General features: G+C 71.0%; 233 protein-coding genes, 2 tRNA genes and 3 pseudogenes (2 of these 238 cut by a window edge). 129 read left to right on the forward strand and 109 right to left on the reverse strand.

All coding sequences use genetic code 11. The features are described from left to right. The 3 genes in view from AB0N03_RS00530 to AB0N03_RS00540 are tightly spaced (at most 60 nt apart) and all read left to right on the forward strand, a layout consistent with a single transcriptional unit that may run on beyond the window. Positions 1-1,311 carry the 3' portion of an NAD-dependent succinate-semialdehyde dehydrogenase gene (locus tag AB0N03_RS00530; RefSeq protein ID WP_364363089.1) on the forward strand. The gene continues 153 nt to the left of window position 1, outside the view, so 1,311 of the gene's 1,464 nt are visible here — the last part of the coding sequence; its start codon lies off the left edge, out of view; its stop codon occupies positions 1,309-1,311. Beyond that, positions 1,308-2,366: a tartrate dehydrogenase gene (locus AB0N03_RS00535; RefSeq protein ID WP_364363091.1), complete on the forward strand. Its 1,059-nt coding sequence runs from the start codon at positions 1,308-1,310 to the stop codon at positions 2,364-2,366. Before AB0N03_RS00530 ends, AB0N03_RS00535 begins: the two co-directional genes overlap by 4 nt. Before the next feature lie 60 nt (positions 2,367-2,426). Beyond that, entirely contained in the window at positions 2,427-2,888 is a 462-nt protein-coding gene (locus AB0N03_RS00540; protein WP_364363094.1) for a DUF4262 domain-containing protein, read from the forward strand. Between the two features lie 181 nt (positions 2,889-3,069). Here AB0N03_RS00540 and AB0N03_RS00545 read toward each other — a convergent pair whose 3' ends face one another. The 3 genes from AB0N03_RS00545 to AB0N03_RS00555 are packed head-to-tail and all read right to left on the reverse strand — an operon-like array spanning position 3,070 to position 5,336. Continuing rightward, entirely contained in the window at positions 3,070-3,789 is a 720-nt protein-coding gene (locus AB0N03_RS00545; RefSeq protein WP_364363096.1) for a GntR family transcriptional regulator, read from the reverse strand. A gap of 1 nt (position 3,790) precedes the next feature. Continuing rightward, positions 3,791-4,537, reverse strand: coding sequence for a maleate cis-trans isomerase (locus tag AB0N03_RS00550; RefSeq protein WP_364363099.1), 747 nt, complete (start codon positions 4,535-4,537; stop codon positions 3,791-3,793). A 58-nt stretch (positions 4,538-4,595) separates the two neighbouring features. Next, positions 4,596-5,336 carry an Asp/Glu/hydantoin racemase gene (locus tag AB0N03_RS00555; protein WP_364363102.1) on the reverse strand — a complete coding sequence of 247 codons (741 nt, stop codon included), beginning with the start codon at positions 5,334-5,336 and terminating at the stop codon, positions 4,596-4,598. Positions 5,337-5,440: 104 nt separating this feature from the next. Between AB0N03_RS00555 and AB0N03_RS00560 the strand changes: the two genes are divergently transcribed. From AB0N03_RS00560 to AB0N03_RS00570, 3 genes are read left to right on the forward strand one after another with little or no spacing between them, the layout of a single operon-like run. Continuing rightward, positions 5,441-6,439 (forward strand): D-2-hydroxyacid dehydrogenase, encoded by a 999-nt coding sequence (locus AB0N03_RS00560; RefSeq protein ID WP_364363105.1) that lies wholly within the window; start codon positions 5,441-5,443, stop codon positions 6,437-6,439. Then, complete coding sequence (locus tag AB0N03_RS00565) at positions 6,436-7,818, forward strand: amidase (RefSeq protein ID WP_364363108.1); 1,383 nt, start codon at positions 6,436-6,438, stop codon at positions 7,816-7,818. Before AB0N03_RS00560 ends, AB0N03_RS00565 begins: the two co-directional genes overlap by 4 nt. Positions 7,819-7,875: 57 nt before the next feature. After that, positions 7,876-8,133, forward strand: a complete 258-nt coding sequence (locus tag AB0N03_RS00570) for a hypothetical protein (RefSeq protein ID WP_364363110.1) — start codon at positions 7,876-7,878, stop codon at positions 8,131-8,133. Positions 8,134-8,412: 279 nt separating this feature from the next. Here AB0N03_RS00570 and AB0N03_RS00575 read toward each other — a convergent pair whose 3' ends face one another. Then, on the reverse strand, positions 8,413-9,090 hold the full coding sequence (locus tag AB0N03_RS00575) for a helix-turn-helix transcriptional regulator (protein WP_364363113.1): 678 nt from the start codon (positions 9,088-9,090) through the stop codon (positions 8,413-8,415). A 56-nt stretch (positions 9,091-9,146) separates the two neighbouring features. Between AB0N03_RS00575 and AB0N03_RS00580 the strand changes: the two genes are divergently transcribed. Further along, on the forward strand, positions 9,147-9,599 hold the full coding sequence (locus AB0N03_RS00580) for a MaoC family dehydratase (protein ID WP_364363115.1): 453 nt from the start codon (positions 9,147-9,149) through the stop codon (positions 9,597-9,599). Here AB0N03_RS00580 and AB0N03_RS00585 read toward each other — a convergent pair. The 8 genes and pseudogenes from AB0N03_RS00585 to AB0N03_RS00620 all read right to left on the reverse strand — a co-directional run bounded on the left by AB0N03_RS00585 (position 9,577) and on the right by AB0N03_RS00620 (position 15,445). Next, positions 9,577-10,809, reverse strand: coding sequence for an MFS transporter (locus AB0N03_RS00585; protein WP_364363118.1), 1,233 nt, complete (start codon positions 10,807-10,809; stop codon positions 9,577-9,579). The two genes, AB0N03_RS00580 and AB0N03_RS00585, sit on opposite strands and share 23 nt — an antisense overlap. 211 nt (positions 10,810-11,020) lie before the next feature. Next, positions 11,021-11,545: a helix-turn-helix domain-containing protein gene (locus AB0N03_RS00590; RefSeq protein WP_364363121.1), complete on the reverse strand. Its 525-nt coding sequence runs from the start codon at positions 11,543-11,545 to the stop codon at positions 11,021-11,023. Positions 11,546-11,734: 189 nt separating this feature from the next. Further along, positions 11,735-11,860: pseudogene (locus AB0N03_RS00595) on the reverse strand (pyrroloquinoline quinone biosynthesis protein PqqB); the annotation flags it as partial. Further along, positions 11,857-12,921 (reverse strand): pyrroloquinoline quinone biosynthesis protein PqqE, encoded by a 1,065-nt coding sequence (gene pqqE, locus AB0N03_RS00600; protein ID WP_364363124.1) that lies wholly within the window; start codon positions 12,919-12,921, stop codon positions 11,857-11,859. The gene pqqE and the pseudogene AB0N03_RS00595, both read right to left, overlap by 4 nt. Continuing rightward, positions 12,912-13,178: a pyrroloquinoline quinone biosynthesis peptide chaperone PqqD gene (gene pqqD / locus AB0N03_RS00605; protein ID WP_364363127.1), complete on the reverse strand. Its 267-nt coding sequence runs from the start codon at positions 13,176-13,178 to the stop codon at positions 12,912-12,914. The genes pqqE and pqqD overlap by 10 nt, the downstream gene beginning before the upstream one ends. Beyond that, a complete protein-coding gene (gene pqqC / locus AB0N03_RS00610; protein WP_364363130.1) occupies positions 13,175-13,864 on the reverse strand; it encodes a pyrroloquinoline-quinone synthase PqqC in 690 nt (229 codons plus the stop codon). Before pqqC ends, pqqD begins: the two co-directional genes overlap by 4 nt. Before the next feature lie 2 nt (positions 13,865-13,866). After that, positions 13,867-13,953 carry a pyrroloquinoline quinone precursor peptide PqqA gene (gene pqqA, locus AB0N03_RS00615; protein ID WP_086864059.1) on the reverse strand — a complete coding sequence of 29 codons (87 nt, stop codon included), beginning with the start codon at positions 13,951-13,953 and terminating at the stop codon, positions 13,867-13,869. A 127-nt stretch (positions 13,954-14,080) separates the two neighbouring features. Continuing rightward, on the reverse strand, positions 14,081-15,445 hold the full coding sequence (locus AB0N03_RS00620; RefSeq protein ID WP_364363133.1) for a wax ester/triacylglycerol synthase family O-acyltransferase: 1,365 nt from the start codon (positions 15,443-15,445) through the stop codon (positions 14,081-14,083). Positions 15,446-15,525: 80 nt separating this feature from the next. Between AB0N03_RS00620 and AB0N03_RS00625 the strand changes: the two genes are divergently transcribed. The 7 genes from AB0N03_RS00625 to AB0N03_RS00655 all read left to right on the forward strand — a co-directional run bounded on the left by AB0N03_RS00625 (position 15,526) and on the right by AB0N03_RS00655 (position 24,844). Further along, complete coding sequence (locus tag AB0N03_RS00625) at positions 15,526-16,704, forward strand: FAD-binding oxidoreductase (RefSeq protein WP_364363135.1); 1,179 nt, start codon at positions 15,526-15,528, stop codon at positions 16,702-16,704. A 44-nt stretch (positions 16,705-16,748) separates the two neighbouring features. Then, positions 16,749-18,371, forward strand: a complete 1,623-nt coding sequence (locus tag AB0N03_RS00630; RefSeq protein ID WP_364363138.1) for a thiamine pyrophosphate-binding protein — start codon at positions 16,749-16,751, stop codon at positions 18,369-18,371. Next, positions 18,368-20,401: a hydantoinase/oxoprolinase family protein gene (locus tag AB0N03_RS00635; protein WP_364363141.1), complete on the forward strand. Its 2,034-nt coding sequence runs from the start codon at positions 18,368-18,370 to the stop codon at positions 20,399-20,401. Before AB0N03_RS00630 ends, AB0N03_RS00635 begins: the two co-directional genes overlap by 4 nt. Continuing rightward, positions 20,398-22,098, forward strand: coding sequence for a hydantoinase B/oxoprolinase family protein (locus AB0N03_RS00640; RefSeq protein ID WP_364363144.1), 1,701 nt, complete (start codon positions 20,398-20,400; stop codon positions 22,096-22,098). The genes AB0N03_RS00635 and AB0N03_RS00640 overlap by 4 nt, the downstream gene beginning before the upstream one ends. 2 nt (positions 22,099-22,100) lie before the next feature. After that, positions 22,101-22,886, forward strand: coding sequence for an SDR family oxidoreductase (locus tag AB0N03_RS00645; RefSeq protein WP_364363146.1), 786 nt, complete (start codon positions 22,101-22,103; stop codon positions 22,884-22,886). Between the two features lie 4 nt (positions 22,887-22,890). Beyond that, positions 22,891-23,577, forward strand: a complete 687-nt coding sequence (locus AB0N03_RS00650) for a GntR family transcriptional regulator (protein WP_364363149.1) — start codon at positions 22,891-22,893, stop codon at positions 23,575-23,577. 289 nt (positions 23,578-23,866) lie between these two features. Next, positions 23,867-24,844: a helix-turn-helix domain-containing protein gene (locus AB0N03_RS00655; protein WP_364363152.1), complete on the forward strand. Its 978-nt coding sequence runs from the start codon at positions 23,867-23,869 to the stop codon at positions 24,842-24,844. A gap of 25 nt (positions 24,845-24,869) precedes the next feature. Here the strand turns inward: AB0N03_RS00655 and AB0N03_RS00660 are convergent, their stop codons facing one another. Both AB0N03_RS00660 and AB0N03_RS00665 read right to left on the reverse strand, forming a co-directional pair. Then, positions 24,870-25,145 carry a hypothetical protein gene (locus AB0N03_RS00660; protein WP_364363155.1) on the reverse strand — a complete coding sequence of 92 codons (276 nt, stop codon included), beginning with the start codon at positions 25,143-25,145 and terminating at the stop codon, positions 24,870-24,872. 66 nt (positions 25,146-25,211) lie between these two features. Beyond that, entirely contained in the window at positions 25,212-27,164 is a 1,953-nt protein-coding gene (locus AB0N03_RS00665; protein WP_364363158.1) for an NPCBM/NEW2 domain-containing protein, read from the reverse strand. Positions 27,165-27,299: 135 nt separating this feature from the next. Between AB0N03_RS00665 and AB0N03_RS00670 the strand changes: the two genes are divergently transcribed. Together AB0N03_RS00670 and AB0N03_RS00675 are read left to right on the forward strand one after the other, a co-directional pair. Beyond that, complete coding sequence (locus AB0N03_RS00670) at positions 27,300-28,496, forward strand: CoA transferase (protein WP_364363161.1); 1,197 nt, start codon at positions 27,300-27,302, stop codon at positions 28,494-28,496. Positions 28,497-28,588: 92 nt separating this feature from the next. Then, a complete protein-coding gene (locus AB0N03_RS00675) occupies positions 28,589-29,857 on the forward strand; it encodes an aspartate aminotransferase family protein (RefSeq protein ID WP_364363164.1) in 1,269 nt (422 codons plus the stop codon). Positions 29,858-30,145: 288 nt separating this feature from the next. Here the strand turns inward: AB0N03_RS00675 and AB0N03_RS00680 are convergent, their stop codons facing one another. The 7 genes from AB0N03_RS00680 to AB0N03_RS00710 all read right to left on the reverse strand — a co-directional run bounded on the left by AB0N03_RS00680 (position 30,146) and on the right by AB0N03_RS00710 (position 35,164). Next, positions 30,146-30,562: a VOC family protein gene (locus AB0N03_RS00680; protein WP_364364224.1), complete on the reverse strand. Its 417-nt coding sequence runs from the start codon at positions 30,560-30,562 to the stop codon at positions 30,146-30,148. Beyond that, positions 30,562-30,759: a hypothetical protein gene (locus tag AB0N03_RS00685; protein WP_364363167.1), complete on the reverse strand. Its 198-nt coding sequence runs from the start codon at positions 30,757-30,759 to the stop codon at positions 30,562-30,564. The genes AB0N03_RS00680 and AB0N03_RS00685 overlap by 1 nt, the downstream gene beginning before the upstream one ends. A gap of 121 nt (positions 30,760-30,880) precedes the next feature. Beyond that, a complete protein-coding gene (locus AB0N03_RS00690) occupies positions 30,881-31,384 on the reverse strand; it encodes a GNAT family N-acetyltransferase (protein WP_364363170.1) in 504 nt (167 codons plus the stop codon). A 31-nt stretch (positions 31,385-31,415) separates the two neighbouring features. After that, the gene (locus AB0N03_RS00695) at positions 31,416-32,210 is read right to left on the reverse strand and encodes a helix-turn-helix domain-containing protein (protein ID WP_364364226.1); all 795 of its coding nucleotides are present in this window, start codon (positions 32,208-32,210) and stop codon (positions 31,416-31,418) included. Positions 32,211-32,320: 110 nt separating this feature from the next. Beyond that, entirely contained in the window at positions 32,321-33,016 is a 696-nt protein-coding gene (locus AB0N03_RS00700; RefSeq protein ID WP_364363173.1) for a family 16 glycoside hydrolase, read from the reverse strand. A gap of 79 nt (positions 33,017-33,095) precedes the next feature. Beyond that, entirely contained in the window at positions 33,096-34,655 is a 1,560-nt protein-coding gene (locus AB0N03_RS00705; protein WP_364363176.1) for a PH domain-containing protein, read from the reverse strand. After that, a complete protein-coding gene (locus AB0N03_RS00710) occupies positions 34,652-35,164 on the reverse strand; it encodes a PH domain-containing protein (protein ID WP_364363179.1) in 513 nt (170 codons plus the stop codon). The genes AB0N03_RS00705 and AB0N03_RS00710 overlap by 4 nt, the downstream gene beginning before the upstream one ends. Positions 35,165-35,396: 232 nt before the next feature. On the opposite strand from AB0N03_RS00710, the gene AB0N03_RS00715 reads away from it, so the two are divergent. The 4 genes from AB0N03_RS00715 (at position 35,397) to AB0N03_RS00730 (ending at position 38,867) form a co-directional block, all read left to right on the forward strand. Next, positions 35,397-36,314, forward strand: a complete 918-nt coding sequence (locus AB0N03_RS00715) for a PAC2 family protein (RefSeq protein WP_364363182.1) — start codon at positions 35,397-35,399, stop codon at positions 36,312-36,314. Next, complete coding sequence (locus AB0N03_RS00720; RefSeq protein WP_364363185.1) at positions 36,314-37,078, forward strand: class I SAM-dependent methyltransferase; 765 nt, start codon at positions 36,314-36,316, stop codon at positions 37,076-37,078. The genes AB0N03_RS00715 and AB0N03_RS00720 overlap by 1 nt, the downstream gene beginning before the upstream one ends. Before the next feature lie 370 nt (positions 37,079-37,448). Then, positions 37,449-37,964 (forward strand): hypothetical protein, encoded by a 516-nt coding sequence (locus tag AB0N03_RS00725; protein ID WP_364363188.1) that lies wholly within the window; start codon positions 37,449-37,451, stop codon positions 37,962-37,964. An 81-nt stretch (positions 37,965-38,045) separates the two neighbouring features. Then, positions 38,046-38,867, forward strand: a complete 822-nt coding sequence (locus AB0N03_RS00730) for a class I SAM-dependent methyltransferase (protein WP_364363191.1) — start codon at positions 38,046-38,048, stop codon at positions 38,865-38,867. Here the strand turns inward: AB0N03_RS00730 and AB0N03_RS00735 are convergent. The 3 genes from AB0N03_RS00735 to AB0N03_RS00745 form a co-directional block, all read right to left on the reverse strand. After that, positions 38,854-39,204 (reverse strand): YciI family protein, encoded by a 351-nt coding sequence (locus tag AB0N03_RS00735; RefSeq protein ID WP_364363194.1) that lies wholly within the window; start codon positions 39,202-39,204, stop codon positions 38,854-38,856. The genes AB0N03_RS00730 and AB0N03_RS00735 overlap by 14 nt on opposite strands. A gap of 22 nt (positions 39,205-39,226) precedes the next feature. Then, complete coding sequence (locus tag AB0N03_RS00740) at positions 39,227-40,213, reverse strand: MCE family protein (RefSeq protein WP_364363197.1); 987 nt, start codon at positions 40,211-40,213, stop codon at positions 39,227-39,229. 69 nt (positions 40,214-40,282) lie between these two features. Next, positions 40,283-41,473, reverse strand: coding sequence for an FAD-dependent monooxygenase (locus AB0N03_RS00745; RefSeq protein ID WP_364363200.1), 1,191 nt, complete (start codon positions 41,471-41,473; stop codon positions 40,283-40,285). Positions 41,474-41,584: 111 nt separating this feature from the next. On the opposite strand from AB0N03_RS00745, the gene AB0N03_RS00750 reads away from it, so the two are divergent. Beyond that, positions 41,585-42,247 carry a TetR/AcrR family transcriptional regulator gene (locus AB0N03_RS00750; protein ID WP_364363203.1) on the forward strand — a complete coding sequence of 221 codons (663 nt, stop codon included), beginning with the start codon at positions 41,585-41,587 and terminating at the stop codon, positions 42,245-42,247. On the opposite strand, the gene AB0N03_RS00755 is transcribed toward AB0N03_RS00750, so the two are convergent. Beyond that, a complete protein-coding gene (locus AB0N03_RS00755) occupies positions 42,244-42,519 on the reverse strand; it encodes a YggT family protein (protein WP_155541239.1) in 276 nt (91 codons plus the stop codon). The genes AB0N03_RS00750 and AB0N03_RS00755 overlap by 4 nt on opposite strands. Before the next feature lie 65 nt (positions 42,520-42,584). Next, positions 42,585-43,499 (reverse strand): MBL fold metallo-hydrolase, encoded by a 915-nt coding sequence (locus AB0N03_RS00760; protein WP_364363206.1) that lies wholly within the window; start codon positions 43,497-43,499, stop codon positions 42,585-42,587. A gap of 118 nt (positions 43,500-43,617) precedes the next feature. Here AB0N03_RS00760 and AB0N03_RS00765 point away from each other — a divergent pair. The 3 genes and pseudogenes from AB0N03_RS00765 to AB0N03_RS00775 form a co-directional block, all read left to right on the forward strand. Further along, positions 43,618-44,045, forward strand: a pseudogene (locus tag AB0N03_RS00765) (cupin domain-containing protein); the annotation flags it as partial. 180 nt (positions 44,046-44,225) lie between these two features. Further along, positions 44,226-44,465 carry a helix-turn-helix transcriptional regulator gene (locus tag AB0N03_RS00770; protein ID WP_364364229.1) on the forward strand — a complete coding sequence of 80 codons (240 nt, stop codon included), beginning with the start codon at positions 44,226-44,228 and terminating at the stop codon, positions 44,463-44,465. Further along, positions 44,462-45,055 carry a hypothetical protein gene (locus AB0N03_RS00775; RefSeq protein ID WP_364363208.1) on the forward strand — a complete coding sequence of 198 codons (594 nt, stop codon included), beginning with the start codon at positions 44,462-44,464 and terminating at the stop codon, positions 45,053-45,055. The genes AB0N03_RS00770 and AB0N03_RS00775 overlap by 4 nt, the downstream gene beginning before the upstream one ends. A 9-nt stretch (positions 45,056-45,064) precedes the next feature. On the opposite strand, the gene AB0N03_RS00780 is transcribed toward AB0N03_RS00775, so the two are convergent. Together AB0N03_RS00780 and AB0N03_RS00785 are read right to left on the reverse strand one after the other, a co-directional pair. Further along, positions 45,065-46,501 (reverse strand): TIR domain-containing protein, encoded by a 1,437-nt coding sequence (locus tag AB0N03_RS00780; RefSeq protein ID WP_364363211.1) that lies wholly within the window; start codon positions 46,499-46,501, stop codon positions 45,065-45,067. Continuing rightward, positions 46,498-47,871 carry a hypothetical protein gene (locus tag AB0N03_RS00785; RefSeq protein ID WP_364363214.1) on the reverse strand — a complete coding sequence of 458 codons (1,374 nt, stop codon included), beginning with the start codon at positions 47,869-47,871 and terminating at the stop codon, positions 46,498-46,500. Before AB0N03_RS00785 ends, AB0N03_RS00780 begins: the two co-directional genes overlap by 4 nt. 62 nt (positions 47,872-47,933) lie before the next feature. Here AB0N03_RS00785 and grpE point away from each other — a divergent pair, with 62 nt between their 5' ends. After that, on the forward strand, positions 47,934-48,428 hold the full coding sequence (gene grpE, locus AB0N03_RS00790) for a nucleotide exchange factor GrpE (RefSeq protein WP_364363217.1): 495 nt from the start codon (positions 47,934-47,936) through the stop codon (positions 48,426-48,428). Here the strand turns inward: grpE and AB0N03_RS00795 are convergent. The 8 genes from AB0N03_RS00795 to AB0N03_RS00830 all read right to left on the reverse strand — a co-directional run bounded on the left by AB0N03_RS00795 (position 48,425) and on the right by AB0N03_RS00830 (position 59,257). Then, positions 48,425-48,559 carry a hypothetical protein gene (locus AB0N03_RS00795; RefSeq protein ID WP_364363220.1) on the reverse strand — a complete coding sequence of 45 codons (135 nt, stop codon included), beginning with the start codon at positions 48,557-48,559 and terminating at the stop codon, positions 48,425-48,427. The two genes, grpE and AB0N03_RS00795, sit on opposite strands and share 4 nt — an antisense overlap. Continuing rightward, the gene (locus AB0N03_RS00800; RefSeq protein WP_364363223.1) at positions 48,556-50,202 is read right to left on the reverse strand and encodes a hypothetical protein; all 1,647 of its coding nucleotides are present in this window, start codon (positions 50,200-50,202) and stop codon (positions 48,556-48,558) included. The genes AB0N03_RS00795 and AB0N03_RS00800 overlap by 4 nt, the downstream gene beginning before the upstream one ends. Further along, entirely contained in the window at positions 50,202-52,469 is a 2,268-nt protein-coding gene (locus AB0N03_RS00805; RefSeq protein ID WP_364363226.1) for a GTPase-associated protein 1-related protein, read from the reverse strand. The genes AB0N03_RS00800 and AB0N03_RS00805 overlap by 1 nt, the downstream gene beginning before the upstream one ends. Continuing rightward, complete coding sequence (locus AB0N03_RS00810; RefSeq protein ID WP_364363229.1) at positions 52,466-53,575, reverse strand: hypothetical protein; 1,110 nt, start codon at positions 53,573-53,575, stop codon at positions 52,466-52,468. The genes AB0N03_RS00805 and AB0N03_RS00810 overlap by 4 nt, the downstream gene beginning before the upstream one ends. A 27-nt stretch (positions 53,576-53,602) precedes the next feature. Then, complete coding sequence (locus AB0N03_RS00815; RefSeq protein WP_364363232.1) at positions 53,603-56,161, reverse strand: hypothetical protein; 2,559 nt, start codon at positions 56,159-56,161, stop codon at positions 53,603-53,605. Next, positions 56,158-57,732 carry an Hsp70 family protein gene (locus AB0N03_RS00820; protein WP_364363235.1) on the reverse strand — a complete coding sequence of 525 codons (1,575 nt, stop codon included), beginning with the start codon at positions 57,730-57,732 and terminating at the stop codon, positions 56,158-56,160. The genes AB0N03_RS00815 and AB0N03_RS00820 overlap by 4 nt, the downstream gene beginning before the upstream one ends. After that, the gene (locus AB0N03_RS00825; RefSeq protein WP_364363236.1) at positions 57,729-58,604 is read right to left on the reverse strand and encodes a vWA domain-containing protein; all 876 of its coding nucleotides are present in this window, start codon (positions 58,602-58,604) and stop codon (positions 57,729-57,731) included. Before AB0N03_RS00825 ends, AB0N03_RS00820 begins: the two co-directional genes overlap by 4 nt. Before the next feature lie 580 nt (positions 58,605-59,184). Next, positions 59,185-59,257 (reverse strand) — tRNA-Arg (locus AB0N03_RS00830). Between the two features lie 150 nt (positions 59,258-59,407). Here AB0N03_RS00830 and AB0N03_RS00835 point away from each other — a divergent pair. Both AB0N03_RS00835 and AB0N03_RS00840 read left to right on the forward strand, forming a co-directional pair. Continuing rightward, on the forward strand, positions 59,408-60,508 hold the full coding sequence (locus tag AB0N03_RS00835) for an epoxide hydrolase family protein (RefSeq protein ID WP_364363239.1): 1,101 nt from the start codon (positions 59,408-59,410) through the stop codon (positions 60,506-60,508). A gap of 292 nt (positions 60,509-60,800) precedes the next feature. Next, entirely contained in the window at positions 60,801-61,721 is a 921-nt protein-coding gene (locus tag AB0N03_RS00840) for a cation diffusion facilitator family transporter (protein WP_364363242.1), read from the forward strand. Positions 61,722-61,743: 22 nt separating this feature from the next. Here AB0N03_RS00840 and AB0N03_RS00845 read toward each other — a convergent pair whose 3' ends face one another. Then, on the reverse strand, positions 61,744-62,457 hold the full coding sequence (locus tag AB0N03_RS00845) for a DUF305 domain-containing protein (protein WP_364363245.1): 714 nt from the start codon (positions 62,455-62,457) through the stop codon (positions 61,744-61,746). Beyond that, positions 62,454-63,266, reverse strand: a complete 813-nt coding sequence (locus AB0N03_RS00850; RefSeq protein WP_364363248.1) for a DUF3105 domain-containing protein — start codon at positions 63,264-63,266, stop codon at positions 62,454-62,456. The genes AB0N03_RS00845 and AB0N03_RS00850 overlap by 4 nt, the downstream gene beginning before the upstream one ends. A 241-nt stretch (positions 63,267-63,507) precedes the next feature. On the opposite strand from AB0N03_RS00850, the gene argS reads away from it, so the two are divergent. The 6 genes from argS to rho all read left to right on the forward strand — a co-directional run bounded on the left by argS (position 63,508) and on the right by rho (position 72,338). Beyond that, positions 63,508-65,169, forward strand: a complete 1,662-nt coding sequence (argS, locus tag AB0N03_RS00855; protein ID WP_364363251.1) for an arginine--tRNA ligase — start codon at positions 63,508-63,510, stop codon at positions 65,167-65,169. Between the two features lie 3 nt (positions 65,170-65,172). Next, positions 65,173-66,603 (forward strand): diaminopimelate decarboxylase, encoded by a 1,431-nt coding sequence (lysA, locus tag AB0N03_RS00860; RefSeq protein WP_364363254.1) that lies wholly within the window; start codon positions 65,173-65,175, stop codon positions 66,601-66,603. After that, on the forward strand, positions 66,600-67,922 hold the full coding sequence (locus AB0N03_RS00865) for a homoserine dehydrogenase (protein ID WP_364364232.1): 1,323 nt from the start codon (positions 66,600-66,602) through the stop codon (positions 67,920-67,922). The genes lysA and AB0N03_RS00865 overlap by 4 nt, the downstream gene beginning before the upstream one ends. Positions 67,923-67,998: 76 nt before the next feature. After that, positions 67,999-69,060 (forward strand): threonine synthase, encoded by a 1,062-nt coding sequence (gene thrC, locus AB0N03_RS00870; RefSeq protein WP_364363257.1) that lies wholly within the window; start codon positions 67,999-68,001, stop codon positions 69,058-69,060. Then, positions 69,057-69,944 carry a homoserine kinase gene (gene thrB, locus AB0N03_RS00875; RefSeq protein WP_364363260.1) on the forward strand — a complete coding sequence of 296 codons (888 nt, stop codon included), beginning with the start codon at positions 69,057-69,059 and terminating at the stop codon, positions 69,942-69,944. The genes thrC and thrB overlap by 4 nt, the downstream gene beginning before the upstream one ends. A gap of 399 nt (positions 69,945-70,343) precedes the next feature. Beyond that, positions 70,344-72,338 (forward strand): transcription termination factor Rho, encoded by a 1,995-nt coding sequence (rho, locus tag AB0N03_RS00880; protein WP_364363263.1) that lies wholly within the window; start codon positions 70,344-70,346, stop codon positions 72,336-72,338. 68 nt (positions 72,339-72,406) lie between these two features. On the opposite strand, the gene AB0N03_RS00885 is transcribed toward rho, so the two are convergent. Together AB0N03_RS00885 and AB0N03_RS00890 are read right to left on the reverse strand one after the other, a co-directional pair. Then, the gene (locus tag AB0N03_RS00885; protein ID WP_364363266.1) at positions 72,407-73,972 is read right to left on the reverse strand and encodes a toll/interleukin-1 receptor domain-containing protein; all 1,566 of its coding nucleotides are present in this window, start codon (positions 73,970-73,972) and stop codon (positions 72,407-72,409) included. Then, positions 73,969-74,829: a hypothetical protein gene (locus AB0N03_RS00890; RefSeq protein ID WP_364363269.1), complete on the reverse strand. Its 861-nt coding sequence runs from the start codon at positions 74,827-74,829 to the stop codon at positions 73,969-73,971. Before AB0N03_RS00890 ends, AB0N03_RS00885 begins: the two co-directional genes overlap by 4 nt. Before the next feature lie 297 nt (positions 74,830-75,126). Between AB0N03_RS00890 and rpmE the strand changes: the two genes are divergently transcribed. Both rpmE and prfA read left to right on the forward strand, forming a co-directional pair. Then, a complete protein-coding gene (gene rpmE / locus AB0N03_RS00895; protein ID WP_284744227.1) occupies positions 75,127-75,357 on the forward strand; it encodes a 50S ribosomal protein L31 in 231 nt (76 codons plus the stop codon). 90 nt (positions 75,358-75,447) lie between these two features. Further along, positions 75,448-76,518 carry a peptide chain release factor 1 gene (prfA, locus tag AB0N03_RS00900; protein ID WP_364363273.1) on the forward strand — a complete coding sequence of 357 codons (1,071 nt, stop codon included), beginning with the start codon at positions 75,448-75,450 and terminating at the stop codon, positions 76,516-76,518. 9 nt (positions 76,519-76,527) lie between these two features. On the opposite strand, the gene AB0N03_RS00905 is transcribed toward prfA, so the two are convergent. After that, a complete protein-coding gene (locus AB0N03_RS00905; RefSeq protein ID WP_364363276.1) occupies positions 76,528-77,181 on the reverse strand; it encodes a TetR/AcrR family transcriptional regulator in 654 nt (217 codons plus the stop codon). 107 nt (positions 77,182-77,288) lie between these two features. Between AB0N03_RS00905 and AB0N03_RS00910 the strand changes: the two genes are divergently transcribed. Then, entirely contained in the window at positions 77,289-78,407 is a 1,119-nt protein-coding gene (locus AB0N03_RS00910) for a serine hydrolase domain-containing protein (protein ID WP_364363279.1), read from the forward strand. Between the two features lie 146 nt (positions 78,408-78,553). Here the strand turns inward: AB0N03_RS00910 and AB0N03_RS00915 are convergent, their stop codons facing one another. Genes AB0N03_RS00915 through AB0N03_RS00925 form a run of 3 tightly spaced genes read right to left on the reverse strand, consistent with a single transcriptional unit; the run spans position 78,554 to position 81,453 of the window. Beyond that, entirely contained in the window at positions 78,554-80,005 is a 1,452-nt protein-coding gene (locus AB0N03_RS00915) for a hypothetical protein (RefSeq protein ID WP_364363282.1), read from the reverse strand. 18 nt (positions 80,006-80,023) lie between these two features. Then, positions 80,024-80,455 carry a GtrA family protein gene (locus tag AB0N03_RS00920; protein ID WP_364363285.1) on the reverse strand — a complete coding sequence of 144 codons (432 nt, stop codon included), beginning with the start codon at positions 80,453-80,455 and terminating at the stop codon, positions 80,024-80,026. Then, the gene (locus AB0N03_RS00925; protein ID WP_364363288.1) at positions 80,452-81,453 is read right to left on the reverse strand and encodes a glycosyltransferase; all 1,002 of its coding nucleotides are present in this window, start codon (positions 81,451-81,453) and stop codon (positions 80,452-80,454) included. The genes AB0N03_RS00920 and AB0N03_RS00925 overlap by 4 nt, the downstream gene beginning before the upstream one ends. Before the next feature lie 236 nt (positions 81,454-81,689). Between AB0N03_RS00925 and prmC the strand changes: the two genes are divergently transcribed. Together prmC and AB0N03_RS00935 are read left to right on the forward strand one after the other, a co-directional pair. Then, positions 81,690-82,556, forward strand: coding sequence for a peptide chain release factor N(5)-glutamine methyltransferase (gene prmC, locus AB0N03_RS00930; protein WP_364363290.1), 867 nt, complete (start codon positions 81,690-81,692; stop codon positions 82,554-82,556). Positions 82,557-82,749: 193 nt separating this feature from the next. Continuing rightward, entirely contained in the window at positions 82,750-82,878 is a 129-nt protein-coding gene (locus AB0N03_RS00935) for a hypothetical protein (RefSeq protein WP_364363293.1), read from the forward strand. A gap of 38 nt (positions 82,879-82,916) precedes the next feature. Here the strand turns inward: AB0N03_RS00935 and AB0N03_RS00940 are convergent, their stop codons facing one another. Further along, a complete protein-coding gene (locus AB0N03_RS00940; RefSeq protein WP_364363296.1) occupies positions 82,917-84,890 on the reverse strand; it encodes a M6 family metalloprotease domain-containing protein in 1,974 nt (657 codons plus the stop codon). A gap of 273 nt (positions 84,891-85,163) precedes the next feature. Between AB0N03_RS00940 and AB0N03_RS00945 the strand changes: the two genes are divergently transcribed. The 14 genes from AB0N03_RS00945 to aroA all read left to right on the forward strand — a co-directional run bounded on the left by AB0N03_RS00945 (position 85,164) and on the right by aroA (position 97,240). Continuing rightward, positions 85,164-85,814 carry an L-threonylcarbamoyladenylate synthase gene (locus tag AB0N03_RS00945; protein WP_364363298.1) on the forward strand — a complete coding sequence of 217 codons (651 nt, stop codon included), beginning with the start codon at positions 85,164-85,166 and terminating at the stop codon, positions 85,812-85,814. A gap of 74 nt (positions 85,815-85,888) precedes the next feature. Then, positions 85,889-87,046 (forward strand): MraY family glycosyltransferase, encoded by a 1,158-nt coding sequence (locus AB0N03_RS00950; protein ID WP_364363301.1) that lies wholly within the window; start codon positions 85,889-85,891, stop codon positions 87,044-87,046. 49 nt (positions 87,047-87,095) lie between these two features. Then, positions 87,096-87,539: a hypothetical protein gene (locus AB0N03_RS00955; protein ID WP_364363304.1), complete on the forward strand. Its 444-nt coding sequence runs from the start codon at positions 87,096-87,098 to the stop codon at positions 87,537-87,539. 520 nt (positions 87,540-88,059) lie between these two features. Beyond that, a complete protein-coding gene (gene atpB, locus AB0N03_RS00960; protein WP_364363307.1) occupies positions 88,060-88,860 on the forward strand; it encodes a F0F1 ATP synthase subunit A in 801 nt (266 codons plus the stop codon). Positions 88,861-88,915: 55 nt separating this feature from the next. Next, positions 88,916-89,173 (forward strand): ATP F0F1 synthase subunit C, encoded by a 258-nt coding sequence (locus tag AB0N03_RS00965; RefSeq protein WP_026468506.1) that lies wholly within the window; start codon positions 88,916-88,918, stop codon positions 89,171-89,173. A 30-nt stretch (positions 89,174-89,203) separates the two neighbouring features. Further along, on the forward strand, positions 89,204-89,761 hold the full coding sequence (locus AB0N03_RS00970; protein ID WP_364363309.1) for a F0F1 ATP synthase subunit B: 558 nt from the start codon (positions 89,204-89,206) through the stop codon (positions 89,759-89,761). Positions 89,762-89,767: 6 nt separating this feature from the next. Continuing rightward, positions 89,768-90,592, forward strand: coding sequence for a F0F1 ATP synthase subunit delta (locus AB0N03_RS00975; RefSeq protein ID WP_364363312.1), 825 nt, complete (start codon positions 89,768-89,770; stop codon positions 90,590-90,592). Positions 90,593-90,649: 57 nt separating this feature from the next. Beyond that, complete coding sequence (gene atpA, locus AB0N03_RS00980; RefSeq protein ID WP_364363315.1) at positions 90,650-92,290, forward strand: F0F1 ATP synthase subunit alpha; 1,641 nt, start codon at positions 90,650-90,652, stop codon at positions 92,288-92,290. 11 nt (positions 92,291-92,301) lie between these two features. Continuing rightward, the gene (locus AB0N03_RS00985; RefSeq protein ID WP_364363318.1) at positions 92,302-93,246 is read left to right on the forward strand and encodes a F0F1 ATP synthase subunit gamma; all 945 of its coding nucleotides are present in this window, start codon (positions 92,302-92,304) and stop codon (positions 93,244-93,246) included. Further along, positions 93,246-94,673 carry a F0F1 ATP synthase subunit beta gene (gene atpD, locus AB0N03_RS00990; RefSeq protein WP_364363321.1) on the forward strand — a complete coding sequence of 476 codons (1,428 nt, stop codon included), beginning with the start codon at positions 93,246-93,248 and terminating at the stop codon, positions 94,671-94,673. The genes AB0N03_RS00985 and atpD overlap by 1 nt, the downstream gene beginning before the upstream one ends. 114 nt (positions 94,674-94,787) lie before the next feature. Further along, complete coding sequence (locus AB0N03_RS00995) at positions 94,788-95,153, forward strand: F0F1 ATP synthase subunit epsilon (RefSeq protein ID WP_364363324.1); 366 nt, start codon at positions 94,788-94,790, stop codon at positions 95,151-95,153. 25 nt (positions 95,154-95,178) lie between these two features. Next, positions 95,179-95,613 carry a DUF2550 domain-containing protein gene (locus AB0N03_RS01000; RefSeq protein ID WP_364363326.1) on the forward strand — a complete coding sequence of 145 codons (435 nt, stop codon included), beginning with the start codon at positions 95,179-95,181 and terminating at the stop codon, positions 95,611-95,613. 57 nt (positions 95,614-95,670) lie between these two features. Further along, positions 95,671-95,991, forward strand: a complete 321-nt coding sequence (locus tag AB0N03_RS01005; protein ID WP_364363328.1) for a putative quinol monooxygenase — start codon at positions 95,671-95,673, stop codon at positions 95,989-95,991. A gap of 10 nt (positions 95,992-96,001) precedes the next feature. Further along, positions 96,002-97,240, forward strand: coding sequence for a 3-phosphoshikimate 1-carboxyvinyltransferase (gene aroA, locus AB0N03_RS01010; RefSeq protein WP_364363331.1), 1,239 nt, complete (start codon positions 96,002-96,004; stop codon positions 97,238-97,240). Here the strand turns inward: aroA and AB0N03_RS01015 are convergent. Beyond that, complete coding sequence (locus AB0N03_RS01015) at positions 97,237-97,809, reverse strand: cob(I)yrinic acid a,c-diamide adenosyltransferase (protein WP_364363334.1); 573 nt, start codon at positions 97,807-97,809, stop codon at positions 97,237-97,239. The genes aroA and AB0N03_RS01015 overlap by 4 nt on opposite strands. Positions 97,810-97,870: 61 nt before the next feature. On the opposite strand from AB0N03_RS01015, the gene murA reads away from it, so the two are divergent. Then, positions 97,871-99,145 (forward strand): UDP-N-acetylglucosamine 1-carboxyvinyltransferase, encoded by a 1,275-nt coding sequence (gene murA, locus AB0N03_RS01020; RefSeq protein ID WP_364363337.1) that lies wholly within the window; start codon positions 97,871-97,873, stop codon positions 99,143-99,145. Between the two features lie 62 nt (positions 99,146-99,207). On the opposite strand, the gene AB0N03_RS01025 is transcribed toward murA, so the two are convergent. Beyond that, positions 99,208-99,801: a TetR/AcrR family transcriptional regulator gene (locus tag AB0N03_RS01025; protein WP_364363340.1), complete on the reverse strand. Its 594-nt coding sequence runs from the start codon at positions 99,799-99,801 to the stop codon at positions 99,208-99,210. A gap of 93 nt (positions 99,802-99,894) precedes the next feature. On the opposite strand from AB0N03_RS01025, the gene AB0N03_RS01030 reads away from it, so the two are divergent. Genes AB0N03_RS01030 through AB0N03_RS01040 form a run of 3 tightly spaced genes read left to right on the forward strand, consistent with a single transcriptional unit; the run spans position 99,895 to position 102,312 of the window. Continuing rightward, positions 99,895-100,314: a nuclear transport factor 2 family protein gene (locus AB0N03_RS01030; protein WP_364363343.1), complete on the forward strand. Its 420-nt coding sequence runs from the start codon at positions 99,895-99,897 to the stop codon at positions 100,312-100,314. Next, entirely contained in the window at positions 100,307-101,125 is an 819-nt protein-coding gene (locus AB0N03_RS01035; RefSeq protein ID WP_364363349.1) for an ergot alkaloid biosynthesis protein, read from the forward strand. Before AB0N03_RS01030 ends, AB0N03_RS01035 begins: the two co-directional genes overlap by 8 nt. Next, positions 101,122-102,312 carry an alpha/beta fold hydrolase gene (locus tag AB0N03_RS01040; RefSeq protein ID WP_364363351.1) on the forward strand — a complete coding sequence of 397 codons (1,191 nt, stop codon included), beginning with the start codon at positions 101,122-101,124 and terminating at the stop codon, positions 102,310-102,312. Before AB0N03_RS01035 ends, AB0N03_RS01040 begins: the two co-directional genes overlap by 4 nt. Here the strand turns inward: AB0N03_RS01040 and AB0N03_RS01045 are convergent. Together AB0N03_RS01045 and AB0N03_RS01050 are read right to left on the reverse strand one after the other, a co-directional pair. After that, positions 102,309-102,932, reverse strand: a complete 624-nt coding sequence (locus AB0N03_RS01045) for a LysE family translocator (RefSeq protein WP_364363354.1) — start codon at positions 102,930-102,932, stop codon at positions 102,309-102,311. The genes AB0N03_RS01040 and AB0N03_RS01045 overlap by 4 nt on opposite strands. Next, positions 102,932-103,555: a LysE family translocator gene (locus tag AB0N03_RS01050; protein ID WP_364363357.1), complete on the reverse strand. Its 624-nt coding sequence runs from the start codon at positions 103,553-103,555 to the stop codon at positions 102,932-102,934. The genes AB0N03_RS01045 and AB0N03_RS01050 overlap by 1 nt, the downstream gene beginning before the upstream one ends. 166 nt (positions 103,556-103,721) lie before the next feature. Here AB0N03_RS01050 and AB0N03_RS01055 point away from each other — a divergent pair, with 166 nt between their 5' ends. The 3 genes from AB0N03_RS01055 (at position 103,722) to AB0N03_RS01065 (ending at position 106,924) form a co-directional block, all read left to right on the forward strand. After that, a complete protein-coding gene (locus AB0N03_RS01055) occupies positions 103,722-104,228 on the forward strand; it encodes a PH domain-containing protein (protein ID WP_364363360.1) in 507 nt (168 codons plus the stop codon). Positions 104,229-104,293: 65 nt separating this feature from the next. After that, positions 104,294-104,821 carry a hypothetical protein gene (locus tag AB0N03_RS01060; protein WP_364363363.1) on the forward strand — a complete coding sequence of 176 codons (528 nt, stop codon included), beginning with the start codon at positions 104,294-104,296 and terminating at the stop codon, positions 104,819-104,821. Positions 104,822-104,905: 84 nt separating this feature from the next. Beyond that, complete coding sequence (locus AB0N03_RS01065) at positions 104,906-106,924, forward strand: protein meaA (RefSeq protein ID WP_364363366.1); 2,019 nt, start codon at positions 104,906-104,908, stop codon at positions 106,922-106,924. Here AB0N03_RS01065 and AB0N03_RS01070 read toward each other — a convergent pair. Next, on the reverse strand, positions 106,917-107,471 hold the full coding sequence (locus tag AB0N03_RS01070; protein ID WP_364363368.1) for a cysteine hydrolase family protein: 555 nt from the start codon (positions 107,469-107,471) through the stop codon (positions 106,917-106,919). The two genes, AB0N03_RS01065 and AB0N03_RS01070, sit on opposite strands and share 8 nt — an antisense overlap. 71 nt (positions 107,472-107,542) lie before the next feature. Here AB0N03_RS01070 and AB0N03_RS01075 point away from each other — a divergent pair, with 71 nt between their 5' ends. The 4 genes from AB0N03_RS01075 to AB0N03_RS01090 all read left to right on the forward strand — a co-directional run bounded on the left by AB0N03_RS01075 (position 107,543) and on the right by AB0N03_RS01090 (position 110,306). Further along, the gene (locus AB0N03_RS01075; protein ID WP_364364235.1) at positions 107,543-108,505 is read left to right on the forward strand and encodes a helix-turn-helix domain-containing protein; all 963 of its coding nucleotides are present in this window, start codon (positions 107,543-107,545) and stop codon (positions 108,503-108,505) included. Next, on the forward strand, positions 108,502-109,275 hold the full coding sequence (locus tag AB0N03_RS01080; RefSeq protein ID WP_364363371.1) for an enoyl-CoA hydratase-related protein: 774 nt from the start codon (positions 108,502-108,504) through the stop codon (positions 109,273-109,275). The genes AB0N03_RS01075 and AB0N03_RS01080 overlap by 4 nt, the downstream gene beginning before the upstream one ends. A 69-nt stretch (positions 109,276-109,344) precedes the next feature. Next, positions 109,345-109,845 carry a TetR/AcrR family transcriptional regulator gene (locus AB0N03_RS01085; RefSeq protein WP_364363374.1) on the forward strand — a complete coding sequence of 167 codons (501 nt, stop codon included), beginning with the start codon at positions 109,345-109,347 and terminating at the stop codon, positions 109,843-109,845. Next, a complete protein-coding gene (locus AB0N03_RS01090; protein WP_364363377.1) occupies positions 109,842-110,306 on the forward strand; it encodes a DUF2867 domain-containing protein in 465 nt (154 codons plus the stop codon). Before AB0N03_RS01085 ends, AB0N03_RS01090 begins: the two co-directional genes overlap by 4 nt. On the opposite strand, the gene AB0N03_RS01095 is transcribed toward AB0N03_RS01090, so the two are convergent. Further along, positions 110,278-110,823, reverse strand: coding sequence for an NUDIX hydrolase (locus tag AB0N03_RS01095; RefSeq protein ID WP_364363380.1), 546 nt, complete (start codon positions 110,821-110,823; stop codon positions 110,278-110,280). The genes AB0N03_RS01090 and AB0N03_RS01095 overlap by 29 nt on opposite strands. A gap of 37 nt (positions 110,824-110,860) precedes the next feature. Between AB0N03_RS01095 and nucS the strand changes: the two genes are divergently transcribed. The 10 genes from nucS to AB0N03_RS01145 all read left to right on the forward strand — a co-directional run bounded on the left by nucS (position 110,861) and on the right by AB0N03_RS01145 (position 120,328). Next, positions 110,861-111,520 carry an endonuclease NucS gene (nucS, locus tag AB0N03_RS01100; RefSeq protein ID WP_364363383.1) on the forward strand — a complete coding sequence of 220 codons (660 nt, stop codon included), beginning with the start codon at positions 110,861-110,863 and terminating at the stop codon, positions 111,518-111,520. A 1-nt stretch (position 111,521) separates the two neighbouring features. Further along, positions 111,522-111,728, forward strand: coding sequence for a DUF1653 domain-containing protein (locus tag AB0N03_RS01105; RefSeq protein ID WP_364363386.1), 207 nt, complete (start codon positions 111,522-111,524; stop codon positions 111,726-111,728). A 333-nt stretch (positions 111,729-112,061) separates the two neighbouring features. Next, a complete protein-coding gene (locus AB0N03_RS01110) occupies positions 112,062-112,838 on the forward strand; it encodes a hypothetical protein (protein ID WP_364363389.1) in 777 nt (258 codons plus the stop codon). A gap of 187 nt (positions 112,839-113,025) precedes the next feature. Then, positions 113,026-114,723: a sodium:solute symporter family protein gene (locus AB0N03_RS01115; protein WP_364363391.1), complete on the forward strand. Its 1,698-nt coding sequence runs from the start codon at positions 113,026-113,028 to the stop codon at positions 114,721-114,723. A gap of 10 nt (positions 114,724-114,733) precedes the next feature. Continuing rightward, complete coding sequence (locus AB0N03_RS01120) at positions 114,734-115,021, forward strand: hypothetical protein (protein ID WP_364363394.1); 288 nt, start codon at positions 114,734-114,736, stop codon at positions 115,019-115,021. Positions 115,022-115,068: 47 nt separating this feature from the next. After that, positions 115,069-116,073, forward strand: a complete 1,005-nt coding sequence (locus AB0N03_RS01125; protein WP_364363397.1) for a DUF3558 domain-containing protein — start codon at positions 115,069-115,071, stop codon at positions 116,071-116,073. 67 nt (positions 116,074-116,140) lie between these two features. Continuing rightward, on the forward strand, positions 116,141-117,142 hold the full coding sequence (dhaK, locus tag AB0N03_RS01130; protein ID WP_364363400.1) for a dihydroxyacetone kinase subunit DhaK: 1,002 nt from the start codon (positions 116,141-116,143) through the stop codon (positions 117,140-117,142). Further along, on the forward strand, positions 117,142-117,771 hold the full coding sequence (gene dhaL / locus AB0N03_RS01135; RefSeq protein ID WP_364363403.1) for a dihydroxyacetone kinase subunit DhaL: 630 nt from the start codon (positions 117,142-117,144) through the stop codon (positions 117,769-117,771). The genes dhaK and dhaL overlap by 1 nt, the downstream gene beginning before the upstream one ends. Next, positions 117,768-118,442, forward strand: a complete 675-nt coding sequence (dhaM, locus tag AB0N03_RS01140) for a dihydroxyacetone kinase phosphoryl donor subunit DhaM (RefSeq protein ID WP_364363406.1) — start codon at positions 117,768-117,770, stop codon at positions 118,440-118,442. Before dhaL ends, dhaM begins: the two co-directional genes overlap by 4 nt. 119 nt (positions 118,443-118,561) lie before the next feature. Beyond that, complete coding sequence (locus tag AB0N03_RS01145) at positions 118,562-120,328, forward strand: 3-hydroxybutyryl-CoA dehydrogenase (RefSeq protein WP_364363409.1); 1,767 nt, start codon at positions 118,562-118,564, stop codon at positions 120,326-120,328. Positions 120,329-120,455: 127 nt separating this feature from the next. On the opposite strand, the gene AB0N03_RS01150 is transcribed toward AB0N03_RS01145, so the two are convergent. Continuing rightward, the gene (locus AB0N03_RS01150; protein ID WP_364363412.1) at positions 120,456-120,884 is read right to left on the reverse strand and encodes a nucleoside deaminase; all 429 of its coding nucleotides are present in this window, start codon (positions 120,882-120,884) and stop codon (positions 120,456-120,458) included. Next, positions 120,881-121,720, reverse strand: a complete 840-nt coding sequence (locus tag AB0N03_RS01155) for an LLM class flavin-dependent oxidoreductase (protein ID WP_364363414.1) — start codon at positions 121,718-121,720, stop codon at positions 120,881-120,883. Before AB0N03_RS01155 ends, AB0N03_RS01150 begins: the two co-directional genes overlap by 4 nt. 93 nt (positions 121,721-121,813) lie before the next feature. On the opposite strand from AB0N03_RS01155, the gene AB0N03_RS01160 reads away from it, so the two are divergent. Next, positions 121,814-122,278: an Lrp/AsnC family transcriptional regulator gene (locus AB0N03_RS01160; protein WP_364363417.1), complete on the forward strand. Its 465-nt coding sequence runs from the start codon at positions 121,814-121,816 to the stop codon at positions 122,276-122,278. Next, the gene (locus tag AB0N03_RS01165) at positions 122,262-122,786 is read left to right on the forward strand and encodes an adenylate kinase (protein WP_364363420.1); all 525 of its coding nucleotides are present in this window, start codon (positions 122,262-122,264) and stop codon (positions 122,784-122,786) included. Before AB0N03_RS01160 ends, AB0N03_RS01165 begins: the two co-directional genes overlap by 17 nt. A 2-nt stretch (positions 122,787-122,788) precedes the next feature. On the opposite strand, the gene AB0N03_RS01170 is transcribed toward AB0N03_RS01165, so the two are convergent. Continuing rightward, entirely contained in the window at positions 122,789-123,265 is a 477-nt protein-coding gene (locus tag AB0N03_RS01170; RefSeq protein WP_364363423.1) for an Lrp/AsnC family transcriptional regulator, read from the reverse strand. 58 nt (positions 123,266-123,323) lie between these two features. Between AB0N03_RS01170 and AB0N03_RS01175 the strand changes: the two genes are divergently transcribed. Beyond that, entirely contained in the window at positions 123,324-124,442 is a 1,119-nt protein-coding gene (locus AB0N03_RS01175) for a PLP-dependent transferase (RefSeq protein WP_364363426.1), read from the forward strand. Here the strand turns inward: AB0N03_RS01175 and AB0N03_RS01180 are convergent. Beyond that, positions 124,439-124,651 (reverse strand): zinc ribbon domain-containing protein, encoded by a 213-nt coding sequence (locus AB0N03_RS01180; RefSeq protein WP_364363429.1) that lies wholly within the window; start codon positions 124,649-124,651, stop codon positions 124,439-124,441. The two genes, AB0N03_RS01175 and AB0N03_RS01180, sit on opposite strands and share 4 nt — an antisense overlap. Positions 124,652-124,696: 45 nt before the next feature. Here AB0N03_RS01180 and AB0N03_RS01185 point away from each other — a divergent pair, with 45 nt between their 5' ends. The 3 genes from AB0N03_RS01185 to AB0N03_RS01195 all read left to right on the forward strand — a co-directional run bounded on the left by AB0N03_RS01185 (position 124,697) and on the right by AB0N03_RS01195 (position 127,565). Beyond that, positions 124,697-125,821: a nucleotide pyrophosphatase/phosphodiesterase family protein gene (locus AB0N03_RS01185; protein WP_364363432.1), complete on the forward strand. Its 1,125-nt coding sequence runs from the start codon at positions 124,697-124,699 to the stop codon at positions 125,819-125,821. 106 nt (positions 125,822-125,927) lie between these two features. Beyond that, positions 125,928-127,028, forward strand: a complete 1,101-nt coding sequence (locus AB0N03_RS01190) for an NAD/NADP octopine/nopaline dehydrogenase family protein (protein ID WP_364363435.1) — start codon at positions 125,928-125,930, stop codon at positions 127,026-127,028. Positions 127,029-127,259: 231 nt separating this feature from the next. Continuing rightward, complete coding sequence (locus tag AB0N03_RS01195) at positions 127,260-127,565, forward strand: hypothetical protein (protein WP_364363438.1); 306 nt, start codon at positions 127,260-127,262, stop codon at positions 127,563-127,565. A gap of 36 nt (positions 127,566-127,601) precedes the next feature. Here AB0N03_RS01195 and AB0N03_RS01200 read toward each other — a convergent pair whose 3' ends face one another. Beyond that, a complete protein-coding gene (locus AB0N03_RS01200; RefSeq protein WP_364363441.1) occupies positions 127,602-128,141 on the reverse strand; it encodes a GNAT family N-acetyltransferase in 540 nt (179 codons plus the stop codon). On the opposite strand from AB0N03_RS01200, the gene AB0N03_RS01205 reads away from it, so the two are divergent. After that, positions 128,140-128,901, forward strand: coding sequence for an alpha/beta hydrolase (locus tag AB0N03_RS01205; protein WP_364363444.1), 762 nt, complete (start codon positions 128,140-128,142; stop codon positions 128,899-128,901). The two genes, AB0N03_RS01200 and AB0N03_RS01205, sit on opposite strands and share 2 nt — an antisense overlap. Here AB0N03_RS01205 and AB0N03_RS01210 read toward each other — a convergent pair. Then, entirely contained in the window at positions 128,889-129,701 is an 813-nt protein-coding gene (locus tag AB0N03_RS01210; RefSeq protein ID WP_364363447.1) for a phosphotransferase, read from the reverse strand. The two genes, AB0N03_RS01205 and AB0N03_RS01210, sit on opposite strands and share 13 nt — an antisense overlap. 134 nt (positions 129,702-129,835) lie before the next feature. On the opposite strand from AB0N03_RS01210, the gene ctaD reads away from it, so the two are divergent. The 4 genes from ctaD (at position 129,836) to AB0N03_RS01230 (ending at position 134,166) form a co-directional block, all read left to right on the forward strand. Beyond that, the gene (gene ctaD / locus AB0N03_RS01215) at positions 129,836-131,623 is read left to right on the forward strand and encodes a cytochrome c oxidase subunit I (protein ID WP_364363450.1); all 1,788 of its coding nucleotides are present in this window, start codon (positions 129,836-129,838) and stop codon (positions 131,621-131,623) included. Between the two features lie 116 nt (positions 131,624-131,739). After that, entirely contained in the window at positions 131,740-132,969 is a 1,230-nt protein-coding gene (serB, locus tag AB0N03_RS01220; RefSeq protein WP_364363452.1) for a phosphoserine phosphatase SerB, read from the forward strand. Continuing rightward, positions 132,966-133,745, forward strand: a complete 780-nt coding sequence (locus AB0N03_RS01225) for a peptidyl-tRNA hydrolase (RefSeq protein WP_364363455.1) — start codon at positions 132,966-132,968, stop codon at positions 133,743-133,745. Before serB ends, AB0N03_RS01225 begins: the two co-directional genes overlap by 4 nt. A gap of 16 nt (positions 133,746-133,761) precedes the next feature. After that, on the forward strand, positions 133,762-134,166 hold the full coding sequence (locus AB0N03_RS01230; RefSeq protein ID WP_364363458.1) for an OsmC family protein: 405 nt from the start codon (positions 133,762-133,764) through the stop codon (positions 134,164-134,166). Here AB0N03_RS01230 and AB0N03_RS01235 read toward each other — a convergent pair. The 3 genes from AB0N03_RS01235 to AB0N03_RS01245 form a co-directional block, all read right to left on the reverse strand. Beyond that, entirely contained in the window at positions 134,163-134,504 is a 342-nt protein-coding gene (locus tag AB0N03_RS01235) for a hypothetical protein (protein WP_155541322.1), read from the reverse strand. The genes AB0N03_RS01230 and AB0N03_RS01235 overlap by 4 nt on opposite strands. A 58-nt stretch (positions 134,505-134,562) precedes the next feature. Next, on the reverse strand, positions 134,563-136,614 hold the full coding sequence (locus AB0N03_RS01240; RefSeq protein WP_364363461.1) for an ATP-dependent DNA helicase: 2,052 nt from the start codon (positions 136,612-136,614) through the stop codon (positions 134,563-134,565). 102 nt (positions 136,615-136,716) lie between these two features. Then, positions 136,717-137,304: a biotin transporter BioY gene (locus AB0N03_RS01245; protein WP_364363464.1), complete on the reverse strand. Its 588-nt coding sequence runs from the start codon at positions 137,302-137,304 to the stop codon at positions 136,717-136,719. 208 nt (positions 137,305-137,512) lie between these two features. Between AB0N03_RS01245 and AB0N03_RS01250 the strand changes: the two genes are divergently transcribed. Continuing rightward, positions 137,513-138,130: a hypothetical protein gene (locus tag AB0N03_RS01250; RefSeq protein WP_364364238.1), complete on the forward strand. Its 618-nt coding sequence runs from the start codon at positions 137,513-137,515 to the stop codon at positions 138,128-138,130. Between the two features lie 85 nt (positions 138,131-138,215). On the opposite strand, the gene AB0N03_RS01255 is transcribed toward AB0N03_RS01250, so the two are convergent. The 3 genes from AB0N03_RS01255 to AB0N03_RS01265 are packed head-to-tail and all read right to left on the reverse strand — an operon-like array spanning position 138,216 to position 140,747. Continuing rightward, positions 138,216-138,860 (reverse strand): bifunctional 4-hydroxy-2-oxoglutarate aldolase/2-dehydro-3-deoxy-phosphogluconate aldolase, encoded by a 645-nt coding sequence (locus AB0N03_RS01255; protein ID WP_364363467.1) that lies wholly within the window; start codon positions 138,858-138,860, stop codon positions 138,216-138,218. Continuing rightward, the gene (locus AB0N03_RS01260; protein ID WP_364363470.1) at positions 138,857-139,426 is read right to left on the reverse strand and encodes an isochorismatase family protein; all 570 of its coding nucleotides are present in this window, start codon (positions 139,424-139,426) and stop codon (positions 138,857-138,859) included. The genes AB0N03_RS01255 and AB0N03_RS01260 overlap by 4 nt, the downstream gene beginning before the upstream one ends. A gap of 19 nt (positions 139,427-139,445) precedes the next feature. After that, positions 139,446-140,747, reverse strand: a complete 1,302-nt coding sequence (locus AB0N03_RS01265; RefSeq protein ID WP_364363473.1) for a nicotinate phosphoribosyltransferase — start codon at positions 140,745-140,747, stop codon at positions 139,446-139,448. A 74-nt stretch (positions 140,748-140,821) separates the two neighbouring features. Here AB0N03_RS01265 and clpS point away from each other — a divergent pair, with 74 nt between their 5' ends. Genes clpS through AB0N03_RS01280 form a run of 3 tightly spaced genes read left to right on the forward strand, consistent with a single transcriptional unit; the run spans position 140,822 to position 142,664 of the window. Further along, entirely contained in the window at positions 140,822-141,121 is a 300-nt protein-coding gene (clpS, locus tag AB0N03_RS01270) for an ATP-dependent Clp protease adapter ClpS (protein ID WP_285476174.1), read from the forward strand. Next, positions 141,118-141,675 (forward strand): DUF2017 domain-containing protein, encoded by a 558-nt coding sequence (locus AB0N03_RS01275; RefSeq protein WP_155541329.1) that lies wholly within the window; start codon positions 141,118-141,120, stop codon positions 141,673-141,675. The genes clpS and AB0N03_RS01275 overlap by 4 nt, the downstream gene beginning before the upstream one ends. After that, on the forward strand, positions 141,672-142,664 hold the full coding sequence (locus tag AB0N03_RS01280; RefSeq protein WP_364363477.1) for a P1 family peptidase: 993 nt from the start codon (positions 141,672-141,674) through the stop codon (positions 142,662-142,664). The genes AB0N03_RS01275 and AB0N03_RS01280 overlap by 4 nt, the downstream gene beginning before the upstream one ends. On the opposite strand, the gene AB0N03_RS01285 is transcribed toward AB0N03_RS01280, so the two are convergent. After that, the gene (locus AB0N03_RS01285) at positions 142,649-142,894 is read right to left on the reverse strand and encodes a hypothetical protein (RefSeq protein ID WP_364363480.1); all 246 of its coding nucleotides are present in this window, start codon (positions 142,892-142,894) and stop codon (positions 142,649-142,651) included. The genes AB0N03_RS01280 and AB0N03_RS01285 overlap by 16 nt on opposite strands. An 81-nt stretch (positions 142,895-142,975) precedes the next feature. Between AB0N03_RS01285 and AB0N03_RS01290 the strand changes: the two genes are divergently transcribed. From AB0N03_RS01290 to AB0N03_RS01300, 3 genes are all read left to right on the forward strand, one after another. Next, on the forward strand, positions 142,976-143,383 hold the full coding sequence (locus tag AB0N03_RS01290) for a M67 family metallopeptidase (protein WP_364363483.1): 408 nt from the start codon (positions 142,976-142,978) through the stop codon (positions 143,381-143,383). Positions 143,384-143,450: 67 nt separating this feature from the next. After that, the gene (locus tag AB0N03_RS01295) at positions 143,451-143,723 is read left to right on the forward strand and encodes a MoaD/ThiS family protein (protein ID WP_364363485.1); all 273 of its coding nucleotides are present in this window, start codon (positions 143,451-143,453) and stop codon (positions 143,721-143,723) included. 3 nt (positions 143,724-143,726) lie between these two features. After that, positions 143,727-144,677 carry a cysteine synthase gene (locus tag AB0N03_RS01300; protein ID WP_364363487.1) on the forward strand — a complete coding sequence of 317 codons (951 nt, stop codon included), beginning with the start codon at positions 143,727-143,729 and terminating at the stop codon, positions 144,675-144,677. A gap of 1 nt (position 144,678) precedes the next feature. Here the strand turns inward: AB0N03_RS01300 and AB0N03_RS01305 are convergent, their stop codons facing one another. After that, positions 144,679-145,506, reverse strand: coding sequence for an MBL fold metallo-hydrolase (locus AB0N03_RS01305; protein ID WP_364363490.1), 828 nt, complete (start codon positions 145,504-145,506; stop codon positions 144,679-144,681). A 9-nt stretch (positions 145,507-145,515) separates the two neighbouring features. On the opposite strand from AB0N03_RS01305, the gene AB0N03_RS01310 reads away from it, so the two are divergent. Beyond that, positions 145,516-146,241 carry an aspartate/glutamate racemase family protein gene (locus AB0N03_RS01310; RefSeq protein WP_364363493.1) on the forward strand — a complete coding sequence of 242 codons (726 nt, stop codon included), beginning with the start codon at positions 145,516-145,518 and terminating at the stop codon, positions 146,239-146,241. On the opposite strand, the gene AB0N03_RS01315 is transcribed toward AB0N03_RS01310, so the two are convergent. After that, on the reverse strand, positions 146,231-146,806 hold the full coding sequence (locus AB0N03_RS01315) for an arylamine N-acetyltransferase (protein WP_364363496.1): 576 nt from the start codon (positions 146,804-146,806) through the stop codon (positions 146,231-146,233). The genes AB0N03_RS01310 and AB0N03_RS01315 overlap by 11 nt on opposite strands. Before the next feature lie 64 nt (positions 146,807-146,870). Here AB0N03_RS01315 and AB0N03_RS01320 point away from each other — a divergent pair, with 64 nt between their 5' ends. Genes AB0N03_RS01320 through rdgB form a run of 5 tightly spaced genes read left to right on the forward strand, consistent with a single transcriptional unit; the run spans position 146,871 to position 150,525 of the window. Next, a complete protein-coding gene (locus tag AB0N03_RS01320; RefSeq protein WP_364363499.1) occupies positions 146,871-147,521 on the forward strand; it encodes a rhomboid family intramembrane serine protease in 651 nt (216 codons plus the stop codon). Further along, positions 147,518-148,324, forward strand: coding sequence for a glutamate racemase (gene murI / locus AB0N03_RS01325; protein WP_364363501.1), 807 nt, complete (start codon positions 147,518-147,520; stop codon positions 148,322-148,324). The genes AB0N03_RS01320 and murI overlap by 4 nt, the downstream gene beginning before the upstream one ends. 29 nt (positions 148,325-148,353) lie before the next feature. Beyond that, on the forward strand, positions 148,354-149,121 hold the full coding sequence (locus AB0N03_RS01330) for an MBL fold metallo-hydrolase (RefSeq protein ID WP_364363504.1): 768 nt from the start codon (positions 148,354-148,356) through the stop codon (positions 149,119-149,121). Between the two features lie 22 nt (positions 149,122-149,143). Continuing rightward, positions 149,144-149,920 (forward strand): ribonuclease PH, encoded by a 777-nt coding sequence (rph, locus tag AB0N03_RS01335; RefSeq protein ID WP_364363507.1) that lies wholly within the window; start codon positions 149,144-149,146, stop codon positions 149,918-149,920. Beyond that, complete coding sequence (gene rdgB / locus AB0N03_RS01340; protein ID WP_364363510.1) at positions 149,917-150,525, forward strand: RdgB/HAM1 family non-canonical purine NTP pyrophosphatase; 609 nt, start codon at positions 149,917-149,919, stop codon at positions 150,523-150,525. Before rph ends, rdgB begins: the two co-directional genes overlap by 4 nt. Here the strand turns inward: rdgB and AB0N03_RS01345 are convergent. From AB0N03_RS01345 to AB0N03_RS01370, 6 genes are all read right to left on the reverse strand, one after another. Further along, positions 150,522-150,671 carry a hypothetical protein gene (locus tag AB0N03_RS01345; protein WP_364363513.1) on the reverse strand — a complete coding sequence of 50 codons (150 nt, stop codon included), beginning with the start codon at positions 150,669-150,671 and terminating at the stop codon, positions 150,522-150,524. The two genes, rdgB and AB0N03_RS01345, sit on opposite strands and share 4 nt — an antisense overlap. A 68-nt stretch (positions 150,672-150,739) precedes the next feature. After that, a complete protein-coding gene (gene bcp / locus AB0N03_RS01350) occupies positions 150,740-151,213 on the reverse strand; it encodes a thioredoxin-dependent thiol peroxidase (protein WP_364363516.1) in 474 nt (157 codons plus the stop codon). A 16-nt stretch (positions 151,214-151,229) separates the two neighbouring features. After that, complete coding sequence (locus tag AB0N03_RS01355) at positions 151,230-151,769, reverse strand: hypothetical protein (RefSeq protein WP_364363519.1); 540 nt, start codon at positions 151,767-151,769, stop codon at positions 151,230-151,232. 190 nt (positions 151,770-151,959) lie between these two features. Beyond that, positions 151,960-152,142, reverse strand: a complete 183-nt coding sequence (locus AB0N03_RS01360; RefSeq protein ID WP_364363522.1) for a hypothetical protein — start codon at positions 152,140-152,142, stop codon at positions 151,960-151,962. A gap of 134 nt (positions 152,143-152,276) precedes the next feature. Continuing rightward, positions 152,277-153,164, reverse strand: a complete 888-nt coding sequence (locus AB0N03_RS01365) for a hypothetical protein (RefSeq protein ID WP_364363525.1) — start codon at positions 153,162-153,164, stop codon at positions 152,277-152,279. Positions 153,165-153,213: 49 nt separating this feature from the next. Next, complete coding sequence (locus AB0N03_RS01370; protein WP_364363528.1) at positions 153,214-154,107, reverse strand: AraC family transcriptional regulator; 894 nt, start codon at positions 154,105-154,107, stop codon at positions 153,214-153,216. Positions 154,108-154,247: 140 nt separating this feature from the next. Here AB0N03_RS01370 and AB0N03_RS01375 point away from each other — a divergent pair, with 140 nt between their 5' ends. Continuing rightward, entirely contained in the window at positions 154,248-155,333 is a 1,086-nt protein-coding gene (locus AB0N03_RS01375) for an aldo/keto reductase (RefSeq protein ID WP_364363531.1), read from the forward strand. Here AB0N03_RS01375 and AB0N03_RS01380 read toward each other — a convergent pair. Continuing rightward, positions 155,327-156,247, reverse strand: a complete 921-nt coding sequence (locus AB0N03_RS01380) for a helix-turn-helix domain-containing protein (protein WP_364363534.1) — start codon at positions 156,245-156,247, stop codon at positions 155,327-155,329. The genes AB0N03_RS01375 and AB0N03_RS01380 overlap by 7 nt on opposite strands. Positions 156,248-156,317: 70 nt before the next feature. On the opposite strand from AB0N03_RS01380, the gene AB0N03_RS01385 reads away from it, so the two are divergent. Next, a complete protein-coding gene (locus AB0N03_RS01385; protein ID WP_364363537.1) occupies positions 156,318-157,265 on the forward strand; it encodes a saccharopine dehydrogenase NADP-binding domain-containing protein in 948 nt (315 codons plus the stop codon). Here the strand turns inward: AB0N03_RS01385 and AB0N03_RS01390 are convergent. After that, positions 157,258-158,184: an AraC family transcriptional regulator gene (locus tag AB0N03_RS01390; RefSeq protein WP_364363540.1), complete on the reverse strand. Its 927-nt coding sequence runs from the start codon at positions 158,182-158,184 to the stop codon at positions 157,258-157,260. The two genes, AB0N03_RS01385 and AB0N03_RS01390, sit on opposite strands and share 8 nt — an antisense overlap. 84 nt (positions 158,185-158,268) lie before the next feature. Here AB0N03_RS01390 and AB0N03_RS01395 point away from each other — a divergent pair, with 84 nt between their 5' ends. Then, positions 158,269-159,120: an NAD(P)H-binding protein gene (locus AB0N03_RS01395; RefSeq protein WP_364363543.1), complete on the forward strand. Its 852-nt coding sequence runs from the start codon at positions 158,269-158,271 to the stop codon at positions 159,118-159,120. A gap of 132 nt (positions 159,121-159,252) precedes the next feature. Here the strand turns inward: AB0N03_RS01395 and AB0N03_RS01400 are convergent. Beyond that, positions 159,253-159,326 (reverse strand) — tRNA-Leu (locus tag AB0N03_RS01400). Positions 159,327-159,424: 98 nt separating this feature from the next. On the opposite strand from AB0N03_RS01400, the gene AB0N03_RS01405 reads away from it, so the two are divergent. Continuing rightward, positions 159,425-159,646 (forward strand): DUF3618 domain-containing protein, encoded by a 222-nt coding sequence (locus AB0N03_RS01405; RefSeq protein ID WP_364363546.1) that lies wholly within the window; start codon positions 159,425-159,427, stop codon positions 159,644-159,646. Positions 159,647-159,649: 3 nt separating this feature from the next. Here the strand turns inward: AB0N03_RS01405 and AB0N03_RS01410 are convergent, their stop codons facing one another. Together AB0N03_RS01410 and AB0N03_RS01415 are read right to left on the reverse strand one after the other, a co-directional pair. Beyond that, on the reverse strand, positions 159,650-160,090 hold the full coding sequence (locus tag AB0N03_RS01410; RefSeq protein ID WP_364364241.1) for a hypothetical protein: 441 nt from the start codon (positions 160,088-160,090) through the stop codon (positions 159,650-159,652). Positions 160,091-160,313: 223 nt separating this feature from the next. After that, on the reverse strand, positions 160,314-160,913 hold the full coding sequence (locus AB0N03_RS01415) for a TetR/AcrR family transcriptional regulator (protein ID WP_364363549.1): 600 nt from the start codon (positions 160,911-160,913) through the stop codon (positions 160,314-160,316). Positions 160,914-160,985: 72 nt separating this feature from the next. On the opposite strand from AB0N03_RS01415, the gene AB0N03_RS01420 reads away from it, so the two are divergent. Then, entirely contained in the window at positions 160,986-162,443 is a 1,458-nt protein-coding gene (locus AB0N03_RS01420) for an NAD(P)/FAD-dependent oxidoreductase (protein WP_364363552.1), read from the forward strand. 78 nt (positions 162,444-162,521) lie between these two features. Here the strand turns inward: AB0N03_RS01420 and AB0N03_RS01425 are convergent, their stop codons facing one another. From AB0N03_RS01425 to AB0N03_RS01435, 3 genes are all read right to left on the reverse strand, one after another. Further along, entirely contained in the window at positions 162,522-162,992 is a 471-nt protein-coding gene (locus AB0N03_RS01425; RefSeq protein WP_364363555.1) for a helix-turn-helix domain-containing protein, read from the reverse strand. 251 nt (positions 162,993-163,243) lie between these two features. Further along, positions 163,244-164,662, reverse strand: a complete 1,419-nt coding sequence (locus AB0N03_RS01430; RefSeq protein ID WP_364364244.1) for an LCP family protein — start codon at positions 164,660-164,662, stop codon at positions 163,244-163,246. 375 nt (positions 164,663-165,037) lie between these two features. Then, complete coding sequence (locus AB0N03_RS01435; protein WP_364363558.1) at positions 165,038-167,191, reverse strand: phospholipase; 2,154 nt, start codon at positions 167,189-167,191, stop codon at positions 165,038-165,040. A 164-nt stretch (positions 167,192-167,355) separates the two neighbouring features. Between AB0N03_RS01435 and AB0N03_RS01440 the strand changes: the two genes are divergently transcribed. Next, positions 167,356-168,246 carry a hypothetical protein gene (locus tag AB0N03_RS01440; protein WP_364363561.1) on the forward strand — a complete coding sequence of 297 codons (891 nt, stop codon included), beginning with the start codon at positions 167,356-167,358 and terminating at the stop codon, positions 168,244-168,246. On the opposite strand, the gene AB0N03_RS01445 is transcribed toward AB0N03_RS01440, so the two are convergent. Beyond that, positions 168,224-169,657: a GGDEF domain-containing protein gene (locus AB0N03_RS01445; RefSeq protein WP_364363564.1), complete on the reverse strand. Its 1,434-nt coding sequence runs from the start codon at positions 169,655-169,657 to the stop codon at positions 168,224-168,226. The two genes, AB0N03_RS01440 and AB0N03_RS01445, sit on opposite strands and share 23 nt — an antisense overlap. Before the next feature lie 316 nt (positions 169,658-169,973). Beyond that, a complete protein-coding gene (locus tag AB0N03_RS01450) occupies positions 169,974-171,188 on the reverse strand; it encodes an MFS transporter (RefSeq protein WP_364363567.1) in 1,215 nt (404 codons plus the stop codon). A gap of 385 nt (positions 171,189-171,573) precedes the next feature. Here AB0N03_RS01450 and AB0N03_RS01455 point away from each other — a divergent pair, with 385 nt between their 5' ends. Next, the gene (locus AB0N03_RS01455) at positions 171,574-172,473 is read left to right on the forward strand and encodes an SDR family oxidoreductase (RefSeq protein ID WP_364363570.1); all 900 of its coding nucleotides are present in this window, start codon (positions 171,574-171,576) and stop codon (positions 172,471-172,473) included. Between the two features lie 14 nt (positions 172,474-172,487). On the opposite strand, the gene AB0N03_RS01460 is transcribed toward AB0N03_RS01455, so the two are convergent. Further along, positions 172,488-174,344 carry an AMP-dependent synthetase/ligase gene (locus AB0N03_RS01460; protein WP_364363573.1) on the reverse strand — a complete coding sequence of 619 codons (1,857 nt, stop codon included), beginning with the start codon at positions 174,342-174,344 and terminating at the stop codon, positions 172,488-172,490. 195 nt (positions 174,345-174,539) lie between these two features. Here AB0N03_RS01460 and AB0N03_RS01465 point away from each other — a divergent pair, with 195 nt between their 5' ends. The 5 genes from AB0N03_RS01465 to AB0N03_RS01485 all read left to right on the forward strand — a co-directional run bounded on the left by AB0N03_RS01465 (position 174,540) and on the right by AB0N03_RS01485 (position 179,660). Continuing rightward, a complete protein-coding gene (locus AB0N03_RS01465; RefSeq protein ID WP_364363576.1) occupies positions 174,540-175,196 on the forward strand; it encodes a transcriptional regulator in 657 nt (218 codons plus the stop codon). A 595-nt stretch (positions 175,197-175,791) separates the two neighbouring features. Next, on the forward strand, positions 175,792-178,290 hold the full coding sequence (locus AB0N03_RS01470; RefSeq protein WP_364363578.1) for a nitrate- and nitrite sensing domain-containing protein: 2,499 nt from the start codon (positions 175,792-175,794) through the stop codon (positions 178,288-178,290). Continuing rightward, the gene (locus AB0N03_RS01475) at positions 178,290-178,709 is read left to right on the forward strand and encodes a roadblock/LC7 domain-containing protein (protein WP_284745731.1); all 420 of its coding nucleotides are present in this window, start codon (positions 178,290-178,292) and stop codon (positions 178,707-178,709) included. Before AB0N03_RS01470 ends, AB0N03_RS01475 begins: the two co-directional genes overlap by 1 nt. Beyond that, positions 178,706-179,077 (forward strand): DUF742 domain-containing protein, encoded by a 372-nt coding sequence (locus AB0N03_RS01480; RefSeq protein ID WP_155541361.1) that lies wholly within the window; start codon positions 178,706-178,708, stop codon positions 179,075-179,077. Before AB0N03_RS01475 ends, AB0N03_RS01480 begins: the two co-directional genes overlap by 4 nt. Further along, positions 179,058-179,660: an ATP/GTP-binding protein gene (locus AB0N03_RS01485; RefSeq protein ID WP_364363582.1), complete on the forward strand. Its 603-nt coding sequence runs from the start codon at positions 179,058-179,060 to the stop codon at positions 179,658-179,660. The genes AB0N03_RS01480 and AB0N03_RS01485 overlap by 20 nt, the downstream gene beginning before the upstream one ends. Positions 179,661-179,732: 72 nt before the next feature. Here the strand turns inward: AB0N03_RS01485 and AB0N03_RS01490 are convergent, their stop codons facing one another. After that, positions 179,733-180,179 (reverse strand): DoxX family protein, encoded by a 447-nt coding sequence (locus AB0N03_RS01490; RefSeq protein ID WP_364363585.1) that lies wholly within the window; start codon positions 180,177-180,179, stop codon positions 179,733-179,735. A gap of 117 nt (positions 180,180-180,296) precedes the next feature. On the opposite strand from AB0N03_RS01490, the gene AB0N03_RS01495 reads away from it, so the two are divergent. Then, positions 180,297-180,764, forward strand: coding sequence for an NUDIX domain-containing protein (locus AB0N03_RS01495; RefSeq protein ID WP_364363588.1), 468 nt, complete (start codon positions 180,297-180,299; stop codon positions 180,762-180,764). Here the strand turns inward: AB0N03_RS01495 and AB0N03_RS01500 are convergent. The 4 genes from AB0N03_RS01500 to AB0N03_RS01515 form a co-directional block, all read right to left on the reverse strand. Beyond that, a complete protein-coding gene (locus AB0N03_RS01500; protein WP_364363591.1) occupies positions 180,754-181,401 on the reverse strand; it encodes an HAD family hydrolase in 648 nt (215 codons plus the stop codon). The two genes, AB0N03_RS01495 and AB0N03_RS01500, sit on opposite strands and share 11 nt — an antisense overlap. Positions 181,402-181,456: 55 nt before the next feature. Beyond that, on the reverse strand, positions 181,457-182,248 hold the full coding sequence (locus tag AB0N03_RS01505) for an alpha/beta hydrolase (protein WP_364363594.1): 792 nt from the start codon (positions 182,246-182,248) through the stop codon (positions 181,457-181,459). Further along, positions 182,245-182,904: a DUF998 domain-containing protein gene (locus AB0N03_RS01510; protein WP_364363597.1), complete on the reverse strand. Its 660-nt coding sequence runs from the start codon at positions 182,902-182,904 to the stop codon at positions 182,245-182,247. Before AB0N03_RS01510 ends, AB0N03_RS01505 begins: the two co-directional genes overlap by 4 nt. A 156-nt stretch (positions 182,905-183,060) precedes the next feature. Beyond that, positions 183,061-184,182 (reverse strand): metallophosphoesterase, encoded by a 1,122-nt coding sequence (locus tag AB0N03_RS01515; RefSeq protein ID WP_364363600.1) that lies wholly within the window; start codon positions 184,180-184,182, stop codon positions 183,061-183,063. 73 nt (positions 184,183-184,255) lie between these two features. Between AB0N03_RS01515 and AB0N03_RS01520 the strand changes: the two genes are divergently transcribed. Next, the gene (locus AB0N03_RS01520; RefSeq protein WP_364363603.1) at positions 184,256-184,528 is read left to right on the forward strand and encodes a DUF6412 domain-containing protein; all 273 of its coding nucleotides are present in this window, start codon (positions 184,256-184,258) and stop codon (positions 184,526-184,528) included. Between the two features lie 63 nt (positions 184,529-184,591). Next, the gene (gene yidC, locus AB0N03_RS01525; protein ID WP_364363606.1) at positions 184,592-185,248 is read left to right on the forward strand and encodes a membrane protein insertase YidC; all 657 of its coding nucleotides are present in this window, start codon (positions 184,592-184,594) and stop codon (positions 185,246-185,248) included. On the opposite strand, the gene AB0N03_RS01530 is transcribed toward yidC, so the two are convergent. Continuing rightward, the gene (locus AB0N03_RS01530) at positions 185,231-185,644 is read right to left on the reverse strand and encodes a DUF1992 domain-containing protein (RefSeq protein WP_364363609.1); all 414 of its coding nucleotides are present in this window, start codon (positions 185,642-185,644) and stop codon (positions 185,231-185,233) included. The two genes, yidC and AB0N03_RS01530, sit on opposite strands and share 18 nt — an antisense overlap. A gap of 67 nt (positions 185,645-185,711) precedes the next feature. On the opposite strand from AB0N03_RS01530, the gene AB0N03_RS01535 reads away from it, so the two are divergent. Further along, positions 185,712-186,482, forward strand: a complete 771-nt coding sequence (locus tag AB0N03_RS01535; protein WP_364363612.1) for a TetR/AcrR family transcriptional regulator — start codon at positions 185,712-185,714, stop codon at positions 186,480-186,482. Here the strand turns inward: AB0N03_RS01535 and AB0N03_RS01540 are convergent. Next, entirely contained in the window at positions 186,479-186,745 is a 267-nt protein-coding gene (locus tag AB0N03_RS01540; protein WP_364363615.1) for a hypothetical protein, read from the reverse strand. The genes AB0N03_RS01535 and AB0N03_RS01540 overlap by 4 nt on opposite strands. Beyond that, on the reverse strand, positions 186,742-187,896 hold the full coding sequence (locus AB0N03_RS01545) for a lytic murein transglycosylase (RefSeq protein WP_364363618.1): 1,155 nt from the start codon (positions 187,894-187,896) through the stop codon (positions 186,742-186,744). Before AB0N03_RS01545 ends, AB0N03_RS01540 begins: the two co-directional genes overlap by 4 nt. 481 nt (positions 187,897-188,377) lie before the next feature. On the opposite strand from AB0N03_RS01545, the gene AB0N03_RS01550 reads away from it, so the two are divergent. Next, complete coding sequence (locus AB0N03_RS01550) at positions 188,378-189,016, forward strand: hypothetical protein (protein ID WP_364363621.1); 639 nt, start codon at positions 188,378-188,380, stop codon at positions 189,014-189,016. A 2-nt stretch (positions 189,017-189,018) separates the two neighbouring features. Here the strand turns inward: AB0N03_RS01550 and AB0N03_RS01555 are convergent, their stop codons facing one another. Further along, positions 189,019-189,459: a GNAT family N-acetyltransferase gene (locus AB0N03_RS01555; RefSeq protein ID WP_364363624.1), complete on the reverse strand. Its 441-nt coding sequence runs from the start codon at positions 189,457-189,459 to the stop codon at positions 189,019-189,021. A 132-nt stretch (positions 189,460-189,591) separates the two neighbouring features. Here AB0N03_RS01555 and AB0N03_RS01560 point away from each other — a divergent pair, with 132 nt between their 5' ends. Continuing rightward, entirely contained in the window at positions 189,592-189,813 is a 222-nt protein-coding gene (locus AB0N03_RS01560; RefSeq protein ID WP_364363627.1) for a hypothetical protein, read from the forward strand. Positions 189,814-190,142: 329 nt separating this feature from the next. After that, a pseudogene (locus AB0N03_RS01565) lies at positions 190,143-190,352 on the forward strand (sugar isomerase); the annotation flags it as partial. A gap of 409 nt (positions 190,353-190,761) precedes the next feature. On the opposite strand, the gene AB0N03_RS01570 reads toward AB0N03_RS01565, so the two are convergent. Next, the gene (locus AB0N03_RS01570; RefSeq protein WP_364363630.1) at positions 190,762-191,991 is read right to left on the reverse strand and encodes a DUF222 domain-containing protein; all 1,230 of its coding nucleotides are present in this window, start codon (positions 191,989-191,991) and stop codon (positions 190,762-190,764) included. A 316-nt stretch (positions 191,992-192,307) separates the two neighbouring features. Here AB0N03_RS01570 and AB0N03_RS01575 point away from each other — a divergent pair, with 316 nt between their 5' ends. Continuing rightward, the gene (locus tag AB0N03_RS01575; protein WP_364363633.1) at positions 192,308-193,093 is read left to right on the forward strand and encodes a DeoR/GlpR family DNA-binding transcription regulator; all 786 of its coding nucleotides are present in this window, start codon (positions 192,308-192,310) and stop codon (positions 193,091-193,093) included. Between the two features lies 1 nt (position 193,094). On the opposite strand, the gene AB0N03_RS01580 is transcribed toward AB0N03_RS01575, so the two are convergent. From AB0N03_RS01580 to AB0N03_RS01620, 9 genes are all read right to left on the reverse strand, one after another. Further along, on the reverse strand, positions 193,095-193,907 hold the full coding sequence (locus tag AB0N03_RS01580) for an SGNH/GDSL hydrolase family protein (RefSeq protein ID WP_364363636.1): 813 nt from the start codon (positions 193,905-193,907) through the stop codon (positions 193,095-193,097). A 73-nt stretch (positions 193,908-193,980) separates the two neighbouring features. Next, the gene (locus tag AB0N03_RS01585) at positions 193,981-195,477 is read right to left on the reverse strand and encodes an alpha/beta hydrolase (RefSeq protein WP_364363639.1); all 1,497 of its coding nucleotides are present in this window, start codon (positions 195,475-195,477) and stop codon (positions 193,981-193,983) included. 83 nt (positions 195,478-195,560) lie between these two features. Continuing rightward, entirely contained in the window at positions 195,561-196,769 is a 1,209-nt protein-coding gene (locus AB0N03_RS01590; protein ID WP_364363642.1) for an MFS transporter, read from the reverse strand. 3 nt (positions 196,770-196,772) lie between these two features. Next, positions 196,773-196,922, reverse strand: coding sequence for a hypothetical protein (locus AB0N03_RS01595; RefSeq protein WP_364363644.1), 150 nt, complete (start codon positions 196,920-196,922; stop codon positions 196,773-196,775). A 114-nt stretch (positions 196,923-197,036) separates the two neighbouring features. Beyond that, positions 197,037-197,708, reverse strand: coding sequence for a hypothetical protein (locus tag AB0N03_RS01600; RefSeq protein WP_364363646.1), 672 nt, complete (start codon positions 197,706-197,708; stop codon positions 197,037-197,039). Next, a complete protein-coding gene (locus tag AB0N03_RS01605; protein WP_364363649.1) occupies positions 197,708-198,694 on the reverse strand; it encodes a substrate-binding domain-containing protein in 987 nt (328 codons plus the stop codon). Before AB0N03_RS01605 ends, AB0N03_RS01600 begins: the two co-directional genes overlap by 1 nt. 13 nt (positions 198,695-198,707) lie before the next feature. Then, on the reverse strand, positions 198,708-199,718 hold the full coding sequence (locus tag AB0N03_RS01610; RefSeq protein WP_364363652.1) for an ABC transporter permease: 1,011 nt from the start codon (positions 199,716-199,718) through the stop codon (positions 198,708-198,710). Beyond that, positions 199,715-201,262 (reverse strand): sugar ABC transporter ATP-binding protein, encoded by a 1,548-nt coding sequence (locus tag AB0N03_RS01615; RefSeq protein ID WP_364363655.1) that lies wholly within the window; start codon positions 201,260-201,262, stop codon positions 199,715-199,717. The genes AB0N03_RS01610 and AB0N03_RS01615 overlap by 4 nt, the downstream gene beginning before the upstream one ends. A 105-nt stretch (positions 201,263-201,367) precedes the next feature. Further along, positions 201,368-202,363, reverse strand: a complete 996-nt coding sequence (locus AB0N03_RS01620) for a LacI family DNA-binding transcriptional regulator (RefSeq protein ID WP_364363658.1) — start codon at positions 202,361-202,363, stop codon at positions 201,368-201,370. Between the two features lie 93 nt (positions 202,364-202,456). On the opposite strand from AB0N03_RS01620, the gene AB0N03_RS01625 reads away from it, so the two are divergent. The 3 genes from AB0N03_RS01625 to AB0N03_RS01635 all read left to right on the forward strand — a co-directional run bounded on the left by AB0N03_RS01625 (position 202,457) and on the right by AB0N03_RS01635 (position 205,390). Then, positions 202,457-203,941 carry an FGGY-family carbohydrate kinase gene (locus AB0N03_RS01625; RefSeq protein WP_364363661.1) on the forward strand — a complete coding sequence of 495 codons (1,485 nt, stop codon included), beginning with the start codon at positions 202,457-202,459 and terminating at the stop codon, positions 203,939-203,941. A gap of 106 nt (positions 203,942-204,047) precedes the next feature. Beyond that, complete coding sequence (locus AB0N03_RS01630) at positions 204,048-204,566, forward strand: MarR family transcriptional regulator (RefSeq protein ID WP_364363664.1); 519 nt, start codon at positions 204,048-204,050, stop codon at positions 204,564-204,566. Next, positions 204,566-205,390, forward strand: coding sequence for a DMT family transporter (locus tag AB0N03_RS01635; RefSeq protein ID WP_364363667.1), 825 nt, complete (start codon positions 204,566-204,568; stop codon positions 205,388-205,390). The genes AB0N03_RS01630 and AB0N03_RS01635 overlap by 1 nt, the downstream gene beginning before the upstream one ends. On the opposite strand, the gene AB0N03_RS01640 is transcribed toward AB0N03_RS01635, so the two are convergent. The 3 genes from AB0N03_RS01640 to AB0N03_RS01650 form a co-directional block, all read right to left on the reverse strand. Continuing rightward, positions 205,379-205,705: a hypothetical protein gene (locus tag AB0N03_RS01640; RefSeq protein ID WP_364363669.1), complete on the reverse strand. Its 327-nt coding sequence runs from the start codon at positions 205,703-205,705 to the stop codon at positions 205,379-205,381. The two genes, AB0N03_RS01635 and AB0N03_RS01640, sit on opposite strands and share 12 nt — an antisense overlap. Positions 205,706-206,155: 450 nt before the next feature. Then, positions 206,156-207,151 (reverse strand): hypothetical protein, encoded by a 996-nt coding sequence (locus AB0N03_RS01645; protein WP_364363672.1) that lies wholly within the window; start codon positions 207,149-207,151, stop codon positions 206,156-206,158. Positions 207,152-207,272: 121 nt separating this feature from the next. Further along, positions 207,273-207,734: a GNAT family N-acetyltransferase gene (locus AB0N03_RS01650; protein ID WP_364363675.1), complete on the reverse strand. Its 462-nt coding sequence runs from the start codon at positions 207,732-207,734 to the stop codon at positions 207,273-207,275. A 68-nt stretch (positions 207,735-207,802) separates the two neighbouring features. On the opposite strand from AB0N03_RS01650, the gene AB0N03_RS01655 reads away from it, so the two are divergent. Then, positions 207,803-208,396, forward strand: coding sequence for a TetR/AcrR family transcriptional regulator (locus AB0N03_RS01655; RefSeq protein WP_364363678.1), 594 nt, complete (start codon positions 207,803-207,805; stop codon positions 208,394-208,396). Here AB0N03_RS01655 and AB0N03_RS01660 read toward each other — a convergent pair. Then, positions 208,368-209,468 carry a helix-turn-helix domain-containing protein gene (locus tag AB0N03_RS01660; protein ID WP_364363681.1) on the reverse strand — a complete coding sequence of 367 codons (1,101 nt, stop codon included), beginning with the start codon at positions 209,466-209,468 and terminating at the stop codon, positions 208,368-208,370. The genes AB0N03_RS01655 and AB0N03_RS01660 overlap by 29 nt on opposite strands. Before the next feature lie 126 nt (positions 209,469-209,594). Here AB0N03_RS01660 and AB0N03_RS01665 point away from each other — a divergent pair, with 126 nt between their 5' ends. The 6 genes from AB0N03_RS01665 to AB0N03_RS01690 all read left to right on the forward strand — a co-directional run bounded on the left by AB0N03_RS01665 (position 209,595) and on the right by AB0N03_RS01690 (position 215,698). Continuing rightward, the gene (locus AB0N03_RS01665) at positions 209,595-210,098 is read left to right on the forward strand and encodes a helix-turn-helix domain-containing protein (RefSeq protein ID WP_364363684.1); all 504 of its coding nucleotides are present in this window, start codon (positions 209,595-209,597) and stop codon (positions 210,096-210,098) included. Between the two features lie 69 nt (positions 210,099-210,167). Then, positions 210,168-210,659: an SRPBCC family protein gene (locus AB0N03_RS01670; protein WP_364363687.1), complete on the forward strand. Its 492-nt coding sequence runs from the start codon at positions 210,168-210,170 to the stop codon at positions 210,657-210,659. Beyond that, on the forward strand, positions 210,656-211,681 hold the full coding sequence (locus AB0N03_RS01675) for an LLM class flavin-dependent oxidoreductase (protein WP_364363690.1): 1,026 nt from the start codon (positions 210,656-210,658) through the stop codon (positions 211,679-211,681). Before AB0N03_RS01670 ends, AB0N03_RS01675 begins: the two co-directional genes overlap by 4 nt. An 11-nt stretch (positions 211,682-211,692) precedes the next feature. Then, a complete protein-coding gene (locus AB0N03_RS01680; protein WP_364363692.1) occupies positions 211,693-214,005 on the forward strand; it encodes a molybdopterin-dependent oxidoreductase in 2,313 nt (770 codons plus the stop codon). A gap of 44 nt (positions 214,006-214,049) precedes the next feature. Next, positions 214,050-214,595, forward strand: a complete 546-nt coding sequence (locus AB0N03_RS01685; protein ID WP_364363695.1) for a dihydrofolate reductase family protein — start codon at positions 214,050-214,052, stop codon at positions 214,593-214,595. Then, entirely contained in the window at positions 214,592-215,698 is a 1,107-nt protein-coding gene (locus AB0N03_RS01690) for an epoxide hydrolase family protein (RefSeq protein WP_364363698.1), read from the forward strand. Before AB0N03_RS01685 ends, AB0N03_RS01690 begins: the two co-directional genes overlap by 4 nt. Before the next feature lie 49 nt (positions 215,699-215,747). Here the strand turns inward: AB0N03_RS01690 and AB0N03_RS01695 are convergent, their stop codons facing one another. Then, complete coding sequence (locus tag AB0N03_RS01695; protein WP_364363701.1) at positions 215,748-217,274, reverse strand: AMP-binding protein; 1,527 nt, start codon at positions 217,272-217,274, stop codon at positions 215,748-215,750. A gap of 61 nt (positions 217,275-217,335) precedes the next feature. Here AB0N03_RS01695 and AB0N03_RS01700 point away from each other — a divergent pair, with 61 nt between their 5' ends. Next, the gene (locus tag AB0N03_RS01700) at positions 217,336-218,172 is read left to right on the forward strand and encodes a hypothetical protein (RefSeq protein WP_364363704.1); all 837 of its coding nucleotides are present in this window, start codon (positions 217,336-217,338) and stop codon (positions 218,170-218,172) included. Positions 218,173-218,316: 144 nt separating this feature from the next. Beyond that, complete coding sequence (locus tag AB0N03_RS01705) at positions 218,317-219,060, forward strand: nitroreductase/quinone reductase family protein (RefSeq protein ID WP_364363707.1); 744 nt, start codon at positions 218,317-218,319, stop codon at positions 219,058-219,060. Positions 219,061-219,070: 10 nt separating this feature from the next. On the opposite strand, the gene AB0N03_RS01710 is transcribed toward AB0N03_RS01705, so the two are convergent. Together AB0N03_RS01710 and AB0N03_RS01715 are read right to left on the reverse strand one after the other, a co-directional pair. Next, entirely contained in the window at positions 219,071-219,919 is an 849-nt protein-coding gene (locus AB0N03_RS01710) for a TIGR03620 family F420-dependent LLM class oxidoreductase (protein WP_364363709.1), read from the reverse strand. Positions 219,920-219,944: 25 nt separating this feature from the next. Then, positions 219,945-220,591, reverse strand: the 3' portion of a protein-coding gene (locus tag AB0N03_RS01715; protein ID WP_364363712.1) for a TetR/AcrR family transcriptional regulator. 43 nt of this gene lie beyond the right edge of the window; only the last 647 of its 690 coding nucleotides appear in the window; its start codon lies beyond the right edge, outside the window; its stop codon occupies positions 219,945-219,947.

Genomic DNA, 220,591 nt, shown 5'->3' on the forward strand with positions numbered 1-220,591 from the left:
GCGGACGGCGTCACGGCGCTGGACGCCGCGGTCGCCGCGCAGGCGGACTTCGCGAAGGTGGCGCCCCGCGAACGCGGCGAGATCCTGCGCCGCGCGTACGAGCTGCTGATGAAGCGCCAGGACGAACTCGCCCTGCTCATGACCCTGGAGATGGGCAAGCCGCTGGCCGAGTCGAAGGGCGAGATCGCCTACGCGGCCGAGTTCTTCCGCTGGTTCGCCGAGGAGGCCGTCCGGATCGACGGTGGCTTCGCGACCGCCCCGAACGGCGTGGGCCGGTTCCTCATCACGAAGCAGCCGGTCGGGCCGACGATCCTGATCACGCCGTGGAACTTCCCGATGGCGATGGGCACCCGCAAGATCGGCCCGGCGGTCGCCGCCGGCTGCACGATGGTGATCAAGCCCGCCGCCCAGACGCCGCTGTCGATGCTGGCGCTGGCCGGCATCCTCGCCGAGGCGGGATTGCCCGAGGGTGTGCTGAACGTCCTCACGACCACCGACTCCGGCGGCGTGATGGAGCCGCTGATCCGCGACGGCCGCGCCCGCAAGCTCTCCTTCACCGGCTCCACCGGCGTCGGCCGCAAGCTCCTGGAGCAGTGCGCCGACAAGGTGCTGCGGACATCGATGGAGCTGGGCGGCAACGCGCCGTTCCTGGTCTTCGACGACGCCGACATGGACGCGGCGATCGACGGCGCGATGCAGGCGAAGATGCGCAACATCGGCGAGGCGTGCACCGCGGCGAACCGGTTCTACGTGCAGCGCGGCGTCGTCGAGGAGTTCTCGCGGCGGCTGACCGAGCGGATGCAGGCGCTGCCGATGGGCCGCGGCACCGAGAAGGACGTCGTGGTCGGCCCGCTGATCGACGACAAGGCCGTCGAGAAGGTGACGGAGCTGGTCAAGGACGCCACCGACCGTGGCGCGAAGGTGCTCACCGGCGGCTCCGGAGTCGACGGGCCGGGCCACTTCTACCAGGCCACCGTGCTCACCGACGTCCCGCAGGAAGCGCGGCTGACGCACGAGGAGATCTTCGGGCCGGTCGCCCCGATCACGCCGTTCGACACCGAGGAAGAGGCGGTGGTGAAGGCCAACGACACCGAGTTCGGCCTGGTCTCCTACGTCTTCACCAGCGACCTCAAGCGCGCGCTGAGGGTCTCCGAGGCGCTCGAAGCCGGCATGATCGGCCTCAACCAGGGCATCGTCTCGAACCCGGCGGCGCCGTTCGGCGGGATCAAGCAGTCCGGGCTCGGCCGCGAGGGCGGCTCGGCCGGCATCGACGAGTTCCTCGAGACCAAGTACATCGCGGTGGCCCTGTGAGCTCCTACCGCATCGCGAGCATCCCCGGCGACGGGATCGGCGTGGACGTCACGGTCGAGGCCCGCAAGGTCCTCGACCGGGCTTCCGCGCTCTTCGATTTCTCGCTGGAGTGGACGGAGTTCGACTGGAGCTGCGAGCGGTACGCGCGGGCCGGGTCGATGATGCCGGACGACGGCGTCGAGCAGCTGTCCGCGTTCGACGGCATCCTGCTCGGCGCGGTCGGCTTCCCCGGCGTCCCGGACCACGTTTCGCTGTGGGGCTTGCTGATCCCGCTGCGGCGCGCGTTCCAGCAGTACGTCAACCTGCGCCCGGTCCGGTTGCTGCCGGGCACGACGTCCGTGCTGGCCGGGCGGAAGGCCGAGGAGCTGGAGCTGGTCATCGTCCGGGAGAACTCCGAGGGCGAGTACTCGGCGATCGGCGGCCGGCACAACGCCGGGCGGCCGGACGAGTTCGTGCTGCAGGAGTCGGTCTTCACGCGCGTCGGCGTCGAACGGATCATCCGGTACGCCTTCGAACTGGCGCGGACGCGGTCTTCGCGCGTGTGCTCGGCGACGAAGTCCAACGGGCTCATCCACTCGATGCCCTTCTGGGACGAGATCTTCGCCGAGGTCGCCGCCGAGTATCCGGACGTCCACAGTGAACAGATGCACGTGGATGCGTTGGCGGCACGGATGGTCCAGGCGCCGGACCGGCTCGACGTCATCGTGGGGTCGAACCTCTTCGGCGACATCCTGAGCGACCTCGCGGCCGCGATCACCGGCGGGCTCGGCATGGCACCGTCCGGCAACATCAACCCATCGGATGAACATCCGTCGATGTTCGAGGCGGTCCACGGGAGCGCTCCGGACATCGCCGGGCAGGGGATCGCGAATCCCGTGGCGCAGATCCTGGCGGCCGCGATGCTGGTCGAACACCTGGGTGAAACCGTTGCCGCGCAAGCGATCCGCGCCGCGGTCGACCGGGTGCTCGACGAGGGCCGGGTGCGCACCCCGGACCTCGGCGGCACAGATACCACAGAACGGCTCGGCACGGCAGTGGCCGAAGCGCTGGGCTGAGTTTTTGTCGGTGCCCTCCGGCACGGTGGTCGCAAACCCACCGAGGGGGAGGAGCGACCGATGTGCTTTCTGTGTGACGGAGACGGATCCGGTTACCTGGCAAGGCTTCGCGATGGCGTGGCCGACCGGGGCTGGCTCGTGCAAGGAGTCGAGGGCAGCGGGGCGTACCCGCCATGGGCCTACACGATCGGCCTGAGCGGGTACGACCTGCCCGAGCTGGTCGTGACAGGCCTGCCGGTCCTGGAGGCCGCCGAGCTGCTGAACGACCTGGCCGCGCACTCGATGCACGAGTCGCCGCCCCCGCCGGGCGAGCGCGTCCCGTTGCGGGGCGGCCTGGTGATCGAGGGGGTCCCGCTGGCGGAGCCGTCGGTGCACCTGATCTTCGCGGCGGCGTTGTACGGCCCGGAAATCCGCGCGCTCCAACTGGTCCACGCGGACTCCCGAGGCCGCTTCCCGTGGTCCCCGGACTACCGCGACGGCCGTGGCGGCCAGCCGGTCCTGGGGGTGCGCGATGGCGCTTAGCTGCGGGTGTTCTCCGCCGGCCAACTGCTTCCCGGTACCCGTGCGGGCCGTCCACGTACGCCTGCCGGCTTCCCCGGCGCCTGAGCCGGTCGTCCGGGTGCGCGTGCCGATCCGGAAGTTGCACGCGCCGGTTTACCGATCACGCTTGTCGGGCTTCAAGTCCCGGCTGCCGGAGCTTCGCTCACGCGTTTCCCGGCACCGGCGGGGCGTGTCCCTCGATGAGGCTCGTCCCCGGCGCGAGCCGCTGCACCGCGTCCTCCATGTGCGAGTCGAGCAGCGCCAGCGCCGTCTCCTCGTCGCCGTCGCGAAGGGCCTGGATGAGTTTCGTGTGCTCCTCGACGCGTTCCTCGACCCGCTGATAGGTGCTCTGCAGCGCGGTCAGGCACATCCTCGTCTCGATGAGGAGGGTCCGGGCCATCCGGACGAGCCGTTTGCTGCCGGAGGCGTTGATGAGGGCCTCGTGGAACCTGAGGTCCGCGGTGGAGAGCGCGCTGGGGTCGTCTTCGCTCGCGGCCGTCGCCATCTCGGCGACGGTCTGTTCGAGCACATCGGCGATCCGGTCGCGTTCCCCGCCGCGCACCGCGCGGATCATCGCGGCGCGCTCGATGGCAGATCGAGCTGCATAGATGTCGTAGACGTCGCCGGGCTCGAGGTCGATCACGAACAGCCCGCGGTGCCGTTCGCTGCGGAGGAGCCCTTCGGACACGAGATGCTGCATGGCCTCCCGGAGTGGCCCCCGTGACACCTGGAACCGGGAGGCCAGCTCGGTCTCGCCGAGCTGGGTCCCGGGCGGGAGGGCGCCGGTCATGATCGCGTCGCGCAGCTGACGCGCGATCACCGCGGCGGTCGACTCGCGGCTGACCGGTTCGATCTCGGGCAGCATGCCCGGTGGCAGGGCCATGTCAGGCGCTCCCGTCCGGGAGGTGCCGGAACAACGCGCCGAGCGAGCGGACGAGCCGGTGCCCCCCGGTCAGGCGCAGGCCCTCCCAGACGGTCACCTGGTTGGCGGTCAGCACGGGCTTCTTCAGCGCGGCTTCGACGATGTTGATCTCCTGGAGCGTCCGCATCGCGGTGTCCGGCACGAGCACCGCGTCGGCGTCCGGGTGGTCGTTACGCACGGCGAGTTCGACGACGGCTTCCGACGTCATGGCGCCGACTTCGGCGGCCGTGACGATGTCGGCGCTGGCCATCGCGACGACCTCGACGCCGCCGGCCTTGAGGAAGTCCACGAACAGCCGGGCGATGTCGTCCGGGTAGCTGGCGGCGACGGCGACCCGCTTGACGCCGAGGGCGCGCGCGGCGTGCACGAACGCGAAGGAGGTACTGGAGGCCGGGACCCCGGCGACGGCGGCGAGGCGGTCGGCCTGGTCGCGGGCGCCGTCCCAGCCGTAGACGAAGCTGCCGCTGGTGCAGGCCCAGATGACCGCTTCCGGCTCGTGCTTCTTGAGCAGGGCGGCACCGTCGGCGAGGCGGCTCTCGCTGCCGAGGTCCAGCAGCTCGGCGACCGCGTGCTTGTCGGTGCCGTAGATGTGCTCGACGGCGAGGCGGATGCCGCCCTCGTCGGCGGCCGCGCCGCCGAGCAGCTGCTCGGCCAGCGGGTAATCGTCTTCGGCCGCGTGGTCGGGGTAGATGAAGCCGATGGTGGTCACGAAACCTCCGGGGGACGCAAATTGTCGACAATCCTAGAGGGATGGTCAAGGAAAACCTTCACGACACGTCACGAAGCCACTGCCCGGGTCCGACGATCGGCAGGTTCATCCGGCGCAGGCACGCCCACATGGTCAGTTGGTTGGCGGTGAGCACCGGCTTGCCGAGCGCGGCTTCCAGGGGCTCGATCAGGTCGTAGGTCGGGAGGTTGGTGCAGCTGACGAAGATCGCTTCGGCTTCGCCGTGGTCGGCGGCGAGGATGCGTTCGGCGATGGTGCGGTAGCTGACCTTCCAGATGCCACCGCCCAGCCCGAGGTGGTCGCTGGCGACGGTCTCGACGTTCAGCTCGCCGAGGAAGTCGTGCAGCGCGCGGGTGAGGTCGGCGTCGTACGGCGTCAGCACCGAGACGCGGTGCAGGTCGAGCTGGTGCAGCACCTCGGCCAGCGCACCCGAGGTGGTGACGGCGTCCGGTGCGCCGGCGTCGCAGATCGCCTTGGTCAGCGAGCGCTCGTAGTCGACTCCGTTGACGAAGCTGCCCGACGTGCAGAGGTAGGCGACGACCTCGGGCTCGACGTGCAGCACGTCGCGGGTCGCGCTGGCCAGGTGGTGGCTGTCGCTGACGAGGCGGGCCATCTCCATGCTGACCGGCACCGGCTCGTACGGCGTCCGCGCGAGGTGGAGGGACACCTCCATCGGCACCCAGCGCCAGAGCTCGCGCTCCAGCGCGAGGTCGAACGGGGCGATCACCCCGATGCCGCGTTGCGCCAGCGGGCCGTCGAACGCCAGGAAGTCGAAATCCAAGGCTCAGCCTCCGGAATACGTCTGAACTTGATGACACGTCCGGTGCTCCGGGGGTCGTTCCTCGGATTGTTGACAATCATACGAGCCGCTTTTACCGTGTCAACGTGATCGCCTCGGAAAACCGGGAAACTCCCGTCCTGGCCGTGCTCTGCGGCGAGCACCGTCCACCGGACATGCGTGCTGTCGAATCCGGGGCGGTCGTGCGTTACACGGACGCGGCGGGCCTGCCCGAAGCCCTGTCCGGAGCCGACGCTCTCTTCGTCTACGACTTCCTCTCCGCGGCCGTGCCGGGTGCCTGGCACGCGGCCGATCGCCTGCGCTGGCTGCACATCGCGAGCGCGGGCGTCGACCCGGTGCTGTTCCCCGGGCTGGTGGAGAGCGACGTCGTCCTGACCAACTCGCGCGGTGTCTTCGACGACGCCATCGCGGAGTACGTACTGGGCGTCGTCCTCGCCTTCGCGAAGGACTTCGCGCGCTCGCGCGACCTGCAGCGCGAGGGCCGCTGGCTGCACCGCGAGAGCGAGCGGATCGCCGGGCGCGAGGTGGTGGTCGTCGGCACCGGGCCGATCGGCCGGGCCATCGCGCGGCTGCTGCGCGCGGCCGGGATGCGGGTGAGCGCCGCCGGCCGCCGGGAGCGCACGGGCGACCCCGACTTCGGCCTCGTGCACGAGTCTTCGCAGCTCGAGGCGTTCTTGCCGCACGCCGACTACGTCGTCGCCGTCGCACCGCTGACCGAGCACACCAAGGGCATGTTCGACGCGCGCGCGTTCGCCGCGATGAAGCCGACGGCGCGGTTCGTCAACGTGGGCCGGGGCGAGCTGGTGGTCACTTCCGACCTGGTCGACGCGCTCGAGAACCGGGCCATCGCCGGCGCCGCGCTCGACGTGTTCGACACCGAGCCGCTGCCGCCGGACAGCCCGCTGTGGACCATGCCGGACGTGCTGGTCTCGCCGCACATGTCCGGGGACTTCATCGGCTGGCGGAACACGCTCGTCGAGGTGTTCACCGAGAACTTCCGCCGCTGGCAGGCTGGGGAGCCGCTGCGCAATGTCGTCGACAAGTCGCTCGGCTACGTGCCGTCGGGGAACCAGGGAGCCGGATGAACGACAGGATGCTGACCGCCAGCGAACTCGTCGCCGCCTACGCGACCGGTGAGCTCTCACCGGTCGAGGCGACGCAGAACGCGCTGCAGGCCATCGAAGACCGCGACGGCGAGTGCAACGCGTACTGCCTCGTCGACGCCGAAGGGGCGCTGGAGCAGGCCAAGGCGTCGGAGGTCCGCTGGCGCGACGGCAACCCGATCGGGTGGCTCGACGGCGTACCGTCCTCGATCAAGGACATGTTCCTCACCCAGGGCTGGCCGACCGTCCGAGGCTCGAAGAGTATCGACCCGGACCAGCCGTGGGACGTCGACAGCCCGGTCGCCGCGCGGATGCGCGAGGCCGGCCTGGTGGTGCTGGGCAAGACGACCACGCCCGAAATCGCGTGGAAGGGCGTCACCGACAGCCCGCTGCAGGGCATCACGCGCAACCCGGCCGACCCGTCGAAGACGGCGGGCGGGTCGAGTGGCGGCAGCGCCGCGGCCGTCGCGGCGGGGATGGGCGAGCTGTCCGTCGGCACCGACGGCGGCGGCTCGGTGCGGATCCCGGCGTCGTTCTGCGGGATCGTCGGGCTCAAGCCGACCCACGGCCGGATCCCGCTGTTCCCGGCGAGCCCGTTCGGCCCGCTCTCGCACGCCGGCCCGCTGGCGCGGTCGGTGGACGACACCGCGCTGCTGCTGGACGTCCTGTCGACGCCCGACCACCGCGACCCGGCCGCCCTCGCGCCGCCGGTGGGGTCGTTCCGCGAGGCCGTCCGCCGGGACGTGCGCGGCCTGATCGCGGCGTTCTCGCCGACGCTCGGCTACGTCGACGTCGACCCGGAGATCGCGGCGGTCGTCGCGGCGGCGGTGCGCGCGCTCGGTGACGCGGGGCTGCAGATCGAGGAGACGGACCCGGGGTTCGCCGATCCGAAACCGGCGTTCGACATCCTGTGGTCGTCGGGGGCGGCGAAGCTGCTCGACACGTTCCCGCCCGGATCCGAGGAGCGGACGGACCCGGGCCTGCGCAAGGTCTGGGAGCTCGGCAAGACGTGGTCGGCGAGCGACTACCTCGACGCGTCCGCCGAGCGGGCCGCGCTGGGCATCCTCATGGGCGAGTTCCACACGCGCTACGACGTGCTGATCACCCCGACCGTCCCGATCGCCGCGTTCGAGGCCGGGCACGACGTGCCGCCGGGCAGCGGGCTGAGCGAATGGCCGGAGTGGACGCCGTTCACGTACCCGTTCAACATGACCCAGCAGCCGGCGATCAGCGTGCCGGCCGGCCACACGTCGGCGGGGTTGCCGGTGGGCCTGCAGATCATCGGGCCGCGTCACTCGGACGACCTCGTGCTGGCGGTGGCGAAGCTTCTGGAGGAAGTGCGGCCCTGGGCGCCGGCCTGACCACACGTGAGGGTGAACCCCGGGTCCGGGCGGGAAAAGCTGTGCCACTGTCTGCCGGTGAACGCTGAAGGCTGGCGGTACGAGCGCGCCATTCCGACCTTGGACGTCGCGGGAGAGCCGACCCAGGTGGTGGTGGGCCTGGTCGAGCAGGGCGACCGCCTGACGGCGGCGCTCCGGGTGGGCGACGGCAAGGCCGCCCTGGTCCCCCTGGAAACGGGCGGCGAGTTGTTGAAGGCGCTGCGGGAGACGCTGGAGAGCTGGTGGCGCCTCGACGGCCACCGCGACCGAACACCGGAACCCCGCCCGAGCCGCTGAAAACCAGACCCGGAACGCCGGGCAAGCAGCTGAAACCGGTGGCCCTGAGCGGGTCGGTTATGCCAATGGCTCGAGCCGGTGGCTGACCGCCGCAGGTGCACCCGCCGCGCCGGATCGAGCAAGGTCAGACCGCCGGATCGACCGCCGCGCAGGGCCCGCCCCATCCCGGGGGTTGCCCCCTGGCCAGTCTATCGGCCGGTGCGGACAGTTCCGGTTTTCCGGAGGTTCGGCGCCGGAGTTGTCCACAACCGGCCGGGGGTGTGGACAACCCACCCGCGGTCAGCCGATGCCGTACTCGGCGAGGCTTCGGCGTCCCGCTTCCGTCACCCGGAGCGCGCGTCCGCCCGGGCGGCGGCGTACCCACCCTTCGTCGAGCAACGCCGTCAGCAACGCGGCCCCCAGGACTCCCGCGAGGTGCGTCGTCCCGTGCGACCAGTCGAGGCACGCGCGCACCGGCGGTCCGGCCGTGCGCAGCCCGGTGATCCCGAGCGCCGCCAGCAGCGGATGGTCGAAGGTGCGCACCACGCCGGTCTCGCCGGGGGCCAGCTCGTCGACCACCCCGTCCTTGCGCAGCAGCACCGCCAGGTCGATCCCCAGCTGCCCGGCCACGTGCCCGTAACACGCCCGGGCTCGCAGCAGCGGCCCCGACGGCGGATCGGGTTGGAGCCGGGCCGGCAGCCGGGGCGGGGCGAGCGCCGCCAGTGCTTCCACGAGCTGGGCCACCTGCGGGCCGGCGAGGCGATGCAACCGTTGGCGGCCCGCGTCGGTCGCGACCACCAGGCCCGCGTCGCACAGGCGGCGCAAGTGGGTGCTCGCCGTGGAGGGCGCCACCCCGGCGACGGTGGCCAGTGCCCGGGCGGAATGCGCGTCGCCGTCCATCAGCTGCAGGAGCATCGCCGCCCGGGCCGGTTCGCCGATCGCCTGGGCGACCGCGGCGATGTCGGGCTCGGCGGCCATGTCGTCAGCCTAACCATTCGCTCCGGATCGAAGCGTTTTTGTGGCACCCTGCGCCCATGACCAGCGATCGCTACTTCGAGGACTACGTCCCCGGCGCCACCCACGACTGCGGCAGCGTCGAGGTGACCGAGGCCGACATCCTCGACTTCGCCCGCCGCTACGACCCGCAGAGCTTTCACGTCGACGCCGCCGTCGCGGCGGACGGGCCCTTCGGCGGGCTGATCGCCAGCGGCTGGCACACCGCGAGCCTGATGATGCGGCTCTACGCCGATCACTACCTGTCCACTGTGTCCAGTTTGGGCAGCCCGGGCGTCGACGAGCTGCGCTGGCCGCGGCCGGTGCGGCCGGGCTCGGTGCTGCGGCTGCGCGCCACCGTCACCGAGGCCCGGCTCTCGCGCTCGAAGCCGGACCGGGGGCTGGTGCGCACGCGCGTCGAGCTCGTCGACGCCGGGGACGACGTCGTCTTCAGCGCGAGCCTGCTGAACCTCATCCTGGTGCGCCCGGGCTGACCGGCGCGTGCCGGACCAGCCCGCGCACCTGCGGGTTGAGCAGCACGATCGCCGTCGCGCCGACGACCAGGGCCGCGCCGCCGACGAGCGTCGCCGAACGACCGACGTGCTCGGCCAGCGGACCGGCGGCGATCTGGCCGAGCGGCATCGCGACGAACGAGCCGAGCATGTCGTAGGAGTAGACGCGGGCGAGCTTCTCGGGCGGCACGTTCTCCTGCAGCGAGACGTCCCACGCGACTCCGAACTGCTCGATCGCGAAGCCCGAAAGGACCATCGCGAACAGCAGCGGCAGCAGGTACGGCGTCTCGCCGAGGGCGAGCATCGGCAGGGCGTCGACCATGACCAGCGCGACGCCGAACAGCAGCATCCGCCGGGGTTGCCACCGTGCGGCGACGACGCCGCCGAGCAGCGCCCCGGCCGTCTGCACCGCCAGCGCGAGGCCCCAGCCGGTGCGGCCGAAGGTGTCGTCGGCGACCAGCGGGCCGATCACCAGCAGCGCGCCCGCGTTCACCGCGTTGACGATCATGAACTGCAGCACCACCAGCCACACCCACGACCGGGCGCGGAACTCGCGCCAGCCTTCGGCGAGCTCGCCGAGGGGCCGGCTGCCCGGGATGCGCTCGCCGTGCGGCAGGCGGATCCGACGGTAGGAAAAGGCGGCGGCGAGGAACAGGACGGCGTTCCCGGCGAGCGCCCACCCGGAGCCGGCGAACGCGACGAGGATCCCGGCGAGCCCGGCGCCGGCGATGCGGCCGACGTTGGACAGCAGCCGGACCAGCGCGTTCGCCTTGGCGAGCAGCGGCCCGGGCACGGTCAACGGCGTGAGCGACGCGGCCGCGGGCAGCGAGATGGCCGAGACGGCGCCGTTGACGAGGCTGAGCCCGACCAGCAGCGGGACGGACGCGAATCCACACAGGACACTTGCGGCGATGGCGGCCTGGGTGAGCGCGGCGGCGGTTTCGGTGCCCTGCAGGATCACCGATCGCGGCAGCCGGTCCGCGAGCATCCCGCCGAAGAGCACGAGGAGCACGTTGGCGATCGACCGCGCCCCGACGACGATCCCGAGGTCCACCGCCGACCCGGTCAGATCGACGACGGCGAAAGCCAGCGCGAAGGGAGCGACGGCGTTGGCGAAGTCGGCGAAGGTCCGCCCGGTCACGAGGGCGCGGAAGCGAGGTTCGCGAAGCGGGGCGAGCAGCGGGGTGGTCATGGGAGCGGCTCCGGCGGGTTGGTGCGATGGGGACGCGGGTTCGGGGGGCAGTGATCGAGGACGGGCCGCTGTGAGCGGCTCCGGCTGGACGGGTGCGGCCATGGCCACGACGCTCCGGCCCGATCGGTGCGACCAGAACGCCCCTGCACCGGCTGAACCGGGGTGACCGGGACGCCCACGCTCCAGCCGGCCGCGACCAGAACACCCGCGCTCATGGGGACTCGGCCGGCGCGGACTCGGTCAGTTCGAACAGCGCCACACTCGCGCTGACCCGCACCGTCCCCGGGGTCCTCGGCGGCTGGGCCGCCGCGTGCAGTTCCTGGCTCAGCTCCGAAGCCTGCTCCAGCACGCGCGCCCAGAGCGACGGGTCCACCCACAGCTCCGCGTCCGTCAACGACGCTCGCCGGCCCGGTGCCCGTGAACCTGCCCGCCGCAGCAGCTCTCCCGCGATCGCCTTGGTCAGCAACTGCTGCTCCGCCGGGTTGCGGGTGGTCAGGCGGCGCCCCGAGTCCGGGTCGTGGCGGTAGCGCTTTGCCCGGCCGCCGCGGATCGTCACTTCCTCCGCGACGTCCAGCAGGCCCGCGTCGTGCAGACGGCGCAGGTGGTAGCTGATGTTCGCCTGTGTCTCGCCCAGTTCGCGCGCCACCTCGGCCGCGCTCATCGCCGTTCCCGTCAGGAGCGACAGGATCCGCATGCGGAGCGGGTGCGCCAGTACGCGCAGGTTGTCGTGGGGCATGGTGCCCAGTCTGCCACAACCGTCAAAGAGTTATTTGGGGGTCTCGTTCGAAGTCGGCCAGCTCGCCATCGTCGGCGCGCTGGAGCCCCAGCACATCGAGGGAGTATCGCCACTATCGAGATCGAGCTGACGTCGGATGACTTGGCCGAAATCGACCGCATCACCGCCGACGCCGTGCAGGTCGCCGGCGCCGTCCGCGCTGATCGCGACGCAGTCCTGGGTGCGTGGTGGCAGCCCGGCGGTGCACAGACGGCACGCGCAATTCCACTGTGGACAGCCGCCGCCCGCCGCGGTGCCGAGCAGGATCACCTTCACCGGCGCATGACCAGGTCGGAAACCGGAGGCCGGGCGAGAATCAGATCGACGACCTCCCGTTGCGGAGACCGCGAACACACCGGGTCCGTCGCCGCGGCGTCGCCGGTGAGCAGGAACGCCTGGCAGCGGCAGCCGCCGAAGTCGAGCCCGCGACGGTCGCACGTCCGGCACGGCTCGCTCATCCAGTCTTCGCCGCGGTAGGCGTTGAACGACGACGAGCGGTACCAGATGTCGGCCAACGGCGTCTCCCGCACATTGTCCAGAGTGAGCGTCGAAATCGCCGACGCCGCCGGGCACGGCAGCACGGTCCCGTCCGGCGCCACGGTCAGCTGCCGCGCGCCCCAGCCGTACATGCACGGCTTCGGATACGGCTCGTAGTAGTCGGCGACGACGTAGACGATCTCCATCGTGCCGCGCAGCCGCCGGATCGCCGCACGCGCCAACGGTTCCGCGGCGGCGAGCTGCGACGGCGTCGGCATCAGCGCCTCGCGGTTGCGCAGCGCCCAGCCGTAGTACTGGGTGTTCGCCAGCTCGAGCCGGTCCGCGCCCATCCGCTCGGCCAGCTCGATGATCCCGGCCAGCTGATCGTGGTTGCGCCGGTGCAGCACCACGTTCAAGGACAACGGTAACCCGGACGACTTCACCAGGGCGGCCGCGGCGAGCTTGTGGTCGAACGCCCGCGCGCCGGCCAGCTGATCGGAACGCTCTCGCGTCGCGCCCTGCGCCGACAGCTGGACGTGCGCCAGCCCACGCGAGACCAGGTCGTCGAGCCGCGCGGAAGTCAGGCCGAGGCCGGAGGTGACGAGGTTGACGTAGCAGCCGAGCGAACTCGCGTGCGCCACCAGCGAAGGCAGGTCCGGCCGGGCCAGCGGCTCGCCGCCGGACAGGTGCACCTGCAGCACGCCCAGCTCGCGGGCTTGCGAGAGCACCGAAATCCAGTCCGCAGTGGACAGCTCGGCGGAGCGTGACACGAGCTCCAGCGGGTTCGAGCAATAAGGACAGTGCAGCGGGCAGCGGTGGGTCAGCTCGGCCAGCAGCCCGAGCGGCGGGGTCACGTCCACGCGACGACCCGCCGTTCGCCCAGCCGCGCCAGCACGTCGAGGACGTCCTGCTCCCGGACGCCGGTGAAGCGCTTTCCCAGCACCGCGGTGATGTCGGTGACGGTCCGGGCGCCGTCGCAGAGTCCGAGCACGGCGGCGGCGGTGGTGTTCGGGACGAGCACGCCTTCGGGGAACAGCAGGACGTGTGTCTCCCGGACGTGGTCGAAGGACAGCCGCACGCCGCGGCGCAGCTGGGGAACCGACCCCACGGTGATCACCTCGCGGCTCGTTCGATCGCGTCGAGCATCGACCACAGGACGTCGCACTTGAACGACAGCGCGGCGATCGCCCGGTCCTGCTGCTCGCGGGTGACGCAGTGGCGGACGACGATGTCGAGCGTGTCCTTGCCCTCGCCGGCGACCTTGTCGATGCGGTCGGTGAAGTAGGCGAGGTCTTCGCGGGCGATCCACGAGTAGTGGGCGAGCATGTCCGCGACGCGCCGCTGCATCAGGTGCCCGGCGAACATCTCGGTGAGTCCCGAAGCGACGGCCTCCCACCACGGCTTCGTCCGCGCGAAGGTCACGTAGGCGTCGACGGCGAACCGGACGCCGGGAGCGACGTGCCGCTCGTCGAGCACCTCGTCCCGGTGCAGGCCGACGGCCGTGCAGAGCCGCAGCCAGCGTTCGATCCCGCCGTCGCCGGCGGTGGTGCCGTCGTGGTAGACGATCCGGTCGAGCCACTGGCGGCGGATCTCCGGCAGCGGGCAGTTGCCGATGATCGCTGCGTCCTTCCGCGGCAGCGTGCTCTGGTAGTACCAGCGGTTCGCCGCCCAGATCCGCAAACCGCGTTCGTCGAGTTCGCCGGCGTGCAGCCGGTGGTGGAAGGGGTGCGTGCCCCAGTACCGGCCGGAAAGCGCGCGCAGCTCGGCGATGAATGCGCTTTCCGGAAGTGGCTCGACCGGCATCTTCAGTCCGCCATGCGGGCCGCGTAAGCGGTGACCTCCATGGGAGTTTCGTACTCGACGAAGTCGGGGGTCGTCCACACCTCGGTCATTTCCTGCTCCTCTCTCCGGGGCTGATCGTCGCCACCCTAGGAGCGGGAAGAGCCGGCTGACCAGAGTTTCACCCGTGAGTTCGGAAAGTTTCCTTCCGATGGGGGAGCGGGGTTGTCGGTGAGCGGGCTACCTTACCGCAGCTTCGAGTTCCACCAAGGCCGTGTCGAGGTGTGTCAGGATCCGCTGCAGGTGCGGCACGCTGCGGCGGCAGCCGGTGACGCCGAAGTCGAGGTTGTCGCCGTTGCTGGTCAGCGTGATGTTCACGGCCTGGCCGTCGAGCAGCACCGACGCGGGGTAGATGCCGTCGAGCTGCGCGCCGTTCCAGTACATCTGCCGGCGCGGCCCCGGCACGTTCGAGATCACCAGGTTGAACGGCGGCCGCGTGTTGTTGACGATGCCCGGGATCGGCGAGACACCGAGCTGCGCGACGTTGACCGCGGACAACAACAGCGTCTGCAACGGCGTCAGCTCCGAGAACAGCCGCTTGCCGTTGCGCATCGACTGGTGGATCGTGACGAGCCGCTTGCCCGCGTCCGGCAGGTCGGTGGCGAGGTTGCACAGCAGGGCGCCGATGTTGTTGCCCGCTGCCTCACCCGGGTCGTTCTGGCGGCGCAGCGACACCGGCACCATCGCGACCAGCGGCGCGTCCGGCAGCGCGCGCTGCTCGATGAGGTAGTCCCGCAGCGCGCCCGAGCACATCGCGAGCACGACGTCGTTGCGCGACACCCCACCCGCGGTGGCGACCTTCCGCACGCGGTCGAGCGACCACGACTGCGCCGCGAATCGCCGCGCGCCGCCGATCGGCACGTTGAACATCGTCCGCGGCGCCTGTCCCGGCAGGGTCACCGTGTGCTCGCTGAACGCCTCGCGCGCCACCTTGATCGCGGCCGGCGCCAGCCCCGCGAGCTGGTTGGCGGTCTTGCCCGCGGCCTGCAGGAACGACCGTGGGCTCTTGACACGGCTTTCGCCTGGTTTGCGCCGGGAACCCCACCACGGCGGGCAGTCCATGTCCGCCGGGTCGTCCGACAGCGTGCCCTGCAGCTGGCGCAGCGCCGAGACGCCGTCCATCAACGCGTGGTGGACCTTGGTGTAGACGGCGAACCGGCCGTCGGCCAGCCCCTCGATGAGGTGCGTCTCCCACAGCGGCCGGTGCCGGTCGAGCAGGGTGCTGTGCCAGCGGGACGTCAGCTCCAGCAACTCGCGGATGCGGCCCGGCTGCGGCAGCGCCGAATGCCGGAAGTGGTAGTCGAGCTCGAGATCCGTCTCGGCCTTCCAGACCACGTGTCCCATCGTGTTGACGGGCCGCGCCGGGCGGCGCTGGAACACCGACCGCATGTTGTCCGATTCGAGCAGCGAACGGCGGATGTCGCGCAGGTACTCCGGCCCGGCTCCGTCGGGTTTCTTGAACAGCTGCAGACCGCCCACGTGCATCGGATGCTCGCGCGTTTCGACCAGGAGGAACATCGAGTCGGTCACGGGCATCATCGCCATGGGACATCACCTTCCGCACTCGGCACGCCGACTCTACGCGCTCGGCGACCGCGGGTGGATCACGTTCTACTCTGGCGAGTATGACCGTCCGCGGCGCACGGGAAACGTCGGTGCCACAGATGGCCGAATGCGTCGTGATCGGCGGCGGTGTGATCGGTGTGAGCTGCGCGTTCCGCTTGGCGGAAGCCGGCGTCGACGTCCTGCTGCTGGAGCGCGGCGGGCTCGGCGAGGGCTCGACGGCGAAGGCCGCGGGCGGCATCCGGTCGTCGTTCACCAGCCGCGTGAACGTCGAGCTGGGACTGCGCGGGCTCGCCGCGTACAGCGCTTTCCCGGAGCAGTTCGGGATCGAGATCGACTTCCGCCGCGACGGCTACCTGTACCTGCTCACCGATCCCGCGGAGGTGACTGCAATCGGACAGTGCGCGGAGCTGCAGCGGGCTTACGGCGTAAGGAGTCACCTACTGGATCCCGCAGAAGCGAAGGAAGTCCTGCCGCTGCTCGAGACGGACGGGATCATCGCCGCGCTGTGGTCGCCGGACGACGCGAAGGCGACGCCGGACGCGGTCGTCCGGGGTTACGCGAAGGCAGCCCGCGCGTGCGGCGCGAAGGTGCGTACCGGTGTCGAGGTCCTCGGCATCGAGCGCGACGGGGACGCGTTAACCGGCGTTAACACGACCGCGGGGTTCGTGCGGACCGGCGCGGTCGTGTGCGCGGCGGGCGCGTGGTCCGGCCGGATCGGCGAGCTGGCCGGCCTCGATCTCCCGGTGCGCCCGTTCCGGCGTCAGGTCGTGTTCACCGGCCCGGTGCCCGGGCTCCCGGCCGCGGTGCCGCTGACCATCGAGCTGCCGTCGGCGTTCTACTTCCACCGCGAGGGTCCTGGGCTCGCCATGTCGTTCTCCGAGGACGACGGCTTTCCGGGCTTCGGCACGCACTACGAAGCGGGCGAGTGGCTCCCGCGGCTGGCCGAGCTGGCCGGCCGCCGGATCCCCGCCGTGCTCGACGCCGGGATCCGCGCGGCCTGGGCCGGGTTGTACGAAGTGACGCCCGACCGCAACCAGATCGTGGGGGAAAGCGTCCTGCTGTCGCGGTTCTTCTACGCGACCGGCTTCTCCGGGCACGGGTTCCAGATGGCCCCGGCGACCGGCGAGCTGGTCCGGGACCTCTACCTCGCACAAGAGCCGGCCGTGGACATCGCGGAGCTCGACGTCCGGCGCTTCGCGAGCGCCGGTACCGCACCGGCGGAGCACAACATCGTCTAGGGGTTGATTGCCAGATCGTTCAACGATCTGGCAGTATCCGCGTCGTGGCTGTGAGTGGTGCTCGGGAGTTGGTGGACGCGCTCGAAGGGCTGGGGACGGAGATCGTTTTCGGCCTCCCGGGGGTGCACAACCTGCCGTTGTGGGAGGCGCTCGCCGAGACCCGCATCAAGCTCGTCGGGGTCCGCCACGAACAGACCGCGGGGTACGCGGCCGACGGGTACGCGCGCGCGACCGGCAAGCTCGGCGTCGCCCTCGTCACCACCGGGCCGGGTGCGGCGAACACCCTCGGCGCGGTCGGCGAAGCCATGGCGTCCGCGGCTCCGGTGCTGGTCATCGCCACCGACATCCCCTCGACGCTGCGGCGCCCGGGCGTCGTCCGCGGGGTGCTGCACGAGACGTCCGACCAGCAGGCGATGTTCGCGCCGGTGACCAAGGGCGGCTTCACCGTGCGGGCCGCGGACCAGATCGGCACCACCGTGCACCGCGCGTCCCGGCTCGCGCTGCAGCCGCAGAGCGGCCCGGTCTACCTCGGCGTCCCGACCGACTACCTGCGCGAGACCGTGCCGCACCGGCGCCCGCCCGCGCCGCACCGCAAGCCCGACGGCGACGTGCCCGACCTCGCGCGGGCCGAAGCGATGCTGTCCGACGCGGAGCACCCCCTGATCTGGGCCGGCGGCGGCGCGCTGCGGTCCGGGGCGGGGGACGCGATCGGCGCGCTCGCCGAGAAGATCGCCGCGCCGGTCATCACCACGTTCGGCGCCCGCGGCCTGCTCCCGCTCGACCACCCGTGCCTCGCGCCGAACCCGGTGCACACGCCGGAGGTCGGCGAGCTGTGGGACGAGGCCGACGTCGTGCTCGCCATCGGCACCGACTTCGACGGGTTGATGACGCAGAACTGGCGGATGCCGAAGCCGCGAAAGCTGGTCGCGATCAACGTCGACGCCGACGACGCCGCCAAGAACTACGAGCCCGACCTGACGCTGGTCGGCGACGCGCGCGCGATCGTCGAGCGGCTGCTGCCGAAGGAGCGGCCGGGGCTGAACGACATCACGCTGCGGCTGGCCGGCATCGGCCGCCGGGTGCGTCAGCGGATCCGCGACGAAGAGCCGCAGGCCTACGACTTCCTGTCCACTTTGGACGAGGTGCTGCCGTCGGACGCGGTGCTGGTGTCCGACATGTGCGTCGCCGGTTACTGGGTCGGCGGCTTCCACCGGGTGCGGGCGCCGCGCAAGCTCGCCTACCCGATGGGCTGGGGCACCCTCGGCTACGGCTTCCCGGCGTCGCTCGGCGCCGCCGCGGCGGGGGTCGGGCGCGCCATCTGCATCACCGGCGACGGCGGGTTCCTCTACGCCTGCGGCGATCTCGCGACGCTGGCGCAGGAGCAGCTGCCGGTCACGGTGGTCCTGGTCGACGACGGCGGTTACGGCATGCTGCGCTACGACCAAGAGCGCGAAGGCCTCCCGCGCCGCGGAGTCGACTGGGACAGCCCGGACTTCGTCGGCCTCGCCCGGTCCTTCGGCGTGCACGCGGACCGCGTCTCCGGGTTCGGGCGGGCGTTCCGGCGGCTGCTCGGCGAGTTCGTCGAGTCGGACGAGCCGAACGTCCTGGTCGTGAAGGCCAAGCTGAAGCCGCCGCTGAACACTTCGCCGCGGTGGTACCGCACATGAGGATCGGCGTCGACATCGGGGGCACGTTCACCGACCTCTGCGCGGTGGACGGCACCGGGATCGCGGCCGTCGGCAAGGTGCTGACCACCCACGACGAGCCGGCGCGCGCGGTCGAAGAAGGCTTGGCCGCGCTGCTCGCGGACGCCGGTATCGACGCGGAGGACGTCGAGCAGGTCGTGCACGGGACGACGTTGGTGACGAACGCGCTCATCGAACGCAAGGGATCGCGCACGGCGTTGCTCGCGACCACCGGCTTCCGCGACGTCCTGGAGATGCGCCGCGAGCACCGGTACGAGCTGTACGACCTGCACATCGAGCTGCCCGCGCCGCTGGTGCCGCGGCACCTGCGCTTCGACGTCCCGGAGCGGATCCTCGCCGACGGATCCGTCCTTGCGCCACTCGACGAGACTTACGTTGTAAGGCTCGGGCGGGAGCTGGTGGACCGCGGTGTCGAAGCGGTCGCCGTCTGCTTCCTCCACGCCTTCACGAACCCGGCGCACGAACGGCGCGCGGCCGAGCTCCTGGCCGAGGTGGCGCCCGGGCTGCGGGTCGCGCTGTCCTCGGACGTCGTCCCCGAGATCCGCGAGTTCGAGCGGACGTCGACCACGGTCGCGAACGTCTACGTCCAGGACCTGACCGAGCGCTACCTGCGCGACCTCGAACGCCGGCTCCGGCGGCTCGGGATCGCCGGGACGCCGCACATCATGCTGTCCAACGGCGGACTGGCCACTGTGGACACCGCGGCCCGGCACCCGATCCGGATCCTCGAGTCCGGCCCGGCCGGCGGCGCGCTGGCGGCGGCGACACTGGGCCCGGACGACCTGCTGGCCTTCGACATGGGCGGCACGACGGCGAAGCTGTGCCTGATCGCCGGCGGCGCGCCGCTCGTCACGCACCAGTTCGAAGTCGACCGCAAGTACCGGCTGCTGCCCGGCTCTGGGCTGCCGGTGCAGGTGCCGGTCACCGACCTGATCGAGATCGGCGTCGGCGGTGGCTCGATCGCCCGGATCGACGCGCTCGGGCTGCTCACCGTCGGGCCCGATTCGGCCGGGTCCGAGCCCGGCCCGGTCTGCTACGGCCGCGGCGGCACCGAGCCCACGGTGACCGACGCCGACCTCGTGCTCGGCTACCTCGACCCGGACTACTTCCTCGGCGGCGGCATGAAACTCGACGCGGCGGCCGCGCGCGCGGTGATCGAGACCGGGATCGCCGGGCCGCTCGGCGTGAGCGTCGAAGAGGCCGCGTGGGGCATCCACACGAGCGTCAACGAGGACATGGCGAACGCCGCCCGCGTGCACGCCGTCGAGCGTGGCCAGGATCCGGCGAAGCTGCCGATGTACACGTTCGGCGGGGCGGGCCCGGTGCACGGCGTCGGTGTCGCCCGCGCGCTCGGGGCGCCGTCGGTCGTCGCGCCGCCCGCCGCCGGTGTGCTCAGCGCCGCCGGGTTCCTCACCGCGCCGTTGGCGTTCGACTTCGTCCGGTCGGCCCGCGCGGCCGTGCACGAGCTGGCGTGGGAGCAGGTCGACGCGCTGTTCGCCGAGATGGAAGCCCAGGGCGCGGCGCTGCTCGCGAAGTCCGGAGTGGACGAAGTGACGCACCGGCGGATCGCCGAGATGCGCTACGCCGGGCAGGGCTACGAGATTCGCGTCCCGGTCCGCGGCGGCCGCTGGCCGGAAACCCTGATCGACGAGTTCACCGCCACCTATCGCGCGTTGTACCGGCGCACCGGGCCCGAGGTCGGCGTCGAGGTCCTGAACTGGCGGGTGGTGTCGAGCGGACCCAAGCCGGACGTGACACTCCGCCTGGCTGCCACTGCGACGACCGGTGACGCGCACAAGGGGACTCGCAAGGCGTACTTCCCGTCGGTGGGGGGATTTGTCGACACGGCGGTGTTCGACCGGTACCTCCTGACGCCGGGTGAGCGCGTCGACGGACCGGCCATCGTGGAGGAACGCGAGTCCACTGTGGTCGTCCCGCCCGGTGCGCACTGCGTCGTCCGAGGTGACGCGGCGTTGGAGGTGACGGCGTGAGCGTCGACCCCATCCTCGTCGGACTCTTCGGCAACCGCCTGCACTCCATCCTCGCCGAACAGCAGAACGCACTGGTCAACACGGCGTTCTCCGCCGTGGTCCGCGAATCGCTCGACCTGGCCTGCGCGGTGTTCGACTCGCGCGGCGAGATGATCGGCCAGTCCGTCGGCGGCACGCCGGGGCACATCAACGCGATGGCCACCGGCATGCACCACTTCGTCGCGGCCTACCCGCCGGAGACGCTCGAACCCGGGGACGTGCTGCTCACCAACGACCCGTGGCAGACCGCCGGGCAGATCAACGACATCACCGTCGCGACGCCGGTGTTCCGGCGCGGCCGGCTGGTCGCGTGGTTCGCGTCCTGCTGCCACGCGCCGGACATCGGCGGCCGGCTCGTTTCCGCGGAGGCTCACGAAGTCTTCGAGGAAGGCTTACGCCTGCCGATCCTGAAGTTCCTGCGGGCGGGCGAGGTCAACGCCGACCTGGAACGGCTGATCCGGGCGAACGTCCGGACGCCGGAGGAGACCATCGGCGACCTGTACGCGCAGGTCACCGGCAACGAGGTCGGCGCGGCGAGCCTGCTGAAGCTGCTGGAGGAGTTCGGGCTGGGCTCCCTCGACGACGTCGCCGCCGAGATCATGAACCGCTCCGAGAAAGCGCTGCGCGACGCGCTGCGGGAGCTGCCGGACGGTGTCTACACCAACGAGATCACCACCGACGGTTTCGACGACGAAGAGATCGTCCTGCGCGTGACGGCCACTGTGGACGGTGATGAGATCCAACTCGACTTCGCGGGGTCGTCGCCGCAGAGCCGTCGCGGGATCAACGTCGTCCTCAACTACACGCGGGCGTACGCGTCGTTCGCGGTCAAGGCGGCGATCTCGCCGGAGGTGCCGCACAACGCCGGGTCGTTCCGGCCGGTGCGCGTCACCGCGCCGGAAGGTTCGGTGCTGAACTGCCTGCCGCCCGCTCCGGTCGCCTCACGGCACCTGATCGGGCACTTCCTGCCGTCGCTGCTGATCGGCGCTCTGCCCGGTGCCGCGATCGCGCCGAGCGCCGACGCGTTGTGGATGACCATCTGGCGCGGCTCCGCGTTCATGCTCAATGTCTTCCAGACCGGCGGTATGGGCGCGCGCGTCGACAAGGACGGCTTGACCACCACCGGGTTCCCCAGCGGATTGCGCTCGACGCCGACCGAGGTCATCGAGACGATGGCGCCGCTCGTCCAGCGCTCGCGGGAGCTGCGCGTGGACTCGGGCGGTGCCGGGCGGTGGCGCGGCGGCCTCGGCCAGGTGACGACGATGTCCGCGCGCGGCCAGGAGTCTTGGAGCGTCAACGGGAACGTCGACCGCGTACGCGCCGCGGCGTCCGGATTGGACGGCGGAACGCCCGGCGCGGTCGGCCGTTTCGGGCTGTACGAAGGGGAAGACCTGCCCGCGAAGAGCCGGGTGACGCTGACGCGTGAGTCCGTTGTGGACGTCACGCTGCCCGGCGGCGGGGGCTACGGGCCGCCGTTCGAACGGCCCGTGACCAAAGTGCTCGACGATGTCGTCGAGGGGTACGTCTCGGTGGCGGCGGCGCGCGATGTGTACGGCGTCGAGGTGCGCTACCTCGGTGATCCGGCCGCGCTCGTCCGGCTGCCCGGTGACTACGCGGTGGACGAAGAGCAGACAGCACGACTGAGAGCGGGGAAGTGATCATGGGTCGGTTGGCCGGCAAGGTGGCGGTCGTCTTCGGCGGCGCGCGGGGCATCGGCCTCGCCACGGTGAAGGAGTTCCTCGCCGAGGGCGCGACGGTGTTCGCTTCCGACATCCGCGAGCCCGCGGAACAACTCGAGGGCTACCGGCACTCCATAGTGGACGCCACCGACGAGGACGCCGTGGCGGCGTTCGTCGACGGCGTGCTCGCCGAAGCGGGCCGCATCGACGTGCTGGTCAACAACGTCGGCATCCACCTCGGCAAGCCCCTCGCGGACACCACGCTGGCCGAGTTCGACAACATCTTCGCGCTCAACGTGCGGGCGGCCTTCCTCGGCACCCGCGCCGTGCTGCCGCACATGATCGAGCAGAAGGCGGGCAGCATCATCACGACGTCGTCGAACGGCGGCGTGATGGGCCGCCCCGGCGACCCGGTGTACAACGCCACCAAGCACGCGCTGGTCGGGCTGACGAAGTCGATCGCCGTCGCCCACGCGCACCAGGGCATCCGCGCGAACACGGTGAACCCCGGCGCGATCGACACCGACATGCTGCGCAGCACGCTCAACTCGCCCGAGGAGTTCGAGACCAAGCAGCACCAGCTGGTCGCGAGCACGCCCGCGGCGCGCGTCGGCGAGGCGTGGGAAGTCGCGAAGGCCGTGGTGTTCCTGGCGAGCGACGAGTCGCGGTTCATCAACGGCGTCGTGCTGCCGATCGACGGCGCGAAGGCCGCCGGCGCGATGCCGGGCAACCGCTACAGCCTCGATTTCGAGCTCGGCGTCAGGTAGGGCCGTGACCGTCGATGCCTCGGGGCTGGAGAGCGAGCGGCACCAGCTCGAACGCAGTGGCACCGCCGAGCGGGTCGCCGCGATCCTGCGCCAGTACATCACCGACGGCGTCTTCGCCCCCGGTGAACGGCTGTCCGAGCCGGTGATCAGCTCGGCGCTCGGCGTCTCGCGCAACACCCTGCGCGAGTCGTTCCAGCTGCTGGCCCACGAGCGGCTGGCGGTGCACGAGCTGAACCGCGGCGTGTTCGTGCGCGAACTGACCACGGAGGACATCGAAGACCTCTACGTCGTCCGCCGCGCCACCGAATGCGGTGCCCTGCGGCGGGCGGCCGAACGGTCCACTGTGGACTTGGTGCCGGTGGAACAGGCCCTGCGGGACGGCCGTACGGCGGCCGCGGCCGAGGACTGGCCGGCGGTCGGCACCGCCAGCATCCACTTCCACCAGGCGCTGGCCGACCTCGCCGGCAGCGAGCGGATCTCCGCGACGATGCGCCAGGTGCTCGCCGAGACGCGGTTGTTCTTCGTCCTCAACGAGAACACGCGCGAGTTCTACGAGCCGTTCCTGGGGTGCCACGAGCAGATCCTGCGCGACCTGCGGTGCGGCCGGTTCGGCGTCGCCGAGGCCGCGTTGGACCGCTACCTCCGTGACGCCGAAGCCCGGCTGCTCGCGCTCAGCGACCTTACGACGTAAGGGACCTCGAACACGTACGGCCTGCGGTACGTGGTGGCCCGGTACGTCCCGTCGGGGCCGGCCGACCAGCTGCGCCAGGTGACGGTGCGGACGACGGACACCTCGGCGTACTCCGCCGTGGCGGGCTCTGCCGCGGCCGCGGGCGCGGGCGGTGCCGAAACGAGGAGCACGGCAACCAGGGTTATCGCACGTCCTCGGAACACGACACCAGTCAACCTCGCGGAAGGCGCCGACCGGAAAGGATTCGAGCCGGTTCAAATCCACCGCGGCGGCTGTTACCGTCGACGGAGTGTTCACGCTGCGCGTCGACGCGGAGACAGTGGCCAGGACCCGGTTTTCGCCGTCACTCACGGCGGAGTCCCTGGCCTGGCTGAAGCTCGCCGCCGGCTCCGCGCGCCACCCCGTGTTCGGCGATCCCGGCCCGCTCGCCCGGGCGTCGCTCACCCACCCGGACGTCGCCCTCCTCCTGGACCTGCTGCCGCGCGTCGGCGAGGTCTACACACCCGACCTGCTCACGCCGCAGCCCGGCACGGCCACCCGGCACCGCGACCTGCTCGACGAGCAGATCGCGCGGATCGAGGCGACGCCGCAGGACGATCTCGAGGAGCAGGTGCTCTCCCACACGCAGGCGCACTGGAGCCGGCCGCTGCCGGTCAAGGCCCGCCGCGTCGCGGAGTCGGGGTCGATGCCGCGCCGCCTGGCCAACGGGCTCGCCCGGTTCTGGCGTGACGCCCTGGCCGAGCACTGGGACGGTCTGCAGGCCGTCCTCGACCGGGACATCACCCACCGCGCGCGGACCATCGCCGGCCACGGCGTCGGAGCGGTGCTCAGGTCACTCCACCCCTCCATCGGCTGGGCGGGCGACGCGATCACCCTGGCCATGCCGTTCGACGGCGAGGTCGACGTCGCCGGCCGCGAGCTGGTCCTCGCGCCCGGCGTGCTCAGCTGGCCCGGCACCAGCATCCAGGTCGACGTGCCCGGCCAGGTCGTGCTCTGCTACCCGGCGCACGGCATCGGCACGGGCGGGGGCCCCGAGCCGGGCCGGATCGCGCCGGTGGTCGGGGCCGCCCGCGCGGCGCTGCTGACGGACCTCGAAACCGCACGGTCGACGGCGGAGCTCGCCACCCGGACCGGGTACGCGGCGGGCACCGTCTCCTACCACCTCACGGCCCTGCACCGGGCCGGCCTCGTCAGCAAGGTCAGGGACGGCCGTTACGTGCTGTACCGGCGGACCCCGCAGGCCGTCGTCCTGCTGGAAGGCGCCTGAGCCGTCAGCAGCTCGCTCATCTTCTTCACCCGCGCGGCAGCGTCGTTCTCACCCCGCACGTGTCGTACTCCAGGTAGTCGACACCCCGAGACGCGAACGTTTGCGCGTCGAGTTCTTCGTGGTCGCGCGAGCCGGGCATCGAGCTGCCGAAGATCAGCGCGCCGGTGCCGCTGCGCAGCCCGGACTTCAGCCCGTTGGCGTGCGCGTACGCGATGAGCCCGGGGCAGGTCGGCTCCAGCCGCGCGACTACGAGATCCCCATCGGCGGGGTCGCGGACAAGATCCCCAGGGTAAACCGGCACAAAGGAAAAAACGCCGCCCCCGGACGAGTGGCCGGGGGCGGCGCGGGGTGGGTGATTTGCCCGCTCTCAGCAGGTGATCGCGGCGTCCGCCCAGTCGGCGTGGTCGGAGTCGGTGGTGTCCCCGCCGTCGGTGACGACGAGGTCGAGCACCTGGACGCCGGCCAGGTTCGCCGCGAGCTGCTGCGCGGGCAGGCCCGCCGTCATGACCCCGGTCTTGGCGAGCTCCTTGCCGTCGCCGAGGACCTGGAACGCGACGCTGCCCTTGGCCTTCTCGTCGTCGTGACCGACCGACGCGCCGAACGCCGTGCAGCCGCCGCCGAGGTAGAACCGGACGCGGGACGGCGCGTGCACGCCGAGGCCGTCGTCGTAGGTCACGCCGCCGATGGTGATCCGGTGCCCGTCACCGGCTTTGGACTCGCCGTTGCTCGTGCCGCGTTCGACCGGGCCGTAACCGTTCTCCGCGGAGAGCCACGTCGCCTTCGACAGCGGTGTCACGCCGTTCGCCGGTCGGGACACGATCGGCGCGCCGCCCTCGGCCGTCAGAGAGCGCTTACCCCAGGCCGTCCAGTAGTTCGCCGTCGCGGCCAGGGCCACGCGGTCGCCGACCGGGTTGTCCGGCCGGACAGTCCAGGTTTTCCGCCAGGACCGTCCGGGCGCCACTGCCGGGACGAGGGCATCGCCGCGGCTGTCGAGCTTCCAGCCGGCCGGCGCGGTCAGCTTCACCTGCGCGGCGACGAGCGGGGTGCTGCCGTCGTTGATCAGTTCGAGTGTCGCGGTGAATGGCTTGGCGACGTCGGCGAAGTCGGGCGTCTGCACGGTGAGCGTCGACAGCGGGGCCGCGTTCGGGAACTTCGCGGGCCAGACCCGGAAAACGGCGGCGCCGTGGCTCGGCACCGACGCCCGGAGCGTGCCGGTGGACTCGGTTTCGGCGCCGGACCACAGGTCGCGGACGCGGTAGTCGCGGGCCTTGCCGAGGCCGAGTTCGGCCGTGGTGGCGGACATCGGCGCCGCGGTCAGGCCGCGGTTGAAGAGCACGACCGCCGCCGAGCCGTCCGACATCGGCTTGGTCCAGACCTCGGTGTCGCCGTCGTCGCGCAGCCGGTAGCCCTGCTTGCCCGCCCAGTCCTGGTCGAGCGCGACGATGTCCTTGTTCTCCAGGATCTGTTTCGTGGTGCCGGACATCGAACGCAGGTCGTTGCCGGCGAGCAGCGGCGCGTTCATCAAGGCCCACAACGCGAAGTGCGCCTGGTACTCGGTGGTCGTCATCTTGCCGTTGCCGACCTCCAGCATGTCCGGGTCGTTCCAGCCACCGGGACCCGAGTACCCGGCCAGCGGGACCTGCTTGTCGAGGATCCCGGTCATGCTGCTCCAGCTGTCGCTGATGTCGCCGGTGGTGCGCCAGAGCTGCGCGCCGGCGTCCTTGCCCCAGAGCCACGGCTGGTTCTCGCCCCATTCGCAGAGCGCGTAGAGGATCGGGCGGCCGGTCTTCTTGATCGCTTCGCCCATCTTCGTGTAGCGCTCGATCGCCGGGCGGCTCTGGTTGTTGCAGTTGTCGTACTTGAGGTAGTCGACACCCCAGTCGGCGAACGTCTGGGCGTCGACGTCTTCGTGGTCGAGGCCGCCGGGCATGCTCTTCTGGCAGGTCAGCGTGCCGGCGCTGGTGTAGATGCCGAGCTTGAGCCCGCGGTCGTGGACGTAGTCGGCCAGCGCCTTGATGCCGCTGGGGAAGCGCGCGTGATTGGCCTCGAGCTTGCCGTCGGCGGTGCGGTTCTGTTCGGCCCAGCAGTCGTCGATGTTGACGTACTGGTAGCCCGCGGCTTGCAGGCCCGAGCTGACCATCGCGTCCGCCGTCTCGCGGATGAGCTCTTCGTTGATGTCGCAGTGGAACTTGTTCCAGCTGTTCCAGCCCATGGGCGGGCGTTGGCCGAGCTGTGGAGCTGTTTCAGTGGCTTGAGCGGGTGGGGGAGAAGCGACCGCGGCGGCCACGACGGCGGCCGCGAGCCCGACAAGAAGACGCATGATCCCTCCAGGAGTGCGCAACTCTGCACAAACTCACTCAACAACAAACACCATGGAGAGGTCGGATGTCTACGGCCGTTAGGAGGAACACCTTGCGGAAATCCGGGCCGTGGGAGAGAAAGGGCCGTGACTTCGATGCCTGCTGACCACGACGGTTTCCGCCCGCTGGACGGGATCAAGGTCGTCGACCTGTCCCGCATCCTCGCCGGCCCGTACTGCACGCAGTACCTCGGTGAGTTGGGGGCGGACGTGGTGAAGGTCGAGCCGCCCGGTCACGGCGACGACACCCGCGGCTGGGGGCCGCCGTTCGTCGGCGAGAGCGACGAAGCCGTGTACTACCTCGCGGCGAACCGGAACAAGCGCGGGATCGTGCTCGACCTCAAGAGTGACCGTGGCCGCGAAGCCCTCCGACGTCTGGTAGTCGACGCGGACGTGCTCGTCGAGAACTTCCGCCCGGGGACGCTGGAGAAGTGGGGGCTCGGGTATGCGGAGTTGGCGGAGCTGAACCCGCGGCTGATCCACGTGTCGATCACCGGGTTCGGGCAGACCGGGCCGTACCGCGACCGCGCGGGCTACGACCTGGTGGCCCAAGCCCTCGGCGGCGTGATGTCGCTGACCGGCGAGCCCGACGGCGCGCCGGCCAAGGTCGGGCTGCCGGTGGCGGACCTGAACGCGGGGACGTGGGCGATCATCGCGGTGCTGATGGCGTTGCAGGCGCGGCACACGACCGGGCGCGGCCAGTACCTCGACGTGTCCCTTTTGGACAGTCAGCTGGCGTGGCACGTGTACGCGGCGGGCGCTGTGTTTTACGACGCGCCACGCCCGCGCCGGATGGGGTCGGCGCACCCGAGCATCGTCCCGTACCAGGCGTACCACGTTTCGGACGGGTGGCTGATCATCGCGGTGGGCAGCGAAAAGCTGTGGCACGCGTTCTGTGGGGCGCTCGGTTTGGATCTCGCTTCGGACTCGCGGTTTTCGTCGAACGCTCTTCGGGCCGCTCACCGTGGCGAGCTGAATGCGCTTGTGGAGCCGGTGTTGCGGACGCGCACGGCGGCGGACTGGATGAAGTCCTTCGACGCGGCAGGGATCCCGGCGGCTCCGATCAACGAGATCGACGACGTGTACGCGGATCCGTGGACAGCGGCGCGCGACCAGGTCGTCCGGTTGCCTCATCCGACGGTGGGGACGTATCTGGGAACGGGGTTCCCGGTGAAGGCGTCGGACACTCCGGCGCGGCCGACTTCGGCGCCGCCGACCTTGGGGCAGCACACTTCGGAGGTGCTGGCGGAGCTGGGGTATTCGGCGGAGGAGATCGCGGAGTTCTTGGACTGATCGGCCAGTCCGGTGCCGCGAAGTGTGCACCTTGGAGTGTTCGCGCTCGCGGCTCCGCCCTGGTAGGGATGGGGGAGGACTGAGGAGGACCGATGTCAGCACAGCACGCCCTTTGGCACCCGTTCGCCGACATGGGGGCGGTCGAGCACGACCGGATGGTCATCACCCGCGGTGAGGGCTCTTACGTCTGGGACGACGCCGGCCGCCGGTACTTCGATGCCACCGCGTCGCTCTGGTACGCGAACTTCGGGCACGGGCGCCCCGAGATCACCGAGGCCGTCACCAAGCAGCTTCGGACGCTCGACTCGTACAACCTGTTCGGCTACAACGCGAACGAGCCGGCGATCGAGCTGGCCGACCGCGTCGCCGCGCTGGCGCCGACGCCGGGGTCGAAGGTCTTCTTCGGCTCGGGCGGCGGAGACGTCATCGACACCGCCGTGAAGCTCGCGCGGGCGTACTTCGCGCAGACCGGGCGGCCGGAAAAGACGCACGTCATCGGCCGCGCGCAGGGGTATCACGGCACGCACGGCTTCGGCACGGCCGTCGGCGGCATCCCGGCCAACGCGGCCGGCGTCGGGCCGCAGCCCCCGGAATTCTCGCACGTCCCGTTCGACAGCGCTCCGGCGCTGGAGGCCGAGATTTCCCGCGTGGGCGCGTCCCGGGTCGCGGCGTTCTTCTGCGAGCCGGTGATCGGCGCGGGCGGCGTGCTGCTCCCGCCGGACGGCTACCTCGAGGAGGTGGCCGCGATCTGCCGCCGCCACGACGTGCTGTTCGTCGCGGACTGCGTGATCGCGGCGTGGGGCCGGCTCGGGACGTGGTTCGGCATCGACCGCTGGGCGGTGCAGCCGGACATGATCACGACGGCGAAGGGCATCACCGGCGGCACGATCCCGCTGGGCGCGCTGGTGGTGGCCCCGCGGGTGGCGGAGCCGTTCTTCACGGGAGCGCCGGGCGCCCCGATCTTCCGCCACGGCGCGACGTACGCGGGTCACCCGGTGGCCTGCGCGGCCGGCTTGGCGACCCTGGACATCTACGAGCGCGACGGGTTGATCCCCCGCGGCCGCGAGCTGGAGAAACCCCTGGCCGACGCGGTGTCCGGGGTCCTCGACCACTCGCTGGTCGCGGAAGTCCGGGCGGGCCTGGGCTTCCTCGCGGCGGTCGAGCTGACGGCGGAGGTCATGGACGCCGACCCGGGCGCACCGGTCAAGCTGCAGCGCGCGTGCCGGGACGAGGGTGTGATCGTGCGGAACCTCGGGCGGGGTGTCGCGGTGTCGCCGCCGCTGATCGCGGGGGAGACGGAGCTGGACTTGCTGGCCACGGCGCTGCCGAAGGCCTTGGACCGGCTGGCGGCGCAGAGCTGAGGTCCGGGCGCGCGTCGGCCGGCTCACGCCAACGTCGCGAATGACTCATTCGGGGCTTCGGAGGTCGCGAATGAGTCATTCGCGACGTTCCGGTGGGTCGCCTGGCCGGCGGCTGGTCCCACGCCGACGTCATGAACGACTCTTTCCTGTCCTCCGACGGCAGGAAAGAGTCGTTCATGACGTTCGAGCGCCCGACGATTCGCGTGACCGGAGCCGGGACTCGCGTGATCGGGGCCGGAACTCGCGTGACTGGACCCGGAACTCGTCGCTGAGCCGAGCCGGCCGCCCTCACGAGATGCAGAACTCGTTGCCCTCCGGGTCCGCCATCGTCACCCAGCTGTGTGGCCCTTGCCGCCCGCGCCACAGGAACTTCGCTCCGCGGGACTGAAGCTTCTCCAGCGCGGCCTCGACGTTGTCCGCGCCGACCCACACGTCGATGTGGAGGCGGTTCTTCACCGTCTTCGGTTCCGGGACTTCCTGGAACAGGATCCGTTTCGGTGGACCCTCCGGTGGGGAGTCCGGGTGACGGATCGCCGCCCCGGTGCGCCACACCAGCGCCCCCTGGTACGTCCGGGTTTCCTCCTCCTTCGCGTACCCCTTCGCGATCATCTCGCGGATGAAGTCCTCGTCGGTCGGTTCCACGGGCCAGCCGAGGGTCTCGGCCCACCAGCCGGCGAGCACGTGCGGGTCGGCCGTGTCCACCACTACCTGGAAGTCATGCGCCATACGGGCACGTTAACGACCGAGTCCGACATTTTCCGGAGCATCGAGTCCTCGGGCACGACCGTGAAGCGCCACTTGTCGACGCCGCCGCCCATGATCTCGGCGTAGCGGCGAGCGCCGTCGGCGTTGGCGAACCGCACCTGCTGGCCGTTCGTCAGGTGGGTGATCTTGACCGCCATGACAACCTCCGAAGTCTGTGGGCCGGCCCAGGAGCTTCCCCCTCCGAGGCCGGCGAGCACAGTAGAACACATGTTCGACCGGGTGCGCCAGTGGATCCCCCGCGCAGGTGAGAACGCCAGGTCAGAGCGGTCGGACCATCGCCACGCGCGGCCAGGCGTCCAGGCCGCGGGCCGCCTCCGCGCGGCGGATCGCCCGCAGCCCGTCGCCGGTTTCCGCGTCCGCCAGGACCCGGAATCCCAGCCGCTCGTAGTAGGGCGCGTTCCACGGCACGGCGGTGAACGTCGTGAGCGTCAGCGCCGGCAACCCGCGAGAAGCCGCCCACTCGGCGAGCGTCTCGATCAGCGCGCCGCCGAGCCCGCGTCGCGCGTGCGAGGGCCGCACCGAGACCTGCTCGACGTGCGCGTCGCCGTCGACGACCTCGGCGATGAGGTACGCCACCGGCCGGTCGCCGTCGTCCACGCTCACCCACGCGCGGCCGGCGGACTGGTACACCGCCAGTTCCGCCACCGAACCCGGGTCGTCGTCGGCGATCGCGGCCATGTCGAGGGCGCGGAAGAGGTCGCCCGCCTCGCGTTCGATGTCGATCAACGCGGGCAGGTCGCCGGGACGCGCGAGCCGGATCACGAACGCATTCGTACGCGCCCGACCGGGATTTTCACAGCGAATAAGACGAAATCGTCCGCTGGATGCGGGTCGCGTACCCCTGCAGGGCGGTGATCGCGGTGCGCCGGGCCTCGTCGGTGATCCGCGCGGCCGGTCCGGCCAGGCTCAGCACGGTCGGCCGCCGTCCGTAGGTGGGCACCGGCACCGAACACGCCCAGACACCTTCGTCGATTTCCCCGGAGCTGACCGAAAACCGGTTCTCCAGCGCGTGCTTGAGCTCGTCGCGCACGATCGCGCCCCGCTGCTCGACGATCGGCGCCAGCCGCCGGTCGCGCTCGATCTCCGGCAGCAGCGCGAGCAGCATCTTCCCCGACGCGCCGAGGCCGAGCGGCAGCGAATGCCCCGGCTCGAACGTGAACCGCATGGCGCGGTCGCACTCGACGCGGTCCGCGCACACGGCGGCGTCGCCGAACTGCTGGAAGAGCATCACCGTCTCGCCGAGTTCCCGCGCGGCTTCCTCCATCGACGGCTTCGCCAGCCGCACGAGGTCGTTCGCCAGCTGCGCGGCACGCGCGAGCGGCATCACCTGGCTGGTGAGGTGGTAGTGCCCGGCCCGGCCCTCCTCGAGCAGCTGCAGCTCCTTGAGCAGCGCCACGTAGCGGTAGGTCGTCGCGACCGGGGTGCCGATCGTCGCGGCGAGCTCGGCGACGCTGGCCTCCCAGCGGCTCTCGGAAAAGGCGAGGAGCAGCTGCAGGACCTTCCGGGAACTGCTGGCGCCGGGGGTGCGGCGCGGGGCGGTGGTGGCGGAACCGTCAACGGCACTGGCGGCACTGACGGCAGGCGTCATCATGACCTCTCGGTGGGACAAAAACGACCTTCGCTATCACGCGGGGTGAATAAATTAGCACGTAGTGTTAAACGAAGGCCAGCATTCCGCCATCGCGCAATAATCGCGGGTCAGAGCGTGAGGAACTCGCCGGGTTTCGTCACCACCGGTGACTCGACGTAGAGGCCGCGGTACTCGTCCTGGATCCCGGAGTTGTGCACCTGCAGTGCGAGCGGGCCGACGCGCCCGGCGGTCTTGTCGGTGAACCGCAGCACTTCGACGCCCGGGCACGTCACGGCCGTCCCGGTGAGCGGGCAGCAGGCCATCCGGGCCACGCCGGTGGCCGCGTCCCCGATCAGCTCGCACTGGGCCCACTTCTTGATGTCGATGGTGGTGTGCGGCAGCTGGGTGAACAGTTTGCCGCCGCCGTCGTTGTGGCCGGGCCGGTAGTCCCAGTGACCGCCGTTCGGCGGCTGGAACTGGATGGCGCTCAGCGCGTCGCGGATCGGGTCGGTCGTGCCCCAGATCAGCGCGGTCGGTTTGTGGTTGCCCTTCACCTGCCGGACATTGAATATCCACCGAAACGTGCCGACCTGAGTTTTGTTGTAGTACAACCAGCCGCGCGCGGTGCCATTGCCGTGGATGACGCCGTTCTTCGCCGACCACAGGCCGGCTTTCGACGACGTCCAGGCGCTCAACCCGGTGCCGTCGAACATCGGCACCAGATTCGGGTCACCGTAAGGGTTGTCCGCCGCCTGCGCGGCGGGGGCGAACCCCGAGGCCACGACGATCCCCGCGGCCAGCACGCCAAAGAGCTTCCGGAACATCCTGCCGTCCTCTCGACGAATGCGATGGGCATTGCGTTCGGACGGCGGATTTCACGCTACGAGCGGCGCGGGTGAGGCGTCAACCGCGGTCCCGCTGATCGGTCAAGAACGGCGTCAGCAGACCGGGAACCGCCTGGTCCGCGAGCGCGAGCCCGTCGGCCTCGCCGATGTCGAGCACGCGGTAGTGGCCCTTGCCCGCGGCGACCGGTGCGATCACCGTGACCAGCCCGGCCCGGCGCTGGAAGTACGAGCGTTCGACGACGACGCCGGTCATGCCGTCGCAGCGGACCGCCGCGGTGCCGCGGTCGAGCGAACCCGAACGCGTCACCAGGTAGCGGCCGGTGAAGGCGTGCCCGAGGCCGCGGTAGCGGTCCCAGCCGACCAGTGCGGCGAACGGCAGCAGCACGAGCGCGACCTGCCACGGCCAGTCCGGCCAGTCGGCGAGCCGCGCCAGGGCGTACAGCGCCGCGGCGAGCAGCAGGACACCGAAGACGGCCCGGGAGAGCCGCCGGTACAACGCCCGGCGCGGGTGGCGCGTCAGCGGTGTCGCCGACGGGTCTTCGCCGAGGACCTCCGCGACGACCTCGTGCGCTTTCGCGAGGGGCGCCGGCGGCAGCAGCAGGCCGCCGCCCTTGTCCGCGCCCTTGCCTTCGCGCAGGCCGCCGGCGATGGCGACGCAGCGGGCGCCCCCGGCCAGCCGCAGCGGCAGCGGCTCGCGGATTTCCACGCCCCGCAGGCGGTCCTCCTCGATCGACACCGAGCGCGTCGTGATCAGGCCGCGGCGGATGTGCAGCGTGCCGGCGGGTTCGCGGGTGAGCCGGAAGTTCCAGAACGACAGCACGTACCCGCCGATCGACAGCAGCGAGACGAGCACCAGCAGCCCGGCGGCGGCCAGCACCAGGCTCACCCACGTCGGGGTGTCGGCGAAGTGCCCGACGACCGTCTGGACCAGCGAGAACTGGATCGGGTCGAAGTGCAGTTCGTGCGCGAAGTGGTAGACGGTGCCGACGGCGGCGCCGACCACCGCCAGCCCGGACAGCGTGAACGGCGCGTACCGCAGCCACTTCTTGTCGACGGCGGCCACCAGCTGCTCCGGCGGCGCGGCGGCCTCTTCGGAGGAGGCCACGGCCTTACGGTGTAAGAGCAGTGTCCGCAGCCGCTGCGCTTCGGCGATCGTGACGGCGTCGAGGACGAGCTCGTCCTTGCCCGGGCCCTTGCCGTGCGAATGCCGCCCGGTGCCGATCCGCGCCGCGGCCAGCGAGAACAGGCGGTGCTTCGGCTCGGAGGTGACGTCGACCGTGCGGATCCGGTCGCGGGGGATGGCCCGCTGCTTGCGCAGCAGCAGCCCGGTGTGCCATTCCACCTGCGTCTCGGTGATCCGGTAGCGCGAGGTCAGCACGTGCGAGACGCCGGTGAACACGGCGATCGCGGTGAAGACGAGCCCGATCCACTGCCACGGCTCGCCGTGGCCGACGAGCAGCGCGCCCAGCAGCACCGGCAGCGACCGCACCAGGTCCAGCACCGGCCGGATGAGCAGCATGCGCCGGTCGAGGCGGTGCCACGGCGCCTCCGGCGTGCCTTCGGCGGGCGGCGTCACGGCGGCTTCGGCGGCCGGGGAGAGGGCGTCGGCGGGGGTCATGTCGCGTCGCCCCGGACCGGCTGCGTGGTCTTCGTGAGCTCGTCGGCCAGCTCCAGCGCGCGGACGTGCGTCAGGCCCGCGATGCGCAGCGGGCCGGCCGCGGACGCCGTCGTCACGGTGATCTTCGCCAGCCCGAAGAGCTGCTCGAAGGGGTCGCGCTCGATGTCGACGGTCTGGATCCGCGACACCGGGGCGATCCGCCACTCCTGCTTCAGCCAGCCGGCCTGCGTGTAGACGGCCTCGCCGGTGACCTCCCAGCGGTGCACGCGGTAGCGCCACTGCGGCATCACGATGAGGTGCAGCGGGGCGAGCACGCACGAGATCACCAGCGTGACGTCGAGGAACGCCGGCGCGTCGTCGCTGGTCACGACGATGGCGATCTGCACCCCGAGCAGCACGATCCAGAGGATCGCGGCGGTCGCCGTCCAGTAGCCGATGGCCCGGCGGCTGACCTGGTGCGCGGGCGGCCGGAGCCGCAACGCCGCTGTGTTCGTGCTGTGTTCGCTCACAGGTCAAGCGTGCCCGATCGGCGCCTTGCGTGCCCACGACAAGTGTCACGATGGCGATTCGGTCCGTCTTCGATCGCATGCCGTTACGATCGGCCACACCGTCGGAGGAATGGATTGGCCGCCGGGGTGTGTTGTGCTTGAAGGATTCACGTGGCTGTGACAACCGGGGCTCCGCCCCGGGCCGGGGGCTCCGCCACCCGGACCCCCAAGAAAAGGTGAGCAGGAGGACCCGGTGGGACTCGATCCCGACGACCTGTACGAGGTGGACTCGGACGTCCCCGACCTGACCGGAGCGGTGCTGATGCACCACTTCGAAGGGTTCATGGACGCCGGTTCGGCGGGCCGTCTGCTGGCCGAGCACCTGCTCGGCGGTGAGCACCGGGTGGTCGCGCGCTTCGACGTCGACCGGCTCATCGACTACCGCTCGCGCCGCCCGACGATGACTTACGCCGTAGACCACTGGGAGGACTACGACGCGCCGGAGCTGGTCGTCCACCTGCTGCACGACGCCGACGACACGCCGTTCCTGCTGCTGTCCGGCCCGGAGCCCGACCACGACTGGGAGCGGTTCTGCCGCGCGGTCCGGAACCTGATCGAACGCTGGGGCGTCCGGCTCACCGCCGGGTTCCACGGCATCCCGATGGGCGCGCCGCACACCCGCCCGCTCGGCGTCACCGCGCACGCGACCCGCAAGGACCTGGTCGGCGAGCACCAGCCGCTGCCGAACCGGCTGCAGGTGCCGGGCAGCCTGGCCGCGCTGCTGGAGTACCGGCTCGGCGAGTGGGGCCACGACGCCGTCGGGTTCGCCGCGCACGTGCCGCACTACCTGGCGCAGTCGACGTACCCGGCCTCGTCGCTGGTCGTGCTCGACGCGCTGGGCCGCTCGACCGGGCTGAGCCTGGCCGAGGGCGAGCTGCGCGCGGCGGCGGACCTCGCCGACGCCGAGATCAACCGCCAGGTCGCGGAGTCCGACGAGGTCGCCGAGGTCGTCCGCGCGCTGGAGCGGCAGTACGACACGTTCATCGAGGCGTCGGAGCGGGGTTCGCTGCTCGCGGAGTCGGTCGAGCACATGCCGACCGCGGAGGAACTCGGGTCCCAGTTCGAGCGGTTCCTGGCCGAGCAGAACGGCGGCGACGGCCCGGAGCGCTGATGACGCGCTACGACGAGATCGGCGTCGGCTACGCGCTGGGGAGGCGCACCGACCCGCGCTGGCTGACGCCGGTGCTCGACGCACTCGGTGACGCGGGTTCCGTGCTCGACGTCGGTTCCGGGACGGGGTCGTACGAGCCACCGGACCGGCACGTCGTCGCGGTCGAGCCGTCGGCGGAGATGATCCGGCAACGGCGTCCCGACGCCGCCCCGGTGGTGCGCGCGGTCGCCGAGGCGCTGCCGTTCGCCGACGGCGCGTTCGACGCCGCGTCGGCGGTGTTGACCGTGCACCACTGGCGGGACTGGCGCGCGGGTGTCGCCGAACTGCGCCGGGTCGCGCGGCGTCAGGTCGTCTTGGCCTACGACACCGCGCTGCACAACGACTTCTGGCTCGTGCGGGAGTACGTGCCGGAGATCGCTTCGCTGGAGTCTTCCCGTCCGTCGGCGCCGGAGATCGCGGATTTCCTGGGCGCGGCTTCGGTCGTCGAGCTGCCGGTGCCGTGGGACTTCACGGACGGCGTCTTCCCGGCGTACTGGCGCCGGCCGGAGGCGTACCTGGACCCGGCGGTGCGGCAGTCGTGCTCGGCGCTCGCGCAGACGTCGTCCGCGGCGGTCGAGCGGGGAATGGCCCGGCTGCGCGCCGATCTGGAGTCGGGCCGCTGGCACGAGGAGCACGCGGAGCTGCTGGGCCGGACGGAGTGGGACGCGGGGTTCCGGCTCATGGTGGCGGGCAGCGACCTCGGCGACTCCCTCGGCGGTTCTTAGCGGTCGAGCTCGACCGCTCACGCGCAGCAGCTACTCCTTGCCGGTGCCGAAGCAGCTGTTGCACTTCTTCGTCCCGTTGCACGATGGACACTTTCCACCTTGCATTTTACCCGTACCGGCGCATGACAGGCACTTCTTGGTTCCTTTGCAAAGACCGCATTGAGCCATTGTCTTCTCCTGGTTTCCGGTGCGGATAGAGCGATCCGCACATGAGATTCGGTAACCCCCTGTCGGGGGGCCAAGTCGGTAAGCATGCTTGCAGTGTTACGGATCCAATCATGATCGCCGAAACAACTATCTCACTGTAACCCGATGCCCGCATTCGAGTGAGAGTTCTCAGCTGGCTGTAACCGACGCATCGTCGCGAACGATGATGAGCTTCATCGGCAGTGCCCCTACGAGCGAGTGTTGCGCCACTCAGCTCCATCTGCAGTTACCGGAGAATTTGATGGCAACCTGGAAAGACATCAACCGGCTCGTCGACCTGATGGGAGGCAGCCACCTGAGCGACACGATGGACCAAGTGGTTGTTTCCGGAAGCGAGCCGGACCGCAAGCAGAAAATCTTCATTGCCTACGAGGTGATGAAGCCGGACTTCGAGTTCGTAAAAGTAATGTCGGCGTTCGCCATGGTTGACCTGGTCAACGTCGAGGCGGTCGTGCGACGAGTCGGCCGGCTTCAGGTCGGGTGCGTGTCGTACCAGTACGTCTACGAGAACGGCAGAGAAGTCGACGGGTTCGTTACTCTCGCCTCGACGACGCCGCTTGCGTCACTCGATCTCACCGACGGGCAAGCGCACTTCGGCATCTACCTGAACGTATTCGGACGGGCAGCAGACACCCTCGAAGCAGAGTTCGCCGAGCCTGGACGGCCGGACTTCTTCTAGCCGCCGGCGCCTCCAGTAGAGTCGACAACCGCCAAACCCACCCGCTCCGGGTCGTGCGGTGAGCTGAGGTACCGTCCCGAGATGAACGACACGAAAAACCGTTCCCCCGCAACGAAAACCTTGAGGCGCACCCTGGGTAAGGCCCTGTTCCGGCTGGCCTCGAAAGTGGACGACCCGTACACCGATCAGCTGAACCGGATGACCGCCGAGCTCCGCGAGGAGATCGTCCGTCAGAGTGATCGAGTCCTCGATCGGGTGGTGGAGTTCGAGATCCGCAGCCGCCGCGACATCGTCTACGCCGGCGATCAGGACGCCGCGCTGGAGAGCAATGTCTTCGCCCGGGAGAACCTGGTCGGGGCCCGGCACTTCGGCCGTCCGAAGGAGACTCTCGAGTACGCGCTTTCCCTGGCGCCGCAAGGCGGGATGGCGCTGGAGTTCGGCGTCGCGTCCGGCAACACGCTGCGGACGATCGCCGGCGCCCGCGGCGGCCGGGAGGTCTACGGCTTCGACTCCTTCGACGGGCTGCCCGAGGCGTGGCTCAACGGCATGCCCGCCGGCGCCTTCGCCCGCGACGACCTGCCGGACGTCCCGGGCGCCGAACTGGTCGTCGGCCTCTTCGCCGACAGTCTCCCGGGCTTCCTCGCGACGCACGAAAAGCACGTCGACTTCCTGCACGTCGACGGGGACCTCTACAGCTCCGCCAAGACCGTGCTCGACCTGTGCGGGCCGCGGCTGCGCGCGGGCAGCATCGTGCACTTCGACGAGTTCTTCAACTTCCCCGGCTGGAAGCGGCACGAGTACCGCGCCTGGACGGAGTACGTCGACCGCACCGGCGTCGAGTTCGAGTACGTCGCCTACACCTACAGCGACAACCAGGTGACGGTGAAGATCACGAAGCCGTAGGCGGCCCGTCGAGGATCTCGCGCAGTTCCAGCGTGCCGACCTCGGCCCACGGGTGCCGCGAAGCGACCTCGACGGCCGTCGAACGGTCCGCGCACTCGAGGATGTTGTAGCCGCCGATCTGCTCCTTGGTCTCGGCGAACGGGCCGTCGGTCAGCAGCACTTCGCCGTCGCGCACCCGGATCGTCTTCGCCTCGGCGGGCGGGTGCAGGCCCGTGCCGCCTTGTCGGACGCCGCGCCGTTCGGCCTCGGCGGCCCATTCGTGGCAGCGCCGCGCCATTTCCGGGCCGGACGCCGCCGCGGCGTTTTCGTCACCGCACAACAGGAGCAGGTATCGCACGGCGCCAGCATGCCACGCGGGCTCAGCCGTGGCAGCCTCCTTCGTTCAGCGGGCCGAACGACGGCAGGATCAGCCCGCACAGGTAGCCGTCGATCCACCGGCCGTTCCCCGCGATGTTCACGCCGAGCCGGACCAGGGGCGCGAACCCCTTGATGCCGGCGGCGAGCGCGTCCTGGTTGCGCTGCAGCATCGACGTCAGCTGGTCGAGCTGGGTCAGCAGCGGGCCGAGCTGCGCGTCGTTGTCGCCGATCAGCCCGGACAGCTCGGTGGCGAGCCGCCGCGAGCCGTCGAGCAGGGAGCTGATCGCCTGCTCACGGTCGCTCACCTCGGCCAGCAGCTGGTTCCCGTCGTCCAGGAGCTGCCGCACGGCGGCGTCGCGGTCGACGAGCGTCTGCGAGACAACCCGCGTGTTGCCCAGAAGGGTGGCGAGCTGGTGGTCGCGCGTGGCGAGCGTGTCCGACAGCCGCGACAGCCCGGTGAGCGCGGTGCGGACGCTCTGCGGCGTGTTCGCGAGCGTCGCCGAAAGCGTGTCGAAGCTCTTCGCCAGCTGGGTGGTGTCGATCCTGTCCACAGTGGATGACAGCTCGCCGAACGCCGTTAGTACGTCGTAAGGCACGGTCGTGCGTGACCGCGGGATCGGCTTGCCGGGGTCGAGTGTCCCGTCGCCCCGCGGATCGAGCGCGAGGTACTTCTGGCCCAGGACGGTTTTCAACCGGATCGCCGCGGCCGTCGTGTCGCCGAGCCACGCGCCCTTGACCCGGAAGGAAACCAGGACGCGGTCGCCGCGCAGCCCGACGTCCGAGACGCGGCCGACCTCGACGCCGGCGATGCGGACGTCGTTGCCTGCGAACAGGCCGGCCGCTTCGCTGAACTCGGCGGAGTAGGTGGTGCCGTCGCCGATGACGGGCAAGGAGCGCGCGTTGAGCGCCGTCAGCACGCCCAGACCCAGGACGGTCAGGCCGATGAGCGCCGTCCTGACCGGGACGTCGGCGGCCCGGCGTATTGACATGGCGTCAAGAGTGACGCACACCACGCCGGGTCGCCAGCCGAGTCCCCCGATGAGACGAAGATCGTCGCCTCACGCGGACGTGAGCGCGGGGTACTCACGATATTCCAGCGCGTTGGCGGCGCGATCGGTCATCCAGGTGAACACCTTGCCGAACACCCGCGTGCTCAGCATCCGGTAGGCGCGGTTGCGGCTGCGGATCTTCGCGGCGGTGCGCGGGGCGAGGAAGTTGCCGGAACCCTTGCCGTTCTTCTGCCCGACGGTGGCCGGCTTGCGGAGACGCTCCTCGTACTTCGCGAACGCCGTCACGTGGTCGCCGCCGGCCGCGGCGAGCTCGCCGGCCAGCACCTGGGCGCCCATCATGGCGAGCCCGGTGCCGGACCCGCCGGGCCCGGCGCACCACGCGGCGTCGCCGAGCAGCACGACCCGGCCCTTCGACCAGCGGTCGAGGTGGATCTGGCTGATCGAGTCGACGTACAGGTCGTCCGCCCCCGGCAGCGCTTCGAGCAGCTTCGGCGTCTCCCAGCCGGTGTCCGCGAAGAGCCGCGCGACGAGGGCACGCTGCTCGTCCGGGGTGCGCCGGCGGAACTCGACGCCGTCGGCGGCGAAGACCAGGCCGACGTGCAGCTTGTCCGGCAGCCGGTGGCTGCCCACGCTCAGGCCGCGGCCGGGCTCGTTGTACATGACGCTGGTGTGGTCGAGGCCGAGGTGGTTGGGCGCGGTGAACCCGGCGATGCCGAACCCGAGGTCGCGCCGGCAGTCCTGCTCGGGCCCGAAGGCGGCGGCTCGCACCCCGGAGTGCACGCCGTCCGCCCCGACGACGAGATCGAACCGCCGCGGCGCGCCGTGCCGGAAGGTGACGTCGACGCCGTCCGCAGTCTCGGTCAGGCTCGTGACGCGGTCGCCGAAGACGTACTCGGTGTAGTCCTTCGTGTGGTCGTAGAGGATCCGCGCGAGGTCGCCGCGGAGGATCTCGACCTCCCCGCTCCAGGCGGCTCCGGCCACGGTCAGCTGGGGTTTCGCGTCGAGGCCGAGCACGGTCTGGTCGCCCATGGCGGTCTCCAGGCGGCGGACGTCGTCGAGGATGCCCATGGCCCGCAGGAGCTTCACCTGCTCACCCCGGAAGTCGACGGCCTGCCCGCCGGGCCGCAGGGCGGCCGCGGTCTCGACGACGGTCACGCGGTAGCCGTGGCGGCGCAGCCAGTAGGCCGCGGACGGGCCGGCGATGCTGGCCCCGGACACGAGCACGGTCTTGGCGGTCATCGGAGGATCCTCTCGGTCGGTGTCGATGACCCGAGAGTGCGCGGTCGCGCTGACGGTCCACGCACGATCCGCTGACCGTTCGGCCGGTGGTGTCCGGTTCGAGTGGCTAGCATGACGCGCGTGGACCGCTCCGCCGCAGACCGGATCCCGCAAGATGGCGAGGAAGCCGCCGTCGAGGCGCGCATCCTGAACGCCGCCGCGCACCTCATCGCCGACGAGGGGTTCGGGCGGCTGAAGATCGGGGCCGTCTGCGCCCGGACCGGCTACGCGCGGTCCGTCATCTTCCAGCACTTCGGCGACAAGGACGGGCTCGGGCAGCGGCTGGTCGAGTACGCCGTCGAGGAGTTCACCACCGCCTACAGCGAGGCCGTCGCGGCCCGGACCGGCTCGGCCACCGCGACGCCGATGGACCTGCTGCGCGCGCTGCTCGACATCATCTTCGAGCTGATCCGCACGATGCCGACGCTCAACCACGCCTTCCTGGCGCTCTGGGGCGACGCGGCGTCCGAGTACTCGGCCCTGCGCGGCGCGCTCACCGAGGCCGACCGCCGGTTCCGGTTCGCCATCGCGCAGACCCTGGCCAGCGGCGTCGCGGACGGCACCATCACCGGCGTCCGCGACGCCGACGCGTACGCGTCGGCGCTGCTGGCGCAGCTTCGCGGGATCTCGATGCAGGCGCTGATCGACCCCGACGGCGTCGACCTGCGCGGGGTCCGGTCCGAGCTGGAGCGCGGGATCGACCGGCTCTCCGCGGGCTACCGCGGCAGCGTCTAGAGCGCGAAAACGATTCCCCGCAGCACGATCACCCCGATGAAGACGAGCGTGAAGGCGAGGTCGAGCGAGATCCCGCCGATCCGCACCGGCCGCACGACCCGCCGCACCGGCCCGATGACCGGCTCGGTGGCCGAGTAGGCCAGGCTCCGGGCCCGCCGCGTCCACGGCGGGCTGTCGGCCAGCATCCCGACCCAGTCCAGCACCATCCGCGCGATCAGCACGAGCAGGTACAGGCTCAGCGCGAAGCCGAGCAGTGTCCCTAGTGCACCCATGGTTCCTCCGTCCCTGTCACCCTGACAACGCGCGAAGGCGCCCGGCAGTGCCGGATCCGTCCGGTTCACAGGTTCTCGACAGGATCGCCCGCCCAGCGGCGGATGGCGAACCGGCTGCCGTCGCGCTCGACTTCGGCGGCGCCGGGCCCGGCGAAGTGGGCGGGGACGACGAGTTCGCGGTGGTCCGCGGTGCGTTCGAGGACGCGGCGGCGGGTGACGGCCGCTTGCTGCTCGTCTTCGCAGAAGCAGCTGCTGTGCCGGGGTTCGAGGATCTGGACCGGGCTGTGCAGCAGGTCGCCGACGAACACGGCGCGGTCGCCGCCGGAGGCCAGTCGGACGACGGAGGAGCCGGGGGTGTGGCCGGGCGCGGGTTCGAGGGTCAGGTTGCGGTCGATGCGGTGGTTTCCCTCCCACAGCACGGCTTTGCCGAGCACGGGGGCGATGCTGTCCGCGTAGACGAGCAAGCTGCCCTCGCGGCGCAGTTGTTCGTGCTCGGTGCGCGGGGCGGGGCGCCGGTGGGCGTTGCGCGGGTCGAAGTACGTCTGGTCGGCGCGGGGGATCAGGTAGGTGGCGTTGGGGAAGGCCGGTACCCATTCGCCGTTGCGCAGCAAGGTGTTCCAGCCGACGTGGTCGTAGTGGATGTGGGTGTTGACGACGACGTCGACGTCTTCGGGCCGGACGCCGGCGTCGGCGAGCCGGTCGAGGAAGTTCGTCGCCAGGTGGTCGAACAGCGGGATCTGCGGGCGGTGCCGGTCGTTGCCGACGCCGGTGTCGACGAGGACGACCCGGCCTTCGCTGCGGAGCACCCAGGTCTGGACCGTGCCGCGGTAACCGCCGGTTTCGGGGTTCCAGTGGTCGGGCGCGAGCCAGTGGGCGTTGTCCTGCCAGAGCTCGGGCGGGCTGGGGACGATGGTCCGCGCGGGGGCGATCTCGCCCTGCCACTCGAGGACCTTCACGACTTCGACGTCACCGATGTGCATACTCCCACTGTGACGCTCCTGGGTGAGCATTCCAATGCTCCTATCACTCATTTTGATGCGTGAACGTCTCAAGTACTAGGGTATCGACGTGGACTTGCTGAGCGACGCGATCGCGGCGGTGCGGATCGGGCAGCCGACGTCGAACCGGCTGCGCGCCGGCGCCTCGTGGTGCTACCGCTTCGCGCCGTACGAGGGCGCGGGCTTCCACGTGCTGCTGCGCGGCAGCGGCTGGCTGATCCCGGACGCGGGTGAGCCGGTCGCGCTCGGCGCGGGCGACGTCGTCCTCGTCCCGCACGGCAGCGCGCACACGCTGTCGTCCCGGCCGGACGCGGCGGGCGCGGTGCCGTTCGAGACGGCCGTGCCCGAGCCGGACGGCCGGACGGAGTTCCTGTGCGGCAAGTACCGCCTGTCCCCGCGCGCCGCCACCCGGTGCTGGCGAGCCTGCCGGAGGTGGTCCACATCCCCGCGCGGATCGGCGGTCCGTCGGAACTGCGGTCGGCGATCGACCTGCTCGGCGCGGAGGTGAGTGCTCGCCGCCCGGGTTCGGCCACGGTCCTGACCGGCCTGCTGGATCTGTTGCTGGTGTACCTGATCCGCGCGTGGCTGACGGAAAATCCGCAGGCGGGCTGGCCCCAGGCGTTGCGCGACCCGTCGATCGCGGCGGCGCTGGAGGCCCTGCACGCGAATCCCGAGGCACCGTGGCGAATCGACGGGCTGGCGGCCCGGGTGGGCCTGTCCCGCGCGACGCTCGCCCGCCGGTTCACCGCGCTCACCGGCCACTCACCGATGGCGTACCTGACTTGGTGGCGCCTGACCACGGCGGCGCGCTTGCTCCAGGACACCGAGCTGCCGCTGCCGTCGATCGCCGGGAAAGTCGGCTACGGCTCGCCTTTCGCGTTCTCGCACGCGTTCAAGCGCCAGTTCGGTGTCGCCCCGGGGAGCTACCGGCTAGGGTCCCGATCATGACGCCGGATTCCGCCGCCGACCTCGACGCGGCCATCGCCTGCCTCGCCGACGGTCTGCGCCCCGCCGCGACGGAAGACTGGACGACGGCGCCGGGCACGGGCGAGCTGGACGCCTGGCGGACAGCGGAGCACATCGGCGACTGCTTGCTGTCGTACGCGGCCCAGGTGGTCTCGCGCCGTCTCAGCGGTTACGTGCCTTTCCTGGCGACGCTGGAGAAGGACGCGTCGTCAGCCGAGGCGCTGGAGTTCGCGTTGACGGGCAGCGCGATCCTCTCGGCGGTGGTCCGGTCCGCGTCCCCGGAAGCCCGCGCGTACCACCCGACGGGCACCGCGGACCCGGCCGGCTTCGCGGCGATGGGCTGCGCGGAGGTGCTGGTCCACGGCGAGGACCTGGCCCGCGGCTTGGGTTTGGCATTGGACCCACCCCGCGAGGTCTGCGCCCGAACGGTGTCCCGGCTCTTCCCGCACCTCGACGACGTCTCGGACCTGGACCCGTGGACAGCGCTGCGGTGGGCGATGGACCGGGTGGAGGTCCCGGGCCGGCTGAAGCAGACGGGCTGGCGCTGGCACGGTGCCCCCCTCGACGGGTGACACCGATCGTCAGCTCGGGCGCAGGTGGTGCGGTGCGATGAGTCCCGGCTTGCTGAGCACGACGAGCTGGTCCTCCAGGGAGGCGAGCCGCTCCTCGATCGTCGCGTTGATGGCGTCGACCTGGGCGCGGTCGCACCCGTACTCGAACGCGATCGCCCCGAGGTAGCAGCCGGTGATCAGCGTGGCCCCGCCGAGCCACCACAGGGCGCCGGCGATGTCCGGCCCGTCCGCGATCCAGCCGAGGACCAGGGCGAGGGTGGCCAACACGATCGCCGACGCCGCGAGCCCGGTGTGGGAAAGGGTGACCCACGGGCTGCGCTTGCGCCACCACCCGAACAACTGCAGTGATTCGGGCGCGTTCAACGCGGCGACCGCGCTCCGGATGTTGGCGAGCGCCAGGCGGGCGTCCCGCTGGCGGGCCAGCGGCAGCGGCGCGGTCCACGACCGGAGCCGCGTCTCCAGCTCCACGCACGCGTGGCGGACCCAGAAGGGCGTGGCCGCGCCGGGGCGCCGGGGCCAGTCCGGCGTTCGCCCCTGGTTGCGCAGCCAAGCGATCCCCATGACCAGCACCGCTCCGAAAACGATGATCTCGGCGACGATCAGGGTGTCGGCGTCGAGGCCGGACGTGGCGACGAGCATCAGGGTCACCATGCCCAGGCCCAAGGTGAACACACCCGCGCCGAACACGACGAACGCACGGTTGGGCGTTCGTGCGAGCCGCTCGTCCAGCCAGTCCATCGGGCGGCGGAGGGCGAACCGGCTCGCGCTGATGAGGAGGAAGATCAGCAAGGAGAACGTCGGCAGCCCGGCGAACAGAGCCGCGTTCCACACCGCGGAGAGCTCGGGGAACGGCACGAAACCCACCGCGATGTTCGCGCAGCCCAGCAGTACGGCCAGCATGATCACACCCACCGCCGCGCCGACCCTGGTCCGGTCGGGCAGGGGTTCGACCGCCACGACCAGTTCCGGCGTCTGCGGGGACACGACGAGTTCGATCTCGGCGAGGACCGACTGGACCCCGGCCGCGAGCGAACCGAACCGCAGCTCCACGCCCTGTGCGTGCGCCAGCTCGCCGATGGCCGCGGGAAGATCCTGACGCATCGGCATGGTGGCTCCGGTCAGGACCACCGGCAGCAGCCGGATACCGTTTTCGATCGCGGTGGCGATCTCGTCGTGCACCCAGTCCACGTGCCGGCCCGACCGGTCGGCCAGGTCCGAGAGCCAGGTGGAGTGGATGACCACCACCAGCACGTCCGTTTCCGCCAGGCGCGCACGAAGCGCCGCGGGGTAGGGCTCCCCGACGCGCAGCGTCGTGTCGAAGTACACCGCCTCGCGTCCGAAGTGGACGGACAGCTGATCCGCGAGCGCCTCGACCAGCAGCGCGTGGGGCAGCAGGTTACCGGCCGCGTCCCGCTGCCGGTAGTTGACGAACACCTTCCCGCTCACTCTTGCCCTCGCTCCGCCGGTGCGCCGTGCTCCTGGAGCATGGCGGTGAGCTTGGCCTGCCATTCCGTGATCTCCGCGCTCCAGCGCCGCGCGTTTCGCCTGTCCAGCAGGCAGTTCGCGCAGAGCACGCCCACGGTGAACGCGGCGGCGATCGCGATCGTCCGGCCCGCCGCGAGGAGCGGGTGCCCGAGCACCGGTTCGGCGAACACGCCGACCCCGGCCGCCGTGGCGTCCAGCGCGACGATGCTGGCGAACCAGCTGAGGTAGGCGATCGTCTCCGGCCGGTAGCCGCGCCTGATCCACGTCGGGATCGATACGCGAGCTCGGAGATCCAGTTCCTCGCGTGCGTCATCGAGTCGCGAGAGGATCAACTCCGCGTCCCGCCGATCGGCTTGCGTGCCGGGCCTTCGCGAATTCTTGGTGTCGAGCAACCGTTGCTCCAGCCGGTGGGCCGCACGGCGGAAGACGGCGTGTTCGGTCGTCACCGGAGGTGGCCACTCATCGTCGCGCTCCGCCGTGCGCAGGAACCAGAGCCACAGAACCCAGAGCGAAACCGAGAAGAACGCGATGAAGAAGAATATCTTTCCCTCGTTCAGGTCAGGGTCTTCGGTGATCGAGTGAATGCTCGGGAAGAAGCTGGCCAGTAGGATGAGAAAGGGGACGATCCAGTATCGCTTGAAGATTCCTTGGACGCCGCTCACGCCCGCTCCCTTCTCCCAGCGGTTGGTCAAGGGTTGCATCGCGAAAACGAGGATGGTCGTGAGGGTCGAAACCAGGGCCAGGATGAGGGTCGAGATGGCCGCGGGCTGCGCGAACCGGTCCCACGTGGTTTCGTCGGAGTAGAAGAGAACCGGTGTCAGTACGAACAGCGAGACGGTGCTGAGCAGAAGCCGGAGCCAAATCCGCTTCTTGCGTGGTGCGGAACTTTCCGGCGGCGCGGCGGCGGGCGCGACGTGGTTCTCGAGTTGGCGGACCAAGCCGTTCAGGTCGGCGGCGTAGCTAGCCGCCCGGATGGGGGCCGCTTGGTGTTGCGCGAGTTCGCCGATCTCGGGCGGCAGCTCCTCCCACGTCGGCATCGTGGCGTCGCCGATCGGCACGGGGATCACGTGGATCCCCCGGTCCAGCGCGCTCTTGATCTCGTGGAGCACCCAGTCCTTGCGGCGAGGCGCCTTGAAGCTGTCCACCCAGCCTTCGTGGATCACCACGATGAGCACGGTGCAGGCTTGCAGCCGCCGTTCCAAGGCGGCCGGGTACCGGTCGCCGGACGGGATGCCGTTGTCGATGAACACCTCCTCGGCCCCGAAATAGCTTTGCAGCACGTCGGCGATGGCGGCGACGGCCGTCCCGTGTGGATTCTTGCGGTAGTTCACGAATATGCTGGACATTTTTCTCTCGGCTTGCGTTTTCGGACTCTGCTCAGTATTTTCGGTGCGTGGAGAACGATACGGAAGCACCCGCCGGTCTCGATGTGACGCTCGGGGGAATCCGGGACGAGCTCGCGGGCCTGCACGCGCAGAGCAAATTCCTGAACGAGGTCGTCGACCGGCTGCACACCGAGAACGAGCAACTCCGGAAAGCCGGTTCCCAGGCCACCGTGGCACCGGCCCTGCGCGAACTGATCAAGCTGGCCGACGACTGGCGGAGCCGGGCGGCCGCGATCCGCGAGGACGCCGATCCGGGCCGGCTGTGCGCCGACGTCGTCGAAGACGTGACCTTGGTCTTGGAACGGCAGGGGATCGAGGCGTTCTCGGCCGAGGCGGGTGCCGATTTCGACCGGCGGCAGCACCGCGCCGTCGGCACCCGGGTCACCGAAGACGAAGCCCTCGACGGCCGGGTCGCCGAGGCGCGCAAACCGGGGTACCGCAGCGAAGAGCGTGTCGTGCGGTTCGCCGAAGTCGTGGTGTACAAGGTGGCGGCCGGCCGCTAGACGGTGACCGGCCGGCTGGCCAGCACGCCGATCACCACGATCACCGCGAGCGCGGTCACCACTACGGCGATCACCAGCATCGCCATGGCCACCCGCCTGCCGTTCGCCACCGCTTTCGGTACGTCGCTCATTGCACGGCCTTCCGGTTGATCAACCACTGCACCGGCATCGCGGGGTCGTCGTTGACGATGCCGCCGGCCGTGGACTGGTGCGAGGTCACGTCGCGGGCGTCCTCGTAGCTCACGACGAAGTACGCGACCGTCTCGAACTGGTTGTCGATCGACGCCACCAAGTCTCGCTGACCCAGGTCGGTCAGCCACGCGCGCACCGCGGCGTCCCGCTCGGTTCGGCTCTTCGCCGACGTGCCCGCGTACGGGTGGTTTGTGCCGTTCGGTTCGATCAGTGCGTCGGCCTTGGTCACCACGACGGCGACCGGAATCTTCAGGAGGGCACCCGCCTTGACGCTGCGGTGCTCGCGCTGAGCCTCCACGAACCGCTCCAGCGAGGCCTTCGGCACGGCGTTGGACGCACGCACCCGGCCGAGGACCGACCGGTCCGTCTCCGAACGCACCTGGCGTAGTGAGAACGGGTCGACGACGAAGACGACACCCTTGGTGTGCTTGAGGAACTGCGACTCCGCGAGCTGGTCGGCGCTTTCGGGGATCTCACCGGCCGGGTCGTAGAGGTACAGCAAGCGTCGCGCCCGCCGACCTTCTTCGCCGACGTAGATGTTGTAGGCCCGCGGCCGCGTGGTCGCGGTCTTGACGGCGCGATTCGGGTCGTCGTACACCCCGAGCTGCAGGTTCCGCTCGAACTCCTGCTTCGCCCGCTCGTCGGCGAACTCGAACCCGTCACCCAGCAACATCAACCGGCTGACCGCCGAGAACATGTACACGGACTTGCCCGCCGTCGGTCCGGCGATCACGGGGATGTGCACGGTCGGCGCCCGCAACCCGCCGATCGGCAGCTGGGCCATGCACCCGGCGCACTGGGCCGGGAGTTTCGCCTTGCCGTTCGCGAGCAGGGTCGGCAGCACCTCCTCGCAGCGGCAGGTGCGGTGCAGGACGCCCGCCATGTCGGGCAGCAGCTTCTTGTGCTCGGCCCGGCAGTTCGGGCAGCGGTAGATCGGGCGCGTGGCGCGTTCGTGGCAGCTGGGGCACTCGATCGTGATGCCGCGGATCCAGAGCAAACAGACCTCGAAGACCCACGACGCGCCGGCGGTCGCCGTGGCCGCCAGCACGAGGAAGCCCAGCAGGGCCGCGAACACCGTGGACACGACGACCAGGAACGTGCCGGCGGCGGCCGCGCCCAGCACCAGCCCGATGATGGTCATCACGGCGAGCGGGTAGGTCACGCCGTGGTGCAGCGAGGAGTACTTCGCCCGGCTCCACGTCCGGCCCGCGAGCGACCGGGAGACCTCCGGTTCGGGTCGCGTCCGCGGGTCGTCGACGACGACCCGAGTCCACGTCTGCCCGACGGCCTGGGTGAGCACCTTCCAGTAGTCGAGCAGCACGGGCCCGGCGTAGTAGCTGCGGTAGGCGGGATCGGCGCCGGCCTTCCGCGACGCCGGGTCGATGCGCAGGTGCCCCGCCGGGCCGTACGGGGAGAAGCCGGCGAACGCCGCCGTGACGAACTCGATGAGACCGACGACCAAGGCGACGACCCCGCTCACCGCGAGGAACAACGATCCGATGTAGACGAAGGCGGTGAACACGACGGGGATCAGCGCGCACAGCAGCATCCCGGCGAGCACGAATCCGACGATGTACCCCATCAGCGCTGCCTCCGCAGGCCGAGCAGGCTCAGCAGGCCCCGCTTCTCCTCGTGCGCCGACCGCCATTCACGCCACCACTTGGGCCAGCCGCCCTTGGGCGCGTCGACGTCGAGCCGGGAGCGCACCGCGGCCGCCTTGAGCTGTTCGCCGATCTTGTCGAGGTGTTTCGCCTTGCGCCCGGCGATCGCGGCGACCAGCGTCTCGTTGACGAGCCGGTGGCGGATCCGGCGGTCGGAGACACTCCGCCACACCACGATCACAGCCGCGACGTAGTTCGGGGGAGCCTTGGCCAGACGCGTGCGCGCCTTCTCGACGTACGCCGGGAGGAACTGGGCGCCGGCTTCTCGCAGGGCCGCCTCGATCAGGTCGTGATGGGTTCGCGCGTCGGCCCGCAGCACGTACTCGGCCAGGGCACCGAGCAGCCGCTGCGCGAGGTCTCGAGGCAGGGAGGGCAGCAGCCGCAGTCCTTCGTCCACCCGGCGTCCGGCGTCGTCCCTCGGGGTGGCTTGCCGGAGGTGGCCGAGGAGCCGGATCGCCTCGAGCAGGACGGCGTCCTCCGCGCGCAGCGAACCGGCCAGGTGGGGGGCGAGCAGGTCGTCGATCAGCCGGGCGTGGTCCGATCCCGGTTCGCCACCGGTGGCCTGGTCCAGTGTCGCGGCCACGATCCGGCTCAGCAGACCGGTGCCGGCCAGCACGTCGGGGTGCAGCGAACGCAGCGCGCGTTCCGCGTCCGACGTCGTCGGGTCGGCCGGCCACAGCACCGGACCGAGCTGTGGCCACTCGAGTTCGCGGTCGTCCAGGGCCTTGCCCAGCACCGAGACCTTGTCTTCGTGACCTCCGCGGGCGAGGACCAGGTCGGCGAGGAGCGCGACGCGGCCGCGGGCGCCCATCTTGCGCAGGACCTTCCCAGCCCGCGGGGTCAGCGTGGTGCACAGCGGGATGACCTGCCGGGGGTCAGTGAGCCGGGCCGAGAGGACACGCAGCGTCGCCGCGCGCAGTTCCCCGTGCCCGGCCATGCGATCGAGGAGGTCGCCGGAGCCCGGGTCGGTCATCGCCGGGAGCACGGCTTGGGCCGCGACCTGATCGAGCTCCGCCGGGTCCAGCCGGGGAAGCCAGAGCTGGTCCGGGGTCGCGAGCGCGGCGAGGTAGTACGCGCCGAGCAGGTCGGCGGCGACCGGTTCCCGGCGGCGGTCCGCGGCGTCGAGGTGCGCCGCCCAACTGCGCAGATCGACCGGACCGCCGACGGCTCGCAGGCGCTCGGCGAGTCGTCGCCAGCCGTCGGCGGTGAGCGTGCCCGGCATGCGTTCGACCGCGAGCGCGGCCACGTCGAGCAGCAGGTCTTCCGGGACGTCCCGATCGGACGGCAGGTCCTCGACGCACCCGATGAGCACGGCGAAGGCTTCCAGCTCGCCCGCCAGGAGCGGGGAAGCCACGCGGTCGGCCGTCATGATCGCCGTCTGGACGTCGCTTCGGCTCCACAGCGTCGCCATCATCGCCGCGTAACGCGTGGTCTCCCCGGCGGCACCGGGCTCGACGAGGTCCACGACGGTGAAATCACCGTAGCTCGGGAGCAGCACGTCCGGGGAGGTGCAGCTGACGAGCACGCCCGAGTCCTCGGGCCGCGACGTGTAGGTCACGAACGAGATGGCGAGCCCGAGGGCCCGGGGGAAGGACCGGCACAGCGCGGCCAGCCACAGCGCGCCCGTCCGGTCGTCGTGGACGACGAGCACGATCCGGCCCCGTCCGTCGGCGAGCACCCGCTGCACCGCGCTGATCATCCGCGCCAGACCTTCCGCCCGGCCCGGCGCGGACAGGAACCGGCGGATTTCGGCGGGACTCGTGTCGCCGCCGGGCGTGAGTGCGTCGATCGCGGGGAGGTCGGTCCGGTTCTGGTGCGCGTGGACCCAGACCGGGCTGCGCCACATGTCGATCGGCAGCGCACGACCGAGTTCCCGGTCGGCGTCGTCGAGCAACAGCGCGTGGGCGAAGTAGTTGCCGGTCCGCCCGGTGAAGTCCGCACCCGCGTACCGGGTCTGGAACAGCGCGGCGGACCGGCCGGTGCGGATGAACCCGAAGGCCACGGGGAACGTGCCGAGGTCGGACTCGTCGGCGGAAGCGAGTTGCGGTCCCACTTCGTAGGCGCTGGCCCGCACCGCGAGGTCCACCAGCTGCTTGGGCGCACCGGGGGTCAACGCGCTGACCTGGAAGCCCTGGATGCCCTCGAGCCCGTTCTCGCACGACGTGTAGTGGAGCTGGTGCATGCTCATCGCTTGCCTTTCGTCGTCCCGATCGCACCGAAGCGCGCGAGGAGCCACAACATGGGGTCTTCGAGGCGGTACGGGTGCACGCCTTGCGGCGCCAAGTGCTTGCCGTCGACCGGTGGCGCCCCCAGCGCGGAGAGCCCGAAGTACCGGTAGGTCTCGAACGTGTTGGCCACGCTGCGGTCGAAAGCCGGGTCGTACCACTGGTCGAGCCAGGCCCTGACCTCTTCGTGCACGTCGAGCCCGTCCGCCTCGTCGTAGGCACCGACGTGCCGGGAAGGCTGCCGCAGCGGCGACTCGGTGGCGAAGGAATCCGGCAGCAGGTCCAGCTTGGTGAGCGCGACGGCCAGTGGCGTGCGGAGACGCCGGCCGACCGGACCGGTACGGCGTTCCCGCAGCAGCTCCCCGAGCCGGTTCAGCACGTGCAGCTGATCGGTGTAGCGGGTCTTCGCGCCGTTCACACCGACCAGGTCGCGGACCTTGGGCATCTGCAGCGGATCGAGCAGCAGGATGATCCCCTCGGCGGCGTCGAGGTAGCTGATCAGCTGGTCCATCGCTTCGGCGCGGGCGACGTCCTCGCCCGCGGTGTCGTAGAACACCGTGACCACGGGCGCGACCCGGGCCGACCCGAGCACGCCCTGACGCCGGAAGCGGAGGCTGAACATCAACGGCTCCGGGCTGCTGACCCGGGCCGACGCCGTCTGCGTGAGCGGGCGCTGCTCCTCGAACAGCGGCTTGTCGAAGTCCCGCTGGTAGCGCACGCGGGATTCTTCGCCGAGCAGGTCGAGCGACATCCCGGTGAACCGTTCGCTCACCTGGCCGCGTTGGAACTCGTGGACCAGCACCCCCACCCACGTGCTCTTGCCGGAGTCGGAGGAGCCGATCACCGCGATGTTGCGGCCGCCCCCGTCGACGTACTCGCGCAGCAGCTCCCGCCCGCAGTCCGGGCAGACGCGCCGGCTCTGGGGGAGCTTCCCGTGCGGGCAGCGGCCCTTCTTCAGCTGACGTTCCCCGAACGTCTCGCCCTTGTGGTCGCACTGTTCCCCGCACCGCATCCGCAGCTCGGTGCGCCGGAAGCTCGTCCAGCAGTACGGGCACTTCGTCTTTGTCACACCGGTTCCCAGCACGCGAAGGAGTCGTCAGGTCAGGACAAGCCGGCCGGGACTGGCGGCCACCAGGTGCACGCGCTCGTCGCGGGAGAACGCGCGCAGGTGCACCGGCCGTCGCAAGTCCGGCGGCACCGTGAACTCGAGGCGCACCGGTGCCACCCCGGCTTCCGCGGCGAGCAGCTCGACACCGTCGCTCGCGTCGAGCGGGCGCAGGCCCGGCTTCGCGACGACGACGATCGACGGCACCGCCGTGCCCGGTTCGCCGTCCACCACGAGGATCCGGCGCGTCCGCCGGAACGACCACACCCGCTCGATCGAGTAGGGGATCGACACCGGCGTCGAACCCCGGTCGAAGACGAGCGGTCCGAAGCTGCGGCCCTCGCCGTCCGTCAGCGAAGTGCAGACCCCGAACCAATGGTCCCCGGCGGGTGCGGGGATCGAGACCCCCCGGCTGTCGTAGGTCACCCGGGTCACGTCGAGCTGGGCGGCGTCGGGATCGGCCGGGCCGGTGGGTTTCTTCCCGGTGCGCCACACCACCCGGGCCGAGGTCGCCCCGGCCGGCCATTCCCACGTCAGGCGCACGGTCGGGCCGAGCCGGTCGACCCGCAGCGACCGGACGGTGCCGTGCCGCACGTCCACCACGCACGGGGTGCCGATCGCGGCGAGGTCGCCCAGCACGGTCACCGGCAGGAGCCGCTGACGCCGCGCCGACACGTCGTACCGGGCCCGAAGCCAGTCACGCCCGGCGCCGGCCGTACTCCGCACCGGCACGCCGTAGGTGCGTGCCTTCGACGCGGGCACGACCTCCGGCGCCGGAATGTTCGTGGTCCGGCCCAGTTCCAGGACCTCGACGTCGCCCAGGGCGGGGGCCGTCCACCGCACGACCAGCTCATCGCCGTCCGCTTCGGCGGTCAGATCCGTGACGGCGTCGGGGATCTCCTGGCATCGGGCCGAAGCGTGCACGCCGTCGCTCTCGGCGGTCGTGCCGTCCGCCAGCCGGTAGGTCGCCGTTACCACGTAGTCGTAGGCGCGCCCGGTGCGCACCCCGGCGTCCGCGAAGGTGGTGGACCGCACATCGCGCACGAGGCTTCCGTTGCGCCGCACCGCGGCTCCGGTGGCGCCGGTGGGGAGGCGCCAGCGCCCGGTGATCCGGTCGGGTTCGCCGCGCAGCACCAGGTCGAGCACGTCGCGCAGCACCGTCACCGCCGCCGTGCGCACCGGCCGTGTCGACGGGGTCCCGTCGCGGGTCGTGCGGATTTCGTAGGTCAGCGGCGTACCGCCCGGCGGGTCGCCGTCGACCACTTCCAGCTCGCGGGTGTCGTCGCAGATCAGCGTGTCGCCGCGGGTGACGCGGTAGCCGATGCGCCCGGCGCGCGCGCCGCTCGGTTCCCACGACACGACGACCCGGCCGTCGCGCACGACCGCCGTGGCCGAGGGCGGCGGCGCCGGCGCGCACCGCTCGATCGCGACGTCCACGTCGTGGTCGGAGAGCTGTTCCCGGATGCGGTGGTAGCCGGCCGCGGCCGCCTCGACGTCGCGGTGTTCGAGCGCTTCGCACCGCGCGATCTCGGCGTCGAGCCCGGCCAGCCGGGTGGTGAGGTCCGCGCGCCGTTCCCGCCACTCGTCCGGCAGCCCGGGTTGACCGTCCAGCACCGCGAGTGCGTGCCGCAACCGCAGGTCGCGGACCGCGGCCCGGTAGTCGTCCTGCCACGCCGGTTCGGTGCTCGCCGTGCTGGTGAAGTGACACCAGGCGGCATACGCGGTGGTGACCGGGTCGGCCGGCAACCGCACGGCCGCCAGCCGTTTCGCGACCGCCTCCGTCGCCGTGGCGACCTCCGAGTAGCCGTACGGAACCTGGGCTCCGAGTTCGCTCAGCAGTTCGTGGCGCAGCACGGCGATCAGGTCGTCGTTGTCGAGCCAGTGCTGAATCCTCTTCAGCAGGGTCTGTTCCGCCGTGGTCTCGGCATCCCGGGACACCCGCAGCTTGCTCCGCCGGACTTCGAGATCGCGGGCGCTCGTCCGCGTTCCGTTGAGCGTGCCGGTCAGGTAGTCCCACAACGACGCGTGGCCGAGCTGGGCGAGCAGGTGGTGGGTGCCGGACCACTGGCGCGGCTCGGGCGTGGCGGGCAGCGCGGCGGGTTCGAGCTGCCGGGCGCCGATCTCGGCGAGCGCCGCCCGGACCGAGCTTCGGGTCAGCGCACCCCCCGATTCCCGGACGAGCGACTCGACCCGCTGCTCGGACAGGCCGGGTGCGCCGTGCAGACGCTGCCGCAGACCGGCACCCAGCTTGCGCGTCCGCGCGGCCACCGCGGCCCGGTGCGACGCCAGCTTCGCCGGGTCCGTGAGGGTCGTCGTCGCCGTCTCGTGCTGCGCCCGCAGCTGGTCACACGCCCGCTTGAACCCCCCGTACTGCCGGTTGCCCAGCTGGCCCTTGATCTTGGCGAGCGCGGTGCGCACCACCTCGACGTCGGTGACGTCCGGCGGAAGCAAGTACACGCGGAACAAGTCCTCGTCGGGCCGCCAGCCGTCCTGCACCGGCTTGAGCACTTCGTCGACGAACCGGGCGCTGTCGAACCGCCACTCGTTCACCGCTGGAGGGCGGGCAGCGGGGCCCGCTTCACCTCCTCCGGCACCAGACCGCTGATCTTGGCCTCGAGCCGGAGTTCCTTGCCGTTGCTCGCGACCGCGGAGACCCGCAGGATCCCGTCCGCCTGGAGGGTGAACGAAACTTCGAGCGGCTGCCCGGCGGGCTGGTCCGGCGGCAGGCCGACCAGTTCTCCCTGCACGAGCTCGAGGTTGTCCGGCAGTTCGACGCTCAGCACGTCGGTCTTCGACTCGTAGACGGCGATCTCGACCGCTTCCTGGCCGTGGTCGATGGTGCGGAACGTGCCACTCGGCGAGGCGGGGATCTCGTCGTTGGGCCGGATCAGCCACGAGACGATCCGGTCGCCGTCCCGCTTCTTCGGATCACGGACGATGGCGATCCCGTAGCCCTTGGACGTGACGTCGACGATCTTGGGGATCGGCTTGCCGCCGGGCAGACCGCCCAGGGAAGCCGCCGAGCCGTCCGCTTCGGCCACGCTGCTCGCGGCGAACAGGGCCGCGCCTTTCGCGACGATCTGATCGGGGTCGGCGAGCTGCGGCGCCGGCAGGTCGGGGAAGTCCGCGGCGAGCCGCTGCTTGACCGCGGGGGAGTGCGACATGCCGCCGACGAGCAGCAGCTCGCGAATCCGGTCCACGCCCTTCTCCCGGGCGTGGCCGAGCACATCGCGGGTGAAGTCGAGCGTCCGGCCGAGCAGGTCCGCGGTGCACTCCTCGAGTTCCTTGCGGGTGATCTCGATCTTGGCGCGTTCGCCGTGCGCGACGATCGTGCTGCTGTACGTGTCGCGCCGGGACAGGGCCTTCTTGGCTTCCTCGGCAAGCAGTTCGACGGTGCCCGCCGCGTCGAGGTCGGCCCTCGGGTCGGCGCCCGGGTGCTGTTCCTGGAACTTCTCGCTGATCAGGTTCGTGAGGCGCTCGTCCCAGTCCGCGCCGCCGAGCTGGTGGTCGCCGCCCGTCGCGACCACGCGGATCTCGTTCTGCGACACGTTGATGATGGTGACGTCGAACGTGCCGCCACCGAGGTCGTACACGAGCACCGTGCGGTCTTCGCCGGGGTTGATCAGCCCGTAGGCGATGGCGGCCGCGGTCGGCTCGTTGATGATGTTGACGACGTTCAGGCGGGCCATCTCCCCGGCGTCGCGCGTCGCTTGGCGCTCGGCCGCGCCGAAGTAGGCGGGCACCGTGATCACGACGTCCGCGAGCGGCCCCTCCGCCGGCACTTCGACGCCGAGGACGCTGAGCGCGTCCTCGACGAGCTGCTTGAGGATCACCGCGGAGATCGCCTGGGGATAGCGTTCCTCGCCGTCGACCTCGCGGGTGTAGCCCTCTTCGCCCATGTGCCGCTTGATGAGGTCGACCACCCGGTCCGGCTGGTTCTTCAGTTCGTTCTTGGCGAACTTGCCGACGGTGACGCTGCCGGTTTCCTCGAAGAACACGACGGACGGCGTCGTCAGTTCGCTCTCCTGATTGGGCAGCACGGTGGCCCGCCCGTTCTCGTCGAGGTGCGCAACACAGGAATAAGTGGTGCCGAGGTCGATGCCGAGCACGGGGCGGGTCATGGCTGGTCCTTCGGGAAGTCGGTGTTCTGGTCGTCGGGCCGGATGCCGCGCACCCGTCTGGTGAGGTCCGAGTGGTCGATGCGACCGTGGTCGGCGATGCCGCGTCCCGCACTCGCCGGCGCGGGTCTGGTGCCGGTTCCGCCGCGTCTCCGGTGCAGTCCGTACGCGACGAGGGCGAGAATCAAGAGTCCGCCGACGGTGCCGAGGAGCGCTTTGATCCACGGGAAAACCGGCGGCTCCGGTTGGGGCAAGGCACCGATGACCACACCGCACGAACTCGCCACGATCCCGTAGAGCTGCCGCAACAACCCGGTGGTATCGGTGACGAAGTAGTCTTGGCCGGCGTTCGGTCCGGTTACGCTCGCGAGATTCCGGGCGCCGGCCTCGTCCAGGTCGATACCGACACCGGCGACCCGGGTGTGGCCGGTTTTCAGCTGGTCAGCGGCGGTGATGGCGGCCGGGACGGCTTGGTCGCCTTGTTGTACCGGGTTGCCGTAGGCATTCGGGAACCCGTCGGTAACGAGTACGACGACGTCGAGGTCCAGCCTTTTCGCGGCGAGCAGCGCGGCTTCCCAGTTCGTCGCGCCGGCGTCGTCGTCCCGGACCGAAAGGTCACCGATCCGGTCTTTCAGCTGGTGGCGGGAATCGTCGTCGGAGACGTCGGCGGCGGGCTCGATCAGCTGGGCGTCCGTGCCGAACCCGATGAGCGAAACCTCGGAACGCTTGTCACGCAACGCATCGACGACGTTGCTCGCGGCGTCGCGAACCTGGTCGAACCGGGGTTCCATGGAGCTTGACTGATCGATGAGCAGACCGAGCCGCAGCGGGCAGTGGGCCGGCCAAGGCGGGTTCGCCTCGATCTCTTGCGCCATGGCGAAGGGAGTTTGGCCGAGCACCAGCCAAGTGACAACAGCACAGGTGACGGCGGCGCGTCGTGGTCGAGAGGAAGTTGCTCCCACCAAGCATGCCGTGAGTTTGGGCAGGTGAATCGCGAACGCTCCCTCGCCGTGGCCGACTCAGCAAGCACGGGAGCTTAGCGGCCACGCGTCCAGCAGAGGCAAGGTTCCGCAATCTGTCAACAATTTGTCCAGCTTCGCCATCAGAGGCCCCCGTCTATTCCGACAACAGTGTCGGAATAAGTATCGGAAAACCCTTGACGAAGCAGGTCGCGACCGGCGCCCGCATTCCCCGCTGAAAATTTGCTTGCACGAGCGAAACATAACCGAATGCGCAGACGGCACGACAAGCCTGCACCATTAGTCCGATTTCCCGCCTAACCGATGCGGAGCACCCGCGCATTGATACCGCAGAAGGGAGAGGTCCACGCAAAGGTGACCACACTGGGGGTCCGGGGGCATGCCCCCGGCGGGGGTCTGGGGGCTCGGCCCCCAGAGAACACAAAACCCGAGGAAGGGTTCGCGAGTTCCGCGAACACACCTCGGGCACCTCGGGTGCCCTCGGCAGGATTCGAACCTGCGACACCTGCCTCCGGAGGGCAGTGCTCTATCCCCTGAGCTACGAGGGCCCATCGCTGGGCGACTCGGAAAGCTTAGCGCATCGTCCGCACCTCTCGCGGGCAGGTGGTCGCATCCGGGCATCCGCTGGTCAGCGGGGTGAAAGTTGATCCTTTCGCCGGGACGTCGCTAGCGTGGGAGGCCCACCTGAAGGAGCCGAGATGGTAGAGCCGTTCCAGGTGTCTCTCGATGAGGCCGATGTCGCAGACTTGCGGGAGCGGCTTCGGCGGACTCGGTGGCCCGAGGCCGAGACCGTCGGGGACTGGTCGCAGGGCGTGCCGCTCTCCTATGTCCGTGAGCTGTGCCGGGACTGGGGTGAGGAGTACGACTTCGGGTTCGCCGCCCGGCTCAACGCCTTCCCGCAGTTCCGGGCCGACGTCGATGGTGTCGGGCTGCACTTCGTGCACCTGCGGTCGCCGGAAGCCGATGCGTTGCCGCTCGTGCTGACCCATGGGTGGCCCGGGTCCGTTCTCGAGTTCCTCGATGTTCTCGGGCCGCTCAGCGACCCCGCGAAGTTCGGTGGCGATCCCGCCGACGCCTTCCACGTCGTCGTTCCGTCGCTGCCCGGGTTCGGGTGGAGCGACAAGCCGGCGCTGAAGATCCCGCGGGTCGCCGAGCTGTGGGACCGGCTCATGCAGGAGCTCGGCTATGACCGCTACGGCGCCCAGGGCGGCGACTGGGGTGCCGCCATCACCAACGCCCTCGCGCGGTCCGGGCGGGTCGCCGGGGTGCACGTCAACTTCGCGCCCGTGCGGATGAACCAGGACGATCCGACGCCGGAGGAGCGGCGGGCGCTCGCCGATCTCGAAGAGTTCCGGCGGAGCGGGACCGGCTACTCGGCCCAGCAGGGCACCCGGCCGCAGACGCTCGGCTACGGCCTCACCGACTCGCCCGCCGGCCAGGCCGCCTGGATCGCCGAGAAGTTCTGGGCCTGGACCGACAACAAGGGCCACCCGGAGGACGCCGTCGACCGGCAGAAGATCCTCGACGACATCTCCGCCTACTGGTTCACCGCGACGGCGGCGTCGTCGGCGCGGATGTACTGGGAGAACAACGACCGTGACCTGTCCACAGTGGACGTGCCGGCCGGGGTTTCGGTGTTCCCCAAGGAGATCGTGCGGCCGTCGCGGCGGCAGGTCGAGCAGCGCTACACCGACCTGCGGTGGTTCGAGGAGCTGCCCGTCGGCGGGCACTTCGCCGCGCTGGAGCAGCCCGGGCTGTTCGTCGAGCAGGTCCGCGGCTTCTTCCGGCTGGTGCGCTAGGCGAGCCAGGCGGCCCTGCTGGCGCGCGACTTCCGGCGTTCGCTGGGCTTCGCGGCCGAACCGCTCGCGGCGCTGGGGCCGGACGACCGCCGGAAGCTGCGTGACCTGCTGCGGCGGATGGTCGACGTCGAAGCGTGACGAGTCCGCCCGCTGGGAAACCCCGCCTGGTGGATTGGTCGCCGTGAACCCGCGGAGTAGCTTTCGGATGGGTGAACTTAGGCTCACCTCTGTTGCACATATGCGCATTCGACTATATGTTTGGCCCGACGGTGAAAGCGGGAACGGAGGCGGAATGGGACACGGCCACGGGCACGGCCAGGCGGTCGCGCCGGCGAGCGCGTCCGGCCGTTACGTGCGGAGCCTGACCATCGCCCTGGGCATCGGCGCCGGCTTCATGGTGCTCGAGTTCATCGTCGGCTTCACGACCGGCTCGCTGGCCCTGATCTCCGACGCGGCGCACATGTTCACCGACGTCCTCGGGGTCGGCATGGCGCTGGCCGCGATCATCCTGGCGCGCCGCACCGGCCCCACGGTCAGCCGCACCTTCGGGCTCTACCGCGCGGAAGTGCTGGCCGCGCTGGCCAACGCGGTCCTGCTGTTCGGGGTCGCGGGGTACGTGCTCGTCGAGGCCGCCGGCCGGCTCGGCGACCCGCCCGCGGTGCCCGGTCTGCCGGTGCTGCTGGCCGCTTCGGCCGGTCTGGTGGCCAACATCGTCTCGTTCGCTGTGCTGCGGTCGGGCGCGAAGGAAAGCCTCAACGTCCGCGGCGCCTACCTCGAGGTGCTGGCCGACCTGATCGGCTCGGTCGGCGTGCTGGTCAGCGGCGCGCTGACGCTCCTGACGGGCTGGCGCTACGCCGACCCGATCATCGGTGTGGCGATCGGGCTGTTCGTGCTGCCGCGCACGTGGACGCTGGCCCGGCGCGCGTTGCGGATCCTCTTCCAGCACGCGCCCCGGGGCGTCGACGTCGGGGCGATCAACGCGGAACTGGCCGCGCTGCCGGGCGTGGCGGACGTGCACGACCTGCACGTCTGGACCCTGACCTCGGGCATGGAGGTGGCTTCGGCGCACTTGACGCTGGCGCCGCCCGCCCGGCAATCGGACGTCCTGACCGAGGCGCAGAACCTGCTTTCGAAGCGCTACGCGATCGAGCACGCGACGCTGCAGGTGGAAGCGCCGCAGTGCGCGCGGCGGTGCCAGGAACTGTCCTGGTGACGCGAGAGTTACCCGGCCGCGGCTAAGCCGGCAGCGGCTGGGCGCCCCGGCCCGAAAGCATCAGCTTCATCTGGTCCATCTCCGCGCCCTGCGACGTGAGGATGCTCCGGACCAGAGCCTGCACCGCGGGCAGCGAGGAATGCGCCGCCGCGTACTGGGCCATCGAGGTGCCGCCCTGGTGGTGGCGGAGCATCAGCTGCAGGAAGTAGACGTCGAACGCCCGGCCTGACAGCGAGCGCAGCTTGGTCAGCTCGGTGTCGGTCGCCATGCCCGGCATCAGCGGGCCGCCCGCCGGGTTGACCGACGACGTCCCCATGGACATGCCCTCGTGCCCGGACATCGGTTCCGTCATCCACTTCATCGGCGCGCCGATCGCCTGCTCGGGCTGGTCCCACAGCATGAGCCAGCCCTTCATGCGGCCGACCTGCTCGAGCTGCGTGCGCTCGATGTCGAACGCGATCTGCTCGATCTCCGGGTCGGTCGTGCGGTCGCGGGCGATGCCCGCCATCGTCACCGCCTGGAGGTGGTGCGTCGACATGTCCTGCGCGAAGCCGACCTCGACCGAGCCGGCGGCCGGGGTGGCCGCCGCCGGTTCGTCGACGGCGCGGGTGAGGAACATCCCCGCCGTCGCGCCGATCAGCAGGACCGCGAGCAGGGTCCCGCCGATGATCACCCAGCGCGACCAGGTCGGCTGTTCGGTGCTCTCTTCGGTGTCGAGGTCGGCTTCGGTGCTCACTGGGACGGCGGGGTGCTCGACGGCGCCGGGGCGGAACCCGACGGCTGGTTCACCGTGCCCTGCTCGCCCTGCGCGCTGGTGCTGCCCTTGTAGTCCATGGGCTTCGCGTCGGGGCCCGGCTTCGACGGGTCGAACGCCGGCGGCTGGTCCGGGTCGAACTGGCCCGGTACCGCGTCGCAGGAGGCGCCGACCTCGGGGTACACGCCGTTCGGGTTGCTCCGCAGCGCCGCGATGAACTCGTCGATCCGCGCGTCGTTGGCGTCGTCCAGCTTCAGCTGGTGGCCCCACGACTGCAGGGAGATCGGCTTGTCGAGGCCGGGGTAGGGCGACATCATCGTGAACGGCTTGTCCTTGGCCCGGACGCTCAGCTGGTTCAGCGCGTCCCCGCTGATCTGCTGCGGGTTGTAGGCGATCCAGACGGCGCCGTGCTCGAGCGCGTGCACCATGTTCTCGGTGCGGACCGCGGTCGGGTACACGATGCCGGTGCAGGTGGCCCACGTCTGGTCGTGCGGACCGCCGAACGGCGGGGTCTTGTCGTAGGCGACGCGCTCGGTGGGGAGCACGTGCACGCTGCCGGTGTAGGTGGCCGTCACCACGCCGGGGATCCGCTTCGAGGGGTCCGGGTCCGACGCGGTCGGGGCGAAGGCCGCGGCGGCGGCCTCGCGGCCGGCCTGCTCACGCTTCGGCGCGGACTTCACCATGTAGTACGTGATCACGGCACCGAGCAGGGCCACGATCGCGACGACGGCGATGATCGTTCCCCACGGCGTGCCCTTCTTGCTCACCACGGAACCGCGGGCCGCCTTCACCGCCGACCCCTTTTTCCGAGTTGTCCCGTTCGCCATGGCTCCCGCGTTCTCCCTCTGGTGGCTGCGGACGGATTCCCGCCCGGGCCAGTGTAGAGACCGCCCGTCTGATCACCGTTAACGCCTCACACAGTGCCAACCGAGGGCCGGGGGCTCCGCCACCCGGACCCCCGAAGAGCGGGGTGTCGTGACGTGGCCGAGACCGCTGCGAGCGCCCGACCAGGGCACACCTAGAATTCGACGGGTGACTCCCGCCGCTCTCGCCGACCTGGTCCGCAGCTCCGCCGTGCAGGTGCTCGCCGCACGCGGCATCGACGACGCCGTGCTGCCGGAGCAGGTGACCATCGAACGCCCGCGCAACCCCGACCACGGCGACTACGCGACGAACCTGGCCCTGCAGGTGGCCAAGAAGGCCGGGCTGAAGCCGCGCGAGTTCGCCGAGGCGCTCGCCGAAGCGGTCTCGGCGGACGACGGCGTCAGCTCGGCCGAGGTGGCGGGCCCCGGCTTCCTCAACTTCCGGCTCGCCGCCGCGGCGCAGGGCGACATCGTGCGCCAGGTGCTCGACGCCGGCGCCGCGTTCGGGCGCGGGGACGCGCTGGCCGGCACCAAGATCAACCTCGAGTTCGTCTCGGCGAACCCGACCGGCCCGATCCACCTGGGCGGCACCCGCTGGGCCGCGGTCGGCGACGCGCTGGGCCGGGTGCTGGGCGCGCAGGGCGCCGCGGTCACCCGTGAGTACTACTTCAACGACGCCGGCGCCCAGATCGACCGGTTCGTCCGGTCCCTGATCGCCGCCGCGAAGGGCGAGCCCGCGCCGGAGGACGGCTACGCGGGCGGCTACATCAACGACATCGCCGCCGAGGTCATCAAGGCCGAGCCGAGCGCGCTGTCGCTGCCGGAAGAGCAGCGCCATGAGACGTTCCGCCGGATCGGCATCACCTTGATGTTCACCGAGATCAAGCAGAGCCTGCACGAGTTCGGCACCGACTTCGACGTCTACTTCCACGAGAACTCGCTGCACGAGTCGGGCGCGGTCGGCTCCGCCGTCCAGCAGCTGAAGGACTCCGGGAACCTGTACTTCGCGGACGGCGCCTGGTGGCTGAAGTCGTCGGAGTACGGCGACGACAAGGACCGCGTCGTCATCAAGCAGGACGGCAACCCGGCCTACATCGCGGGCGACCTGGCCTACTTCAAGGACAAGCGCAACCGCGGCTTCGACCTGTGCATCTACATGCTCGGCGCGGACCACCACGGCTACATCGCCCGCCTCAAGGCCGCGGCCGCCGCGTTCGGCGACGACCCGGCGACCGTCGAGGTGCTGATCGGCCAGATGGTCAACCTGGTCAGCGACGGCAAGCCGGTGCGGATGTCCAAGCGCGCGGGCACCGTGATCACGATGGAGGACCTCGTCGAGGCCGTCGGCGTCGACCCGGCCCGCTACGAGCTGATCCGCTACTCCGTGGACTCCACTTTGGACGTCGACCTGGACCTGCTGCGCAAGCACTCCAACGACAACCCCGTCTACTACGTCCAGTACGCCCATGCGCGGCTGGCGTCCCTGCAGCGCAACGCGGCCGACCTCGGTCTCGCCGAGCAGTCCGGATCGGACGTCGATTTCGGACTGCTGACGCTGCCCGCCGAGGGCGACCTGATCCGCACCATCGGCGAGTTCCCGGAAACCGTGCGCCGCGCCGCCGACATGCGGGAGCCGCACCGGATCGCGCGCTACCTCGAAGAACTCGCGGGCGCTTACCACAAGTTCTACACCGTGGGCCGCGTGCTGCCCATGGGCGACGAGGAGGCGACCCCTCTGACGTACGCCCGGCTCGCGCTCTGCGAAGCCGCCCGCCAGGTGCTGGCGAACGGCCTCGTGCTCCTCGGTGTCTCCGCTCCGGAACGGATGTAACCCATGGCTCACCCCGCGGGCCCCAGGCACGCCGACGTCTATACCCACGCCGACACCTCCGGGCTCCGGCCGTCGGGGGCCGAGGAGCTCGACAACCTCCCCGCGAAGGTGTGGCCCCGCAACACGTTCCGCGCCGCCGACGGCGTCGTGCGGATCGCCGGGGTCGACGTCCGCGAGCTCGCCGAAAAGCACGGCACGCCCCTGTTCGTGGTCGACGAGGCCGACTTCAAGTCCCGCTGCGCGGACTACGCCGAAGCGTTCGACGACCCGTCGCTGGTGCACTACGCGTCGAAGGCCTTCCTCTCCATCGAGATCGCCCGCTGGGTGGCCGAGCAGGGACTGAGCCTCGACGTCTGCAGCGGCGGCGAGCTCGCCGTGGCGCAGCGCGCGAACTTCCCGGCCGACCGGATCACCTTCCACGGCAACAACAAGTCGCCCGCGGAGCTCGAAGCGGCGATCGTCGCCGGCGTCGGCACGATCGTGCTCGACTCGTACTTCGAGATCGCCCGGCTGGCCGACATCGCCGCGCGCCACGACGTCGTGCAGGCGGTGCTCATCCGGGTCACCGTCGGCGTCGAGGCGCACACCCACGAGTTCATCGCGACCGCCCACGAGGACCAGAAGTTCGGGTTCTCGCTGGCCGGGGGCGATGCCGCGGAGGCGGTGCGCCGGGTGCTCAACGCGCGCTCGCTCGAGCTCGTCGGCCTGCACAGCCACATCGGCTCGCAGATCTTCGACGCCGACGGCTTCGAGGTCGCTGCCCGCCGCGTCGTCGGGCTGCTCGCCGACCTGGCCAAGGAGCACGGCCCCGAGCTGCTCGACCAGCTGAGCCTGGTCGACCTCGGCGGCGGCTTCGGCATCGCCTACACCGAGAAGGACAACCCGCCGCCGCCGGCGCAGATGATCACGCAGATCCGCGAGATCGTCCGCAAGGAGTGCGCGTACGCGGGCTTGCCGGTGCCGCGCATCGCCGGCGAGCCGGGCCGCGCCATCGCCGGTCCCGGCACGGTCACCCTGTACGAGGTCGGCACCATCAAGGACGTCTCGCTCGGCGACGACCTGTCGCGCCGGTACGTGAGCGTCGACGGCGGGATGAGCGACAACATCCGGACGGCGCTCTACGACGCGGTGTACGACGTCCGGGTGGTTTCCCGCTCCGCGGAAGAGGCCAACGCGCCGGTTCGGGCCGTACTGTCCCGGGTGGTGGGAAAACACTGTGAGTCCGGCGACATCGTCGTACGAGACTGCTGGCTGCCCGACACGCTGGCACCCGGCGACCTGCTGGCGGTCGCGGCGACCGGTGCCTACTGCTACTCGATGGCGAGCACGTACAACCGGCAGCCCCGACCGGCCGTGGTCGCCGTGCGCAACGGCAGCTCCCGGCTGCTGCTGCGGCGCGAGACGACCGACGACATGCTGCGCCTGGAGGTCTGAACACAGTGGCTGCCCCAGAGGAACGCCGGGCCGTCAAGGTCGCCCTGCTCGGCTGCGGGACCGTCGGCGGCGAGGTCGCCCGGCTGCTCGCCGAGCAGGCCGGTGAGCTGGCCGCGCGGGCCGGCGTGCCGGTCGAGCTGGCCGGCATCGCCGTCCGCCGCCCGGACAAGCACCCCGAACTGCCGCCGGAGCTGCTGACCGCCGACGCCGAGAAGCTCGTGACCAGCGACGACGTCGACGTCGTGGTCGAGCTGGTCGGTGGCATCGAGCCGGTGCGCGGCTGGCTGCTGGCCGCGCTGAAGGCCGGGAAGTCCGTCGTCACGGCGAACAAGGCCCTGCTGGCCGAAAACTCCGCCGACTTGTTCGAGGCGGCCGACGCCGCGGGCGCCGACCTCTACTTCGAGGCCGCGGTCGCCGGGGCCATCCCGTTGCTGCGCCCGCTGCGGGAGTCCATGGCGGGTGACCGCATCACGCGCGTGATGGGCATCGTCAACGGCACCACGAACTACATCCTGTCCGCGATGGACTCGACCGGCGCCGGCTACGCGGAGACGCTCGACGAGGCCAGCCGCCTCGGGTACGCCGAGGCCGACCCGACCGCCGACGTCGACGGCTACGACGCCGCGTCGAAGGCCGCGATCCTCGCGTCGCTGGCCTTCCACACGCGCGTGACGGCTTCGGACGTGCACCGCGAGGGCATCGCCGACGTCACCGCCGCCGACCTCGGCGCGGCCCGGATGCTCGGCCGCACGGTCAAGCTCCTGGCGATCTGCGAACGCGTGACCGACGACGACGGCGTCGAATCGGTCTCCGCCCGCGTGCACCCGGTGATGATCCCGCGCAGCCACCAGCTGGCCGGGGTCGGCGGCGCGTACAACGCCGTCTACGTCGAGGCCGACGCCGCCGGCGAGCTGATGTTCTACGGCCAGGGCGCGGGCGGCGCGCCGACCGCGAGCGCGGTGCTCGGCGACCTCGTCGCGGTCGCCCGCAACCTGGTGGCCGGCGGCCGCGGCCCGCGCGAGTCCGCGCATGCGGCGCTCCCGATGCGGCCGATGGGCCAGACGCCGACCCGTTACCACGTAAGCCTTTCCGTCGCCGACCGCGCCGGGGTGCTCGCCCAGGTGGCGCAGGCGTTCGCCGGCCACGGCGTGAGCATCGCGGCCGTGCGGCAGAGCGACGTCGGCGATCGCGCGAGCCTGGTCGTGGTGACCCACCAGGCCCCCGACGCGGCCCTGCAGTCCACTGTGGACGAAATCGCCAAGCTCGACGTCGTCCACGAAGTCGTCAGCGTGATGCGGGTGGAGGGCGAGGACCAGTGAGCGACGCTTGCGAGCGAACCATGGACATCATGCGCCAAAAAGGATCAGACACTGTCTCGCGAAGCGAGGCGATCGCATGATCAGGCACCCCTGGCCGGGAATCATCGAGGCCTACCGGGATCGCGTCCCGGTCCCGGACGGGGCGCAGGTCGTCACGCTCGGGGAAGGGAACACGCCGCTGCTGCCCGCGCGGCACCTGTCGGAGCTGACCGGCTGCGAGGTCCACCTCAAGGTCGAGGGCGCGAACCCGACGGGCTCGTTCAAGGACCGCGGGATGACCGTGGCGATCACGCACGCGCTCGCGAGCGGGCTCAAGGCGGTGATCTGCGCGTCGACCGGCAACACGTCCGCCTCGGCCGCGGCCTACGCCGCCCGCGCCGGCCTCACCTGCGCCGTGCTGGTGCCCCAGGGCAAGATCGCGATGGGCAAGCTCGCCCAGGCCGTGCTGCACGGCGCGCGGATCCTGCAGGTGGACGGCAACTTCGACGACTGCCTCGAGCTGGCCCGCAAGACGGCGGCGGACTACCCGGTCACCCTCGTCAACTCGGTCAACCCGGTGCGCATCGCCGGCCAGAAGACCGCGGCCTTCGAAATCTGCGACGCGCTGGGCACGGCGCCGGACATCCACTGCCTGCCGGTCGGCAACGCGGGGAACATCACCGCTTACTGGGCGGGGTATTCGGAGTACGCGGCCGATGCTGTGGTGAAGAACACGCCGCGGATGTTCGGCTTCCAGGCGGCCGGTGCGGCGCCGCTCGTGCTGGGCGAGCCGGTCCGCGACCCGGACACGATCGCGACGGCGATCCGGATCGGCAGCCCGGCGTCGTGGACCGCCGCGGTGAAGGCGAAGGACGCGTCCGACGGGCTCTTCGAAGCCGTCACCGACGAGAAGATCCTCGAGGCCTACCGGCTGCTGGCGGGGCGCGAGGGCGTGTTCGTCGAGCCGGCGTCGGCCACCAGCGTGGCCGGCCTGCTGGCCACGGCCGCCGACGGCCGGCTGCCGCGCGGGTCTCGCGTGGTGTGCACCGTCACCGGCCACGGCCTCAAGGACCCGCAGACGGCCCTGGCGGGCAACGTCGAGGTCGAGCCGCTCGCGGTGGACCCCTCGGCGGTCGCGGCGGCGCTGGACCTGCGGTGAACACCGCTTTCAGGATCACCGTCCCGGCGTCCACGGCGAACCTGGGGCCGGGCTTCGACGCGTTCGGCATGGCGCTGGGGCTGCACGACGTCGTCGAGGTGCGGGTCACCGACACCGGGCTCAAGGTCGAGGTCATCGACGCGGGCGCGGGCGGCGTCGAGGACGTCCCCACCGACGAAACGCACCTCGTGGTCCGCGCCATCCGGCGCACCTGCGCGCACCTCGGCGTCGAGCCACCGGGTCTGCACCTGCGCTGCTACAACGCGATCCCGCACGCGCGGGGGCTCGGCTCGTCGGCGGCCGCGGTGGTGTCCGGCGTCGCCGCCGGGTACGCGCTGGCGGGCCGGGAGCTCGACGAGCCCGGTGCCCTGCAGCTGGCCGCCGGCTTCGAAGGCCACGCCGACAACGCCGCGGCGAGCCTGTTCGGCGGGCTGGTCGTGGCCTGGTGCCAGGGCGCGGAGTTCCACGCCGAGCGGCTCGCGCCGCACCCGTCGATCCGGCCGGTCGTGGCCGTGCCCTCGGTGCGCTCCGCCACCGCGACCACGCGCGGCCTGCTGCCGGCGGCCGTGCCGCACGCCGACGCCGCGCACAACGCCGGCCGCGCCGCGCTCGCCGTGCTCGCCCTGACGGCGAAGCCGGAGCTGCTGCTCGCCGCCACCGAAGACCGCCTGCACCAGCACTACCGGGCCCCCGCGTACCCGGCCAGCGGCGAGCTGGTGACGACGCTGCGTGCACGCGGGGTCGCCGCCGCCGTCTCCGGCGCGGGTCCCACGGTGCTCGCGCTGACCACGACGGGAATACTGCCGGCGGGGGTCGACGTTGAAGGCTTCGACGTCTTCGAGCTGCCCGTTGATCTAGCGGGTGTGCGGGTTGCGGCTCAGTGAAGGCTGGGTCACGTGCCCGCGGTACGGCCCGCCACGCGGGGGGTGGTTGTTGCACCCGGCACCGGCGCGGTCTACCCTCGGGGGCGTTCGATCACCGTGCGTTTCCGCACCCGATGCCGGTCCCCGGATCGCATCCTTCGTTGATCCGCCGAATCCGCACCGCCTGGCAAGCGGGGTAACGCGGAGGAACGTAGGCGGGTTTCCGGTTTCGGCGGTGCCGAATTCCGTGTCCTCCGAATGGAGGACGCAAACCCCTGTGGTGGAGGCGCTCCAGCTGTGTTTCGCACGGCCGAAGAGCTCATCTCCCGTATCGGGGGGCAGATACGCCGGTTCGCGATCAGAAGCGAGCGGCAGTCCGCTGATCCGCCTGGAGGCGTGGATCGGTCAGGAAGGACATGTGTGAGCAACACCGATCTTTTGAGCGACGTGGGTAGCAGCGCCGCGGAGTCGAACGGCACCACCCCCGCTCCCAAGAAGACGGTCGGCGGGTTGACCGGGAAGACCGTGGCGGAACTGCGTTCGCTGGCTGGGGAGCTCGGCGTCGGTGAGACGACGGGCATGCGCAAGGGCGATCTGATCGCCGCGATCCGTGAGCGTCAGGGCAAGTCTCGCAAGCGTGCGGCGGCCGAGACGCTGCCGCTCGAGGGCGTCGGCGAGCCGGTCAAGGCCACGAAGCGCGAGCCCAAGGCCGAAGCGCCGGCGGCGCCGGTCGAGACCAAGCCGAAGGCCGAGGCTCCGGTGGCGAGCGCCCCGGCAGTGGACGCCCCGCCGCAGGCGGAGCGCCCGCAGCAGGACAAGCAGGACGGCCAGGACGGCCAGCCCGACGAGGGCGGCCGCGGCCGGCGTCGTCGCGGCTCCAACCGCGCCGCCGGATCGCCCGACAGCCAGGCTGGCGGTGACCGCCAGCAGAGCGGTGACCGGCAGCAGGGTGACCGTCAGGGCGGTGGCGACCGTCAGCAGGGCGACCGTCAGCAGAGCCAGGGCGGGAACAACCGCGACCAGCAGCGCCAAGGCGGCCGCAACGACAACCGCCAGGACGGCAACCGCCAGGACGGAAACCGCCAGCGCAACCAGCAGGACGGCGGCAGCCGCGGCCAGGACAACCGCGACAACCGCGCCCAGCAACAGCAGCAGGACGACGACGAGGAAGGCGGCCGTCGTGGCCGTCGCTTCCGCGACCGTCGTCGCCGGGGCACCGGGGGCGGCCAGCGTGAAGCCGGCGGTTCCCCGGACACCGAGATCCGTGACGACGACGTCCTGCTGCCCGTCGCGGGCATCCTGGACGTGCTCGACAACTACGCGTTCGTCCGGACGTCGGGTTACCTCGCCGGCCCGAACGACGTGTACGTCTCGCTTTCGCTGGTCCGCAAGTACGGCCTGCGCCGCGGTGACGCCATCACCGGCAGCGTGCGCCAGCCGCGCGACGGCGAGCAGCAGCGGCAGAAGTTCAACCCGCTGGTGCGCGTCGACTCGATCAACGGCCTGGAGCCGGACGAGGCCAAGCGCCGCCCCGACTTCACCAAGCTGACCCCGCTGTACCCGAACGAGCGGCTGCGCCTCGAAACCGAGTCGCACAAGCTCACGACCCGCGTGATCGACCTGATCATGCCGGTCGGCAAGGGCCAGCGCGCTCTGATCGTGTCGCCGCCCAAGGCCGGTAAGACCACGATCATGCAGGACATCGCGAACGCGATCTCGACGAACAACCCCGAGTGCCACCTGATGGTCGTCCTGGTGGACGAGCGTCCGGAAGAGGTCACGGACATGCAGCGCTCGGTGAAGGGTGAGGTCATCGCCTCCACCTTCGACCGGCCGCCGGCGGACCACACCTCGGTCGCGGAGCTGTCGATCGAGCGGGCCAAGCGCCTGGTCGAGATGGGCCACGACGTCGTCGTGCTGCTCGACTCGATCACGCGTCTCGGCCGCGCGTACAACCTGGCGGCCCCGGCGTCCGGCCGGATCCTGTCCGGTGGTGTCGACTCGACCGCGCTCTACCCGCCGAAGCGGTTCCTCGGCGCGGCGCGCAACATCGAGAACGGCGGTTCGCTGACCATCTTCGCCACGGCGATGGTCGAGACCGGTTCCACGATGGACACGGTCATCTTCGAGGAGTTCAAGGGCACCGGTAACGCGGAGCTCAAGCTCGACCGCAAGATCGCCGAACGCCGCGTGTTCCCGGCCGTCGACGTCAACCCGTCCGGTACTCGCAAGGACGAGCTGCTGCTGAATCCGGACGAGCTGGCCGTGACCGTGAAACTGAGCCGGGTGCTGCACGCGCTCGACTCGCAGCAGGCCATCGACCTGCTGATCTCGCGGCTGCGCAAGACGAAGACGAACACCGAGTTCCTCATGCAGGTCTCGAAGACCGCCCTCGGCGGCAACGAAGACGACTGAGGACTTCGCTCGTAAGTCCGTAAAGGCCCCCTCACCGGTCCGGTGAGGGGGCCTTTACGCGGGCTCCGTCAGGACGGCGGTCCCAACGCGCCGACCAGCTGACCGAACCCCTTGTCCCAGCTCTCCGAGAAGTCGGCGTACTGGAGGCTGTTCGCGATGGTCTCGCCCGGGCCGATCGGGTGGTCCGGCAGCTCGCAGTCCTCGAACACCACCGGCATGAACCACTGCCGGTCGCGCGGCATCAGCCGCAGCTGCTCGACGGCGATGGTCAGTTCCTCGTTCATGTAGGTCCGGCTCTTCCAGTACCGCGGCGAGAAGCACGCGACGAAGGAGTCGCCGTTCAGGATGGCGTCGCGGATCGCCGACTTCCAGCGCATCCCGGGCGCGAGCCGGTCGCGGTCCATCCACGTGTCGTAGCCCGCTTCGCGCAGGCCGAGCACGAGGCGGTCGACTTCGTCCTGGTCCTCTTGGACGTAAGACACGAAAACGCGCTTGCGCGGGGGCTGCCCGGGCTCGGACACGGTGAAAGCCTCCTCGTGGCCACCGAGGACGACGCGGTCCAGGCGGCCGGGCGCGGTGAACAGGGGCAGGTGACCGGGGAGCTCGTACGGCAGCCGGAACGCCACCGGGGCTTCCTCCGCGTCGACGGTGTCGGTCAGGGTCCGGGCCGGCTCGCCGAGCTCGCCGGCCGGGGCACCTTGGCCGTGGGTCAGCTCGAGCCAGCCACGGTCCAGGGTCGCGAGGTTGCGCGTGACGGTGGGCAGCTCGGCCGGGGCGACCGGGCACACGACCCCGCCGGTCGCGGCGGCGACGAGCTCGGCGAACGCCGGGTCGAGGGAGCCGGCCGAGACGATCGAGACACGGAGGCGGAAGCAGCGCCCGGTGTAGCGGCGCGCCGCATCGGAGTAGCGGCCGGCGGCCTCCCGCGCGAACGGGTCCGGCGGCGATCCGACGTTCCAGATCGGGTTGCCGGACCGTCCCGCGGCGAGCCCGGCGTAGACCCCGGCGAGCCACGTGAGGTGCGGGGTCAGCTGGGCGGGCACGGACCACGGCTCGAGGTGGACGGCCACCGTCGTGGGCGCGGACTGGCCGGCGAGCGCGTGCCAGACCGTCTCCCAGCTGGTCGCTCCCGCGGTCAGGGGGGTGATCGCCGCGTCGACCCGCCGGTGGGTCTCCCGGGGATCGCGCCAGGCCCACCGCAGCCGTTTCCGGACCTCGTAGGCCGCCTGTGGAGTCCCGCCCGGGTGGTGCAGGAGCCGGCGCACCTCGCCGTCGTCGAGCACCGGCTCCGCCACGACGTGACCGGGCATGGCGGCGAGCCGGTCACGCAGGGCCGCGGCCGCCGTCACGACGGCATCGCGGTCGGAGCCGTGGGTCCGGGCGAGGAGGACGCAGGAGAGCGCCTCGCCGTCGTTGCTGCCGAAGCGCAGCTCCCAGCGGGCGTGCTGCTCGGTCGTCCAGCGCCCGGAAATCCACGCCCGCTCCGCCACGGCCAGCTGGGCCAGCCAGCGCTGCTCGTCCACCTCGGGGTAGGCGAGCGTCCGGGAGAGCGTGGTGGCGGGCCGCAGCAGCAGTGCCGCCCACGCCCAGTGCGCGCCCGGCCGGGACTCGACCGCGACGCCCGGCGGCGTCACGGCTGCGGCACGGCGGGCACGGGAGCCTCGGCGAAGCCGGACTCCTCCAGCGGCGGCAGGCCCTGCGGGAAACCGTATTCGGCCGGCACCCACTGGCCTTCGGCGGCGCACAGCAGGCCTTCCCGGCAGGCGGCGTGCACCGCTTCGCGCATGGCCCGCACCGGCTCGGTGCGCATCATCTCGCGTTCGATGTCGTAGTGGCCGGCCATGCTGTGGACCAGGTCCGCGAAGAACTGCGCGACCAGCGCGGTCCCGCGGCGGGCCCGCCACATCGTCCAGCCGAGGTAGAGGCTGGTCCCGTAGGCGAACACCGAGACGTAGGCGGTGTAAGGGCCGTGGGAGACGACCAGCCGGTTGCTGATCGAGGCCGAAGCGGAATGGATCCGCCGGACCCGCCAGCGCACCGGGAACTGCCGCCGCCACAGCACGCCGAAAATGTGGCTGTACGCCGAATCGGCCCGATCCGCCCGGTCGGCGAGCAGCACCCGCCATTCCGCGATCGGTTCGGTCACCTTGGTCAGCAGCAGGACGAACCAGAATACGAAAAACGAAACAAACCCGCCGATCACGGCGACGACGAAACCCGCGCCCGCTCCGGCCGCGGAGCTGCCGTATCCGGACGATGCCGACGCTCCCACGCTGACGATCGAGATGATCGCGGCGAGCACGAAGAAGAACGACCCGACGACGGCCGAGGCGACGAACGCCCGTAGCCACATGGCGAAGAGGGTGCGCCAGCCCACGCCCTCGGCCATGCCCAGTTCGACGGGGATGTGCCGCAGCGTCTTGTCCAAATAGGCGGCGTTGCCGTCGGCCGGCGGCCAGGACATCACCTGCGCGCCGTTCACTGCAGTCATTGTGTGATCCCTTTCCTCGACGCACAGAAGTAGCGGACCGCCGGGTTTTTGTTATTCACGCGCCCGAGATTCACCCGATCAGGGCAGGCGCCCGCCGGGGCCCCCGAGCAGTGGCAGGGCAGTGACGGGTGTCACTTCGAAGGGCCCGGAGGGGCCCCGGGCGCGGTCCGGAATACCTGGTCAGCGGGGTGCGTTCCAGTGATCGTCAGCCCGTCTGGCAGAATTACCCGCTGAAGTCCGGCGCCGGTTCACCCCGCGAGAACGACTGGGGACCCGGAGCCAACGAGAGAGGACACCATGAAGAGCGGTATTCACCCCGAGTACGTGGTCACGAACGTGAACTGCGACTGCGGCAACAGCTTCACCACGCGCAGCACCAAGACCAGTGGCGACATCCACGTCGAGATCTGCTCGAACTGCCACCCGTTCTACACGGGCAAGCAGAAGATCATGGACACCGGTGGCCGGGTCGCGCGCTTCGAGGCTCGCTACGGCAAGCGGCAGAAGAAGGACGCCGACGCCAAGTAGCTTTTTTCACGGCGCCCACCCGCACGCGCGGGTGGGCGCCGTTGCTTTGGACGGCCTCGCCGTCTCGAACCGGGCTGAGAGGTGGCACAGGTGGATTCGAGCTCGCTCAAGGGGCTGCTCGCCGAACACGCGGAGCTGGAGACCCAGCTGGCGGACCCGGCGGTGCACGCCGACCAGGCGCGCGCCCGCAAGCTCGGCCGCCGCTACGCCGAGCTGACGCCCGTGGTGCGTGCCGTCCACGAGCTGGACACCACCCGCGACGACCTCGCGGCCGCCCGGGAGATGGCCTCGGAGGACGCGGAGTTCGCGGCCGAGGCCGACGAGCTGAGCGCGCGGATCCCCGACCTGGAGTCGAAGCTCACCGAGCTGCTGCTGCCGCGCGACCCGTACGACGGTTCCGACGTCGTGATGGAGATCAAGTCCGGCGAGGGCGGCGAGGAGTCGGCCCTGTTCGCCGGCGACCTCCTGCGGATGTACCTGCGCTACGCCGAGCGCCACGGCTGGAAGGCCGAGGTCCTCGACTCGGTGGACTCCGACCTGGGCGGCTTCAAGGACGTCACGCTCTCGATCAAGACGAAGTCGGCCGTCGTCGACGGCGTCTGGTCCCGGCTGAAGTTCGAAGGCGGCGTGCACCGCGTCCAGCGCGTGCCGGCGACCGAATCGCAGGGCCGGATCCACACGTCGGCGTCCGGGGTGCTGATCTACCCGGAGCCGGAGGAGGTCGAGGTCGAGATCGACCCGAACGACCTGCGCATCGACGTGTTCCGCTCGTCGGGCCCGGGTGGCCAGAGCGTCAACACGACCGACTCGGCGGTCCGGATCACCCACCTGCCGACCGGCATCGTCGTTTCCTGCCAGAACGAGAAGTCCCAGATCCAGAACCGCGCGCGGGCCCTCCAGGTGCTGCAGGCCCGGCTGCAGGCGGTCGCGGAGGAGGCGGCGGCGGCGAAGGCGTCCGACGCCCGCAAGTCCCAGGTCCGCACGGTCGACCGGTCGGAGCGGATCCGGACGTACAACTTCCCGGAGAACCGGATCTCGGACCACCGGGTGAACTACAAGTCGTACAACCTGGACCAGGTTCTGGACGGGGACCTGGACGGCGTCTTGGATGCCTTGGCGACGGCCGACCGCGAAGAGCGCCTGGCCACCTCCGCCGGCTGACCGGCGCGGTCAGGGGATCGCGGCCTCGATCTGCGCGAGCTGGGCGGCGAGGAGCTCTTCGAACGCGGCGCGGCGGTCCGCCCCGAGGGGGCGCACTTCGCGGGCGAAGTGGGACAAAGCCGGGAAGTGTTCGGGGTCGGCGCCCAGTACCGCGACGCGGAACTGTTCCATGCCCTGTTCGTGCTCCGTGGGGGTCACGGTGTCGACCCCGGCCTCGGCGGCGATCAACGCCGCGATGAGGATCGCGAGCCGGTGGTAGCGCGCCGGGATCTCCTCGTCGGGCAGTCCCGACGTCCGGAGGGCCTGCAGCACCTCTTCCATGACGAGCCGGGATCCGGTGCCGCCGGACGCGTAGCGTCCCCAGATCGCGGCGATCTGCGGGTGCCGGCCGAACGCCTCCCGCAGGCGCAGCGCCGTGGCGGTGAGCCGCTGTTTCCAGTCGCCCTCGGGACGGTAGCCGTCCATGGCGGACACGAGGATCCGGTCGGCGACCGCGCGCAGCAGCTCGGTCTTGTTGCGGAAGTGCCGGTAGAGGCTGGAGGAATCGGTCCCCAGCGCCGCGGCGAGCTTGCGCACGCTGAACGAGTCGGCGTCGCCGGTGCTCAGCAGCTCCGCCGCCGTGTCCAGGATTTCTTCGGTCGACCAGCGCCTTCGGCCTGTCATCTCGCCCCTCTCGTCGGTGTCGCCCTAGCCTATGCACTTGCTGTTGCACGCGGTGCGTGCATAATGAGGACATCGCTGGAACACACACTGGGGAGAGGACACCTGTCGTGCCGAAACCATGGGATTTCGCCGGATTGAACGCCGCCCTCGAGAACGTCCACCGCGCCGGGATGCCGGGCCTGTTCGCCGAGGTGCGAGCCGGTGACCACGTCTGGCGCGGCGCCGCCGGGGTCGCCGACGTCGCCACCGGCCGCCCGGTCACCGTCGGCCTGCGGCACCGCGTCGGCAGCATCACGAAGACCTTCACCGCCGCCGCGGTGCTGCGGCAGGTCGAGGTGGGGCAGCTCGGGCTCGACACCCCGATCGGCCACTACCTGCCGCGGCTGGTCCCCGGCGAACGCGGTGACGCGATCACGGTCCGGATGCTGCTCGACCACACCAGCGGGCTCGCCGAGTACCTGCCCTTCGCGTATCCCTCGCTCAGCGCGTTCCCGGACCTGGCGAAGACCGGGCCCGAAAGCTTCGACGACCACCGGTTCACCCGGTTCGAGGCCGCCGAGCTGATCGCGCTGGGGGTCGCCGCACCAGCCGTCGGCACCCCGGGTGGTGCGCCTGGGGTGTACTCGAACACCAACTACCTGCTCTTGGGCGAGCTCTTGGAGCACGTGACCGGTACCGCGGCCGAGAAGCACATCACCCAGGACGTCATCGAGCGCGCCGGCTTGCGCGACACCGGATTCCCGGAGGGAACGGACGTCGACGGGCCGCACTCGCGGCTCTACGAGGCGTGGTTCGGCATGATCGACCCGCCGCGCGACTACAGCATCTTCGACATGTCGTGGGTGGGACCGGCGGCCGCGCTGGTCTCGACCGTCGCGGACCTCAACCGGTTCTTCCGCCTGCTGCACGCGGGCAAGATCGTCAGCCGGTCGTCGCTGGAGCAGATGCGGCGCACTGTCCCGGTCATCTCGCAGGAGGGCAAGCTGATCGACTACGGTCTCGGCCTGCACCCGGTGGAGGCGCCCGGCCAGGCCACCTTCTGGGGCCACGGCGGCACGGTCTGGGGCGGCGGGGCGCTCGCCATGATCCGCGCCGACGGCGAACGGCAGCTGGCCGTCGCGCTGAACCTCCAGAGGTGGAACCGGCTCGACTCCGCCGGTGTGCCGCAGCCACACCCCATCGACCAGGCGCTCGCGGCGTTCCAGCAGATGGCGATGTACGGATGACCCCCGCACCCTGACGCCGTGTCGACTCCGCAATCACACGTGTCGGCGCTCCAGTCACGGGAGTCGACCCTTCCCGCACATCGCAGGCGGGGTTCGCCGTGATCAGGGCGCCGACACGCGTGATCCAAGGGTCGACACGGCAGCCGTCAGCGGACGGCGGGCTGCTCCGGCTCCCGGAAGGCGTCGAAGACCTCGGTCACCGGCTCCACCTCTTCCTCGGGCTCCGGTGCGGCCGGCCGGGGGAAGAAGCTCAGCACCGCGAACACGAAGGCCAGGAACGTCGGGAAGAGCGTCAGCAGCTGGTGCTTCACGCCCTCCACGCCCTCGCCGAGCGCCGACAGCCCGAACTGGCCCACCGCGAACAGCAGCAGGAAGAACACGACGACGCCGTACTCCCGCGCGCGACGGCGGAACGCCCGCACCCCGGCCCAGCCGATCAGCAGCCAGAAGGGCACCAGCACGAACAGCCCCAGCGGCGCCGCCAGCGCGGACAGCCCGGAGAACACCGGCACCCGGTACTCCTGGGCCATCTGCGGGAACCCGGCCGACTCGGCGAAGCTGCCCAGCCGGGACGGGCGCGCGGTCAGCGTGTCGACCGCGCCCTGCTGGAGGATCTGCAGCGTGCGCGTCGGATGGCCCGTGTAGTACTGCACGACGTTGCGGCGGCTGATCTTGTCGCGGAAGCCGTTGTAGTCCGCGTCCGTCCACGGGTGCGCCGCCCACCAGCCGGTGCCGATGAACTTCTTCGCACTCGACGGGAGGCCCAGCGCCGCCAGGTCGGCGTCCGTGTCGTGCTTGCCGTCCACGATGCTGTCGAACACCACGTGGTACATGTTCGCTTCGCGGTACTCGGCGTTGGCCGGGTCGCCGTGGGACTGCACCGCCGCCGTCCCCGCGCCCACGACCACCAGCACGCCCAGCGGCAGCAGCCACCGCGCCCAGCCCCGCTTGCCCAGCGGCCGGAGCAACGCCAGCGCCACCACGAACAGCGGGATCAGCAGCAGCGTCTGCGACTTCGCGTTGATGCCGATCAGCGCGCCCACCACGGTCAGCGCCGCGCCCCAGTACCGCGCCGCGCCCGTGCGGTTCATCAGCAGCAGGCCGCCGGTCATCAGCAGCATCCCGACGAACCCGGCACCCTCGCTGAGCACCGACGCGAAGTAGCCGAAGAACGCCGAGTCGGCCATGACGAGCAGGAGCAGCACCGCCGCGATGACGCGGTTGCGGCGGCTCAGCTCCAGGCCGAGGACCGTCGCCGCGACACCGGCGGCGATGAGCACGGACGTGATCGCGCCGAGCACCAGCAGGTTGAGCTCCGCCGACGAGCCGAGCACCTTCCCCAGCTTGCTCGCGAACCAGTCGAGCCACGCCTGGCTCGAGATGTAGTCGCTCTTGCAGGCCGACCCCGGCCCGTAGCTGAAGTGCACGTAGAACTCGGATTTGAGCTCCGGGTGCCGGCCCCCGAGGTCGCACAGCAGGCGCCAGCCGTCACCGTTGTCAGCCATCCCGACCGGCCTCGGCACGAGGAACCGGACCAGCAGGACGCCCAAGGAAAGGACGAAGACGCCCAAGCCGAAGCGCAGTTCACGGAATCGCACTCGGAAGAGCGTACGAGATCACGCAGAGTCGGCGGGCGCTGCACCGGGAATGGGCGAAACCGGACGGTGGCGGAACACGACGTAGTGGTAGAGCAGGTAGTTCCAGAACAGCCCGACGACGATCGCCGCGCCCTTCGGCACCAGCAGGTTGACGCCCGGGAACAGGTGCCCGACCAGCTGGATGACGGAGAACTGGACCACCCAGAGCCCGAACGCCGTCACGCCGAAGAACAGCAGCGCCTGGCGGCGGAGGTCGCCGTCCTTCGCGCGGAACGTGAAGTTCCGGTTCAGCGTGAACGACAGCAGCATGCCCGCCGTCGTCGAGATGAAGTTGGCGACGAACGTCGGCACGCCCACCGTCGCCAAGAGCGCGTAGCCGAGCGCGTCGACGAGCGTGTTGCCGATCCCGACGATCCCGAAGCGCACCTGCGTGGCCGTGACGAACCTCATCGGGCGGCGCTCCGGTTGTCCTCGGCGGCTTCGGCCGCCGAGGGGACGCCCGTGCGCACCGACGCCACCGTGTACAGCGGCCGGTTCTGGACCTGCGAATACGTCCGGCCGATGTAACTGCCGAGCACGCCGAGCATGATGATCTGGATCCCGCCGAGGAAGAACATCGCGATGGTGATGAACGCCCAGCCGGGCACCGCCGTCTCCGGCGCGAACAGCTTCACGCCGACGACGTAGAGCACGCCGAGGAAGCTCAGCATCGAGATCAGGTACCCCATCCGCGTGATCATCCGCAGCGGTGTCGTCGAGAAGCCGAGGATGCCGTCGGCGGCGAAGCGCAGCATCTTCGTCAGCGGGTAGCCGGTGACGCCGGCGTTGCGCTGGTCGCGGTCGAACAGCACCGCCGTCTGCCGGAAGCCGACGTAGCTGACCAGGCCGCGCAGGAACCGGTCGCGCTCGCGGTACTTGCGCAGCTCGTCGACGACCTTGCGGTCGACCAGCCGGAAGTCGCCGGTGTTCTTCGGGATCTCGACCGCGGCCATCTTCTGGAGGAACCAGTAGAACGCGCTCGCGGTGAACCGCTTGAACGGCGAGTCCCGGCGCGAGCGGCGCTGCGCGTAGACGACCTCGTAGCCCTCTTCCCACTTCTCGAGCAGCTCGAGGGCCACCCGCGGCGGGTCCTGCAGGTCGCTGTCCATGATGATCGTGGCGTCGGCGTCCACCAGGTCGAGCCCGGCGGTGACGGCCATCTGGTGGCCGAAGTTGCGGGACAGCTCGACGACCGTGACGCGGGGGTCGCGCGCCCCCAGCTCGGTGAGCCGGTCCAGGGAGGCGTCCCGGCTGCCGTCGTCGACGTAGATGAAGCTGAAGTCGTACCGCCCGGCCAAGGGCGCGATGACCTCGTCGACCGTGCGGTGCAGCAGGTCGATGTTCGCTTCCTCGTTGTAGATGGGGAAGATGAACGCGACCCGGCGGCGCGTGGTCGGCTCGGTCGGCACTGGCGCTCCCGGGGGTCGGCGTCTCGGGCATCGGCGACGCTGCGGCCAGGATATCCGCGCGGTGGCGGTGCCGGGAGCGTCCCCGTGCGGATCCATTGTGGCGGTGACCGGCGTTTCGTGGCTGTTTATCACGCTCGTGAGGGCGGCTCGATACGCTGGACGGCGTAGGACCGGCGCGTGTCCTGACGGGGGAGTTCCGCCTGGTGTGCCAGGCTTGACGAGGTGAAGGACGACGAGTGAATCGGCAGCCGCTGCGCCTGGCCATCATCGAGGCCACCCGGATTCTCGAACGCGCCGGCGTCGCCTCGCCGCGGTTCGACGCCGAGGTGATCGCGGCGCACGTGCTGGGGGTCGAACGCGGCCGGCTGCCGATGGTCCCGCTGGTCGACCCGCCCGTGATCGAAGCCATCGGGCAGCTCGTCCAGCAGCGCGCGAAGCGGATCCCGCTGCAGTACCTGACCGGCTGGGCGGCGCTGGGCGACATCACGGTCGCCGTCGGCGCGGGGGTGTTCGTGCCGCGCCCGGAGACCGAGCTGCTGCTCGAGTGGGGCGTGAAGTTCCTGCAGGGCCGCGAGTTCCCGGTGGTGGTGGACCTGTGCACCGGCTCCGGGGCGCTGGCGCTGGGGGTGGCGCACGCCCGGCCGGACGCGGTCGTCTACGCGGTGGACGTCGACCCGCAGGCGCTGGCCTGGGCGCGGCACAACGCGGACGTCCACGCGGACGCGGGCAACACCCCGATCCGCCTGTATTCGGGCGACATCGGCGACCCGACGATGTTCGCCGAGCTCGACGGCCTGGTCGACCTGGTGCTGTGCAACCCGCCGTACGTCCCGGAGGGCACGCCGGTGCCCCCGGAGGTCGCCGAGCACGACCCGCCGCGCGCGGTGTTCGCGGAAGAGAGCGGGCTGGCGGTGATCCGCCACGCGATCGCGGCGGGGTCGCGGTTGCTCCGGCCGGGAGGCGGGCTGGCGATCGAGCACGACGACACGCACGGGTCGGCGGTTCCGGCGTTGGTACGGGCGCGACGGGTGCTGACGGGCGTCGAGGGACACGCGGATCTGGCCGGGCGGCCCCGGTTCGTCACGGCCCGGCGGCTCGGCTGAGCGTGTGATCTTCGCGGCAGGCCGCGCTGGACGCCCGCGACGCGGCGCGCAACGCGCGTGACGTCGCCGAGGCGGAACTGCGGGCCGGGGACGCCGCGAAGAAGGCCGGGGAGGCCGCGAATTCCGCGGGCCGGCACGCCGCGGACGCGTTCATCTCCCTGAGCAGCTACACGGCGGAGCAGGGGCGGAGATCATGAAGGTGATCCGGCAGAAGCTGACGGCCGAGGCCGCCGAGTGGTTCCCGGACGACGAAGGGGCGCGGGGTGTCGTCGCCGAGCTCGTGGAGATGGTCGAGGAAGCCGAAGCTACCCCCTCGGAGTGATCGGAACCGGCGGGGGCCGCGGCCCCCGCCGGTTCACGTCAGAACCCGAACGCCGTGCAGCTCGCCGTCGCGGTCTTCGACGGGTCGCTCACCGATGTCGCCGTCAGCTTCACGCGGGCCGCCAGGTCACCACCAGCACCGCGCTTCGCGTACGCCGGCACCTTCACGTGCCCGCCGAACTTCGCCGTCGCCAGCTCGTTCGGCAGCCGGACCTCCCAGCCGCGGGCGTCCGTCGACGCGCTCAGCCGGTACGTGTCCGTGTCGTACGGTGCCTTCGCGCCCTTCGCCGACCCTGTGTTGATCAGGCCGAAGTCGCAGGTCGCGAGACCGCCTCGGGCGAACGCCGGCAGCGCCGGGGTCACCGCCGCGCCGCGCGCCTGGCTGCCCGAGCCGTCCAGCGAGGCCACCGTCACCGTGTACGACAGGACGCCGCGGCGGTCGCGGGCCAGGTCGGTGATCAGGAACCGCAGCCGGTTGGCCTGGTCGGTGTACTCGTACGGGCTCGACGCCTCGGTGCCCGCCTTGAACAGGGCGTCGTTGAGCTGCCGGTAGTCCCCGATGGTGATCTTCACCGGCGTGCCGTCCGGCTTCGTGTAGTCGGTGATGCCGATGTCCTGCGGGTTCGCGTCGATCACCCAGTCGAAGGGCGCGTTGTCCTTGTTCTTCGTCTTGGTGATCATGACGCCGGAGTCCGGCGCGAAGGAGTCCGCGCCCATCCGGTCGACGACCTCGACGGTGTAGTTGTCGTAGCCGCCGCCGTCGCAGAACGGGTCCTTGGCGCGGTCGCACTTCGGCGCCTTGTCCCCGCCGGTCAGCTTGATGTTCAAGCCGGTGAACGCCCCCGGCTGCGCCTCCGTCTCGCGCGCCGTCAACCGGGCCGACACCGGACCGGAGGACGCCAGCGCGTCCCGGTCCAGCTGCAGGACGTCCGCCGGGTCGACGATGCCGAGCTTCAGCTTGTTGCGCAGCTGGTGCTGCGCGCCCATCGAACTGCCCTGCGTCGCCGGGATCTGCCAGCGCGTGTGCGGGCCGCCGGGGCCGTTGAACGTGCCGCGCGACAACATGTCCCACGGCCCGCTGTAGCTGCGGGACGGCGGGACGCCGAACGGGTTGTTGTAGTTGTCGCCGATGCCGAGGATGTGGCTGAACTCGTGGGCGTAGGTCGACTGGCCGGAGCTTTCGGCCTGCACCGAGCTGCCGTCCTGCGCGTTCGGCCAGATGCTGGCGGCCGACTTCCACGACGTCCACGGCACGTACCGCGTCGCCGCGTAGTCGGGCAGGTCGTGGTTCGGCGGCCCGAACGCGTCCGGCACGCTCTCCTTGGTGCCGAACTTCATCTCCCCGAACTCCTGCCAGGTCGAGCTCTCGTCCTGGCCGGCGGAGAGGTAGAAGACGAAGTCGAACTGGTTCGCGGTGTCGCCGACGTCGGCGCGCCAGGCGTCCCCGGCGTCCTTGCGGATGTCCCGGTCGCAGTTCGCGGCGGGCGGGCACGCGCTCGGCTGGAACTCCATGCCGTACTCGTAGGACTGCCCGGGCATCCGGTACGGCCCGAACGCGGTCAGCTGGACGCCGAAGCGGCCGCCGGAGTCCTCCATCCAGTACTCGTTGATGGTGTGCCCGTTGTTGAGCGCCTCGGGCTTGTTGAGGAAGTCCTGGTAGTACTGCGCGACGCCGGCCCGCGGGATGTTCGCGGCGGTCGGCGCGGGGTTGCCGAACACCGTCGAGTTCGCCGGCTGCGTGACGACGAAGTCCTGGTCGGGGTAGTCGGCGAGGACGACGGCCCCCTTGAACGTGCGCTGGGTCGGCTTGAGCGAGGGGTCGGCCCAGTTCGTCCCGGGCACCTTCTTGTAGTCGGACCAGGTCATGTGGTCCTGGTTCTCCCAGTGGGCGGCGTCGATCGGGGCCGGCCAGCCACGGGTCAGCGGCTCGGCGGCGGCGGTGCCGGCGCCGAGCCCGGTGAGGACGGCGACCGCGGCGAGCAGGGCGAGCGCTTTCGGGGTTCTGGGGCGCATCTGCGGCTCCTTCACTGGGAACCCACGGGGGTGGTTCCCGGTGATCGACCGTATTGAGCCGCACTGCCGGAGTTCTGCCTCGCGGCGAGGTTTACCCGCTTGCTCCACGACGAAAGTCTGGCCGGTTGTCGGCCCGGCGCGTGCCGCGAATGACTCATTCGCGGCGCCGGAGGTCGCGAATGACTCATTCGCGACGTCCGGCCCTCGGCGGTGCTTCCGGCCGGTGTGACGCGGCGAACGCCCGTTCCGGCGGCCGGACTACGCTTGGCGCCCATGAGCGTGGTCTACGACTGCAGCAAGCGGGAGTCCCGGGCCGACGGACTGACGGCGGCCGCGGGCGCGGTGCGGTCGAGCAGGCTGGTCGTCCTGCCGACCGACACGGTCTACGGCATCGGCGCCGACGCGTTCGACGCGGGTGCCGTCCAGGCGCTGCTGCGCGCGAAGAACCGCGGCCCGGACATGCCGGTCGGCGTGCTCGTCGGCTCCTGGTCCACTGTGGACGGTCTGGTGCTCGGCGTGCCCCCGCAGGCGCGCGCGCTCATCGAAGCGTTCTGGCCGGGCGATCTGTCCATCGTGCTCCCGCACGCGCCGAGTCTGCAGTGGAACCTCGGCGACGCCCGCGGCACCGTGATGCTCCGGATGCCGCTGCACCCGGTGGCCCTGGAACTGCTGCGCGACGTCGGCCCGATGGCCGTCTCGAGCGCGAACGTCTCGGGCCGGCCGCCGGCCAGCACCGCGCAGGACGCCCAGGAACAGCTCGGCGACTCGGTCGCGGTGTACCTCGACGGCGGGTCGAGCGGCGAGCCCGTCGCGTCGAGCATCGTGGACCTCACCGGCACCGAGCCGGTGGTGCTGCGCGAGGGCGCGGTGAGCAAGGACGCCATCGCGGAGGTGCTCGGTGTACCCGCGGAATCGTTGGCCTGAAGCCGGATCAAGCGGTCTTCCGCGGCACGATAGCGTGTCGCGGGTGACCCCGACCCCGCGAGCGTGACGCACCCGTGCCGCCCACATCCGGTCTTCTCCCCATCCGGGAATACATCCTCGTCGCGCTGACCGCGGCGGCGGTGACCTACCTGCTCACCGGCGTCGTGCGCCGGCTGGCGATCCGCGTCGGCGCGATCGCCAACCCCCGTGCGCGCGACGTCCACGTCGCGCCGATCCCGCGGATGGGCGGCATCGGCATCTTCCTCGGCGTCGCCGGCGCGATGGGGCTGGCCCACCAGCTGCCCGCGCTGTCGCACGGCTTCGACGCGTCGTTCGACTCGGTCGGCGTGCTGCTCGCGGCGGGCGTCATCTCGCTGATCGGCGCGCTCGACGACCGGTTCGAGCTGGACGCCTGGACGAAGCTGGCCGGCCAGGTCATGTGCGCCGGGATCCTGGTCATCTTCGGCGTGCAGTGGGTGTCGTTCTGGGTGCCGTGGGGCGGCAACGCCGGCTCGTTCGGCTCGGTGCTGGTGCTCGACAAGAACCAGGGCGCGCTGCTCACCGTGGTGATGGTCGTGGTGATGGTCAACGCGATGAACTTCGTCGACGGCCTCGACGGGCTGGCCGGCGGCCTCGGCTTCATCGCGGCGGCGGCGACGTGCGCGTTCTCGCTCGGGTTGCTGGACAGCTCCGGCGGCGACGTCGGCACGTACCCGCCGGCGCTGATCGCGGCGACGCTCGCCGGCGCGTGTCTGGGGTTCCTGCCGTACAACTTCCAGCCCGCGAAGATCTTCATGGGCGACTCCGGGTCGATGATGATCGGCCTGATGCTCGCGGGCGCGACGACGTCGGCGTCCGGGCGCGTGCCGTACCCGCAGTTCAGCGGCAAGGACGCGATCGCGCTGCTTTCGCCGCTGGTGGTCGTGGCGGCGGTGCTGTTCGTGCCGCTGCTGGACCTGATCATGGCGGTCATCCGGCGCACGCGCCGCGGCGAAAGCCCGTTCGCGGCGGACAAGATGCACCTGCACCACCGGCTGCTGGAGATCGGCCATTCGCAGCGTCGCGCGGTGCTGCTGATCTACTTGTGGGCCGGGATCCTGGCGTTCGGCGCGGTCTCGGTGACGCTGTTCGACGACGCGGCGGCGCTGTGGATCATCGGGGTCGGGCTGGTGTTCGCGGTGCTGGTTTCGATCGTCCCGCGCCTGCGTTCGCGCAACCAGGCCGGAACCTGACCAGGCGCGTTCTCTACACTCGGAAGCCGAACCGAGCAGGGAGCAGGCCGTGAGCGAGACCGAAACGTCCGAGCAGGAGAACCCGCACGCCAAGGTGGTGCTGCAGGCCGCCCGCGCGATGACGAAGGCTTCGCTGCTCGTCACCCCGCCCGCGGTGATCGTCTGCATCGTGCTCTTCAGCATCCTCAACGGGATGCCCGGCTTCCTCGGCTCGCTCGTCGGCGGTGTGCTCGCCATGCTGGCGTCGCTGTCCACGCTGGGCCTGATGAAGTTCAGCGCCGGCCAGGACCCGATGTTCGTCATGGTCATCGCGCTCGGCGGGTACGTCGTGAAGGTCGTCCTGCTGTTCGGGGCGCTGACGCTGCTGAAGGGCGTCACCGCGCTGCACCCGATGTCGCTCGGCATCACCATGATCGTCGCCATCCTGCTGGCCGCCGCGGCCGAATTCGCCGCCTTCCGCAAGACCAAGATCCCGACGATCATCCCCTCCTGACACTCCCGAACTTCTGTTACGCAGAGTGAACCGGCCTGCGGCCACCCGAGTGTGACCGGTACCACAAAAGTGCGCCTTCGTGCGCGCCGGGAAAGTGCCCCGGGACCCGCCGCCTGCGACGTTGCGGACCCGGTCCCGGCCGGGTCCGGACTTGGGTCCCGGGCGGACCCGGGACTTAGGTCCTGCGCTGATCGGTTGGTATGGAGTACGCCTGTACGGCACTGATTGACCTGCTGGTATGGTCCGCGTCAAGGGTGGCGGCTCGGCCGCACGCTCCCTAAGACGAACCGCGATCAGCAGTGTGGCGACCGTGTAGTTCCGCCTCTTCCGCCGCTGGTCCGAAGTAGACCGCAGGGCAGTGTTCACGCGAGAAACCCCGTGTGCAGAACGTGAAGGTGTGTTCGGCGCACAGTGGGGTAGCCGCCTCCGACGTCCCGATACGTATCGGGTACGTTAAGTCCAGATCGTGACGATTCCCCCGGCGGAGTGAACGCCGGCCGGGAGAACCGGAAGGAGCCCAGTGGGCGCGCTGGTACTGACCGAGGGTGGCACTTTCACGCCCCCCGGTGTGGCGGACTTCAACTTGCCGCCGCTCTTCGGCTCGGGTTATTGGGGAAGCTTCACCAAGCCCATGCTGCTCGTGGTGGTCTCGCTGATCATCATCGTCGCCTACTTCGTGCTGGCGTCGCGGAAGCTGAAGGTCGTCCCCGGCAAGTCGCAGTTCATCGCCGAGTCGCTCTACAACTTCGGCCGCAACAACATCGCCCGGGAACAGATCGGCTCGAAGGACTTCAAGCCGTTCATCCCGCTGATCCTCGGCCTGTTCACCTTCGTACTGGTGAACAACCTGTTCGGGATCATCCCGTTCTTCCAGTTCCCGACCATGGCGCGGATCGGTTTCCCGCTCGCGCTTTCGGTGCTGGTCGTCTACCCGGTCTACCACTACGTCGGCTTCAAGCGTTACGGCTTCAAGGGCTACCTGAAGAAGGAGCTCGCGCCGGCTGGAGTCCCGGGCTTCGTGCTGCCGCTGTTCTCGACCATCGAGTTCGCGCAGAAGTTCTTCATCGCGCCGGCCACGCTCGCCATCCGAGTGTTCGCCGCGATGTTCGCCGGTCACCTCATCATCATGGTGTTCACCCTCGGCGGCAGCTTCCTGCTGACCGAGACCGACGGTTTCGGGCTCAAGCTCGTTTCGCCGGTGGCGTTCATCTTCGCGATCCTGATGACTTTCCTCGAGGCCTTCATCCAGGTGCTGCAGGCCTACATCTTCGCCCTGCTGTCGGCCGGGTACATCGGCGCCGCGCTGGCGTCGGAGCACTGAGAACACCAGCCCCCGATTCACGCGAGCGCGTGGACCGAAGTGAAGGGAAATGCACGTGAGCAACATCGTTCTGGCCCAGGCCGCGGAGCAGGCCGTCAACATCAACCCCGGCCTCGCCGCCATCGGTTACGGCCTCGGCGCGATCGGCCCGGGCATCGGTGTGGGTCTGATCTTTGCCGCCGTCATCAACGGCACGGCGCGTCAGCCGGAGGCGCAGGGCAAGCTGCAGGGCATCGGCTTCTCGACCTTCGTTCTGACCGAGGTGCTCGCCCTGATCGGTATCGTCATCTACTTCATCGCCTCCGCTGCCTGAGTTAGCCAGCTCATCGCTTAAGGAGACGTCGTGCTGAAGACTGAATTGGTGTTGGCCGCCGAAGAGGCGCCCAACCCGATCATCCCGCACATTCCCGAGGTCATCCTCGGGATCGTCGCCTTCGTGATCCTGCTGCTCGTTCTGAAGAAGTACGTCGTTCCTCGCTTCGAGGCCGCGTACGAAGAGCGCGCCCAGATGATCGAGGGCGGGATCGAGAAGGCCGAGAAGGCCCAGGCCGAAGCCGAAGACGCTCTGGCCAAGTACCGGGCCCAGCTGCAGGAAGCCCGCAGCGAGGCCGCGAAGATCCGCGACGACGCCCGGCTCGAAGCCGAGCAGATCAAGGCGGAGCTGCGGGCCGACGCCGAAGCCGAGTCCCAGCGCATCGTCGCCCAGGGCCAGGCTCAGCTGCAGGCCCAGAAGGCGCAGATCATCGCCGAGCTGCGGGCCGACATGGGCCGCAACGCCGTGGAGCTGGCCAGCCGCATCGTCGGTGAGTCGCTCGAAGACGAGGCGCGCCGTCGTGGCACCGTCGACCGGTTCCTCGCGGAGCTGGACACCGCCGGTGCCGCTGGTGGAGCGGGGAAGTAGACCGGAATGACGCTGCATGCTGCGAGCCGTGAAGCGCTCAGCCTCGTCGAGGAACGCCTCGGCGAGGTTCTGGCCGACGCGGGAGCCGACGCCGCCACGGTCGGCGACGAGCTGCTCTCGGTCGTCGACCTGCTGGACCGGGAGATCGGCCTGCGCCGGGCGGTGAGCGACGCCTCGGCGACGCCGGAGGCGCGCACCGCGCTGGTGCGCCGGCTGTTCGACGGCAAGCTGTCCGAACCGGCCCTGAAGGTGCTCGACGCCGTGGCGGGCAGCCGCTGGTCCAGCCCGCGTGAGCTGACCGACGGCCTCGAGTCGGTCGGTCGCTCGGCGCTGCTGACCGCGGCCGAGAAGACCGGGAACGTCGACACCGTCGAATCCCAGCTCTTCCAGGTCGCGCGAATCGTGGCCAACCACCCGGAGCTCGAGACCGCGCTGGCGGACCTGACCGGTTCGGCCGAGGCCAAGCGCACGCTCGTGCGCGGGCTGTTCGCCGACAAGGTGGACGTGGTCACCGAAACCCTCGTCGAGCAGGTCGTCCGCCGGGCCAAGGGCCGCGGCATCGGCGTCGGGCTCGACAAGCTGGTCGAGCTGGCCGCGCAACGCCGGCAGCGCTCGGTTGCCTACGTGACCAGCGCGAGCGCCCTGTCCGACGAGCAGACCGCCCAGCTGGGCGAGAAGCTCGACGCCCTCTACGGGCGGCCGATCGCGCTGCACGTCGAGGTCGACCCCCGCCTCGGCGGCGGGCTCGTCGTCCGGGTCGGCGACGAGGTCATCGACGGGAGCACGGCGGGTCAGCTCGCTGCCCTGCGCAGGCGGCTGGCCCGGGCATAGCCCCGGGTCACACAAGACTTTGCATACTGGCAAGAACGAAGCGAGAGCGGGAAAGACATGGCCGAGCTGACGATCTCCTCGGATGAGATCCGTAGCGCGATCGAGAACTACGTCTCGAGTTACGCCCCGGACGTGAGCCGGGAAGAAGTTGGCACCGTGATCGACGCGGGCGACGGTATCGCCCACGTCGAAGGCCTTCCTTCGGCCATGGCCAACGAGCTCCTCGAGTTCCCCGGCGGCGTCCTCGGCGTCGCACTGAACCTGGACGCGCGCTCCATCGGTGCCACGATCCTCGGCGACTTCGAAAGCATCGAAGAGGGCCAGCAGGTCAAGCGCACCGGTCAGGTCCTGTCGGTGCCGGTCGGCGACGGCTACCTCGGCCGCGTCGTCAACCCGCTGGGCGCCCCCATCGACGGCCTCGGCGAGATCGAGACCACCGACCGCCGCCCGCTGGAGGTCAAGGCCGCTTCGGTGGTCGAGCGCCAGCCGGTGTCGGAGCCGCTGCAGACCGGCATCACCGCCATCGACGCGATGACCCCGATCGGCCGCGGCCAGCGCCAGCTGATCATCGGTGACCGCAAGACGGGCAAGACGGCCGTCGCGGTGGACACGATCATCAACCAGAAGGCCAACTGGGAGACCGGCGACGAGAAGAAGCAGGTCCGCTGCATCTACGTCGCGATCGGCCAGAAGGGCTCCACGATCGCCGCGGTCAAGAAGTCCCTCGAGGACGCGGGCGCGATGGAGTACACCACCATCGTCGCCGCGCCGGCTTCGGACTCCGCCGGCTTCAAGTGGATCGCGCCGTACACCGGTTCGGCCATCGGCCAGCACTGGATGTTCGAGGGCAAGCACGTCCTCATCGTGTTCGACGACCTGACCAAGCAGGCCGACGCCTACCGCGCGATCTCGCTGCTGCTGCGCCGCCCGCCGGGCCGTGAAGCCTTCCCGGGCGACGTCTTCTACTTGCACTCCCGCCTGCTGGAGCGGTGCGCGAAGCTCTCGGACGAGCTGGGTGCCGGCTCGCTGACCGGGCTGCCGATCATCGAGACGAAGGCCAACGACGTGTCGGCCTACATCCCGACGAACGTCATCTCGATCACCGACGGCCAGTGCTTCTTCCAGTCGGACCTGTTCAACGCCGGCCAGCGCCCGGCCATCGACGTGGGCATCTCGGTGTCCCGCGTGGGTGGTGCCGCGCAGGTCAAGGCGATGAAGGACGTCGCGGGCTCGCTCCGGATCGACCTGTCGCAGTACCGCGAGCTGGAGGCGTTCGCCGCCTTCGCCTCGGACCTCGACGACGCGTCGAAGGCGCAGCTCGAGCGCGGTGCCCGGCTGTACGAGGTGCTCAAGCAGCCGCAGTACTCGCCAGTCCCGGTCGAGGAGCAGGTCCTCACGGTGTACCTGGGCACGAACGGCCACTACGACTCGGTCCCGACCGAGGACGTCCGCCGCTTCAACCACGAGTTCCTCGACTCGGCCCGGCGCAAGCACGCGGATCTGCTCGACAGCATCCGCGAGACCGGCAAGTTCCCCGAGGAGACCCGGGAGAACGTGGTCAACGCGGTCAACGAGTTCAAGAAGGAGTTCACCACGTCCGAGGGCAAGTCCCTCGTCGAGGCGGACGCCGACGCCATGGACGCCGACAAGGTCGGGCACGAGACCGTCAAGGTCAACAAGCCCGCCCCGAAGAAGTGAGCTGATAGCTCATGGCCGCACAACTCCGGGAACTCCGGTCGCGCATCAAGGCGACCAAGTCGATCGGCAAGATCACCAAGGCGATGGAGCTCATCGCCACCGCGCGCATCACCAAGGCGCGGGCGAAGGTCGCCGCTTCCCGGCCGTACGCGGACGAGATCACCAAGGTGCTCTCGGCGCTGGCCGGTGCGGCGGCCAACCTCGACCACCCCATGCTGGTCGAGCGCCCGAACCCGAAGCGTGCCGCGGTCCTGGTCGTGACCAGTGACAAGGGCCAGGCCGGTGGGTACAACTCGAACGTGCTGCGGGCGACCGAAGAGCTGCTTTCCCTGCTCCGCTCCGAGGGCAAGGAAGCCCAGATCTACGTCGCCGGCAACAAGGGCCTGAACTACTACCGGTTCCGCGACCGCCCGGTCCAGGACAGCTGGACGGGCTTCTCCGACCAGCCGACCTACGCCGCCGCGGTCACGGCCGGCGAGGCCCTCGTCCAGTCGTTCATGGCCGGCGTCGACGACGAGCACGGCAACGCCGACGGCGTCGAGGGTGTCGACGAGATCCACATCGTCTACACCGAGTTCGTGTCGATGCTGACCCAGCGGCCGGTCGCCAAGCGCGTCGCGCCGCTCGAGGTCGAGTACACCGACGGCGAGGAGGAGCAGAAGCCCGCGGGCGAGCTGCTCCCCAGCTACGAGTTCGAGCCGAGTGCCGACAAGCTGCTGGACGCGCTCCTGCCGAAGTACATCAACACGCGGCTCTACGCGGCCATGCTCGAGTCCGCGGCGTCCGAGCTGGCCGCCCGCCGGACGGCGATGAAGGCCGCGTCGGACAACGCGAACGAGCTGGTCGGCAACCTGACCCGGGAGATGAACCAGGCCCGCCAGGCGCAGATCACCCAGGAGATCTCCGAAATCGTCGGTGGCGCGAACGCGCTCACCGCAGCAGGAAGTGATGATTGATGACCAGTACTGAAGCCCCGCGCGCCAAGGGGCGCATCGTGTCGGTGACCGGTCCGGTCGTCGACGTCGAGTTCCCGCGCGGTTCCGTGCCCGACCAGTTCAACGCGCTCAAGGTCGAGATCGAGTTCGAGCAGCTGCGCAAGACCGTGACGCTCGAGGTCGCTTCCCACCTGGGTGACAACCTCGTCCGCACCATCTCGCTCCAGCCGCAGGACGGCCTGGTCCGGGGCGCCGCGGTCACCGACACCGGCGGCCCGATCACCGTGCCGGTGGGCGACAAGGTCAAGGGCCACGTCTACAACGCGCTCGGCGAGTGCCTCGACGAGCCCGGCTACGGCGACGACCTCGAGCGCTGGGGCATCCACCGCAACCCGCCGTCCTTCGACCAGCTCGAGGGCAAGACGGAGATGCTGGAGACCGGCCTGAAGGTCGTCGACCTGCTCACCCCGTACGTCCAGGGTGGCAAGATCGGCCTCTTCGGCGGGGCCGGCGTCGGCAAGACGGTGCTCATCAAGGAGATGATCACCCGGGTCGCCCGGAACTTCGGTGGTACGTCGGTGTTCGCCGGGGTCGGCGAGCGCACCCGTGAGGGCAACGACCTCTTCCTGGAGATGAGCGAAGACGGCGTCATCAACGACACCGCCCTCGTGTTCGGCCAGATGGACGAGCCGCCGGGCACCCGCATGCGCGTCGCCCTGTCCGCGCTGACCATGGCGGAGTACTTCCGCGATGTGCAGAACCAGGACGTGCTGCTGTTCATCGACAACATCTTCCGGTTCACCCAGGCCGGTTCCGAGGTGTCGACCCTGCTGGGCCGCATGCCTTCGGCCGTGGGTTACCAGCCGACGCTGGCCGACGAGATGGGCCAGCTGCAGGAGCGGATCACCTCGACCCGAGGCCGGTCGATCACCTCGATGCAGGCGATCTACGTCCCCGCGGACGACTACACCGACCCGGCCCCGGCCGCGACGTTCGCCCACCTGGACGCCACCACCGAGCTCTCGCGTGGGGTCTTCCAGAAGGGCATCTTCCCGGCGGTGGACCCGCTGGCGTCGACGTCGACGATCCTCGACCCGGCCATCGTCGGTGAGGACCACTACCGCGTGGCTTCCGAGGTCATCCGGATCCTGCAGAAGTACAAGGAACTGCAGGACATCATCGCGATCCTCGGCATGGACGAGCTCTCGGAAGAGGACAAGCTGACCGTTCAGCGCGCGCGCCGCATCGAGCGGTTCCTGTCGCAGAACATGCTGGTCGCCGAGGCGTTCACGCAGATCCCGGGCTCGACGGTGCCGCTTTCGGAGACCATCGAGTCGTTCGACCGCATCTCGAAGGGTGACTTCGACCACTACCCGGAGCAGGCGTTCCTGGGCATCGGTGGCCTCGAGGACCTCGAGAAGAAGTACAAGGAAATCACCAAGAAGTGATGTTCTGAGGGCGGCGGGGGCAGTGTCCTATGTGGACTCGGGCCCCCGCCGTTCTCATACCGGGATACAGACCTATTACACTCGGTGGCAACACCCGGAGTTAAGGAGTGCTACGTGGCCGAGATGTCCGTGGAGCTGGTGGCTGTCGAGCGCCGTCTCTGGTCGGGTACCGCCACTTTCGTGGTGGCGCAGACCACCGAGGGTGAGATCGGCATCATGGCCGGCCACGAACCCGTGCTCGGGCAGCTCGTCGAGGGTGGCGTGGTCAAGGTGACGACCACCGACGGTGAGACGGTCTGTGCGGCCGTCCACGGCGGTTTCCTCTCCGTGACCGGCACCGGGGTGAGCATCCTCGCCGAGAGCGCCGAGCTCTCCGACGAAATCGACGTCAACGCGGCGAAGGCGGCACTGGACGCCGACGACGAGACCGAGCGGACGAGGGCCACGGCCCAGCTCCGCGCGGCAGGCCAGTCGGCCTGAGCGGGAGACGGGCAGGAGCCGGGCCGTGACGATCACCGTGGTGGTAGCCGGGCTCCTGATCGTGCTCGCCGTGCTGGTCGCCTGGTACGGCCAGCGGTGGATCCGGATGCGCCGCGGCGGCGGCGTGAGCGTCGCGCTGCGGTGGCGTCCGGACAGCGCGCGGTCCAGCTGGCACCTCGGGCTGGGCCGCTACGAGGGCGACGAGTTCGTCTGGTACCGCGTGTGGAGCCTGCGGACCGGCCCGGACCGCGTCTTCCAGCGCGAAAGCATGCAGATCGCCGACCGGCGCGACCCGTCCGGGACCGAGGCCTACGCCGTTCCCGAGGGCTCGACCGTGCTGCGCTGCGAGTCGGAGACCCAGGAGGCGATCGAGATCGCCATGGGGCCGGGCGCGCTCACGGGGTTTCTCTCGTGGCTCGAATCCGCCCCGCCCGGGCGACGTCTTCCGCGCGCTTCCTGACCCTGTTTGTCTCAAACCGAGACAGCCATCGTCGCCGAGCTGGCTTATCGTGGGTTCATGATTTTCATCGTGGTCAAGTTCCCGGTGAAGCCGGAGTTCGCGGACTCCTGGCCGGACATCGTCGCCGACTACACGAAGAACACCCGAGGCGAGGCGGGCAACCGGTTCTTCGAGTGGTCCCGCAGTCTCGACGACAAGAACACGTACGTGCTGGTCGAAGGCTTCGAGGGCCAGGACGCCGCGGTCGCGCACGTCGGTTCCGACCACTTCAAGTGGGCGGTCGCGAACCTGGGCGCGTACATCTCCGACAACCCGCGGATCATCAACGTCCAGGACGCCTCCGACTGGGGCCCGATGGCCGAGATCTCGCCGCACTAAACTGGGGTTCGTGACTCTCGTCGAGATCCCCGGCTCCAAGTCCGTCACCGCTCGCGGCCTGTTCCTGGCCGCCGCCGCGCACGGCACCACGACCCTCGGCCGTCCGCTGCACTCGGACGACACCGAGGGTTTCGCCGAGGGGCTCGTCAAGCTCGGTTACCGCGTCGACCGGCAGCCGGGCGCGTGGGCGATCGAGGGTCGTCCCGCCGGCCCCGGTGTCGCCGAGGCGGACGTCTTCTGCCGCGACGGCGCCACGACGGCCCGTTTCCTGCCCGCGCTGGCCGCGACCGGCACCGGCACGTTCCACTTCGACGCGTCCGACCAGATGCGCCGGCGCCCGCTCGGCCCGCTGACCGACGCGCTGCGGGAGCTGGGCGTCGACCTGACCTTCGAGGGCGAGCCGGGGCACCACCCGCTGACGATCCGCGCGAACGGTGTCAAAGGCGGCTCGCTGACCCTGGACGCGGGGTTGTCGTCCCAGTTCCTGACGGCGTTGCTGCTGCTCGGGCCGCTGACCGCGGAGGGACTGCGGATCACGGTGACGGACCTGGTCTCGGTGCCGTACGTCGAGATCACGCTTTCGATGATGCGGCAGTTCGGGGTGGACGTCCGTCGTGAGGGGAAGACGTTCGTCGTCCCGCCGCAGCCGTACCAGGCCTGCGAGTACCCGGTGGAGCCGGACGCGTCGACGGCCAGCTACTTCCTGGCCGCGGCGGCGGTCACCGGCCGTACGGTGACGATCCCGGGTCTGGGGTCGTCGGCTTTGCAGGGTGACGTGCGTTTCGTCGACGTCCTGGAGCAGATGGGCGCGCACGTCGAGCTGGCCGAGGACTCGGTGACGGTCGCGGGCCCGTCGGACGGCCTGCGCGGGGTCACGGTGAACATGCGCGACATCTCGGACACGGTCCCGACGCTGGCGGCGATCGCGCCGTTCGCTTCGGGCCCGGTGCGCATCGAAGACGTCTACAACACGCGCATCAAGGAGTGCGACCGCCTGGACGCCTGCGAGGAGAACCTGCGCGCGATGGGCGTCGCCGTCGAGACCGGCCGGGATTGGATCGAGATCCAGCCGGGGGCGCCGACCGGGGCGCTGGTGAAGTGCCGCCGGGACCACCGGATCGCGATGGCGTTCAGCATCACGGGCTTGCGGACGTCCGGCATCACGCTGGACGACCCGGAGTGCGTGAAGAAGACGTTCCCGGGGTTCCACCAGGCGCTGGGGGCGCTGCGGGAGAGCTGGGGAATCTAGGGCTGCCCACCCGGCTGCCACAGCACGTCACCCTCGGGGTTCGCCAGCCGCGCGAGGATGAACAACAAATCCGACAGCCGGTTCAGGTACTTCAGCGCCACCGGGTTCGTCGTCTCAGGCTCCGCCTCGTACAACTCCCAAGCCGACCTCTCCGCCCGCCGCGACACCGTGCGCGCCTGGTGCAGGAACGCCGCTCCCGGGGTGCCGCCGGGCAGGATGAACGACGTCAGCTTCGGCAGCCGCTCGTTGAACTCGTCGCACCAGCCTTCGAGCCGTTCGACGTACTTCTCCGTGATCCGCAGCGGCGGGTACGGCGGGTCGTCGGAAATCGGCAGACACAGATCCGCGCCGACGTCGAAGAGATCGTTCTGCACCGCACGCAGGACGTCCGCGACCTCGGCCGGCAGCGCGCCCATCGCGATCGCCAGGCCCAGCACCGAGTTCGTCTCGTCCGTGTCCGCGTACGCCCCCAGGCGCGGGGACGTCTTCGGCACGCGGGACCCGTCGCCGAGCGCGGTCGTGCCGCTGTCGCCGACCTTCGTGTAGACGCGGTTGATGCGAACGACCATGAACCCACCATAGCGGCCCCCGCCCGGGCCGAATCCGGGCGAGCGGGCATGATTGGCGGCCATGAGCGAGCACTTCGACGTGCATGGCGGAGCCCGGCTGGTCGGCGAGGTCGACGTGGTCGGCGCGAAGAACAGCGTGCTGAAGCTGATGGCCGCGGCCCTGCTGGCCGAGGGCACCACGACCATCACGAACTGCCCGCAGATCCTGGACGTCCCGCTGATGGGCGACGTGCTGCGCAGCGTCGGGTGCGAGGTCGTCATCGAGGGCGACACGGCCACCATCACGACGCCGGCCGAGCTGTCGCACCGCGCGGACTCGGCCGCGATGGGCAAGCTGCGCGCGTCCGTCTGCGTGCTGGGCCCGCTGGTCGGGCGGCTGAAGCAGGCCGTCGTCGCGCTGCCGGGCGGCGACGCCATCGGCTCGCGCCCGCTGGACATGCACCAGAACGGCCTGCGCAAGCTGGGCGCGACGAGCACGATCGAGCACGGCTGCGTCGTCGCGAAGGCCGAGACGCTGGTCGGCGCGCAGATCTGGCTCGATTTCCCGAGCGTCGGCGCGACCGAGAACATCCTGATGGCGGCCGTGCTGGCCGAGGGCACCACGGTCATCGACAACTGCGCGCGCGAGCCCGAGATCGTCGACATCTGCACGATGCTCACCGAGATGGGCGCGAAGATCGAGGGCGCCGGGACGTCGACGCTGACCGTGCACGGCGTGGAGCAGCTGCACCCGACCGAGCACCGCGTGATCGGCGACCGGATCGTCGGCGCGACCTGGGCGTTCGCGGCGTCGATGACCCGCGGCGACATCACGGTCCGCGGCGTCAACCCGCACCACCTCGACCTGGTGCTGAACAAGCTGCAGCTGGCCGGCGCGGACGTCGAGACGTTCGGCGACAAGGGCTTCCGCGTGGTCCAGCCCGAGCGCCCGAAGGCGGTCGACTGGGTGACGCTGCCGTATCCCGGCTTCGCGACCGACCTGCAGCCGTTCGCGGTGGCGCTCTCGGCGGTGTCCGAGGGCACGTCGATGATCACCGAAAACGTCTACGAGGCACGCTTTCGCTTCATCGAAGAGATGGTCCGTCTCTCCGGCGACGCGCGCACGGACGGTCACCACGCGGTGGTCCGCGGCGTCAAGACGCTGTCGAGCGCGCCGGTCTGGGCGTCCGACATCCGCGCGGGCGCCGGGCTGGTGCTGGCGGGCCTGTGCGCGGACGGCGTCACCGAGGTCTGGGACGTCTTCCACATCGACCGCGGCTACCCGCACTTCGTGGAGAACCTGAACCGCCTGGGCGCCAACATCGAGCGCGTCAGCGGCGAACCGGCCCGCACCTAGCCGAATGCCATGAAGGGCACCCTCATGGACTTGAGCGCCATGAGGGTGCCTTTCATGGCGTTTCACATCTCCCGGGCGCCGAGTGCGCGCAGGGCGAACTCCACCAGGCGATCCACGTAGTCCGGTTCCGCTTCCGCGAGGCGGACCACCAGGCGCCAGTAGATCGGCGCCGCCAGGACGTCGAGCGCCAGTTCCATGTCCAGGTCCGCCGGTAGCTCGCCGCGGGTGATCGCGCGGCGCAGCATCGCCTCGCCGACCTCGCGGCGGGGGCCGCCGATGGCCTCGCGCAAGCCGCGGCCGTGGTCCGGGTTGCGGGCGTCCTCCGCGACCAGGTCCGGCAGGATCCGCGAGAACAGCGGGTGCGTGAGCCAGTCGATCAGGGCCTGCATCGTCTCGCGCAGGTCTCCGCGAAGAGTGCCCGTGTCGGCCTCCGCCGCGCGGGTCACGCTGAACTCCGTCACCACGGACGCGATCATGTGGTCCTTCGACACCCACCGCCGGTACAGCGCGCTCTTGCCGACGCCGGCGCGTTTCGCCACCGCTTCCATCGACAACCGCCCGTAGCCCTGTTCGGCGAGTTCCCACATGACGGCTTCGCTGATCGCCTGCGTGACCTCGGGCTGGAGGACCGCGGCGCCGGTCGGGGTGCGTGCCATGAGCGCAGTGTAGCGGGTGGACGGGACGGTACCGTCCCGTCTACAGTTACGTCGGGACGGTACCGTCTCGTCCAACCGTTCAAGGAGGCTGCGATGCGCGACTTCGTGGAGCACGCGCTCGATCTGCTGCTGAAGCACGACATGACCGGGTTCGCGGACCTCTGGGCCACGGACGGCGTCCTCGAGTTCCCGTTCGCCGCTCCCGGCTACCCGCCGCGCGTCGAAGGCCGCGACGCGATCCGCGAGTACCTGCGCGACTATCCGAACCTGCTCGACGTCCGGGAGATCACCGCCGAGACCGTGCACGAGACCGCGGATCCGGCCGTGGTCGTCGTGGAGATGACGGTCGCGGGTGTCGTCGTCGCGTCGCGGAAGCCGTACGAGCTTTCGTACATCGCCGTGATCACCGTCGAAGACGGCGAGATCCGCCACTACCGCGACTACTGGAGCCCGCTCGCCGCGGCGGAGCTCCTCGGCGGCGTCGACGAGCTGACGGCGGCCTTCGGTGGCTGACGTCCTGGTCCTCGGCGGCACCGGCACCACCGGGCGCCGGGTCGTCGCGGGCCTGCGCGCTCGCGGCGTCACGGCGCGGGCCGCCACCCGCAAGCCGGGCGAGCCCGGGCAGGTCCGGTTCGACTGGGCCGACCGCGCGACCCACGCCGCCGCGCTGCTCGACGTCGCAGCGGTGTACCTGCTGGCGCCGATCGGCGCGGCTTCACCGGCGGGCCTGGTCGAGCCCTTCCTGGACGACGCGCTGACCGCGGGCGTCCGCCGGGTCGTCCTGCTCAGCTCGTCGGCCGTTACGGCGGACACGCCCGGGCTCGGCGACCTGCAGCGGCTGGTGCGCGCGGCGCCGGAGTGGGCCGTGCTGCGGCCGTCCTGGTTCATGCAGAACTTCACCGGCGAGCACCTGGTCGCCCAAGGCGTGCGGGACGGCGAGATCGTCACGGCCACCGGGGACGCCCGGGTCGCGTTCGTCGACGCCGGCGACATCGCGGCGGTCGCCGTCCGCGCGCTGACCGATTCCGAACCGCACAACACCGAACACGTCTTGACCGGCCCGTCGGCGGTGAGCTACGCCGAGGCCGCGTCGATCATCGCCGCGCACACCGGCCGTCCCGTGCGGCACCGCGCGGTGAGCACCGCCGAATTCGCGGCTCGCGTGACCGCGTCCGGGATTCCCGCCGAGTTCTCCGCGGTGCTCGCGGCGCTCGACGAGGACATCCGGCGCGGCACCGAAGACCGCGTCACGCCGGCCGTCGAAGCGGTCACCGGCCGGCCCGCCCGCCCGTTCGAAACCTTTGTGGAGGAAGAGATCCGATGAAGCAGCTCATGTTCACCGAAGACCCGCAGTTCTGGTTCGAGACGCTGCGCCTGTTCGGTCACTCGTCCTACGGCGGCTCGGACTTCGGCGAGGTGGTCGCGGCCGCGTCGACCGTGACGGCCGGCGACTACGACAGCTGGCACGACGCCTACCGCGCCCTGGCCGACCGGCTGTACGCCGAGGCCGCCGGCGCCGGGCCCAGCACCGCGCGGGACCTGCTGCTGCGCGCGTCGACGTACTACTTCTCGGCGGAGTTCTTCCTGCACGGCGACCCGGCGGACCCGCGGATCGCGGCGGCGTACGACCGCAGCGTCGAGTGCTTCCGGCGCGCGGGCGTCGCGGAACCGGTCGGAATCCCTTACGACGGAACGGTTCTGCAGGGCTACTTCTACCGCGCGCCGGGCGACGGACCGAAGCCGCTGCTGATCATGCACAGCGGTTTCGACGGCAGCGCCGAGGAATGCCACTTCATGGGCGCGGCGGCCGGCGCCGAGCGCGGCTACCACGTCTTGACGTTCGACGGCCCGGGCCAGCCGAGCGCGATCCGGCGTGACAAGCTCGTGTTCCGGCCGGACTGGGAGCACGTCGTCACGCCGGTGGTGGACTTCGCGCTGGGACTCGACGGCGTGGATGCTTCGCGCGTGGCGCTGCTCGGCATCAGCCTCGGCGGCCTGCTCGCCCCGCGCGCGGCGGCGTTCGAGTCACGCCTGGCGGCGGTCGTCGCGGTCGACGGGGTGTACGACGCAGGGTCGGCGGTGACTTCGCTGCTGCCGTGGCCGCGTGACGAGATCGTCCGCCGGGCGCAGGCTCCGGAGGACGCGGAGTTCGACGCGATCCTCGCCGCCGGCCGCGAGGCGAGTTCGACCCTGCGCTGGGCCTGCGACCACGGCCGTTACGTGCTGGGCGCGGCGACGGACCGCGAGTTCATCGCGAAGTACCTCGAATACACGCTGGAGAACGGCGTCGCGGAGAAGATCGCGTGCCCGACGCTGGTGTGCGAAGCGGCGGACGACCTGTTCTTCGCCGGGGACACCGAAACCGAGCCGCGCCGGCTCTACGACCACCTGAACGCACCGAAGACGCTGATGACGTTCACGGCGGAAGAGGGCGCGGACGCGCACTGCCACGTCGGCGCCCAACGGCTCGCGGCCGGCCGGATCTACGACTGGCTGGACCGGACGCTCTAACCTTCGAGGGCCAGTGCCGCGCCGAAGCCCACCAAGGCCGTCCCGGTCGCGCCGTCCATCGCGCGGCGCACCCGGCGGCGCTCCAGCCACCCGCGGACCCGGTGCACGAAGAACAGCAACACCACCTGCCACACCACACCCAGCGCCGCGACCGTGTACGCGAGCAGCAGCGAATCGCCGAACGTCGAGGCGGGAGTGAGGAACTGCGGCAGCACCGACAGGTACAGCACGATCACCTTCGGGTTGGTGATGTTGGAGAGGAACCCCTCGCGGAACCGCCGGCTGCGCGAGGCCCGCGCCCGGCGGACGTCGTCCAGAGCCTCGTAGTCGCCGCGCCAAGCACCCCGCAAAGCCTGGATGCCCAGGAACACCAGGTAAGCCGCGCCCAGCCACTTCACCGTCTCGAACACCGGCTGGTAGCGCGTGATCACCGCACCCAGCCCGAGCGCGGCCGCCGTACCCTGCAGGAAGTTCGCGACGCTGATCCCGGCGCACGCCCAGCCGCCGCCCCGGGCGCCGCCGGTCAGCGCGTTCTTCAGCACGACCATCGTGTCCGGGCCCGGCATCATGGCCAGGAACGCCATCATCCCGGCGAAAGCCGCGTAGGTGCTCCACGTCATCAGGACTCCAAGGCCAGTGCGGCGCCGAAGCCGAGCAGCGCGGTGCCGGTGACGCCGTCCAGCGTACGGCGCACCCGGCGGCGGCCCAGCCACGCGCGGACGCGGTGCACGAACACCAGCAGCACCAGCAGCCACAGCCCGCCGAGCACCGCGACGGTGTAGGCCAGCACCAGCGAGTCCCCGATGCTCGACTCGGCCGTCAGGAACTGCGGCAGCACGGACAGGTACAGCACCAGCACCTTCGGGTTCGTGATGTTGGAGAGGAGCCCTTCGCGGAACCGCCGGAAGCCCCCGCCGCGTCGCCGCTGGACCTGCTCGACGACGTCGTAGTTCCCGCGGAACGCCCCGCGCAGCGCCTGGAAGCCGAGGAAGACGAGGTAGGCCGCGCCGACCCACTTGAGCGCGAGGAACACCGGCTGCGACCGGGCGATGAGGACGCCGAGCCCGAGCGCCGCGGCACTGCCCTGCACGGCGTTGCCGGCGAAGATGCCCAGCGAGGCGAGCAGCCCGCCGCGGAACCCGCCGGACAGCGCGTTCTTCAGCATCACCATCGTGTCCGGTCCCGGCGCGAGCACGATGAGGATCACGATGAGCAGGTAACTTCCGTAAGCACTCCACGTCACGGCTGCCCACGCTAATCGACGGGTATCGGTCAGGTCTCGCGGATTTCCGTCACACCGCTCGCGACGTCGCCCACGCTCCGCGATCGACCACGCACGGAGGGTGCACGAACACGTGCGGTGCGTTCGAGGCTCGGCGGGGGAGGCCTGCGCAGAGTAGTGTTCGGCCATGTCAGCAGGGGAAATCGATCTTCTACCCGGTGAGCGCGTGCTGTGGGCGGGGGAGCCGGTCCAGCGCCCGCTGTACGTCGCCGCGGACGGGGTGATCGCCCCTGCCGGCCTCGTCGTCGCCGTCGCCGCGCTCTGGTTCCTGCTCGCGAAGCAGCCCAGCGGGGGCGCCATGGCCGCCGTCGTCGTGGTGCTGGTGATCGGTTTGTACGGCGCCGTCGGCCGGTCGGCCGTCCGGTACTTCGCGCTCGGGCGCACTACGTACGCCGTGACCGACAGCCGGATCATCGCGCGGTCGGGGCTGTTCCGTCAGAAGGAACGTGCGAGCGAGCTGGCCGGCCTCTCGGCGCCGGTCCTCAAGCCGGGGCCGTCGCGCGCCGGCACCCTCACCTTCGCGGAGTCCGGCTCGGTGACGCTGATGGGTGTCGGCGAACCCAAGCGCGTCCGCGACCTGCTCACCAAGGCCATCGACGAGGCGAAGGCCCGGCAGGCGCCCGAAGCCGCCTGAACGTCCGGGCAACCGGAACGGCCGTCCCGGGCGTCACCACCGCAAACACTGCTGGGGAGGGCGTCGTGTACGAGCCGTTCATCGCTTTGCTGCCGGGGGAAAGACTGGTGTGGTCGGGGCAGCCGCAGCGGGTGGCCCCGACGGGAATCGAGTGGTTCCTCCCCGCCGCCGGCACGGTGGCGGCGGGATTTTTCGCCTTGGTGGAGCCCATTCCGGCCCGGGAACTTCCGTTCGTCAACGTGATCGTGGCGGTCCTGACTTTCGCGGGCGCCTGGGGGGTGGTGCTCACGCGGATGTGGGCGGCCCGGCGCTCGGTGTACGCGGTGACCGATCAGCGGGTCCTGGTGGCCGACCGCGTGTCGGGCCGCATCCTCACCGCGGCGGACCTGGGTGCGTACCCGCCGTCGATCACCTGGCTCGGCCGGGGCGGTCTCGCCACGCTCACGTTCACCGACCCCGACCTGGTCCTCGACATCCTCGGCTATTCCGTGCCGGTGCGGTTCCAGGGCCGGCGGAGCCCGCTCAAGTTCGTCGCCGTGGCGGAGCCCGAGCGGATCCGTGAGCTGATCGAGGCGGCGCAAACCGCGGACTGAGTCACCCGGACGTGTCCGATTCCACTGCCACCATAAGTTACCGATCGGTACACTCCACGAAACGTCCACCGCCGGAGGTGCCCAGTGCCGTACCCAACGGACCGCGAGCGAGACCGACCGTGGGTGATGCGGACCTACGCCGGGCACTCCTCGGCCGCCGCGTCGAACGAGCTCTACCGGCGCAACCTCGCGAAGGGCCAGACCGGCCTCTCGGTCGCCTTCGACCTGCCCACGCAGACCGGCTACGACCCGGACCACCAGCTGTCCCGCGGTGAGGTCGGCAAGGTCGGCGTGCCCGTGTCGCACATCGGCGACATGCGACGGCTCTTCGACGGCATCCCGCTCGCCGAAGCCAACACGTCGATGACGATCAACGCGCCCGCCATGTGGCTGCTGGCGCTGTACGTCTCCGTGGCGCGCGAGCAGGCCGAGGCCGAGGGCCGTGACGTCGACGAGGTGCTCGCGAAGCTCACCGGCACCACGCAGAACGACATCATCAAGGAGTACCTGTCCCGCGGGACCTACATCTTCCCGCCGGGGCCGAGCCTGCGGCTGATCACCGACATGATCGCGTGGACCGTGCACCACGTGCCGAAGTGGAACCCGATCAACATCTGCAGCTACCACCTGCAGGAAGCCGGCGCGACGCCGACGCAGGAGGTCGCCTACGCGCTGTGCACCGCGATCGCCGTGCTCGACGCCGTCCGTGACTCCGGGCAGGTCGACTCGGCCGACATGGCCAAGGTCGTCGCGCGGATCTCGTTCTTCGTCAACGCCGGCGTCCGGTTCGTCGAGGAGATGGCCAAGATGCGCGCGTTCACCGCGCTCTGGGACGAAATCACGAGAGACCGTTATGGCGTAACGGATCCGAAGGCGCGCCGCTTGCGCTACGGCGTCCAGGTCAACTCGCTGGGCCTCACCGAAGCCCAGCCGGAGAACAACGTCCAGCGGATCGTGCTCGAGATGCTCGCGGTGTCGCTTTCGCGCGGCGCCCGCGCCCGCGCGATCCAGCTGCCCGCCTGGAACGAGGCGCTCGGCCTGCCCCGGCCGTGGGACCAGCAATGGGCGCTGCGGATGCAGCAGGTGCTCGCGTTCGAGACCGACCTGCTGGAGTACGAGGACATCTTCGACGGCTCGCACGTCATCCAGGCCAAGGTCGACGAGATCATGGCCGGTGCGCGCGAGGAGATCGCCCGCGTGCAGGACCTCGGCGGCGCGGTGGCCGCCGTCGAGAGCGGCTACATGAAGTCGCAGCTCGTGGGGTCGCTCGCCGAGTACCGCCGGGGGATGGAAAACGGCGAGCGCGTGCTGGTCGGCGTCAACAAGTTCGAGACGACCGAGCCGTCGCCGCTGCAGGCCGAGGGCGCGAAGGCGATCGAGACGATCGATCCCGCCGTCGAGAAGGCCGCCGTCACCGCGATCGAGGAGTGGCGCACCCAGCGCGACGACGCCGCCGTCGAGCGGTCCCTGGCCGTTCTGAAGGAACGCGCGCAGACCACGGAAAACCTCTTCGAGGCCACTGTGGACTGTGCGCGGGCCGGCGTGACCACCGGCGAGTGGTCCGGCGCGCTGCGCGAGGTGTTCGGCGAATACCGGGCGCCCACCGGGGTTTCCGCGGCCGCGGTGGGCGGCGGGGGCGACCCGGGGATCGAACGCGTCCGCTCGCGGGTCCGGGAAACCGAAGCCGAACTCGGCGAGCGGCTGCGGATCCTGGTCGGCAAGCCGGGCCTCGACGGGCACTCCAACGGCGCCGAGCAGGTCGCCGTCCGGGCGCGCGACGTCGGCTTCGAGGTCGTCTACCAGGGCATCCGGCTGACGCCCGAGCAGATCGTCGCGGCCGCCGTGCAGGAGGGCGTGCACGTCGTCGGGCTGTCGGTGCTCTCCGGTTCGCACTTGGAGGTCGTCCCGCACGTCGTCGACGGCCTGCGCGCCGCGGGCGCCGGCGACGTCCCGGTGATCGTCGGCGGCATCATCCCGCCGGACGACGCCGCGCTGCTGACCGAGCGCGGCATCGCCCGCGTGTTCACGCCGAAGGACTACGAGCTGACCGGCATCATGGACGGCATCGTCTCGCTCATCCGGGAGCGCCACGACCTCAGCTGAGGTCCGCGAGGATCTCCTTCGTGGACTTCACGGTGGCGAACTGGTTCTGCAGGTTCGCCGCCGTGACGCGGTACAGCTCGTCGGCCGTGACGACGTCGCCGTCGACGCCCGGCAGGTCGAACGTGAATGTCGCGTCGAGCGCGAAAGTCACGTCGTAGCCGAGGTTCCCGCCCATCCGCGCGGTGGTTTCGCAGCAGAAGTTCGTCTGGATGCCGGCCAGGACGAAGCTCGTGATGCCGCGCTTGCGCAGCCACGCGTCGAGGTCGACGTCGCCGATGAACGCCGAGTTGACCTGCTTGCCGAACACCAGGTCCGGGCGCGCGCCGTCGAGTTCGGGCTTGAAGTCGTTGCCCGGCTGCCTGGGCCGCAGCGGCGAGTCCGGCTTGACGGAGTCGTGGTGCACCAGCACGACCGGCCGCCGCCGCTCCTGCCACGCGTCGAGCAGTGCCTTCATGTTCGCCTCCGCGCCGGGGTTGTTGCGCGGGCCCCAGCCGGGCTCGTCGAACCCGCGCTGGACGTCGATCAGGATGAGTGCCGTTTCGGTCATGACGTCGAGTTTCGCGGCCTTCTTCCGCTCAGGGGAGTGGCAGAGGATGCGCGATGCGGTACTTTTCTGCCATGCGCACGATCGGCGTTCTGCTGCTGCCGGGTACCCGGATGTTCGACCTCGCGGTGATCGGCGAGGTCTGGGGCCAGGACCGGACCGACAGCGGGATCGGCCCGTTCACCCTGCGGTTGTGCAGCCAGGGCCGGGTCCGCACCGCCGTCTCGCCGTTCGGTGACGTCGCGGCGACGCACGGGCTCGCCGGCCTCGACGGCTGCGACCTCGTCCTGGCGCCGGGCCGCGACGACCCGCTCGCGCCGATCGCGCCGGCCGCCGTCGCGGCGCTGCGGCGGGCGCACCGGGCCGGAACGACCGTGGCCGCGTTGTGCTCGGGTGCGTTCACGCTGGCCGCCGCCGGCCTGCTCGACGGCCGTCCGGCGACCACGCACTGGCGTGACTTCGACGCCCTGACCGTCGCCGCGCCGCGCGCCGACCTCCAGCGCGACGTGCTCTACACCGACGACGGCGGCATCCTGACGTCGGCGGGCGTCGTCGGCGGCCTCGACCTCTGCCTGCACCTGGTTCGGCGCGACCACGGCGCGGAGGTCGCCGCCACCCTCGCGCGCCGCCTGGTGATGCCCCCGGCGCGCGAGGGCGGGCAGCGGCAGTACGTCGACAACCCGTTGCCGCCGGCGGCTTCCCAGCCCGGCATGGCGTCCACAATGGACTGGGCGGTGGCGAGGCTCGGGTCGGGCATCGGCGTCGAGGACCTCGTCGGGCACGCGCGGTTGAGCGAGCGGACGTTCCACCGCGAGTTCGCGGCCGCCGCGGGGGTGACGCCGGGACGCTGGCTGCGGGTGCAGCGCGTCCGGCTCGCGCAGCGGCTGCTGGAGACGACCGAGCTGCCGGTCGAGCGCGTCGCGCAGCGCTCCGGCCTGGGTACGGCGGCGAATCTACGACGCCGGATGCGCGCCGAAGTCGGCGTCGGCCCGGACAGCTATCGGCGCACATTCCGAAGGGTTACCGTCGAGGCATGACCGAGTACGAGCACATCCTGGTCAAGCGCGACGGCGACACCGTCACGATCACCATGAACCGCGCGGCGCGGCGCAACTCGCTGTCCGCGGACCACCTCGCCGAGCTGCTCGCCGCGTTCCACGAGGCCGGGACGTCGGACGCGACCGGCATCGTGCTGGCCGGCGCCGGCCCGGTGTTCTCCGCCGGCCACGACTTCGGCGACGTCGCGGCGCGCGACCTCATGGGCGTGCGCGAGCTGCTGACGCTGTGCACGGACTTGATGCGCACGATGCAGTCGATCCCGCAGGTCGTCATCGCGCGGGTGCACGGCCTGGCCACGGCCGCGGGCTGCCAGCTCGTGGCGTCGTGCGATCTCGCAATCGCCGGCGAATCGGCGGGCTTCGCGCTCCCGGGTGGCAAGGGCGGCTGGTTCTGCCACACCCCGGCGGTCCCGGTGGCGCGCTCGATCGGCCGCAAGCGCCTGATGGAGCTGGCGCTGACCGGCGACGTCATCGACGCGCCGACGGCGTTGGAGTGGGGCCTGGTCAACCGCGTCGTCCCCGACGACCGGCTGGACGACGCCGTCGCGGAGCTGCTCGCACGCGCGACCCGCGGCAGCCGGGCCAGCAAGACGATGGGCAAGGTCACGCTGTACGCCCAGCTCGACCGACCCGAAGCCGACGCCTACGCGATCGCGCTGGAGGTCATGGCCTCGGCGTCGCAGCTGCCCGGCGCCCGCGAAGGCATGGCGGCGTTCCTCGAGAAGCGCAAGCCCTCCTGGCCCGACTGAGCTGTCCTGGTTCCGGCCGGTTTTCGTCGTGGCCGCTGGCCGTACCATACGGTATGGTATGGTCGAGCCATGGCGAGCAAGCGGGACTGGCTGGACGCGGGGTTGGTGCTGCTGGCGGAGCAGGGCGCGCCGTCGGTGACCATCGAGCGGCTGACCGAGCGGCTCGGCCTGTCGAAGGGCTCCTTCTACCACCACTTCAAGGGCACGACCGGCTTCCGGACCGCTCTGCTGGAGCACTTCGAGACCGAACGCACGACCCGGTTCGTGGAGCAGGCCGAGGCGGCTTCGAGTGACCGGCTGAGCGCGTTGCTGAAGCTCGTCCTCGAGCCCGGACCCGGCCTCGGGCTCGAGATCGCCATCCGGGCCTGGGCCCTGCAGGACGCCGAAGCGCGGGCGGTCCAGGAGCGCGTCGACCGGACCCGCGTGGCCTATCTGACCGAGATCAGCGGCGACGCCGGCCTCGCGCAGGCGCTGTACCTGATCGTCGTCGGTGCCGGGCAGGTCGTGCCGCCGCTGTCCGGCCGGCAGCTCAAGAGTGCGTTGGAACTCGTTCTGGGGAGAAGGAAATGACCGAGCCGTTCGTCGATGGCGCCGATTACGTCGAGTTCAAAGAGATCGAGAGCGAGAACAGCCTGCGCGAGTTCATCGCGGGCGTGTTCGGCTGGTCGCCCGCCTGGGTGAAAGTCCTGTTCGGTGTCCGGTACCTGCTCGCGAAGGCGCTGCGGCTGGACACCGCGTCGGTGCCGCGGTCCGGCCGGCTCCGGCCCGAGGACGTCGGGTTCGCGCCCGGCGACCGGGTCGCGTTCTTCACCGTCCGGGCCGGCGACCCGGAGCGCTACCTGGTCGCGGGGGCGGACGACAGCCATCTGAGCGGATACCTGACCGTCGAAGCGGTGCCCCGCGGCTTCCGGCTCGGCACGATCGTGCACTTCCACAACCGCGTCGGCCCGGCCTACTTCGCGCTCATCAAGCCGGTCCACCACCTGGTGATCCGCGGCATGCTCAGGGCCGGTGCCGCTCGAACAGCATGAGCTGCGCCCACGCGGCGATCGACTGCGCGTCGGTGATCTCGCCGGCCAGGATCATCTTCTCGAGGTCCGCGCGCGCGAACCACGCGCTGCGCATGTCCTGCTCCTCGAGTTCGCGCTCGGGCTCGCCTTCGCTGATGTCCGTGGCGAGGAACACCCAGCCGCGCTGGCTGCTCATGCCGGCGGCGACGTCGAGCTTGCCGAGCGGCACCATCGAGCCGGCGCGCAGGCCCGTCTCTTCGCGCAGTTCGCGCGCGGCGAGCTCGGCGGGCGGCACGTCGGCCAAGCCGGGCGCGGTGCCCTGCGGGAACTCCCAGCGACGTTCGCCCAGCGGGTAGCGGAACTGCTCGACCAGCCGGAACCGGTCGCCGTCCTGGGCGATGACGAGGGCGTAGTCCGGCTTGTCGATCACGCCGTAGATGCCGGCCGAGCCGTCCGGGCGGCGGACGTCGTCCTCCCGCACGGTCATCCAGTTGTTCCGGTACACCTCGCGGGACGCGACACGCTGAATGGGGTCCACGCACCCAGTATCACCGACCCTGTCCTACCCTCCTCGGGTGCGTCTCGTGATCGCGCGGTGCCAGGTCGACTACGCCGGCCGGCTCACCGCCCACCTGCCGATGGCCACCCGCCTGTTGCTCGTGAAGTCCGACGGGTCGGTGTCCGTCCACTCCGACGACCGCGCGTACAAGCCGTTGAACTGGATGAGCCCACCCTGCTGGCTGATCGAGGACGGCAAGATCTGGATCGTCGAGAACAAGCAGGGCGAGAAGCTGGTGATCTCGATCGAGGAGATCTTCCACGACTATTCGCAGGCGCTGGGCGCGGAGCCGGGCCTGCGGAAGGACGGCGTCGAGGCGCACCTGCAGGAGCTGCTGGCCGAGCACATCAAGACCCTCGGCGACGGCTACACGCTGGTCCGCCGCGAGTTCCCGACGCCGATCGGCCCGGTCGACATCATGGCCCGCGACGCCGACGGCAAGTCGGTGGCGGTGGAGATCAAGCGCCGCGGCGAGATCGACGGCGTCGAGCAGCTGACGAGGTACCTGGAGCTGCTGAACCGCGACCCGCTGCTGGCCCCGGTCCAGGGCGTGTTCGCGGCGCAGATCATCAAGCCGCAGGCGCGCACGCTGGCGGAAGACCGTGGAATCCGGTGTCTGACGCTGGACTACGACGAGCTGCGCGGCATCGAGTCCGACGAGTTCCGGCTGTTCTGACGTGGAACCCGGCCGGTACGCGCACTACAAGGGCGGCGAGTACGAGGTCCTCGGCGTGGCGCGGCACAGCGAGACGGAAGAGAAGCTCGTGGTGTACCGGGCGCTGTACGGATCGCGCGGCCTCTGGGTGCGGCCGGAGGCGATGTTCGCGGAGACCGTCGAGACGGCGGACGGGCCGGTGCCGCGGTTTCGCCGGGTTTCGGACTGAAGTACCGATACCGAATCGATGCCTAATTGCGGTATCTGATTCCCGGTGTGATTGCTCCGCAAGGAAATTGTTAACCCGATAGGCGGCAGATAAGTGATCGCCTCCTTTCTGACCTGCCTTTATGCGCTGTTCGGGTGAGTTCGGGATCCTATTGCGCCAACCCGTGCGACACTCGATTTCGAGGGGTTCCGCCGGTGCGTCCGGCGTGGCCGGAGGGTGGTGCGCTCGGCCGTCTTTCTTTGTCGTGCCTACGTTTCAGTCCGCCTTCGAGCTCGGTGTGCGCATGCCGTCCGGCCGGTGTGCGCGCTTTTCACCCGCACGGAGGAGGAAATCATGCGTTATCGCCCACTCGGTTCCGATCCGGCCGACCCGCGCCTGGGCCGGTTCATTCCGGACGACTGGCGCCACGTCGAAAGGTATCCGCTCACCGCGCTCTCCGCCGAAGATCGGCCGAGCCGGGCGCCCGTCGTGATCGGGGTGAACTGGTACTCCGCCTTCGACACCCCCGAGAAGGACGAGACCTCCGGTGAGTTCTTCATCGCCAAGGCCGGCGTCAAGAAGCTCGGCCGGATCCGGGGTGGCCACTGCGTCTGCCTCGAGCCGGGTGGCACGCCGGACACCGACGCCTGGTACGCGTTCTACGACCAGGGCAAGGAAGGCGCCTGCGTCGGCTTCGGCTGGTCGCGCTGCATGACGATCTTCAACGGCAGCGAGTACACCGCCCGCTGGCTCTGGGACTCGGCCAAGAAGCGCGACGAGTGGGACGAAACCAACCCCGGCGACGACAACGGCACCTCGGTCCGCGCCGCGGCCGAGGTGCTCAAGGAGACCGGGCACGTCCTCTGGGACGACTCCTACGCGAACGACGAGTGGCAGGCGCGCGAGAACTACGTGCCCGAGGCCAAGCAGGGCATCAAGGCCTTCCGCTGGGCCAAGTCGGTCGACGACGTGCACTCGGTGCTCGCCAACCCGCGGGCCGACGAGCTCGGCGCCGTGCCGCTGCTCAACTCGTGGGGTCCGGACTACCCGCACCGCACCTACCTGCCCGACGACGTGCTCGCCAAGCTGATCGAAGAAGACGGCGAGATCGCGGTCCCGACCGACCGGTGATCCACGCACCGCTCCCGCGGCGGGTGACAGAAGGCGCGTTTCCCCAGCTCAACGTCAGGGGGGACGCGCCTTCTGGCCATTGTGGACACGTCAGCGTGCCGACCCTGAATCCATGCAGTACTGTCCGGATCCGACAGGACAGTGGTGATTCCTGTGGGTTGTTGTCCAGTTGAAAGAGGTGGGTCGGGTGCTCGTCCTAGCCGATGCGAACCTGCGACTCGACGCGAGCGCGATCGACTACATCGAGTTGGCGTTCTACTTCGTGCTGGTACTCGGCATCGGGTACCTCGCGCGGCGGCAGGTGTCGAGCAGTCTCGACTTCTTCCTGTCCGGCCGCTCACTGCCCGCCTGGGTCACCGGCCTGGCGTTCATCTCGGCGAACCTCGGCGCGGTCGAGGTCATGGGCATGTCGGCCAACGGCGCCCAGTACGGCCTGCCGACCGTCCACTACTTCTGGATCGGCGCGATCCCGGCGATGCTGTTCCTCGGCATCGTGATGATGCCGTTCTACTACGGCTCGAAGGTCCGCAGCGTCCCCGAATTCATGCGGCGGCGCTTCGGCAAGCCCGCCCACCTCGTCAACGGCGTCAGCTTCGCCGCCGCTCAGATCCTGATCGCGGGCGCGAACCTGTTCCTGCTGGCCAGCGTGGTGAACCTGCTGCTCGGCTGGCCGCTGTGGGTGTCGATCATCATCGCCGCCGCGATCGTCCTCTCCTACACCGCGCTCGGCGGCCTCTCCGCCGCGATCTACAACGAGGTCCTGCAGTTCTTCGTGATCGTCATCGCGCTGGTGCCGCTGACGATCATCGGCCTGGTCAAGGTCGGCGGCTGGCAGGGCCTGGTCGACAAGGTCACCAACAGCCCGGGCGGCACCGCGCAGCTGCACTCGTGGCCCGGTGACAACCTGACGGGCTTCGGCAACAACATCTTGTCGATTCTCGGCATCGTGTTCGGTCTCGGCTTCGTGCTGTCGTTCGGTTACTGGACGACGAACTTCGTCGAGGTCCAGCGCGCGATGGCGTCGAAGAGCATGTCCGCCGCGCGGCGCACGCCGATCATCGGCGCGTTCCCGAAGATGTTCGTGCCGTTCATCGTGATCATCCCCGGCATGATCGCCGCGGTCACCGTGTCCGAGTACGTGAAGGACAAGCAGGTCCTGCTGGACGGCGGCACCGCGGAAAGCGGCGTCACGTTCAACAACGCGCTGCTCCTGCTCATGCGGGACCTGCTCCCGAACGGCATGCTCGGCATCGCGATCGCCGGTCTGCTGGCCTCGTTCATGGCGGGCATGGCCGCGAACCTGAGCTCCTTCAACACGGTCTTCACGTACGACATCTGGCAGACGTACATCAAGAAGGACAAGCCGGACGGCTACTACCTGCGCCTCGGCCGCATCGTGACGTCGGTCGGCACGATCCTCGCCATCGGCACCGCGTTCATCGCGTCGAACTCCGGCAACATCCTGAACTACCTGCAGGACCTGTTCTCCTTCTTCAACGCGCCGCTGTTCGCGACGTTCATCCTGGGCATGTTCTGGAAGCGGATGACCCCGCACGCCGGCTGGAGCGGCCTGGTGCTCGGTACCGCGTCCGCGGTCACCGTCTGGGGCCTGTCGCAGGCCGGGGTGATCGGGCTGAGCGGGCAGGGCACGAGCTTCGTCGCCGCGGGGACCGCGTTCGTCGTCGACATCGTGGTGAGCGTCGTCGTCTCGCTGGCGACCAAGCCGAAGCCGGACGAAGAGCTGGTCGGGCTCGTCTATTCGCTGACCCCGAAGGAAACGCGTCAGCACGACAACACCGGCGAGAACGCGGGCTGGTACCGCAAGCCGGGCCTGCTCGCGGGCATCGTGCTCATCCTGACCATCGCCCTCAACGCCATCTTCTAGGAGGTCCGTCATGGCTACCGAGTCCGGCGCGCGGCCGCAGAAGGCGGGTGCCTTCGATATCCGGCTGATCATCGCCCTGCTGATCGGCGTCTACGGCGTGATCCTCACGGTGATGGGCGCCTTCTTCACCTCCGACGCGGAGCTGAAGAAGGCGGCGGACGTCAACATCAACCTGTGGGCCGGTCTCGGCATGCTGGTGGTGACCGCGGCGTTCGTAATCTGGGCCCGGGTCCGGCCGCTCGTCGTGCCGGCCGAGCCCGAGAACGCCGACACCACGTCGCCCGCCGAGGCCGAATAGCGGGGTTGTCCGGACAGGGACGCGCGGTTCCGGCTACCGTGCACCGCGTGCTCCCTGACGTTCGGCGCCGCCGTCTCCCGAAGCTGTTCCTGCTGGTCACCGTCCTCGCGCTGCCGCTGACCGCGTGCGGGCAGGACCTCGGCAAGTCCAACTTCGCGCGGACGACGGTGCCCGCGGCGGCCGGCGCCGGCCAGGTCTCCGACGGCCCGATCACCGACGCCGCCGTGGCGGCCGGCGTGCTGCGCACGGTCAAGCCGTGCCAGTTCCTGACCAAGGAGGCCCTCGGCGCGCTGGGCCTCGGCACGGTCGAGGAGGACCCGTCGCCGTCGTCGATCGCCTTCGACCGGTGCGGCAACAAGGTGAAGGACCCCGGCGGCAAGGAGATCCGGCTCGACTTCGAGATCGGCAACACCCTGCTGCCGCACGCGGACAAGACGACCGGCCAGGTCGGCGGGCTCCCGCTGCGCGTCGACAAGACCGACGACTCCGGCTGCACGGTCGCGACCATGACGGCGCTGAACCCGGACATGGCCCTGACGCTGTCGGTCACCTACCCCGGCGACCCGTGCCGGCCCGGCCAGACGCTCATGGACGCCATCGTGCAGAAGGTGCACAACTCGCCGGAGAAGTACTCGACACCGGCGGGCACCGTCGTGACCGCCGACCCGTGCGCGATGGCCGACACCACCGCGGTATCTCCCGTCGTGCCGTCGGCGAAGTCGGCGCCGTCGGGCCTGCACTCCTGCCAGTGGCAGAGCAACGGCGCCAACCCGTCCGTGACCGTCGAGTTCCTGCCGGGATTGCCGCCGATCGTCGGGGACGGTTACTCCAAGGTGGACCTCGGCTCCGGCGTCACAGCGTTCCAGAAGCAGGCCGACGGGAGCGCGTCGCGCTGCACGGTGGAGTGGCAGCACCGGCCGTGGCAGGGCGACGACGTCGAACTGGCCCAAGTGGACTACGAGAACTACAACGCCAAGCCGGACACCGACGACCCGTGCGGCAAGGCTGTGACCGTCGCGAAGAACGTGGTCACGAAGCTCCCCAAAGCCTGACCTGGCGGTGGACCGCGCGGGGAGGTAGGAAGGGGACACCCCACCCGCCGATGTGCCGGAGGCTGCTGTGAAGAAGATCATCAACGATCCGGCGAACGTCGTCGCGGAGTCGCTGCGGGGCCTCGCCGCCGCGCACGCGGACATCCTGCGCGTCCAGGAGGATCCGGACGTCGTCGTCCGTGCCGACGCGCCGGTCGCGGGCAAGGTCGCCGTCATCTCCGGGGGCGGGTCCGGGCACGAGCCGCTGCACGGCGGGTTCGTCGGCCGGGGCATGCTCGCCGCCGCCGTGCCCGGCGCGGTGTTCACGTCGCCGACGCCGGACGCCGTGCAGGCCGCCGTCACCGCGACCACCGGTGCGGCGGGCGCCCTGCTCATCGTGAAGAACTACACCGGCGACGTGCTGAACTTCGAGACGGCCGCCGAGCTGGCCGCCGCCGAAGGCCTCGAGGTGCGCAGCGTCGTGATCGACGACGACGTCGCGGTCAAGGACTCGACGTACACCGCGGGCCGCCGCGGGGTCGGCGGCACGGTGTTGCTGGAGAAGATCACCGGCGCGGCCGCCGAGCGCGGCGACTCGCTCGACGCCGTGGCCGCGCTGGCGCAGAAGGTGATCGGCCAGGTGCGGTCGATCGGCGTCGCGCTGACCGCGCCGACCGTGCCGCACGCCGGCACGCCCAGCTTCGACCTCGGCGACGGCGAGATCGAATTCGGCATCGGCATCCACGGCGAGCCCGGCCGCGAACGGATCCCGCTCGAACCGGCCGACGCGCTGGTGGCGCGGCTGGTTGATGCCGTTCGGGAGGACCTGCCGTTCTCCTCCGGTGACCGGGTGCTGCTGTTCACCAACTCGATGGGCGCCACCCCGCTCGTCGAGCTCTACCTGGCGCACGGCATCGCTGAGCGGCTGCTGGCCGAGCGTGGGATCGTGGTGGAACGCCGGCTGGTCGGCCCGTACATCACCAGCCTCGAGATGCAGGGGATGAGTCTGACGTTGCTCAAACTGGACGACGAGCTGACCGAGCTCTGGGACGCCCCGGTGAACACCGCGGCGCTGCGGTGGGGGGTCTGATGACCTGCAAGGCCGACGGGGTCGCGGCGGCCGTGCGCGCCGCGGCGGCCGTCGTCGCCGAGCACCGCGTCGAGCTCATCGACCTCGACCGCGCGATCGGCGACGGCGACCACGGCGAGAACCTGAACCGCGGGTTCACCGCCGTCGTGGCAGCCCTCGACGCGGGCGTGCCGGAGACGCCGGGCGCGGTCCTCAAGCTCGTCGCGACGACGTTGATCTCGAAGGTCGGCGGAGCCGCGGGACCGTTGTACGGCACAGCTTTCCTGCGCGCTTCCGCCAAGCTCGGGACCGCCGAGGACCTCGATGTCCCGGCGCTGCTGGACGCGCTGCGCGCCGGTCTCGAAGGCGTCCAGGCCCGCGGGAAAGCCGTGGGCGGCGACGCGACCATGGTCGACGCCCTGATCCCGGCGGTGTCGGCCGCGGAGAAGGCGGCCGACGACGGTGGAGACATCGCCGCGGTGCTGACCGCCGCGGCCGACGCGGCCGACCGCGGCGCGGAGTCCACAGTGGACCTGGTGCCGCGCAAGGGCCGCGCGTCCTACCTGGGCGAGCGCGCGGTGGGGCACCTGGACCCCGGCGCACGCTCGTCGGCGCTGCTGCTGCGCGCGTTCGCCGAGGCCGCCCGGTGAGCGTCGGCATCGTTCTCGTTTCGCACAGCGCGAAGCTCGCCGAAGGCCTGGCGGAGCTGGCGGCCCAGATGGCGCCGGACGTCACCATCCTTCCAGCCGGCGGTCTCTCCGACGGCTCGATCGGCACGGACTACGACGAGGTCGTCGCGGCCACCCAGCGCGCCGACTCCGGCGACGGCGTCGTGCTGCTCTACGACCTCGGCAGCGCGCAGATGACCGCCGAGCTCGCCGTCGAATCGCTGGCCGACCCCTCGGCCGCCGTCGTCGCGGACGGCCCGCTGGTCGAAGGCGCGATCGCGGCGGCCGTCGCGGCGCAGTCGGGCGAGGACCGCAAGGCGGTGGCGGAGGCCGCCGCGGCCGCCGGGATGCCCGAGGACCTGGTGCCGGCCGAACCCGCCGGCGGCGGTGGCGACGAGGTCGAGCTGGTGTTGCGGAACGAGGTCGGGCTGCACGCGCGACCGGCCGCGGTGCTGGTGCGCGCGCTCAGCGCGTTCGACGCCGAGGTCACGGTCCGGCTCGGTGACCAGGAGGCCGACGGTCACAGCGTGCTGGCCCTGATGTCGCTCGGCGCCCGCCAGGGCGACCGGATCCGCGTGCGGGCGCGCGGACCGCAGGCGCCCGCCGCGCTGGACAAGGCGAAAGAGCTGGTGGACGGCAACTTCGGCGAGTGAACCCGGCTCGCCGACCGGGTGACTTGCGCGGTACTTACTCGATTCCGTGTGGGCTCCGGCCGTTCCGTGTGGCAGAGTCAGGGGCCAATTACCAGCGAGTAACATCTCTGGAGGCCTCGATGGCGCGGGACATCTCGACGGTCGGAGTGGTCGGCCTGGGCACGATGGGGGCCGGGATCGCCGAAGTGCTCGCGCGCAGCGGGCTCGACGTCGTCACGGTCGAGCTCGACGACACCGGCGTCGCCCGGGGCCGCGGGCACATCGAGCACTCGACCGAGCGTGCTCTTTCCGGCGGCAAGCTCGATCCGGCCGGTCGCGAGGCTCTGCTCGGCCGGATCCGGTACAGCACCACGCTCTCGGACCTGTCCGAAGTGGACTTCGTGGTCGAGGCGATCCCGGAGAGCCTGGAACTGAAGGCCGACGTCCTCACCGAGCTGGACAAGATCACCCGGCCCGAGGTCGTCTTCGCGTCCAACACGTCGTCGCTGTCGATCACCGAGATCGGGGTGCACACCACGCGGCCCGGCAAGGTCGTCGGCATGCACTTCTTCAACCCGGCGCCGGTGCAGAAGCTCGTCGAGATCGTGAAGACCGTGGTCACCGAGCCGGAGGTGGTCACCGAGGTGGTCGCGTTCGCCGAGCGGCTCGGCAAGGTGCCGGTGGTGATCGGCGACCGGGCCGGGTTCATCGCGAACGCGCTGCTGTTCGGCTACCTCAACCACGCGGTGCGGATGTACGAGCAGCGCTACGCCACGCGCGAGGACCTCGACGCGGCGATGCGCTTCGGCTGTGGCTATCCGATGGGCCCGCTCGCGCTGCTCGACCTGATCGGGCTGGACACCGCGTACGAGATCCTCGACACGATGTACCACCAGTCCCGCAACCGGCTGCACGCGCCGGCGCCGCTGCTCAAGCAGATGATCACGGCGGGTCAGCTGGGGCGCAAGACCGGCCGCGGCTTCTACGCCTACGACGCGCCGGACTCGCCCAATGTGGTCGCTTCCGGGGTTGTGGCCACTGTGGATTCGGTCCCGCCGCGGCCGGTCGCACGGGTCGGCGTGGTCGGCACCGGGACGATGGCGACCGGCATCGCGGAGGTGTTCGCGAAGCGTGGCCTCGACGTCGTGCTGCGCGCCCGGAGCCTGGAGAAGGCGCAGGCGTCCGTGGCGAAGGTGAAGAAGTCCCTCGACAAGGCCGTGGTCAAGGGCAAGTTGTCCGAAGAGGACGCTGCTTCGGCCTTGGCGCGGATCACCCCGGTGACCGACTTCGAGGCGCTGGCCGACGTCGATCTCGTCGTCGAGGCGGTGGCCGAGGAGCTTTCGGTGAAGCAGGCGGTGTTCGCGGCGCTGGACGAGGTCGTCCGCCCGGGCGCGGTGCTGGCGACGACGACGTCTTCGCTGCCGGTGATCGAGTGCGCGGCGGCGACGTCCCGGCCGTCCGACGTGATCGGTCTCCACTTCTTCAACCCGGCGCCGGTGATGAAGCTGGTGGAGGTGGTCTCGACGATCGCGACCGCCCCGGACGTGGTGGCGACGGCGAGCGCGGTCTGCGCCGCGGTGGGCAAGCACGCGGTCCACTGTGGAGACCGCGCGGGCTTCATCGTCAACGCGCTGCTGTTCCCGTACCTGAACGACGCGGTGAAGATGCTGGAGGCCCACTACGCGGGGGCGAACGACATCGACACGGCGATGAAGGTGGGCTGCGGCCTGCCGATGGGCCCGTTCGAGCTGCTGGACGTGGTCGGGCTGGACGTGTCGCTGGCCATCCAGCGCACGCTGTACAACGAGTTCCGCGAGGAGGGTTTCGCGCCGGCTCCGCTGCTGGAGCACCTCGTGACGGCCGGACGGCTGGGCCGGAAGACCGGGAAGGGTTTCAAGGACTACTGATCAGCTTCCCAGGTCCAGGTCGACCCATAGGGCGCCCACTGAGGGCGGAGGTCGGCCGCCGCCGGGTGGAACTCGGGCGCACACCACCCGGGCCGGCAGGGTCACTCGACGCGTACCTCCTAGCTCGTCACCGGTAGTACCCCTCGACCGGCACGCGGGCCTCGTCGAACAGTGCCGGGCCTTCCAGCTTGTGCTTGCCCCACGTGACCGGTGGCCGCAGCGTGAGGAACTGTTCCGTCGACAACGCGTAGACGACGCGGCCGAGCCCGGACCGCTCGATCGCGCCGGTGCACATCCCGCACGGCTGGGTGCTCGTGAACATCGTGGTCGCCGCCGCGGCCTCGGGGGCCAGGTTCTGCGCCGCCCAGCGGGCGAGCTTCAGCTCCGGGTGCGCCGTGATGTCGTTGTCGGTCAACGAGGTGTTGCGGTCCTCGGCGAGGACGTTGCCCTCGGCGTCGGCCAGCAGCGAGCCGAACGGCGGGTTGCCGTGCTCCTCGCGCGCTTCGCGGGCGAGCTCGATCGCGCGCCGCAACAGGGCTTCTTCGGTGTCCTTCACCGGTTCTCCTTCCAGGACGCGGCGACTGCCGCGAGGTCCCGCCACGCGACCTCCGGGTGGAGGGTCTCGGCGGGGTCCGCATCGAACGGGTCGAACACGACGGTGTCCGCGCCGAGTGCCCGCAGCTGGGCCAGGTCGTCGAGGACCTGGTCGAGGGTGCCTTCGCCGGCGCGCCGATCCGGGTCGGTCACCGGGGTTCCGGTCACCCGCAGCAGGATCCGCGGGGCGAACGCCGGCACCGGCCGGTCGCCGGCGAGGGTTTTCAGGCGCTCCAGGCCTTCCCGGAACCCGGACATCGTCATCCGCAACGGGTGCCAAGCGTCGCCGAGCTCCACCGCGCGGCGCAGCCCGGCGTCGCTGTGCCCGCCGAGCCAGAGCGGGATCGGGCCGGCGCGGTAGTCGTCGCGGTCGGCCCAGGCCGCGCGAATCGTGCGGAGGTACTCGCTGGTGAGCTTTCCGCGCTGCTCGAACGGCACGCCGAGCGCGTCGAACTCCTGCTTCGCCCAGCCGATGCCGGCGCCGAGCACGAACCGGCCACCGCTGAGCGCGTCGAGGTTCGCCGCCATCCGGGCCACCAGCAAGGGATGCCGGTACGGCACGACCAGCACGGTCGTGCCGAGCCGCACCCGTTCGGTGACGCCCGCGAGCCACGACAGCGTCGTGAACGGCTCGTAGAACGGCGCCGGGTACTGGCCGGCGACGTCCGGGGTGATCGCGACGTGGTCGGACACCATCAGCAGGTCGAAGCCGAGGCCTTCCACGGTCCGCGCCCAGGCGCGCAGCACGCCGGGGTCCGTGCCCGGGCCGAAGTTGGGGACGTTCACGCCGATCTTCACCAGGAAAGGCTATCGAGGTCAACGCCGTGATCGGAAGGGATCGATCACGGCGTTCGGGCGCTTCGTCCGTGGATCTCGCGGTACATTCGCCCCATGACCGAGAGTCTCGACCCGACCGACTGGGCCATCCTGGTCGAGCTGCAGCAGGACGCCCGGCTGCCGCTCACCGAACTGGGCCGCCGGGTGAACCTCAGCGCGTCGGCGACGACCGAACGGCTCCGGCGGCTCGAGGCCACCGGTGTGATCACCGGCTACCGCGCCGACGTGGACCTCGGCAAGGTCGGCTACCCGGTGCTCGCCGTCGTCCGGCTCAAGTACCCCGGCAGCCGGCACGAGGCCCTGCACAAGCTCCTCGGCGAGCGCCTCGAGATCCTCGAATGCCTGCGCACCACCGGCGACGACTGCTACACGCTCAAGATCGCCGCGGCCTCGATGGCCCACCTCGAGCACACGATGGACGAGCTGGCCCAGTTCGGCAGCACGACCACGAACGTCGTCTACAGCCAGACCCTGCCCTACCGCGGGCCGCGGGAGCCCGCCCGTGACCTGGACGCCTGAGCGCATCGTCGTCTACGGCGTGACCGGCTCGGGCAAGTCGACGCTCGCGGCCCGGATCGCCGAGCGCACCGGCCTGCCCTACGTCTCGGCCGACGACCTCACCTGGTTGCCGGGCTGGGTCGCGGTGCCCGACGAGGAGCAGCGCCGCCGCATCGCCGAGGTGTGCGCGGGGGAGCGCTGGGTCCTCGACGCCGCGTACACCAAGTGGAAGGACGTCGTGCTGCCCCGCACGCAGCTCATCGTGGGGCTCGACTACCCGCGCTGGCTTTCGCTGGGCCGCCTGGTGCGCCGGACGGCCCTCCGCTCGCTGACCCGCGAGCGGATCTGCAATGGGAACGTCGAGTCGTTCCGCCAGGTGTTCTCCGCGGACTCGATCATCCGTTGGCACTTCGCGTCGTTCGCGCGGAAGCGGGCGCGGATCCGGGAGTGGGCCGCCGAACCGCCGTGCCCGACGGTCGTCCGGGTGACGTCGCCGCGTGAGGCCCGCCGCTGGCTGGACACCCTCTGACGTCAGGCGCCCGGTGGCAGCAGTGGGCCGCCGCTCCAGTGCTGGAAAACGAGGTTCGTGTGCACGCGGGCGACCTCGTCCCGGGCCGTCAGCTCGTCGAGCACCAGGCGTTGCAGCTCGCCGGCCGAGCTGGTCGCGACGTGCGCGAGGAAGTCGTCCGGCCCGGTCAGGTGGTAGACCGCGCGCACCTCCGGCAAGGACAGCAGGTGCTCCACGAACGGGTCCACCAGCGGTCGTCGGTGAGGGCGGACCTGGACGAACAGGAACGCCTCCAGCGGACGGCCCAGCTTCGCCGCGTCGACCGACGCGTGCTGACCGGTGATCACGCCGGTGTCCCGCAGCCGGGCGACGCGGTCCAGGCACGTCGACGGCGCGATGCCGACCGCCGCTGCCAGGTCCTTGTTGGTGATCCGGGCATCGTTCTGGAGCAGGCGCAGAATCTCGAGGTCGACCGGACTGAGTTCGACGGAAGCGGGCATCGGCGAATGATATCCGAGACTGTTGCCACGGATCCGGTGAAAGCTCGACCATGCTGACATGACCTCCTCGCTGCGCACGCGGGCCGTGCACGCCGGCCGTGACGACCTCACGGACCTCGGCGTGCACGCCGCCCCGCTCGACCTGTCGACGACCTACCCTTCCCGCGACAGTGCCGCCGAAGCCGCCCGGATCGACGAGTTCGCCGCCGGCGGCGAACTCGCCGGGCCGCCGATCTACGGCCGGGTGGGCAACCCGACCGTCGAACGGTTCGAGCGGGCACTCGCCGAGCTCGAGGGCTTCGAGCACGGCGTCGCGTTCGCCAGTGGCATGGCCGCCGTCTCGGCCTGCCTGCTTTCCGCGGTGGCGCAAGGGAAACGGCATGTCGTCGCGGTGCGCCCGCTCTACGGCTGCAGCGATCACCTGCTCGAGTCCGGGCTGCTCGGCACCGAGGTCACCTGGGCCGCGCCGGACGCCGTCGGCGCCGCGCTGCGGCCCGACACCGGGCTGGTGTTCATCGAGACGCCGGCGAACCCGACGCTCGCGGAGGCCGACATCGCCTCGCTGGCGGCTGCCTGTGGGGACGTGCCTCTGGTGGTGGACAACACTTTCGCGACCCCGGTGCTCCAGCGCCCCGGCCGCCACGGCGCGCGGATCGTGCTGCACAGCGCGACGAAGTTCCTCGGCGGCCACGGCGACGTGATGGGCGGGATCGTCGCGTGTGATGCCGCGGAAGCCGCCCGGCTGCGGCAGATCCGCTTCGCCACCGGCGGCGTGCTGCACCCGCTCGCCGGATACCTGTTGCTACGCGGGCTTTCCACGCTGCCGCTGCGCGTCAACGCCGCTTCGGCGACCGCGGCGACGCTGGCCTCGCGTCTCGGCGACCACCCGGCGGTGACGGCCGTCCATTACCCGCGCCTCGGCGGGCCGCTGGTGGCGTTCGAGGTCGACGGCGACCCGCACGCCCTGATCGGCGCGGTCCGGCTGATCACGCCGGCCGTCAGCCTCGGCAGCGTCGACACGCTGATCCAGCACCCGGGTTCGATCAGCCACCGGATCGTCGACGCGGGTGACCGGCACGACGCGGGCGTGTCCGACCAGCTGATCCGGCTGTCCGCCGGGCTCGAGGACGTCGAGGACCTGTGGGCCGACCTGGAGCAGGCGCTGAAGGCCCGCTAGCCGCAGCAGCCGCCGCCACAGCAGCCACCGCCGCCGCCCGCCGGGACCGCGGGTCCGCTCGCGGCCCCGGTGAAGGCGACCGTGGTGAGCAGCTTGACGGTGTCGCGGTGGCCCACCGGGCAGGCCGCCGGCGCGCTCGATTCGCTCATCGGGCGCAGGAGCTCGAACGTCTCGGTGCACTCGCGGCAGCGGTAGGCGTAGGTCGGCATGCCGCGATTATCGCCGGATGGGCCCGCAGATGGGAAGGTGGGCGCGTGCAGCCGCCAACGCTTGCCGACGTCCCGCACCTCGGCCAGGTCGTCCCGTCCCTGCTCGCCGTGCTCGGGGTGCCCGGCTTTGCCAACACGCTGGCGCTTCCGGAGGCCCGCAGTACCGGGGTGCTGCTGGTCGACGGGCTCGGCTGGGAGCTGCTGGCCGAGCACGCCGCCGACGCGCCGGTGCTGACCGAGCTCGCCCGGGAGTCGCTGCGGGTGGGCTTCCCGTCCACGACGGCCGCCGGGGTGGCGGCGATCGGCACCGGCCTCGCGTCCGGCGAGCACGGCATGGTCGGCTACACGTTCGAGATGCCCGGCACGGGTGTGCTCAACGCGTTGCGCTGGCGCAGCCACGAGGACGGCAGCGACCTCCGGGGCGCGCTCCCGCCGCGGGAGGTTCAGCCGCTGCCGACGACGTTCGAGCGGGCCGCCTCGGCGGGGATCGACGCGGCCGTGGTGTCGTCGGCGCAGTTCGCCGACACCGCGTTGACCCGGGCCACTCAGAGCGGCGCGCGGTACGCCGGGGTGCACGCTCTGGGCGATCTCGCCGCGCGGACCCTGTCGGTGCTCGAAGGGCGGGCGTTCTGCTACGCCTACCACAGCGAACTCGACCTGCTCGGGCACGTGTACGGGCCCGGTTCGACCGCGTGGCGGATGCAGCTGCGGCAGATCGACCGGCTCGTCGAGTCCCTTGTGGACGGCCTGCCGGCCGGCGCCCTGCTCGCGGTGGTGGCCGACCACGGGATGGTCACCGTCGACGACAAGCTCGACCTCGAAGACGTCCCGGAGCTGCTTTCCGGGGTCCGGACCTTCGGGGGCGAGGTGCGGGCCCGGCACGTCTACACCGAGCCGGGCGCGGCCGCGGACGTCCTCGCGGCCTGGCGGGCGGTGCTGGGCGAGCGGGCCTGGGTGCGGTCGCGGGAGGAGGCCATCGCCGAGGGGTGGTTCGGGCACACGGTCAGCGATCGGGTGCTGCCGCGGATCGGGAACGTCGTCGCGGCGGCCCGGGGGCGGTTCGGGATGGTGCGGGGGCTCGCCGAGGCCGTCGAGACGTCGCTGATCGGGCAGCACGGGTCGCTCACCACCGCCGAACAGCTGGTGCCGCTGGCGCTCGTGCAGGGCTAGCGCGTACCCGGACGGGTCCGGCTTCCGGGAACGTGCTCCGGCGGGAACTTTCCCGGCCGGCGTGCCGACCTGCCCACTGCGTACCCGACTGACGGGAGTGGGCGGAATGAGCGGGCTGGACGGGATCGGCGTCGTCGGGGCCGGCGGTGAGGGACGGGCCGTCGCGGCCCACCTCGCCTCGCGGGGGCTGTCGGTGCACCTTTGCACGCGGGATCTCTCGGGCGTGGAAGAGATCGCGCGCCGGCGGGAGATCGTCGCGAGCGGGGTGCTCGACGGGCGGTTCCCGCTGCGGGAGGTGACGGCGGACCCCGCGTCGCTGGCCGGGCGGGCCGTGGTGCTGGTCGCGACCGTGACCACCGCTTACCCGGAGGTCGCCGTCCGGCTCGCGCGACACCTTCGCCCGGGACAGGTCGTCGTGCTGTTCTCCAGCAAGCTGTGCGGGAGCGTCGAGTTCGCGCACGCGCTCGCCGCCGCCGGGGCGCCGGAGGTCGACGTCGTCGAGACCGACGCGCTGTTCGCCGCGCGGCCGTCCGGGACCGGCGGGGTGACCGTGCTGGGCGCCAAGGGCTGGAACCTGATCTCCGGCAGCACGCCGGCCGCCGTCGGACGGCACGCCGGGCTGCTGCGCGAGTGGTTCCCGATGCTGGAGGTCGCGCGCAACCCGGTGGAACGCGGCCTGCACGACTTCGGCGCGGTCGCGCACGTGCCGATCGCGCTCGCCAACCTCGGCACCATCGACCGCGCGGAGGAGCTGCTCTTCTACGTCGAAGGCGTTTCCCACCGCACGATCGCGCTGCTGGAGCGGACCGAAGCCGAGTTCGCCGCCGTCGCGCGGGCCTACGGCGCCCGGTTGCTGCCCATGACCGAGGTCCTCGACCGCTACTACGGCTGCCCGGCCACGACGTTGCTCGACGCGTTGCGGACGGTGGAGCCGTACCGGACGATCGCCGCGCCGACCAGCCTCGACCACCGCTTCCTCACCGAGGACATCCGCTCCACGCTCGTGCCGCTGCAGGCACTCGCGCGGTGCGCCGGGGTCGCCACGCCGATGGTCGACGCCGCCATCACGATCATGTCCGTGCTCGGGGGCGAGGACTTCCGCCGGACCGGGCGGACGCTGGCCCGGCTCGGCTGGGACGGCCTCGGTCATGACGGGATCCGGCGCCGGTTGCGGATCGGCGGCCGGGTGGCGGGCCGCGCGGCTTGAACTCCGACGGGCATCACCCGTGATCGGAGGGGCATCACCCGTGATCGGAGGGGCATCACGTGTGATTGGAAGGGCATCTCACGTGATTGAAGGGGCATCACGCGTGATTGGAGGGTCGGCTCGCGTACCCAGGTGGACGACTCGCGTACCCAGGGGGACGACTCGCGTGCCTGGAGGGTCGGGTTGTGTGCCTGGGGGGTCGGGTTGGGGCGGGGCGGATACCGTTCGGGCGTGCCTCGACGCAACCGTCCCGGCCGCCGCGCGGACGGCGGGCCGCCCGAACGCGACCTCGGTGCCGCCACCGGCTGGGCGCGTGCCGAGTCCGGCTCCGACGGCGACTGGCTCGTGCGGACCGTGCCCGGCTCGCAGGCCACCAAGGACTACCGGTGCCCCGGCTGCGACCACGAAATCCGGCCGGGCACGCCGCACCTCGTCGTCTGGCCCGCCGACGAGACCGGCTCCGTCGCCGACCGGCGGCACTGGCACCGGGCCTGCTGGGACGCGCGGGCGCGCCGGCGGCCGAACCGCCGCCGGTGACCCGATTCCTTCTGGAGTTGTCAAACATCGCCCGGCTCAGCGCCGGTAGTGCCGCGAGAAAGCGCCGTCGTACATCTCCTCCGTGTACTCGGTGAAGCCGAGCCGCTCCGCCACCCGCAGCGACGGCTTGTTGTCGACGCTGACGCTCGCCAGCACCGGCACCGAGGGCAGATCCCGGGCGCACCACTCCAGGACCGCCTGCCCGGCCTCGATCGCGTAACCCTTGCCCCACGCCGACGGCCGGAACCGGTAGCCGAGGTTGAGCACCTTCTCGCCGTGGAACTCCCGCAGCCGCACGCCGCACATGCCGATGACCTCGGTGCCGCCGCGTTCGGTCACCGCCGGGTAGCCGAACCCGTGCTCGGCCCAGTGCGCCAGCCACTCCGAGAACATCGCCGACGCGCGCGGGACGTCGGGCGGGTCGGGGTGGAAGCGGTTGGTGCGCGGGTCCGTGTGGATGTCGACCATCGCCTGCCGGTCCGCCTCGTGGAGCGGACGCAGCAGCAGCCGGTCGGTTTCGATGTCGGTGAACACATCGGCGAAGCTAGCGCGGGGGTCCGACAAAATGGCGCGCATGACCGAACTGCCGCTGGTCCTTCTCCACGCCTTTCCCCTGGACGCCCGCATGTGGAACGCGGTGCGCGAGCCCCTCGCGTCACACCTTCGGGTGATCACCCCGGACCAGCGCGGGCTGGGCCGCTCGCCGCTGCCGGACTCGGAGCGCGAACCGAGTCTCGAGGACGCCGCGCGCGACGTCGTCGTCCTGCTGGACCGCCTGGAGCTGGACCGCGTCGTGCTCGGCGGCTGCTCGATGGGCGGCTACCTCGCGATGGCCGTGCTGCGGCTGGCGCCGGAGCGGATCGGCGGGCTCGTGCTCATCGACACCAAGGCCACGGCCGACACGCCCGAGGCCGCGCAGACGAGGCTGGACGTCGCCAAGCGCGTCGACGACGAAGGCATCCAGGGCTGGCTGGTCGAGGCCAACCTGCCGAACCTGCTGGCCGGCTCGACCCGCGAGCAGTGCCCGGACGTCGTCGAGACCGTCCGGGAGATCATCGAATCGCAGCCGCCCGAGGGGATCTCGTGGACGGCGCTGGCCCTGCGGGCCCGGCCGGACTCGCTCGACCTGCTGCGCGAGGCGAAGGTCCCCGCGCTGGTCGTCGTCGGCGAAGAGGACGCGATCACCCCGGTGACGGCGGCGAACGAGATGGTCGAAGCGATGCCCGGCGCGACGCTCGTGGTGCTCCCGGGCGCCGGGCACCTGACCCCGCTGGAGGACCCGGCGGGCGTGATCGAGGCGATCCTGTCCTGGTACCCCGCGACTCACGAGAAGTAGGCGGCGAGCGCCGAACGGGCTTCGGGCAGCCGGTGGGGGAACCGCCGGGCGATCATGAACCGCCACACGACGGCATAGAGCTCACGCAGGCGAATCCAAGGCCCGAGCGCGGCTTCGGGTATTTCGCCCGGGTAGGCGGCCAGGAACTCCGGGCCGCCTTGCCGGGCGAGGATCCCGAGGTCCCAGGCGAGCGACCCGCACCAGGTGTCCTCGAAGTCCAGCCAGCAGGGGCCCGCGGGAGTGGCGATGAGGTTGCCGGGGTGCGCGTCGCCGTGCAGGGGCTGCACGGCGACGTCCGGCAGCGTCGCGGCGAGGCGGGCCGTCTCCGCGCGCAAGCGGGGGTCCAGGTCGTGCCGGTCGAGCATGCGCTCCAGGTCGTCGAGCGGGCCGCGCCGGGGCAGTTCGCCCGGGAACTCCCGCAACGCCGAATGCACCTCGGCGAGCGAACGCGCGACGACGTCCGGTGCGTACCGGTGGTCCGGATCGTGCGGGGTGTGGTGCCAGAGCGTGACCGGCAGGCCCTCGGCGAAATGCGGTCCGGCCGGGGGATCCGTGGCCGGTGAGACGACGAGCACACCACGTTCCGTGAGAAACCGGGAGACGGCCACGTCCCGCTCCTGCCACGCCGGGCCGGACCGCGCCAGCCGGACGGTCCCCGGCACCCGCGCGACCAGCGGACCCAGCTTCACCAGCACGTTCGAGCGTTCGTGGAGCACCTCGGGCTCGTGCTCGCGCAGGCCCAGCCGGGAGGTCACGGTCAGTGCCGCGCGGACGGCGGTAAGCGTGCAATCGTCGGCCACGGCCCGATCTTGCCAGCCGGTGCGCGCGACTGTCGGTGACGAGGGCTACGATCCCCCATGACCGCTGAACCGGGCGTTGCCCACCTCGGCGGCCGGACGATGACCACCACGAGGTTTGAGTGTTGGAGGCAGGAGTGACGGCCGTAGCCCCCAAGCCGATCGCGACGCGCCCGTACCCCGCGCGCGAGTCGGTCAAGGGTTCGTACCTGCTGCGGTTGTTCCGCACGACGGACCACAAGCAGATCGGGATCATGTACCTGGTCACGTCGTTCGCCTTCTTCATGGCGGGCGGCGCGATGGCCATGCTCATCCGCACCGAGCTGGCACGACCCGGGCAGCAGTTCCTTTCGCAGGAGCAGTACAACCAGCTGTTCACCATGCACGGCACGGTGATGCTGCTGCTGTACGCGACCCCGATCCTCTTCGGCTTCGCGAACTTCGTGCTCCCGCTGCAGATCGGCTCGCCGGACGTCGCGTTCCCGCGGCTGAACGCGTTCTCGTACTGGCTGTACCTCTTCGGCGGCCTGATCGTGCTGTCGGGCTTCCTGACGCCGGGTGGCGCCGCCGACTTCGGCTGGTTCGCCTACACCCCGCTGTCGGACGCGATCCACTCGCCGGGCGTCGGCGCGGACCTGTGGATCTCCGGCCTGGTGGTCTCCGGTCTCGGCACCATCCTCGGCGCGGTCAACATGGTCACCACCGTGGTCTGCCTGCGCGCGCCGGGCATGACGATGTTCCGGATGCCGATCTTCACCTGGAACATCCTGGTGACGTCGATCCTGATCCTGCTCGCCTTCCCGATCCTGACCGCGGCCCTGATGGGCCTGCTGGCGGACCGGCATCTCGGGGCGCACGTGTTCGACCCCGAAAACGGCGGGGTGATCCTCTGGCAGCACCTGTTCTGGTTCTTCGGCCATCCAGAGGTCTACATCGTCGCTCTACCATTCTTCGGGATCGTGTCGGAGATCTTCCCGGTCTTCAGCCGCAAGCCCATGTTCGGCTACAAGAGCCTGGTCTTCGCGACGCTGGCCATCGCGGCGCTGTCGGTCGCGGTGTGGGCGCACCACATGTACGCCACCGGTGCCGTGCTGCTGCCGTTCTTCTCCTTCATGACGTTCCTGATCGCGGTCCCGACCGGCGTGAAGTTCTTCAACTGGATCGGCACGATGTGGAAGGGCCAGCTGTCCTTCGAGACGCCGATGATCTTCTCGATGGGCTTCATCGTCACGTTCCTCTTCGGCGGCCTGACCGGCATCATGCTGGCCGCGCCGGCGATCGACTTCCACGTGTCGGACAGCTACTTCGTCGTCGCGCACTTCCACTACGTGCTCTACGGCACGATCGTGTTCGCGACCTTCGCCGGCATCTACTTCTGGTTCCCGAAGATCACCGGCCGGATGATGGACGAAAAGCTCGGCAAGTGGCACTTCTGGACCACGTTCATCGGCTTCCACGGCACGTTCCTCGTCCAGCACTGGCTGGGCGCCGAGGGCATGCCGCGCCGGTACGCGGACTACCTGACCAGTGACGGCTTCACCACGCTGAACACGATCTCCACGATCGGCGCGTACATCCTCGGCGCCTCGACGCTGCCGTTCATCTGGAACGTCTTCAAGAGCTACCGGTACGGCGAGATCGTCACGGTGGACGACCCGTGGGGCTACGGCAACTCGCTCGAGTGGGCGACGTCCTGCCCGCCGCCGCGGCACAACTTCAGCGAGCTGCCCCGGATCCGCTCCGAGCGGCCCGCGTTCGAGCTGCACTACCCGCACATGATCGAACGCCTCCACAACGAGGGTGAGATCCGCTTCTTCGGGAAGCAGAAGGTCAACGGCCACGGAGCCCCGTCGCAGGTGCTCACCGAAGCGGTGATCCCGGGAGACCACTCCCGGGACAACGCGAGCGAGCAGGGCGACAAGTAGCAACCTGATCGAGTGAGCGCGTGCCCGGCTTTTGTGAAGCCGGGCACGCGCTCTACTTATGTCCGAGGCCGGACCGGCAGACTGAGCGTGCAGCGTCGCCGAACGAGGGATGACCCGTGACCCAGACCCCCGTCCTGATCACGACCACCGGCCCCGACAAGCCGGGCGTCTCGTCCGTGCTGTTCGCCGTGTTGACCCGCCACGACGTCGACGTGCTCGACGTCGAGCAGGTCGTCATCCGCGGGCAGCTCGTGCTCGGCGTGCTCGCCGGCGTGTACCGCGATCCGGAGGGCCTGCAGGAGTCGGTCGAGCAGGCGTTGGCGTCCGTCGGCATGCAGGTCGACGTGAAGATCGGCTCGGCGATCGGCGACGACCCGTTCGCGCTGGGCCGCCGCGACTCCACCCACGTGCTGGTCATCCTGGGCCGGCCGGTCACCGCGCGGGGCTTCTCGGAGGTCGCGCGCCGGCTGGCGTCGCTGGGCGCCAACATCGACGGCATCCGCAGCGTGGCCGACTACCCGGTGACCGGGCTGGAGCTGTACGTCTCGGTCGATCGCGACACCCCCGAAGCCGACGCCGCGCTGCGCTCGGCGCTCGCCGACGCCGCGGTCGAGGTGGGCGTCGACATCGCCGTCGAGCGGGCCGGGATCACGCGCCGGGCGAAGCGGCTGGTCGTCTTCGACGTCGACTCGACGCTCATCCAGGGCGAGGTCATCGAGATGCTGGGCGCGCACGCCGGCGTCGAGCCGGAGATCCGCGAGATCACCGAGGCCGCCATGCGCGGCGAGCTCAACTTCACCGAATCGCTGGAACGCCGGGTCGCGCTGCTGGAGGGCCTGCCCGCGTCGGCGATCGACGAGGTCGCCGCGTCGATCGAGCTGACGCCGGGCGCCCGCACGACGATCCGCACGCTCAAGCGGATGGGGTTCAAGACCGGCGTGGTGTCCGGCGGGTTCACCCAGGTCATCAACGGCCTGGTGGCGGAGCTCGGCCTGGACTTCGCGGCGGCGAACGAACTCGAGATCGTGGACGGCAAGTTGACCGGCAAGGTCGTCGGCGAGGTTGTCGACCGCGCAGGTAAGGCGAAGGTGCTTCGCCGCTTCGCCGGCGAGTACGACATCCCGCTGGAGCAGTGCGTCGCGGTCGGGGACGGCGCCAACGACATCGACATGCTTTCGGCGGCGGGCATGGGTGTCGCGTTCAACGCCAAGCCCGCGCTGCGCGAGGTGGCCGACACCGCGCTCTCGCACCCGTACCTCGACGCCGTGCTGTTCGTGCTCGGCCTCACCCGCGGCGAGGTCGAGGCGGCCGACGCCGCCGACGGGCTCGAGCTGATGCGTCCGTGAGCAGCGTTCTCGACCCCCTGGGCGCCCGTTACGCCTACTGGCTGGGGCTTCCGGCCGAGGACACTTCGGACACCTCCGACGAGGTTCCGGCGGAAGTCCGGGCGATGCCGGTGATCCTGCGCATCGAACGGGCCGAGCCGCCCGGCCGCACGCCGCTGCTGGAGGCCGCGGCGGCCGCCGCGCTGGCCGTCTGCCTCGACGAGCGCGCCGAGCCCGGCGGCGAGTGGGCCGAGCCGATGCACGCGTGGCTCGACAACCGGATCCGCAAGGTCGCGCGGCGGGCGCGGGGCGCGCACTGGGCCGCCGTCCAGGACCTGCCGGGCATCACCGTCGAGATCGACGGCGCCGAGGCACGGGCCCTCGTACCGGGTTTGGTGACCGAAGCGCCCAAAGAGGTCTCGCGGCTGCAGATCTCGGGCAGCGAACTCCCGCCGGACGAGCCGGGGCCGCTACCCGGCGGCGTCCCGCTGCTCCTGCTCAACCCGCACGCGCCGATGACCGTCGGCAAGGCCGCCGCACAGGTCGGGCACGCCACGATGATCCTCGCCGCGCTGCTGGACGACGACCGGCGAGCCGCCTGGGCCGCGCGGGGCTACCGGACCGCCGTGCGCACGGCGAGCGTCGCGCGGTGGAAGGAACTGCACCCCGGGGACGACCCCGAGGGAGCGTGGCGGCGCGATCGCGTCGTCGCCGTCCGGGACGCCGGGTTCACCGAGGTCGACCCGGGCACCCTCACGGTTCTTGCCCAGTGGGAGCCGGAACAAGCGGCTTCTTGAGCCGGTTGGAGCGGGCATGGGACTCGAAGTACAGCGCGACGGCAAGCACTCCTTCGTCGGCCGCAACGAGCGCGGCGCGGAGGTCCGGCTGGGCCGCAACGGCGCCGAAGGGGCGTTCTCGCCCGCGGAACTGCTGCAGATCGCGGCCGCGGGCTGCAGCGCGGTGACCGCCGAGGAGCTGATCACGCGGCGGGTGGGCGAAGACGCGAAGTTCCGCGTGACCGTAAACGCCGATCGCCGTGAGGGTGCCTCGGAGCTGGACGCCGTGCACGTCGCCTTCGATGTCGACGTGTCGACTTTAACGGCGGACCAGCGGGAAGCGCTGGCCGGTGCGGTGGACCGCGCGATCGAGCGGCTGTGCACGGTGAGCCGGACGCTCAAGAAGGGGATCCCGGTGACGGAGGAGTTCCCGGCCGCCTAGTTCTCGCTGGATTCCCAGACCACGTAGGCCTGGTCGGCGTCGGTCGTCATGGCCTCGATGAACTTCTCGTTGTCGAAGCCGGGCAAGGACTGCAGACGCTCGATCAGCGCGTCGGCCGCCGGGTCGCCGCTCGGCACCGCCGTGCCCTTGCCGTCCGTGCCCACCAGCATGAAGAACACGTCTTCGTTCCACGGGCCGTCGGGGATCACCCGGACCATCACCGACGACAGGCCGGCCCACGTGACAGCTTCTTCGCTGCCGTCCGCGAGCCGCCGCCGCACGCCGGTGTCGTCGACACTGACGGTCCGGGACTGTGCGCTGGACGAATCCTGGGTCAACCGGTGCTCCCTTGTTGCTTCGGTTGCTTCACCGTACCGGTCGGTGTTGTGGACCGCGTCACGCGGGCGCGGCAGCGTCCAGCCGGCGCAACGCGTCGCGCGCCACCTTCGGATCCATCGTCGGCCAGAACGGCGGCAGCGACGCACGGAGGAATCCGCCGTAGCGGGCGTTCGCGAGCCGCGAATCCAGCACCGCGACCACTCCGCGGTCGGTCACCGACCGGTGCAGCCGGCCGGTGCCCTGCGCCAGCAGCAGCGCCGCGTGCGTGGCCGCCACGCTGAGGAAGCCGTTGCCGCCGCGGGCTTCCACCGCGCGCTGCCGCGCCGAGGAGACCGGGTCGTCCGGACGCGGGAACGGGATCCGGTCGACGACCACGAGCTGCAGCGACGGCCCGGGCACGTCCACGCCCTGCCACAGGCTGAGCGTGCCGAACAGACAGGTGCGGACGTCCTCGGAGAACTTCTGGACCAGCAGCGACGTCGCGTCCTCGCCCTGGCAGAGGATCGGGAAGTCGAGCCGCGCGCGCATCTCCTCGGCCGCCTGCTTGGCCGCCCGCATCGAGGAGAACAGCCCGAGCGTGCGCCCGCCCGCGGCCTCGATCAGCTCGGCCAGCTCGTCCATTGTGGACGAGGCGAGCCCGTCGCGGCCCGGCGGCGGCAGGTGCTTGGCGAGGTAGAGGATGCCGTTGCGCTTGTGGTCGAACGGCGAGCCGACGTCCAGGCCGGTCCACTTCGGCCCGGAATCGGCGTCGGACGGCGCTTCCTTGTCCGTCGCGGCTCCCGGCGCCTTTTCGACGCGGGGCGCGCCCGGCGGCAGGCCCCACTGGCGCGCCATGGTGTCGAACGTGCCGCCCAGGGTCAGCGTCGCGGACGTGAGGACCGTGGTGTGCTGGTTGAACACGCGCTCGCGCAGCAGCCCCGCGACGCCGAGCGGCGCCACTTTCAGCGCCGGCGGCCGCGGGTTCGACGCGTACTTGTCGCCGGAGAGCCAGACGACGTCGCGCTGGTGCGCCTGGTCTTCGTCGAACGCCTCCAGCAGCCGGACCGCGGTGTCGTGCACCTCGTCGAGCAGTGAACGCGCCAGCTTGCGCGCGGTGGCCCCTTCGACGTCCTCCTTGCGATCGGACCCCAGCGACGTGATGCACCGGTGCGCGGCGTCGCGGATCGCCGGGATGGCGCCCTTCAGCGGCTGCGGCAGCTCGTCCATCCGGCCCGCGGGCAGGTCGTCGACGATCAGGGCCAGCCCGTCACCCGCCTCCAGGAGGCCGTCGGCGACGTCGGCGTCGATCAGCTTGCCGCAGCGGCGCGCGGCCGACGCGCACATCGCGCTGGTGAGCTCGCCGGTGGCGACCGAGGTGACGCGGTCGACGAGGTCGTGCGCCTCGTCGATGATCACGACGTCGTGGTCCGGCAGGACCTGGTAGCCCTGCAGGGCGTCGATCGCCAGCAGCGCGTGGTTGGTGATGATGACGTCGGCGCGGCCGGCTTCGGCGCGGGCCTTCTCGGCGAAGCAGTCCGTACCGATCGGACAGCGCGAAGCGCCGAGACATTCCTTCGCCGTCACGGACACCTGGCGCCACGCCTGGTCGGTGACGCCCGGGACGAGCTCGTCGCGATCGCCGGTTTCGGTGTCCGACGCCCACTCTCGCAGCCGGGTCACCTCTTTGCCGAGGCGCGACACCGCGAACGGGTCGAAGAGCTGGGCGTCCTCCGGCTCGTCCGGCGCGCCGGAGTCCAGGCGGTGCAGGCACATGTAGTTGCGGCGGCCCTTGAGGATCGCGAAGGTCGGTTCGCGGCCGAGGGGCTTCTTCAGCGCCTTCGCCAGGCGCGGGAGGTCGCGGTCGACGAGCTGGCGCTGCAGCGCGATCGTCGCCGTGGAGACCACGACGGTGGCTTCCTTCTCGACGGCGTGGCGGATCGCGGGAACGAGGTAGGCCAAGGACTTGCCGGTGCCGGTGCCGGCCTGCACGGCCAGGTGCTCGCCGGTGCGGATGGCGCGGCCGACGGCGTCCGCCATCTCGACCTGCCCTCGGCGTTCGGCACCCCCGACGGACTCCACCGCGTGGGTGAGGAGTTCGAGGACGCCGGGGAAATCAGTTCGGGCGGGCACAGCGACACATTAGCCGCCACCGCCGACAGGATCGGTGATCCGTCGCGAACGGGCCACTCGCGCCGCGGGGGACCTCCCGCGCGGGAGGTCCCCGGCGAGCGGTCAGTCTTCGGTGCGGCCCGAGACCAGCTTCCAGGTGAGCGGCAGCAACCCGGCGGCGACGACGATCTTGATCGCGTCCCCGATCAGGAACGGCGTCACGCCCTTGGCGAACGCCGTCGACAGGTCGAAGCCGGTCGAGGCCATCAGCCACGGCACGCCGAACGCGTAGATGACGACGTTGCCGAGCACCATGGTGCCCGCGGTGCGCACGGGCGTCCGATCACCGCCACGGCCGGCGAGCGCGCCGACCAGCGCGCCGGCGAAGACGAACCCGACGATGTAGCCGGCGCTCGCGCCGGACAGGCCCGCGGTGCCGTGCTGGAACCACGGCACGCCCACGGCGCCGACCAGCAGGTAGACCAGCATCGACGCGGCACCGCGCGACATGCCGAGCGACGCGCCGACGAGCAGCGCGGCGAACGTCTGGCCGGTCATCGGCACCGGGCTGCCCGGCACCGGGATGGTCAGCTGCGCGGCGGCGCCGGTGAGCAGGGCACCGCCGGCGACCAGCGCGATGTCCCGGACGAGGGAGCCGGGCACGAGGTCGGCCAGCACGGGCCGTTTGCCGGCGAAGGACAGCGAAGACACGAAACCTCCCTGGGTGAGCAGACGATCGAGGTTAACGCTCGTTACCCCCGGAAAAACCCCTGAAGTTGCGTTCCTCACCGGCCACCCGTCCGGGTGGACCCGATCAGGGACGGCCCCGGGCGTGCCGATGACGAAGGTGGATAGCTGCGATCTGTTACGGAACCGAGGAGGCCGGTGCATGCGAAACGCCAGGAAGAGGACATTCCGGTTGCTGGTGGTGACGGCGCTGGCCACCCCGCTCCTGGTCGCCGCCGCGCCGGTCACGTCCACCGGATGGGCGTCTTCCGGCTCGGTGGACGTGACCGTCGACAACGAGCACGTCGTCACCGGTGAACTGGCGAAATGCACGGTCGACGGCCCCTACCGCGCCCGGACGCAGGGGGGCGCGACCGGCGACGTCGCGGTGTTCGGCGTCGGCGAGACCGGCTGCGGGCGCTCGGACGCGGTGTCGGTCGCGCAGGCGTCCGGGCACCGGTTCGAGACAGCCGTGCTGAAGCGCTACGGCGGCCCGGTGATCACTGTCCGCACCTTCTCGGCGAAGTGCGCCACGACGGCGACCGGCAGCGGAGGCGAGGTCTCGATCGGCACGGTCGAGGGGGTCGAGGTGCCCGCGGAAATCCCGACGAACGACCGGATCGTCATCCCGGGCGGGCCCGCGGGCACCGCGCTGGCGACGGTGATCCTCAACGAGACGGTGACGCCCCAGCCGCCGGACGGCAGCCTGGTGACGCACGCGCTGCACATCAAGCTGTTCCCGCAGGGCGGGCCGGCGAGCGGGGACATCTACCTGGGCACGGCCGCCTGCGACCCGTTCGGCAAGAAGTAAGCGCCCCAAGGCGGCCTTGGTTGCGTCTGACGCACCGAAGGCCGCCTTGGGTGCGTCAGACGCACCGAAGGCCACATTGGGGCGCTTAGGACATGGCGAAGCGGGCGGCCGCGGCGACGAACTCGCCGGCCCGCGTCGCCAGGTCCGGCAGGCTTCCGTTAGGTGACAGGGCGTCGCCGAGCAGGGGAGTCGCCGCGGCCACCGCGATCGCGCCCGCGCGCAGGTAGCCCTCGACGTCGGCCAGGTGGACGCCGCCGGTCGGGACCAGCGGGACGTCCGGCAGCGGGGCCCGGATCGCGCGCAGGTAGGCGACCCCGCCCACGGCCGCGACCGGGAACACCTTGACCGCCGCCGCGCCGAGGCGCCACGCCTGGTCGATCTCCGTCGGCGTCAGCGCGCCGCAGATCACCGGCGTCTCCAGCTCGGCGGCGCGTTCGAGGACCGCCGGGTTCACCGTCGGCGTGATCAGGTACGCGGCGCCCGCGTCGACCGCGATGTCCACATCGGACGATTCGCGGACACTGCCCGCGCCGATCAGCGCGTCTTCGCCGAGCGCCAGGCGCAGCGCGGTGATCGCGGCGGGCGCGCCCGGCGTCGTCAGCGTCGCTTCGAGCAGGCGGATGCCCGCCGCGTGCAGCACCATCGCCGCGTCGGCGAAGCGTGCCGCATCCGTCGCGCGCAGGATCGCGACGAGCCGGTGCTCGGCCAGAAGAGCCTGCAGGTCCTTCACGCGACGTGCGCCGTTCCGGTATGGGTGACGCCGGCTTCGTCGAAGTCCCGTAGCGCGCTGTCGACCGAAGCGCGCGCGATCCCGGCCGTGTGGTCGAGCAGGACCCGCACGCCGAAGCCGGCCCGCGCCGCGTCGAGCGCCGTCGCCCGCACGCAGTAGTCGGTGGCGATGCCGACGACGTCGACGTCGGTCACGTCGTGTTCGCGCAGCCACGTCTCCAGGGACTTGCCGTCCCGGGACGCGCCCTCGAAGCCGGAGTAGGCCGCGCTGTACTCGCCCTTCGAGAAGACCTCGCCGATCGGGACGACGTCGAGCGCGGGGTGGAACGACGCGCCCGGCGTCCCGGCCACGCAGTGTGGCGGCCAGCTCTCCGTGAAGTCCGGGGTGTCGCTGAAGTGGGCGCCCGGGTCGATGTGGTGGTCACGGGTGGCCACCACATGCGAGTAGCCGCCGTTGACGCTCAGCTCCGAGATCGTCGAAGCGGCCGCCGCGCCGCCCGCGACGGCCAGCGAACCCCCTTCGCAGAAGTCGTTCTGCACGTCCACCACGATCAACGCGGTCCCCATACCGGACTCCGTTTCGGCTTCAGAAAAACTGCGTCGGGATAGCGGGCTCGCCGTGCGAGAGCTTGAGGCCCTCCCACGGCAGGCTGACCAGGCCGCGGCGCAGCCGCTGCCTCGCGTCGTCGAGCGTAGGCAGGTCCGCCTCCGCGCGGCCAGCGCGGATCAGCGGGATCTGCAGCGGCCGGTCGTTCGCGTCCGGCTCGGGCGCACGGCCCGCCGTGGTCCAGACGACCTCTTCGACCGCCGTGCCGGTGCCGCGGTGGCGCCGCAGCGCGGACTTGCGCCCGCCGCGGGACTCCTTGTGGGCGCTGCGCTTGGCGACCGGCTTGCCGTCCACCTCGACCAGCTTGTAGACCATCCCGGCGGTCGGCGCGCCGGACCCGGTGACCACCGAGGTGCCGACGCCGTACGCGTCCACGGGCTCCGCGCGCAGCGCCGCGATGGCGTGCTCGTCGAGGTCGCCGGAGACGACGATCCGGGTGTCCTTCGCGCCGAGGGAGTCCAGCTGCTCGCGGGCGCGGCGGGCGAGCGGGCCGACGTCGCCCGAGTCGATCCGGATCGCGCCCAGCTCCGGCCCCGCGACGCGGACCGCCGTCTCGATGCCGGCGGTGATGTCGTAGGTGTCGACGAGCAGCGTCGTGTCCGCGCCCATCTTCTCGACCTGCGCGCGGAAGGCCGCCTCTTCGCTGTCGTGCAGCAACATGAACGCGTGCGCGACGGTGCCGCGGGTCGGGATGCCGTAGCGGCGGCCGGCTTCGAGGTTGGACGTCGTCGCGAAGCCGGCGAGGTAGGCGGCCCGCGCCGCCGCGACCGCGGCGTACTCGTGCGTGCGGCGCCCGCCCATCTCGATGATCGGCCGGCCGTGCGCGGCCCCGGACATCCGGGCCGCCGCCGACGCGATCGCGCTGTCGTGGTTGAGGATCGACAGCACCAGCGTCTCGAGCAGCACGCACTCGGCGAACGAGCCGGTGACCGTGAGCAGCGGCGAGCCCGGGAAGTACAGCTCGCCCTCGGCATAGCCGTCGACGTCACCCGAGAACTCGTAATCGGCCAGCCAGGAAAGCGTCGCGTCGTCGACGACGGCGGTGGCCTCCAGCTGTGCCAGCTCGGCGTCGGTGAAGCGGAAGTCCGCGATCGCGTCCAGGACGCGGGCGGTACCCGCGACGACGCCGTAGCGGCGCCCGTCCGGCAGCCGCCGGGCGAACACCTCGAACACGCAGGGCCGCTCCGCCGTCCCGTCGGCGAGCGCGCTGCCCAGCATGGTCAGCTCGTAGTGGTCGGTGAGCAGCGCAGTGCTGACCGTGGCCGGCTCCGGTGAACCCATGGGGTCAGCCTATTCACCCACATGGCCGGACCTGGCGCGGCGTGCCCTGTCGGCTCCGTGACACCATGGGGTGCATGTCCATGCCTGTCGCAGCCGAGCAGACGCAGGTCGAGCCGGCCGGTGCCGAGGTCGCCGAGTCGGACACACCCTGGCGGACCGTGGTGTGGAACGACCCGGTCAACTTGATGTCGTACGTCACGTACGTCTTCCAGAAGCTGTTCGGGTACGGGCGCGACCACGCCACGAAGCTCATGCTGGACGTGCACCACAAGGGCAAGGCGATCGTCTCGTCCGGCACCAAGGAGAAGGTGGAGACCGACGTGGCGAAGCTCCACGCGGCGGGCCTGTGGGCCACGATGGAGCAGACCTCGTGAACGGCTGGCGGCGCAAGGGCGCGGTGATCCACGCGGGCTTCGAGCAGCAGGAAGCGGCGGTGCTGCGCGGGCTGGTCAGCCAGCTCGAGGACATGCTCACCGCGCGCGCCGAGGAGGCGCCGCAGGACGAGCTCGCCGAGCTGACCGGCATCCGGATCGGGCCGACCGAGTCCCCGGACGACCCGGTGCTCTCGCGGCTGCTCCCGGACTTCCACAAGCTCGACCCGGACAACCCGACCCGCGAGGACCTCGACTCCGCCGCGGCGATGCGGTCGCTGCACGAGCCGGAGCTGCTCGACATGAAGGTCGGCGTGGCCAAGATCGTGCTCGACACGCTGCCCCGCGATGGCGGCCACGTCCGGCTGACCGAGGAGCAGGCCGACGCCTGGCTGGGCGCGCTCAACGACGTCCGGCTGGCGCTCGGCACCGCGCTCGACGTCACCGACGACATGCCCGACGAGCTGCCCGAGGACGACCCGCGGGCGCCGCACCTGGGCGTCTACCACTGGCTGACCTGGGTGCAGGAGACGCTGATCCAGGCGCTGACCGGATGATCACCGACGTGCCGGGTGTCCTGGTCGGGCACCACGAGCGGGTCGGCGACGGCTGGGCGACCGGCACGACGGTGGTCCTGGTGCCCGACGGCGCGGTCGGTGCCGTCGACCAGCGCGGCGGCGCGCCCGGCACGCGGGAGACGAACCTGCTGGAGCCGGAGAACCTGGTCCAGCGGGTCAACGCGATCTGCCTGTCCGGCGGGAGCGCGTACGGGCTGGCCGCGGCCGACGGCGTCATGCGGTGGCTCGCCGAGCGGAACCTGGGCTTCCCGGTCGGGATGCAGCCCCACGAAGTCGTGCCGATCGTGCCCGCGGCGGTGCTGTTCGACCTGCCGCGCAGCGAGTGGGGCAACCGGCCTGACGCTTCCTTTGGATACTCGGCCTGCGAAGCGGCTTCGGACTCGTTCGCGCTGGGGACGGTCGGTGCGGGCGCGGGGGCGGCCGTCGGGTCGTTGAAGGGCGGGATCGGTTCCGCGAGCGAGGTCGTCGGCGAGTACACCGTCGGGGCGGTGGCGGCGGTCAACGCGGCGGGCGAGGCCGTGGACCTCTCGACGGGCCGGGCGTACGCGGCCGACCACGGCGACTTCGGCGTGACGTGGCCTGCGCGGCCCGCGGACCTGCCGTCGAAGCGGACGGACCTGAACACGACGATCGGCGTCGTCGCGGTGGACGCGGCGCTGTCGAAGGCCGAGGCGCGGCGGATCGCGGTCGCGGCCCAGGACGGGCTGGCCCGCGCGGTGCGCCCGGCCCACACGATGTTCGACGGCGACACGGTGTTCGCGCTGGCCACCGGCGCCCGCGAGCTGCCGGAGGCGAGCGGCCCGTTCGGCGCGGCGGCGCGCCCGGCGGCCTTGGACGCGCTGTGCTCGGCGGCGGCGCGGGTGTTCGCACGGGCGATGGTGCACGGCCTTCTGGCCGCGACGACGGCCGGTGGGGTGCCGGCTTACCGGGACGTGTGGCCGGAGGCGTTCGGTCAGCCGCCCGGGTAAGGATCTTCGGGCAGAGCGTCGTCGCCGATCTCCAGGTTGGCGGCGCGCACGGCGCTCACGTACTCCTCGTCGATCTCCATGTCGATCCCGCCGACCGACAGGATCGGGCCCAGCGACGGGTGGATCTCCAGCGGCCCCAGTTCGGTGGCGCCCGGGATCACGTACTGGATCCGCTCGTCGGTGCCGAGGTAGGTCCGGCACCGATCGCGTACTTTCGACGACAGCGGCACGGGCTCAGTGTCGCAGGAATGCCTGGTGAGCGGTACATCTCATCATCTGGACAGCCTGTGTCCACCACCTAAGATGTGGATGTGCTCCGGATCCGCCGTGAACTCGTCGACGAGATCGTCGCCCATGCCCGCCGTGACCATCCCGACGAGGCGTGCGGCGTCATCGCCGGGCCCGAAGGGTCCGACTCGCCCGAGCGGTTCATCCCCATGCTCAACGCCGCGCGCTCGCCGACGTTCTACGAGTTCGACTCCGGCGACCTGCTGAAGCTCTACCGCGAGATGGCCGCCAACGACGAGGTGCCCGTGGTGATCTACCACTCGCACACCGCGACCGGGGCCTACCCGTCGCGGACCGACGCGAACATCGCGGCCGAGCCGGACGCGCACTACGTGCTCGTCTCCACCCGCGACCCCGAAGTGCACGAGTTCCGGTCGTACCGGATCGTGGACGCCGAGATCACCGAGGAGCCGGTCGAGATCGTCGGCTGAGCCCGCTCGGAATAAACCGCCGCGCCACCGGCGTCTGCGTGTAAGAACCCACCGGAGGTAAGAACCCATGGCCGTGACCGTCTCCATCCCGACGATCCTGCGCACCCACACCGGCGGCGAGAAGTCCGTCGAGGCGAAGGGCGCGACCGTCCTCGAGGTCATCGACGACGTCGAGTCCCGCCACGCGGGCATCAAGGGCCGCCTGGTGAAGGAGGAGAAGCTGCACCGCTTCATCAACGTCTACGTCAACGACGAGGACGTGCGCTTCGCCGGCGGGCTCGAGGCCCAGGTCAAGGACGGCGACACCCTGACCATCCTCCCCGCCGTGGCCGGTGGCTGATCGATGGCTCGCTTCGAGTCCCTGCTCGACGCGCTCGGCGGCACCCCGCTGGTCGGGCTGCCCCGGCTTTCGCCCACGCACGACGTGCGCCTGTGGGCGAAGCTGGAGGACCGCAACCCGACCGGCTCGATCAAGGACCGCCCCGCGCTGGCCATGATCGAAGCCGCCGAGCGCGAGGGCAAGCTGCGGCGCGGCTCCACGATCCTGGAGCCGACGTCGGGCAACACCGGCATCTCGCTGGCCATGGCCGCCAAGCTCAAGGGCTACGGGCTGGTCTGCGTGATGCCGGAGAACACCTCGATCGAGCGCAAGCAGCTGCTGCAGGCCTACGGCGCGCGGATCGTCTTCTCCCCGGCCGCGGGCGGCTCGAACGAGGCCGTCCGGCGCGCGAAGGAGCTGGCCGAGGCGAACCCGGACTGGGTGATGCTCTACCAGTACGGCAACCCGGCCAACGCCGAGGCGCACTACCGCGGCACCGGGCCGGAGCTGCTCAAGGACCTGCCGACGCTGACGCACTTCGTCGGCGGCCTCGGCACGACCGGGACGCTGGTGGGCGTCGGCCGGTACCTGCACGAGATGAAGCCGGACGTCCAGGTCATCGCGGCCGAGCCCCGCTACGGCGAGCTGGTGTACGGCCTGCGCAACCTCGACGAAGGGTTCGTCCCGGAGCTGTACGACGCTTCGGTGCTGAACGGCCGGTACTCCGTGGGCGCATACGACGCGCTGCGCCGCACGCGTGAGCTGCTGGAGAACGAAGGCATTTTCGCGGGCATCTCGACGGGCGCGGTGCTGCACGCGGCGTTGGCGGTGGCCGAGAAGGCCGCGGCCCGGGGTGAGCAGGCGGACGTGGCTTTCGTCGTCGCCGACGCCGGGTGGAAGTACCTGTCGACGGGTGCCTACGCGGGATCGCTCGACGAAGCCGCGGCCCGGCTCGACGGGCAGCTCTGGGCCTGAGTCACTCGGCTTTCCAGAGTTCGGGCAGGGCCAGGTCGATGCCGTCGGCCTCGGCCAGCCGCTCGAAGGTGGCCATGGTCGCCCCCAGATCGTCGAACATCTTCGGCAGCAGCTTGAGCGGTTTGGACAGCGGGCGCCAGAAGGCGTCCCAGTGGATCGGCCGGACGACGCGCGGGTTGAGCGCGCCGACGGTCTCGCGCCAGTACTCCTCCCGCCATTCCTCCGTCTGCTTCCCGGCCGCTCCGGCGCCGAGGTAGACGACGTCCGCGTCGTAGCCGGCCAGTGCGCCGGGTACGAAGTTCGCCGAGGCGTGGACCAGGACATTGCCCGCCGGGTGCGCGATGTGGAACGAGTAGCACCGGCCGGTCTTGAAGGCCTTCGCCTTGGCCGGGGGCCGGACGGGCTCGGTGATCTCGCCCGGCACCCGGTCGCCGTCGCTGTGCTTGGTGTCGACCGGCGTCACCGTGAAGGCACCGAACTCCACGGTCTTGCCCGGAACTAGCTCTTCGAACGGCTCGGCGGCCAGACCGTACCCCTCCTGGACCTTCCGGGTCGACGGCGAGCCCGCCAGCGTGGCGCCGGTCACCTGCGCGACGACCGGCGCGTCGAGGACGTGGTCGACGTGGGAGTGCGCGACCAGGACGGCGTCGAGCTTCGTGACGTCGAGCCGGCGCAGGGCCTCGTCGATCCGGGCGCGGTCCGGCGCCACGCGCGTCGCCATCTTCAGCAGCGACGGCCGTGAGAAGAAGCCGTCGACCAGGACGGCCGAGGTGCCGTCGGTGACCAGGACGTTCGACACCCCGGCGAAGGCCGTGCGCAGTTCGGGCATGCTGTCAGCATGAAGGTCATCGGGCTGCTCGGCGGGATGAGCTGGGAATCTTCAGCCGAGTACTACCGGCTGGTGAACGAACGCGTGAAGGCCGCGCTCGGCGGGTTCCACTCGGCGCACACGGTGCTCTTCTCCGTCGACTTCGCCGCCATCGAGGCCATGCAGGCCGAAGACCGCTGGGACGACGCCGGCGCCGAGCTGAACCGCGCGGCTCGCGCCCTCGAAGCCGCCGGTGCCGGCTTCGTCGTGCTCTGCACCAACACCATGCACAAGGTCGCCGACCGGCTCGCCGACGGCCTCGGCATCCCGCTGCTGCACCTCGGCGACGCCACCGCCGCGGCCGTCAAGGCGGCCGGGATCCGCCGGGTCGGGCTGCTCGGGACCGGGTTCACCATGGGGCAGCCGTTCTACCGCGACCGGCTCGCCGCCCACGGCCTCGACGTGCTCGTGCCGAGCGCCGAAGACCGCGACCTCGTCCACCGGGTCATCTACGACGAACTGGTGCTCGGGGTCGTCGAGGACACCTCACGGCAGGCCTACCGCGAGGTGATCGCCCGGCTGGTCGAAGCGGGCGCCGAGGGCGTCATCTACGGGTGCACCGAGATCGAGCTGCTCGTCGGCCCGCAGGATTCGCCGGTGCCGACCTTCCCCACGACCCGCCTGCACGCCGACGCCGCCGTCGACTTCGCGCTCGGCAAGACTCCGCTGCCCGCGCCGCCGGCGCTCACACGCTGACCACCGGCTCACCGCTCGCGTGGGCTTCGTGCTGCGCCACGACTTGCCGCCACAGCCGCTCGCGCTCCTCGGCCGTGAAGAGGTCCGGCGTGACGCCGAAGACGTCCGCCGCGGCCGTCCACCAGTCCGTTGGCGACTCGATGAACTCCTTGGTGCCATGGCGGTTCAGGGTCCGCGCCCGCAGGGTGTCGACGCCCGCCGCGTCCCGGCGTTGCAGCACGCAGACCCGGACGAACCCGGACTCCGGCGCCGCCGACAGCCATGCGTGCTTCTCCGCGAAGTCGGCCATCTCCGCCGGGCCCGGCGCGAAGTCGAAGCCCACGAAGCTGCCCGACGGGTCGTGGTCGAACCGCCAGCCGCCCGGCGCCACCTCCGACGGCCGCAGCCGGTAGGTGTGCGGGCCCTGCCGGTACGTGCCTTCCCGTAGGGGGAGCGGCTCGTGGATGCCGTCGCCCAGCCCGGCGTCGACCAGCCACGCCGTCTCCCGCTCGTCCGGCACGCCGGAGACGGTCAGCGCCAGGTGGTTGCGGTCGATGTTCGGCGCGTCGCCGGGACTGCCCTGCACCCCGCCGAGGGATCAGGGATTTCACCCGAGGCGCACCCACCGGGACCGACGTAGCGTCGATCAGGTGAGCACACTGCCCGTGAACCCGGACCCGGAAACCGACGCCGCCAAGCGCGTACTGCCGCCGAAACCGAAGGCGGCCGCGCTCGTCGCGCTCTCGTTCACCCTGCTGCTCTACCTGGTCGAGCTGGTGGACGTGATCCTGCCCGGCGACCTGGACCAGGGCGGCATCCATTCGCGGGCGCTGTCCGGTCTCGACGGCGTGCTGTTCGCGCCGCTGCTGCACGCCGGCTGGTCGCACCTGTTCGCGAACACCGTGCCGGTGCTCCTGTTCTCCTTCCTCGCCATGGCCGCCGGGATCGGCCGGTTCGCCCTGGTCACGGCCATCATCTGGGTGGTGTCCGGGCTCGGGGTGTGGCTGATCGGGCCGGCGAACGCGGTCACCGTCGGCGCGTCCGGGCTGGCCTTCGGCTGGCTCGCCTACCTGCTGGTGCGCGGCATCTTCCACCGCGCGGCCGGGCAGATCCTGGTCGCCGTCGTCCTGCTCGGCGTGTGGAGCGGCATGCTCGCCGGCCTGCTGCCCGGCAACCCGGGTGTTTCCTGGCAGGGACACGTCTTCGGCGCGCTGGCGGGCGTCCTCGCGGCGTGGCTGACCAGCCGCACGGGCAAGTCGCGCAAAACCGAGCCCGTGGTGCCGGGTAACCTCGAAGGGTGACCTCTTCGCCCGCTGATGCCCCGATCGGCGTGTTCGATTCCGGCGTCGGCGGGCTGACGGTCGCGAGGGCGCTCCTCGAGCAGCTGCCCGCCGAACAGCTCCGCTACGTCGGTGACACGGCGCACAACCCGTACGGCCCGCTCCCGATCGCCACCGCCCGCAGCTACGCGCTCGCGGCGCTCGACGAGATCGTCGAAAGCGGCGTGAAGGCTCTGGTCATCGCCTGCAACACGGCGTCCGCGGCCTGCCTGCGCGACGCCCGCGAGCGCTACGACGTGCCGGTGATCGAGGTCGTGATGCCGGCCGTGCGCCGCGCCGTCGTGGCCACGCACACCGGCCGGGTCGGCGTCATCGGCACCGAGGGCACCGTGCGGTCGCGCGCCTACGAGGACGCGTTCACCGCGGCGCCGGGCATCACGCTCACCAGCGTCGCCTGCCCGCGGTTCGTCGACTTCGTCGAGCGCGGCATCACCTCCGGCCGCCAGGTGCTCGGGCTCGCGCAGGGCTACCTCCAGCCGTTGCTCGACGCCGAGGTCGACGCGCTCGTGCTCGGCTGCACGCACTACCCGCTCCTGCAGGGTGTGCTGCAGATCGTGATGGGCCAGGAGGTCACCCTGGTTTCGAGTGCGGACGAGACGGCCAAGGACGTCGTCCGCGTGCTCACCGAGCGGGATCTCCTGACGACCCGGGAGACGCCGCCGCGGCACGAGTTCCTCGCCACCGGCTCGGCCGAGCCGTTCACCCGGCTCGCCCAGCGGTTCATGGGGTTCGCCCCGGGTGTCCTCGCTCCCACCACCGCGTGATCAGCCCTTCCGGCGCTTAGGGTGGCGACGTGCGACTGACCATCCTCGGGTGCTCCGGCAGCATCCCCGGGCCGAACACCGCCGCGTCCGGGTACCTGGTCGAGGCCGAAGGGTTCCTGCTCGGCCTCGAGCTCGGCAACGGCACGCTGGCGCAGCTGCAGGCCGTGGCCGACCCGTTCGACCTGGACGCCCTGGTGCTCACGCACCTGCACCCCGATCACTGCGCCGACGTCAGCGCGCTCACCGTCCTGCGGCGCTACCACCCGGCGCCGCCGTACCCGGCGCGTCCGCGCCTGCTGCCGCTGTACGCGCCGCCGGAAGCGCCCGTCCGGCTGGCGAACGCGTACGCGCCCAACGAGGCCGAGCGGGCCATCACCGACCTCACCGACGTCTACGCCTTCCACCCGCTGCGGGCCGAGCCGTTCCGGATCGGCCCGTTCGAGGTCGTCGCGGTCGAGGTCGACCACCCGACCCCGGCGTACGGCCTGCGCATCTCCTACGGCGGCCGGATCCTCGCGTTCACCGGCGACACCGGGCCGTGCGCGGCGCTGAACGAGCTCGCCGACGGCGTCGACCTGCTGCTCGCCGAGGCGTCCTGGACGGATTCGGCCGAACGCCCGGCCGGGGTGCACCTGTCCGGGAAGCAGGCCGGTGAGCTGGCGCGCGACGCCGCTGTCGGACGGCTGCTGCTGACGCACATCGCGCCGTGGACGGACGCCGGCGCGGTTCTGGCGGAGGCCTCGGCGGAGTTCCCGGGGGCCGAGGTCGTCAAGCAGGGTGCCGTCTACGACGTCTGACGGTCGGTCCTAGAGTGCTCCCGTGGCTCGAAAAGACGGCAGGACCGACGACCAGCTCCGGGAAATCAAGATCACCCGGGGGTTCCAGCAGTGGCCGGCGGGGTCGGTGCTGATCGAATTCGGCAACACGCGGGTGCTGTGTGCCGCGAGCGTCACCGAAGGCGTGCCGCGCTGGCGGGCCGGATCCGGGCTCGGGTGGGTGACCGCCGAGTACGCGATGCTGCCGTCCGCGACCAACACGCGAGGTGACCGCGAATCGGTGAAGGGCCGGATCGGCGGGCGCACGCACGAGATCTCGCGGCTGATCGGCCGTTCGCTGCGCGCCTGCATCGACCTGGCGGCGCTGGGCGAGAACACGATCGTCATCGACTGCGACGTCATCCAGGCCGACGGCGGCACCCGCACGGCCGCGGTGACCGGCGGTTATGTGGCGCTGGCCGACGCGATCACGTGGCTGAGCGCGGCGAACCGGCTCAACGACCCGCAGCCGCTGTCGTCGTCGGTGGCCGCGGTGAGCGTCGGCGTGGTCGACGGCCGCGTGCGGCTCGACCTGCCGTACGAAGAGGACTCGCGCGCCGAGGTCGACATGAACGTGGTGGCGACGGACGCGGGCACGCTGATCGAGGTCCAGGGCACCGGCGAGGGCGCGACCTTCGCCCGGTCCACTTTGGACAAGATGCTGGACCTGGCCCAGGCCGGCTGCGAAGAGCTGACCCGGCTGCAGAACGAGGCGCTGGCGCTGCCGTACCCGGGCGAGCTGCCGGAACCGCGTCCGGACAAGAAGAAGGGCTCGAAGTGACGAAGCTGCTTCTGGCCACGCGCAACGCGAAGAAGCTCGGCGAGCTCGAGCGAATCCTTGCTGCCGAAGGCATTTCGGGGATCGAGGTGCTCGGGCTCGCAGACGTACCCGCGTTCCCGGAGGCACCGGAGACCGCGCCCGATTTCGAGGGCAACGCGGTGGCGAAGGCCCGCGACGCGGTGGCGGCGTGCGGTTTGCCGGCCATCGCCGACGACTCGGGCATCGCGATCGACGCGTTGAACGGGATGCCGGGCGTGTTGTCGGCGCGCTGGTCGGGTGGCCACGGTGATGACGAGGCGAACCTGAACCTGGTGCTGGGGCAGCTCGGTGACGTGCCGGACGAGCGTCGTGGGGCGCAGTTCGTGTGCGCGGCGGCTTTGGTGCTGCTGTCCGGCGAGGAGACGGTGGTCCGCGGCGAGTGGCGCGGATCGATGGTGCGCTCGCGGCGGGGGACGAACGGGTTCGGGTACGACCCGATCTTCCAGCCGGACGGGGAGTCGCGGACATCGGCGGAGATGGAGCCGGCGGAGAAGGACGCGGTTTCCCACCGGGGGCGGGCTTTGCGCGCCCTTCTGCCGGCGCTGCGGGAGCTGGCGGAGGGCTAGTCCTGCTCGGTGAACTCCGTGAAGGCGTCGATCAGGCGCTGGACGGTGTTCGTGTCGTCGCTGCCGGCGATGAGCTCCGTGAACTCGGCGCCCTGGACGGCGATCTCCTTGCTGCGCGGGAACATCGCCTCCTCGTACCGGGCCAAAGCAAGCTCGACATCCGCAACTGCGGCTGCCGCACGTGCGGCAGCTGTCCACTGTGGATTGCTGACGGTCAGGAAGCCACGCCGAGGTCGCGGATCAGCTTCGCCACGTGCCCGGTCGCGCGGACGTTGTAGAAGGCGTGGGCGATCTTGCCGTCGGCGTCGACGACGAACGTCGAGCGGATGACACCCAGGTACGTCTTGCCGTAGTTCTTCTTCTCGCCGTACGCGCCCCACGCCTCGATGACGCCCTTGTCGGGGTCGCCCAGCATCGGGAACGTCAGCTTCTCCGTCTCGACGAACTTCGCGAGCTTCGCCTGCTTGTCCGGCGAGATGCCGATGACCTGGTAACCGGCGTCGTTCAGCTCGGCGAGGTTGTCGCGGAAGTCGCAGGCCTGCTTCGTGCAGCCCGGGGTGCTCGCCGCCGGGTAGAAGTACACGACGACGGACTTGCCGCGGAAGTCGCGCAGGGAGACGTCCTTGCCCTCGCTGTCGGGCAGGGTGAAGTCCGGGGCTTCGTCGCCGGGGGAAAGTCGCTCGGTCATGAGACCGAGCCTAACGTCAGGCGGGACCGCAGTAAGTGACCGCGGCGGTCTCGGTCGCGCTGGGCCGGATCTGCAGCCGCAGCTGCGTCGCTTCCTGCGGTACCGCGAAGGCCAGGGTGACGTGCACCGTGCGGCCCGGCAGCACGTCCTTGCCCGCGTCGGCGATGCCGGTGAACCCCTGGGTCGTGTCCACGACCTGCTTGACCGGGGTGCCCGCCGAGGTGGCGGCGACGGTGAGGCCCGAGAGCTTGTACGTCGTCCCGCCGTCATTGGTCAGTTCGACGTCGAAGGCGGCGCCGCGCGGGCTGCGCGGGTACGCCGACGCGCTCGGCTTGAACGACTCCGGCGAGCCGACCGAGATGGTGACGCCGCTGGCGAACCGGTGGTCGGCGCCGAACTTGAGGTCGTTGCCCGCCTGCGCCGCGCTGGCCCCGGCCTGGCCGCCGCCCGCGCCGAGGGCCGCCGTGCCGTCCTGTGCCGAAGGGACCCCGCACGCCACCGCCAGGGAAAGCAGTCCTGTGGTGAACATGATCTTGCACGTGCGCGCGAGCGCCATCGCGGGTACTCCAGTCGGCGGTTCGGGGTGCCGTTCGGCATCGGTGCGTGCCGGCGAACCCGCTCCACTCTGGCCGTGATCGCGCGTGGTTACGAGCAACCACGGGGGGTTGTCGCGCACCTGGTGCCGCGCCGTGGCCAATCCGTGACCGGAGTGGCACGGGTGGTGACAATCACCGCCGACATGCCACTTAAACCGCGAGCGCGAACAGCAGGATGAAGATCGCCACGCCGACCACCCAGGAGGCCATCAACCAGCCGAAATCGCGGACCGGATCGACCGCGCGGCTCTCCTCGCCGGGCACGTAGACCCCGCGTTCCTCGAACCAGTCGGCCCAGCGGGCGAACCAGCTCAACGGGTTGCGCGACGACATGCTTCACCTCCGGGCACCGGCTTCCCCGTCACAGTACGGGTCCGGCCGTGCTCACCGGAAGTGGCGTGACCGCTCACCGCCCGTGACACGACGTGCCACGGGCGGGTGAACTCCGGCGTTGCTCGTGTAGATCTTCAGAGGACGCCGTTGCGCTGCAGGATCGACACCGCGCGGACGGTCGCATAACCACTCCACTCGAGCTCCGCCGCAGGCGAATAACTCGCGAAGTCGACCCGCCAGCCGCCGTCGCCGTGCTGCTCGCCGGCGAGCCGCTGCAGCTCTCCGTCGATCACGGCGTCCTTGAACAGCGCGCGGGCCGGGCGGTCCGGCAGCGGCGCGAAGTCCAGTGCGCGCAGGGTTTCCCCCTCCGAACCGCCGGCCACCGGGACCAGGCCGTCCGGCGAGACGAACGGCGCCAGCCGGTCCAGCAGCGGGCCCGCCTCGGCGTGGAAGTCGTGGGCCGCGTCCACGAAGCCCACCGCGAACGACAGCGCGATCGCGTGCGGCGCCTCGCTCAGGGCCCGGATTTCGCGGAAGCAGTACTCGGTCGCCGCGGCGAGCCACCGGTGTTCGCGCACCGCTTGGTCGTGGCGGGCGACGCGCAGGGCGACGCCGGCGGCGAACGCCGTGCTCTGCAGCGTGGCCACCGCCGGATCGGCCTGGACCCAGAAGGGCGCGCAGCCCGCCGGGTCCGCCACGGGCAGCGCGAACGGCAGGCCGCCGTCCGGCGTGGAGACCGAAGCCAGCCAGTCGCAGAGCCGGGCCGCGTGCGGGGTGGTGTCCGGCCCGATCTCTTCGAACACCTCGAAGGCGTGGAGAGCGCCGCCGGGCTGGCTCTCCGGCGCCCGCAGGTCGGGCTCGAGGCCCCAGCCGTAGCCCCCGTCGGGGTTGCGATAGCCGTCGACGGCCGCCAGCACGGCATCGGCGTTGATTTCGCCGCTGAGCAGCTCGAAACGGCGTCGGTCGAGGAGCCGGGCGTGCGTCGCCATGAACGACGCCGCCGCGGAAAGGTTCACAGCCATGCGGTCAGCGTCGCACCGCCGTGGCCGCGGGTCTTGAACGGATCGGACCTCACGGCAGCTGTGGCCCGGCCGGGGCGGCGGCCGCGCGCAGCCGCGCCGCGTCCTGGCCGGGCGGGGCGCCGAACAGGCGGCGGTACTCGCGGTTGAACTGCGACGGGCTGTCGTAGCCGACGAGGTGCCCGACGCCCGCGATGTCGCCCGCGTCGGCAAGAAGCAGCGAGCGGGCTTCCTGCAGGCGGATGCGCTTCTGGAACTGCAGCGGGCTCATGGCGGTGACCGCGCGGAAGTGCCGGTGGAACGCGGACGCGCTCATCCCGCTCAGCTTCGCGAGTTCGTCGACCCGCATCGGCTCGGCGTGGTTCACGCGGATCCACTGGATCGCCCGGCCGACGTGGGCCAGACCGCTGTCGGCCAGGCCGATCTGCCGGAGCAGGCCGCCGTGCGGGCCGGTCAGCAGCCGCCAGAGGATCTCCCGCTCGATCAGCGGGGCGAGCACGGGCGCGTCGGCGGGGTGGTCGAGCAGCCGCAGCAGCCGGACGGCGGCGTCGAGCAGCTCGGGGCTCGCGTCCCCGGTCGCGATCGGCGACGCCGGTGGGGTGCGCGAGAACCGGCCGGGCGGGGCTTCGAGCAGCAGCGGGGCGATGGCCGCGGGCCGCAGCGCCAGCCCGAGTCCCAGTGCCGGCGTCTCCGGTGTCGCGCCGACGAAGTGGCCGGTCACCGGCAGGTCGGTGCTGACCAGCAGGTACTGCCCGGCGTGGTAGTCGTGCACCTGCTCGCCGAGCAGCAGGCGCTTGCCGCCCTGGGCCATGACGACCAGGAGTGGCTCGGCCAGCGAGTGGTGCGGCTCGCTGGTGTCCACTTCGGACAGTCGCAGGCCCGGGATCGGCGTGCGCAGGTCGGCGCGCGCGTGGGTGGCGACGAGGTCGCGGAGCTCGGTCAGCACCCTCCAAGGGAAGCACGCCGGTTTGCCGCCGGCAATCGAACTCGCGAGGATCGTGCAAGAGCCGGCGACGAACGATCTACCGGCGAGCTGGCTTTGTGCGGTTTCCTGTGGTGGCCGATCCGACACCTGAGGAGAGTTCCATGCCACTCGACCACTACGTCACCCTCGGCCGGTCCGGGCTGCGCGTCAGCCCGTTCGCGCTCGGCGCGATGACCTTCGGCGAGGACCCCGGCGGCGCCGGGTGCAGCGTCGAGGAGTCCGAGAAGATTCTCGCGACTTACCTCGACCTCGGCGGGAACTTCGTCGACACGGCCAACTTTTACACGAACGGCCACTCGGAGAAGATCCTCGGCGACTTCTTCGCGGCGCGGCCGGGCCTGCGTTCGCACGTGGTGCTCGCGTCGAAGTTCTTCGGCAACATGCACCCGGGCGACCCGAACGGCGGCGGCGCGGGGCGCGCGTCGATCATCGCCCAGCTCGACGAGTCGCTGCGGCGGCTGCGGACCGACCACCTCGATCTGTACTGGCTGCACAACTGGGACCGCCACACGCCGATCGAGGAGACCCTGCGGACCCTCGACGACCTCGTGCGCGCGGGCAAGATCCGCTACGTCGGCTTCTCGAACACCCCGGCGTGGGTCACGGCGCAGGCGCAGACGACGGCGCTGCTGCGGGGCTGGACGCCGTTGATCGCGCTGCAGGTGGAGTACTCGCTGCTGGCGCGGACGGTGGAGGGGGAGCTCTCGCCGTTCGCGCTCGACCAGGGCATCGCGCTGACGCCGTGGAGCCCGCTGAAGAACGGCTTCCTGTCGGGCAAGTACCGGCGCGGGGCCGACGGCGCCGTCGATTCGGCCCGGGCGGCGTACGTCGGTGGTCCTACGGACGAGGAGTACGTCGTCATCGACGAGGTGGCCGCGATCGCTTCGGCGCTGGAGACGACGTCGGCGGCGGTTGCCCTGGCGTGGCTGCGCGCCCGGCCCGGGACGGTGGTCCCGATCGTCGGCGCCCGGCGGCTGGAGCACCTGACGGGCAATATCGAGGGTCTCGAAGTGACGCTTTCTCCTGATCAGCTGGCGCGCCTGGACGAGGTTTCGGCGCCGACGCTGGATTACCCGGCTCCGATGCACGGCGCCCAGCGCGCGATGCTGCAGTTCGCGGGGACGACGGTCGACGGCGAACCGTCCACTGTGTACCCGCCGCTGCTGCAGACTGACGTGCGCTACTGACCGCGGAACGTGCGCCGATAAGTGTCCGGGGGCACCCCGACCGTCCGGTTGAAATGCCTCCGCAACGTCGTCGCCGTGCCCATCCCGACCGCCGCCGCGATCGCGTCGACCCCCGAGTCCGTTCGCTCCAGCAGCTCCTGCGCCCGGCGGATGCGCTGGACCAGCAGCCACTGCAGCGGCGTCGTGCCCGTCGCCGCGTGGAAGTGGCGGGTCAGGTGGCGGGCGCTGACCTTCGCCTGGCGGGCCAGGTCCGCCACCGTCAGCGGCTGGTCGAGCCGGGCCGTGATCCACGGGAGGAGCGCGGACAGGGGGTGGTCGTCGCGGGCGGGGACCGGGGTGGTCACGTACTGGGCCTGGCCGCCCGCTCGGTGCGGGGGCACCACCAGGCGGCGGGCGACCGCGTTGGCCGCCGCCGGGCCGTGGTCGGCGCGGACCAGGTGCAGGCACAGGTCCATCGCCGCCGCCTTGCCCGCCGACGTCAGGACCCTGCCGTTGTCCACGTACAGCACGTCCGGGTCCACCGTCACCCGCGGGAACCGGGCGGCGAGGACGCCGGTGTGCGCCCAGTGCGTCGTCGCGCGCAAGCCGTCCAGCAGGCCGGCCGCGGCCAGCACGAACGCGCCCGTGCAGAGGGACGCCACGCGCGCGCCCGCCGCGTGCGCCGCCCGCACCGCCTCGACCAGGTCCGCCGACGGGTCCGCGTCGACGTCGGCCCAGCCCGGCACGAGCACCGTCCCGGCGCGCGCGAGCCGGTCGAGGCCGTCGTCGGGTTCCAGCAGGAACCGGCCGACCCGGACCGGGCCTGAGCCGCACACCGCGAAGTCGTACCGAGGGTCGTCGCCGAACACCTCGGACGCGATCGTCAGCTCGAACGACAGCATCCCGTCGGTGGCGGCCAGCGCGACGGTGTGCATGTCCGAAAGTGTACGCATCACGTCGTTCCGGACACTGTCGCCGACGTCGAACCACCGCGAGGATTGCCCCATGACTTCGGTACTGGTGTACGGCGCCTACGGGCACACAGGGCGCTTCGTCGTCGCTGAGCTGCGCAGGCGCGGCTTCGAGCCCATCCTGTCCGGCCGCGACGCGGCCAAGCTGCCGGGAGGACGGCCGGCTTCGGTCGACGACCCGGCGTCGCTCGATCGTGCGCTCGACGGCGTCGCGGCCGTGATCAACTGCGCGGGCCCCTTCGCCGCGACGGCCGTCCCGGTGATCGAGGCCGCGGCGCGCGCCGGCGTCCCGTACGTGGACGTCGCGGCCGAGATCGAGGCGAACCTCGACACCTTCGCGCTCGACATCGACACCGTCGTGGTGCCCGCGATGGCCTTCTTCGGCGGCCTGGGCGACCTGCTGGCCACGGCGGCCATGGGCGACTGGACGGCGGCCGACGAGATCCACGTCGCCTACGCCCTCAGCGGCTGGCGCCCGACGGCGGGGACCCTCGCCGCCGGGCAGGTGTCCCGCGACCGCCGCGACGGCCGGCGCGTCCGGTTCGCGGACGGCTGGCTCGAGCACCGCGACGACGCCTTGCCGACGCTCGAGTGGACGTTCCCGGCGCCGCTGGGCCCGCAGCCCGTCTTCGGGGAGTTCTCGATGGCCGACGTCGTCACGATCCCGCGTCACCTCCGCGTGCCCAGCGTGACCAGCTACATGACGGTCAACGCGGCGAAGGACCTGTTCGCGGGCGGCGAGCGCGACTCGGCCGAGAGCTTCGTGGTCGACGTCGTGGTGCGCTCCGGCGGCGAAGAGCGCCGGGCCGTCGCGCGCGGGCAGGACATCTACGCGGTCAGCGCGCCGCTCGCCGTCGAAGCGGTGGAGCGGATCCTGAGTGGACGGACGACGGCGAAGGGCGTCGCGTCGGCGGGGGAGATCTTCGACGCGGCGGACTTCCTGCGCGCGCTGGCCCCGCACATCTCGGTCGAACTCAGGTGAGCGCGGCCCCTCGGTAGCCGCCCGGGGTCGTCGCGTACTCGCGCCGGAAGGCTTTGGCGAAGGCGAACGCCGACCCGTACCCGACGGCCGAAGCCACCTGCGCGAGGGGCTTGTCGGTGTCGCGGAGCAGTTGCGCCGCCGTCGTCATCCGCCAGCGGGTGAGGTAGGTCAGCGGCGGCTCGCCGACCAAGGTGGTGAACCGGCGGGCGAACGCGGCGCGGGACAGCCCGGCCGCGGCGCCGAGCCGCTCGACGGTCCACGCCCGGGCCGGATCGCCGTGGATCGCGGCCAGCGCCCGGGCCGTCACGGGGTCGGCGAGCGCGCCCGACCAGCCGGGCGCCCCGGCCGTCTCGCTCAGCCACGCGCGGAGCATGTACACGAGCAGGGCGTCGACCAGCGAAGGCGCCACCACGGCGGCCCCGGGCGGGTGCGCCTTGAGCTCGTCGCCGAGGAGCCGGACCATCGTGTGCAGCCCCGGGTGGCGTCCCGGCGCGGCGGGCAGGTGCATGACCTCGGGCAGGTCGCGCAGGAGCGGGTGCGGCCGGTGCCGCCGCAGCCGGTACGCGCCGCAGAGGATCGTCGCGGGGGCGCCGGAGCCGGGGAGCGACACGCGTCCGAAGGGCGTCGCCGGCGAAGGGCGCGTGGGCCGGAAGTCGACGAGGGCCGTGCCGGGCGTGGACGTCATGGCGTGCGGGACGCCGCGGCCGAGCAGGGCGACGTCACCGGGGCCGAGTTCGACCGGCTCGAACTCCGGACCGCCGGGCAGCGGGGTCAGCCAGGACGTGCCCGCCAGCACGACGTGGAAGGCGGCGCCGGTGGTGTGGTCGAAGCGCAGGCCCCACGGCGCGTGCGCCTCGGTGTGGGCCGCGACCGGCGTCCCGGCGCGCAAGGCCGCCAGCACATCCGCGAGCACGTCCATCGGCTCACCCTAGCGAGACGCTGGGACAACACAACGCGCTTTTCAGCCATTCACCGTCTCGTCCGACGTGCCTAGCTTGAAGAGATGACAGTGTGGATCGAAGGTGCGACAGGCAAGGCCGGACGGCGCGTGGTGGAGGCGTTGACGGCGGCGGGGGTGCCGGTGCGGGCGGCGAGCCGCCACCCCGGCGAGGCGGACGGCTCGGTGACGCCGGTGCGGTTCGACTGGTACGACGAATCGACGTGGGTACCGGCGGTCGGCGACGCCGAGGCGGTGTTCCTCAAAGGACTCGACAGCGACGACGGCGCGGCCGTGATCATCGCGCGCTTCCTGAGCGCGGCCCCGGCGGTGCGGCGGGTGGTGCTGATGTCGGCGGTGGGCGTCGACCGGACACCGGACCACGCGCCGCGGCGGGCGGTCGAGCTGGCGGTGCAGAACTCGGGCAAGCGCTGGACCATCCTGCGGCCGAGCTGGTTCCTGCAGAACTTCGACGAGGACGAGTGGGTCTTCGCGAGGGCGCTACGCGAACGGGGCGAGCTGTACGCGGGCAGCGGCGAGAGCCGGGCGGGGTTCACCGACACCCGCGACCTCGCCGACGCGGCGGTGAAGGTCCTGACGGAGGAGGGCCACGACGGCCGCGGCTACTCGATCACGGGACCGGAGTCGCTGACGTTCGGTGAAGTGGCGGAGGTGCTGGCCAAGGTGTCAGGCCGCCCGATCCGCCACGTGGACGCGACGCCGGCCGAGCACCGCACGCACTTCGAGAAGTCCGGCCGCCCGAAGGAGTGGGTGGACCACATGCTGCACCTGTTCAAGCTGGTGCGGGCAGGAGTGTTCAGCCCGGTCACGGACGACTTCGAACGGCTGACGAAAAAGCCACCCCGCACCCTGGCGGCCTACGCCGAGGAAACCTGGCAGCCACAGAACCCAAGGTGACCACGGCCGGGGGTCCGGGGGCGGAGCCCGCCGGGCGGGGTCTGGGGGTTGCACCCCCAGGAGATACGACGAAGCGAGGGAGCCCGGCGAAGGCGCGAAGCGCCGAGCAGGGACTCATGAGCGAGCGGATCGTGGGCCCGGAGAGACTCGAACTCTCACTGGCACGGACCTAAACCGTGTGCCTCTGCCAATTGGGCTACGGGCCCCAGCCACTCGGAAGCGTAGCGTGCGGCGTGGCCCGTGCGGCCGCGGTGGGGCGGTCGACTAAGTTGGGGCCCGGAAGTCCCTGCGGCGAGGAGGACACGTGGCCCGCGATCCCGAGACGATCGAGCGTGAGATCGAGCAGGCCAGGACGGCCCTGGCCGCGACGCTCGACCAGCTGACCGTCAAGGCCGACCCCAAGAAGCTCGCGGACGCGGCGCAGCGCGGGGTGCGCGCCAAGCTGGACAACCCGAAGATCAAGTACCCGCTGATCGGCGGGGGGATCCTCGTGCTCGTCCTGCTGGTGCGCAAGCTGCTCAAGTAGCGCTCAGGCGCGGGCCTGCTCCGCCGTCTTCTCGGCGGCGGCAGGCTCGGGCTGGGCCGCCGGCTTGCTCTCCTCGACCGCCTTCGGGAGCTGCTTGCTCGGTGGCAGCTGCGGCTTCTTCTCGGGAGCGGCAGCGGCCGGTTCCTTCTCGGTGATCTGCTGCTTCGGCACGCTGCCGGGCGGCGGGACCTCGAGCGGCGGCAGCTTCGGGAGCGTCAGCCGGGCGGTCATGTATGTCTGGGTGAAGTCCAGTGCGCTGCCGTTGAGCAGGTGCACGACGGTGTTCTTGCCGTCGCCGCCGAGTTCTTCGACCAGCTGGTCGGCCCGGTCGCGCGCGGCGATGATGCCGGGTGCGCGGGCGGTCAGCTCCTTGCCGCGGCCGCTGACCGTGATCGCCCAGTCGGCGTCCTCCTGGACGTACGTCGCCGTGATCGCTTCCACCATCTGCCTCACGCCCCTCTCCATGCCTGCACAACCGTGACGCGGTCGCCGCAATTCCATGACGCTGCTTTTCCAACGACACTGCTTGGAACCGCGCTGCCGCGCCCCCTCTCGGCCGTGAAGGTCCAGCACACTTTCTACCGTGTCTTCAGTACCGTAGAGCAACTCTGTGTCACACGACACGACAGCACTGAGTAACGACCGAATGGCCTAATGCACGCGCAGGTTACCGTGCACGGCTCCGCAGGCCGCTCCACAGCACGTCCATGGCGTATTCGGTGGCCATTTCGGGGCTCACCTCATCGTGTCGCTCGCACCAGATCGCGAGCCGCTCGCACGCGCCGACCACGAATTCCGCGGCCGCTTCGGCCCGCAGCTCGTCGCCGCTGTCGAAGTAGCCGCTCATCAGCGCGGCGATCAGGTCGGTCTGCTGGCGCCGGGTCTCCTCGACCTCGTCGGCGGCCGGCGTGCCGATCAGCGCCATCTCGTGCCGCAGCAGCGACCACGCCTCGCGCCGCTCCCGGATGAAGACGAAGAAGGCCAGCAGGCCGCGGCGCAGAGCGTCTTCGGCGGTGGCCGCGCCGACCGTCGCCTGCTCGGTGACCTCGCGCAGGACCGACCGCGACTCGCGGATGCAGGCCAGCAGCAGGCCTTCCTTCGAGTTGAAGTACTCGTAGAGCATCGGCTTGGAGACGCCCACCAGTTCGGCGATCTCGTCCATGGACGCCGCCGCGTAGCCGCGCGCCGAAAACACCTGCTCGGCGACCTCGACCATCTGCCGCATCCGCTCGGCCCGGGGCATGCGCTTGCGCTTCGCGGTGGTCACGGGCGACACTCTACCGGTAGTAACCTACTCTGAGTAAGGTAGATCGCGGAGCACAGGCAACCGGGAGGCGCGATGGGCAACCGCACGGAGACCGGGGTCGTCATCGTCGGGACGGGGTTCTCCGGTCTCGGCATGGCGATCCAGCTGCGCAAGGAGGGGCGCGACGACTTCGTCATCCTCGAGAAGGCGCACGACGTCGGCGGCACGTGGCGGGACAACAGCTACCCCGGGTGCGCCTGCGACATCCCGTCGCACATGTACTCGTTCTCCTTCGAGCAGAACCCCGGCTGGTCACGCGCGTACTCGCCGCAGCCGGAGATCTGGCGGTACATGCGGGAGGTCGCCGACAAGCACGACCTGCGGAAGTTCATCCGCTTCGGCCAGGAGATGACCGGCGCCCGGTGGGACGCCGACACGAACCGCTGGCACGTCGCCACGGGGGGCGGCGACGAGTTCGTGGCGGGAGCGTTGGTCGCGGGGGTCGGGGCGCTGCACCTGCCGCAGATCCCGGAGCTGCCCGGGATCGAGAACTTCGCCGGCCCGGCGTTCCACTCCGCCCGGTGGCGCCACGACGTCGACCTCGCCGGCAAGAAGGTCGCCGTCATCGGCACCGGCGCCAGCGCGGTCCAGTTCGTGCCGAAGATCGCGCCCGAGGCGGGGGAGCTGACGCTGTTCCAGCGCACGCCGCCGTGGATCATGCCGAAGGCCGACCACGAGATGTCCGGCCGCACGCGCGCGCTGTTCAAGGCGTTCCCGCCGGCCCAGCGCGCCTACCGGAACGTCCTGTACTGGCTGCTCGAAGCGCGCGCGATCGGCTTCAACGGCCAGTCGTGGGTGATGAAGCTCGGGCAGCGCCTGGCCAAGCGCAACATCGACCGCGCGATCACCGACCCGGCGTTGCGGCGCAAGGTCACCCCGGACTACACGATGGGCTGCAAGCGCGTGCTCATCTCCAACGACTACTACCCGGCGCTGGCCCGGGACAACGTCGACGTCGTCACCGACGGCGTGCGGGAGGTCCGGGAGCACAGCGTCGTGGACGCCGCGGGTGTCGAGCACGAGGCCGACGTCATCGTCTACGGCACCGGCTTCCACGTCACCGACGCCTTCGACGACCTGGAGATCGTCGGGCGCGACGGGCGCAACCTGGGCAAGGAGTGGGCGACCGAGGGGATGCGGACGCACCTCGGGATCACCGTCGCCGGCTTCCCGAACCTGTTCTTCCTGCTCGGCCCGAACACCGGGCTCGGGCACAACTCCGTCGTGTTCATGATCGAGGCCCAGATCTCCTACGTCGCCGAGGCGCTGCGGCTGGCCCGTGGGAAGTCCATCGAGCCGAAGCCCGAGGTGCAGGAGCGGTTCAACACCGACATCCAGCGCAAGCTGGCGAAGGGTATTTGGACGCGTGGGGGCTGCAAGAGCTGGTACCTGGACGCTAAGGGCGTCAACCGGACGATCTGGCCGGGCTTCACCTGGCGGTACTGGCTGGACACGCGGAAGGTGCGGCGCGACGACTTCCTGGTCGGCTGAAGTGCCGATGGGCCGTGAAGGCCTCCTTACCGGCCTTTAGAGCCGGCAAGGAGGCCTTCACGGCTTTGGGGAACGGGATCAGCGGGAGACGTAGCGGCGGAGGCGGCCGATCAGGTCCACGGTCGGCAGCTCGCACAGCTCGGCCATGCGCTCGAGCGCCGGCAGGTCGAGCGCGACCTCGGCGGCCCCGTGCTCACCGGCCTGGCGCAGCCGGTCCTCGGCCCAGCGGCGCAACGGCAGCAGGTCCGCGGAGGCGTCGGCGACGACCTTGCGCAGGTCGACGCGGACGCGGCCGGGCTCGTCGACGAACACCCGGCGGTGCACCTTGGCCAGCAGGTCCTGGGGAAGCTCGTCCATCGCGACGCACAGCTCGACCAGGCGCACCACCGAACACTGTCTGGTGCCCAGTTCGTAGGTGGCCAGCGTCTGCAGCGAAATCTCGCTCTGCAGGTGCTGGTTCAGCTCCTTGCGCGTCCACCCTCGGCTGCGCCTGAGCTTGCGGAGCTCGTCTCCGAGTATCCGCTGATAGTCCTCGGCGTCGATCAGCACATCAATGTCCCCTGCCGTGCTCTCCCGCGGCACCGGTACGGAAGTGACAACTTTCCCGTGCAGGTGCACCCTCACCTTTATGTAAGTGCGCAGGAGCCCGGCCCTTACGCGAATCCGGGCATGTCTTTGATACCGATTGCGTGAGTTAGGCCGATCGGGTTAACGGCAGGTGGTCGTGAGTGCAAATTGCACTTTGCAGGCCCCGAAAACGGTCTCAGTGTCCCTGATGGACGGTCGGGATCGAGCCACCCTCAGTTGACGCAGGGGACGCCTTCGGCCGTGATCGGCTTGTCCTCGTCGGCGGGCGGCGGCGCGGCGGCCTGCGACGTCGGGCCCGCGGCCGCGCCGGAACCGGCGCTCGCGCCCGCGTTTGCGCCCTCGTAGTCCGAGCCGAGGAACACCATCACGTGTCCCGTCCGGACGCTCTTGTCCTCCTGGACCGTGGGCGAGCCGCCGAGCGCGTCCGCGACGGCCTGGCCCGTGTCCTTGCCGCCCTTGGGGACCCAGATGACCGTCGTCTTGCGCGCGGTCGCGTTCGCCGTGTCGCCGGAGGTGAAACCCTTGGCTTCGAGGGTCTTCGCGACGGTCGCGGCCTGGCCGGTCTTGCCGGAGGCGTTGCGGACGTCGACCGTGGTCGCCTTGTTCGCGGGGTCGGCCTGCTCCGCCGGCGGCGCCGTCCGGCCCGGCTGCGGCCCGGCGAGGCTCTGGACGAACTGCTTCACCTCGGCCGGGTCGACCTGGATGGCCGTGCCGTCTTCGGGGGTCTTGTACTCGATGTTCTTCACCGGGATGGTGCGGAACTCGAGCTGGCCGCCGGTCAGGCCCTTCATCTGCTGGGCGAACCCGAAGATGTCCCAGTTCTGGTTCAGCACGACCGACTTCTTGATGGCGTCGATCAGGTCGGACAGCTTGCCGGGGTTGGTCAGCGTGCCCGCCGAGAGCACCTTGCGGGCCATGCCGGCCATGAACACCTGCTGGCGGACGACCCGGTCGAGGTCGCCGTTGGGCAGGCCGTGGCGCTGCCGCACGAACTCGAGCGCCTCGACGCCGGAGATCGTGTGCTGCCCCTTGGTGAAGTTCGCGCCGGAGTACTGGTCCTTGACGTTGTTGTTCAGGCAGACGTCGACGCCGCCGATGGCCTTGGTGATCTCGCTGAAGCCCAGCAGGTTGACCGCGGCGTAGTTGTCGATGGTCGACCCGGTGAGCTTCTCGATGGTCTCGATGAGCTCCTTCGCCCCGGCCTGGTTGGCCTTGACGTCGAGCTCCTTCGGATCGGTGACGCCCTGCTTCTGCAGGTCCTTGCGAGCCTGCAGCATCGCCCTGGCGTAGGCGGAGTTGATCTTGTGCTTGCCGTAGCCGGGGATGTCGACGTAGGAGTCGCGCGGCAGCGACATCGCGACGGCCTTGCTGCCGTCGTTCGGGATGTGCACGAAGATCAGCGAGTCGGTGTTGAGCTCGCCGTCGGCGTCGCCGGCGCGCAGCTGGTCGAGCACCTCGCGCGAGAGCGGATTGCCTTGGGCGTCGGTCCGGCTGTCGAGGCCGACGAGCAGGATGTCGCGGGCGCCGTCGGCGGGCTTGTCGCCCCCGCCGCCGTCGCTGATCACGTTCGCGTAGTTCAGCCCGTTGACCAGGCCCTGCATGGCGGCCCACGCGTACCCGGTCAGGCCCATCACCAGCAGCGACACGACGGCCAGCGCGATCTTCGCGCCGCGGAAGGAGTTGCGGCGGGCCCGCGGGGCCGGCCGCGGCTGGGGACGGCGGGCCGGCGCGGCGCGGCGCGCGTCCACCGGCTCGCGGCGCGGTGCCGGGCGGCGCGGCGGTGGAGTGCGCCGGCCTGGCTCGTCCTGCCGGGGCCGGGCGGGGCGGCGGTCGCCTTGCCCGTTCCGAGGCGGGTGATCCACGCGGGCGACTCCTCACTGCTTCGATCAGTGGTGCTAGGGGATGGGACGCATGGTGCCTTCCCCGGGTTGCCGTAGCGTTACACATCCCCCCAAGAATGTGGCACGCACCACCCAGTTTCCCGCATGGTCGACGGTTTCGCCTGGTCAGGACGTCGCATTCGCCGGTCTGCGGACCGGCAGCAGTGTCCCGGCCGTCGCGAGCAGGGCGAACCCGGCCGTCGCCGCGTGCAGCGTGACGCCGAGGAGCTCCGACGTGCCGCCGCCGTCGGCGAACAGGAGCGAGGGCGCGCAGGCGAGTGCCGTCGTGAGCCAGGTGCCGGTCGCCGCGCCGGCCCCGAGCCGGATCGTGTGCAGCAGGAACACCCCGAGCAGCAGGTGCACCAGGCTCTGGATCGGATCGAGCCGCAGGCCCAGCAGGTCGGCGTCGGCGGCCACCCCGCCGAAGCGGGTCAGCGCGAAGCCGAACACACCGAGCGTCGCGTAGCCGATGCCGAGCCCGGCCGCGGCCCTGGTCAGCACCACTGTGCGGCGCCCGGGGAGCTCGGCCGCGCGGGGCCGCCGGACGCCGTGGCCGTGCCGCTCGAACCACCAGAAGACCAGCGTCGCGGGCACCGCGAGCAGCCCGACCGCGACCAGCGTGCGCGGCCGGACCAGCCAGCTCAAGCCGTCGGCGATCCGGCCGGGGAGGTAGACGACGGCGACGAGCAGCAGCATCCCGGCGAGGAACGCCAGGTAGAGGCTCATCGGCGCGCGCACGACGAACCGGCACGCGGCGGCGACGCGCGGCCGGTCGCCGAGCCTGCCGAGCGGGCCGGCCAGGAGCCCGAGCACGCCGAGCTGGACCAGGCCGAGGAGCAGCACGCCCCACGGCGGCGCCGAGAACGCCGCCGGGGCCCCCGGGCTGCCGAGCAGGACGGGTGGCCCGTCCCGCAGGACACTCGCCACGGCAAGGCCCGCGACACCGGTCGCGGCGGCCGCGGCGAGAAGCCGTCGTGACGGGCGGACGCCGCCAGCGTGCGCGAAGGCGAGTTGCTGGGCGAGGAGCGCGAGGGCGAACGCCGCCGCGAAGCGGGGCAACGGTGAACCGGTCGCGTCGGCGGCGGCTTCGCCGGCGACGACCAGCGCCAGCAGGCCGGCCGCCGCGCTCACCGGGGCGCGGCGGTGCAGGGCCAGCAGCGGCGGCGCGCAGACGATCGTCAGCAGGTAGACCCCGAGCAGCCAGAGCGGGTGCAGCGCGATCCGCATGACCGTCGCGGTCGTCCCGGCCGGGATGCCGAGGAGCTCGAGCGCGAGCGGCGTCAAGAGGGCGACGACGGCGAAGATCAACGCGGGGCGCAGCAGCGGGCTGGCGCGTTCGGCGAGGTAGTGGCGGTAGCCGCCGCCGTCGGCCTGTTCGGCGTGCCAGCCGGCCGCGTTGGCGTGGCCGCCGGCGAAGAAGATCAGCGGAACGAGCTGGGCGAGCCAGGTCAGCGGCCAGAGGGACGCCTCGGGGGCGCCGGCCCAGTGCGCGAGCGCCGTCACCGACTCGCCGACGAGCAGGAGCACGACCCCGCCCGCGCCGAGCAGCGCCCACCGGGTGACCGGCGCCGGGGCGGGCGCGGGCGCCGGGATCCGCGGCTCGCGGCGGGCGCGCAACCAGCCGCGCAGGCGGACCACCAGCAGGCAGGCGATCACGAGCACGCCCGCGACCATCGGGCCGATCGGGTCGCCGACCGGCGGGCCCCAGCGCTGGTGCCACGAGTTGACGACCAGGCCGGCCGAGTACAGGGACGCGACGATCCGGCAGGTGCCCGCGGAGTCCATCGGGTTGAGGTCACAAGCGTGGTGCATGTCGTACGAAAGCCGGTTGTCGAGGGCTTCGCGGGCCTCCGGGCCGAGCGGGTGGCCCTTGCGGTCGGCGTAGCGCAGCAGGTCGTAGCCGAGGTCGTGGGACTTGCACGGCACGGCGTAGTCCCACTTGGTGTTGTCGTCGCCCCACGGCGTCGAGCAGCCGCCGTCGACGTGCACGGCGCGGACCGTGCCGTCGCGCGCGGTCATCGCGCCCGGCGTGACGCCGCTGAGCGCGATGAAGTCCTTCGGCAGCCGCGCGAGCGCGTCGGGGTGCGAGCTCGGGTGGACCAGCGCCTCGACGGCGTTCTGGGCGGCGAGGACGTCGCCGGTGGGCGGGCCCTGGTCCGGCGGCGCGGGCGGGCGCGAGGCGATCAGGCCGAAGGCGAACACGACCAGGAGGACCAGCAGCAGCCAGCCGGACGTCGACCAGGGTCGGCGGACACGAGACGGCTCGGTCGGGGCTGGCATGGGTTCAAGGGTGCCAGCCCCGCCGCGGCGGCGACACGGGGATAACCCCCCGGACCGGTTCTGCCCGATCGGGTGGCGCGAGGGGCTGCCCCTTCTTACGTTCCGCGGTGGGCCGGCGGTGGCGAGACTGGTCGCGGGGGCGCGGCGGACCAGGAGGGCGTGCGGTGGGCTCGACCGATCCCGGCGGGTGTGCGGTGCCCGTGGAGAACACGCTGTGGGCGTTGCGCCGGCTTGCTCCCGGGGCCGCGTTGCGCCCGGTCCCTCCCGAGCTTCGCGAGCTGGGGCGGGCGTTGCGCGAGTGCTCGCCTTCGGAGCTGGCTGTTCGTTGTCCCGCGGCGGTGGTGAGCGTGGTGCTGGCTTCGCAGCTGCGGGCGCTCGACCGGGCGATGACGGGGTTGTTCGGCTCGGGCTTCCCGGAGGCGGCGCGGCTGGTCCGGGCGGCCCGGTTCAGCGGACGGCGGCGCGGCGAGCTGCTCGCGCGGGTGAGGGCGGAGCCGGGACTGCGCGCGGCGGCGCTGGGCTGGGCGGAGGCCGGCGGTGGGCGGCTTCTCGCGGACGAGCTGCGCGGGGTTTCGCCGGTCCCGGCCGCGGAGGACGGACGGCGGGCCGCGGAGCTGGTGGTGGCCGCGTTGCTGCCGCGACCGGAGGCCGGTGGCCGGGAGGTGCTGCCGGGCGGCCCGCGAGGCAGTGGGTCCCTCGACGTCCGTTCGGTGCGGGTGGGTGAACGCGGCTTCCAGGTCGACATCCAGGCTGACCCACCGGTCGAGCTGGTGCACCGCAGCGGGCGCCTCGCGCTGCGGGCGCTGTGGTGGAACGGCCTCGGCCGCGTGAGCGATGACCTCGGCCACGAGTACCTCATCCTGGCGAAGGACCCGAACGGCACCGGGACGGTCCGGCACTGGTGTCACCCCCGCCCGGCACCGGGGGCCCGCGTGCTGCGGCTGGAGTCGGCGGGTTACCGCGGCGAGTGCCTGCGGCTGGACGCGGTGTCGGACGCCGGGACGTCGGCCGAGGTGCTGGTGAAGCGGGAGCTCACGGTCCGCTTGAGTGCGTGACCGGGAGCCCGCCGCCGGGGGTGTCCGGCGCGAAACAGACCTGGTCCCGCCCGTTCTCCTTCGCCAAGTACACCGCCGCGTCCGCCGACTGCAGCAACCGGTCCAGCGTGTCCCCGTGCCGCGGGTGGCGGGCCACCCCGATCGACGTGGTCCGGTCGGCGATCGTCGCCGGATCGCCGCGTTTGTCCGTCGTCACGATATGCAACTTGGCAATCGCAACACGTATGCGCTCGGCCGCGTCCCAGGTCGACTCTTCGTCGATGTCCGGGAGCAGAATGAGGAATTCCTCACCCCCGAAACGGCCGACCAAGTCGCTCGGCCGAGTCACTTCGTCGAGGGTTTGCGCAACCGTCCGGAGCACGTCGTCGCCCGCCGGATGTCCATAGGTGTCGTTAATCCACTTGAAGTGGTCGAGATCGACCATCAGCAGCGCCAGTTGATCACCCGATCGGGCGGTCCGTTCCAGTGCGCGCTCGGCCGACTCCGACCAGCCGCGCATGTTGAGAATCCCGGTTTTCGGGTCCGTCCGGACGTCGTTCTGGAGCTGGTCGAGTTCCGCGAGGCGATTGAAGACGACGGTCGCCACGGCCATCACGACGACCATCGGCGGAACGACGGCAAGGAGGATCGCGGTCACCGCGCCGAGGCCGATGGTGACCGCTTCGAGAAGGTTGTCGGCCGGGCTGCCCAGTACGTTACGCAAGGTCGGCTCGGAGGAAAGCCCGAGCGCCAGTGCGCCGCCGACGTAGAGGATCTGGATGGCTTCGTAGACCACGCCGGTGACCACGATCGTGCCCGCCTCGTGCCAGAAGGTGCTCCAGCCGGCCTGCCCGAGCAGGTGCGGCCCGAGCGCTCCGTAGGTGAGGTGGGCGACCGCGCCGGCCAGGCCGTGCGTGATCGACGAGAAGATGAAGTTGTGGGCGGGCCGGCGCGCGATGAACCAGTGCTGCAGCCGAATGAGGAAAACGATGAGCAGGGTCAGCGGAACCGGCAGGATCAACGCGGCGGAAAACGTCCAGACGGCGGTGAGGTCGATCAGCACCTTTTTGGTGCGGTTTCGTCGCCGCTCTTCTTGTCGCTGGGTGAGTTGAATGTGGACGGTGGCCCCGACGGCGAGTATTCCGAAATTGATCCAGTCGCGCCCGCCGGGAATGGCGGAACGGGAGAACGAAATCGCGAGCACGGCGACCGCGACGACCTCGAGCCCGAGCATGAACCCGATCAGCACCGGCGGGCGGCGCCAGAGCGCCCAGTTGCCGGGCAGATACGGATGGTCGCGCCCGGCTGTCCGGGACGGACCGCCCGCCGGTTCGGCGTGCTCGTTCACCGACGGGCTCGCGGCCGGTCCCCGCGCCCGCCGGGCGGCGCCTGGGCCGGCGGCGGACGGGTCGTCGTCTGGTCCGGGATGCAATTGGTCACCTCCTTTCCAGCCTAGCCGCGGTCTTGAGTAATCTCATCGGTACCTGCCAGAGTGTTGACGCATTCCGTGGTTGGGTATCATCCTTCAGCAACGCCAACCACCGGGTTGTCGGCCGAACTGCCGGGAACTCGGCTCAAACGGTTGTTCATGCTTCCCAAGATGGAGGTGGACCAGTGCGTAACCGTGACGCCTGAGTCGGCCGCGAATTGCTCGCCGTCCCCACCTGAATGTCATTCATGATCTTGCCTGTACGGAGAGGTGACGACCGATGTCGAACCGTGACGGCTGAAACCCCGCGCGTATCCGTTCATGACGACCGCGGCTCCGGCCGCCCACCGGCCGCCCGGCGCCAGGCGACCGCCACCGGGACGGCCACCAGCAGCCCCACCGCCCCGGCGAGCGCGATGGTCGTGCCCGCCGAACCGATCCACTGGGCCACCAGCCCGCCGATGCCGACGCCCACACCCTGGGCGACCCGCAGCCCCGTCCGGTAGAGCCCGCCGGCACTGCCCCGGATGTCGTTGGGCACCCACGTGATGAACGTGGCCGTCACCGTGATGACGTACGCGCCTGTCGCGCCGGCGAGCGCGAGCAGGATCAGCACGACAACCAGGCTCGGCCGCAGCGCGAACGCCGCGAGCGCGGCCAGCGGCAGCGCGGCCAGCACCCCCAGGAGCCGGCGGCGGTGCTCCGTCGAGACGAAGCGCGAAAGCAGGAACGTCCCGACGACGAAGCCCAGCGGATCGGCCGCCAGCAGCCACCCCACCGCCTGATCGCCCGCGCCCAGCTGTGCGGCGAGCGGCGCGGCGAGGCCCTCCGGAATCACCGCGAAGCCGACCAGCCACGACAGGTAGAGCAGCACGCGGAGCCGTTCGTCGCCGAAAACCTGCCGGACGGCGCCGAACCACGGGGCGCCGCCGTCTCCCGCGGCCGGCCGGCGCAGCACCATCAGCCGCACGACGACGGCGGCGACCAGGAACGTCAGCGCGTCGATCGCCAGCGCCCACGACGTGCCGATGCCGGTCACGAGCAGCCCGCCGGCGGCGAGGCCGGCCAGCATCGCGGTGTTGTTGGTGATCCCGCGCAGGTCCTGGCTCTGCAGGTAGACGTCGTCGTCGGCGAAGATCTCGCGGCCGAGGGCGTTCTGCGCCGCGTTGCCCGGCGCGTTCGCCAGCCGGGCGAAGACGAAGAGGACGAACAGCCAGCCCATCGGCATCCCGGGCAGGGCCATCAGCCCGATCAGCACGGCCTGCGCCAGCGAGCCGCCCACCAGCACCGCGCGCCGCGGGAACCGGTCCGCGAGCTGGGACAAGCCGAGCCCGCCGGCGAGCGCGGGCAGGAACGTCAGCGAGTAGACGACGGCCGAGAGCAGCGGCGACCCGGTCCGGTCGAAGATCAGGATGGCCAGCGCGACGATGGTCAGCTGGTCGCCGAGCATCGACTGCGTTTCGGCGAACCACAGCGCGCGGAACTCCCGGTTGGCCAGCACGGCCCGGAGCCGGGGTGTCGCGCGCGTCGTCACCTTCTAACCACCGTCCCCCGATCGAGTGAACCTGGACCGTCCGCAATTGTGCCTCGCCAGTGACGATCCCGTCCGGGGGAGTCACGGTCCACCCCCGGAAGCACTGACAGTATGCCGCCGACTACGCGCCGGTGTCCCCGGAACGCGCGTCACATCCCCCTTCGGAGCCGATCGGATTACCCCCGCCGACGAGGGGCCGGGATTGGCCGTGACCGGCGCGCGGGTACCTCCGGACTGATCGAACCGGATTCGCTCGGCGCAGGGCGGCGGCCGCTCGTCGTCGCGACCATGCCCCGCTGGACCGAATGGGCCAAGACTGGACGCAGAGCCGGCCGGGGTGGGCGGACCGCGCCGCCGCCGGCGCGCGCAGAGCGGGGAGATGACGATGGACGGGTTGATGCAGGGCAAGGCGGTCGTGGTGACCGGCGCCGGCCGTGGCCTGGGCGAGGCGTTCGCGGTGCACGTCGCGCGGGCGGGCGGGTCGGTGGTCGTCAACGACGTCGACGTCGAGCTGGCCGAGCGCACGGCGGAGAACATCCGCGCGCACGGCGGCCGCGCCGTGGCCAGCGGGCACAGCGTGGCCGAGGCCGGGGAGGCGCAGGAGATCGTCGACCTCTGCGTCAAGGAGTTCGGCGGGATCGACGGCCTGGTCAACAACGCCGGCCTGAACTACGAGGCGCTGCCCTGGGAGGACGACGCCGAGCAGGCGCGCGAGCTCCTCCAGGTCAACGTCATGGGCGTGGTGAACACCGGCCTGGCCGCGATCAAGGCGATGGTCGGCGCCGGCACCGGCGGCTCGATCGTCAACATCTCGTCCGGTGCGTCGCTCGGGCAGCGCAAGCTCGGCGTGTACGCGGCGAGCAAGGGCGCGGTCGCGTCGCTGACCTACTCCTGGGCGCTCGACCTCGAGGAGGCCGGGATCCGCGTCAACGCCGTCTGCCCGCTCGCGCACACCCGGATGGTGTGGAAGTCCGAACGCTCGCTGCGTGCCTGCCCGCCGGACCGCACGCCGTCGCGGATCGCGCCGGTCGTGCTGTTCCTGCTCGGCGAGGGCTCGCACGGCATCACCGGCCAGATGATCCGGTGCAACGGCCCGCAGCTGCACATCATGGGCCAGCCGTTCCTCAAGCAGCCGATCCTCGAGCGCCCGGTGTGGGACACCGAGACGGTGCAGAAGGCGTTCGACGAGGTCTTCTCCGCCCACCTGGAGAACTACGGCCTGGAAAAGCGCGTCCCGCCACGGCTGCGCAAGTGGACGGAGACGACCTCGCCCCGTACCGCCTGACGGCGGCGGCAGACTCAGGCGCCGGCGGCCGGCTCCGGGTCGCGCGTCGCCGCGTACAACGCCTCGATGTCGGTCGAGTAGCGGTCGTTGATGACCCGGCGCTTGAGCTTGAGCGTCGGGGTCAGCTCGCCGGACTCGGGCGTCCACGCCTTCGGCAGCACGTGGTAGCGCTTGATCTGCTCGATCCGGGCCAGCCTGCTGTTGGCCGACTCGACCGCGCGTTCCAGCTCGGCCCGCACGGCCGGGTGGTCGGCGAGCTCTTCGGGCGCCGCTTCGACGCCGTTCGCCGCGGCCCAGCCGGGCGCGATCTCGTCGTCGAGCACGAGCAGCGCCGTCACGTACGGCCGGTCGTCGCCGATCGCGACCGCCTGGCCGATCAGCGGGTGCTCCTTGAGCAGGCCCTCGACGCGGGTCGGCGCGATGTTCTTGCCGCTCGAGGTGATGATCAGTTCCTTCTTGCGGTCGGTGATCGTCACGAAGCCGTCTTCGTCGATCGTGCCGATGTCGCCGGTGGCGTACCAGCCGTCGGCGTCGGTGGTGTCCTTGATCGTCCCGTCCTCCTGCAGGTAGCCGAGGAAGACGATCGGCCCGCGCACCAGCAGCTCGCCGTCTTCGGCGACCTTCACCTCGATGTCGGCCAGCGGCTTGCCGACCGTGCCCGCGCGGAACGCCTCGCCGGAGTTCGACGTCGCCGCCCCGGTCGTCTCCGACAGGCCCCAGACCTCGCAGATCTCGACGCCGAGGCCGGCCAGGAAGTAGATGATCTCCACCGGCAGAGCGGCCGCGCCGCTGGAGGCGACCAGCACCTTGTCCAGGCCCAGCAACGCGCGGATCGGGGCGAGCGCGGCTTCGTCGGTCTGCTTGATCTTCTCGGCGAGCTCGGCCGGCACCGGCTGCCCGGCGCTGCGCAGCTTGTAGCCCTGCTGCAGCAGCTCGTTCGCCTGCAGCAACGCGGTCCGCCGGTCCTCCGGCACACCGCCGAGCATGTTCTTCAGCCCGGCGACCATCTTCTCCCACACGCGCGGGACGCCGAAGAAGCTTTCCGGGTGCACCTGGCCGAGCGCGCCGACGACGCCGGACGGGTCGGCGAGCGTGTGCACGTGCCCGGCCCACACGATCGGCAGGTAGATCGACAGCTCCCGCTCGGCGATGTGCGCGAGCGGCAGGTACGCGATGTTCGTCGCGTGCATCGGCGGGTGGTGCAGCTCCGTCACCGCGTACGCCTGGTGGATCGCGTTGCGGTGCGACAGCACGACGCCCTTGGGGTCGCCGGTCGTGCCGGAGGTGTAGATCATCGACAGCGGGTCGTCCGGCTTGATCTCCGGCCAGGACCGTTCGAACGAGTCGGGGTCGGCGGCAAGCGCTTCCCGGCCCTGGTCCCGCACCGAGGCGAAGGAGCGGAACCGGTCGTCGCCGGCGGGGATCGCTTCCGCGTCCATGACGACGATGTGGCGCACCGCCGGGAGGTCCTCGAGCACCGGCTGCCAGCGCGCCAGTTCGCTCTCGCCGCCGAGCACCACGACCGGCGCCGCGCTGTGTAGCGCGACGAACCGGATCTGGTCCGGGCTGAGCGTGGCGTAGGCGGTGCACGGGATCGCGGACAGGTGCGTCGCGGCGAGGTCGGCGATGATGTGGTCCGGGCAGCCGGGCGCCATGATCAGCATGCGGTCACCCCGGGTGAGCTCGAGCCCGGCGAGGCCGCGGGACACCTCCGCGATCGCGGTGCGGAACTCCCGCCAGCTGAGCGTCGGCTTGCCTTCGAGGTCGAGCGAGGTGATCGCCGGCAGGTCCGGGTAGTCGACCGCGTTGCGGTGGAGCAGCCGCGGAATCGTCAGGCCTTCGGTCTGCTCGGCGACGGACGGGGTGGTCAACGGTGGCCTCCTCGGTGCGCGGATGGCCACACTGTAGGGGCTCTCGGGCCGGGTGGATAGAGAATCGCGGCCACGTCAAACGCCCCCTTCACGCGCCCTCGCGCGGTCAGCTCCCCACGACCGTCCACAGTGCACACGGGCGTTCGCGGGCGAACCGCGCTTCAATGGAAGGACTACCGACTCCGGGGAGAAGCGATGACGCGCTCGGCTCGTGCACTGCTCGACGAGATCCAGAAGGAGCTCGCGCCGCGCGATGACGACAACCGGCTCGTCCCGCTGATCACCGCGGGCCGCGCGCCGCGCGCGGTGTTCGCCGCGCTCGCCGCGGAGGAGAAGCGGATCACGCTCAGCGACTGGCGAAGCTTCCACGCGCTCGCCGCCCGGGCCGACGAGCCGAACGCGCGAACCTTCTTCGGTGGCCTCGCGCCGGGGGAGCAGCAGGCGAACGGGATGCTCGACGCGTTGCTCCGGGCGACTGGTCCGGACCACGGCAAGGAGCGCCCGCGCGCGGGCTGCCAGGCTTACCCCGCGTACGTCGCGTGGCTCGCGCTGAACGGCGAATCATCGGCGACGGCGGCGGGCATCTACGCGAACTTCGCCGCCTTCGGCCGGTACTGCGAGGACGTCGCCGCCGGCATGCGCGAGCACTACGGCTTCGACGACGACGAGTGCGCGTTCTTCGACTTCTTCGCGGCGGACGTTCCGGAAATTGAAGAACAAGCCCTCGCCGCGATCCAGGCCGGGCTCGACGCGCGCCGGCTCGACGTGCGCGAAGCCCACCTCTACGCCCGTCTCTTCCAGAGCTACGAGCTGCAGTTCTGGAACACCCTCGCCGACGAGTTCCCGGGGTGACTCCGCGGAACCGGTTCCGGACCGCTCGCGGGCCACGTGGCGTGGCCGAACCACCGCGTATGCGGAATGGGGGGAATTCCGGCTCGCCGTCCGGTGAATCCGTGGCGATGGTGTCGAATGCCGCGCAATTCCGCTTTGCCGATGCCGTGAACTCCGGACGAAGGGGCGATCCGCGGTCATCCCGGCGAGCTGGTGACCTTTGTCACCGAACCGACTGTCGCTTGTGTACGTAGCGGCTCCCGCCCCGGCGCTTGGGTCGATCGCACCACCGGAGAGCCTGCACCCAAGGGACGGAAGGGAAGCAGTGCTGGGACGAACGTCACGACTTTCGGTGGTGGACTTTCCAAGCGCAGGCAGCAAGTGTGGACGGGTCACCGTTCCAAGATCACGTTCTCGCCACGGACTTGACGCGCCCTGAAGGGCTGCATACCGTCGTCGCGGGCGAAGCAGACCACGGTGATGTTGATCCGGCTGGTCGGAATCCGGGTGTTGACCGCCTCGGGCGACCCGAAACCATGTACTGCCGGAAGGAAAACGGACCCAGGTGAAGCAGATCTCTCTTCGACGCAACCGGGGATCCTCGATTCGGAAGCGCGTGCTCACGATCGCGCTGATCCCCAGTGTTGCCTTGCTGCTCGTCGGCGTGGCGCTCGCGGGCTACCTCATCTACGACGCGGTCACGGCGCGCGACTACACGACCAAGATCCGGAACTCGGAAGCTCCGGCGATCCCGTTCTTCGCCGCGCTGCAGCTGGAGCGTCAGGCGACGCTGAGCCTGCTCGCCGGCCAGGGCAACCAGCGCGCCGTGCTCGCGGCCGTCCGCCCGAAGGTGGACGCGGCCGCCGCGAAGGAGATCGAGAACCTCAAGGACAACTTCGCCGATTACGACGGGACGCCGCCGAGCGTCCAGAAGAACATCGCCACGTTCTTCGGGCTCTACCAGCAGCTGCCGCAGACCCGCCAGGCGGTCGACGGCGGCCAGGTGCAGATGCTCCAGGCCTTCAGCTTCTACAACAAGATGATCGACCAGTTCACCGACGGTGTCGCCGGGCTGGCGCAGAACGCCCGTGGCGCGCAGAACGCGTTCGACCGGCTGACCGCCATCCCGATGTTCACCGCGGCGGACGCGATGCAGCGCAGTGACGCGCTCGCCGCGGCCGGGCTGGCCGCGGGCGGGCTCGGCAACGACGAGTTCCGCGCCTACGTCGGCCAGGTCGGTGCCTACCACGCGCAGCTCGACGCGTCGGCGCCGAAGATGATCCCCGAGGTCAAGGCGAAGTACGACCAGCTGCTGGCCAGCCAGCCGTGGCAGACGGTGACCCAGGTCGAGACGGCGTTCCTGCGTGGCGACCTGTCGAAGCTGCCGGTGGCGCAGGACCAGTGGCGCACGGCCGCCCGCCAGGTCGGCGACGCCCTGATGGGCATCTTCGTGGCGCAGAGCTCCAACGCGAGCGCCGCCGCGATCGACGACACCGACTCGACGTTCACCGAGTCGCTGATCGCCGGTGTGATCGCCGTCCTGTTCGCGGTCTTCGTGGTGTTCGTCGCCGTCCGGCTGTCGAACCGGCTCATCGGCCGCCTGCACCGGCTGCGCGAGGACACCCTCGACGCGGCCGAGGTCCGGCTGCCCGAGCTGGTCGCCCGGGTCCGGGCGGGCGACCCCGTCGACCTCGAAGAGGGCGGTCACTTCCTCGACCACGGCACCGACGAGATCGGCCAGGTCGCCGACGCCTTCAACAAGGCGCAGCAGACCGCCATCGCGGCCGCCATCGACGAGGCGAAGACCAGGGAGGGCACCAAGGCGGTGTTCCTCAACATCGCCCACCGCAGCCAGGTCATCGTGCACCGCCAGCTCAAGGTGCTCGACCAGGCCGAGCGCAAGCAGGAGGACCCGGAGCAGCTGGACACCCTGTTCCAGCTCGACCACCTCTCCACCCGCGCCCGCCGCAACGCCGAGAACCTGATCATCCTCGGCGGCGGCCAGCCGGGCCGGCAGTGGCGCAACCCGGTGGGGCTGGCCGAGCTGGTCCGCGGCGCGTCCGCCGAGACCGAGGACTTCGCCCGGGTCAAGACGGCGGCGCTGCCGCAGATCGCCATCCGCGGCCCCGTCGTCGGCGACCTCGTGCACCTGCTCGCCGAGCTGATCGACAACGCGACGTCGTTCTCGCCGCCGCAGTCGCGGGTCGAGGTCCGCGGCAACGTGGTCGGCAAGGGCGTCGTGATCGAGGTCGAGGACCAGGGCCTCGGGCTCGAGCCGGACCAGACCGAAGAGATCAACGCGATGCTGACCGACCCGCCGGACTTCGGGATCATGGCCCTGTCCGACGAACCGCGCCTCGGCCTGTTCGTGGTCGCGCGGCTGGCCGCCCGCCACGGCATCCAGGTGCACCTGCGGGAGTCGGCCTACGGCGGCACCCGGGCCATCGTGCTGGTGCGCACCGACCTGCTCGCGCCGCTCACGGAGCTCGAACCGGAGCAGCCGATCACCCCGCCGAAGCCGGAGCTCGTGCCGAACCCGGTCGAGCCGGAGCCGGTGAACGACGAGGTCGCGCCGCTGCGGCGGCCGGTCCGCCGGCCGGCCCGGCACCGGACCGAGCCGCCGATGCCGGTGTCCCAGCCCGAGCCGGCCCCGCCCGCCCCGCTGGTGCCGGTGGCGCCGTCGCAGCCGCCGTCCGTGCCGACGCCGGTCCCCGTCGGGTCCGTCTCCGAGCCGGTCAGCCAGCCGACGCAGGCGCAGCCGATCGTCCCGATGCGCCCGCCGTCGCCGCCCACCCGGACGTCGCGCCCGGCCCGCCCGGCCGCGCAGCAGCCGGTGTGGCCGCCGTCCGAGCCGCGGCCCGCGGTGCCGGAAGGCCGGCCGCAGCAGCCGCGCCGCCCGGAGGCACCCGGCCGCCCGCCGCTGCCGCAACGGCGACGTCAACAGAGCCTCGTGCCCCAGTTGCGGGAAGATAGGCCCGCACAGGAACGCGAAGAGGTCAGGCTGGACTCGCCGGAATCCGCCCGCAGCCGGTTGTCCGCTTTCCAGCAGGGCACCCGCCGGGCCCGCGACGAAGAACCGGCTGAGAACGACGACAGGTACGGAGAGCGCGAGTAATGGCCAATTCAGGCGTCAGTGAGCTCGACTGGCTGCTGGACGACCTCGTCAAGCGGGTCGCCGGGGCGGACCGCGCCGTGGTCCTGTCCTCGGACGGCTTGCTCATCGGGAGGTCGGGGAACCTCTCCGAAGAGGACGCCGAGCACCTTTCGGCGGTCGCCTCGGCGTTCCAAAGCCTGGCGCGCGGAACCGGACGGCACTTCGGCGGCGGCAACGTGCGCCAGACGATGGTCGAGATGGACCACGCGTTCCTGTTCGTGACGGCGGCCGGGCGGGGCGCCTGCCTCGCCCTGCTGGCTCGCGAAGACGCGGACATGGGGCTGGTGGCGTACGAGATGAACCTGATGGTGAAGCGGGTCGGCCAAGTGCTCACCTCGGCCCCGCGGACCGGTGCCGGCGTCCTGCCCACGTCGCCATGAGCGGACGGCACGAAGCTTGGTTCGACGACGAGGCCGGCCCCCTGGTCCGGTCCTACGCGGTCACGGGCGGCCGCACCCGGTCGGACACGCTCGGGCTCGACCTCATCACGCTCGTGGTGGCGCTGCGCACCGCGCACGAAGCGGGCATGCTCGAACCGGAGTACGCGCGCATCATCGCCCTGTGCCAGCGGCCGGTCTCGGTGGCCGAGGTGGCCGCGCGGGTCGACCTGCCGCTGCCCGTGGTCAAGGTGATGCTCAGCGACCTCATCGAGCAGAACCTGGTGCTGTTCCGTACCGCGGCACCGGCCCAGGAATCCCCCAACCGACACGTATTGCAGGCGGTCCTTGATGGCATCAGGAAACTCTGACCCCCGGCGGAACCTGACCGCGACCGCGGTCAAGGTACTCATCGCCGGCGGGTTCGGGGTCGGCAAGACCACGATGGTCGGCTCGGTGAGCGAAGTGCCGCCGCTGCGCACCGAAGAGGTCATCACGACCGCGTCCGAAGGGGTCGACGACCTCTCGGGGATCGAGCAGAAGACCACCACGACGGTCGCGCTCGACTTCGGCCGCATCACGATCAACCCGGACCTGATCCTGTACCTGTTCGGCACGCCGGGGCAGGACCGGTTCTGGTTCATGTGGGACGAGCTGGCGGAGGGCGCGCTCGGCGCCGTCGTGCTGGCCGACACCCGCCGGCTGGACAGCTGCTTCGCGGCGGTCGACTTCTTCGAGCGGCGCAACCTGCCGTTCGTCGTCGGCGTGAACTGCTTCGACGGCGCGTACCGCTACGGCACCGAGGAGGTCCGGCAGGCGCTCGACGTCGGCATGGACGTCCCGCTGCTGCTGTGCGACGCCCGCGAGCGCGACTCGACGAAGCAGGTGCTGACCAGCCTGATGGAACACGTGATGGCGCGGTCTGACCTGGCCGCCGCCCAGGGCGGCTACTGACTCGAAAGCCTCTGAAGGCCACCATCAGGGCACTAGATGCCTGATGGTGGCCTTCAGAGGGTTTTGGCCGGCTCAGCGGCGGCGCTTGATCAGTGCGTCGACGGCGAAGCGGCCCGGGCCGATCGCGGCGAACAGCAGGAAGATCCACGCGTAGACCGCGGCGGGCTCGCCCATGTTCTGCAGCGGCAGCAGGCCCATCGGGGCGTGCACGGTGAAGTAGGCGTAGGCCATCACGCCCGACAGCAGGATCGCGGCCGGCCTGCTGGCGAGCCCGACGAGGAGCAACAGGGCGCCCACGAGTTCGAAGAGGCTGCCCCACCAGCCGGGGAACGAGCCGAACGGGACGCCGCCGCCCTGGCCGTCGACGCCACCGAAGAAGCCGAATCCCTGCAGGCCGTGGAAGCCGAACAGGAACGAGATCACGATCCGCGACGCGCCGACGACGACGCCGGTGACCGGGCTCTTGGTCTCGGTGCGGGTGGCGGCGGTCTGGGTCTTGGTGGCGATCGTGGTGGTCATTTCGGGGTTCCTTCCCTGGGTTCTTCTTCCTTGCCTTCTGCCTACGCGTCGAGTGGGTTCTCCCCGGTTCGACAGCCCCGCGGAAAAATCTCGGACGAGTTTCGGGAGACTGGTCGGATGGCGGGCAAACGCAGTGCCGGGCTCCTGCTCCACCGCGGGCGGGGCGAGGACGTCGAAGTGCTGCTCGGGCACATGGGCGGGCCGTTCTGGGCGAAGAAGGACGCGGCGGCGTGGTCGCTGCCGAAGGGCGAGCTGGACCCGGACGAGCCACCGGAGCACGCGGCCCGGCGCGAGTTCGAGGAGGAGCTGGGCCTGCCCGCGCCCGCCGGCGAGTACGTCCCGCTGGGCGAGGTGAAGCAGTCCGGCGGCAAGGTCGTCACGGCGTGGGCGGTCGAAGCCGACCTCGACCCGGCTTCGGTGGTCCCGGGGACGTTTTCGATGGAGTGGCCGCCGCGCTCGGGCAAGCAGCAGGAGTTCCCCGAGGTCGACCGGGTCGAGTGGTTCTCGCTCGACGTCGCGCGCGAGAAGCTCGTGAAGGGCCAGCTGCCATTCCTGGACCGGCTGCTGGCGCTGGTCAGCGGCTGAGCAGCGCCTCGAGCGGCTTGGCGGTGAACGACGGCAGCACGACGTCGGCCTGACCGAAGTCGAGGCTCTCGGTGATGGCGTTCGGCACGGCGACGCAGGTCAGCCCGGCCGCCTTGGCGGAGGTGACGCCGTGGGGCGTGTCCTCGAAGGCGATGGTCTCCTGGGGACGGGCGCCCAAGGCGTCCAGGGCCGCGAGGTAGAGGTCGGGGTCGGGCTTGGCCTTGTGGAGGTCCCCGGTGAGGACGGCGTCGAAGTAGCCGTCGATGCCGAGCCGTTCGAGGTGCGGGTTCACCCACGCCCCGGACGAGCTGGAGGCGACGGCCAGCTTGAGGCCGTTCTTCCGCGCGTCTTCGAGGTAGCTTCGGACGCCCTCGCGCGGGCCGAGCTTTTCGAGGAGTTTCAGCACCCGGGCCCGGGTGACCGGCCGCAGCGCTTCGGGGTCGATGCCGGGGACGTGCTCGGCGAGCAGGGCGAACATGGCGGGCGTGGTGTGCTGCGTGCCGATGACGGCGTACCAGGCCTCCATCGGCAGCTCGACCCCGTGGTCGCGGAACACCTCCCGCCACGACTGCAGGACGGCGGACTCGGTGTCGGCGAGGGTGCCGTCGAAGTCGAAGACCAGGGCGCGGGTGGGCACGCCTGCACCTTGCCCGGTCGGTGATCGACCGGGCAAGGAGGTGTGACGAGGGTGGCTAGCCCAGGTAGAAGTCCGCCAGCACCGGGGCGAGCGCCGCCGCCTTCACGATGTGCGTCTGGCCCGGGAGCGTCCGGTACTCCGCCGACGGCAGCACCTTCGCCAGCGAGGCCACTCCGTTGCGCATCCAGGCCGGGCTGCGGCCGCCGTCCACCGCCAGCGTCGGTACCTTCACCTCCGGCCAAGCCGCCGGCAGGGGCCTCCCGGACTGGTGCTCGACGACGAAAGCCGTGTCGTACGGGAGGGTGTGGGCCACTCGCTTGAGCTTCGCCCAGAACGGCATGAGCCGCATCATCGCCACCATCGCGCCGCTCAGGCCGACGCCCTCGGTCATGAACATCTTCACCGCCGTGCCCCGCTTTCCCTCGCTCAAAGCCGCGTCGAGCCGGGCCGGGTAGTCGGCCGGGACGCGCGCACGGGTGTCGTCGACGACGAACGGCGGCTCGTACAGCGCCAGCTTCGTCACCGGCAGGCTGCGCGCCGCTTCCAGCGCGAGCGCGGCGCCGGAGGAGATGCCGAACAGGAATGCCTCCCCGCCCGCCTCCTTGACGAGCGCGGCGATGTCCTCGACCTCGTGCTCGACCGCGTAGGGCCCGGCGTCGGTGCTTTCGCCCCGGCCGCGGCGGTCGTAGGTGTACACGGTGAAGCGCGCGGCCAGTTCCTTCGCGATCCCGTCGTTGGGGGACGAGCCGCGGTAGCACATCGCGCCGTCGACGAGGACGAGCGCGGGGCCGGATCCGGCGCGGGTGTAGGCGATCTTGGTGCCGTCGGCGGAAACCGTCGTGCTCATCGGGACTCTCCTCGCGGCATCAAGCGGATCAGGTGGACGGACGTGGTGGCGAGCCAGACCCAGGCGATCGTCACGGCCGCCCAGAAGCCGAGGGTGACGGCCGGGCTCGTCGATCCGGACGCTACGCCCGCGAAGCCGGCCAGGAACAGCAACCCGCTGAGCCGCGAATACCACGCCCGCGCGGGCGTGAGGTGCGAGCCGATCGCGAAGCAGGCCGCGACCAGGGCGGCGAACCCGACGCCGCCGGCGACGAAGTGCAGCGTCCCGTGCCAGCTGATCGACGCCGGCGGGCCGGCGGGGGTGCTGGCCGGGAAGCCGTCCTGCGGGTCGGCGCGGAAGACGCCCGCGCAGAGCAGGCTGACGCCGTAGGCGGTCAAGAGTCTCGGCCCCCACCGGCCGGGCAGGACGCGCCGGATCCCGGCCGCGGCTGCGATCGTCAGCAGGCCGGTGACCAGGAAGTTCGTGATCTGGAGGAAGCCGAGCGAGCCGTTCGACAGGACGCTCGCGGGGTGTCGCGCGAAGTCGAAGCCGGCGCGGGTCAGGCCCTGGACGAAGCCGGTGAGGACGAAGACGGGCCCGGCGAGGATCCCGCAGGTCAGCAGGCGGCGGGTGGTCGAAGGGGCGACGGACCGAGGGCGGATCGCGGTGGTGGTCATGCGGGACAGCCTGGCATCCGACGATCGAAACTGTCAAGACAAAAAAAGTTGTCGGAGGCGGCCGAGCGCCCCAATGTGGCCTTGGTTGCGTTGAACGCACCGAAGGGCCCCTTGGGTGCGTTGAGCGCACCGAAGGCCACATTGGGGCGCTGTGGGTCAGGCCGAGCGCAGGGTGAGGAGCGTGATCTCGCTGGGCGCGAAGACCCGGAACGGCGGACCCCAGAACCCGGTGCCCCGGCTGTTGTACAGCTGGGTCGGGCCGTGCCGGGTCAGGCCCGACAGCGTCGGCTGGTCGAGCCGCACCAGCAGGTGGAACGGCCAGATCTGGCCGCCGTGCGTGTGCCCCGAGATCTGCAGGTCGACGTCGGCTTCGCGCGCCTGGCGCACCTGCTTCGGCTGGTGCGCCAGCAGCACCACCGGGACGTCGGCGGGCCGGCCGGCCAACGCGGCGGGCAGGTCGGGGCCGTGGCCGGGCAGGCCGGACGACGCTCCGGTCGGGTCGTCGATGCCGGCGAACAGGATGCGGTCGCCGTCGCGCTCCAGGAGCGTCGAGCGGTTGTGCAGGGTGTCCCAGCCGAGCCCTTCCATGTGGTCGAGCCACGCCTGGGCCTCGCCGAAGTACTCGTGGTTGCCGGTGATGTAGAACCGGCCGAGCGCGGCCTGGACGCCGCCGAGCGGGTCGACCTGCTTGCGGCGCTTCGCCACCGCGCCGTCGGCGAGGTCGCCGGCGTGGCAGACGACGTCCGCGTCGAGGGCGTTGACCGCCGCGACGACCTTCTCCGACCACTTCGTCCGGTCTATCGGGCCGAAGTGGGTGTCGGTCAGCACGGCGACGCGCAGGCCGTCGAGCCCCGGGCCGAGCCGCGGGATGACGACGTCGGTCGCCTTCACCGGCGGCACCCGCATGGCAACGCGGTTGCCGTGCACGAGCAGCCCGGCCGCGATCACGACGGTCACGCCCGCGACGACCCGCGACCGCGCCGGGTCGTCGACGCCGAGCAGCGCGACCCGCAGCACCAGGCTCAGGACGCACCAGCTGAACAGCACCCAGATCACGGCGAGCAGGGAGTCGCCGAGGCGCGCGGCGGCGTCGCTCTGGTGCCGGGAGTGGCCGCGGAACATCGCGACCGGCATCGCGACCAGGCCCAGCGCCAGCACGGCGGTGCCGGCGATCGTGCCCGCGGTGCCCCACTCGGGCGCGAGGACGAGCGTCCACCACGGCACGCCGAACAGCAGGAGCATGGCCAGGATCGGCACGACGACGAGTTGCCCTCTCATCGAACCAGATTACAGCCCGACGGGCTGTTAGCGTTTTCGCTACCCTGGGGAGCGGAGGAAGGGGGACGACCGCATGAACACGTTGCTGGAGCTGGCGTTCCCCGTCGTGACGAGCCCGACGGCGCTGGTCGCCTTCGCCTCCCTGGCCGCCGCGAGCCTCCTGATCGTGCTGCTGGTCGGCAGCACGCACGGCAGCGAGGTCGCCCTGTGGTCGGTGCCGGTGCGCAGCCGCGTCGCCGCCCTGCGCCGCCGGGCCCGGCGCGCCGAGTCGATCCGCCTGCGCGACCCCGGCGCCCCGGGGCGCAGCAGGCCACGAGCACCCGGTTCCCGCAGCACGGCTGCGTAGGAACCTCTTCAGCGCAGCCATTCCGCGTACCCACATCCCTTCCACTCTTGCGGAGTGCTGCCCATGTTCGGCTTTCTCGACGTGCCCGTCGAAGGCGCGTACCACCTGATCCACGCGCTCACCGGCCCGCTGTCCACGGCGCTGGCCATCGTCGCGTTCACCCTCGGCGTGCGGCTGCTGCTGCACCCGCTCGCCCGGTCGGCGGCCCGCGGTGAGCGGACCCGGGCCGCCCTGATGCCGGAAATCCAGGCCCTGCAGGCCAAGCACGGCCGCAACCGCGAACGGCTGGCCGAGGAGATGACGAAGCTGCAGCAGGAGTCCGGGGCCTCGCTGTTCGCCGGCTGCCTGCCGATGCTGCTGCAGCTGCCGTTCTTCATGGTCATGTACCGGCTCTTCACGACGCCCGCGGTCGGCGGCGAACCCAACTCGCTGCTCGGCGCGACGCTGTTCGGGACGCCGCTGGGCGCGCACGGCCTGGCCGGCAGCCCGCTCGTGTTCGTGATCGCGGCGGGGCTCGCGGTCGTCGCCTGGTTCTCGGTGCGCCGGCAGGACCGCCACCGCGACCCGGCGGCCCAGGTCCCGGGCGGCAAGCTGCTGCGGTTCCTGCCCTACGGCACCGTGCTCGCGACGCTGGTCGTGCCGCAGGCCGCCGGGATCTACCTGCTCACGACGACGGCGTGGACCGCGGCGGAACGGGCGCTGCTACGACGCGGCTCGTGAGCGCCGCCAGTCCCCGACGGCTTCCTCGACGTCCACCAGCGCCACGGTGAGCGGCGGGCCCGTGTGGTGGTTGAGGTAGGCCTGGCGGATCCGCTCGTTGAGGTCCGCGACGACCTCCCGCACCCGCCCTTCGGCGCGCTCGCCGGCGAGCCGCTCCGGCAGGTCCTGGACTTCGCGCTTGAGGGCGAGCGCCGGCGGCAGCAACGCCTTCGTGTCGTGGCCGCCGACCTTCACCTGGCGCAGCACCCAGTCGGTCGCCGCGTCGTTGCCGGTGGGCTTCGGCAGGGGCTTGCCGGTGCCGGGCAGGTCGTCGAACTCGCCGCGGGCGCGGGCCTCGCCGATCTGCCGGTCGACCCACCAGCGGAAGGAGACCTTGGGCGGTTTGCGTCCGGTCATGCCTCCAGAATGCCAGGTCGGACGGCCGGCCCGGGTAAGATCTCCGGCGGAGGAGCGAGGGGAGCGCATGACCGCCGAACGCACTGGCGCCGAAGAGGTGGACCGGACGCTCGCGTTGCTCTGGCGCGCCCGTGGTGGCGCCGCGGAGCCGACCCGGGGCCGCCGCCCGACGCTGACGATCGAGCGGATCGTCGCCGCCGCGATCGCGGTCGCGGACGCCGACGGGCTGTCCGCCGCGTCGATGCACCGCGTCGCCAAGGAGCTCGGCGCCGGCACGATGACGCTCTACACCTACGTGCCCGGCAAGGCCGAGCTCGTCGACCTGATGGTCGACGACGTGCTCGTCGAGCGGCGGCTGCCCGGGCCGGGCGAGGCGCGCCCGGCGGACTGGCGCGAGCAGGTGGCGCTCTACGCCGAGCGGACGCGCGGCGCGTACCGCACCCACCCGTGGCTGTGCGAGGTTTCGCGGGTCCGGCCGCCGCTCGGGCCCGGTCAGCTGGCCGGCCAGGAGTACCTGCTGTCCATTATGGACCGTCTGGGGCTGCCGCCGCGGCAGGCCGTGGCGGCGGCCAACGGGATCGGCACGTACGTCGACGCGAACGCGGCGCTCGGCGCGGAGAACACCCGGCTCGAGCGCAGCACCGGACAGTCGACCGAGGCCTGGTGGCACCAGCGGTCGACGTTCTGGGAGAACTACTTCGTGGTCGACGCGCACCCGGCGATGAACCGGATCTGGCTCGGCGGCGGCTTCGACGAAAGCGCGAAGGCGCAGGGCGACGCGGCGTACGAGTTCGGCCTGGACCGCATGCTCGACGGCATCCAGGCGCTGGTCGGCTAGCGGCGGCTGCGCCACCTCGACCGGCGCCGTTCCTGCCGGGGCACCGAAGGTTCCGGTGCGGTGTCTCCGCGCAGGACGTCCCGGCATTCGGGGTCGAACCGGCCGGGCGCCTCGATCATCGGCGCCGCGAGCACCACGTGCCCGCACACCGCGCGGAACCGCCCGTCGCGGCGGCCCGCCGCGAACTCGTCCTCGGTGACGGCGTGGGTGTAGCCGTCGGTGTCGCAGCGGATGTGCACCAGGAACGGCTCCACCGGGCTCATCCCGTCGTGCTGGTCGAGGTGGTTTCGGTGGGTGTGCTCGCCGAGTCGGCCGCGGTGGTCGAGGTGGTGGGCGGCGGGGTGGTGCTCGTGGTCTCCGGCGGCGGCGTGGTGGACGAGGCCGGCGGGGTGGTCGTCGGGTCCGTGGCCGGGGTGCCCGGGGTGGTGGTGACCGGGGTGGACGACGACGGCGACGTGCTGCTGGTCGGCGACGTCGAGGTGCCCGGCAGCGAGCCCGGCGGCTGGGCGGTCACCGGGGGCGCCGGCGGGGCGGGCGCGCCGACCGGGCCGCCCGCGGCCGCGGCGTCCGGGGCGTCGGGCGCGCCGATCGGCACCTCGCTGTCCGGCAGCTGGGCCACGCCGCCGCGGTAGGCCGAAGCCCACGCGAGCACGGTGTCCACATAGGACTGGGAGTTGTTGTAGCGGCGCACGGCCAGGCGCTGCCCCGCGTCGGTCGAGAGGTCCAGCCCGCCCGAGCACAGGTAGCGCGCGGTGGCCAGGGCTTCGTCGTAGATGTTGTTCGGGTTCGAGACGCCGTCGCCGTTGCCGTCGGAGGCGTAGCCCTTCCACGTGGCCGGGATGAACTGCGTCGGGCCGACCGCGCGGTCCCAAACGGCGTCACCGTCGTACTTGCCGCCGTCGGTGTCCGGGATCGCGGCGAACGCGCCGGCGCCGTTGAGCACCGGGCCGAGGATCGGCTCGAGGGTGTCACCGTTGGCGTTGACGTATCCGCCGCGCGCGTGGTTCGACTCGATGCGGCCGATGCTCGCGATCAGTGCCCAGTCCAGGTGACAGCCGGGCTGTTCCTTCGCGAGGATCGCGGCGGCGTTCTGGTACGCCTTGAGCATGCTCGCCGGGATGCCGAGCGGCCCGGAGATGCCCGCCGAGCCGGCGTGCCCGCCGGGTACGACCAGCGGCGTGGGCAGCGGCGGCTGCGGGAGGCTGCCGTCGACGGCGATCGGCGGCATGACGATGTTCGGCTGCTGCAGCGGAGCGGCCTGGTCGGGCAGGGAGTCACCGGCGCCGGCGATGACGACCGGCGTGGGCAGGCCGGTGGTCAGCGTGGGCAGCACGACGAGCGCGCCACCGGCGAGCGCGACCGCGGTGCGGCGGACCCCGCGTGTGCCCTTGCGACGTGGCCGGTGCTTCGGCATGGTCGTCCCCGCTTCCCTCGATCTCTCGCTGATCGCCTCACCCGATCGGCCCCACCCACCGGTACTGACCGGTAGGAGCAAGCTATCCGATCGAACCGAACTTTGGCGAATGGCACAGCAAAATCGGGGCGGTGAAGAGAAGTTCGTCCTGATGGCACAAAACCTTCGTAGGGAATCTGTCACATTCACCAGGACTTAACGGGTTGCCGAGGAGAGTCTCGGGGGTCCGGGTGGCGGAGCCCCCGGCCAGGGCGGAGCCCCGAATCGGCGCCGAGAGTTTGTCCGAACCACCGGCAGCTCGTTCGTTCGCGAGGGGACTGTTCCGCACTCTCCCGGTGTGTGAGACGGAATGTCGTCGGTCGACCTCGCCCCGGGCTGAAGACTCCGGGTGAACGAGCCCTTTACAGGACCCTGAACCATTCCTATGATCGGCCGACCGGACGCAGTGCCCGCGTCCGGTCGGCCCAGGGTGGAGGGTTTGATGGCACGCAGGGCTTCGCGCAGCGAGTCGGTCACCGTCGCCGAGTTGCTGGTCCGGTCCGCCGCGGCGCACGACCGCCACGGCACGGCGGACCCGCACGCACGGCACCGCGAGAAACCGCAGGCCCTGCGATCCCTGGCCCGGCTGCGGGTGTTCTCCGTGGTCGCCGGCGCGCTGGCGCTGACCGGCGGCGTCGCCACGGCGGTCTCGATGCCGGTCGAGCGCGGCGCGGGCGCGTCGTGGCCGCCGGCCGGGCTCGAACCCCCGGCGGTGGCGCTGGTGCCGTTTCCGGCGGATGTCGTGGCACCGCCCGCGAAGCCGGCTCCGGAATCCGTAGCGCCATCCGGTGAACCGGACGGAATCGTGCCGGTGGTCGCCAAGACGGAGCCGGATTCCGGACTCACGCCCGCTCATCGCGGAAAGCTCGCGAAGGCGGTCAAGATCGTCGACAAGGCGGCTGGGAAGGCGAAACCGCGCCAGCCGTCGAAGCAGGCGGCTCCGGTGCGGCACGAAATCCCGGACGTCCCGGTCTGGTCGCGCGGCCGCCACGGTGGTTTTCCGGATTGGCAGGCGATGTCCGGTGGCCGCCGCCCGGCGGACGGTCACCACGGCGGCGGTGGTGGCCGCCACCGCCGGTGACGCTAGGAGCCGAGCGGGAGCTGGTACTGCATGACCCCCTTGTCGAGCGCGACCTGGTCGTAGAGACGCCGGGCGGTGGTGTTCGAGGTCTGCGTGTGCCAGTAGACGCGGAAGCAACCCCGCTCGCGCGCCCAGTCCGCGACGGCTTCGATCAGGGCCCGGCCGACCCCGCGCCCGCGAGCCTTGGTGTCGGTGAAGAGGTCCTGCAGGTAGCAGACGTCGGCGGACGTCGTGCTGACGTGCGTGAAGAAGTGCACGATGCCGACGAGTTCGCCATCGAGCCGCGCGCCGAGCGCGTGCATCCGCTCGCCACTGGCGAACTCGCGCCACGCGCGGTCCATCAGCTCCGGCGCGAGCGTCCTGCCGTAGAACGTGTTGTAGTCGGCGAACAGGTTTTCCCAGGCCGGACGGTCTTCTGCGGTGAGGCCCCCGAGGGTGATCATGCGCCGAGGCTAACGCGCCGGTTGACCGGTTCGCGGGCCCATCGGACACAACTGGCCAGTAAGGTGACGAACCCGAATCCGATTCATAGAATCAGCACCCATCAGGCAGTCCCGATCCAGCGGAGGTTCCCGATGGCGCGCACGGCGCACCGTGCCAGTGGCAAGCCCGTCACGGTTTCCGAGCTGATGCTCCGGCCGGACGTCCACGGCAGACGCCGGCCCGAGGACCTCGAGGTGCTCGAGCTCGCCTACCGGATGCGCCGCCGGGTCGGTCCCGAGCCGGTCGCCGCCCGGACGCCGCGTTCGCGTGCGCTGGCCGTGGTCACCGGTCTCTGGCGGCGCAAGCCCCGGTAGCCCACCGTGCTTTGACCGGGCTCGCTGCCTGACCAGGCCGCGCCGGCCGGTTTCTCGCAGGCCACCCTCGCCGAGGGTGGCCTTTTTCGTGCCCGCCGCAGCCGGCTCGCTGCCCGTTCCTGCGCGCGCTCGTTGCATGATTATGCTCGGTACGACGGTTGACGATGCACAAAACTGCACCTGCCGTGCCAGCTGTTGCGCACGACGGCACGGACGAGGAGTTCATGAGCGGGACCTTCATGGCGGCGGAGGTCGCCAGCCAGCCCGGCTGCTGGCGTGAGGCCGGTGCGTTCGCCGCCGCGAACAGCGGGCGGCTGCCCGCCCCCGGGCAGTTCAGCTTCCTCGGCACCGGCTGGTCGGTCGGGATCGCGAACGAGGCCGCCCTCAAGTTCCGCGAGGCGTGCCTGCTGTGGAGCGAGTCCTACCCCGCGTGGGACTACCGGCACGGCCCGATCAGCATCAGCGAGCCGGGCCGGGTGACCTGGATGTTCGGCCGCGCGCCGGACGGTCTCGCCGACGACGTCCGCCGCGCGGGCGGCCGCGCTCGACGTCACCTGACGGTGGGGTAACCACCGTCGATGTTGACGGGGAGTCGCCAACGGATTCGTGCTGGTTCGACGACGGGTTGGTGCTGGTAGGCGAGGAGCGCAATCGGTGGCTCGGGGCGAGGCTGCAGTGCTGCCGGTGGGTGGATCGTCCGGTTGCGGCGGGGCCGGAGAGGCCCACTGTGAGCAAGGGTTCTGGCGGCTTGGCCAGCTGTGCCGGGTGGCAGGGGCGTTGTGGGCAGCGATCTGTCGGAGCGACTGCCTGCTGTATGACATTCGAGTTCCGGCGCTCTCGATATCGGAAGATGTGGTTCGCGCCGGGCGGATCGGTCGTTCTGCTGGCCTTTGGGCGTGGGTGTGGGCCCGCAGCCGGTGGCTGCGGGCCTTTCCCGTGTTCGATTGTCTACGCCGCGAACGGCAACGGTTGGTGCAGGTTGTTGCGCCTGGGTTTTCGGCGTTTGTCCAGGAACACCGGTGGCAGGAATTCGGGGAGGCCGTCGGCGGCGATGCGGACTTGCCAGCCGGAGCGGTGCAGGAGCCGGTGGTGATGAGCGCACATCAGCACCATGTTGCCCAGCTCGATGGGGCCGCCGTCAGCCCAATGCCGGACGTGGTGACCTTGACAGTGCCGGGGTGGACGATGACAGCCCGGGAAGGCGCAGCCGCGGTCGCGCAGGTACAGCGCGCGGCGGATTCCGGGCGGGACCAGGCGGCGTTGCCGTCCGAGGTCGAGGGGTTCGCTCTTGCCGCCCAGCACCGTGGGGATGAGCATGCAATCACACGCGTGGATCCGGGCTTCGGCCGCGGACAGCGTGCCCAGGTCACCGAGGATGGCCCGGCCAACGCCGGACTTCAAGTCCTCCAGCGAGACCGCCACCATCACGTGGGCTCGTTCGCCGGCCTGCATCGGCAGGTCCGGGGAGTTCAACGCGAGGTCGATGGCGTCGGAGAAGGCGTCGCCGTAGCGTTCCTGCGGCGAGCGAAGGTCGGGCCCTTCGTCGGTGGCGCGGCGCTGGGCGAGCGAATCCAGTAGGGCACTGGCGCGGGAGCCGGTCTCGTCGTCGAACCTACCGTTCAACTCCCACACCCCGGTTCTCTTGCGACGCAACGACAGCTCGCGAGAAGGAGTAGCCGGTTCGGTGGTGTCGGGTTCGGCGCCGTCGGGGTCGAGGTGGGCCAGGATCCGCGCACCCAAAGCGGCGACTTGCTTGTGTCCGGCTTCGGAGGCGAAGGACAGCAGATGCTGCTCGGCGTCGTCGCGATGCTCGGGCGAAAGTTGAGTCACTACACCGATGATGGTGTCGATCATCGGGGTCCTCAGACGGCCCTCGAGAGCAGCAGCGCCGGTAGCGGGAGCAGCGGCGGGCGCAGGGCTGCCGTCGAGGTTCCGGCCGGGCGTAAGAGCCCGAGCCCGCTTCACGACAGACTCAGCGGCAGCTTTGGGAACATCGGCGAGGTGTTCGAAAAGCCGCGCCACAGAACGGTATCCGAAGAGTTCCATCACCCCGCGCGACTCGATTTCCACGAGCAGCGCACCGATTTCAGCCTCGGCAGACCGCACCACAGTGAGCAGCCCGGAGATGCGGTCGGCCAGGGCCACCGCATCCGCTCGCATCACCGCTTCGCTGTCCACACACCAAGATTACCGGCCCACGAACGCATGTTCATCACTCGATCAGGTGGAAGCGGCAGAGCGGCAGGGGCACCGTAGCGCGGGGAATCGGCGCTCCAGCACCGAGCGGAAAGCCACAACAAGAAGCGCCGATTTCCACGCCCCGGCGAAGCCGCATCTTGAAGACCCGACCACCCGAGGATGAGCGCAAGCCCACCCCGACGGCGTGCCGCGGTGCAAAGCCCACCCCCGATGCAGCATACTGCTCGAAACGGCAGCCAACAGCGCAACCTCGTGCGCGATAGGCCGCTGAGAGTCAAAGCTAGGAGTACCGTCGATGGCCCGGCACGAACGGTTGAGCACCCTGCTGGACATGCTGGGGCAGCGGGAAAAGATCGACGTCGAGGACGTCGCCGCGGAGCTGGACGTCTCCGCCGCCACCATCCGGCGGGACCTCGACCACCTCGCCGAACAGCAGCTGCTCACGCGCACGCGCGGGGGCGCCGTCGCCAATGATCTCGCCTACGACCTGCCCCTGCGCTACAAGACCGCGAGGCACGTCCCCGAGAAACAGCGGATCAGTGCCGCCGCCGCTGCCTTCGCCGCGAAAGGGATGGTCGTCGGCCTCAACGGCGGGACCACCACCGCCGGGGTCGCGCGCGCCCTCGCCATCCGGTCCGACCTGGGCGGCCGGGGGGACGCGTACGGGATCACCGTCGTCACCAACGCGCTGAACATCGCGCACGAGCTCGCGGTGCGGCCGAACGTCAAGATCGTCGTCACCGGCGGGGTCGCGCGGCCGCAGTCGTTCGAACTGAGCGGGCCGCTGGCCACCCGCGTGCTCAGCGAACTCACCATCGACCTGCTGTTCCTCGGTGTCGACGCCTTCGATCCCCAAGCCGGCGCCTTCGCCCACCACGAGGGGGAGGCCAGCATCAACCGGCTGATGGTCGAACGCGCCGAGCGCGTGGTCGCCGTCGCCGACGGCTCGAAGCTGGGCCGGCGCGCCTTCGCCCGGATCTGTGAGACGACGCAGGTGCACGCCCTGGTCACGGACACCGACGCCGACCCCGAGGCCGTGCGGGCCTTCGAAGCCGCCGGGGTCGAGGTCCAGGCCGTCTGATTCAGCGCGCGAGCGCCAGGGCCGCGGTCAGCGCGCGGTGGCCGGCCGCGGTCGGGTGGACGTCGCAGCCGCCGGTCGGCAGCTTGATCAGCAGCCCCGCCGCGCACGGGTCGCCGCCCGCGCGCAGGGACGCCAGGAAGAACGCCGTGAAGCCGTCCGCGATCTTGCCGTGGTAGCGACGGGTCACCTGCGTCAACGCCGCGTCGATCGCTTTGACCTGCGAGACCTGCGTCGGGTCGCGGTAGTCGAGCGAGTAGTACGACACCAGGACCAGGTCGCCGCGGTAGTGGGCGCGCACCGCGGAGAGGATCGCCGCGAGGTTGCGGCTGACCTGGCTCAACGCGGCCTGGAAGGAAGCGCCGGTGCAGTGGTCCGGCGTCGTGTCCTGGCACAGGAACATGTCGTTCGCGCCGATGGTCAGCGTCACGAGCCGGGTGTCCCGGTGGGTCCGCAGGTACTGCACGGCGTAGTCGATCTGGGCGCCCGCATACGAAACGTGCAGGGGGTACGCCAACCGGTAGCCGTTCTCGCAGCCGTTGCTCGGCGCGCTGACGGCCAGCAGGCTTCCGGTCGTTTCTCCAGGGCAGGACGCATTCGCGAGCCGGAGCCCGCGCAGTGACGCGTATTTCTCCGCGTAGCCGCTGAAGTTGGCCGCGTTCAGGTAGGCCGCGCCCGCGTCGGGCCGGTAACCGAACGCGACGGAATCGCCGAGCGCGAGATACCCGCCGTGGCGAGAAGACGCTTCCGCCGGTGCCGTGAGAAGCGAACTCGCCACGACGACTGCCGCGGCCATGACGAAGAATCGACGAAGCATCCTCGGCTCCTTCCCCCGCGACGTCGCGGTGGCCGGAACGATTGTGCCTCGTTCCGGCCACCCGGCGGAAGCGTCAGAAGCCGATCGCCGACGGCGGTTTCGGCCCGGCGACCCGGGCTTCGGCCGCGCCCGGCTCGACCGCCGCGCAGTGCGTGCCGCGCGCCGGCAGCTTGCCGCTGATCAGGTAGGCGTCGGTCGCCTTGATGACGCACGGGCTGTTCTTGAAGTACGCGCCGTGGCCCCAGCCGTCGTAGGTGAGCAGCGTGCTGCCGCTCTGGCGGGCCGCGGCCCGCGACCACGCGTACGGTGTCGCGGGGTCGTACTCGCTGCTCACCATCAGCAGCGGCGGCGCGCCGTGCACCTGCAGCGGGTGCTGGGTGTTGCTGGTCCGGTCGGGCCAGCCGATGCAGCCGGTGATCGCCTGCCAGCCCAGGGAGTTGACCTTGACGTCCGGCGCGAGTGCCGCGGCCGTCCGGCGGTAGGCCTCGAGCTCGGCGTAGTTGTGCACCGGCAGCTTCCAGTCATCGCAGAACACGCTCTGGAACACGGTGTTGACCGGGATGTCTTCCTTCAGCCGCGCCGACGCGGCCGGCTGGGTGCCGCCGGCCAGCGACTCGAGGACCGTCGCCAGCCTGTCCCAGCTCGGGCCGTAGAAGGAGCTCTGGAAGATCGACGCCAGCGAAAGCGGCGTGATGACCTCCTCGCTCTGCGGATCCTTCAGCTCACCGCGTGCGGCCTTGTCCTGCAGGCCACGCGTCAGCTTCGAGACGTCCTGGCCGTGCAGCGCGCAGCTCGGCGTCCGGTCGCACCAGGCGGCGAACTCGCCGAACTCCGCCTGCACCGACTGCGTTTCGCTGTTCAGGAAGTCCCACGCGGTGAACTGCGAGTGGTCCATGTTGCTGTCCAGCACGAGCGCGCGGACCTTGTCCGGGAACAGCTCGGCGTACTGCTGGCCCATCAGCGTGCCGTAGGAAACCCCGTAATACGTCAGCTTCTTCTCGCCGAGCGCGGCGCGGATGGCGTCCATGTCCCGCGCGACGCTCTCGGTGTCGCCGAACCGGCCCAGCGGCCCGGAAAGCCGGTTGCAGCTTTCGCCGAGCTTCCGGTTGTACGCCGCGAGCTGCTCGAACTCGGCCTGGTTGCGCGGAACCTGCGGGTGGTCGGCGATGACCTCGTCGAGCCCGCACTTGATCTGCGTGCTGTCGCCGACGCCGCGCGGGTCGAAGCCCACGGTGTCGAAGCGCTCGGTGATCTCCGGCGAGAGCGTCCAGCCGCCCTTGACCTCACCCGCGCCCGGCCCGCCGGGGCCGCCCGGGTCCATCAGGACCGACCCGATGCGCGCCTGCGGATCCGTGGCTTTCCGCCGGGCGAGCGCGATGCTCGCCGTGCCCCGGTCCGGGTGCGCCCAGTCGATCGGCACGGTGACCGCGCCGCACTCCACGCCGGGCGCGTCCGCGCACGGCTTCCAGTCGATCGACGGTGCGGCCGACGCCGGCGCCGCCGCCAGCAGGCTCCCCACTACCGCCGCTGCCGCCGCGACCGTGGCCAACCGCTTCGATACCCCCGACATTGCCAGCCCTTCCCCTTACCGACAGTGGTTGATCGGCTCCAGGAAATCACCAAACCGGTGATCGCGCCAGGTTCCCAGGTGAATCACCCCGGGACGTCCACTGTGGACGATCGCTCGGCGTGCCGGAGCCACGCCGCCGCCACCGTGCCGAGCACACAGACGCCCCCCAAGACCCCGAACGCCCAGCCGAACCCGGTCGCCGGGCCGGCGACGAGCCCGCGGGACAGCACGATCACGCACAACGCGCCCCCGGCCGCGCCGCCCACGCGCATGACGATGTTGACCAACGCCGTCGCGTGGCCCAGTTCGGCCGCGTCGACCGACGCGTAGGCCGCGGTCGAGGCGGGCATGAGCGACAGCCCGAGCCCCGCGCCGCGGACCACGAGCAGCACCTGGACCAGCCACATCGGGGTGTCCGGGCCGAGCCACGGTAGCGGGACGGTGCTCGCCAGCACCACCACCGAACCGGTGAGCGAGACGGTGCCGCCGCCGTAGCGATCGGTCAGTCGCCCGGCCACGAGCACGAACACCGTGGTGGCCAGGCCCATCGGCGCGAGCAGGACACCGGCCTCGGCGGGCCCGGCGCCGAGCCGGACCTGGAACCACAGCGGCAGCAACAGGACCGCGCCGAACATCCCGGCGCCGGCCAGCAGGACGGACGCCAGCGCCGAGCCCAGCACGGGCCGCGCGGCCAGCCGCAGGTTCAGCACCGGGTGCCGCACGCGCAGCGAACGCCGGACGAACACCGCGAGCGCGAGGACGCCGACCGCCGCGAACAGCGCGTCGCGCTCGGCGAGCGTGTAGACCAGGAGCGGCAGGCCGAGCGAGATGAGCAGCAACCCCGGCCAGTCCATCGGCGGCGGCCGCTCGCGGTCGCCGCGCGGGACGTACCGCAGCGCCAGGCCGAACGCGACCAGCCCGATCGGCAGGTTGAGCCAAAACAGCACCGGCCACGAGAAGTGCGCGAGCAGGAACCCGCCGACGCTCGGCCCGACGACCGGTGCCAGCCCGACCACGAGTCCCAGCGTGCCCATCGTGCGGCCGAGGCGTTCCGGTCCGACGGCGAGCCCGATCACCGTCTGCCCGGCGGTGACCATGACGCCGGTGGCCATGCCCTGCAGCGTGCGGAAGGCGATCAGGGTGCCGGCGTCCGGCGCGAGGGCGCAGGCCACCGACGTCAGGAGGAACGCCGCCAGTGCCCAGAGCCACAGCCTGCCGGCGCCGAGCCTCTTCACCAGCCACGGGGTCAGGGGGAGGGCGGCGGAAAGGCCGAGCAGGAACGCCGTCGCCACCCACTAGATTTCGATGAGGCTGACCCCTAGTCGCAGCCTCATCGACTCCAGTCCGACCGCGACGATCGAGCCGTCCATGTTGCCCAGGAAGCCGCCGAGCGCCATGACGCCGGAAGCGATCCAGACCGCGCGCGGGATGGGAGGAGCTGTCATGGTGCCGACGGTAGAAGTTCGAGGAAGGTTGAGGTCAAGGATCGAGCAGCCCCCGTTTTCCACGCTAGCCGAGGGCACCGACAGTACCGACCTGCCGCTCGAGCAGTTCCGGCGTCAGCTTGACGCCGTCGTAGCGGACGGTCGCGTGCCGCTCCAGCCACTCGCGCGCCCCGCGCTTCTCCACCGGTCGGCCGCCTCGGCGCGCCGGACGATCTCCCACTGGTCGATCTCCTCGACGTCGACGCCGAACTGGCGCTGCCACTGGTCGGTGTTGGCCACGGCCGTGGTCATCCCCATCGGCCGCCCGCCGATCCGGCCGAACGTGCTGCCGCGCAGCTTCGCCACCGCGGCCGCGCCGGCGGCCCGTACCCCGATCGCGGCGACGACGTCCGGCGGAGAACCCCAGAGACGCGTGTGCTGCCGCCCGATCTGGTCGAGCGCGCCGCCCGCGGCGAGCATCCCGACCATGCCGGGCTGCACCGGGTCGAGGTGCGCCACCAGGACCAGCGGCCCGCTGAGCGCGCCCGCGGCGAGCATCGTGAAGTGCGGGAACGCCCAGACGCAGTAGTGCAGCACGGTCAGGTCCACCCCGGCCGCCTCGAGCTCGCGCGCGACCGACGTCGCCGGCGTGTTGGCCGACACCGGCGCCGAACCACGGACGACCTCGTGGCCCCCTGAGCCGAGCGCCGTGACCAGCTGGCCTTCAGTCTCACGGACGAAGTCCGCGATTCCTTTGTGGACGTGGTCGCGGCCGTCGGAGAGGGAAATGACGCCGATGCGAGGCATCAGCGATTGCCCTTCGCGTACACCTCGGCGGCGTTCGCCTGGGTGACGAGCTGCGTCGGCAGCATCTGCGTCTTCGCGGGCTTGGCGCAGTCGATGAGAATGCTCTTCGCGGACGCCACGGCCTCGCGCCCGCCCGTCGGGTAGACGAACGTCGCCGCGAGGCGCCCGGCTTCGACCGCCTTGATGCCGCCGGACGGGATGGGCAGCCCGTCGATGCCGATGAACTTGATCTTCTGGTCCAGACCCGCGGCTTTCGCGGCGAGGTAGGCACCTTCGGCCATCGGGTCGTTCTGCGAGTAGACGGCCTGGATCTCCGGGTGGGACTTGAAGATCGCGTCCGCCTGCTGCTGGCCCTTCTCGCGCAGCCAGTCACCGTCCACAGTGGTCACGATGTCGATGCCTCGGCCTTCGATTCCCTTCGCGAAGCCGTCTTGGCGCTCCTTGGCCGGCGTGGACCCGGCGAGCCCGCGGATCTCGGCGATCTTGCCGCCCCGCGGCAGGACCTTGCCGGCCAGGTACTGCCCGGCCTGCCGCCCGATGTCGACGTTGTCGGCGCCGATCCACTGCGTGTACGCGTCGCCGTCGACCTTGCGGTCCAGCACCAGCACCGGGATGCCCTTGTCGTAGGCCTTCTTGACGACCGCGGTCAGCGGCGTGGCCTCGTTGGGGCTGATGATCAGCAGGTCGATCCGCTGGGTCAGGAAGTTCTCGACGTCGGCGACCTGCTTCGCGTTGTCCTGCTGCGCGTCGGCGAAGTTGACGGTGAACTGCGGGTACTGCTTCGCCGCGCGGGCGATGTCGTCGTCCATCTGCTTGCGGTACGGCTCGGCGACGTTGGCCTGGCTGACCCCGATGGTGTACTTCCCTTCGGCGCCCTTGCAGGCCGCCGCGGACGTCGACGCGCCTTGCCCCGAGTTCTCGTGCGTGGTGCCGCAGGCGGCCAGGATCAGGACGAGCGCGGGTAACGCGAAGTGCTTGCCGGACATCTCTTCTTCCCCTCTACGGTGTCGGACGCAGTCGCTGCAGGCCCGCGGCGACCACGATGACCAGGCCCTTGATCAGGAGTTGCACGTTGGGGTCGACGCTGTTGAGCGCCAGGATGTTGTTCAGCACGCCCAGGAGCAGCGCGCCGGCGACGGTGCCGGACACCGAGCCGCGGCCGCCGGAGAGCGCGGTGCCGCCGATCACGACCGCGGCGATGGCGTCGAGCTCGTAGCCGCTGCCGTCGTTGGGACTGCCCTGGTTCAGCTGGCCGGCGTGGATGATCCCGGCGAGCGCCGCGAGCAGCCCGCTCAGCCCGTAGACCAGCACCTTGACCCGGGTGATGGCGACGCCGGAGAGGCGCGCGGCTTTCTCGTTGCCGCCGATCGCGTAGACGTGCCGGGCGAACGCGCTGGTGCGCAGGAACGCGATGGCCGCGACGGCCACCACGACGAAGATCACCGCGGGGATGGGCACCAGCCCGTTGAACGTCCGCTCGCCGAGCAGGGAGAACGCGACGGGTGCCTCGCCGGGCCCGTCGCCGTACGCGATGGCGACGCCCTGTCCGCCGGACCAGATCCGGGCGAGCCCGCGCGCGACCTGCAGCCCGGCCAGGGTGACGATGAACGCCTGGATGCCGAACACCGCCGACGCGACGCCCTGCAGCAGCCCGAAGACCAGCCCGGCAGCGAGCACGACGAGCACCGCCGGGAGCACGCCGAAGCCGTCGTTCACCAGCAGCACGGCCGAGCCGACGGCGGCGAGCCCGAGCACCGCGCCGACGGACAGGTCGATCCCGCCGAGGAGGATCACGAACGTCATGCCGATGGCGATGATGCCGATCTCCGAGATGGCGCGGACGACGTTGAACAGGTTTTCGCTGTCGAGGAAGAGCAGCTCACCGTCGTGCGTCGGCGAGAACACGACCGCCGCGACCAGCACGAGTACGAGGCCGAAGAGGCTCTGGAAGCGGAACAGCGTGTCGACGACGGCGGCTCGCCGGGTGGGGATGAACTCGGTGGTGGTCATCGTGCTTCCCCCATCGCCGCGGCGAGCAGCTCGGCTTCGCCGGCGTCGTGCGTGTCGAGCTCACGGCTCGTGCGGCCGTCCTGCAGGACGATGACCCGGTCGCACAGCCCGACCAGCTCGGCGGGCTCGGACGACGCGAGCAATACACCGATGCCGCGGGCGGCCGCGGCGGCCAGCAGCTGGTAGATCTCCGCCTTCGCGCCGACGTCGACGCCGCGGGTCGGCTCGTCGAGCAGCAGCAGCTTCGGCTCGGTCAGCAGCGCCCGGCCGAGCACGACCTTCTGCTGGTTGCCGCCCGAGAGCGTGCCGACCGGGTCGGCGAGCGCGCCTTTCACCCGCAGGTCGGTGAGGACCTTCGTCGTGACGTCGTTCTCGCGCCGGCGGGCCAGGAACCCGGCCGTCGCAAGTCTGTCCACAACGGACAGTGCGGTGTTCGCGCGGACGGAGTGGGGCAGCGCCAAGCCGGCGATCCGGCGGTCTTCCGGCACGAGGGCGAGGCCGAGCCTGACGGCGTGCCGCGGGCTCCTCGGGTGGATTTCTTCGCCGTCGAAGGACAAGTGCCCGTGCCACCGGCCCGGTGTCCCGGCGCCGAAGAGCGTCTCCAGGAGTTCGGTGCGGCCCGAGCCGAGCAGGCCGCCCACGCCGACGATCTCGCCGGCGCGGACGGTGAGCGAGATCCCGGCGGGCTCGCGGCGGCCGGGCCGGTGCCGCCGCGGGCGCAGCGCGAAGTCGTCGAGGCGCAGCAGCTCGCCGCCGGTTTCGCCGTGCTTGCTGTGCCGTTCGTTAGTAACGCGAAACAGCGCCTGGACCGGGCGGCCGATCATCGCCGCCGTGACCTGCCCGGCGGTCAGGTCGCGGGCGGCGAATCCCGCGGCGACGCGGCCGTTGCGCAGGACGGTGGCGCGGTCGGCGATCCGGCCGATCTCCTCGAGCCGGTGGGAGATGTAGACGATCCCGGCGCCGGCGTCGCGGAGCTCGGTGATCACCTTGAACATCCGCTCGACCTCGGCACCGGTGAGCGCGGAAGTGGGCTCGTCCATGACGAGCACGCGCGCGTCCAGGGCGAGGGCCTTGGCGATGGCGACGAGCTGCTGCTCGCCGGTGCGCAGCTCGCCGACGGCGCGCTTCGGGTCGAGCGCGATCCCGGTGCGGGCCAGCAGTTCCCGGGTCTCGCGGTGCATCCGCCGCCGCGCGACCGTGCCGGCCTTCGTGCGCAGCTCTCGGCCGAGGAAGATGTTGGCGGCGACGGAAAGCCCGGGGACGAGGTCGAGCTCCTGCGGGATCATCGCGATGCCGCGTCTTCGCGCGTCGGCCGGGTTGCCGAAGACGGCGGGCTCGCCGTCGATCTCGATCGTGCCGTGGTGATCGGTGACGTCGCCGGAGAGGATCCGCACGAGCGTCGACTTGCCGGCGCCGTTTTCCCCGAGCAGCGCGTGGACTTCCCCGCGGCGCACGGTGAAGTCGACGTCGTCGCAGGCGAGCGTGCCGCCGTAGGCCTTGCGGACGCCGGTCATCGCGACCAGCGGGGTACCCGGCTCTTCCATGACACCCTCGCGCCGGCGGAAGATGGGAGTAATCGATTACTCGACGCTAGGGGTGCCGCGGGGGTGTGTCAAGCGTCACTTCGGGCAGACTCAACGGCGTCCCGCTCAGCGGGTGGAACTGCCTCGGACGATCAGCTGCGCGGCCATCGTCGTCGTGGTCGTCGCGCGGGAGCCGCCGTCGGCGATGCGGTCGAGCAGGAGGCGCGCGGCCAGCCGGCCCATCGCGTGGGCGGGCTGGGCGACGACCGTCAGCGCCGGCGAGATCAGCGTCGCCCACGGCGCGTCGTCGAACGACACGATCCCGACGTCGCGGCCCGACCGCAGGCCCAGTTCCGCCATCACCTGCAGCACGCCGACCGACATCGTGCTGCTGGAGACCAGGAGTGCGTCCGGCGGGTCGGGTTTCGTCAGCAGCTGCGTCGCGGCTTCACGGCCGCCGGTTTCGCGGAATTCGCAGCGGCGCACCAGTCTCGCCGCGTACTTCCGGCCCGCGGCTTGGAGCCCGTCGCGGTAACCGTCGAGCCGGTCGTCCGCCGTCGTGACGCCCGGCGGGCCGGCGATGCAGCCGATCCGCTGGTAGCCCTGGGAAACCAGGTGCCGCACGGCTTCCCGGGCCGCGGCGCGGGAATCGAGGAGCACGGCGTCGCAGTCGGCCGAGCCGAGACGCCGGTCGACCGTCACGATCGGCGTCCGGTGGGTGGTCAGCGGCCGGACGTCGCTGTCGCCGGTGGTCGGCGACATGATCACGCCGGCGAGCCGCTCCTGCGCCGCGACCTCGACGTACCGGCGTTCCTTGGCGGTGTTCTCGTCGGAGTTGCACAGCATCACCGAGTACCCGGCGGCCTGCGCCGCGTCCTCGACCCCGCGCGCGATCGCCGTGAAGAACGGGTTCTCGACGTCGGAGATGATCAGTGCCAGCACCGCCGTCTCGCGGCGGCGCAGGCTGCGCGCCAGGCCGTTCGGCGTGTAGCCCAGCTCTTCCACGGCCCTGGCCACGCGCTCGGCCAGCGCCGGGTCCACAGTGGACTTGCCGTTGAGCGCCCTCGACACGGTCGCGGTCGAGACCCCGGCCAGCGCCGCCACGTCGGAGATCGTCGCCACCGCGTCCTCGTTCGCTCGTTCGTTGACAGTGCTTCCGGCACACCATAGCGTGGTGGTAATCGATTTCCCGCGGTTTGGTCCGTGGAGGGGCGGATGACGGGACTGCTGCTCGGCGTGGACATCGGCACCGCCAGCTCGAAGGGTGTGCTGGTGGACCCCGATGGCGCCGTGCTCGCCCGGTCGGTCCGCGAGCACGCCGTCTCGACGCCGCGGCCGGGCTGGTTCGAGCACGACGCCGAAACGGTCTGGTGGGCGGACTTCACCGGGATCGTCGCCGACCTGCTGCGCGCGGCCGGTGGGCGGCCGCTCGCCGGGCTCGGGATCAGCGGTATCGGGCCGTGCCTCCTGCCGGCTTCCGGCGCGGGCGAACCGCTGCGGCCGGCGATCCTCTACGGCGTCGACACCCGAGCGGGCGAGGAAATCGCCGAGCTGAACGAAGAGTTCGGCGCGGCCGAGATCCTGGCGCGCGGGGGATCGCCGCTGACGAGCCAGGCGGTCGGGCCGAAGGTGCGCTGGCTGGCCCGGCACGAGCCGGACGTCTACGCGCGCACGGAGAAGCTGCTGATGGCCAGCTCGTTCCTGGTGCACCGGCTGACCGGCCGGTACGTCCTGGACCACCACTCGGCGAGCCAGTGCACGCCGATGTACGACCTCGTGGCCGGGGAGTGGGCCAGGGACTGGGCCGAACGCGTCGCGCCGGGGTTGCCGCTGCCGGAGTTGCTGTGGCCGACGGAGGTCGCGGGGGAGGTCACCGCGGCCTCGGCTGCGCTGACGGGGCTGCCCGCGGGACTGCCGGTGACGGCGGGGACGGTCGACGCCTGGGCCGAGGCGGCGAGCGTCGGCGTCCGCGAGCCGGGCGACGTGATGGTCATGTACGGCACGACGATGTTCCTCGTCCAGGTGCTGACGGAGCCGCGTCCGCATCCCGGTCTGTGGGGCACGCGCGGGGTCGTCCCGGGCAGTTTCACGCTGGCGGCGGGCATGGCGACGTCCGGCGCGGTGACCGACTGGTTGCGGAAACTGGTGGGGGCTTCGTACTCGGATCTCGCCGCGGAGGCGGCTTCGGTGCCGGCGGGGAGCCGCGGGCTTCTCTTGTTGCCGTACTTCGCGGGGGAGCGGACGCCGCTGTTCGACCCGGACGCGCGGGGTGTGCTGGCCGGGCTGACGACTTCACACGGCCGGGCCGAGATCTACCGCGCGGCGCTGGAGGGGACCGCTTACGGCGTGCGGCACAACCTGGAGGCGATGGCTGCCGCCGGCGGTGCGGCGGGGCGGCTGGTCGCGGTCGGGGGCGGGACGAAAGGTGGTCTGTGGACGCGCATCGTTTCGGACGTGACCGGGTTGCCGCAGCAGATCCCGGCGGAGACGATCGGCGCGTGCCTGGGTGACGCGCTGCTCGCGGCGGAGGCGGTGGGGATGGACGCCGCTCGCGGGAACCCGATCGCCGCGACGGTGACGCCGGACCCTGGGAATCGCGAGCGGTACGAGGGGTTCTACCGGCACTACCGGTCGCTGTACGAGGCGACGGCGGAGACGGCGCACTTCCTGGCGGAGCACCAGCGCGCGGCGACGTCCTGACCAGCGTCGTGAGTGAGAAACAGGGTTAGAACACGGTTTCTCGCCCACGACCGCATCGCACGGGCAAGCCTTGCCCACCCAACGGGTGATGTGTTATGCATGAGTGATGCATGAGTCCCGGCTGGCGAACCTCCTCGGCGCGACGGTCCTCACCCTGTCCGACCGGATGACCGCCGCTGCCGCGGCGGCGGCCGGGGTCAGCCTCAGCGGGACCGCCGCCCTCGTCGTCCTCACCGAGTTCCCCGGGCTCGGCGGCACCGATCTCGGCCGGCGGATCGGGCTCAGTCAACCCGCCGCCGCCCGCATGCTCGACCAGCTCGAAGCCCGCGGGCTCGTCGAGCGCCAGGACAAGCAGGGCCGCGCCGTCGCCATCGTGCTCACGCCGGACGGCCGCGCGGCCGCGAAGCGGGCTCTCGAAGCGCGGCAAGAAGTCCTGGTGAGAGCGCTGCACGCGGTGCCTGACCAAGCGAAGCTCGAACCGGTGCTCGAGCAGCTGCTGCGCGGCCTTCACGGCGAAGTCCGCGAAGGCGACCTCATGTGCCGGCTCTGCGACCGCCCTGGCTGCGTCGCGAACCAGGAGATCTGCCCGGTCGGCCAAGCGGAACGCGAACTCGGGAGGTCCTGATGGGGAACGTCCTCGCGCTGATCTCCGCTCTGTGCTTCGGAATCACGCACTTCGTCAGCGGGCTGGCTTCCCGCCGCGCGCCCGGGATGACCGTTTCTCTCTACGCCCAGATCGCGGGCACCGTCGTCACCGTCCCATTGGCCATCGGCTCCGGAACGCCGACGGCGGCCGCGCTCGGGTGGGGTGCGCTCTCCGGCGCGGGCACCGGCGTCGGCGTCGCCTTCCTCTACCGCGCCATGGGCAAGGGCGCGATGAGCCTCGTCGTGCCCGCGAGCGACGTCGCCGCCGTGGTGCTCCCGGTCCTCTTCGGACTGCTCCTGTTGGGGCAACGGCTCTCGCCCGCCGCCGTCGCCGGGGTCTGCTGCGCCATTCCCGCGTTGTGGCTGGTCTCCCGGGGAACGCGCGAAAAACGTACCGGGGCGGGCATTCCGGACGCCTTCGTCGCGGGGCTCGGGTTCGCGGTGCAGTTCGTCGCGCTGTCGCGGATCCCCGCCGAAGCCGGGTTCTGGCCGGTCGTGATCAGCCGCGCGGTGTCGGTGGTGGCCATCGCCGGCCTGGTCACCGCGACGCGGGCGCCGTGGCGGCTGCCGGCCCGGCTGCTCGGGCCCGCGGCGTTCGCCGGGGCGTGCGGCAGTGCCGCGATCGTGCTCTACCTGCTCGCCGCGCAGCACCAGCAGCTCGCGGTCGCCACCGTGCTGGCCGCGCTCTACCCCGCGGTGCCGGTGCTGCTGGCGCTGGTCTTCCTGCGGGAACGGCTGAGCCGCGCCCAGGTGGCCGGCCTGCTCGGCGCCGGTGCGGCGATCGCGCTCGTGTCACTCGGCTGACCGGCGGCCGCGCCCCCGCCGGCCCGGGACCGCACCCCGGTGGTGCTCCAGCGCCGCCACCGACTGAGTGACCTGCTCGAAGCTCGGCAGCGCGTGCACGTTGGCCACGAGCGTCATGTCCTTGCGCGGGATCTCCACGAAGCACACCTCGATGCCGGACCCCGCCGCGTGCGTGGCCACCTCGGCGCGCCAGCTTTCCAGATCGTGCTCGTCGCCGAGCCATTCGTGCAGGTAGACGCACCACTTGCCGCGCAGCAGCTCGCCGGCGATCGCTTCCAGCCCGACCAGGTACGGCTCGGTCACCCGGTCGTCCATGACCGTCCCCGAGAACACCAAGGCACCGCTTCCCTCCTGCCCCCCGGTGGTGACCCATACCACCGGAAAGCGCTATCCCGGTGACAGCCTCCCCGCCGTGCCCGAGCAGCGCGAACCCCCGCGACCGATGTCGGCACTCCGGGGACGGCGCAAACATACCGACGGATTTGGCGCACAGCAACCATTTCCCTGTATGCCGAGGTCCGAAACGTCGAGCGTGCACCGCTCGCGTGCGGATGCACGTGCCGATCACCGGCCGGCATTTGAATATTCACCGAAAGGAAACGACGAACGCCGCTTCGACGCGACCTACGTCGTCGGCGATTGCTCTCTGCAAGATGCAATCCCGGGAGGCGGCGCACGCTCGACGCGGTGAAGATCGCCGAGGGATATGCCCGCCCAGGACGGCGCGACGACCGTCCTGGGCAAGAACACGCGGACCGGCCCGGCTTATCCGGCGACGCCGTGCCGGGTGTTCGCGACCTCCGTCCCGCTGGCCGCGGGCAAGGAGGTCGTGGTGGTGACGCTGCCGTCGAACTCGGCGCTGCACGTGTTCGCCGCGAGCGTCGCCTGAAGGAGGTTCGGCGATCCACCGAAGTAGGCGCCGTCCGTGACGTACACCGCGTCGTCGCGGACGGCGATCGCCGTCGGGTTCGCCAGGCCATCCGAAGTGGACAGAATCGGATGAGTTCCGTTGCGGTCGACCGCGACCACCCGGTTCTCCTGGTTGATCGCGGCGATGACGGTGCCGCCGTGGAAGGCGAAGTCGTCGACCGGCCCGAGGCCCGTCGCGACCACCCGCCCGGGCCCGCCGGTGAGCGGGAACCGGACCAGCGTGCCGCGGTCCAGGTTGGACACCCAGACCGCGCCGGCGTGGACCTTGATGCCGTTGGCGCCGAAGCCGTTCACCGGCGCGAGCAGCTCGCCGGTCGCGAAGGCGGTGACACGGCCCCGTGAGACTCGCCAGATCGTGGAGCCGAACGAGTCGGCGACGAACAGGTCGCCGGTGGCCGGGTCGCGCGCGACGCCGTTCTGGAACCCGGCCGGCGGCAGCGCGGCCATCTGGACCGGCGCGGTTCCGGGCCGCACCCGGTAAAGCCCGGTCGCCGCGGTGCCGGTCGAGACGGCGACGTACAGGTCGCCGCCGGGCGCCCGGACGATGCCGCCGAGGAACAGTTTCTGGTGGACGACCGGGACATCGCCGTCGGCCGGCACCGGAATGCGGGCGATGACACTGACGCGTCCGCCGGGCGTGACCCGGCCGATTTCGCCGGTGTAGGCGAAGGTGAGGTCGGCGGAGCCGCCGGGCTCCAGGGCGATGTTTTCCGGCTGCTGCCCCGTGGCGAGGTCGAGGGGAACGATCCTCGACGCCGCCAGCGCGGGTGTGGCCGGTGACGCGAAGACGGCGGCCGCGGCCAGCACGACGCCGATCTGCTTGATGCGCAAGGAGAACTCCAGTTGACGAAGGGAACGGCGAAAAGAACCCCAGATCGCCGTGCCTTCGACGGTAGGCCGGGTGCGCCCCGGCCACCAATAGCTCAGGCTGGGATGGCCATCGGTAATCCGATCACAGGTCGCGGGCGAAGCAGCGCGATAACGGTTCGCCGACGTACGGCCCGTATGCCTCGATGGGTTCGTAGCCTTCGCGCCGGTAGAAGCGGATCGCGTCCGGTTGCCCGGTGCCCGTCTCGAGCAGCAGCCGGGCGATGCCGAGGTCGCGCGCGTGGTTTTCGAGCGTGCGCAGCAGGGCGGCCGCGACGCCGGTGCCGCGGGCCGCCGGCTCGACGTACATGCGCTTGACCTCGCCCGAACCCGGGCCGAGCAGGCGGAGCCCGCCGCAGCCCACGGCCGTCCCGCCGGCGTCCCGGGCGACGAGGAACACTGCGACGGTCTCGGCGGTCGGCACGGCGCCGGGCTCGTGGTCGTCGGTGCCGTAGCGGGCGTCCAGTTCGGTGCGCTGAGCCGCCCGCAGCCGGACGGCATCGGGATCGTCCCAGTTCACCGGCGTGATGTCGATCGTGGTCGGCACGAGGCCTCCTTTCCGTAACAAGCGTTACCGTAGCATCTGTTACGCTTCCCGGAAAGAGAGGATCCAGGGTGCCGAGACAGCGTGACGTGGTGGCGCAGCGGGAGCTGCTGTCGAACGCGACGTGGCAGGTCCTCGCCGAGGACGGCTTGCCGGGCCTGACACTGCGGGCGGTCGCCGAGCGCGCCGGCTGCACGACCGGACTGGTGATGCACGCTTTCCCGACGAAGAAGGCGTTGCTGCTGCACGCGCGTGACCTGCTTTACGAGCGCACCGCCGTCCGCGCCGACGCCGCCGAGGCCGCGAGCGTCGACGCGTTCGGGGCCCTGGACGCAGTGCTCGGCCAGGCCGTCGACCTGCCCCACGGCCACCACGAGGAATCCCGCGTCTGGGTGGGCTTCCTCGCGGCGGCCCTGGCCGACGACGCCCTGGCCGAACGGCACCGCGCGGCGAACCACTCGTTCCTGGCGCGGATCCGCCGGCTGGTCGCGACTTGTCGTCCGAAGTGGACGGACGAGCGCCTCGAACTGACGACGAAGAGCCTGGTGGCGCTGGTGGAAGGCCTGAACGTGCTGGCCGCGGCGGACCCGGCGGCCTACCCGGCGCGGCTGCAGCTGGACGCGCTGGCGAAGGCGCTCACCGAGCTGCGGCCCGAGCCGGCATGACGTCGAGGTCCTCACCGCGATCGCGATCGTCGGCACCGTCGGCGGGGTGCTCGCGCTCGACGCGGTCCTCGCGATGGACCGACGCGCGGGACCGGGTGCGGGCGTCCCAGGCGGCGGGGCCGAAGCGACGGCGGTAGGCGCTCGGGCTCAACCCCGTGTGCCGCCTCAGCTGCAGGCGCAGGTTCGCCGCCGTCCCGAAGCCGCTCGCCTCGGCCACCCGGTCCAGCCGCAGTTCGCCGCGCTCGATCAGGCGGCAGGCCAGCGACACGCGCTCCGTCGTCAGCCACGCCAGCGGGGTCGTGCCCAGCTCCGCGCGGAACTTCCGGTGCAGCGTCGCCGGGCTGCTCGCCGCGCGCGTCGCCAGGTCGGCGACCGTCAAGGGCCGGTCCAGGCGGCCGAGCGCCCACGCCAGCACCGGGGCGAGCGAGGCGTCCGGCACCTCGGGCACCGGGCGGACGATGAACTGCCGCTGCCCGCCGTCGCGGTGGCCGGTGAACACCAGGCGGCGGCTGACCGCGTTGACGACTTCGGCGCCGTGGTCGCGCTGGATGAGGTGGAGGCCGAGGTCGAGCGAGGCCGCGCTGCCGGCCGCGGTGAGGACGGTGCCTTCGTCGACGAAGAGCACGTCCGGCTCCCAGTGCACCCGGGGAAACCGCGAAGCGAACTCGGCGGCCCGTTGCCAGTGGGTGGTCGCCCTCTTGCCGTCGAGCACGCCCGCTTCGGCGAGCGCGAACGCGCCGGTGCAGAAGCTGACCAGCCGGGCGCCCCGGTCCGCGGCCCGGCGGATGGCCGCGATGACCGCGGGATCCGTCGGCCTGCCGGTGTCCGGCCGCGCCGGCGCGATCAGCGTGTCCGCCGTGTCAGCCGCCTCGATGCCGGCCACGCCGGTGAGCGTGAACATGCCGAGGTTCATGCGCACGTCCGGGGTCGCGGAGCAGAGCGCGAAGTCGTACCAGGGCCGGTCCAGCTCGGGCCGCCGCAGCCCGAACAGTTCGGTCGCGACGCCCATCTCGAAGGGGTTCGACTCCTCGGTCACGATCGCGACGACTCGGTGCGAGAATTCTTGCGGCATGTGTGATTCCTAGCACCCGTGCGACGGGAACACCAGGTCGCCCTGAACTTCAAGGAGACGCCCGCGCAGGGCGCTCGGGCTGCTGACCTGCTGAGTCCTTCTGGAAAACGGGGTACTCTCGCCCGCATGAAACGGACCTCGTTCGCGCAGTGGCCGTGCTCGATCGCGCGCACCATGGACCTGCTGGGGGACTGGTGGACCCCGCTCGTGCTCCGCGACGCCTTCTACGGCGTCCGCCGCTTCGACGAGTTCCAGCAGGCGCTCGGCATCGCGCGCAACACCCTCGCCGACCGCCTCAAGCGGCTGGTCGACGAGGGCCTGCTCGAGAAGGTCGCCTACCAGACCGAGCCGGTCCGCTACGACTACGTCCTCACCGAGAAGGGCCGCGACTTCTACCCCGTGCTGCTCGCGATGACGCGCTGGGGCGACAAGTGGCTCTCGAGCGAGGCCGGCCCGCCGATCACCGTGCACCACGCCGCCTGCGGGCACGACACCCACGCCGAAATCGTCTGCGCGGAGTGCGGCGAGCCGATGACGCCGGAGGACACGCGGATGCGCCGCGGCCCCGGCTTCCCGCCGCGGCTGGCGCGGCGCCCGGACGTCGAAGCGCGGTTCGCGCGGCAGGAGTGACGTTGACAGCGTAGGTCTATCTACGCAACTATCGTGGTCAGAGGCTCACCGAGAGGAGTGGCGACCACGATGGAGTGGACGGGTGCGAGGTACGCGGACAAGCCGACGGCCGAGGTCTCGACCTGGATCGACGCCGCCCCCGAGGACGTCTGGCCGGTCGTCTCCGACATCGGGCTGATGCCTTCGCTGAGTTCCGAACTGCAGTCCGTCGAATGGTGCGAGCCCGGCCGCAAGTTCGTCGGCAAGAGCAAGCACGACGCGTTCGGCGAGTGGGAGACGACGTCGTACGTCGTCGAGTGCGAAGAGCCGCGCGTGTTCGCCTGGGCCGTGGCGGATCCGGCCGAGCCGAGCGCGGTCTGGAAGTTCAGCCTCGAACCCGCCGACGGCGGCACGCGGCTGTCGCAGTGGATGCAGATGGGGCCGGGCCGATCCGGGCTGTCGTTCGCCATCGACCGGATGCCCGAGAAGGAGCAGAAGATCGTCTTCGTGCGGCTGCGGGAGTTCGAAGCCGCGATGACCGGCAACCTCGCCGCGATCAAGGAGCGGGTGGAAAGCCGGTGAAGACGGCGACGACGGTCGAGTTCTCGAAGGACTCCCGCACGACGCTGGACTTCGTGCTGGAGGCGGAAAAGCTCGGTCTCGACGTCTGCTGGGTCGCCGAAGCGTGGGGTTCGGACGCGCCGTCCGCGCTCGGCTACCTCGCCGCCCGCACCGACCGCATCCGGCTGGGTTCCGGCATCATCCAGCTCGGCACGCGCACACCGGTCGCGATCGCGCAGGCCGCGCTGACGCTGGCCGACCTGTCCGGCGGGCGGTTCGCTCTGGGCCTGGGCCCGTCCGGGCCGCAGGTGATCGAAGGACTGCACGGCGTCCCGTTCGCGAAGCCGTTGACGCGGATGCGCGAGACCGTCGAGATCATCCGCCAGGCCTTCGCGGGGGAGAAGATTTCCTTCTCCGGCAAGGCTTTCGAGGTCCCGTTGCCCGGCGAGGCGCGGCCGATGCGGCTGTCCACCACGCCGAACCCGGACATCCCGATCTACCTCGCGACGCTGTCGCCGAAGCTGCTGGAGCTCACCGGCGAGGTCGCCGACGGCTGGCTCGGCACCAGCTTCGTCCCCGAAGGCGCCGACGCGTACTTCGGTCCCCTCGACGCCGGACTCGCGAAGTCGGGCCGCACGCGGAAGGACATCGACGTCTGCCAAGGCGCCGAAGTCGCCTTCGCGGACAACGAGGACGAGCTGCGTGCCATGGTCGGCAGCCGCAAGAAGGAGCTGGCCTTCAGCCTCGGCGGGATGGGCTCGGCCACCACGAACTTCTACAACGACGCCTACAGCCGCCAGGGCTGGGCGGACGTCGCCGCCGAGGTCCGCGAGCGCTGGCAGGCCGGCGACCGCGACGGCGCGACCGCGCTCGTCACCGACGAGATGGTGCTCGGCACGACGTTGATCGGCACCGAAGAGATGGTCCGCGCGCGGCTGCGTGTCTGGCGCGACACCGGCATCGACACGGTCCGGCTCTACCCGGCCGGCGAAACGCTCGAAGCGCGCCTCACCACTCTGGGCCGCGCGCTCGACCTGCTCTGAAGGGGAACGTCATGAGCGAGTGGCAGCGCACCGCGTGCAGCCTCTGCTACCTCAACTGCGGGCTGGAGGTGCAGCTCGACGGGCGCAAGATCACGCGCGTCCGCGGCGACAAGGCGCACCCGCGCTCGGCCGGGTACCTGTGCCAGAAGGCGCAGCGCCTGACCTGGTACGGCGACCACGAAGACCGGCTGACGACGCCGCTGCGCCGTCGTCCGGACGGCACCCACGAGCCCATCGGCTGGGAGACCGCGCTCACCGAGATCGCCGCGAAGCTGCACGCGATCCGGGACGCCGACACCGCGGCCGGCCGGCCCGGCTCGTTCGCCTACGTCGGCGGCGGTGGCCAGGGCAACCACTCCGGCGGCGCGTACGGCGCGTCGCTGCTGAAGTGGATGAACTCGACGCGCCACTTCAACGCGCTGTCGCAGGAGAAGACCGGCGACTTCTGGGTCAACGGGCAGCTGTTCGGCTCGACGCTCGTGCACACCGCCGAAGACGTCGAACACTGCGACCTGCTGGTCGTGCTCGGCTGCAACCCCTGGCAGGCCCACGGGTTCAGCAACGCCCGCCACGCGCTCAACACGATCAAGAACGACCCCTCGCGCAAGATGCTCGTGATCGACCCGCGGCGCACCGAAACCGCGGAGATCGCCGACCTGCACCTGCCGCTGCGCCCGGGCACCGACGCCTACCTGCTGGGCGCGATCCTGGCCCTGGTGCTGGAGCGCGGCGGTGCGGACGAGGAGTTCCTCGCCACGCGCACCGAAGGCTTCGACGAGGTCGTGGCGGCGCTGGGGAAAGTGCCGGTGGACGAGTGGATCGCGCACGCCGAAGTGTCCCGTGTGGACGTCGAACGGGCGGTGGACCTGATGCTGGCGGCGCGGGCCATGGTGGTACGGGTCGAGCTGGGCATCCAGCAGGGGCGCCACTCGACGTTGAACAGCTACCTCGAAAAGCTGCTGTACCTGGTCACCGGGCACTTCGGCCGCCGTGGGACGAACAACCTGCACTCGTGGCTGCTGCCGCTGTGGGGCTCTTCGGGCGGGCAGCGGTCGGAGGTGACGGGGTTCGAGTACATCGGCGGCCTGCTGCCGGCGAACACCCTGGCCGAGGAGATCCTCACCGACCACCCCCACCGGGTGCGCGCGCTGTGGGTCGAGTCCTCCAACCCGGCCAACACCTACGCGGGCACGCGGGAGGTCGAACGGGCGGTGCGGGAGGCCGAGCTGTCCGTGGTCGTCGACGTCGCCTACACCGAGACGGCCGCGCTGGCGGAGTACGTCCTGCCGGCGGCGTCCCAGCACGAGAAGTGGGAGTTCACGCTCTTCACCTTCGAGTGGCCGACGAACTACTTCCAGCTGCGGCCGCCGTTGCTGGATCCGCTGCCGGGCACGCTGGTCGAGGCCGAGATCTACACGCGGCTGTTCGACGCGCTGGGCGTGCTGCCGCCGTCCGACGTCCTCGCGTCGCTGGCCGCCGGGCCGCGGGCCGAACTGCAAGCGGGGATCGGCGCGCTGGTCCAGGCGATGCCGGAGCGGTCCGCGATCCTGCCGGTGCTCCTCTACCGGACGCTGGGTGCGTCGCTGCCCGACGGCGCGGCGTCGATCGCGCCACTGTGGGCGGGTTGTCACCGCGCGGCGAAGACGATGACCGTGCCGGTGCAGCGGGCTTTGGGCAGCTCTGCTTCCGGACCGGAACTCGGCGAAGAGCTGTTCGCGCGAGTTTTGGCCGGTCCGACGCCGTTTTCGACGCACGAGCAGGACGAAGTGTGGAGCCTGATGCGCCGCTCGCGGGTCCGGCTGGCGGTGCCGGAGCTGCTGGACTGGCTCGGCTCGTTGGATCCGGCGGCCGAACGTCCGGATCCGGCGTTCCCGTTCTCCCTGATCAACGGCCAGCGCCGGGCGCACAACGCGAACCAGATCCTGCGCGACCCGCGCTGGCGCCGCACGGATCCGGACGGTGCGCTGCGTGCGCGTCCCGAAGAGCTGGCTTCCATCGGCGCCTCGGCGGGCGACTGGGTGGCGGTGGTGACGCCGGCGGGGCGGGTGGTCGTCCGCGCCGAGACCGACCCGGCGCTGCGGCCGGGTCAGCTTTCGCTGCCGCACGGCTACGGCATGGCCCACCCGGACGCGCACGGGCACCGCGTGGTCAGCGGCCCGCGGATCAACCTGCTGACCGACGCGCTGGACCGCGACCCGATCGCGGGCACCCCGCACCACAAAGACGTCCCGGCTCGCCTGGAGCCCGCGACCGAAGAGGAGCGGACCCGGGCCGAGGCGGACAGCGCGCGCGTCCGCGAGACCGTCGCGAGTGGACGATCCTGACGCATCGCCCGTTAAGGTGGGAGCCCTCAACCGAAGGGGGCCCGGTGCGCAAGATCGTTTCGAACCTGTTCATCTCGCTCGACGGCGTGGTCGAGGCGCCCGACAAGTGGTCACTCCGGTACTGGAGCGACGAAATCGGCCAGGCGGTCGGCAGCGGGATGGCCGCGGCCGACGCGATGCTGCTCGGGCGCGTCACCTACGAAGGGTTCGCCGAGGCGTGGCCCGGCCGGACCGTCGAGGACGACGAAGGCGCCGAGTTCATGAACAATGTGCGCAAGTACGTGCTTTCGTCGACTTTGTCCGAAGTAGCCTGGAACAACTCGATTCTGCTGACCGGCGATTCCGCCGAGGCTGTCCGGGCGCTGAAGGTTTCGCCCGGGGGCGACATCATGACCAGCGGCAGCACGACGGCGGTCCGCTGGCTGCTGTCCGAAGGCCTGGTCGACGAGCTGAACCTGCTGCTGTACCCGATCGTCGTGGGGCAGGGGAGGCGGCTGTTCCCCGCCGAAGGGCCGACGTTCCCGTTGGTGCTGAAGAAGTCGGCCACGTTCGGCAACGGCGTCGTCCAGCTGACCTACGTCCCCGCGTGATCACACCGTTCCGGATCGACGTCCCCGAGGCCGACCTCGACGACCTGCGCGCGCGGTTGCGCCGGACGCGCTGGCCCGAAGCCGAGCCGGTGGACGACTGGAGCCAGGGCACGCCACTGGGGTACCTGCGTTCTCTGTGCGATTATTGGGCTTCCGGCTACGACTGGCGGGCTTCGGAAGCGCGGATGAACCGTTTTCCCCAGTACCGCACGGAAATCGACGGGCTGGGCATCCACTTCCTGCACGTGCGCTCGGCCCGGTCCGACGCGCTCCCGCTGATCCTCACCCACGGCTGGCCCGGCTCGTTCCTCGAGTTCACCAAGGTGATCGAGCCGCTCTCGCGCGAGTTCCACCTGGTGATCCCGTCGCTGCCGGGCTACGGCTTCAGCGACAAGCCGTCGTCTCCGGGCTGGGGGATCGAGCGCATCGCGGTGGCGTGGGCGTCGCTGATGGCCCGCCTGGGTTACTCGCGGTACGGCGCCCAGGGCGGCGACTGGGGGACGTCGATCACGACGTCGCTGGCCCAGCAGGACGCGGCCCACCTGGCGGGCATCCACCTCAACCCGCCGATCGCGGCCCCGGACCCGGCGACGTTCGACGACTTGACGGCTTCTGAACGTGCGTCGCTGTCTGCGTTGGAACACGCTTCGCGCTGGGAGGACGGTTACTCGGTACTGCAGTCGACCCGCCCGCAGACTTTGGGCTACGGGTTGCTGGACTCCCCGGCGGGCCTGTGCGGCTGGCTGGTGGAGAAGTTCCACGCCTGGTCGGACGGCTTCCCGTTCACCCGCGACGAGCTCCTGGACGACGTGACGCTGTATTGGCTGACGGGGACGGCGGCGTCGTCGGCGCGGTTGTACTGGGAGAGCATCCGGAAGGTCCAGCGGTGGTTCTCGGAGTCGACGGACGACACGGTGGACGTGCCGACGGGCTGTTCGATCTTCCCGGCGGAGATGCCGCGGCCCTCGCGCCGATGGGCGGCGAAGCGGTACACGGACATCCGGCATTGGAACGAGCTGGAGCGCGGCGGTCACTTCGCGGCTTATGAGCAGCCCGAGTTGTTCGCCGACGAGGTGCGCACGTTCTTCCGCCTGGTCCGTTAGCCGCACCAGGCGGACGAGTTCGCCGTTCAGGTACGCGTGTCGTCCGGCCTCAATTGACCTGGCGGTCCTGACCCTGCCAAAACGGCTCCCGGAGCTTGAACTTCTGGATCTTCCCCGTCGCGGTCCGTGGCAGCTCGTCCAAGAACTCCACCCGCTTCGGACATTTGTACCCGGCCAAATACTCCCGGCAGTGCTGGAGCAGTTCCTCCGAAGTCACGGCCGACCCGTAGGTGACCACCAGAGCCGTCACCAGCTCGCCCCACTTCTCGTCCGGAATCCCGATCACCGCGGCCTCGCGGACCGCCGGGTGCGAGTTCAGCGCGTCCTCCACCTCGATCGACGACACGTTCTCGCCGCCCGAGATGATCACGTCCTTCTTGCGGTCGGCGATCGTCAGGTATCCGTCGTCGAACGAACCGCCGTCGCCCGTGTGGAACCAGTTGCCCTCCTGCACCCGCTCGGTTTCGGAAGGGTTCTCCCAGTAGCCGTCCAGGTTGTGGTTCGACTGCGCGAGCACCTCGCCGTCCGAGTCGAGGGCGATCCGGACGCCCAGCGCCGGCGTTCCCGCGCGGCCCAGCAGCCGGGCCTGCTCGTGCGGGTCCAGGTCCGCCCACTCGCTGCGCATCCGGTTCACCGTCAGCAGCGGCGCCGTCTCGGTGAGCCCGTAGATCTGGATGAACTCCCAGCCCAGCTCCGCCCGCACCCGCTCGATCGTGCGCGTCGGCGGCGGTGCGCCGGCCACCACGATCCGGACGCGGTCGCGGCCCGGGATCTCGCCTTCCCAGGTCGCCGCGCCGTCCAGGGCCGCCGTGACCACCGCGGGCGCCGCGCACAGGATGGTCACGCCGTGCTCCTCGATCCGGCGCAGGATCTCGGTCCCGTCCACCTTCCGCAGCACGATGTGCCGGCCGCCGAGCCCCGTCACCGCGTACGGCATGCCCCAGCCGTTGCAGTGGAACATCGGCAGCGTGTGCAGCAGGACGTCGTTGTCGCTCAACGTCGTGTGCAGGCCGAACACGGCCGCGTTGAGCCAGATGTTGCGCTGGGTGAGCTGCACGCCCTTCGGCCGCGCGGTCGTGCCCGAGGTGTAGTTGATGGTCGCCGTCGCGGACTCGTCGCCGGCCCACGGGCGCGGTGAGCCGGCGCCGCCCCAGATCGTCTCGTCGTCGCGGCCCAGGACGAAGACGTGCTTCGCCGTCACCGTGTCCAGCAGGTGCTCCAGCTCCGGGTCGACGATCAGCACCTCGGCCCCGGAGTGCTCGACGATGTACTTGACCTCGGCCGGCGCGAGCCGGAAGTTCACCGGCACCAGGACCCGGCCCCAGCCGGACACGCCGAAGAACGACACGAGCAGCCGCGCGGCGTTGTGCGACACCATCGCGACGCGCCCGCCGATCGGCACGCCCAGCTCGTCGAGGTGCGCGGCCTGCGCGCGGGCCCGGCGCGCCACCTCGCGGTAGGTGAGCGAACCCCAGCTCGGTGCGGGCTGGTCCGGCTCGTCGACCACCGCGACGCGGTCCGGGTACACCGTTTCCGCGCGGTCGAGGAAGTCCCGGACACCCAGATCGAAGAACATGCCCCCGATGATGACTCTTCGCAGGTGCTCGCACCAGTCCGATGTGGTTCGCTGGAGCACGATGGACTTCGACACGGTGGCCGGCGAGCTCTACGGGGGTGACCTCGCGGAGTTCGTCAGCGCGCGCAACGCGGCGGCGAAGGCCGCGAAGGCCGAGGGGGACGCCGAGCTCGCGGCGAAGATCCGCGAGCTGCGGAAGCCGACCACGGCCGCGGCGATCGTCAACCGCCTGGCCCGGGAAGACGCCGCCGAGCTGCGGGAACTGGCCGAACTCGGCGACGAGCTGCGCGACGCCCACACGCGCCTGGCCGGTGACGACCTGCGGGCGCTGACCCGGCGCCGCGGCGACCTCGTGAGGCGGATCGTCCACGGGCTGCCGTCGATGAGCGACACCGTCTCCCGCGAGGTCGAGGCGACGCTGGAAGCCGTCGCGGCCGACCCGGGCACCGCCGAACTCGCCGTCGCCGGGCGCCTGACGTCGGTGGCGCATCAGGACACCGACCAGTGGTTCACCCTCGCCGCGAGCGCCGCCCCGCCGTCGACGGGCAAGCGCTCGGCGAAACTGGTGGAAAAGGCCGAACCGGCGAAGCCCAAAAAGGACCACCGGCGCGAGGAAGAAGACCGCAAGGAGCGCGAACGCGCCCGAGCCGAGCGCGAGCGCCTGCGCAAGGAGGCGGCAGAGCTGGCCAAGGAGCGCGCGGTGGCCGAGCGCGATCTCGTCCGCACCGAGCGCGCGGCCGAGCAGGCGACGACCCGCGTCGACGACCTGCGCACCCGCCTGGCCGAGGCGGAGGAACGGTCCGAGCGCACGACGACGGAGTTCGAGAAAGCGAAGGAAACCTACGAGCAGGCCGACAAAGCCGCCGAGGATGCGCGAAAGGCCGCCGAAGCGCGCTGATCCCGTGGTAGCGTGAAAGCGCGCCCCGGATGGGCCTACGCACGGAGGTAGTGGCTACTCAGCCCCCTTGAATCGACACGTTCTGCCTACCCAGGCGGAAGTGTGCCTTCCGCGCGCCCGTTCCGTGTCGGTTCACGGCCTCCGGTGATCACTTCATCGGAAAGGACCAGCTTGATCCAGCTCACCACGACCGGTGCCCGCACGGGCCGGCCGCACCGGGTTACCTTGGGTGCCTTGGACATCGACGGTCGCGTGGTCGTCGTCGCTTCCGCGATGGGCTCGCCGAAGCACCCCGCCTGGTACCACAACGTCCGCCACAATCCGCTGGTCACCGTGGAAACCGGCACCGAGACGTACGAAGCGATGGCCGCGCTCCCGCCCGACCGCGACGCGTTGTTCGCCGAGGTCGTCGCGCGCGAACCGGGCTTCGCGGACTACCAGGCGAAGACGGTCCGCGTGCTGCCGGTCGTCGAGCTGCACCGGCTCGATGCCGTGCGCCGCATGGGCGACTGGCTCGTCGAGGTGCACGACTGGCTGCGCGCCGAGCTGCGGAAACTGCGCGACGGTGGGTCGCGGCGCCTGAGCACGCGGTGCGCCGGCTTCTGCACCGCCCTCACCCGGCACCACTCCGGGGAGGGCGCCGCGATCTTCCCCATGCTGGCCACGCGGTTCCCGGCGCTCGCGCCCACACTGGACAAGCTGGCCGACGACCACGTCGTCGTCGCGCGGTTGCAGGAGGAGATCCAGCGGCTCGTCGACGAAGAAACCGATCCGGCCCGGCTGCGCACGGAGTTCGACCGGCTGGCGTCCGCATTGGACGATCACTTCGCCTACGAGGAGCGCACGATCGTCACCGCGCTGAACGCCCTCCTGCCCGCGCCCGGCTGATCAGAGCTGTTCAGAGCAGGACCTCGGCCAGCTGCCGGTGGTTCTCCGCCTCGACGTCCGGTGACGGGCCGAGCACCTGGACGGCGACGTGGTCGGCGCCCGCGTCCACATGGGACCGCAGCCCCTTCGCGATCGTCTCCGGCGTGCCGTGGAGGACGAGGTCGTCGATCAGGCGGTCGCTGCCGCCGTCGGCGACGTCGGCTTCGGTGTACCCGTGGCGCAGCAGGTTGCGCACGTAGTTGCGCAGCCCGAGGTAGGGCTGGTGGACGAACGGGCGGCCGATCGCGCGGGCGGCGACCGCGTCGTCGTCGACGACGACTTTCTGCTCGGGGGCCAGCAGCTTGCCCTCGCCCAGGATCGACCGCGCGTGCCGCGTGTGCCCGACCGGCACCAGGTAGGGCTGCGCGCCCGCGGTGCGCTCGGCGGCCAGCTTCAGCACGCGGTCGCCGAGCGCGGCGAGGACGCGCGCTTCGGCCGGGACGCCCGCCGCGTCGAGCCGGTCGAGGTAGTCGACGATCTTGTCGTACGGACTGCGGTATTCGGTGACGGACTCCGGGTGCCCGACGCCGATGCCCAGCAGCAAGCGCTTTCCGTAGCGGCCGGCCAGGCGGTGGTACGAGTCGGCGAGGGTTTCCGGCTCGTCGACCCACATGTTGACGATCGCCGTCGCCACGGTGATCCGCTCGGTCGAGGCGAGGACGTCTTCGACGAACGCGAGGTCGCCGACCGAGTTCCGGCCGGTGCCGAACCAGACCGTGCCGTAGCCGAGCCGGTCGGCCGCGACGGCGTGCCGCTTGCGGACTTCGTCGTCGCGGTGCGGGGCCAGGAACACGCCGAACTGCTTCACTACATTTGTCATAGCAGTCAATGTAGCAAATGTAGCGTCAGCTCGCGAGGCGGTGCAGCCACTCTCGCAGCAGCTGCCGCTCGGTCGTGGTCAACTGGTCGACGTCATCCGCGAGCGCGGTCGACAAAGCGACCGCGAGTGCGCCGACGGACGAGCCCCCGGCCGGCCGCTCGGCGAGCAGCCCGGCCAAGACGGCCTCCCTGACCTGCGTGGACATCGTCAGTTCGCGGCTCTCTTCGGGTTCGGCGATCAGGCTCAGCGTGACCCCGCTGTTCGCCGCCGCGAACTGCCGCGCGGCCTCCTCTGCGTCGACCCGCAGCCGGCCGTCCCGCGCCAGCGGCGTGAACAGCTCCAGCAACATCGCCTCGGCGCTGGAGGTGAGGTTGCACGGCACGCCCGGCTCGATCTGGCCGTAGAGCAGCACGTAGAACCGCGGGTTCTCCAAGCCGTACTCGACGTGCCGGTCCCAGCCCGCGCGAATGCGGTCCACCGGGTCGCCGCCGGCCGCGGGCGCCTGCACGTACTGCGTGAAGCCGTAGTTCACGACGGCGTCGAGCAGGCCCTGCTTGTTGCCGAAGTGGTGGTAGAGCGTGGGGGCCTGGACGCCGGCGCGCTCGCAGATCGCCCGCGTCGACACCGGCCCGCCCGGTGCCTCGTGCAGGAGCTGCCCGGCGGCCAGGAGCA

It is taken from the genome of Amycolatopsis sp. NPDC051061, assembly GCF_040682935.1.
GTDB lineage: Bacteria > Actinomycetota > Actinomycetes > Mycobacteriales > Pseudonocardiaceae > Amycolatopsis.

Coding starts and splice junctions, on each gene's coding strand:
- AB0N03_RS01535 (WP_364363612.1), top strand. CDS start 185,712: ATGACCGCCGAACGCACTGGCGCCGAAGAGGTGGACCGGACGCTCGCG.
- AB0N03_RS01495 (WP_364363588.1), top strand. CDS start 180,297: ATGGCGGGCAAACGCAGTGCCGGGCTCCTGCTCCACCGCGGGCGGGGC.
- clpS (WP_285476174.1), top strand. CDS start 140,822: ATGTCCATGCCTGTCGCAGCCGAGCAGACGCAGGTCGAGCCGGCCGGT.
- AB0N03_RS01480 (WP_155541361.1), top strand. CDS start 178,706: ATGAGCGGACGGCACGAAGCTTGGTTCGACGACGAGGCCGGCCCCCTG.
- murA (WP_364363337.1), top strand. CDS start 97,871: ATGAGCGAGCACTTCGACGTGCATGGCGGAGCCCGGCTGGTCGGCGAG.
- AB0N03_RS01530 (WP_364363609.1), bottom strand. CDS start 185,644: ATGACCGGACGCAAACCGCCCAAGGTCTCCTTCCGCTGGTGGGTCGAC.
- AB0N03_RS01170 (WP_364363423.1), bottom strand. CDS start 123,265: ATGCCCGCTTCCGTCGAACTCAGTCCGGTCGACCTCGAGATTCTGCGC.
- AB0N03_RS01295 (WP_364363485.1), top strand. CDS start 143,451: ATGGCCGTGACCGTCTCCATCCCGACGATCCTGCGCACCCACACCGGC.
- AB0N03_RS01665 (WP_364363684.1), top strand. CDS start 209,595: ATGAAACGGACCTCGTTCGCGCAGTGGCCGTGCTCGATCGCGCGCACC.
- AB0N03_RS01260 (WP_364363470.1), bottom strand. CDS start 139,426: ATGGGGACCGCGTTGATCGTGGTGGACGTGCAGAACGACTTCTGCGAA.
- AB0N03_RS00635 (WP_364363141.1), top strand. CDS start 18,368: ATGAGGATCGGCGTCGACATCGGGGGCACGTTCACCGACCTCTGCGCG.
- AB0N03_RS01640 (WP_364363669.1), bottom strand. CDS start 205,705: ATGGACGACCGGGTGACCGAGCCGTACCTGGTCGGGCTGGAAGCGATC.
- AB0N03_RS01385 (WP_364363537.1), top strand. CDS start 156,318: ATGACTTCGGTACTGGTGTACGGCGCCTACGGGCACACAGGGCGCTTC.
- AB0N03_RS01600 (WP_364363646.1), bottom strand. CDS start 197,708: ATGCCTCGCATCGGCGTCATTTCCCTCTCCGACGGCCGCGACCACGTC.
- thrC (WP_364363257.1), top strand. CDS start 67,999: ATGATCAGGCACCCCTGGCCGGGAATCATCGAGGCCTACCGGGATCGC.
- AB0N03_RS00620 (WP_364363133.1), bottom strand. CDS start 15,445: ATGGCGATGATGCCCGTGACCGACTCGATGTTCCTCCTGGTCGAAACG.
- AB0N03_RS01710 (WP_364363709.1), bottom strand. CDS start 219,919: ATGACAAATGTAGTGAAGCAGTTCGGCGTGTTCCTGGCCCCGCACCGC.
- AB0N03_RS01200 (WP_364363441.1), bottom strand. CDS start 128,141: ATGCGCGCCATTTTGTCGGACCCCCGCGCTAGCTTCGCCGATGTGTTC.
- AB0N03_RS01145 (WP_364363409.1), top strand. CDS start 118,562: ATGGCGCGGGACATCTCGACGGTCGGAGTGGTCGGCCTGGGCACGATG.
- rpmE (WP_284744227.1), top strand. CDS start 75,127: ATGAAGAGCGGTATTCACCCCGAGTACGTGGTCACGAACGTGAACTGC.
- AB0N03_RS00775 (WP_364363208.1), top strand. CDS start 44,462: ATGACGCCGGATTCCGCCGCCGACCTCGACGCGGCCATCGCCTGCCTC.
- AB0N03_RS01595 (WP_364363644.1), bottom strand. CDS start 196,922: ATGACAGCTCCTCCCATCCCGCGCGCGGTCTGGATCGCTTCCGGCGTC.
- AB0N03_RS01680 (WP_364363692.1), top strand. CDS start 211,693: ATGAGCGAGTGGCAGCGCACCGCGTGCAGCCTCTGCTACCTCAACTGC.
- AB0N03_RS01700 (WP_364363704.1), top strand. CDS start 217,336: ATGGACTTCGACACGGTGGCCGGCGAGCTCTACGGGGGTGACCTCGCG.
- atpD (WP_364363321.1), top strand. CDS start 93,246: ATGACCAGTACTGAAGCCCCGCGCGCCAAGGGGCGCATCGTGTCGGTG.
- AB0N03_RS00675 (WP_364363164.1), top strand. CDS start 28,589: ATGTCAGCACAGCACGCCCTTTGGCACCCGTTCGCCGACATGGGGGCG.
- AB0N03_RS01475 (WP_284745731.1), top strand. CDS start 178,290: ATGGCCAATTCAGGCGTCAGTGAGCTCGACTGGCTGCTGGACGACCTC.
- AB0N03_RS01585 (WP_364363639.1), bottom strand. CDS start 195,477: ATGTCGGGGGTATCGAAGCGGTTGGCCACGGTCGCGGCGGCAGCGGCG.
- AB0N03_RS00545 (WP_364363096.1), bottom strand. CDS start 3,789: ATGGCCCTGCCACCGGGCATGCTGCCCGAGATCGAACCGGTCAGCCGC.
- AB0N03_RS01635 (WP_364363667.1), top strand. CDS start 204,566: ATGGGGAACGTCCTCGCGCTGATCTCCGCTCTGTGCTTCGGAATCACG.
- AB0N03_RS01365 (WP_364363525.1), bottom strand. CDS start 153,164: ATGGCTGTGAACCTTTCCGCGGCGGCGTCGTTCATGGCGACGCACGCC.
- AB0N03_RS01465 (WP_364363576.1), top strand. CDS start 174,540: ATGACGCGCTCGGCTCGTGCACTGCTCGACGAGATCCAGAAGGAGCTC.
- AB0N03_RS00565 (WP_364363108.1), top strand. CDS start 6,436: ATGAACGACAGGATGCTGACCGCCAGCGAACTCGTCGCCGCCTACGCG.
- AB0N03_RS01230 (WP_364363458.1), top strand. CDS start 133,762: ATGGGACTCGAAGTACAGCGCGACGGCAAGCACTCCTTCGTCGGCCGC.
- AB0N03_RS01505 (WP_364363594.1), bottom strand. CDS start 182,248: ATGAGCACGACGGTTTCCGCCGACGGCACCAAGATCGCCTACACCCGC.
- AB0N03_RS01090 (WP_364363377.1), top strand. CDS start 109,842: ATGACCGAGCCGTTCGTCGATGGCGCCGATTACGTCGAGTTCAAAGAG.
- AB0N03_RS01280 (WP_364363477.1), top strand. CDS start 141,672: ATGATCACCGACGTGCCGGGTGTCCTGGTCGGGCACCACGAGCGGGTC.
- AB0N03_RS00890 (WP_364363269.1), bottom strand. CDS start 74,829: ATGACTGCAGTGAACGGCGCGCAGGTGATGTCCTGGCCGCCGGCCGAC.
- AB0N03_RS01160 (WP_364363417.1), top strand. CDS start 121,814: ATGACCGAGAGTCTCGACCCGACCGACTGGGCCATCCTGGTCGAGCTG.
- AB0N03_RS00585 (WP_364363118.1), bottom strand. CDS start 10,809: ATGACCACCCCGCTGCTCGCCCCGCTTCGCGAACCTCGCTTCCGCGCC.
- AB0N03_RS01355 (WP_364363519.1), bottom strand. CDS start 151,769: ATGGCGCTCGCGCGCACGTGCAAGATCATGTTCACCACAGGACTGCTT.
- AB0N03_RS01455 (WP_364363570.1), top strand. CDS start 171,574: ATGGACGGGTTGATGCAGGGCAAGGCGGTCGTGGTGACCGGCGCCGGC.
- pqqC (WP_364363130.1), bottom strand. CDS start 13,864: ATGCCGGTCGAGCCACTTCCGGAAAGCGCATTCATCGCCGAGCTGCGC.
- AB0N03_RS00935 (WP_364363293.1), top strand. CDS start 82,750: ATGAAGGTGATCCGGCAGAAGCTGACGGCCGAGGCCGCCGAGTGGTTC.
- AB0N03_RS01615 (WP_364363655.1), bottom strand. CDS start 201,262: ATGGAAGAGCCGGGTACCCCGCTGGTCGCGATGACCGGCGTCCGCAAG.
- AB0N03_RS01305 (WP_364363490.1), bottom strand. CDS start 145,506: ATGCCCGAACTGCGCACGGCCTTCGCCGGGGTGTCGAACGTCCTGGTC.
- AB0N03_RS01030 (WP_364363343.1), top strand. CDS start 99,895: ATGCGCGACTTCGTGGAGCACGCGCTCGATCTGCTGCTGAAGCACGAC.
- AB0N03_RS00760 (WP_364363206.1), bottom strand. CDS start 43,499: ATGCACATCGGTGACGTCGAAGTCGTGAAGGTCCTCGAGTGGCAGGGC.
- AB0N03_RS00625 (WP_364363135.1), top strand. CDS start 15,526: ATGACCGTCCGCGGCGCACGGGAAACGTCGGTGCCACAGATGGCCGAA.
- AB0N03_RS01005 (WP_364363328.1), top strand. CDS start 95,671: ATGATTTTCATCGTGGTCAAGTTCCCGGTGAAGCCGGAGTTCGCGGAC.
- AB0N03_RS00590 (WP_364363121.1), bottom strand. CDS start 11,545: ATGCCCCACGACAACCTGCGCGTACTGGCGCACCCGCTCCGCATGCGG.
- AB0N03_RS01410 (WP_364364241.1), bottom strand. CDS start 160,090: ATGGTGGAAGCGATCACGGCGACGTACGTCCAGGAGGACGCCGACTGG.
- AB0N03_RS00945 (WP_364363298.1), top strand. CDS start 85,164: ATGAGCGTGGTCTACGACTGCAGCAAGCGGGAGTCCCGGGCCGACGGA.
- AB0N03_RS01550 (WP_364363621.1), top strand. CDS start 188,378: ATGGCACGCAGGGCTTCGCGCAGCGAGTCGGTCACCGTCGCCGAGTTG.
- AB0N03_RS01605 (WP_364363649.1), bottom strand. CDS start 198,694: ATGTCCGGCAAGCACTTCGCGTTACCCGCGCTCGTCCTGATCCTGGCC.
- AB0N03_RS00725 (WP_364363188.1), top strand. CDS start 37,449: ATGATGAGCTTCATCGGCAGTGCCCCTACGAGCGAGTGTTGCGCCACT.
- AB0N03_RS00800 (WP_364363223.1), bottom strand. CDS start 50,202: ATGGGGTACATCGTCGGATTCGTGCTCGCCGGGATGCTGCTGTGCGCG.
- AB0N03_RS01630 (WP_364363664.1), top strand. CDS start 204,048: ATGCATGAGTCCCGGCTGGCGAACCTCCTCGGCGCGACGGTCCTCACC.
- lysA (WP_364363254.1), top strand. CDS start 65,173: ATGGCTCACCCCGCGGGCCCCAGGCACGCCGACGTCTATACCCACGCC.
- AB0N03_RS00720 (WP_364363185.1), top strand. CDS start 36,314: ATGACGCGCTACGACGAGATCGGCGTCGGCTACGCGCTGGGGAGGCGC.
- AB0N03_RS01080 (WP_364363371.1), top strand. CDS start 108,502: ATGACCGAGTACGAGCACATCCTGGTCAAGCGCGACGGCGACACCGTC.
- AB0N03_RS01610 (WP_364363652.1), bottom strand. CDS start 199,718: ATGACCACCACCGAGTTCATCCCCACCCGGCGAGCCGCCGTCGTCGAC.
- AB0N03_RS01695 (WP_364363701.1), bottom strand. CDS start 217,274: ATGTTCTTCGATCTGGGTGTCCGGGACTTCCTCGACCGCGCGGAAACG.
- AB0N03_RS01510 (WP_364363597.1), bottom strand. CDS start 182,904: ATGACCACCACCGCGATCCGCCCTCGGTCCGTCGCCCCTTCGACCACC.
- AB0N03_RS00745 (WP_364363200.1), bottom strand. CDS start 41,473: ATGACCGCCAAGACCGTGCTCGTGTCCGGGGCCAGCATCGCCGGCCCG.
- AB0N03_RS00540 (WP_364363094.1), top strand. CDS start 2,427: ATGTGCTTTCTGTGTGACGGAGACGGATCCGGTTACCTGGCAAGGCTT.
- AB0N03_RS00755 (WP_155541239.1), bottom strand. CDS start 42,519: ATGGGTGCACTAGGGACACTGCTCGGCTTCGCGCTGAGCCTGTACCTG.
- atpA (WP_364363315.1), top strand. CDS start 90,650: ATGGCCGAGCTGACGATCTCCTCGGATGAGATCCGTAGCGCGATCGAG.
- AB0N03_RS00705 (WP_364363176.1), bottom strand. CDS start 34,655: ATGACCCCCGCCGACGCCCTCTCCCCGGCCGCCGAAGCCGCCGTGACG.
- AB0N03_RS00580 (WP_364363115.1), top strand. CDS start 9,147: ATGACCAGCGATCGCTACTTCGAGGACTACGTCCCCGGCGCCACCCAC.
- AB0N03_RS01120 (WP_364363394.1), top strand. CDS start 114,734: ATGGCTACCGAGTCCGGCGCGCGGCCGCAGAAGGCGGGTGCCTTCGAT.
- AB0N03_RS01110 (WP_364363389.1), top strand. CDS start 112,062: ATGCGTTATCGCCCACTCGGTTCCGATCCGGCCGACCCGCGCCTGGGC.
- AB0N03_RS01560 (WP_364363627.1), top strand. CDS start 189,592: ATGGCGCGCACGGCGCACCGTGCCAGTGGCAAGCCCGTCACGGTTTCC.
- AB0N03_RS01520 (WP_364363603.1), top strand. CDS start 184,256: ATGAACACGTTGCTGGAGCTGGCGTTCCCCGTCGTGACGAGCCCGACG.
- AB0N03_RS01055 (WP_364363360.1), top strand. CDS start 103,722: ATGTCAGCAGGGGAAATCGATCTTCTACCCGGTGAGCGCGTGCTGTGG.
- AB0N03_RS01310 (WP_364363493.1), top strand. CDS start 145,516: ATGAAGGTCATCGGGCTGCTCGGCGGGATGAGCTGGGAATCTTCAGCC.
- AB0N03_RS01025 (WP_364363340.1), bottom strand. CDS start 99,801: ATGGCACGCACCCCGACCGGCGCCGCGGTCCTCCAGCCCGAGGTCACG.
- AB0N03_RS01660 (WP_364363681.1), bottom strand. CDS start 209,468: ATGCCGCAAGAATTCTCGCACCGAGTCGTCGCGATCGTGACCGAGGAG.
- AB0N03_RS00670 (WP_364363161.1), top strand. CDS start 27,300: ATGCCTGCTGACCACGACGGTTTCCGCCCGCTGGACGGGATCAAGGTC.
- AB0N03_RS01265 (WP_364363473.1), bottom strand. CDS start 140,747: ATGGGTTCACCGGAGCCGGCCACGGTCAGCACTGCGCTGCTCACCGAC.
- AB0N03_RS00920 (WP_364363285.1), bottom strand. CDS start 80,455: ATGAGGTTCGTCACGGCCACGCAGGTGCGCTTCGGGATCGTCGGGATC.
- AB0N03_RS01390 (WP_364363540.1), bottom strand. CDS start 158,184: ATGGACGTGCTCGCGGATGTGCTGGCGGCCTTGCGCGCCGGGACGCCG.
- AB0N03_RS01435 (WP_364363558.1), bottom strand. CDS start 167,191: ATGCCAGCCCCGACCGAGCCGTCTCGTGTCCGCCGACCCTGGTCGACG.
- AB0N03_RS00905 (WP_364363276.1), bottom strand. CDS start 77,181: ATGACAGGCCGAAGGCGCTGGTCGACCGAAGAAATCCTGGACACGGCG.
- AB0N03_RS00700 (WP_364363173.1), bottom strand. CDS start 33,016: ATGTTCCGGAAGCTCTTTGGCGTGCTGGCCGCGGGGATCGTCGTGGCC.
- AB0N03_RS01015 (WP_364363334.1), bottom strand. CDS start 97,809: ATGGTCGTTCGCATCAACCGCGTCTACACGAAGGTCGGCGACAGCGGC.
- AB0N03_RS01180 (WP_364363429.1), bottom strand. CDS start 124,651: ATGCCGACCTACGCCTACCGCTGCCGCGAGTGCACCGAGACGTTCGAG.
- AB0N03_RS00740 (WP_364363197.1), bottom strand. CDS start 40,213: ATGTCAATACGCCGGGCCGCCGACGTCCCGGTCAGGACGGCGCTCATC.
- dhaL (WP_364363403.1), top strand. CDS start 117,142: ATGACCTGCAAGGCCGACGGGGTCGCGGCGGCCGTGCGCGCCGCGGCG.
- AB0N03_RS00985 (WP_364363318.1), top strand. CDS start 92,302: ATGGCCGCACAACTCCGGGAACTCCGGTCGCGCATCAAGGCGACCAAG.
- AB0N03_RS01380 (WP_364363534.1), bottom strand. CDS start 156,247: ATGCACACCGTCGCGCTGGCCGCCACCGACGGGATGCTGTCGTTCGAG.
- AB0N03_RS01670 (WP_364363687.1), top strand. CDS start 210,168: ATGGAGTGGACGGGTGCGAGGTACGCGGACAAGCCGACGGCCGAGGTC.
- AB0N03_RS00645 (WP_364363146.1), top strand. CDS start 22,101: ATGGGTCGGTTGGCCGGCAAGGTGGCGGTCGTCTTCGGCGGCGCGCGG.
- yidC (WP_364363606.1), top strand. CDS start 184,592: ATGTTCGGCTTTCTCGACGTGCCCGTCGAAGGCGCGTACCACCTGATC.
- AB0N03_RS01540 (WP_364363615.1), bottom strand. CDS start 186,745: ATGAGCCCGGTGGAGCCGTTCCTGGTGCACATCCGCTGCGACACCGAC.
- AB0N03_RS01085 (WP_364363374.1), top strand. CDS start 109,345: ATGGCGAGCAAGCGGGACTGGCTGGACGCGGGGTTGGTGCTGCTGGCG.
- AB0N03_RS01580 (WP_364363636.1), bottom strand. CDS start 193,907: ATGCTTCGTCGATTCTTCGTCATGGCCGCGGCAGTCGTCGTGGCGAGT.
- AB0N03_RS01420 (WP_364363552.1), top strand. CDS start 160,986: ATGGGCAACCGCACGGAGACCGGGGTCGTCATCGTCGGGACGGGGTTC.
- AB0N03_RS00665 (WP_364363158.1), bottom strand. CDS start 27,164: ATGCGTCTTCTTGTCGGGCTCGCGGCCGCCGTCGTGGCCGCCGCGGTC.
- AB0N03_RS01375 (WP_364363531.1), top strand. CDS start 154,248: ATGCCACTCGACCACTACGTCACCCTCGGCCGGTCCGGGCTGCGCGTC.
- AB0N03_RS00685 (WP_364363167.1), bottom strand. CDS start 30,759: ATGGCGGTCAAGATCACCCACCTGACGAACGGCCAGCAGGTGCGGTTC.
- AB0N03_RS00575 (WP_364363113.1), bottom strand. CDS start 9,090: ATGGCCGCCGAGCCCGACATCGCCGCGGTCGCCCAGGCGATCGGCGAA.
- AB0N03_RS00825 (WP_364363236.1), bottom strand. CDS start 58,604: ATGGCGCAAGAGATCGAGGCGAACCCGCCTTGGCCGGCCCACTGCCCG.
- AB0N03_RS01175 (WP_364363426.1), top strand. CDS start 123,324: ATGACCTCCTCGCTGCGCACGCGGGCCGTGCACGCCGGCCGTGACGAC.
- AB0N03_RS01075 (WP_364364235.1), top strand. CDS start 107,543: ATGCGCACGATCGGCGTTCTGCTGCTGCCGGGTACCCGGATGTTCGAC.
- bcp (WP_364363516.1), bottom strand. CDS start 151,213: ATGACCGAGCGACTTTCCCCCGGCGACGAAGCCCCGGACTTCACCCTG.
- AB0N03_RS00750 (WP_364363203.1), top strand. CDS start 41,585: ATGACGCGCGTGGACCGCTCCGCCGCAGACCGGATCCCGCAAGATGGC.
- AB0N03_RS00840 (WP_364363242.1), top strand. CDS start 60,801: ATGGGACACGGCCACGGGCACGGCCAGGCGGTCGCGCCGGCGAGCGCG.
- AB0N03_RS00975 (WP_364363312.1), top strand. CDS start 89,768: ATGACGCTGCATGCTGCGAGCCGTGAAGCGCTCAGCCTCGTCGAGGAA.
- AB0N03_RS00795 (WP_364363220.1), bottom strand. CDS start 48,559: ATGAGCGACGTACCGAAAGCGGTGGCGAACGGCAGGCGGGTGGCCATG.
- AB0N03_RS01575 (WP_364363633.1), top strand. CDS start 192,308: ATGGCCCGGCACGAACGGTTGAGCACCCTGCTGGACATGCTGGGGCAG.
- AB0N03_RS01625 (WP_364363661.1), top strand. CDS start 202,457: ATGACGGGACTGCTGCTCGGCGTGGACATCGGCACCGCCAGCTCGAAG.
- AB0N03_RS00835 (WP_364363239.1), top strand. CDS start 59,408: ATGGTAGAGCCGTTCCAGGTGTCTCTCGATGAGGCCGATGTCGCAGAC.
- AB0N03_RS01070 (WP_364363368.1), bottom strand. CDS start 107,471: ATGACCGAAACGGCACTCATCCTGATCGACGTCCAGCGCGGGTTCGAC.
- AB0N03_RS01555 (WP_364363624.1), bottom strand. CDS start 189,459: ATGATCACCCTCGGGGGCCTCACCGCAGAAGACCGTCCGGCCTGGGAA.
- AB0N03_RS01430 (WP_364364244.1), bottom strand. CDS start 164,662: ATGGGCCTGACCGGGTACGCGTGGGCCGCCATGCAGGGCCTGGTCAAC.
- AB0N03_RS01515 (WP_364363600.1), bottom strand. CDS start 184,182: ATGAGAGGGCAACTCGTCGTCGTGCCGATCCTGGCCATGCTCCTGCTG.
- AB0N03_RS01490 (WP_364363585.1), bottom strand. CDS start 180,179: ATGACCACCACGATCGCCACCAAGACCCAGACCGCCGCCACCCGCACC.
- AB0N03_RS00940 (WP_364363296.1), bottom strand. CDS start 84,890: ATGCGCCCCAGAACCCCGAAAGCGCTCGCCCTGCTCGCCGCGGTCGCC.
- pqqA (WP_086864059.1), bottom strand. CDS start 13,953: ATGACCGAGGTGTGGACGACCCCCGACTTCGTCGAGTACGAAACTCCC.
- AB0N03_RS01395 (WP_364363543.1), top strand. CDS start 158,269: ATGACAGTGTGGATCGAAGGTGCGACAGGCAAGGCCGGACGGCGCGTG.
- AB0N03_RS00730 (WP_364363191.1), top strand. CDS start 38,046: ATGAACGACACGAAAAACCGTTCCCCCGCAACGAAAACCTTGAGGCGC.
- AB0N03_RS01300 (WP_364363487.1), top strand. CDS start 143,727: ATGGCTCGCTTCGAGTCCCTGCTCGACGCGCTCGGCGGCACCCCGCTG.
- AB0N03_RS01545 (WP_364363618.1), bottom strand. CDS start 187,896: ATGCCGAAGCACCGGCCACGTCGCAAGGGCACACGCGGGGTCCGCCGC.
- AB0N03_RS01045 (WP_364363354.1), bottom strand. CDS start 102,932: ATGACGTGGAGCACCTACGCGGCTTTCGCCGGGATGATGGCGTTCCTG.
- AB0N03_RS00805 (WP_364363226.1), bottom strand. CDS start 52,469: ATGAGCATGCACCAGCTCCACTACACGTCGTGCGAGAACGGGCTCGAG.
- AB0N03_RS01360 (WP_364363522.1), bottom strand. CDS start 152,142: ATGTCGTCGCGCAACCCGTTGAGCTGGTTCGCCCGCTGGGCCGACTGG.
- AB0N03_RS00820 (WP_364363235.1), bottom strand. CDS start 57,732: ATGACCCGCCCCGTGCTCGGCATCGACCTCGGCACCACTTATTCCTGT.
- AB0N03_RS00695 (WP_364364226.1), bottom strand. CDS start 32,210: ATGACGCCTGCCGTCAGTGCCGCCAGTGCCGTTGACGGTTCCGCCACC.
- AB0N03_RS01040 (WP_364363351.1), top strand. CDS start 101,122: ATGAAGCAGCTCATGTTCACCGAAGACCCGCAGTTCTGGTTCGAGACG.
- AB0N03_RS01190 (WP_364363435.1), top strand. CDS start 125,928: ATGAGCGGGCTGGACGGGATCGGCGTCGTCGGGGCCGGCGGTGAGGGA.
- AB0N03_RS01205 (WP_364363444.1), top strand. CDS start 128,140: ATGACCGAACTGCCGCTGGTCCTTCTCCACGCCTTTCCCCTGGACGCC.
- AB0N03_RS01485 (WP_364363582.1), top strand. CDS start 179,058: ATGGCATCAGGAAACTCTGACCCCCGGCGGAACCTGACCGCGACCGCG.